This is a genomic window from Nocardia sp. CY41 (genome assembly GCF_009829325.1).
Classification (GTDB): domain Bacteria; phylum Actinomycetota; class Actinomycetes; order Mycobacteriales; family Mycobacteriaceae; genus Nocardia.
Genome location: NZ_VUOS01000001.1, coordinates 341,413 through 513,417, shown reverse-complemented (window position 1 = coordinate 513,417; position 172,005 = coordinate 341,413). Strand labels below are relative to the sequence as shown.

The 172,005-nt window shown below is 69.6% G+C and carries 164 protein-coding genes, 4 tRNA genes and 2 pseudogenes; 109 read left to right on the top strand and 61 right to left on the bottom strand.

Annotation, left to right across the window (positions count from 1 at the left end; translation table 11 throughout):
• The first annotated feature begins 230 nt into the window (after nt 1-230).
• Nucleotides 231-1,121 carry a phage shock envelope stress response protein PspM gene (gene pspM / locus GVY64_RS02485; protein WP_236566548.1) on the top strand — a complete coding sequence of 297 codons (891 nt, stop codon included), beginning with the start codon at nt 231-233 and terminating at the stop codon, nt 1,119-1,121.
• Between the two features lie 11 nt (nt 1,122-1,132).
• Here the strand turns inward: pspM and GVY64_RS02480 are convergent, their stop codons facing one another.
• A complete protein-coding gene (locus GVY64_RS02480) occupies nt 1,133-1,333 on the bottom strand; it encodes a hypothetical protein (protein ID WP_159838214.1) in 201 nt (66 codons plus the stop codon).
• Nucleotides 1,334-1,582: 249 nt separating this feature from the next.
• Here GVY64_RS02480 and GVY64_RS02475 point away from each other — a divergent pair, with 249 nt between their 5' ends.
• The 3 genes from GVY64_RS02475 to GVY64_RS02465 all read left to right on the top strand — a co-directional run bounded on the left by GVY64_RS02475 (nt 1,583) and on the right by GVY64_RS02465 (nt 4,160).
• The gene (locus GVY64_RS02475; protein WP_159838212.1) at nt 1,583-3,082 is read left to right on the top strand and encodes a bifunctional phosphatase PAP2/diacylglycerol kinase family protein; all 1,500 of its coding nucleotides are present in this window, start codon (nt 1,583-1,585) and stop codon (nt 3,080-3,082) included.
• A gap of 203 nt (nt 3,083-3,285) precedes the next feature.
• On the top strand, nt 3,286-3,453 hold the full coding sequence (locus tag GVY64_RS02470; RefSeq protein ID WP_159838210.1) for a hypothetical protein: 168 nt from the start codon (nt 3,286-3,288) through the stop codon (nt 3,451-3,453).
• A 77-nt stretch (nt 3,454-3,530) separates the two neighbouring features.
• Nucleotides 3,531-4,160 carry a PRC-barrel domain-containing protein gene (locus GVY64_RS02465; protein WP_159838208.1) on the top strand — a complete coding sequence of 210 codons (630 nt, stop codon included), beginning with the start codon at nt 3,531-3,533 and terminating at the stop codon, nt 4,158-4,160.
• A gap of 87 nt (nt 4,161-4,247) precedes the next feature.
• On the opposite strand, the gene GVY64_RS02460 is transcribed toward GVY64_RS02465, so the two are convergent.
• Nucleotides 4,248-5,921 carry a PucR family transcriptional regulator gene (locus tag GVY64_RS02460; RefSeq protein WP_159838206.1) on the bottom strand — a complete coding sequence of 558 codons (1,674 nt, stop codon included), beginning with the start codon at nt 5,919-5,921 and terminating at the stop codon, nt 4,248-4,250.
• A 375-nt stretch (nt 5,922-6,296) separates the two neighbouring features.
• Between GVY64_RS02460 and GVY64_RS37125 the strand changes: the two genes are divergently transcribed.
• The 4 genes from GVY64_RS37125 (at nt 6,297) to GVY64_RS02445 (ending at nt 9,191) form a co-directional block, all read left to right on the top strand.
• Nucleotides 6,297-6,470 carry a hypothetical protein gene (locus tag GVY64_RS37125; RefSeq protein ID WP_201297858.1) on the top strand — a complete coding sequence of 58 codons (174 nt, stop codon included), beginning with the start codon at nt 6,297-6,299 and terminating at the stop codon, nt 6,468-6,470.
• Between the two features lie 67 nt (nt 6,471-6,537).
• A complete protein-coding gene (locus GVY64_RS02455) occupies nt 6,538-7,695 on the top strand; it encodes a glycosyltransferase (protein WP_159838204.1) in 1,158 nt (385 codons plus the stop codon).
• A gap of 60 nt (nt 7,696-7,755) precedes the next feature.
• Nucleotides 7,756-7,950: a DUF3046 domain-containing protein gene (locus GVY64_RS02450; RefSeq protein WP_159838202.1), complete on the top strand. Its 195-nt coding sequence runs from the start codon at nt 7,756-7,758 to the stop codon at nt 7,948-7,950.
• Nucleotides 7,947-9,191 carry an APH(3') family aminoglycoside O-phosphotransferase gene (locus tag GVY64_RS02445; RefSeq protein ID WP_236566547.1) on the top strand — a complete coding sequence of 415 codons (1,245 nt, stop codon included), beginning with the start codon at nt 7,947-7,949 and terminating at the stop codon, nt 9,189-9,191. The genes GVY64_RS02450 and GVY64_RS02445 overlap by 4 nt, the downstream gene beginning before the upstream one ends.
• A 3-nt stretch (nt 9,192-9,194) precedes the next feature.
• On the opposite strand, the gene GVY64_RS02440 is transcribed toward GVY64_RS02445, so the two are convergent.
• The gene (locus GVY64_RS02440) at nt 9,195-9,710 is read right to left on the bottom strand and encodes a CGNR zinc finger domain-containing protein (RefSeq protein WP_159838200.1); all 516 of its coding nucleotides are present in this window, start codon (nt 9,708-9,710) and stop codon (nt 9,195-9,197) included.
• A gap of 156 nt (nt 9,711-9,866) precedes the next feature.
• Between GVY64_RS02440 and GVY64_RS02435 the strand changes: the two genes are divergently transcribed.
• The 3 genes from GVY64_RS02435 to GVY64_RS02425 all read left to right on the top strand — a co-directional run bounded on the left by GVY64_RS02435 (nt 9,867) and on the right by GVY64_RS02425 (nt 11,721).
• Entirely contained in the window at nt 9,867-10,328 is a 462-nt protein-coding gene (locus tag GVY64_RS02435) for a VOC family protein (protein ID WP_159838198.1), read from the top strand.
• A 76-nt stretch (nt 10,329-10,404) separates the two neighbouring features.
• Nucleotides 10,405-11,247 (top strand): pyridoxamine 5'-phosphate oxidase family protein, encoded by an 843-nt coding sequence (locus GVY64_RS02430; protein WP_159838311.1) that lies wholly within the window; start codon nt 10,405-10,407, stop codon nt 11,245-11,247.
• Nucleotides 11,248-11,271: 24 nt separating this feature from the next.
• Nucleotides 11,272-11,721 carry a nuclear transport factor 2 family protein gene (locus tag GVY64_RS02425; RefSeq protein ID WP_159838196.1) on the top strand — a complete coding sequence of 150 codons (450 nt, stop codon included), beginning with the start codon at nt 11,272-11,274 and terminating at the stop codon, nt 11,719-11,721.
• A gap of 77 nt (nt 11,722-11,798) precedes the next feature.
• Here the strand turns inward: GVY64_RS02425 and GVY64_RS02420 are convergent, their stop codons facing one another.
• Nucleotides 11,799-13,208, bottom strand: coding sequence for an MFS transporter (locus tag GVY64_RS02420; protein WP_236566546.1), 1,410 nt, complete (start codon nt 13,206-13,208; stop codon nt 11,799-11,801).
• Nucleotides 13,209-13,306: 98 nt separating this feature from the next.
• On the opposite strand from GVY64_RS02420, the gene GVY64_RS02415 reads away from it, so the two are divergent.
• The 3 genes from GVY64_RS02415 (at nt 13,307) to recX (ending at nt 16,382) form a co-directional block, all read left to right on the top strand.
• The gene (locus GVY64_RS02415) at nt 13,307-14,329 is read left to right on the top strand and encodes an Lrp/AsnC family transcriptional regulator (protein WP_159838192.1); all 1,023 of its coding nucleotides are present in this window, start codon (nt 13,307-13,309) and stop codon (nt 14,327-14,329) included.
• A 159-nt stretch (nt 14,330-14,488) separates the two neighbouring features.
• Nucleotides 14,489-15,532, top strand: a complete 1,044-nt coding sequence (gene recA / locus GVY64_RS02410; protein WP_043728224.1) for a recombinase RecA — start codon at nt 14,489-14,491, stop codon at nt 15,530-15,532.
• A gap of 193 nt (nt 15,533-15,725) precedes the next feature.
• Nucleotides 15,726-16,382 (top strand): recombination regulator RecX, encoded by a 657-nt coding sequence (gene recX, locus GVY64_RS02405; RefSeq protein WP_159838309.1) that lies wholly within the window; start codon nt 15,726-15,728, stop codon nt 16,380-16,382.
• A gap of 501 nt (nt 16,383-16,883) precedes the next feature.
• Here recX and GVY64_RS02400 read toward each other — a convergent pair.
• From GVY64_RS02400 to GVY64_RS02370, 7 genes are all read right to left on the bottom strand, one after another.
• The gene (locus GVY64_RS02400) at nt 16,884-17,336 is read right to left on the bottom strand and encodes a GlcG/HbpS family heme-binding protein (RefSeq protein WP_159838190.1); all 453 of its coding nucleotides are present in this window, start codon (nt 17,334-17,336) and stop codon (nt 16,884-16,886) included.
• Nucleotides 17,284-18,231 carry a DMT family transporter gene (locus GVY64_RS02395; protein ID WP_159838188.1) on the bottom strand — a complete coding sequence of 316 codons (948 nt, stop codon included), beginning with the start codon at nt 18,229-18,231 and terminating at the stop codon, nt 17,284-17,286. Before GVY64_RS02395 ends, GVY64_RS02400 begins: the two co-directional genes overlap by 53 nt.
• Nucleotides 18,221-19,741, bottom strand: a complete 1,521-nt coding sequence (locus GVY64_RS02390; protein WP_159838186.1) for a flavin monoamine oxidase family protein — start codon at nt 19,739-19,741, stop codon at nt 18,221-18,223. The genes GVY64_RS02395 and GVY64_RS02390 overlap by 11 nt, the downstream gene beginning before the upstream one ends.
• A gap of 212 nt (nt 19,742-19,953) precedes the next feature.
• The gene (locus GVY64_RS02385; protein WP_159838184.1) at nt 19,954-20,856 is read right to left on the bottom strand and encodes an amino acid ABC transporter permease; all 903 of its coding nucleotides are present in this window, start codon (nt 20,854-20,856) and stop codon (nt 19,954-19,956) included.
• On the bottom strand, nt 20,853-21,533 hold the full coding sequence (locus GVY64_RS02380) for an amino acid ABC transporter permease (protein ID WP_159838182.1): 681 nt from the start codon (nt 21,531-21,533) through the stop codon (nt 20,853-20,855). The genes GVY64_RS02385 and GVY64_RS02380 overlap by 4 nt, the downstream gene beginning before the upstream one ends.
• A gap of 106 nt (nt 21,534-21,639) precedes the next feature.
• The gene (locus GVY64_RS02375; RefSeq protein WP_159838180.1) at nt 21,640-22,476 is read right to left on the bottom strand and encodes a glutamate ABC transporter substrate-binding protein; all 837 of its coding nucleotides are present in this window, start codon (nt 22,474-22,476) and stop codon (nt 21,640-21,642) included.
• 50 nt (nt 22,477-22,526) lie between these two features.
• Nucleotides 22,527-23,255, bottom strand: a complete 729-nt coding sequence (locus tag GVY64_RS02370; RefSeq protein ID WP_159838307.1) for an amino acid ABC transporter ATP-binding protein — start codon at nt 23,253-23,255, stop codon at nt 22,527-22,529.
• A 259-nt stretch (nt 23,256-23,514) separates the two neighbouring features.
• Between GVY64_RS02370 and miaB the strand changes: the two genes are divergently transcribed.
• Entirely contained in the window at nt 23,515-25,068 is a 1,554-nt protein-coding gene (miaB, locus tag GVY64_RS02365; RefSeq protein ID WP_159838178.1) for a tRNA (N6-isopentenyl adenosine(37)-C2)-methylthiotransferase MiaB, read from the top strand.
• Nucleotides 25,065-25,790 carry an Rv2732c family membrane protein gene (locus tag GVY64_RS02360; RefSeq protein WP_236566544.1) on the top strand — a complete coding sequence of 242 codons (726 nt, stop codon included), beginning with the start codon at nt 25,065-25,067 and terminating at the stop codon, nt 25,788-25,790. Before miaB ends, GVY64_RS02360 begins: the two co-directional genes overlap by 4 nt.
• 48 nt (nt 25,791-25,838) lie before the next feature.
• Here GVY64_RS02360 and GVY64_RS02355 read toward each other — a convergent pair whose 3' ends face one another.
• The gene (locus tag GVY64_RS02355; RefSeq protein WP_159838176.1) at nt 25,839-27,215 is read right to left on the bottom strand and encodes a DUF349 domain-containing protein; all 1,377 of its coding nucleotides are present in this window, start codon (nt 27,213-27,215) and stop codon (nt 25,839-25,841) included.
• A gap of 241 nt (nt 27,216-27,456) precedes the next feature.
• Between GVY64_RS02355 and GVY64_RS02350 the strand changes: the two genes are divergently transcribed.
• From GVY64_RS02350 to GVY64_RS02310, 9 genes are all read left to right on the top strand, one after another.
• The gene (locus tag GVY64_RS02350; protein WP_159838174.1) at nt 27,457-28,221 is read left to right on the top strand and encodes a hypothetical protein; all 765 of its coding nucleotides are present in this window, start codon (nt 27,457-27,459) and stop codon (nt 28,219-28,221) included.
• Nucleotides 28,218-29,147: a tRNA (adenosine(37)-N6)-dimethylallyltransferase MiaA gene (gene miaA / locus GVY64_RS02345; RefSeq protein WP_159838172.1), complete on the top strand. Its 930-nt coding sequence runs from the start codon at nt 28,218-28,220 to the stop codon at nt 29,145-29,147. Before GVY64_RS02350 ends, miaA begins: the two co-directional genes overlap by 4 nt.
• Complete coding sequence (locus GVY64_RS02340; RefSeq protein WP_159838170.1) at nt 29,144-29,980, top strand: TrmH family RNA methyltransferase; 837 nt, start codon at nt 29,144-29,146, stop codon at nt 29,978-29,980. The genes miaA and GVY64_RS02340 overlap by 4 nt, the downstream gene beginning before the upstream one ends.
• A gap of 33 nt (nt 29,981-30,013) precedes the next feature.
• On the top strand, nt 30,014-30,895 hold the full coding sequence (gene dapF / locus GVY64_RS02335; RefSeq protein ID WP_159838303.1) for a diaminopimelate epimerase: 882 nt from the start codon (nt 30,014-30,016) through the stop codon (nt 30,893-30,895).
• A 207-nt stretch (nt 30,896-31,102) separates the two neighbouring features.
• Nucleotides 31,103-32,530, top strand: a complete 1,428-nt coding sequence (hflX, locus tag GVY64_RS02330; RefSeq protein ID WP_159838301.1) for a GTPase HflX — start codon at nt 31,103-31,105, stop codon at nt 32,528-32,530.
• A 538-nt stretch (nt 32,531-33,068) separates the two neighbouring features.
• On the top strand, nt 33,069-33,965 hold the full coding sequence (locus tag GVY64_RS02325; protein WP_159838168.1) for a lysophospholipid acyltransferase family protein: 897 nt from the start codon (nt 33,069-33,071) through the stop codon (nt 33,963-33,965).
• A 428-nt stretch (nt 33,966-34,393) separates the two neighbouring features.
• Complete coding sequence (locus GVY64_RS02320) at nt 34,394-34,573, top strand: hypothetical protein (RefSeq protein WP_159838166.1); 180 nt, start codon at nt 34,394-34,396, stop codon at nt 34,571-34,573.
• Between the two features lie 297 nt (nt 34,574-34,870).
• Nucleotides 34,871-36,016 carry an acyl-CoA dehydrogenase family protein gene (locus GVY64_RS02315; protein WP_159838164.1) on the top strand — a complete coding sequence of 382 codons (1,146 nt, stop codon included), beginning with the start codon at nt 34,871-34,873 and terminating at the stop codon, nt 36,014-36,016.
• 156 nt (nt 36,017-36,172) lie between these two features.
• Entirely contained in the window at nt 36,173-36,946 is a 774-nt protein-coding gene (locus GVY64_RS02310; protein WP_159838299.1) for an alpha/beta hydrolase, read from the top strand.
• 53 nt (nt 36,947-36,999) lie between these two features.
• Here GVY64_RS02310 and GVY64_RS02305 read toward each other — a convergent pair whose 3' ends face one another.
• Together GVY64_RS02305 and GVY64_RS02300 are read right to left on the bottom strand one after the other, a co-directional pair.
• Nucleotides 37,000-38,424: a sensor histidine kinase gene (locus GVY64_RS02305; protein ID WP_236566543.1), complete on the bottom strand. Its 1,425-nt coding sequence runs from the start codon at nt 38,422-38,424 to the stop codon at nt 37,000-37,002.
• Nucleotides 38,425-38,470: 46 nt separating this feature from the next.
• Entirely contained in the window at nt 38,471-39,148 is a 678-nt protein-coding gene (locus GVY64_RS02300) for a response regulator (RefSeq protein WP_159838160.1), read from the bottom strand.
• 115 nt (nt 39,149-39,263) lie between these two features.
• Here GVY64_RS02300 and GVY64_RS02295 point away from each other — a divergent pair, with 115 nt between their 5' ends.
• From GVY64_RS02295 to GVY64_RS02195, 22 genes are all read left to right on the top strand, one after another.
• A complete protein-coding gene (locus GVY64_RS02295; protein WP_159838158.1) occupies nt 39,264-39,638 on the top strand; it encodes a PepSY domain-containing protein in 375 nt (124 codons plus the stop codon).
• A gap of 213 nt (nt 39,639-39,851) precedes the next feature.
• Nucleotides 39,852-40,226 (top strand): hydrogenase maturation nickel metallochaperone HypA, encoded by a 375-nt coding sequence (hypA, locus tag GVY64_RS02290; protein WP_159838297.1) that lies wholly within the window; start codon nt 39,852-39,854, stop codon nt 40,224-40,226.
• Nucleotides 40,184-41,023 (top strand): hydrogenase nickel incorporation protein HypB, encoded by an 840-nt coding sequence (hypB, locus tag GVY64_RS02285; RefSeq protein WP_159838156.1) that lies wholly within the window; start codon nt 40,184-40,186, stop codon nt 41,021-41,023. The genes hypA and hypB overlap by 43 nt, the downstream gene beginning before the upstream one ends.
• A gap of 92 nt (nt 41,024-41,115) precedes the next feature.
• A complete protein-coding gene (locus tag GVY64_RS02280; protein WP_159838154.1) occupies nt 41,116-42,171 on the top strand; it encodes a hydrogenase expression protein HypE in 1,056 nt (351 codons plus the stop codon).
• A gap of 11 nt (nt 42,172-42,182) precedes the next feature.
• Nucleotides 42,183-43,979 carry a nickel-dependent hydrogenase large subunit gene (locus tag GVY64_RS02275; RefSeq protein WP_159838152.1) on the top strand — a complete coding sequence of 599 codons (1,797 nt, stop codon included), beginning with the start codon at nt 42,183-42,185 and terminating at the stop codon, nt 43,977-43,979.
• A 32-nt stretch (nt 43,980-44,011) separates the two neighbouring features.
• Nucleotides 44,012-44,926 (top strand): NifU family protein, encoded by a 915-nt coding sequence (locus tag GVY64_RS02270; RefSeq protein WP_159838150.1) that lies wholly within the window; start codon nt 44,012-44,014, stop codon nt 44,924-44,926.
• The gene (locus tag GVY64_RS02265; RefSeq protein WP_201297856.1) at nt 44,923-45,558 is read left to right on the top strand and encodes a DUF5947 family protein; all 636 of its coding nucleotides are present in this window, start codon (nt 44,923-44,925) and stop codon (nt 45,556-45,558) included. The genes GVY64_RS02270 and GVY64_RS02265 overlap by 4 nt, the downstream gene beginning before the upstream one ends.
• The gene (locus GVY64_RS02260; protein ID WP_159838148.1) at nt 45,555-46,202 is read left to right on the top strand and encodes a DUF6084 family protein; all 648 of its coding nucleotides are present in this window, start codon (nt 45,555-45,557) and stop codon (nt 46,200-46,202) included. Before GVY64_RS02265 ends, GVY64_RS02260 begins: the two co-directional genes overlap by 4 nt.
• Entirely contained in the window at nt 46,199-47,512 is a 1,314-nt protein-coding gene (locus tag GVY64_RS02255) for a hypothetical protein (RefSeq protein WP_159838146.1), read from the top strand. The genes GVY64_RS02260 and GVY64_RS02255 overlap by 4 nt, the downstream gene beginning before the upstream one ends.
• A 13-nt stretch (nt 47,513-47,525) precedes the next feature.
• Nucleotides 47,526-47,645 carry a DUF6893 family small protein gene (locus GVY64_RS39025; protein WP_085994907.1) on the top strand — a complete coding sequence of 40 codons (120 nt, stop codon included), beginning with the start codon at nt 47,526-47,528 and terminating at the stop codon, nt 47,643-47,645.
• Between the two features lie 21 nt (nt 47,646-47,666).
• Nucleotides 47,667-47,984, top strand: coding sequence for a hypothetical protein (locus GVY64_RS02250; protein WP_159838144.1), 318 nt, complete (start codon nt 47,667-47,669; stop codon nt 47,982-47,984).
• Nucleotides 47,985-47,997: 13 nt separating this feature from the next.
• Complete coding sequence (locus tag GVY64_RS02245; RefSeq protein ID WP_159838142.1) at nt 47,998-48,471, top strand: hydrogenase maturation protease; 474 nt, start codon at nt 47,998-48,000, stop codon at nt 48,469-48,471.
• 3 nt (nt 48,472-48,474) lie between these two features.
• The gene (locus GVY64_RS02240; protein WP_159838140.1) at nt 48,475-48,717 is read left to right on the top strand and encodes a HypC/HybG/HupF family hydrogenase formation chaperone; all 243 of its coding nucleotides are present in this window, start codon (nt 48,475-48,477) and stop codon (nt 48,715-48,717) included.
• Nucleotides 48,714-51,071, top strand: a complete 2,358-nt coding sequence (locus GVY64_RS02235; RefSeq protein WP_159838138.1) for a carbamoyltransferase HypF — start codon at nt 48,714-48,716, stop codon at nt 51,069-51,071. The genes GVY64_RS02240 and GVY64_RS02235 overlap by 4 nt, the downstream gene beginning before the upstream one ends.
• A 16-nt stretch (nt 51,072-51,087) precedes the next feature.
• Nucleotides 51,088-51,414, top strand: a complete 327-nt coding sequence (locus tag GVY64_RS02230; RefSeq protein ID WP_159838136.1) for a HypC/HybG/HupF family hydrogenase formation chaperone — start codon at nt 51,088-51,090, stop codon at nt 51,412-51,414.
• Nucleotides 51,411-52,523 carry a hydrogenase formation protein HypD gene (gene hypD, locus GVY64_RS02225; protein WP_159838134.1) on the top strand — a complete coding sequence of 371 codons (1,113 nt, stop codon included), beginning with the start codon at nt 51,411-51,413 and terminating at the stop codon, nt 52,521-52,523. Before GVY64_RS02230 ends, hypD begins: the two co-directional genes overlap by 4 nt.
• Nucleotides 52,516-53,592, top strand: a complete 1,077-nt coding sequence (gene hypE / locus GVY64_RS02220) for a hydrogenase expression/formation protein HypE (protein WP_159838132.1) — start codon at nt 52,516-52,518, stop codon at nt 53,590-53,592. Before hypD ends, hypE begins: the two co-directional genes overlap by 8 nt.
• Nucleotides 53,593-53,679: 87 nt before the next feature.
• Entirely contained in the window at nt 53,680-54,750 is a 1,071-nt protein-coding gene (locus tag GVY64_RS02215) for a HoxN/HupN/NixA family nickel/cobalt transporter (protein WP_201297872.1), read from the top strand.
• Entirely contained in the window at nt 54,747-55,493 is a 747-nt protein-coding gene (locus GVY64_RS02210) for a DUF6390 family protein (protein WP_159838130.1), read from the top strand. The genes GVY64_RS02215 and GVY64_RS02210 overlap by 4 nt, the downstream gene beginning before the upstream one ends.
• 290 nt (nt 55,494-55,783) lie before the next feature.
• On the top strand, nt 55,784-56,179 hold the full coding sequence (locus tag GVY64_RS02205; RefSeq protein WP_159838128.1) for a hypothetical protein: 396 nt from the start codon (nt 55,784-55,786) through the stop codon (nt 56,177-56,179).
• Complete coding sequence (locus GVY64_RS02200) at nt 56,176-56,685, top strand: DUF2231 domain-containing protein (RefSeq protein WP_159838126.1); 510 nt, start codon at nt 56,176-56,178, stop codon at nt 56,683-56,685. The genes GVY64_RS02205 and GVY64_RS02200 overlap by 4 nt, the downstream gene beginning before the upstream one ends.
• Before the next feature lie 29 nt (nt 56,686-56,714).
• The gene (locus GVY64_RS02195) at nt 56,715-57,125 is read left to right on the top strand and encodes a hypothetical protein (protein WP_159838124.1); all 411 of its coding nucleotides are present in this window, start codon (nt 56,715-56,717) and stop codon (nt 57,123-57,125) included.
• Nucleotides 57,126-57,186: 61 nt separating this feature from the next.
• Here GVY64_RS02195 and lexA read toward each other — a convergent pair whose 3' ends face one another.
• Nucleotides 57,187-57,915, bottom strand: a complete 729-nt coding sequence (gene lexA, locus GVY64_RS02190) for a transcriptional repressor LexA (protein ID WP_201297855.1) — start codon at nt 57,913-57,915, stop codon at nt 57,187-57,189.
• 268 nt (nt 57,916-58,183) lie between these two features.
• Here lexA and GVY64_RS02185 point away from each other — a divergent pair, with 268 nt between their 5' ends.
• From GVY64_RS02185 to nrdR, 3 genes are all read left to right on the top strand, one after another.
• Nucleotides 58,184-58,651: a hypothetical protein gene (locus tag GVY64_RS02185; protein ID WP_159838122.1), complete on the top strand. Its 468-nt coding sequence runs from the start codon at nt 58,184-58,186 to the stop codon at nt 58,649-58,651.
• Nucleotides 58,652-58,775: 124 nt separating this feature from the next.
• Nucleotides 58,776-60,029 carry a hypothetical protein gene (locus tag GVY64_RS02180; RefSeq protein ID WP_159838120.1) on the top strand — a complete coding sequence of 418 codons (1,254 nt, stop codon included), beginning with the start codon at nt 58,776-58,778 and terminating at the stop codon, nt 60,027-60,029.
• Nucleotides 60,030-60,233: 204 nt separating this feature from the next.
• Complete coding sequence (gene nrdR / locus GVY64_RS02175; protein WP_063021079.1) at nt 60,234-60,704, top strand: transcriptional regulator NrdR; 471 nt, start codon at nt 60,234-60,236, stop codon at nt 60,702-60,704.
• Between the two features lies 1 nt (nt 60,705).
• Here nrdR and hrpA read toward each other — a convergent pair whose 3' ends face one another.
• Nucleotides 60,706-64,809, bottom strand: coding sequence for an ATP-dependent RNA helicase HrpA (hrpA, locus tag GVY64_RS02170; protein ID WP_159838118.1), 4,104 nt, complete (start codon nt 64,807-64,809; stop codon nt 60,706-60,708).
• A gap of 276 nt (nt 64,810-65,085) precedes the next feature.
• Between hrpA and GVY64_RS02165 the strand changes: the two genes are divergently transcribed.
• The 4 genes from GVY64_RS02165 to GVY64_RS02150 all read left to right on the top strand — a co-directional run bounded on the left by GVY64_RS02165 (nt 65,086) and on the right by GVY64_RS02150 (nt 68,912).
• Complete coding sequence (locus GVY64_RS02165; RefSeq protein WP_159838116.1) at nt 65,086-66,315, top strand: aminotransferase family protein; 1,230 nt, start codon at nt 65,086-65,088, stop codon at nt 66,313-66,315.
• A 439-nt stretch (nt 66,316-66,754) separates the two neighbouring features.
• The gene (locus GVY64_RS02160; protein WP_159838114.1) at nt 66,755-67,438 is read left to right on the top strand and encodes a DUF5134 domain-containing protein; all 684 of its coding nucleotides are present in this window, start codon (nt 66,755-66,757) and stop codon (nt 67,436-67,438) included.
• 63 nt (nt 67,439-67,501) lie between these two features.
• On the top strand, nt 67,502-68,188 hold the full coding sequence (gene sigK, locus GVY64_RS02155) for an ECF RNA polymerase sigma factor SigK (protein ID WP_236566542.1): 687 nt from the start codon (nt 67,502-67,504) through the stop codon (nt 68,186-68,188).
• On the top strand, nt 68,181-68,912 hold the full coding sequence (locus tag GVY64_RS02150) for an anti-sigma factor (protein ID WP_159838110.1): 732 nt from the start codon (nt 68,181-68,183) through the stop codon (nt 68,910-68,912). The genes sigK and GVY64_RS02150 overlap by 8 nt, the downstream gene beginning before the upstream one ends.
• A gap of 7 nt (nt 68,913-68,919) precedes the next feature.
• Here the strand turns inward: GVY64_RS02150 and GVY64_RS02145 are convergent, their stop codons facing one another.
• The 3 genes from GVY64_RS02145 to GVY64_RS02135 all read right to left on the bottom strand — a co-directional run bounded on the left by GVY64_RS02145 (nt 68,920) and on the right by GVY64_RS02135 (nt 70,907).
• Nucleotides 68,920-69,594 (bottom strand): PhzF family phenazine biosynthesis protein, encoded by a 675-nt coding sequence (locus tag GVY64_RS02145; RefSeq protein ID WP_159838108.1) that lies wholly within the window; start codon nt 69,592-69,594, stop codon nt 68,920-68,922.
• 105 nt (nt 69,595-69,699) lie between these two features.
• Nucleotides 69,700-70,239, bottom strand: coding sequence for an alkyl hydroperoxide reductase (locus GVY64_RS02140; RefSeq protein ID WP_159838106.1), 540 nt, complete (start codon nt 70,237-70,239; stop codon nt 69,700-69,702).
• 80 nt (nt 70,240-70,319) lie between these two features.
• The gene (locus GVY64_RS02135) at nt 70,320-70,907 is read right to left on the bottom strand and encodes a peroxiredoxin (protein WP_159838104.1); all 588 of its coding nucleotides are present in this window, start codon (nt 70,905-70,907) and stop codon (nt 70,320-70,322) included.
• 173 nt (nt 70,908-71,080) lie between these two features.
• Between GVY64_RS02135 and GVY64_RS02130 the strand changes: the two genes are divergently transcribed.
• From GVY64_RS02130 to GVY64_RS02110, 5 genes are all read left to right on the top strand, one after another.
• On the top strand, nt 71,081-71,989 hold the full coding sequence (locus GVY64_RS02130; protein ID WP_159838102.1) for a hydrogen peroxide-inducible genes activator: 909 nt from the start codon (nt 71,081-71,083) through the stop codon (nt 71,987-71,989).
• Nucleotides 71,990-72,031: 42 nt separating this feature from the next.
• Nucleotides 72,032-72,526, top strand: coding sequence for a gamma-glutamylcyclotransferase family protein (locus GVY64_RS02125; protein WP_201297854.1), 495 nt, complete (start codon nt 72,032-72,034; stop codon nt 72,524-72,526).
• Nucleotides 72,527-72,571: 45 nt separating this feature from the next.
• Complete coding sequence (locus GVY64_RS02120; RefSeq protein ID WP_201297853.1) at nt 72,572-73,162, top strand: TetR/AcrR family transcriptional regulator; 591 nt, start codon at nt 72,572-72,574, stop codon at nt 73,160-73,162.
• Between the two features lie 69 nt (nt 73,163-73,231).
• Entirely contained in the window at nt 73,232-73,972 is a 741-nt protein-coding gene (locus tag GVY64_RS02115; protein ID WP_159838100.1) for an SDR family NAD(P)-dependent oxidoreductase, read from the top strand.
• A gap of 1 nt (nt 73,973) precedes the next feature.
• The gene (locus GVY64_RS02110; protein WP_159838098.1) at nt 73,974-74,180 is read left to right on the top strand and encodes a tautomerase family protein; all 207 of its coding nucleotides are present in this window, start codon (nt 73,974-73,976) and stop codon (nt 74,178-74,180) included.
• Nucleotides 74,181-74,332: 152 nt separating this feature from the next.
• Here the strand turns inward: GVY64_RS02110 and speD are convergent, their stop codons facing one another.
• The 4 genes from speD to GVY64_RS02090 form a co-directional block, all read right to left on the bottom strand.
• Nucleotides 74,333-75,535, bottom strand: coding sequence for an adenosylmethionine decarboxylase (gene speD, locus GVY64_RS02105; protein ID WP_159838096.1), 1,203 nt, complete (start codon nt 75,533-75,535; stop codon nt 74,333-74,335).
• Between the two features lie 8 nt (nt 75,536-75,543).
• Nucleotides 75,544-76,659 (bottom strand): type III PLP-dependent enzyme, encoded by a 1,116-nt coding sequence (locus GVY64_RS02100; RefSeq protein WP_159838094.1) that lies wholly within the window; start codon nt 76,657-76,659, stop codon nt 75,544-75,546.
• Nucleotides 76,660-76,822: 163 nt separating this feature from the next.
• Nucleotides 76,823-79,321 carry a DEAD/DEAH box helicase gene (locus GVY64_RS02095; protein ID WP_159838092.1) on the bottom strand — a complete coding sequence of 833 codons (2,499 nt, stop codon included), beginning with the start codon at nt 79,319-79,321 and terminating at the stop codon, nt 76,823-76,825.
• Nucleotides 79,322-79,384: 63 nt separating this feature from the next.
• Nucleotides 79,385-80,320, bottom strand: a complete 936-nt coding sequence (locus GVY64_RS02090) for a PAC2 family protein (protein WP_159838090.1) — start codon at nt 80,318-80,320, stop codon at nt 79,385-79,387.
• A 277-nt stretch (nt 80,321-80,597) separates the two neighbouring features.
• Between GVY64_RS02090 and GVY64_RS02085 the strand changes: the two genes are divergently transcribed.
• Together GVY64_RS02085 and GVY64_RS02080 are read left to right on the top strand one after the other, a co-directional pair.
• Nucleotides 80,598-81,302, top strand: a complete 705-nt coding sequence (locus GVY64_RS02085; RefSeq protein WP_159838088.1) for a sensor domain-containing protein — start codon at nt 80,598-80,600, stop codon at nt 81,300-81,302.
• A gap of 420 nt (nt 81,303-81,722) precedes the next feature.
• Nucleotides 81,723-82,808 (top strand): DUF4192 domain-containing protein, encoded by a 1,086-nt coding sequence (locus GVY64_RS02080; RefSeq protein ID WP_236566541.1) that lies wholly within the window; start codon nt 81,723-81,725, stop codon nt 82,806-82,808.
• A gap of 176 nt (nt 82,809-82,984) precedes the next feature.
• Here GVY64_RS02080 and galE read toward each other — a convergent pair whose 3' ends face one another.
• Nucleotides 82,985-83,965: a UDP-glucose 4-epimerase GalE gene (gene galE, locus GVY64_RS02075; RefSeq protein WP_159838086.1), complete on the bottom strand. Its 981-nt coding sequence runs from the start codon at nt 83,963-83,965 to the stop codon at nt 82,985-82,987.
• A gap of 3 nt (nt 83,966-83,968) precedes the next feature.
• Nucleotides 83,969-84,655 carry a metal-dependent transcriptional regulator gene (locus GVY64_RS02070; protein WP_159838084.1) on the bottom strand — a complete coding sequence of 229 codons (687 nt, stop codon included), beginning with the start codon at nt 84,653-84,655 and terminating at the stop codon, nt 83,969-83,971.
• 207 nt (nt 84,656-84,862) lie between these two features.
• On the opposite strand from GVY64_RS02070, the gene GVY64_RS02065 reads away from it, so the two are divergent.
• The 3 genes from GVY64_RS02065 (at nt 84,863) to GVY64_RS02055 (ending at nt 89,252) form a co-directional block, all read left to right on the top strand.
• Entirely contained in the window at nt 84,863-86,134 is a 1,272-nt protein-coding gene (locus tag GVY64_RS02065; RefSeq protein ID WP_159838082.1) for an acetoin utilization protein AcuC, read from the top strand.
• On the top strand, nt 86,127-88,799 hold the full coding sequence (locus GVY64_RS02060; RefSeq protein WP_159838080.1) for a bifunctional acetate--CoA ligase family protein/GNAT family N-acetyltransferase: 2,673 nt from the start codon (nt 86,127-86,129) through the stop codon (nt 88,797-88,799). The genes GVY64_RS02065 and GVY64_RS02060 overlap by 8 nt, the downstream gene beginning before the upstream one ends.
• Before the next feature lie 150 nt (nt 88,800-88,949).
• Complete coding sequence (locus GVY64_RS02055) at nt 88,950-89,252, top strand: DUF4333 domain-containing protein (RefSeq protein WP_159838078.1); 303 nt, start codon at nt 88,950-88,952, stop codon at nt 89,250-89,252.
• A 153-nt stretch (nt 89,253-89,405) separates the two neighbouring features.
• Here GVY64_RS02055 and GVY64_RS02050 read toward each other — a convergent pair whose 3' ends face one another.
• The 3 genes from GVY64_RS02050 to GVY64_RS02040 form a co-directional block, all read right to left on the bottom strand.
• A complete protein-coding gene (locus GVY64_RS02050; protein ID WP_159838076.1) occupies nt 89,406-90,374 on the bottom strand; it encodes a sigma-70 family RNA polymerase sigma factor in 969 nt (322 codons plus the stop codon).
• 195 nt (nt 90,375-90,569) lie between these two features.
• Entirely contained in the window at nt 90,570-92,087 is a 1,518-nt protein-coding gene (locus tag GVY64_RS02045) for a DUF7782 domain-containing protein (protein ID WP_159838074.1), read from the bottom strand.
• Nucleotides 92,088-92,162: 75 nt separating this feature from the next.
• On the bottom strand, nt 92,163-92,906 hold the full coding sequence (locus GVY64_RS02040) for a VOC family protein (protein WP_159838072.1): 744 nt from the start codon (nt 92,904-92,906) through the stop codon (nt 92,163-92,165).
• A 190-nt stretch (nt 92,907-93,096) separates the two neighbouring features.
• Here GVY64_RS02040 and GVY64_RS02035 point away from each other — a divergent pair, with 190 nt between their 5' ends.
• Nucleotides 93,097-94,401 carry an MFS transporter gene (locus GVY64_RS02035; RefSeq protein WP_201297852.1) on the top strand — a complete coding sequence of 435 codons (1,305 nt, stop codon included), beginning with the start codon at nt 93,097-93,099 and terminating at the stop codon, nt 94,399-94,401.
• A 10-nt stretch (nt 94,402-94,411) separates the two neighbouring features.
• Here GVY64_RS02035 and GVY64_RS02030 read toward each other — a convergent pair whose 3' ends face one another.
• Nucleotides 94,412-94,765: a DUF3099 domain-containing protein gene (locus GVY64_RS02030; RefSeq protein ID WP_228829183.1), complete on the bottom strand. Its 354-nt coding sequence runs from the start codon at nt 94,763-94,765 to the stop codon at nt 94,412-94,414.
• Between the two features lie 195 nt (nt 94,766-94,960).
• On the opposite strand from GVY64_RS02030, the gene GVY64_RS02025 reads away from it, so the two are divergent.
• Nucleotides 94,961-95,197: a DUF3039 domain-containing protein gene (locus GVY64_RS02025; RefSeq protein WP_195083704.1), complete on the top strand. Its 237-nt coding sequence runs from the start codon at nt 94,961-94,963 to the stop codon at nt 95,195-95,197.
• Nucleotides 95,198-95,203: 6 nt separating this feature from the next.
• Here the strand turns inward: GVY64_RS02025 and GVY64_RS02020 are convergent, their stop codons facing one another.
• Nucleotides 95,204-96,370 carry a YihY/virulence factor BrkB family protein gene (locus GVY64_RS02020; protein ID WP_159838066.1) on the bottom strand — a complete coding sequence of 389 codons (1,167 nt, stop codon included), beginning with the start codon at nt 96,368-96,370 and terminating at the stop codon, nt 95,204-95,206.
• Nucleotides 96,371-96,562: 192 nt separating this feature from the next.
• Here GVY64_RS02020 and GVY64_RS02015 point away from each other — a divergent pair, with 192 nt between their 5' ends.
• Complete coding sequence (locus tag GVY64_RS02015) at nt 96,563-98,314, top strand: DEAD/DEAH box helicase (RefSeq protein ID WP_442939504.1); 1,752 nt, start codon at nt 96,563-96,565, stop codon at nt 98,312-98,314.
• 6 nt (nt 98,315-98,320) lie between these two features.
• Here the strand turns inward: GVY64_RS02015 and GVY64_RS02010 are convergent, their stop codons facing one another.
• The gene (locus tag GVY64_RS02010; RefSeq protein ID WP_159838064.1) at nt 98,321-98,923 is read right to left on the bottom strand and encodes a TetR/AcrR family transcriptional regulator; all 603 of its coding nucleotides are present in this window, start codon (nt 98,921-98,923) and stop codon (nt 98,321-98,323) included.
• A 105-nt stretch (nt 98,924-99,028) separates the two neighbouring features.
• On the opposite strand from GVY64_RS02010, the gene GVY64_RS02005 reads away from it, so the two are divergent.
• Nucleotides 99,029-99,769 carry an SDR family NAD(P)-dependent oxidoreductase gene (locus tag GVY64_RS02005; protein ID WP_159838279.1) on the top strand — a complete coding sequence of 247 codons (741 nt, stop codon included), beginning with the start codon at nt 99,029-99,031 and terminating at the stop codon, nt 99,767-99,769.
• On the opposite strand, the gene GVY64_RS02000 is transcribed toward GVY64_RS02005, so the two are convergent.
• The gene (locus tag GVY64_RS02000) at nt 99,770-100,537 is read right to left on the bottom strand and encodes an AraC family transcriptional regulator (RefSeq protein WP_236566540.1); all 768 of its coding nucleotides are present in this window, start codon (nt 100,535-100,537) and stop codon (nt 99,770-99,772) included.
• Nucleotides 100,538-100,592: 55 nt separating this feature from the next.
• On the opposite strand from GVY64_RS02000, the gene GVY64_RS01995 reads away from it, so the two are divergent.
• Nucleotides 100,593-101,162 carry a class I SAM-dependent methyltransferase gene (locus GVY64_RS01995; protein ID WP_159838062.1) on the top strand — a complete coding sequence of 190 codons (570 nt, stop codon included), beginning with the start codon at nt 100,593-100,595 and terminating at the stop codon, nt 101,160-101,162.
• A 36-nt stretch (nt 101,163-101,198) separates the two neighbouring features.
• On the opposite strand, the gene GVY64_RS01990 is transcribed toward GVY64_RS01995, so the two are convergent.
• Both GVY64_RS01990 and GVY64_RS01985 read right to left on the bottom strand, forming a co-directional pair.
• The gene (locus tag GVY64_RS01990; RefSeq protein ID WP_159838060.1) at nt 101,199-101,753 is read right to left on the bottom strand and encodes a hypothetical protein; all 555 of its coding nucleotides are present in this window, start codon (nt 101,751-101,753) and stop codon (nt 101,199-101,201) included.
• On the bottom strand, nt 101,753-103,516 hold the full coding sequence (locus tag GVY64_RS01985; protein ID WP_159838058.1) for a DEAD/DEAH box helicase: 1,764 nt from the start codon (nt 103,514-103,516) through the stop codon (nt 101,753-101,755). The genes GVY64_RS01990 and GVY64_RS01985 overlap by 1 nt, the downstream gene beginning before the upstream one ends.
• Before the next feature lie 157 nt (nt 103,517-103,673).
• On the opposite strand from GVY64_RS01985, the pseudogene GVY64_RS01980 reads away from it, so the two are divergent.
• Nucleotides 103,674-104,366, top strand: a pseudogene (locus tag GVY64_RS01980) (TetR/AcrR family transcriptional regulator C-terminal domain-containing protein); the annotation flags it as partial.
• A 128-nt stretch (nt 104,367-104,494) separates the two neighbouring features.
• Here GVY64_RS01980 and GVY64_RS37635 read toward each other — a convergent pair.
• Entirely contained in the window at nt 104,495-104,689 is a 195-nt protein-coding gene (locus GVY64_RS37635; protein ID WP_159838275.1) for a DUF7455 domain-containing protein, read from the bottom strand.
• Nucleotides 104,690-104,965: 276 nt separating this feature from the next.
• Between GVY64_RS37635 and GVY64_RS01970 the strand changes: the two genes are divergently transcribed.
• Entirely contained in the window at nt 104,966-105,325 is a 360-nt protein-coding gene (locus GVY64_RS01970; protein WP_236566539.1) for a DUF952 domain-containing protein, read from the top strand.
• Here GVY64_RS01970 and GVY64_RS01965 read toward each other — a convergent pair whose 3' ends face one another.
• Nucleotides 105,326-105,973, bottom strand: coding sequence for a response regulator (locus tag GVY64_RS01965; RefSeq protein WP_159838054.1), 648 nt, complete (start codon nt 105,971-105,973; stop codon nt 105,326-105,328).
• Nucleotides 105,970-107,139: a sensor histidine kinase gene (locus tag GVY64_RS01960; protein WP_236566538.1), complete on the bottom strand. Its 1,170-nt coding sequence runs from the start codon at nt 107,137-107,139 to the stop codon at nt 105,970-105,972. Before GVY64_RS01960 ends, GVY64_RS01965 begins: the two co-directional genes overlap by 4 nt.
• Nucleotides 107,140-107,250: 111 nt before the next feature.
• Here GVY64_RS01960 and GVY64_RS01955 point away from each other — a divergent pair, with 111 nt between their 5' ends.
• Both GVY64_RS01955 and GVY64_RS01950 read left to right on the top strand, forming a co-directional pair.
• On the top strand, nt 107,251-107,733 hold the full coding sequence (locus tag GVY64_RS01955) for a cation:proton antiporter regulatory subunit (RefSeq protein ID WP_159838050.1): 483 nt from the start codon (nt 107,251-107,253) through the stop codon (nt 107,731-107,733).
• Between the two features lies 1 nt (nt 107,734).
• Complete coding sequence (locus GVY64_RS01950) at nt 107,735-108,919, top strand: cation:proton antiporter (protein WP_159838048.1); 1,185 nt, start codon at nt 107,735-107,737, stop codon at nt 108,917-108,919.
• Here the strand turns inward: GVY64_RS01950 and GVY64_RS01945 are convergent, their stop codons facing one another.
• The 3 genes from GVY64_RS01945 to ppgK form a co-directional block, all read right to left on the bottom strand.
• Complete coding sequence (locus GVY64_RS01945; RefSeq protein WP_236566537.1) at nt 108,920-109,651, bottom strand: rhomboid-like protein; 732 nt, start codon at nt 109,649-109,651, stop codon at nt 108,920-108,922.
• A gap of 230 nt (nt 109,652-109,881) precedes the next feature.
• Nucleotides 109,882-111,261 (bottom strand): RNA polymerase sigma factor, encoded by a 1,380-nt coding sequence (locus GVY64_RS01940; RefSeq protein ID WP_159838044.1) that lies wholly within the window; start codon nt 111,259-111,261, stop codon nt 109,882-109,884.
• Nucleotides 111,262-111,454: 193 nt separating this feature from the next.
• Nucleotides 111,455-112,213 (bottom strand): polyphosphate--glucose phosphotransferase, encoded by a 759-nt coding sequence (gene ppgK, locus GVY64_RS01935; protein WP_159838042.1) that lies wholly within the window; start codon nt 112,211-112,213, stop codon nt 111,455-111,457.
• A 196-nt stretch (nt 112,214-112,409) separates the two neighbouring features.
• Between ppgK and GVY64_RS01930 the strand changes: the two genes are divergently transcribed.
• Nucleotides 112,410-113,312, top strand: a complete 903-nt coding sequence (locus GVY64_RS01930) for an inositol monophosphatase family protein (protein ID WP_159838040.1) — start codon at nt 112,410-112,412, stop codon at nt 113,310-113,312.
• On the opposite strand, the gene cei is transcribed toward GVY64_RS01930, so the two are convergent.
• Nucleotides 113,313-113,990, bottom strand: coding sequence for an envelope integrity protein Cei (gene cei / locus GVY64_RS01925; RefSeq protein WP_159838038.1), 678 nt, complete (start codon nt 113,988-113,990; stop codon nt 113,313-113,315).
• Between the two features lie 376 nt (nt 113,991-114,366).
• Here cei and GVY64_RS01920 point away from each other — a divergent pair, with 376 nt between their 5' ends.
• Entirely contained in the window at nt 114,367-114,669 is a 303-nt protein-coding gene (locus tag GVY64_RS01920) for a DUF4193 domain-containing protein (RefSeq protein ID WP_039799153.1), read from the top strand.
• A 23-nt stretch (nt 114,670-114,692) separates the two neighbouring features.
• Here the strand turns inward: GVY64_RS01920 and GVY64_RS01915 are convergent, their stop codons facing one another.
• On the bottom strand, nt 114,693-115,184 hold the full coding sequence (locus GVY64_RS01915) for a DUF3093 domain-containing protein (RefSeq protein WP_159838273.1): 492 nt from the start codon (nt 115,182-115,184) through the stop codon (nt 114,693-114,695).
• Nucleotides 115,185-115,257: 73 nt separating this feature from the next.
• Between GVY64_RS01915 and dut the strand changes: the two genes are divergently transcribed.
• A complete protein-coding gene (gene dut, locus GVY64_RS01910; RefSeq protein ID WP_159838036.1) occupies nt 115,258-115,758 on the top strand; it encodes a dUTP diphosphatase in 501 nt (166 codons plus the stop codon).
• A gap of 5 nt (nt 115,759-115,763) precedes the next feature.
• Entirely contained in the window at nt 115,764-116,633 is an 870-nt protein-coding gene (locus GVY64_RS01905) for a DUF3710 domain-containing protein (protein WP_159838034.1), read from the top strand.
• Between the two features lie 10 nt (nt 116,634-116,643).
• Here GVY64_RS01905 and GVY64_RS01900 read toward each other — a convergent pair whose 3' ends face one another.
• Nucleotides 116,644-117,339: an alpha/beta fold hydrolase gene (locus GVY64_RS01900; RefSeq protein WP_159838032.1), complete on the bottom strand. Its 696-nt coding sequence runs from the start codon at nt 117,337-117,339 to the stop codon at nt 116,644-116,646.
• A gap of 132 nt (nt 117,340-117,471) precedes the next feature.
• On the opposite strand from GVY64_RS01900, the gene GVY64_RS01895 reads away from it, so the two are divergent.
• The 3 genes from GVY64_RS01895 to GVY64_RS01885 all read left to right on the top strand — a co-directional run bounded on the left by GVY64_RS01895 (nt 117,472) and on the right by GVY64_RS01885 (nt 119,337).
• Nucleotides 117,472-117,849 (top strand): OB-fold nucleic acid binding domain-containing protein, encoded by a 378-nt coding sequence (locus tag GVY64_RS01895; RefSeq protein WP_040867807.1) that lies wholly within the window; start codon nt 117,472-117,474, stop codon nt 117,847-117,849.
• 3 nt (nt 117,850-117,852) lie between these two features.
• The gene (locus GVY64_RS01890; RefSeq protein ID WP_159838030.1) at nt 117,853-118,545 is read left to right on the top strand and encodes a DUF3159 domain-containing protein; all 693 of its coding nucleotides are present in this window, start codon (nt 117,853-117,855) and stop codon (nt 118,543-118,545) included.
• Between the two features lie 165 nt (nt 118,546-118,710).
• The gene (locus GVY64_RS01885; RefSeq protein ID WP_159838028.1) at nt 118,711-119,337 is read left to right on the top strand and encodes a sigma-70 family RNA polymerase sigma factor; all 627 of its coding nucleotides are present in this window, start codon (nt 118,711-118,713) and stop codon (nt 119,335-119,337) included.
• A gap of 50 nt (nt 119,338-119,387) precedes the next feature.
• On the opposite strand, the gene GVY64_RS01880 is transcribed toward GVY64_RS01885, so the two are convergent.
• The gene (locus GVY64_RS01880) at nt 119,388-120,059 is read right to left on the bottom strand and encodes a potassium channel family protein (RefSeq protein WP_159838026.1); all 672 of its coding nucleotides are present in this window, start codon (nt 120,057-120,059) and stop codon (nt 119,388-119,390) included.
• 2 nt (nt 120,060-120,061) lie between these two features.
• Complete coding sequence (locus GVY64_RS01875) at nt 120,062-120,727, bottom strand: potassium channel family protein (RefSeq protein ID WP_159838024.1); 666 nt, start codon at nt 120,725-120,727, stop codon at nt 120,062-120,064.
• 161 nt (nt 120,728-120,888) lie between these two features.
• Between GVY64_RS01875 and GVY64_RS01870 the strand changes: the two genes are divergently transcribed.
• Together GVY64_RS01870 and GVY64_RS01865 are read left to right on the top strand one after the other, a co-directional pair.
• Nucleotides 120,889-122,877: an APC family permease gene (locus GVY64_RS01870; RefSeq protein WP_159838022.1), complete on the top strand. Its 1,989-nt coding sequence runs from the start codon at nt 120,889-120,891 to the stop codon at nt 122,875-122,877.
• A 19-nt stretch (nt 122,878-122,896) separates the two neighbouring features.
• A complete protein-coding gene (locus GVY64_RS01865) occupies nt 122,897-124,327 on the top strand; it encodes a class I SAM-dependent RNA methyltransferase (protein ID WP_159838021.1) in 1,431 nt (476 codons plus the stop codon).
• 4 nt (nt 124,328-124,331) lie between these two features.
• Here the strand turns inward: GVY64_RS01865 and GVY64_RS01860 are convergent, their stop codons facing one another.
• Nucleotides 124,332-125,135, bottom strand: coding sequence for an enoyl-CoA hydratase (locus tag GVY64_RS01860; RefSeq protein WP_159838020.1), 804 nt, complete (start codon nt 125,133-125,135; stop codon nt 124,332-124,334).
• A gap of 121 nt (nt 125,136-125,256) precedes the next feature.
• Here GVY64_RS01860 and GVY64_RS01855 point away from each other — a divergent pair, with 121 nt between their 5' ends.
• The gene (locus GVY64_RS01855; protein WP_159838019.1) at nt 125,257-125,556 is read left to right on the top strand and encodes a DUF1330 domain-containing protein; all 300 of its coding nucleotides are present in this window, start codon (nt 125,257-125,259) and stop codon (nt 125,554-125,556) included.
• A 404-nt stretch (nt 125,557-125,960) separates the two neighbouring features.
• On the opposite strand, the gene GVY64_RS01845 is transcribed toward GVY64_RS01855, so the two are convergent.
• Nucleotides 125,961-126,635 (bottom strand): SIMPL domain-containing protein, encoded by a 675-nt coding sequence (locus GVY64_RS01845; protein WP_159838018.1) that lies wholly within the window; start codon nt 126,633-126,635, stop codon nt 125,961-125,963.
• A 52-nt stretch (nt 126,636-126,687) separates the two neighbouring features.
• Entirely contained in the window at nt 126,688-128,505 is a 1,818-nt protein-coding gene (gene glsA / locus GVY64_RS01840; protein WP_159838271.1) for a glutaminase A, read from the bottom strand.
• Between the two features lie 193 nt (nt 128,506-128,698).
• Between glsA and dxs the strand changes: the two genes are divergently transcribed.
• Nucleotides 128,699-130,594: a 1-deoxy-D-xylulose-5-phosphate synthase gene (gene dxs / locus GVY64_RS01835; protein ID WP_159838017.1), complete on the top strand. Its 1,896-nt coding sequence runs from the start codon at nt 128,699-128,701 to the stop codon at nt 130,592-130,594.
• Nucleotides 130,595-130,628: 34 nt separating this feature from the next.
• Here the strand turns inward: dxs and GVY64_RS01830 are convergent, their stop codons facing one another.
• Together GVY64_RS01830 and GVY64_RS01825 are read right to left on the bottom strand one after the other, a co-directional pair.
• On the bottom strand, nt 130,629-131,867 hold the full coding sequence (locus tag GVY64_RS01830; RefSeq protein WP_159838016.1) for an HRDC domain-containing protein: 1,239 nt from the start codon (nt 131,865-131,867) through the stop codon (nt 130,629-130,631).
• A gap of 139 nt (nt 131,868-132,006) precedes the next feature.
• On the bottom strand, nt 132,007-132,645 hold the full coding sequence (locus tag GVY64_RS01825) for a DUF3000 domain-containing protein (protein WP_159838015.1): 639 nt from the start codon (nt 132,643-132,645) through the stop codon (nt 132,007-132,009).
• Nucleotides 132,646-132,776: 131 nt separating this feature from the next.
• Between GVY64_RS01825 and hemE the strand changes: the two genes are divergently transcribed.
• From hemE to hemQ, 5 genes and pseudogenes are all read left to right on the top strand, one after another.
• Nucleotides 132,777-133,832, top strand: coding sequence for a uroporphyrinogen decarboxylase (gene hemE / locus GVY64_RS01820; protein WP_159838014.1), 1,056 nt, complete (start codon nt 132,777-132,779; stop codon nt 133,830-133,832).
• A gap of 150 nt (nt 133,833-133,982) precedes the next feature.
• Nucleotides 133,983-135,350 carry a protoporphyrinogen oxidase gene (locus GVY64_RS01815; protein ID WP_159838013.1) on the top strand — a complete coding sequence of 456 codons (1,368 nt, stop codon included), beginning with the start codon at nt 133,983-133,985 and terminating at the stop codon, nt 135,348-135,350.
• 142 nt (nt 135,351-135,492) lie between these two features.
• Complete coding sequence (locus tag GVY64_RS01810; protein WP_159838011.1) at nt 135,493-135,966, top strand: RrF2 family transcriptional regulator; 474 nt, start codon at nt 135,493-135,495, stop codon at nt 135,964-135,966.
• Nucleotides 135,963-136,388: pseudogene (locus GVY64_RS38855) on the top strand (globin domain-containing protein); the annotation flags it as partial. The gene GVY64_RS01810 and the pseudogene GVY64_RS38855, both read left to right, overlap by 4 nt.
• Before the next feature lie 549 nt (nt 136,389-136,937).
• Nucleotides 136,938-137,633 (top strand): hydrogen peroxide-dependent heme synthase, encoded by a 696-nt coding sequence (hemQ, locus tag GVY64_RS01800; RefSeq protein WP_159838269.1) that lies wholly within the window; start codon nt 136,938-136,940, stop codon nt 137,631-137,633.
• Between the two features lie 81 nt (nt 137,634-137,714).
• Here the strand turns inward: hemQ and msrB are convergent, their stop codons facing one another.
• The 4 genes from msrB to GVY64_RS01780 form a co-directional block, all read right to left on the bottom strand.
• Complete coding sequence (gene msrB / locus GVY64_RS01795; RefSeq protein WP_063021019.1) at nt 137,715-138,158, bottom strand: peptide-methionine (R)-S-oxide reductase MsrB; 444 nt, start codon at nt 138,156-138,158, stop codon at nt 137,715-137,717.
• Nucleotides 138,155-139,495 (bottom strand): glycosyltransferase family 87 protein, encoded by a 1,341-nt coding sequence (locus tag GVY64_RS01790; RefSeq protein ID WP_236566536.1) that lies wholly within the window; start codon nt 139,493-139,495, stop codon nt 138,155-138,157. Before GVY64_RS01790 ends, msrB begins: the two co-directional genes overlap by 4 nt.
• Before the next feature lie 84 nt (nt 139,496-139,579).
• On the bottom strand, nt 139,580-141,130 hold the full coding sequence (locus GVY64_RS01785) for an alpha/beta hydrolase (RefSeq protein WP_159838007.1): 1,551 nt from the start codon (nt 141,128-141,130) through the stop codon (nt 139,580-139,582).
• A 31-nt stretch (nt 141,131-141,161) separates the two neighbouring features.
• On the bottom strand, nt 141,162-141,923 hold the full coding sequence (locus GVY64_RS01780) for a pyrimidine reductase family protein (RefSeq protein WP_159838005.1): 762 nt from the start codon (nt 141,921-141,923) through the stop codon (nt 141,162-141,164).
• Between the two features lie 35 nt (nt 141,924-141,958).
• On the opposite strand from GVY64_RS01780, the gene zapE reads away from it, so the two are divergent.
• From zapE to GVY64_RS01765, 3 genes are all read left to right on the top strand, one after another.
• Nucleotides 141,959-142,975 (top strand): cell division protein ZapE, encoded by a 1,017-nt coding sequence (gene zapE, locus GVY64_RS01775; protein ID WP_159838003.1) that lies wholly within the window; start codon nt 141,959-141,961, stop codon nt 142,973-142,975.
• A 74-nt stretch (nt 142,976-143,049) separates the two neighbouring features.
• On the top strand, nt 143,050-143,832 hold the full coding sequence (locus tag GVY64_RS01770; protein WP_159838001.1) for a tyrosine-protein phosphatase: 783 nt from the start codon (nt 143,050-143,052) through the stop codon (nt 143,830-143,832).
• 66 nt (nt 143,833-143,898) lie between these two features.
• Complete coding sequence (locus GVY64_RS01765) at nt 143,899-144,651, top strand: alpha/beta fold hydrolase (protein ID WP_159837999.1); 753 nt, start codon at nt 143,899-143,901, stop codon at nt 144,649-144,651.
• A 175-nt stretch (nt 144,652-144,826) separates the two neighbouring features.
• Here GVY64_RS01765 and GVY64_RS01760 read toward each other — a convergent pair whose 3' ends face one another.
• Entirely contained in the window at nt 144,827-146,053 is a 1,227-nt protein-coding gene (locus GVY64_RS01760) for an MFS transporter (protein WP_159837997.1), read from the bottom strand.
• A 159-nt stretch (nt 146,054-146,212) separates the two neighbouring features.
• Here GVY64_RS01760 and GVY64_RS01755 point away from each other — a divergent pair, with 159 nt between their 5' ends.
• The 3 genes from GVY64_RS01755 (at nt 146,213) to GVY64_RS01745 (ending at nt 150,470) form a co-directional block, all read left to right on the top strand.
• Entirely contained in the window at nt 146,213-147,445 is a 1,233-nt protein-coding gene (locus GVY64_RS01755; RefSeq protein ID WP_159837995.1) for a cytochrome P450 family protein, read from the top strand.
• A 58-nt stretch (nt 147,446-147,503) separates the two neighbouring features.
• Nucleotides 147,504-149,063 (top strand): flavin-containing monooxygenase, encoded by a 1,560-nt coding sequence (locus GVY64_RS01750; RefSeq protein WP_159837993.1) that lies wholly within the window; start codon nt 147,504-147,506, stop codon nt 149,061-149,063.
• Between the two features lie 435 nt (nt 149,064-149,498).
• Nucleotides 149,499-150,470 carry a LysR family transcriptional regulator gene (locus GVY64_RS01745; protein ID WP_442939498.1) on the top strand — a complete coding sequence of 324 codons (972 nt, stop codon included), beginning with the start codon at nt 149,499-149,501 and terminating at the stop codon, nt 150,468-150,470.
• On the opposite strand, the gene GVY64_RS01740 is transcribed toward GVY64_RS01745, so the two are convergent.
• Complete coding sequence (locus GVY64_RS01740; protein ID WP_159837991.1) at nt 150,437-151,453, bottom strand: hypothetical protein; 1,017 nt, start codon at nt 151,451-151,453, stop codon at nt 150,437-150,439. The genes GVY64_RS01745 and GVY64_RS01740 overlap by 34 nt on opposite strands.
• A 542-nt stretch (nt 151,454-151,995) precedes the next feature.
• On the opposite strand from GVY64_RS01740, the gene GVY64_RS01735 reads away from it, so the two are divergent.
• On the top strand, nt 151,996-152,940 hold the full coding sequence (locus tag GVY64_RS01735) for a hypothetical protein (RefSeq protein WP_236566535.1): 945 nt from the start codon (nt 151,996-151,998) through the stop codon (nt 152,938-152,940).
• On the opposite strand, the gene GVY64_RS01730 is transcribed toward GVY64_RS01735, so the two are convergent.
• The 5 genes from GVY64_RS01730 to GVY64_RS01710 form a co-directional block, all read right to left on the bottom strand.
• Complete coding sequence (locus GVY64_RS01730) at nt 152,906-154,135, bottom strand: sigma factor-like helix-turn-helix DNA-binding protein (protein WP_236566534.1); 1,230 nt, start codon at nt 154,133-154,135, stop codon at nt 152,906-152,908. The genes GVY64_RS01735 and GVY64_RS01730 overlap by 35 nt on opposite strands.
• An 89-nt stretch (nt 154,136-154,224) precedes the next feature.
• A complete protein-coding gene (locus GVY64_RS01725) occupies nt 154,225-155,202 on the bottom strand; it encodes a hypothetical protein (protein ID WP_159837987.1) in 978 nt (325 codons plus the stop codon).
• Nucleotides 155,203-155,916: 714 nt separating this feature from the next.
• Nucleotides 155,917-155,991: transfer RNA gene (locus GVY64_RS01720), tRNA-Val, on the bottom strand.
• Nucleotide 155,992: 1 nt separating this feature from the next.
• Nucleotides 155,993-156,063 (bottom strand) — tRNA-Cys (locus GVY64_RS01715).
• Nucleotides 156,064-156,106: 43 nt separating this feature from the next.
• Nucleotides 156,107-156,179, bottom strand: a tRNA-Gly gene (locus GVY64_RS01710).
• A 382-nt stretch (nt 156,180-156,561) separates the two neighbouring features.
• Here GVY64_RS01710 and GVY64_RS01705 point away from each other — a divergent pair.
• From GVY64_RS01705 to GVY64_RS01645, 13 genes are all read left to right on the top strand, one after another.
• Nucleotides 156,562-156,633: transfer RNA gene (locus tag GVY64_RS01705), tRNA-Val, on the top strand.
• 322 nt (nt 156,634-156,955) lie between these two features.
• Nucleotides 156,956-159,184, top strand: a complete 2,229-nt coding sequence (locus GVY64_RS01700) for a SulP family inorganic anion transporter (protein ID WP_159837985.1) — start codon at nt 156,956-156,958, stop codon at nt 159,182-159,184.
• Nucleotides 159,185-159,428: 244 nt separating this feature from the next.
• The gene (locus tag GVY64_RS01695; RefSeq protein WP_159837983.1) at nt 159,429-161,678 is read left to right on the top strand and encodes a bifunctional SulP family inorganic anion transporter/carbonic anhydrase; all 2,250 of its coding nucleotides are present in this window, start codon (nt 159,429-159,431) and stop codon (nt 161,676-161,678) included.
• Between the two features lie 100 nt (nt 161,679-161,778).
• On the top strand, nt 161,779-162,210 hold the full coding sequence (locus GVY64_RS01690; protein WP_236566533.1) for a TIGR02611 family protein: 432 nt from the start codon (nt 161,779-161,781) through the stop codon (nt 162,208-162,210).
• A complete protein-coding gene (locus GVY64_RS01685) occupies nt 162,207-162,818 on the top strand; it encodes a (2Fe-2S)-binding protein (RefSeq protein WP_236566532.1) in 612 nt (203 codons plus the stop codon). The genes GVY64_RS01690 and GVY64_RS01685 overlap by 4 nt, the downstream gene beginning before the upstream one ends.
• 244 nt (nt 162,819-163,062) lie before the next feature.
• Nucleotides 163,063-165,126, top strand: coding sequence for a threonine--tRNA ligase (gene thrS, locus GVY64_RS01680; protein ID WP_159837979.1), 2,064 nt, complete (start codon nt 163,063-163,065; stop codon nt 165,124-165,126).
• Nucleotides 165,123-165,722, top strand: coding sequence for an HIT family protein (locus tag GVY64_RS01675; protein ID WP_201297851.1), 600 nt, complete (start codon nt 165,123-165,125; stop codon nt 165,720-165,722). Before thrS ends, GVY64_RS01675 begins: the two co-directional genes overlap by 4 nt.
• A gap of 23 nt (nt 165,723-165,745) precedes the next feature.
• On the top strand, nt 165,746-166,441 hold the full coding sequence (pgsA, locus tag GVY64_RS01670; protein WP_159837977.1) for a phosphatidylinositol phosphate synthase: 696 nt from the start codon (nt 165,746-165,748) through the stop codon (nt 166,439-166,441).
• A gap of 88 nt (nt 166,442-166,529) precedes the next feature.
• Nucleotides 166,530-167,498, top strand: a complete 969-nt coding sequence (locus GVY64_RS01665) for a phosphatidylinositol mannoside acyltransferase (protein ID WP_159837975.1) — start codon at nt 166,530-166,532, stop codon at nt 167,496-167,498.
• Nucleotides 167,495-168,619: a glycosyltransferase family 4 protein gene (locus GVY64_RS01660; RefSeq protein ID WP_159837973.1), complete on the top strand. Its 1,125-nt coding sequence runs from the start codon at nt 167,495-167,497 to the stop codon at nt 168,617-168,619. Before GVY64_RS01665 ends, GVY64_RS01660 begins: the two co-directional genes overlap by 4 nt.
• Nucleotides 168,619-169,662 (top strand): NUDIX hydrolase, encoded by a 1,044-nt coding sequence (locus GVY64_RS01655; RefSeq protein ID WP_159838259.1) that lies wholly within the window; start codon nt 168,619-168,621, stop codon nt 169,660-169,662. Before GVY64_RS01660 ends, GVY64_RS01655 begins: the two co-directional genes overlap by 1 nt.
• A gap of 452 nt (nt 169,663-170,114) precedes the next feature.
• Complete coding sequence (pdxS, locus tag GVY64_RS01650; RefSeq protein ID WP_063021001.1) at nt 170,115-171,017, top strand: pyridoxal 5'-phosphate synthase lyase subunit PdxS; 903 nt, start codon at nt 170,115-170,117, stop codon at nt 171,015-171,017.
• 24 nt (nt 171,018-171,041) lie between these two features.
• Entirely contained in the window at nt 171,042-171,923 is an 882-nt protein-coding gene (locus tag GVY64_RS01645) for a LysR substrate-binding domain-containing protein (protein ID WP_159837971.1), read from the top strand.
• Nucleotides 171,924-172,005 lie beyond the last annotated feature (82 nt).

The following is a 172,005-nucleotide window of genomic DNA, read 5'->3' as shown; positions in this document are numbered from 1 at the left end:
ATGTCCGCCCGACCAGCGCGCGCGGCCCTGACCGCCGGTCAGACCAAGTGATGGTCAACCCAGCAGGGCGACAGTCGGTGGGAGAGACACGACGATCAGAACCACTTCCCATCATCAGTGTCGGTGGGGGCTGGTTCACTGGAAGACAAGGCGCGGGGACCCGACCGGCCGGCCGTCGGCCGAGTCGGGTCTCGGTCTGTCCGAAGTGTGCGACCGGTGGGAGAGAAGGTATGAGCGGCAAGGTATTCGGCGAGCGGCAGCTCGACGCGCGGCGCCTGCGCGGCACGGCGATGATCCGGGCACAAGCCGCGCTCGCGCCACAGCCGGGCAGCCTGCCGGACAGCCTTCGCGAGGCCGGGGAGAACGCGCTTGTGGCCGTGCGGCGCTGGGCCGATCCGCGGGAGCGTGAACTGCGCCGTCGGCGCAGGGCCCGTCGCCGAAGCTTCCAGCTGGGCACCGTATCCGGCCTCACCACAGCGGGAACCGTTGGTCTCGTTGTCCTTTCGGCGCCCGTCTGGGCCGTGGTCATGGTCGGCGGCGGCGCGGTCGCGCTGGTGACGGGCGCGGCGCTGAGCACTCGCCGTTATCTGCGGCTGCGCGGCGCTCCCCTGCCGCACGCGGCGTTCATCCCGCGCAGGCAGCCGCCGTTGTGGTCCAACGCGCGCCCGGCCATCGCGCGTCTGGCGCGGGCGGAGAAGGCATTGCACGGGATGGGCGTCCAGATCGCTCGCTCGCACCGGCTGCCGCAGGACGAACTGGCCGACCTGCTCGAAACCGCCGCTTCGGGCGCGGAGGCGCTGCACGCGCTGGCCGCGGACATCACGGCGATGGAACAGGGCCTCGGCGCGATGGGGAGCGCTGATTCGCCCGCCGCGGTGGCGCTCACCGAGAACCTCCGGTTGATTCTGGCCAGGCTCGATGCGGGCGTCGGGGAGTACGAGCAGGTTGTAGCCGCGGCAGGCCGGATTCTCGCGATTCCGGACAATACCGTGGTGCGACACAACTTCGACACCATCGTGGCGGATCTGCGCCACGCTTCCGATCGGCTGGACGGGTGGGCTCAAGCCCTGATCGAGGTGGCCGACAGATCGGTGCCCGCGTCGCCGCGGCCACCGATCTGACGCCGGCCGGTTCAGCTCGTCCGGTCCCTGCGGCGGAGTTCCTCGGCCCTGGCGCGGAACGCCGCGCCGACCAGTTCGCGGCTCTCGGCCATGAGGTCGAGCACCTCCCAGGACGCCTTGCGGGCGGCGGATCCGACGATCCCGGCGATCGCCGAGCCGTGCCGCCGCGCCGCCGCCGCGAGTTCTTGTGCCAGCTCGTTCGTCTGTTCCATCGAGTCCCGGCCGTTACGTGAGGCTCAGTGCATGACTGTGTGCTGACCGGTGTGTCTCCGTCATTCGAGCATCCCTTCCCTCTTGTCGCGCAACGTCACTGTGCGTCGAAGATCAGAGTACATCCGTGCACTGAACTGGCCTACGATCCGGTCGCCCGCGCGCAGGGCGGCATCCGTCGAGCGCGTCGGCCGGGCCTCCGTGCGTGATGGTCGCCGATCCGGCGCGTGCGTGGTCGGTAGGCTGCGGCGATGGGGTTTCTCTCGGCTCGCGGGCGTGACGGTGGGATGGTCGGAGTGACGAGCAGCCTGGATCGGTGGCTGGTCGGCCGCAGTGCGCGCGTGCGGGCCACCCCGGCGGACCGGGCGCTGAAGGCGTTGAGCACCGCCGCCGACAAGAACCGTCTGTGGATCGCCCTGGGGGCGGTCCTGTTCGTCGCCGGAGATCGCTCGACCCGCCGCGGCGCGGTGCGCGGGCTGCTCGCACTGAGCATTGCCAGCAGCGTGGCCAACGGCGTGGCCAAACCGCTGTTCCCGCGCCGTCGTCCGCCGGACGAGTCCGTTCCGTTCGTGCGCAGGCTGGTCGCCCCGCCGGTCTCGTCGTCGTTCCCGTCCGGGCACTCGGCTTCCGCCGCCGCCTTCGCGACGGGCCTGGCGCTGGAGTCGCCCGTGGCGGCCGCCGCTGTGGCCCCCGTCGCCGCCGCGGTCGGGTACTCCCGTGTCCACATCGGCGTGCATTGGCCGTCCGACGTGGTCGTGGGCGCGTTGTTCGGTGGCGCGGTCGCGCTGGTCACCCGGCGGTGGTGGGCGGTGCGCGACGACGAGCCCGCCGCCTTGGGTCCGGTCGAACACATCGACCCGCTGCCGGACGGCGCCGGACTGCTGCTGATCGGCAATCCGCACGCGGGATCGGGCGACGGCGACAACGCGCTGGCCGCCCTGCGCGACCGGTTGCCCGCCGCCGAGGTGCTCGAACTCGGCGGCGACGACGATGTCGAGGTGCGAGTCGGCGAACTGCTGCGGCGCGACGACATCGTCGCTCTGGGCGTGGTCGGCGGAGACGGAACGGTGTCGGCCGTCGCGGAGTATGCGGTGCGCCACCGGGTGCCGTTGGCGGTCTTCGCGGGCGGCACGCTGAACCACTTCGCGAGGGATGCCGGAGTGGAGGACTCCGATATCACCCTCGCGGGGTTGGAAGCGGGCGAAGCGATGCGCGTCGACGTGGCCGAGGTGTGTTTCGACGATGCCGAGCAGCGCGTCTTCGTCAACACCGCCAGTCTCGGCGGTTATCCCGACTTCGTGCGGGTCCGGGAGCGCTGGGAGCGCCGGATCGGCAAATGGCCCGCGGCGGGACTCGCCATGGTGCGCGTGCTGTTTCGCGCCCAGCCGCTGCACGTCACCATCGATGACACCCGCACCGCGCTGTGGATGCTGTTCGTCGGCAACGGCGCCTACCATCCCGCCGACCAGATCCCCATGTCGCGCCCGGAATTGCACGGCGGCATCCTCGATGTCCGTTACCTGCGCGCCGACGTCCCGTTCTCACGGCTGCGGCTGGTCTTCGCGACCTTCACCGGCACACTCGCGTATTCGCCCACCTATCGGCATCGCCGGGTCTCCCGTCTGACCGTGCGGGTGGCCGAGGAGCCGATCTCGTTGGCCACCGACGGAGAGGTCGATCATCGCGGCAAGGACTTCCGGTTCGCCAGCGGGCCGTCGGCGCTGACGCTGATCAGAAGCGGAGCCCGGTAGGCCGGGTGGCCCACGGTGGGCCGCGGCGTGCACGGCAAAGGTAGCTGTCTGATAACTAGAATGCTGTAGCCGCTTCGGCGAGTCCTTGAATTCTGGTAATCGCATGGTTTGACCGCGGCATGTGCGGGTAGTTGCCACGGTGTAGCTGATTACTTCCTGCCTCGACTGGGGCGGGAACATGCACTACAGGGCAGGAGCACGTCATGCTCGATGTTTCCTACCGTCTATCGCTGCTCGACCAGGACACGCAGCGGCTGGATGTCAGCCGGTACTTCGCGTGTGACACCGCCGAGGACCCGGTGCGGGTGTCGCGCAGGACGCAGCGCGTCGCCGACGGCTCCGACGCCACCGATCGACCCGCAAGCGATTGAACCCTTTCTCAGCACGCGCGGTGCCCAGCCGCGTTCTGCCGGGCTGCGCGTCGCAGGGACGAACCGCGGAGGAACCCATGACTGAAATGCTGGAAACGCTCATCGGCAGCTCGGTGTACGGCCCCGAAGGCGAGAAGATCGGCAAGGTCAAACGGGTCTATGTCGACAACAACTCCGGATCCCCCACCTGGATCGCGGTGTCCACCGGCCTGTTCAGCACCGACGCCTTGGTCCCGCTGGCCGGGGCCGAACATCGTCCCGAGGCGGGGATGTTGCAGGTCCGGGTCGGAAAGGAGGCGGTGAAGGCCTCGCCGCAGCTGGACCACAACGGGCAGATCAGTCCGCAGGCCGAGCAGGAGTTGTTCGATCACTATCAGATCGATCCGGAGCAGGCCGCCTGGGACGTCTACGGCAGGCAGCCGGTGCCGCAGCCGCGGCGGGCCCGCCCCGCGATGACCCGCCCGCCGGAAGAGCGCGCCGGTGAATCGGGCGACGTCGCCGCGGCCCGGCGGCGCCTCTATCCGGGCAGTGAAGAGGAGACGCTCCGGATGCCGCGCAGTGGCGACCGGTCGCGCGTGGGGCGTGAGCAGATGATCGACCCCTACGCCGTCGACACGGCCGATCTCGGAATGCGGCGCCCGGACGGCGTGCCGGACGACGATCCGTTGGCCGAAGACCTGCCGGACGCCGAGCGCCCCAGGAGCTGACCGGGCGGGCTCGTCCTCGACGATGGTGTGGGCGTCCCATGCGACGCCCACACCATCGTTGTGCTCCGGTAGCGAGCGGGTCGGCATTCAGTCCGGAGTCGTTCGGTCGGTTGCGAGGGAGGACCGGTCCGGCAGCGCGGTCGAGGACAGGAATCGCCAGGCGCGCGTGGCCGCTTGCAAGGTGAAGCGGGTGTCGACGTCGCGCAGATCGAATCCGGTGAGCTGCCGGATGCGGCCGAGCCGGTAGCGCAGGGTGCTGCGGTGGATGTGCAGGGCGGCGGCGGAATCGTCGTAGTTGCCACCGCATTCGAGGTATTGGCTCAGTGTGTACACCAGGTCGGCGTTGCGTTGCCGGTCGTAGTCGAGCAGGATGCCGAGCCATTCCCGGATGAACCGCTCGACTCGGCCGTCCGCGCGCGCGGCGTCGATCAGGCGGTAGAAGCCCAACTCGTCGTACGCGGTCGCGCCGTCGGGCGTGGGCGATCGCAGGCGGATGTCGATCGCGTGGCGCGCGTCGTCGAACGCCCGGACGAAATCGGCCGGTCGCGCGCAGCGGCCGCTGATGCCGATGGTCACCGGGGCCGTGTCGAGGTGCGCGCGGATGGTGTGATGCAGCGTGTCCGGGTCGGGCCTGCGGTCGATGATCAGCACGACCATGCCCGAACGGCGGCCGTGCAGGAAGGGCAGTTCCAGCGCCGTGGCGGCCCGGGCGACCGCCTCCACCTGCGTGCTGTCGACCCCGTGCACGAGCACCACGTAGTGCTCGCCGTGCAGGTCGTAGCCCAGGGCCTCGGCGCGAGCGAAGGCGCTGTCGCCGTCGGCGCCGGACAGCAGGTCGTCGACCAGTTCGCGGCGCAACCGCAGCTCGATCTCGGCGAGATTGCGCTGGTGCGCCAACTCCAGGGCGAGCATCGTGCCGGCGTAGGTGAGCGCGAAGATCTCCGCGTCGAGCGCCGTATCGTCCGGATCGATCAACGCGAGCGTGCCGAGTATCTCCGTACGTGGTTTCACCAGGACGATCGCCCGGTCGCGCACGCGCAGCGGGCCGTTGTGGGCGGCGAGACGGCGCAGCAACTGTTCACGTTGCCGTGGCGGCGCTTTGGGATACGGGTCCGGTCTGCCCGGCCCCGACCAGGCCCGCAGATTGCCGAACGGGTCCTCGACGGCGACCGGCAATCCGGTCAGCTGCGCCAGCGCGTCCGCGATGGCTTGTGCACCGCTGCCGTACGCGGCGGCGTCGGAGAGCACTTCGTGGACGTGGGTGCGGCGCCGCAGCCCCAGCACGGTTGCCGACAGGCGCTCGTTGGCCGCGGCGAGGTCGCGGGCCGCCGCGGCAGCGCGCTCGCGCAGCACGCCATCGGCCAGCGCGGCGCTCGCCAGCCGAGCCAGCACGGTGAGCAGGAACATCTCGTCCTGCGACGGCTCGCGGTCGGCGCCGACGACGATCGCGCCGACCACCCCGGACCGGTCGCGTAGGGGTAGTGCCCACGCCCACCGGCGGCCGGGCAGCCGGAGGCGCCCTGCGCCGTTCTGCGCGCGCAGTTGCGCGTCGAGATCGGGCGGGGCGGACTGGCCGGTGCCGAGCCGGTATTCGCCCCCGAGGAGTCGATAGCAGCCCAGTGCGTCGCAGCATCCGGCGGAGGACACCGCCTCCGCGGTGATCCGCAGGATGTCCGGTTCCCGGTGATCGCCCGAGAGCAGCGCCGACGCCGATACGGGTGCCGGTGCGTCGTCGACTTTCGAACTCGCGTACTGGGTCATGGACTCCGGTCCGTAGCCGTCGAGGTCGTGCGCCGATATCGCGGGCGATGCCGGGCGCCCGATGGGTCGATCGTTCTACCGCGCGCGGCCTGGTCCGATCGCGTATCGACGTGTACTGCCGCAGGCAGAATCGACGCTACACCGCTGACGTGACCTGCGCCGGAGGAAGCGATGACCCGGGCACCGGAGGTCATCGGGACGAGCGGATGCCCGGGTGGCGCGCATCGAGTGGGAAACCCCCATAGCCGGGAGCTGTACGAGGCCTGGTGTCAGGGGGAACCCTGATTTCCACCCCGGTATCCCGCTTCACCTGGTGATTCCCGCCCCCCCGAGTGTCATGCTCGAAGCGCAAACGGACTTCTGGGAGGCATCGGAATGTTGTGGAAGATCATCGGCATCGTCGCGGTCGTCTGGATCGCACTGGCCGTCATCGGCGCACTGATCAAGGGTTTGTTCCCGATTTTGGTGATCAGCGCCATCGTGTTCGGGTTGTACCTGCTGTACAAGGCGGTCTCGGGTTCGGACAACTCGACGGTCGGCAAGCTGTAGGGGCGGACTCGGTCGCACCCCCGCCGCCGCAATGCGGGTGTGATGGGCCCTGTGGCAGGCTAGGCGAATGCGAGTAGCCGTCGTCGCAGGGCCCGACCCCGGTCACGCGTTCCCCGCTATCGCGTTGTGCTTGCGATTCCTGGATGCCGGTGACGAGCCGGTCCTGTTCACGGGTCCGCGCTGGTTCGACGCCGCACTCGCCGCCGGAATCGGGGTGCGCAGACTCAAAGGCTTGGCGCCGCGGCCGGTGGACGACGACGCGGACGCGGGGCAGCGCATCCACGAGCGGGCGGCGCACATCTCCACCGAGATCCTGCCCGAACTGAGCGCGATGTTGCCCGAACTCGTGGTCTCCGACGTGCTGACCGCCGGCGGCGGGATGGCCGCGGAGCGGCTCGGCGTGCCCTGGGTGGAACTGTCCCCGCATCCGCTGTATCTGCCGTCGAAGGGGTTGCCGCCCATAGGAAGCGGACTGGCCCCCGGTGCGGGTCTGCGCGGATGGGTGCGCGACGGTGTATTGCGCGGCATGACCGCACGCGCCCTGCGGAACGGGCGCCGCCAGCGCGAGCGGGCGCGCGAGAGTGTCGGCCTCCCGGCCGTCGATCCCGGCCCGGCCGCCCGACTGGTCGCCACCCTGCCCGCGCTCGAGGTGCCGCGCCCCGACTGGCCGGAATCCGCCCATGTGATCGGGCCGCTGCTGTGGGAGCCGACCGACGCGATCCTGGACCTCCCGCCCGGTGACGGACCGCTCGTGATGGTCGCCCCGTCGACCGCCCACACCGGTGTGGCGGGCATGGCGGAGACCGTTCTGGAGGCTTTGGACGGAACCGGTGTCCGCGTGGCCATTTCGATGCTGGACGCTCCGCCGTCCGATCTTCCCCCGTGGGCCACGGCGGGGCTGGGGCGGCAAGACGCACTGCTGACCCACGCGTCCGTCGTCGTGGGCGGCGGCGGTCACGGCCTGCTCGCCAAGACGCTGTCCGCGGGCGTCCCGATCGTCACCGTTCCCGGCGGCGGCGACCAGTGGGAGCTGGCCAATCGCGCTGCCCGGCAAGGCAGTTCGATCGTCGTCCGGCCGTTGTCGCCCGCCGCGGTCCGCGCCGCGGTCCAGGAGATCCTCGCCGATCCCCGCTACGCCGCCGCGGCCCGGCGGGCTGCCGAAACGCCCGAGTTCCCGGACCCCGTCGGCCTGTGTCACCGGGTGTGCCACGCAGTCCATCCCTGACCGAACGGTCGGGTGTGCCACTGACCAGGGAACCCGCGGTATGGGAGTAAGTTCGGGACGGTGCGATTGACCGAGTTTCAGGAACTGTTGCATACCGAGTTCGGTGTGGCCCGGGGCGACGCCCTGCTGACCGACCACGTCATCCCCGATCTGGGCGGGCGCACCGGCGCCGATGCCATCGAGGCGGGGGTCGACCCCCGCGACGTCTGGCGTGCCCTGTGCGCCGAATTCGACGTGCCCAAGGCGCGCTGGTGAGCGCCCCGGGGCAAGTGGAGCGGGACGAGCCGCTGTACCGGTTCGACGAGCGGCAGCGGATGATCCCGCACGACCCGCAGCGCTTGGCCGTCCGGGTGGCGCAGGCCCGCCCCGACGACTTCGCGAGCTACCGGCAGACCGGCATCGAGTTGATGCTGCTCGGCCGCTACGACGACGCGCTGGATCACCTCGATCGCGCGCTGGAACTGGTGGACACCGAGCAGCGGCGGATCAGCGTGTGGATCAACTTGGGCGACGTCTATCGCTACCGCGGCGACGCCGACACCGCCGAGACGTTGTACCGCCGTGCGGTGGAACACGCACGGACGGCCGCTCCGCAGGTGCTCTCTTTCGCCGTGCAGCACCTGGGCAAGGCGCTCGCCGAGCGGAACCGGCCGGCCGAGGCGCACGCGCTGCTGGCCGAGGCGATGCGGCTGCGCGTCGCCGAAGGCGATCCCGAGGAGATCGAATCGACTCGCGCCGCGCTGGACACGCTGGACGAGCTGCCGATCCCGTTGCCGCCCACGGTCGCGACGCTGTTCGGCGAGTCGCCGACCTGGTCGGACGCGCACGAGGGCCGCAGCGGCGCAGTGGTGTCCGTCAACGGCGCCTACTGGCTCAAACGCGGACCGAAGGCGGTCGCCGAGTACCAGCGTCTCACCTGGCTGCGCGATCGGGGGATCGCCGTGCCGGAGGTCGCGGCGTTCGAAGACGACGTCCTGGTGCTCGTGGACGCGGGCGCGCCGAGCCTGGCGGCGCGGACGATGTCCGGCAGCGCGCACGCGGCTTCGATCGGCGCCGTGCTCGGCGGGCTCCTGCGGCGGCTGCACAGCATTCCGGTCGCCGACTGCCCCTTCGACGGACGGCTCGACATCGTGCTTGCGCAGGCGCGCCGCCACGTGGTGGAGGGGCTCGTCGACCGGGACGATTTCGACGACGACAACTCCGGATCCACCCCGGAGGAGGTCCTCGCGCGATTGCAGGCGCAGCGGCCGGACGGTGAGGACCTGGTGGTGGCGCACGGCGACTTCACCCCGCCGAATGTCCTGGAGAACGAGGTCCTTCTCGATGTGAGCGCGCTCGGCGTGGCCGACCGCTACCGCGATCTGGCACTCGCCGTCCGCGATCTGCGCGCGGACTTCGGCGAAGCGGAGGTGGCGGCCTTCTTCGCGGCTTACGGACTGGCCGAGCCGGACGAGAGTCGCTTGGCGTACTACCGGCTGCTCGACGAATTGTTCTGAGAACTAGGCTTTCCGCGCGTAGTGGCGGGCCGCTTTGGTGCGGTTGCCGCAGGTCGCCATGGAGTGCCAGCGCCGGGTTCCGTTCTTCGAGGTGTCGTAGAAGAACAGCACGCATTCCGGATGCGCGCACTGACGAATTCGATCGGGCGCCGTGCGCAACAGTTCCAGCAGGTTGTCGGCGGCCAGCCAGGCGGGCAGCCAGGCCGGCTCCGCGACGTCCGCCAGGTCCGCAGGGCCCGCCTCGGTCAGCGTGCGGCGGATGCGGCCGTGGTCGAGCACCTCGTTGAGCCCCGCGTGCGAAGCGTGCACGACCACGTCGTAGATGGCCGTCCGCGCGGCCAGCGTCGCCTGCAAGGTCGCCTCGTCGGCGGCGGCGCGATCGGAGAGTCCCGCCGACGTCAGCCAGGTGCGCAGGCCGGTGACCTCGGTGAGCAGGTCCTGGGGTCCCTGCTCGATCCATCTCGTGTTCAGCAGATCGAGCGCCAGGGGTTCACCGAGGTGGGGGCGTGGATCGGGCATGCCCGAGGGTATCGAGTGCGCGTCGCCGTGCACGGCGGCCACCTCTCCTATAACTGTTCAAATTTATTTTACCGGTTGACACCAATGTCCCGCTGTTCGTATCGTCTAACCTATAAAACCGTAGAAGGCAGTTAGACATTCCGAGGAGGAATCATCATGACCACGGTCGCCGCCCCGCAGCTCGCCACCGGGCACGTCGGACTGAACGTCTCCGACCTGGACCGCTCGGTGGACTTCTATCGCCGCGCGCTCGGTTTCGAACAGCTCGCCGCGAGCGCCGACGACCAGCGCCGGTGGGCCTTCCTCGGCGCGGACGGCAAACTCGTCGTCACGCTGTGGGAGCAGAGCGACGGCGCTTTCTCCACCGACACCCCCGGACTGCATCACCTTTCGTTCCAGGTCGACAGCATCGACCAGGTGCGCGCGGTGGAACGGGTGCTGCGTGAACTCTCGGTCGCCTTCGCGCACGACGGCGTGGTGGCGCACGGCGAGGGCGTGGCCTCCGGCGGAATCTTCTTCAGCGATCCCGACGGCATCCGGCTGGAGGTCTACGCGCCCAGTGGGGCCGAAACCGCTCCCGCGCCCAGTGGCGCCGCCCCCACCTGCGGCTTCTTCTGATCGGATCGTCAGCGCACCGAAGGGAGTCATCGTGCGGGAGACGTTTCACCGCGGGGAGGTCGCCGTCCAGCGCCGGATGGGGCAGGCGGACATCGCCGAACGGGTCGGTCGCATGATTCGCCCCGATATCCCGGCGGTCGCCGCGGGCTTCCTGGCCGAACAGCGGATGATGGTGCTCGCCGCCGCCGACGCGGCGGGCAGGTTGTGGGCGAGCGAGCTGGTCGGGCGGCCCGGTTTCGTGCGAGCGGTGGACGACCGGACGATCACCGTCGAGAGCCGGCCGGCCGCCGCCGATCCGCTGCACGAAGCGCTGGCGCATCCCTCCCGCGTCGGCATGATCGCCCTGCAACCGCAGCGGCGCAGGCGGATGCGGGTCAACGGCAGGTCGACGCCGGAGGGTGCGGGCCTGCGCATCGTCACCGATCAGGTGTACTCGAACTGTCCTAAGTACATCTCGCGGCGCGATATCGAGAGCTATGCGCCCGAGGCCGGATCACCGGCGGTGCGGCGCGGCGTCGAACTCGACGCGGACCAGCGGGCCGCGATCGCCGCAGCCGACACGTTCTTCGTCGCGACGGCGGACGCGGAGGGCAATGCCGACGCCTCGCACCGCGGCGGGAATCCCGGATTCCTGCAGATTCTTTCGCCCACCCGTCTGCGCTGGCCGGACTATCGGGGCAATTCGATGTTCATGACACTCGGCAATCTCGAGATAAATCCTCGTTGCGGAATTCTGATCCCGGATTGGTCCACCGGAGCCACGTTGCAGCTCACCGGCACCGTCGAATTGGTCTGGGCGCCCGCGACATTCGCCACAGGCTCGCAATGCTCCCTGGACTTCACCGTCGCGGAGGTTGTCGCCCGGTCCAGCGGAGCACTGCGGTGGGGCCACGCCGAGCTCTCGCCCGTCAACCCCTGAAACTTCGAGGAAGGAAACCGTCCCATGCGACCTCCGTTACCCCCGTTCGATGCGGAATCCGCCGAGGCCAAGGTGCGAGCCGCCGAAAACGCCTGGAACACCCGCGATCCGGAGCGCGTCGCCGCCGCCTACACCGAGGACTCGGTCTGGCGCAATCGCGACGAGTTCTTCACCGGCCGCGACGCCATCGTCGAGTTCCTCACCCGGAAATGGTCGATCGAGAACGGCTATGCGCTGCGCAAGGATTTGTGGGCCTTCGAAGGCAACCGCATCGCGGTGCGCTTCCAGTACGAATGGCACGACGAGTCCGGCCGGTGGTTCCGCAGCTACGGCAACGAGCAATGGGAGTTCGCCCCGGACGGCCTGATGTCCCGGCGTGAGGCCAGCATCAACGATGTCCGGATCGAGGAATCCGAGCGGCGCATCTTCGGGTCGCGCGAGGTGGGCGACGAGTCGGTGCTGCCGCAGCGGTAGTGCTCGGCGGGGATCGAGCGACCACCGCAGATGGCGGCGCCCAGGCGGACGCCGCCGTCTCGTACGCCGGATCGCGCTCAGGCGGCGACGGCCTGCCGCTCGGCTTCGGACGATCCGGCATTCGCACGGTGCCGGGGGAACAGCGCGAACGAGATCACCCCGAATCCGACGCCCACGGCGGCCGCGACGCCGAACGCGGCGTCGAGCCCCGCGACGAAGTGCGGCAGGGTCATCGGATGCTCGCCGGTCGCCGCCCCACGGAACACCGTGCCGAGCACCGCGACGCCGAGCGCCAGGCCCAATTGCCGCGCGGTGTTCACCGCACCCGCGGCTGTGCCGGCCTGCTCCGGGGCGACGGCCGCCATGCCGACCGAGACCAGCGCGGGAGCGTTGACGCCGATCCCGAGGCCGATCACCACGAATCCGGGGACGAGCGCGACCCAGGAGGACTCCGCGCCGACGAGCATCAGCAGCCAGCTGCCCAGACCCACGACCACCAGCCCTCCGCCGATGGTCCACTTCGGCGCGACGTCGTGCAGGACCCTCCCGAACGCACCCGCCACCACGAACGCGGTCGCGGCCATCGGCAGCATCGCCAGCCCCGCGTGCAGGGGCGACATGTGCCGTTGCTGTTGCAGCCACAGCGAGATCAGGGGGCTGCTCGCGAACGCGGCGAACGTCTGCCCGGATGCGCCGAACAGGGTCGCGCCGAAGTCCCGGTTGCGCAGCAGCACCAAGGGGAACATCGGTGCGGCACTGTGCATCTCGGCGACGACGAAGATCAGCGCCGCGGCGGCGCCCAGCGCGAACGCCGTCACCGCGGCCGCTTCCGTCCAGCCGTGCTCACCACCGCGGGTGACGCCGTAGGTGACCGCGGTGGCCGCCGTCGCGAAGGCCAGCATGCCCGGCACGTCCACGGCTCGGCCCGGCCGCCGCCGAGCGGGCGGGAACACCGTGGTGGTCAGGCCGATCGCCAGCACGGCGATGGGCAGGTTGACGAAGAAGATCCAGCGCCACGACAGCGCGTCGGTGAGGACGCCGCCGAGCACCACTCCGATGCCCGCGGCCGCACCGGATACCGCGCCCCACACGCCGAAGGCGACGCCGCGGTCGCGTCCGGTGTAGGTCGCGTGCAGCAGCGAGAGCGTGGTGGCGAACATGGCCGCCCCGCCGATGCCTTGCAGCGCCCGCGCCGCGACGAGGGCCGCAGCGGACTCGGCGATGCCGCAGCCGAACGACGCCACCGCGAAGACGACCAGCCCGGCCAGGTACGCGCGCTTCGCGCCGACCCGGTCGGCGAGCGAGCCGAGCACCAGCAGCAAGGCGGCCAGCGCCAGGGCATAGCCGTCCACCACCCACTGCAAGCCGGACAATCCGGTGTCCAGGTCGGCGGCGATGTCCGGCAGGGCGACGTTCACGATGGTGACGTCGATGAGCAGCATCAGCGTGCCGAGGCACGCGGCGAACAAGGGTAGCCATTTCCTCACGGGAGCCTCCACGGCGGATTCGAACGATTTCGACGCCAAGCGTGCGGCAGACGTACGGATCTCCCTAGCCGAAGCCGCACCGGCGTTAGATTCCTCCGGTGCGAGACGATGACCCGAGAGAATCCTCCGGCCTGGATGTGCTGGACAAGCAGATCGTGCACGGGCTGGTCCACGACGTCCGGATCCCGTTCGCCCGGCTGGGCGGCGTTCTCGGCGTCTCCGAACAGACGGTGGCGCGGCGATACCGCGCGCTGCGTCAGCGCGGCATCCTGCACGTGTCCGGGCAGGTGAACGCGGTGCCGCTCGGTCAAGCGCGCTGGGTGCTGCGCCTGAAATCGACACCGGACAAAGCGTTGCGGTTGGCCGAGTCGCTGGCACGGATACCGGATCTGAGCTGGGTGACGCTGTTGTCCACCGGATCCGAGGTCACCTGCGTGGGCAGGCCGCGCTCGGTCGAACGGCGCGACGCGCTGCTGCTGCACCTCCTGCCGCGCGCCCCGCAAGTGCTGGCCTTGACCGCGCACGAGGTCATCCACCGATTCCCGCTCGACGAGGAGTGGCCGCGCTACCGCCATCTGCTCACCGACGCCCAGCTCGACGACCTCGGTCCCGCCCGCCGCAGACCCGCGGATGCGGGGCCGGACGCGCCGATGGACCTATCGGTGGCCGACGAGGCGATGCTCACGCTGCTCGGCCGGGACGGTCGCGCTCCGTACGCCCAGCTCGCGGCCGCAACCGGGTGGACGGCGCCGCGCGTCGCGCGGCGCATGGCCGAGCTGACCGCGGCGGGCGTGCTGTACTTCGACATCGATTTCGCGATCGAGCGGATGGGTTACGGCGTGCGCGGCGCACTGTGGCTGCGCGTGCGTCCCGCCGACCTGGACGCCGTGGGGCGGGCGATGGCCACGCACCCGGAGATCGTCTTCGTGGCCGCCACCACCGGACCGTCCACGATGTTCGCTTCGATCATCTGCCGGGACACCGCGGACCTCTACCGGTACGTGACCGAGCGGCTCGGCGCGCTGGACGGGATCACCGGCGTGGAGGTGACGCCGTCGCTGCGCGTGCTCAAGCAGGCGCAGACGCTGCTGGATACCGACCGGATCGCGTTGGTGCCCTGATCGCTCGGCGTTCGCCGAGGAGGGTACGGGGGCGCCGGGCGCGTCGCTTGACTCGAACACTTGTTCGTCTAGTCTGGTCGCCAGAACTTGTCGGTGCCGCGCTCTACTGTAGGCGCCAACCACAGAACGAGACTTACCCGTCGAAAAGGGGATCAGGACATGGCACCACAGGCGTACGACCGGGACAAGGCGCTCGAGCTCGCGCTGGCCCAGGTGGAGAAGAGCTTCGGCAAGGGCGCCGTCATGCGCCTCGGCGAGGAGGCGCGCCAGCCCATCTCGGTGATCCCCACCGGTTCGATCGCGCTCGACGTGGCGCTGGGCATCGGCGGTCTGCCGCGTGGCCGCGTCGTCGAGATCTACGGTCCGGAATCCTCGGGTAAGACCACCGTGGCGCTGCACGCGGTGGCCAACGCGCAAGCCGCGGGCGGCGTGGCGGCGTTCATCGACGCCGAGCACGCGCTCGATCCGGACTACGCCCGCAAGCTGGGCGTCGACACCGACGCGCTGCTGGTCTCCCAGCCCGACACGGGTGAGCAGGCGCTGGAGATCGCCGACATGCTGGTGCGCTCCGGCGCGATCGACATCATCGTCATCGACTCGGTGGCCGCGCTGGTGCCGCGCGCCGAGATCGAGGGCGAGATGGGCGACAGCCACGTCGGCCTGCAGGCCCGCCTGATGAGCCAGGCGCTGCGCAAGATGACCAGCGCGCTGAACAATTCCGGGACCACCGCGATCTTCATCAACCAGCTGCGCGAGAAGATCGGCGTGATGTTCGGCTCGCCGGAGACCACCACCGGTGGTAAGGCGTTGAAGTTCTACGCGTCGGTGCGCCTGGACGTGCGCCGCATCGAGACGCTCAAGGACGGCAGCGACGCGGTGGGCAACCGCACCCGCGTAAAGGTCGTGAAGAACAAGGTCTCCCCGCCGTTCAAGCAGGCCGAGTTCGACATCCTCTACGGGCACGGCATCTCCAAGGAGGGCTCGCTCATCGACATGGGCGTCGAGCAGGGCTTCATCCGCAAGTCCGGCTCCTGGTACACCTACGAGGGCGATCAGCTCGGCCAGGGCAAGGAGAACGCCCGCAAATTCCTGCTGGAGAACGTCGACGTCCGCGACGAGATCGAGAAGAAGATCAAGGAGAAGCTCGGCATCGGCGCCGACGTGACGGCCGATGCGGCCGCGGAGGTGCCCGCCGATTTCTGAGCCGACGAACCGGCGCTCGCCCGGGACGGCTCCGGCCGACTCCGGGCCGCCACGGGCCGATGCGGTGCAGGAGATGCGGCGCCGACTGGAAGAACTCCTGGCCGGCTCCGGTTCGCCGGAAGGCGTCCGGGTACACGAACAGGATTCCGAGCTCGTCCGGAGAACCGAAGGTGGTTCGGTTGCGCCGGGCACCATGGGAACTCGGCCGGATGCGTCCGATCCGCAGCGGGCGCGTCCGGCCGGGGCCCGTCGTGGGCGCCGGGAGGCGCGGGGGCGTCCCGGCTCGCCCTCGACCGATTCCGGTCGGCCCGCAGGCCGGTCGGCGGATCCGGTGGCGGCCGGATCCGAAGGCGGGACGGTCGAGCAGGCGAAGGAGGCGTGTCTCCGCTTGCTGGCCGTCCGTGCCCGCAGCCGGGCAGAGCTGGCCGAGCGTCTGGCCGCCAAAGGGTACGCGCCCGAGGTGAGCGAATACGCGCTCGACCGCCTCGGCGAAGTGGGCCTCATCGATGATGCCGCCTTCGCGGAGCAGTGGGTGCACTCCCGCCATACCTTCTCCGGCAAGGGCAAGCAGGCGCTCGCGCAGGAACTCCGGCGCAAGGGCGTCGCGCAGTCGGATGCCGCGGCCGCCCTCGACGCCATCACCACCGACGACGAGGAGGCCCGCGCCGCCGAGCTGGTTCGCCGTAAACTGCGCTCGCTCCCACGAGAACTGGACCACGAGAAGACGATTCGCCGCCTCGTCGGCATGCTGGCCCGCCGTGGTTACGGTCAGTCCATGGCGTATCGGGTGGTCAAGACCGAATTGGCCGAGCGGGGGATCGAGGGCGACCTCGACGATTCCATCGATTGAACTCGACGGCTCAGGTGGCTTCCGGCGATAGGGGGCCGTGCCCCGTCAGTTCGAGGCGCTCATATGCGGCGGTCGTCCACCCGCGCGACGTCGTAGGAGTTCGTCGGCGGCACCGACTTCACCCGGATCGGCGCCTTGTCACGGCTACCGAAGCCATGCGTGGTCATGCCGGAGAGCGCACCCGATCGGCGCCGAATGGATCCAGCCCGTGCGGGCGAAAGTCGCATCGCGCTCACGACTGCGCTCTACGCCGGTCGGCTCGGCGGGATACAGTTGCCCGGTGCGCGGCTACCCGCTCGGGCGGCTCTGCGCCGCTGCCGCGCCGCAAGCTCCCATGGTCAGCGGAATCTCGGGCGACTACGACGTTTCCGGTCGGTTTGCTGGTTGTCGCTGCTCGGACAGTCGATCGGGGCTCGGCCCGCGGCTGTTGAGCTCTGTACCCTTCGTACCGCTGCGGCGGACGTGCAACGCTGTGCGGGTTTCGGGTGCGGCATCGTCGGTCTACACCTCTCCTGTGTCGGCGGATAGACCGGCGGCCTCGATGCCCGCCACGGCTGCCCTTTCGTCCTCCAGGGATATCGCGGCCCCCGTCGAACCGACCGCACCGAGGATTCCGCCCGCCGAGTCCCGGATGAAGACGCCGCCGGGCACGTCGAGGATGCGCCCTTCGGCGAGCGCGGCGACCGACGTGAAGAAGGTCGGCGCGGCTGCCGCGCGCCTGGCGATCTCGCGGTTGGAGACGCCGAGGCCGAGCACGCCCCAAGCCTTGGCGATCGCGATCTGCGGTCGCAGTATGCCGGAGCCGTCCTGGCGTTGTAACGCCACGAGATGGCCGCCGGGATCGAGAACCGCCACCGTGAGCGGGGCGAACCCGTGCGCCGTGCCGTAGGCCAGCGCCTCGCTAACGATGAGTGTCGCCCGTTCCAGCGTGATCGAGGTCGTGGTGACCGTCATTTCCTACTCCTGTGTCGAGGATTTGCGGATTGTGTTGGCTATAGATCAGTGCCGCCAGTACCAGCACCGCGCCGGCGATCTGCAGCCCGGTGACACCTTCGGTATCGGACACCACGGCGAACACCGCCGCCGCCACCGGCACCGCGAACATGAAGACCATCGTTTGCGCCGACCCCACCCGCCGCACGCCCCAGTACCACGCCACGAGGCCGTAAACGGTCACGCCCAGCACGGAAAAGGCCAGCGAGACCACGGTTGTTCCGGAAAGCCTCGGCAGACCGTCCGGCAGTGCGGGCGCGGCCGCGGCGGGCAGCAGCAGCGCGGCGCCGATCGCCGAAGTCCACGCTGTGACCCGGAGGGGACTGTGGTCGGCCAGCAGTGGTCGGGTGACGACCGGGTAGGCGCCCCACAGCGCGGACGCGAGCAAGGCGGCCAGGTCGCCGAGCGCGCGATCAGGCGCGGAGTGGCCCGCGCCGCGACCGAGGACGACCAAGGCCACACCGGCCATCGCCACGCAGGCGGCGGTCAGCACGGCAGACCGAACGGGCTCGCCGGTCAGCCGGGCCAGCAGCGCGGTCCAGAAGGGCGACAGCGCGATCAGCATGGCGGACTCGGTCACCGTGGTGAGCGCCACGGCGGCGCTGAAGGCCAGCTGATATGCCACGATGCCGATCCCGGCCGACAGCGCCAGGCGCGGCCACCACCGGCGCGCGATGGCGGGCCTGCCCTCCACGGCGAGCGCTAGCACCAGCAGCAGCGGCGCGGCCGCCGCGAAGCGGATCGCGTTGAAGGTCACCACGTCCAGTTCGCGCAGCCCCCAGCCGGTGACCGTGTAGCTGGCGCCCCACACGGCGCTCACCGAGGCCAGGACCCAGGTTGCGCGATCAAGCCGCACGCGGCACGCTCACCTGATCCAGCAGGTGGCGTACCGACGCCAGCGCCGATTGCAGCGCGCCTTGGATCCAGGCGTGCGCGACCGAGAGATGCTCGCCGGCGAAGAACACCCGCGGTGCCGGATGTGGATGCGGGGCACCGATTTCCGCGAGGTAGCGCGCGTGCTGTCCCGGTGCCAGATAGGCGAACGCGCCACCGCCGATGCCCACCTGTTCGTCCCAGGTCCAGTGCACGACGTCGTCGACGGCGGCGGTCAGTCCGGGATGCAGTTGCTCGAGCGAGGCGAGCACTATTCTGGTGCGGTCGTTCTCGGGCAGCGCCGCGAACCGCCGGGCGTTGTTCTCCCACAGATAGGCGGCGGTGAGCACAGCCGGGGCGTGCGAGCGTTCCGGGTCCGCGGCGGTCCAGCGGGTGGCCCCGGGCGCGAGCCGAGCGTTGTCGGACGGATACCACACCTGCTGGATCGGCAGATCGGTGAAGCTGCCGCCGCCGAAGATCCCGTCCACGTGTTCCCAGTGCCGATCCCGCACGTGGACAAGGGTTTTGGTGCTGCTGGCGTAACTGATGCCTCGGATCGCCTGCCGCTGTGGTGCGGGCAGCGCGGGGGAGATGTCGATCTGGTCCAGGCCGGGCGCCGGCACCGCGCAGATCACGAAATCGGCCTCGTCGGTGAACGCGGCGCCGTGCCGCTCGCCGCCTAAGCGCACGCCGTCACCGGTGACGCGCAGTTCGGTGATTCGTGAGGCCAGCCGCAGGCTGCCGGGGCGCAGCGCGTCGGTGAAACCGCGGATGAGCGCGTCGGTGCCGTCCACGAGCTCCAGTTGGTCGACGTTGAACAACCCGAAGTAGTCGACGAGCACCTCGAGCAGCGAGGCGTGCTCGTAGTGCAGCAGCCCGCTGGCATGCCCGATCAGATCCCAGGCGTCGGGCGAGAGGCGCTGCCGGGTGAACTGCCACAGCGAGGTCGCCGCGAGCCGGTCCAGCTCCGGGTCGGCAACGTCACCGGCCAGCAGGGCCTTGCGCCGCTGGGCGCCGAGGCCGTGCCAGGCGTCGCGCAACAGCCGCTCGAGCACCAGCAGCGGGTCGGTGCGCTCGGCTTCGTGCAGCTGGTAGGCAGGCAGCGCCTCTTCCACCCGCGACCTGCGCACCCGGCGACCCCGCAGCAGGTAGTACGCGTCGGGGTTGGCGTTGACGAAAGTTCTTGTGGCCAGACCGAACTCGTCGACGTAGTGCAGAGTGCAGTGATGGTTGCCGGGGATCCGCATCGCACCGAGTTCACCGTGGGTGCCATCCCAGAACCGCCAGGTGCGGACCCGCCCGCCGGGACGCGCTGTGCGCTCATAGACGGTCACGTCCAAGCCGTGGCGCTGTAACTCGTACGCGGCGGCCAGGCCGCTTGCGCCGGCGCCGATCACCGCGACCCGCGCGGGGCCCGCGTCCCCGGGGCGGCGCAGGTCGCCAGGAAAGGAGAAGGACTCGTCGAAAAGAAGGTCGGAGGTACGGCTGGTCATCGATCAACTCCCGCAGGTATGAAGCACTGATGACCGTCCCGCCGGTTCGAATACCGGGGATCGGCGTATGCCTACGAGATTGACGGGACGCCGCCGAGGGCACGAGTGTTGCGCTCAGCTCGAGCGCAACACTCCGCCGCCGGGGTCGGTGCCGTGCGTTATTGCTGCGTGGTAACGAGTTCTTCTGCGCGGCAACGGTTCCGAGTTCCGGATCAGGGTTTCCGGCCGATGTCGACGCCGGGGGCCGCGTCGGTGATGACCGAGTCCGCGGCGACGACCGCGCCGCCGCCCTTTCCGCGCTTGCGCGCCCGCAGCCGCTGCTCCAGCTTGGTCGCCACCCAGGTCAGCGCGCTGTTGAGGGCGATCATGACGATCGCGATGACGATCAGCGCCGGAATCGTGTTCTGTTCGGCCGCACCGAGTTGCTGGCCGGAGCGAACTATTTCGACATACGTGATCTGATAGCCCAGCGCCGAGTCCTTGAGCGCGACCACCATCTGCGAGACCAGCGCGGGCAGCATCGCCGTGACGGCTTGCGGCAGCAGGATCAACCGCATCAGCTGATTCTTGCGCATACCCAGCGCGACGGCCGCCTCGGTCTGTCCCTTCGGCAGCGAACGGATGCCCGCGCGCACGATCTCCGCGATGACCGAGCCGTTGTAGACGGTCAGCGCGGTGACCACCGCGGCGAGCGCGAGATCCTCGGACTGGAACACGTCGTACTCGGAGTACACCGCGAACAGGAAGATCATCAGGATGAGCACGGGAATGGCACGCGCCACCTCGACGACGGTTCCGGCGATCCAGCGCACGACGCGATGGTCCGACAGGCGCAGGATGCCGAAGACCATGCCGATGACCAGCGCGAGCACGATGGACAGCAACGCGGCGACGATCGTGCCGCGCAGACCGGGCAGCAGGTAGGTCGACCAGACCTCCGCATCCAGGAACGGCTTCCATTTCTCGGCGGTGAACTGCCCTTTGTCGGCGAAACCGCGATAGAGCACCCAGCCCGCCGCGGCCACGGCGACCACGACCAGCAGCGAGTAGACGTTGTTGCGCAGCCGAGCCTTCGGGCCCGGCGCGTCGAACAGGACCGAAGCGCCTGCGCTCATCGGGCCACCTCGTATTTCTTGGCCAGCCAGCCGAAGAACAGGCCGGTCGGCAGGGTCAGGATGACGAAGCCGAGTGCGAAGATCGCGCCGATCGCCAGGACCGCGGCCTCGGTCTCGGTCATCTCCGCCATCAAGGTCGCCGCTTCGGCGACGCCGATCGCCGAAGCGATGGTGGAGTTCTTGGTCAGCGCGATCAGCACGCTGCCCAGCGGGGCGATCACCGAGCGGAAGGCCTGCGGCAGCACGACCAGCCGTAGATTCTGCAGAAAGCCGAATCCGAGCGAACGGCCCGCCTCGGACTGACCCATCGGCACGGTGTTGATGCCCGCGCGCAACGACTCGCAGACGAAGGAGGCGGTGTAGATGCTCAGGCCGACGACCGCGAAGCGGAAGTTGTTCTGCGCCAGGGAGTCCGGCCCCTCACCGGCGAGGCGCCAGCCCATCGTCGTGTAGAGGCCCAGCGACATGAACACGATGATCAGCGTGAGCGGGGTGTTGCGGAAGACGGTGACGTAGGCGGTGCCGACCCAGCGGGCGACCGGCACGGGCGACACGCGCAGCGCCGCGACGACGGTGCCGAGAATCAGCGCGCCGACCGCGGACAGCACGGTCAGCTGGATGGTCACCCAGAAGGCTTCGAGGATTTGGCTGTCGTACCTCGAGATCAGGTCGAACACGGCGGACGCGTTCCTCCGATCGGGTCTCGATGGTCAGGGGAGGTGCGGCGGGTGGCCCGGCCCGGTCGGGGACGGGCCACCCGTGCGGGGCGACGAGTGCGGATGCTCAGTACCGGTTCACGGTCGGCGGCTGCGGGGCCTGGTAGCCCGAGGCGCCGACGGTCGAATCGAACGCCTTCTTCCAGGAACCGTCGGCGATCATCGCCTCGATCGCGTCGTTGATCTTGTCGCGCAGCTCCTTGTCACCCTTCTTCGAACCGATGCCGTAGTTCTCCGTGGTGAACGGCTTGCCGACCACCTTGAACGCGCCGCTGCTCTGCGCGGCGTACCCGGCCAGGATGATGTCGTCGGTGGTCACCGCGTCCCAAGATCCGGCCCGCAGCCCTTCAAGGCAGAGCGAGTAGGTGTCGTTGGTCTGCAACTGGGTGTCGGGGAAGTTCTTCTCGATGTTCTGGGCCGGAGTGGAGCCCTTCACCGAGCAGACCTTCTTGCCCTTCAGGGTCTCCGGGCCGGTGATGTCGGTGTTGTCGGCGCGCACCAGGAGCGACTGCCCCGCGACGTAGTACGGCCCGGCGAAATCGACCTTCTCCTTGCGCTTGTCGTTGATCGAGTACGTCGCGACGATGTAGTCGACCTGTCCGTTCTCGATCAACGTCTCACGCTGCGGCGACGGGGCTTCCTTGAACGTGATGTCGTTCGGCTGCACGCCCAGCTTCCCGGCGACGTACTTGGCCACTTCCACATCGAAGCCGCTGTAGGACCCGTCCTTGTTCCGCAGGCCGAGGCCCGGCTGGTCGAACTTGATGCCGATGGTGAGCTTGCCGTCCTTGGCGTGGTCGAGGGCGGACTTGTCGTCGCCGCCGCCGCACGCGGTGGCGGTCGCGGCGGCGAGTGTCAGGGCGATCGCTCCGACACCGATGCGCAGAGCGCGATTGATCCTCATCGAGTTCCTTCTCCCTATCCGTGGGTGTGCTGGCCGCTGTGTCCGGCAGGTCAGTGGCTCAAGATCTTGCCCAGGAAGTCCTTCGCGCGCTCGGACTTCGGGGCGGTGAAGAAGGCGTCCGGCTGCGCGTCCTCCACCACCTGGCCATCGGCCATGAACAGCACCCGATTCCCCGCGCGGCGCGCGAAGCCCATCTCGTGGGTGACGACCAGCATCGTCATCCCGTCCTTTGCCAGCGACACCATCACTTCGAGCACCTCGTTGACCATCTCCGGGTCCAGCGCGGAGGTCGGCTCGTCGAACAGCATCACCTTCGGGTTCATCGCCAGCGCCCTGGCGATGGCCACGCGCTGCTGCTGGCCGCCGGACAGCTGGGCCGGGTACTTGTCGGCCTGATCGGCGATGCCCACCCGGTCGAGTAGCTCCATCGCGCGGGCGCGGGCGGCGTCCTTCTTGACTTTGCGGACCTTGACCGGCGCGAGCATGACGTTCTCGACGATCGTCTTGTGCGCGAACAGGTTGAAGGATTGGAAGACCATGCCGACGTCGGCGCGCAGGGCGGCCAGCGCGCGGCCCTCGGCGGGCAGCGGGATGCCGTCGATGGCGATGTCGCCGGAGTCGATCGGCTCCAGCCGGTTGATCGTGCGGCACAGCGTCGACTTCCCGGAGCCCGAGGGGCCCAGCACGATGACGACCTGTCCTTTGGGCACCTCGAGGTTGATGTCCTTGAGTACGTGCAGGTCGCCGAAGTGCTTGTCCACTTTGCGCATCAAGATCATCGGCGGTTCGCTTGTGGCGGCGCTGACGGCCCCGGCAGAGGCGTCCCCGGTCGTGGCGGGCGCGGCGTCGTCGTCGGTCATGGTCATGACCTTAGGCAAAAATCGGAAATTTGCCCGACTTTCCGCGACACACCGTCCCGCCGCGCCGATCGGACACTCGGGCGTAACCTCCCGGTTGCTCCGCCGTCGGCCGAAGACTGCCCGGAGCCTGCGCCGATGCCCGCGAAAGCCACCGTCGGCCGCCCCGTACCCTGGACGGGTGGATTCGATCGGACAGGCAGTGTTGGCCCCCGTTCCCGCCGAGGGCGCAGCACGCAGTTACGAGGTCCGCACCTTCGGCTGCCAGATGAACGTGCACGATTCCGAACGCTTGTCGGGCTTGCTGGAGGACGCGGGCTACGTGAAGGCCGCGCCCGGCGCGACGGCCGACCTCGTCGTCTTCAACACCTGCGCGGTGCGCGAGAACGCCGACAACAAGCTCTACGGCACGCTCGGACATCTGGCGCCGATCAAGGCGGGCCATCCGGGCATGCAGATCGCCGTCGGCGGCTGCCTGGCGCAGAAGGACCGCGATGTCGTGGTGCGCAAGGCGCCGTGGGTGGACGTGGTCTTCGGCACGCACAACATCGGCTCGCTGCCCGTGCTGTTGGAGCGGGCCCGCCACAACCGGGAAGCCCAGGTGGAGATCCTGGAGTCGCTGGAGGCGTTCCCGTCCACGCTGCCCGCCAAGCGCGAGTCCGCCTACGCCGGCTGGGTCTCCATCTCGGTCGGCTGCAACAACACCTGCACCTTCTGCATCGTTCCGGCCCTGCGCGGCAAGGAGGTCGACCGCCGCCCCGGCGACGTGCTCGCCGAGGTGCAGGCGCTGGTGGATCAAGGCGTGCTCGAGGTGACGCTGCTCGGCCAGAACGTGAACTCCTACGGCGCGTCCTTCGCCGATCCGAACGAGCCGCGCGACCGCGGCGCGTTCGCCAAACTGTTGCGCGCGTGCGGGCGCATCGACGGCTTGGAACGGGTCCGCTTCACCTCGCCGCACCCGGCCGAGTTCACCGACGACGTGATCGAGGCGATGGCCCAGACCCCGAACATCTGCCCGCAACTGCACATGCCGCTGCAGTCGGGTTCGGATCGGGTGCTCAAGGCGATGCGCCGCTCGTACCGGAAAGCCCGCTACCTCGGCATCATCGACAAAGTGCGCGCCGCGATGCCGCACGCGGCGATCACCACCGACATCATCGTGGGCTTCCCGGGCGAGACCGAGGAGGACTTCCAGGACACCCTGGACGTGGTCCGGCAGGCGCGCTTCACCAGCGCGTACACCTTCCAGTACTCCAAGCGGCCCGGAACGCCCGCCGCAGGCATGCCCGACCAGCTGCCCAAGGCCGTCGTCCAGGAGCGCTACGACCGGCTCATCGCGTTGCAGGAGGAGATCTCCTTGGCCGCCAACCGGGAGCTGATCGGCACCGAGGTGGAGCTGCTGGTGGCCGAGGGCGCGGGTAAGAAGAACGCCGCGACCGCGCGCATGAGCGGCCGCGCCCGCGACGGCAGGCTGGTGCACTTCCGCCCGGGCGGTACCGCCGAGCCGATCCGCCCCGGTGACCTGGTCACGGTCGACATCACGGCCGCGGCGCCGCACCACTTGGTCGCCGATGCCGCGATCAAGACCCATCGCCGCACCCGTGCCGGTGACGCGCACGAACGCGGTGTGACGCCGAAGACCGCGCCGATCGGCGTCGGTCTGGGGCTGCCCCGTATCGGCGCGCCCGCCCCGGAACCGGCCGCCGCGAGTTGCTCCACCGGCTGCGGCGCATGACCACGCGCCCGGACGACAACGACGACGCCGCCCGCGGCGCGGAAGGTGCCGCGTCCGGCGACGACGAGCGCCGCGCGTCCGCGGCGACCCCCGGGCACGAGCCCGCGAGCCCCGCTGGCGACGAACGAAACGAGGACTCAGTGAGCTCGGTCGAGAGCACCGGCGATTTCGAACAGTTCCGCGACGATCTGGATGCCGTCGAGCGCAGGATCGCCGGCGAGATCGATCCGGGCGTCCGCGCCATGGTCGTGGCCGGCGCGGTATTCCTGCTGCTGGCCTCGCTGGTCCTGTCGCACGCGGGCGCGGCGCGCGGCTTCGACGTGCTGTTGAACACCGACGTCGCGCGGGCCGAGCACATCGGGCTGCCCTCGCGGGTCTTCGTCTGGTTCCTCGTGGTCTTCGGCATCGGGTTCTCGATGCTGGCGCTGATGACCCGCCGCTGGGTGCTGGCCTGGATCGCGGTCGCGGGCAGCGCCGTGGCGAGCGTGTTCGGCGTGCTCTCCATCTGGCACCGCCAGACGCCCGGGGTCGGCAACTACATCGGCGCGGGCCCCGGCATCGGGCTGATCCTCGGCGCGATCGTCACCGTCGTGCTCACTTTCCATTGGATCCGTGTGGTGTGGAGCCGCACCGCACTGCATCTGGCCGCTGAGGAGCAGCGCCGCAACGCCGCGGCCGCCGCCGAGGAACGCGACCGCCGCCGCCTCATGGGCGATTCCTGACCAGGACGATGCGACCCCGCCCGGCCTGGACCGGGCGGGGTCGCATCGTCACCGGTTGCTGACGGCGCCTTCGGCGGCCTCGGCCCACTCCCGCCACTGCTTGGCCTGCTCCAGCGCCTTCTCCGCATCCCGGGCATTGCCCGCGGCCTGCGCTTTCGCGGCCTGCTCTTCGAACTGCGCCACGCGCTCCCGGAACTGCGCGGCACGCGCCATCGCCTCCGGATCGGTGCGCCGCCATTGCGCGTCCACGGCATCGCGCACGCGCTTCTCGATCGCGCGCAGCTTCCCTTCCAGTTCCTGCATGCGCTCGCGTGGCACCTTGCCGATGGCGTCCCACTTGTCCTGGAGCTCGCGCAGTGCGCTGCGGGCCGTTTCCAGATCGGCGGACGGATCGATGAAGGCGTAGGCGCTCAGCAGTTCCTCTTTGGCGGCCGCGTTCTGCTCGAACTCGGCGTCGCGCTCGGAGACGGCGGCGTTGCGGGCGGCGAAAAAGACGTCCTGCGCGCTCTTGAAGCGCCGCCACAGCGCCTCGTCGGCCTCGCGCGGCGCGCGGCCCGCGGCCTTCCACTCGGCGAGCAGATCGCGGAAGACGCTCGCGGTGGCCACCCACTCGGTGGATCCGGACAGCTCCTCGGCCTGCACGCACAGCTCTTCCTTGCGCGCTTTCGCGGCGGCCCGTTCCCGGTCCAGCTCGGCGAAGTGCGCGCCGCGGCGGCGGTTGAACGCCTCGCGCGCCTTGGAGTAGCGCTTCCACAGCGCGTCGTCGACCTTGCGGTCCACGCCCCGGATGGATTTCCACTCGTCGAGAATCTCGCGCAACCGATCGCCCGCGGCCTTCCACTGGGTGGACTCGGCAGCGATCTTCTCCGCCTCGGCGGCCAGCGCCTCCTTGCGTTCGGTGTGCTCGTGCCTGGCGCGTTCCTTCTCTTCCTTCGCGTGCGCGGCGGCCTCTTCGGAATGCTCGGCGATGGCCTGCAAGCGCCGAGCCAAGCCCTCGATGTCACCGATGACGGCGGCGGTCGGCAACGACTCGGCCAGCGCCGTGGCGGCGGCCTTGGTCTTGCGCGCGTCCGCCCCCGCGGCCAGCCTCGCCTCCAGCAGGGCGACCTCGGTGGCCAGATCGTCGAACCGGCGGCCGAAGTGCGCCAGGCCCTCCGCGGCGTCACCGGCCTGCCACGAGCCGACCTGCCGTTCGCCCTCGGCGGTCTTCACCCAGGCGGTACCGTCCTCGTCGACCCGGCCCCACAGGCTCGGATCGGAGACGGTGGGCACGACGACGGGATGGGGATGCTGCTGGGCCGGGCCAGGGGCGGGTTTGACCGCGTGCGGCTTGGGCGGTTGAATCGAGCGGCCCGGTTTCGGGGCACCGGAAGAACGGGGCATCTTGCCGGGGCCGGCTTTCGCGGTTCCGTTGCTGTCGGTCATTTTTCCTCGTCCCTGCCGCGCGTCACGGCTGCCTGGTTACGCCCTAGCTCATCCCATTGAACCCGGTCCGAGCCCTTGTGACCATCGACCCATGCCTTCCCGAGGAGGAATCCCGGGGGTTTCCAACCCCTGATGACCTGGGTTGTAGCTCCTCGAACACTATCAATCCCGGCGGTGTTTCCGGGAGAGACACTCGAAGCCGGGCGGTACCGGTGGTCCCGGCAACGACTACGGTTACGACGTGTTCTCCGTCGCCGCCCTCGTTCCGTCGCCGCCCGTGCTGGTCCCCGAGTTGTGCGGCGGCGTGGCGGACGAGGCGGGAACAGGCGATCCGGACCCGCGCGCGGTGCTGCGGTCGGCCGTGCTCGACGCCGTGCGCGATGTCGCGGCCGCGGCGGACCACTGGACGGTGATCGGCGTAGGCGCGGACGAGCGGACGTTCGGTCCGGAGACCGTCGGCACGTTCCGCGGATTCGGCGCGGACGTGCGGGCCGGCCTTTCCGGTGCGGCGGTCACGGGACCAGGGCGGGCGGACGCCGACCTGCCGTTGGCCGTGCTGATCGGCGGGTGGCTGCGCGGACAGGTCGCCCCCGGCGCGATCGCCGAGGCGCGCGTGGTCCCCGCGGACGCGACGCCGGAGCACTGCCGCGAGTCCGGGGCGAAGACGCGTGCGGCGCTGGACGGCGACGTCGCGCCGCGCGGTGTGCTCGTCGTCGCCGACGGCGCGGCGACACTGTCCACCAAAGCGCCCGGCTACCTGGACGAGCGGGCCCGTCCGGTGCAGGACCGCCTGGACCATGCCTTGGCCACGGGCGATCGCGCCGCGCTGTGGGCGCTCGATCCCGGCCTGTGCGGCGAGCTGGGCATCGCGGGACGCGCCGCCTACCAGGTGCTGGCCGGGCTGTTCCGCGCCGACCCGCTGGTCGAGACGCGCTACTGCGACGCCCCGTTCGGGGTCGGCTACCACGTGAGCCTTTGGCGGCCCGCGGGAGACGATGCGTCGTGACGGACTCCATCACGCCGATCGCGGTGGTCGGCCCGACTGCCACCGGCAAATCGGATCTCGCCCTCGACCTGGCCGAACGACTCGGCGGCGAGATCGTGAACATCGACGCGATGCAGCTGTATCGGGGCATGGACATCGGCACCGCCAAGCTGCCCCTCGAGCAGCGCCGGGGCATTCCACACCATCAACTCGACGTGCTCGACGTGACCGACACCGCGTCCGTCGCCGCCTATCAAGCGGCGGCCGCCGCGGACGTCGTCGCGATCATGCGGCGCGGCCGGGTGCCCATCATCGTGGGCGGGTCGATGATGTACGTCCAAGCGTTGCTGGACCAGTGGGAGTTCCCGGCCACCGACCCGGCGGTCCGGGCGCGCTGGGAGGCGATGTTGGCCGAGGAGGGCGTCGCCGCCGTGCACGCGGCACTGCGCGCGGCCGATCCGGTGGCCGCGGCCACCATCTTGCCCACCGACGGCCGCCGCATGGTGCGCGCGCTCGAGGTCGTGGAGCTCACCGGACGGCCGTTCGCCGCCTCCGCGCCGACGATCGGGCAGCCGCGCTGGGACACCGTCGTCATCGGCGTCGACCGGGAGACCGCGGCCCTGGACGCGCGCATCGAACGGCGCACCGCCGCGATGTTCGAGGGCGGGCTGGTGGAGGAGGTGCGCGGCCTCATCGAGCGGGGCCTGCGCGACGGCGTGACGGCCCGCCGCGCTATCGGCTACGCACAAGTCCTGGCCTATCTGGACAACGAATACGACCTGAACCACGCTCAGGAACGCACCCTGATCGGCACCCGGCGCTACGTGCGCAGGCAACGCTCCTGGTTCCGCCGCGATCCTCGGGTGCGGTGGGTGGACGGCGCCGCCGCGCATCCGGCCGCGACGGCGCTGGCCCTGCTCGACGAGAAAGAACGGACCCCGCAGTGACCCGACGTGTGAGCACGCGCAACGCCTCCGTCCAGGTGTGGCAGGCCTACCTCAACAACCGCACCAAGCGTCATCGCGACGGCCGCTTCCTGGTGCAAGGGGTCCGTCCTATCACGCAGGCGATGGCCAACGACTGGCCGTTGGAGACGCTGCTGTACCGGCTCGGCGGCCCTGAGCTGTCGAGCTGGGCGCGCGAAGTGCTGGACACCAGCGGCGTGCCGCAGGTCGGCTTGGTGCCCGAGCTGATGGCCGAACTCGGCGAGAAGTCGGGGGGAATCCCGGAACTGGTGGCGGTCGCGGAGTCGCGGCAGCCCGAGCTGGAAACCTTCGAGCCGGGTGAGCCTGGGGAGGACGCGCCGGTGGTCGTGGTGTTCGACCGGCCGAATTCGCCGGGCAACCTGGGCACCCTGATCCGCTCGGCGGACGCGTTCGGCGCCAGCGGGGTCGTCGTCACCGGGCACGGCGCCGATCAGTACGACCCGCTGGCCGTGCGCGCCTCGACCGGTTCGCTGTTCGCCGTGCCGGTGTTCCGCGCCGCCGGACCCGCGCAGGTGCTGGAGTTCCGCAACCGGCAGGTGCGCCGCGGTATCCCGACCCGCATCGTGGGGACCGACGAGCACGGCAGGCACGCCGCCTACGACTACGACTTCACCGAAGCGACCGTTCTCGTCGTCGGCAACGAGACCAGCGGGATGAGTTCCGCCTGGCAGGCGGCCTGCGACGACCTGGTGCACATCCCGATGGGCGGCACGGCCAGTTCGCTGGGGGCGCCCTCGGCCGCGGCGGTGGCGCTCTACGAAATTTCCCGGCAGCGCCGGACGTTTGCCAGATGACGACGAGATAGGGAGACATCACTCGTGCCGGACATCGAGTTCACCAAGGGCCACGGCACCCAGAACGACTTCGTCGTGCTGCCCGACCCACAGGCCGACCTGGCGCTGACGGCCGCGCAGGTCGGTGCGCTGTGCGATCGCCGCCGCGGACTCGGCGCGGACGGTGTGCTGCGAGTGGCGCGCGCCGGCGCGCTGCTGGCCGCCGGCGTGCTCGCGGAGATTCCGGAGGAGGTCGGCGCCGACGACTGGTTCATGGACTATCGCAACGCCGATGGTTCGATCGCCGAGATGTGCGGCAACGGCGTGCGCGTGTTCGCCCACTACCTGACCGCGACGGGACTGGAGACCCGCGACAGCTTCGTCGTCGGCAGCCGCGCGGGGGCGCGCCCGGTGACGGTGCACGCCGGGAACTCGGTCACCGGGGACGTCACCGTGGGCATGGGGCGGGTGCGCGAACTCGGCGCCTCCACCGCGACCATAGCGGGCTGGGCGCTGCCCGGAATCGGCATCGATGTCGGCAATCCCCATCTGGCCTGCGTCGATCCGGGGATGTCCGCGGACGCGCTCGGCAAGCTCGATCTGACGGTGCCGCCCGGCTTCGACCCGGATCTGTTCCCGCACGGCGTGAACGTCGAGATCGTCACCGCGCTGGACGCCGAGAGGTCGGTCGACATGCGGGTCTACGAGCGCGGCGTGGGCGAGACCCGTTCCTGCGGAACGGGAACCGTCGCCGCGGCCGCCGCGGCGCTGGCCGCCGACGGCTTCCGGATCGCCGAGGACACCGGCCGGGTGACGGTCCGCGTGCCCGGGGGCGAACTGACCGTCGGCCTCGAGCGTGGCACGGCGTGGCTGCGCGGACCGTCGGTGCTGGTCGCCACGGGCCGCCTCGCCGGATCGTGGTGGAACGGACGGTGAGCGGCGCCGCGCACCGATAACCGGGTGCGTGCTGCGGTGATGTCGTGGCAGCATGGATGGTGTATGAGGAAATCAGAGACGTATGAATTCACCCCCGCGGACGCGCCTGACGACGCCGCCGCGGCGGACGATGCCGTAACCGGCGACGACAACGCGACCGGCGCGGACGCCGTGACCGGCGACGTCGTCGCCGAGCACAAAGCCAGGATGGACCGATCGGGCTGGTCGGCCGATCCGACGGTGGGCGAGCTCCAGTTGGAGGACCGCAGCTCGCTACGACGGGTCGCGGGTCTGTCCACCGAACTCGCCGACATCACCGAGGTCGAGTACCGGCAGCTGCGCCTGGAGCGCGTCGTGCTGGTCGGTGTCTGGACCACGGGAACCGCCGCGCAAGCCGAGGCGAGCATGGCCGAACTGGCGGCGCTCGCCGAGACCGCGGGATCCGAGGTGCTGGAAGCGCTGATCCAGCGCCGTGACCGGCCGGATCCGGCCACCTATATCGGCTCGGGCAAGGCCGACGAGCTGCGCTCGGTGGTGCTGGAAACCGGCGCCGACACCGTCATCTGCGACGGCGAGCTGACTCCGGCACAGCTGACCGCTCTGGAGAAGGTGGTCAAGGTCAAGGTGGTCGACCGGACCGCGCTGATCCTGGACATCTTCGCCCAGCACGCCACCTCCAGGGAGGGCAAGGCGCAGGTTTCGCTGGCCCAGATGGAGTACATGCTGCCCCGGCTGCGCGGCTGGGGTGAGTCGATGTCCCGGCAGGCCGGTGGTCGCGCGGGCAGCAACGGCGGTGTGGGTCTGCGCGGTCCCGGTGAGACGAAGATCGAAACCGATCGTCGCCGCATCCGCGAGCGCATGGCCAAGCTGCGCCGGGAGATCCGGGAGATGAAGACGGCGCGCGACACCATGCGGGCGCGCCGTACGTCCAGCGGCATCCCGTCCGTGGCGATCGTCGGTTACACCAACGCGGGCAAGTCGAGCCTGATGAACGAGCTCACGGGCTCCGGCGTACTGGTGCAGGACGCGCTGTTCGCCACCCTCGATCCGACCACCCGCCGGGCCGAGCTGGACGACGGGCGCGAGGTCGTCTTCACCGACACCGTCGGCTTCGTGCGGCATCTGCCGACCCAGCTGGTCGAGGCGTTCCGCTCCACCTTGGAGGAGGTGACCGGCGCCGATCTGCTGCTGCACGTGGTGGACGGCTCCGACGCGCTGCCCGCCGAGCAGATCAAGGCGGTCCGCGAGGTCATCACGGATGTGATCAAAGAGTCCGGCACGCCCGCCCCGCCGGAACTGCTGGTGGTGAACAAGACCGACGCGATGGGTCCGACCGAGCTGACGAACCTGCGTGCGCTGCTGCCGGACGCGTCGTTCGTCTCCGCGCACAGCGGCCAGGGCATCGACGCGCTGCGCGAGCGGCTCGCCGAAATGCTCGGCGGCTTGGACGTGGAGATCAGCGTGCTGCTGCCGTACACGCGCGGCGACCTGCTCGCCCGCATCCACGCCGACGGGCGCATCCTCGGTTCGGACCACGAGGAGGGCGGAACTCGCGTTCGCGCACGCGTCCCGCATGCCCTCGCTGCCGCTCTGTCGGAGTACGCGCATGCGGGCACGACCGGGACGCAGGAGTAGGCGAGCCCCCGTTTCCTGAGCCGTGACTTCTGCCGCGTATTCGCGCGCGCCGGTTCCGAGCGCAGCATGCGCGCCGCAATCGACCCCGCCGGCAGACGTTCGCGCGGAACGGCGGCGGCGCTTTGCAGCCAGGGCTGACGAAAGATGACCCGGATGCCTGGCGGCGTCGGCTCCGCGTCGAGACTGCGCGCTGGTTGTGGCGTGGCAGCCTCGGTCGCCGAGTCGAGGGAGCCCGCGCCCGGAACGTGCGATGCGGTGCCCGGAGGCGTCGACCAGGGTGAGGACGGTCCTCCTACGTCGTGGGATCGCCGAACTCTTCGTCGCCCGGGGTTCCGCGTGGTGTGGGCGGGCATCGGAGCGACGCGCCGACGCCCCCGCTCAGCGCCTGGGGACCGTGCGTTCGCGCCGGGCTTGCCGGGGACGGTGAATGAGCTGGTCGTTCGACCGGGTCGGGCGTGTCGTGACGGGACGCGCACATCCGATGCGACGCAGTCGATTTCGTTGCGCTATCGTCATCGAATCGACATCAGGAGGGTTCATGTCGGACGCCCGCTCCGATTCCCGCACCCGGCGCTCCGGCGCCGCGAACAGCGCCGACCCGGCGCTCACCGACGGAGCGCCGCTGTCGGTTTCGCTGACCGACACCGATCTGCGGGTGATCGACACCCTGCTCGCCCCGCTGCGGGCGTGGACCAGTCCGCGTTTCTACGGCCTGGAGAACATCCCGGCCGACGGCCCGGTGCTGCTGGTCGGTAACCACAACCTGCTGGGCGGCATCGACGCGCCGATGCTGCTGCCGGAGGTGCTGCGCCGCCGGGGCCGCCTGATCCGTGGGCTCGCCGAAAACGTGCTGATCAACGTGCCCGGTGTCCGGCACTTGCTGCACCACTACGGCGCGGTGCGCGGCACCCGGTCCAACTGCCTGGCCCTGCTGCGGCGCGGCGAGGCCGTGATGGTGTTCCCCGGCGGCGGCCGGGAGGCGGTCCGCCGCAAGAACGAGAAGTACCAGCTGAAATGGGAGGGCCGCAGCGGTTTCGCGCGCATGGCCATCGAGGCGGGTGCGCCCATCGTCCCGGTCGCGATGATCGGCGTCGACGACGCCTACGACATCGTGGTGGACGGCGACCATCCGCTGCTGCGCCCGTTGCGCTGGACCGTGGAAGCGCTCGGGCTCAGCCGTGACCTCACGCCGCCGCTCATCCGCGGCGTCGGCCCCACGGTGATCCCCCGCCCGGAGCGCTTCTACTTCTCCGCGGGCGCGCCCATCGATCCGGCGCCCTGGCGCAACGCCGGCGATATGCACGCCGCCGCCACGGAGTTCCGCGACGTTGTACGCAAAGCCCTCGAGGAGGAGATGAACTTCCTTTTCGCCGAACGCGCGCGCGACGAAGGCCGCACTCTGGTGGGCCGCTTGCGCGGCTGGCTGACGCGCTGACAGCTCCGGCGGTCGTCGTGAGGGCTCGATCGATGAACGTCGGCGCGGTGCTGCGAGCACGGCTCGTCACGTAGTGCCGATCAGCCGTCGGCCAGTTCATGGCTCGACCGTTGCCTCGCTCGATCAGCGTCCTCCGCCGAAGAACTTCCCGGCCGCACACGTCACCGCCGTGAGCCGGGATCTGCGCGGTTTCGGCAAGCCGAGTCGTCGGAACGGGTCGACGGCCGCATTCTTTTCGCGGCATGAGTTCGGATGTACCGGCGGATGTCGGCCGACTGTTACATACACCGAGGCCGCACACTCGCGCACGACCGGGATCGTTGGGCCCCGCTAGGCCGGACTGCTCGCACTTACTTCGATCACCACCGGCCCGGTCGACGGATCGAACCTCGCGGGCCGACGCCGCGTATCACTCTGCCACCGCCGCAATGCGGATCACCACGGGGCCGCTGACCGGCATCACTTACACCGACGCCGACAGCGCGGCCCGCGCGGTCGCCGCCACCTACCGCCCATTCGCGCCCGCCGATGACGGTGACGGCGACGACGCGGCCGAGTTGGCGCTGGTACCGACGTGCCGACGGGTGATCGCCGCGGAACGGTTGTGATCGGTGAACGGTGCCGACGCGGCTGTCGGCGCTTCGCCCGGCTCGGCTTCGGCGGTTGTCGATGGGCGCACGCGAATCGGCGGCCTTCGGCGTCACGTCTGCGGGTGCTCGCTCCCAGCCGTCCGGAGCCTTCGGCCGTTTGCCGGGAATCTCGTCCGCTGATCTCGACCCGGTTCGCCGCTCCTGGTGAGACCACGGTTCTGGCCCCAGAAGTGAACAGGGATTCTCCTTCCGGGTACGGTATGGGGCAACGACTGGTCGGTGTGGACCGGCCGGTGTGGTCACTAGGAGGTTGGCGTGGAACGCACACTGTTCGAACCCGAGCACGAACTGTTCCGGGAGTCGTTCCGCAAGTTTCTCGATCAGCACGTCGCGCCGAATCACGCGAAGTGGGAGGAGCAGGGCATCGTCGACCGGGAGGTGTGGCTCGAGGCGGGCAAGCAGGGCTTCCTCGGCATGGCCATGCCGGAGCAGTACGGCGGCGGCGGGGTGAAGGATTTCCGCTACAACGCCATCGTCTCCGAGGAGTGCGTGCGCGGTCAGTACTCCGGCCTCGGCTTCTCGCTGCACAACGATGTGATCGCGCCTTACTTGCTCGAGCTGGCCAACGACGAGCAGAAGCAGCGCTGGTTGCCCGGCTTCTGCGCCGGTGAGATCATCACCGCGATCGCGATGACCGAGCCGGGCACCGGTTCGGACCTGCAGGGCATCAAGACCCGCGCGGTGCGCGACGGGGACGACTGGATCCTCAACGGCGCCAAGACCTTCATCACCAACGGCATCAACTCCGACATCGTGATCGTGGTGGCTCAGACCGATCCGGAGAAGGGCGCGATGGGCTTCAGCCTGTTCGTGGTCGAGCGCGGCATGCCCGGTTTCGCGCGCGGCCGCAACCTGGACAAGCTCGGCCTCAAGGCTCAGGACACCGCCGAACTGAGCTTCACCGACGTCCGCGTGCCCGGCAAGAACCTGCTCGGCACCGAGGGGATGGGCTTCATCCACCTCATGCAGAACCTGCCGCAGGAACGCCTGTCGATCGCCGTCATGGCGGCTGCGGCGATGGAGTCCTGCCTGGACATGACCGTGCAGTACGTCCGCGACCGCAAGGCGTTCGGTAAGCCGATCGGCGCGCTGCAGAACACCCGCTTCGTGCTCGCCGAACTGGCCACCAAGACCACCGCGGTGCGCCTGATGGTGGACAAGTTCATCGAACTGCTCAACGAGGGCAAGCTGACCGCCGAGGACGCGGCGATGGCCAAGTGGTGGAGCACCGAGGAGCAGCTCGACCTGATCAACCGCTGCCTGCAGCTGCACGGCGGATACGGCTACATGAAGGAATACCCGATCGCCAAGGCCTACATGGACGCTCGTATCCAGACCATCTACGGCGGCACCACCGAGATCATGAAGGAAATCATCGGGCGCAGCCTGAAACTGTCCTGAGCGCACGGCGTCTCCGGCTCGGGCCGACGTCGGCCGCCGGCCCGAGCGTCGTCTGCGGCACAATCGCCTCCCGAGGTGTCGGCGGACTCGTCGTCCGTCCATGGCCCGGAGCGGAGGAGATGCGATGCCGAGTCTGGCCGATAAGGTCGTGCGCGGATATCTGAAGGCGACGCGCGCCAATCGTGTGTTCGTAGATGCCGGCGCGGCGGTTGGCCGGTCTATACGCTCACTCCGAGCGGGCGGCCGCCGCGGGGCAACGTCGTCTACGCGCACGGCGGCGGCTGGGTGCACGAGATCGCTCCGCAGCACTGGGCGCTGTGCGCGGCCGTCGCCGCCGACACCGGTGCGGCCGTGACGGTGCCGATCTATCCGCTGGTGCCGTTCGGGACGGCCGGGCCGGTCGTGCGCGGCTTCGCGGATCTGGTGCTCGCCAACCGGGAAACGTACGGAAACGTCTGCCTGGCGGGGGATTCCGCCGGTGGGCAGATCGCTCTGTCGACCGCGCTGGTGCTGCGCGACCAGTCCGCGGTGCGACTGCCGGGCACCGTGCTGATCGCGCCCGCTCTCGACCTCTCGCTGACCAACCCCGAGATCGCTGTGGTGCAGCCGCGGGACCCGTGGCTGGGCGTCGCGGGATCCCGGGTGTTCATCGAGCACTGGCGGGGCGATCTCGGCATCGCCGACCCGCGGGTCAGCCCGCTTGCCGGCGACCCGCGCGGGCTGGGTCCGTTGACGGTTTTCTGCGGCACCGACGACATCCTGTACCCGGACACCCGCCTGCTGGTGGAGGCGGCTCGCGGCGCCGGGGTCGCGGTGGATTATCACGAGGGCCCCGGCCTGCCGCATGTCTATCCGCTGACCCCCACGCCGGAAGGTCGCGCCGCGCGTCGGGTCGTCCTGAACAGTCTGCGCAGCGCACTTGCCGGTTGAGCGGCGGCCTCACGAGTCGTGGCATGGCATCGAAACTCGTAGCGTGCCCGGGTTCACTCACCGGCCGCGGGCAGCGTGACCACGAAGCGGGCGCCGGGTGCCGCGTCGGTGACGTGAATGGTTCCCCCGTGGCGTTCGACGACGTCGCGGACGATGGCCAGGCCGAGACCCGCGCCACCCTCGTCGCGGCTGCGCGCGTCGTCCAGGCGAACGAAGCGCTGGAAGATGCGGTCGCGCTCGGCGGGCGGCACACCCGGGCCGTCGTCGGTGACCGACAGCACCACCCGCCCGTCGGCGTCGCGGTCCACGGCGACGCGGACGGTGCTCGCGGCATGCCGCTGGGCATTGTCGACGAGGTTGCCTAGCACGCGAGCCAGCTGGGTACGGCTTCCGGTCACCGCTACGGCCTGCTCCGGCGTCACGATCTGCACCGCGACCCGGTCGCGGACGCGATGCTCCAACTCCTCGCGGACCAGGACGGTCAAGTCCACCCGATCGGCGCGCGGTTGTTCGCCCGCGTCGAGCCGGGCCAGCAGCAGCAGGTCGGCCGCGAGATGTTCCAGCCGGATGGTGTCACCGATCAGCCCGTCCAGTTCCAGCAGTTCGGGATGTGCTTGGGCCACCTCGAGTTGGGTGCGCAGGCTCGCGATGGGGCTGCGCAACTCGTGGGCGGCGTCGGCGATGAACCGGCGCTGGCGTTCGGTGGATTCCTCCAGCGCGGCGAGCGTGGCGTTGGTGGTGCTCGCCAACCTGCCGATCTCGTCACGCGAGCCCGGTTCCGGCACGCGCCGGGAGAGATCGCCGTCCACGATCTCGGCGAGCTGCCTGCGGATCGCCTCCACCGGGCGCAGGGCGCGCCGGGTGACCAGCCAGGTCACCAGGGCCACCACCGTGAGCAGCGGCGGCAGGCCGATCAGCATCGCCTGCCGCGCGTCCGCCACCGCGCTGTGGGCGGTCTCCAGTGAGGAACCCGCGTAGACGGTGGCAGGCTGCCCGCCGGGAGTTCGCACCGCGAGGGCGGCGACGCGGAACGGGTGGGGTCCGTCCTCGGCGTCGACCGTCAGCCATACGTCGCCGAATTCGGGTTCGGCCGAGGATGGATCCGTGGACGGCGAGGAGCTCTCGTCCTCCGCGTCCTCGTCGTCCTCGTCGTCTTCGTCTTCATCTTCCTTGTCTTCTTCCTCGTCCGCGGCGCCCTTCGAATACGGTCCGAAGTCGGCCATCGGCGGTTTCCCCGCGAGGTCGTCGTCGGCCGCGAGAACCCGGCGGTCGAGCGAAACTATCTGCACCGGTTCGTTTTCGGCGTCGGGAAGTCGCAAGCGGGCGGGATCCGCGCCCGCCACGAGCTGGGCCGCCACGTCGTGCGCGGTGGTTTCCGCCTGCAGTTCCGCGCTGTGGACCAAGTTGTGCCGCAGCACCGCCAGCACCGTCAGCCCCGCCGCCGTCAGCGCCACCGCCACCACAGCCGTCGCCGCCACCGTGGTGTGCGTGCGAACCGAACGCCACCAGGCATGTCTGTTTCGCTCAGGCACGGTCTGCTGCCAGTCGGTAGCCCGCGCCGCGGACGGTGGTGATCGAACGGCGCCCGAACGGCGCGTCGATCTTGCGGCGCAGGGTGCTGATGTAGACCTCGACGATGTTCGGATCGCCGTCGTAGGCGAAGTCCCAGACGTGGTGCAGGATGTCGGCCTTGGACACCACTTCTCCGGCTCGCACGGCCAGGTGCTCGAGCACGGCGAATTCCTTGGCGGTCAACGTCACCTCGTCCGCGCCGCGGCGGCAGGTCCGGGTGCCTGGGTCCACGATGAGGTCGCCGACGCGCAGCACCCGTGCGCCGCCGCGGGTCCGGCGGCGCAACAGGGCCCGAATGCGGGCCAGGAGCACCAGGTAGGAGAACGGCTTGCTGAGGTAGTCGTCCGCCCCGGTGTCGAGGCCCTCGGCTTCGTCGTACTCGCCGTCTTTCGCCGTCAGCATGAGCACCGGCGTCTCGTGACCCCCGGCGCGCAGCGCGGCGCAGACCCGGTAGCCGTTCATGCCGGGCAGCATGATGTCGAGGATGATCAAGTCGTAGTCGGTGGTGGTCGCTAGATGCAGGCCTTCGGCGCCGTCGTGCACCACATCCACGGCAAAACCCTCGGCGGACAAGCCTTTTGCCAGTGTGAGAGCCAAACGTTTCTCATCCTCGACGATCAGCAGACGCATCCACCAAGAGTGGCAGACCGATCCTGAAACCGTCTTCAGGTCGCTTCAGCGGACCTTCAGCTCCGTGCGACAAGGTGAACGCATTCCGAAGCAGCACTCCCGCAGGAGGTTTCGCATGACAACCGTATTCCGCCGTGCCTACGCCGGGCTCCGCTGGCTCCTCGTCGGCACGGCCGTCGCGGCTGCCGTCGTCGGCCTGAGCGTCGTTCTGGCCGCTGTCGCCACCGGTGGTCCGGACGACCACACCGTCGCCTTCCGCTCGTCCGCGGGGGACTGGTCGTTGGTCGCCGACACCGGCGTCAGCAGGCAGCAGGCCATCGACAAGGCGCTCGAAGCCGTGCCGGGCGGGCGCGTCCGGTCCGCCGAATTCGACACCGAGCGCGGCGTCCCGGTATGGGAAGTCGAGGTCGTCACGCCCGCGGGTGTGGAGCACGACGTGACGATCGATGCGAACAGCGGCGCGGTCCGCACCGCGGTCGACCACGACTGAGCCTCCCACCCGTCGCCGACGACGCGGGTGTGACGGATCGGTGCACGGGTAAGCGCACGAGGTGTTCGCTGCCGGGCGGCGGGGATCCGGAGGGAGATCCCGGCCGCGGTTTCGCCGACACCCTGACGTGCCGAAGAAGCATCGACGTTTCGCCTCCCGGAGATTTGCCCAGGAGTAGCCTCGAGGTTGTCCACTCGAGGAATCGAGGTCGGGATGCACGAGATGGCCATCACGCGCAGCGTCATCGACGCTGTCTGTGAGCACGCGGCGGGCCGGCAGGTCCACTCCGTCACCGTCGAGGTCGGCGCGCTGTGCGCCGTCGTGCCGGATGCCATGCGGTTCTGTTTCGAGGTGGCGGCCGAGGCGACCGTCGCCGAGGGCGCCGAACTGGTTCTGGTGGAGATCCCCGGAGTCGCCGCTTGCCGGACCTGTGGCGCCGAGTTCCGGCTGCCGGACCCGATCCTGCTGTGTCCCTGCGGCAGCGCCGATGCCGAGATCCGCTCCGGGCGCGAGCTGCGTATCCGATCCATGGAGGTGAGTGAGGCATGTGCGCAACCTGCGGGTGCGGCGACGACGTCACCGCGCTGATTCGCGTCCCGCACGATCACCGGCACGCCGACGGGCACGACCACGCCCATGCGGACCACGAGCACCACCGTCCCCATGAGCACGGCCCCGAGCGTGTCCCGGTGCCCGTCACCGAGACGGTCAGCCTGGAGATCAAGGTTCTCGCCAAGAACGACGAACTGGCGCAGCGCAACCGGGCCTGGCTGGCCGAACGCGGCATCGTGGCGCTCAACATGACCAGCTCCCCTGGCGCGGGTAAGACCACGCTGCTGGAACGTACCATCTGGGAGTCCGGCCAGGCCCCGATCGCGGTGATCGAAGGGGACCAGGAGACCTTGCTCGATGCCGAACGGATCCAGGCGACTGGGTGCGGGGTGGTGCAGGTCAACACCGGCGCGGGATGTCACCTGGACGCCGAGATGATGTATCGCGCGCTGACGACGCTCGATCCCGCGCCGGGCACGCTGCTGTTCGTCGAGAACGTCGGCAACCTGGTCTGCCCCGCGCTGTTCGATCTGGGGGAGCGGCAGAAGGTGGTCGTCATCTCGGTGACCGAAGGGACCGACAAACCGCTGAAATATCCGCACATGTTCCAGGCGGCGGGATTGGTGCTGGTGAACAAGACCGACCTGCTGCCGTATGTCGATTTCGACTTGAACCGATGCCGGGAATACATCCATTCGATACACCCCGGCCTCGAGGTCATCCCCTTGTCCGTGACCAGCGGCGTGGGCCTGTCCACCTGGTACGACTGGTTGGCCGAGCAGCGCCGCACGGCCGGTCCGGCGGCTCTTGAGGATGCCGCCGGACGCGCTTAGGGTGAAGTGATCAGGATCACATCTACGGGTGACCCCTTCTTCGAGAAAGGCGAGATTCGGCCCCCGGTGGTCCGCTGCGGAAGGTGGCCAGAATGCCCACTCAGGAAGCAGTACGAGCCGAAGAAACGCTGATTCACGTGCTCTGGATCAACGCGGGACTCAGCTGTGACGGTGACTCGGTCGCCTTGACGGCGGCTACGCAGCCGAGCGTGGAAGAGATCGCTCTCGGCGCCCTCCCCGGTCTGCCCAAGATCGCCGTGCATTGGCCGCTCATCGACTTCGAGTGTGGTCCCAACGGCGGCGCCGACGATTTCCTGGAGTGGTTCTTCAAGGCCGACCGCGGGGAACTCGAACCGTTCGTTCTGGTGGTCGAGGGCTCGATCCCGAACGAGCAACTCAAGGAAGAGGGCTACTGGTGCGGGTTCGGCAACAATCCCGCCACCGGCCAGCCCATGACGACCAGCGAATGGCTGGACCGTCTCGCGCCGAAGGCCACGGCCATCATCGCGGCGGGCACCTGCGCGACCTACGGCGGCATCCACGCGATGGCCGGCAACCCGACCGGTGCGATGGGCGTGCCGGACTATCTCGGCTGGGACTGGAAGAGCAAAGCGGGCATTCCGATCGTCTGCGTGCCGGGTTGCCCGATCCAGCCGGACAACATGTCGGAGACGCTCACCTATCTGCTCTACATGGCGACCGGGCAGGCGCCGATGATCCCACTGGACGACGCGCTGCGGCCCAAGTGGCTGTTCGGGGCGACGGTGCACGAGGGCTGCGACCGCGCGGGCTATTACGAGCAGGGTGAGTTCGCCACCGAGTACGGCTCGCCGAAATGCATTGTGAAGCTCGGCTGCTGGGGACCGGTGGTCAAGTGCAACGTGCCCAAGCGCGGCTGGATCAACGGCTTGGGCGGCTGCCCGAACGTCGGCGGCATCTGCATCGGCTGCACCATGCCGGGCTTCCCGGACAAGTTCATGCCGTTCATGGACGAACCACCCGGCGGGAAGCTCTCGTCCAGCGCCTCGGGGCTCTACGGATCGGTGATCCGCAGTCTCCGTCACATCACCGGACGCACGGTCGACAAGGAGCCGCACTGGCGGCACCGGGGCCGGAAGCTGGAAACCGGCGCGACCCGCACCTGGTAGGAGGATCTCCGATGACTCAGATCATCCCGGAGCCGTCGCACAAAACGATCGAGCCGAATCACCTCGTCGAGATGGCGTGGGACCCGATCACCCGCATCGTCGGCAGTCTCGGCATCTACACCAAGATCGACTTCGAGAATCGGGAAGTGGTCGAGTGCCACAGCACTTCCTCCATCTTCCGCGGCTACTCGATCTTCATGAAGGGCAAGGACCCGCGCGACGCGCACTTCATCACCAGCCGCATCTGCGGCATCTGCGGCGACAACCACGCCACCTGTTCGTGCTACTGCCAGAACATGGCCTACGGCGTGCGCCCGCCGCACCTCGGCGAGTGGGTCGTCAACCTGGGCGAGGCCGCCGAGTACATGTTCGACCACAACATCTTCCAGGAGAACCTGGTCGGCGTGGACTACTGCGAGAAGATGGTCTCCGAGACCAACCCGGGCGTGCTGGCCAGGGCGGAGAACACCGAGGCGCCGCACGCGGGCGACCACGGGTATCGCACGATCGCCGACATCATGCGGGCGCTCAACCCGTTCACCGGTGAGTTCTACCGGGAGGCGTTGCAGGTCAGCCGGATCACCCGGGAGATGTTCTGTCTGATGGAAGGCAGGCACGTGCATCCCTCCACGCTGTATCCCGGTGGACCGGGCACGGTCGCGACCATCCAGCTGATGACCGACTACCTGTCCCGGCTGATGCGCTACGTGGAGTTCATGAAAAAGGTCGTGCCGATGCACGACGACCTGTTCGACTTCTTCTACGAGGCGCTGCCCGGCTACGAGAAGGTCGGTCTGCGGCGCACGTTGCTGGGTTGCTGGGGTTCGTTCCAGGACCCGGAGGTGTGCAATTTCGAGTACAAGGACATGGCGGACTGGGGCCGCAAGATGTTCGTCACCCCCGGCGTCGTGGTCGACGGCAAGCTGCTGACCACCTCCCTGGTCGACATCAACCTGGGCCTGCGGATCCTGCTGGGCAGCTCGTATTACGAGGACTGGACCGATCAGGAGATGTTCGTGAAGACCGATCCGCTGGGCAATCCGGTGGACCGGCGCCACCCGTGGAATCAGCACACCAATCCCCGGCCGCAGAAGCGGGACCTGGACGAGAAGTACAGCTGGGTGATGTCGCCGCGCTGGTTCGACGGCACCGACCACCTACCCTTGGACACCGGCGGCGGCCCGCTGGCGCGACTGTGGTCGACGGCGCTGGCCAACCTGATCGACATCGGTTATGTCAAGGCGACCGGGAACAGCGTGCAGATCAACCTGCCCAAGACCGCGTTGAAGGGCCCGGTCACGCTGGAATGGAAGATCCCGGTGCACGGCAGTAACACGCTCGAGCGCAACCGCGCGCGCACCTACTTCCAGGCATACGCGGCTGCCTGCGCGCTGCATTTCGCGGAGAAGGCGATGGCGGAGATCCGGGCCGGCCACACCAAGACCTGGGAGAAATTCGAGGTTCCCGAGGAGAGCATCGGCTGTGGCTTCACCGAGGCGGTGCGCGGCGTGCTGTCGCATCACATGGTGATCCGGGACGGCAAGATCGCCAACTACCACCCGTATCCGCCGACCCCGTGGAACGCCAGCCCGCGCGACAGCTACGGCACGCCGGGACCCTACGAGGACGCGGTGCAGGGCCAGCCGATCTTCGAGGAGAACGACCGCGAGCACTTCAAGGGCATCGACGTCATGCGCACCGTGCGCAGTTTCGATCCCTGCCTGCCGTGCGGCGTGCACATGTACCTCGGCAAGGGCAAGACGCTGGAGCAACTGCACTCACCGACGCAGACGCTCACCCCCGAGTGAGGCCGCGTCGGGCGAAGCGACCGGAGGTGACGGTGGAGGATCGCCCGGACGACCAGGACGACGCGACGCTCGGTGACGCCCGGTGGCGGGAAGCCGGTGACCGCATCGACACCTTGCTGGAGGCGAGTTCGGCGGGCGGTGCGCTCGCCCGCGAGCGCGCCGAACAGCTCGTGCGCGAACTGGTCGAACTCTACGGCGCGGGCCTGACCCGCGTGGTCGGTCTGCTCGACCCGGAGGCGGTCGAGCGGTTGGCCGGCGACGATCTGGTGGCGAGCCTGCTGCTGGTGCACGGGCTGCACCCGCACGATGTGGACACCCGGGTGCGGACCGCCCTGGACAGCGTGCGCCCGTACCTCGGTTCGCACGGCGGCGACGTCCACCTGGTCGAGATCGTCGACGGGGTGGTCCGCTTGGAACTGGCGGGCAGTTGCAAGAGCTGCCCGTCCTCGTCGGTGACGCTCGAACTGGCCGTCGAGGACGCCGTCCGGGCGGCGGCGCCGGAGATCGAGTCGATCGAAGTCGTCGCGGCGCAGACGGAGTCGGCGGGGGTGATCTCCGCCGACTCGCTGTTCTCGCGCGTGCGCGCGGACGGCGCGCGGTCCGGTAGCTGGGTCGCGGTCCCCGAACTGGCCGAGCTGCGCGCGGGCGAGGTGGGCGGCTTCGCCGTCGCCGGGGCGACCGTGCTGGCCTGCCGGGTAGGCGAGGACGTGTACGCCTACCGGGACCACTGTCCCGGCTGCGACCGTTCCCTCGCCGGAGCCGCGCTGGAACGGCGGGTGGGGTTCCCGGCCGGTGACGCGGTGCTGCGGTGCCCGACCTGCCGGGCGCACTACGACGTGGTGCACGCGGGCGCCCGGGTCGACGGCGAGGGGCATCTCGAGCCGCTTCCCGTGCTCGTGCGTTCCGGTGAACTGTCGGTGGCGGTACCCGTGGGGGTGCGCGGGTGAGCACACCGTTCCGCGCGCTGCAGCGGATCGCCGCCGACCGCAGGCCCGCGCCGCGGCCCGGCGAACGGTGCGAGATGTGCGCGGAGCCGATCGCCGACCAGCACCAGCATGTCGTGAACGTCGAGGGCAGGCAGCTGATGTGCGTGTGCCGCGGCTGCTATCTGCTGTTCGTCGACCAGAACGCGGAGCTGCGCTATCGCGCGGTGCCGGACCGCTATCTCGCGTTCCCCGAGTTCACGATCAGTGGGACGGAATGGGACGCGCTGGAGATCCCGGTGAACCTTGCGTTCTTCTTCCGCAATTCCGCGCTGGGCCGGACGGTGGCGTTCTACCCCGGACCCGCGGGTGCGACGGAATCGGAACTGCCGCTGGAGCAATGGAACGCGATCCTGCACCGGCATCCCGAGTTGGACGTGCTGGCTCCGGACGTGGAAGCACTGCTCATCCGGGTGCCCGACCGCAGGACCGAGCAGGCGGCCTGTCTGCTGCTGCCGATCGACGCCTGTTACGAGTTCGTCGGCCGGATGCGGCTGCTGTGGCATGGTTTCGACGGCGGCCAGGACGTGCACCGGTATCTGGAGCAGTTCTTCGCCGACGCGTCGGCGCGCGCGAAATCCGGTGGTGCGGCATGAGCCCGGTGTACTCGACGACGTTCGCCGTGCTCGAGATGAAACCCGAGCCGTACGCCGTCGCGCCGATCCTGTCGGCGCGCGTCGGCATAGCCGCGCTGGCGGAGGAACCCGTGCACGCCATCGCCTTGCGCGCGCAGGTGCGCATCGAACCGTTCCGACGCGGCTATTCCGACGAGGAAGCCGTGGGGCTGGTCGATCTGTTCGGCCCGCGCGAGCGATGGCACGAGACCCAGCGTTCGTTTCTCTGGATGCACTGCGCCACCATGGTTCCGAGCTTCACCGGCGGCGCCGAAGTGGATCTGCCGATGCCGTGCACCTACGACTTCGAGGTTTCCGGGTCGAAGTACCTGCACGCGTTGCGCGACGGTGTCGTTCCGCTGCTGTTCCTGTTCAGCGGGACCGTTTTCATCCGGGGCAGCACCGGATTCGCCATCCAGCAGATCCCGTGGGATCGCGAGGACAAGTTCGAGATGCCGGTGTCGGTGTGGCAGAACCTGATGGCCGCGTACTTCCCGAATTCCGGGTGGGTGCGGCTGCACAACGACACCCTCCGGGCGCTGGCGGCCTACAAGTCCGGCCACGGCCTGCCCGGCTTCGACGACGCGGTGACCCGGCTGCTGACCAGCGCCGAGGAGACGTCGTGACCACCGCCCGAGACCGCGCCCGCGCCGTGGCCGACGCGGTGCTGTACGAGGGCTACCTGCTCTATCCCTACCGGGCCGACGCGCGCAAGAACCAGTCGCGCTGGCAGTTCGGTGTGCTCGGGCCGCCCGGGGCCGCCGCCGCGGGCCTCGGCGAGGAGTCGACGCTGTCGGCGCAGTGCCTGATCCAGCCGGGCGAGCATCCGGAGCTCACCCTCACCGTTCGTTTCCTTCAGCTGCAGCGCCGCCAAGTGGTGAACGGGGACGGCGCGCCCGTCGTGGAGCTGACCGAGGGCGAGCGGTCGTGGCTGTCCTGGGACGAGGCGGTCGAACGGGAGGTCGCCGTCGGCCCGTTCGCGCCCGGTCGCCTCGTCCACCCGCTGGACATACCGGGCGGCTCGGACATGGAGGAGATCGCCACTACCGCGCGGGGCACCTTCGTGCGCAGCAGGCTGCCCTTGGCGGGCGAACTGGAACTCGCCGCCGACCGGGACGACGGCTTCCTGCGGCTGACCGTCGTCCTGCGCAATGTCGGCGCGCCCGCGGCCGACCAGCGCGACGCCATCGCCCGCTCGCTGATCGGCGCGCACGTCATCGGGGAAATCACCGGCGGCGAGTTCGTCTCGCTGCTGGAGCCGCCGCCGGACGCGGTGGCCGCGGCCGCCCGCTGCGATCGGCACCGCTGCTTCCCGGTGCTCGCGGGCCCGCCCGGCGACTACAGCATGCTGCTGATCTCGCCGATCATCCTCTACGACCACCCGGAGATCGCGCAGCAGAGCGAAGGCGCGCTGTTCGACTCGACCGAGATCGATGAGATCCTCACGCTGCGGATCCTCACGATGACCGACGCGGAGAAGGCGCGGGCGCGCGCCACCGATCCTCGCGCGGCGGAGATCATCGACCGCTGCGAAGCCATGTCGCCCGACGCCATGCGGCAGCTGCACGGGGTCCTGCGCGATCCACATGCCGAGGGTCCGGGGCTGATCCCGGAGATCCCGGAGGGCGTCGATTGGTGGGACCCGCTGGCCGACGGCGCCGTCCGCCCGGATGTCGACGCGGTGCCCGTCGCGGGCGTGCTCGTGCGCAAAGGCAGCCGGGTCCGGTTGCATCCGTCGCGCCGGGCCGACGCCCAGGACCTGTTCTTCGACGGGCAATGCGCGCGGGTCGTGTCGGTCCACGAGGACGTGGACGGGCAGGCGCACGTCGGGGTCGTGCTGGACGACGATCCGGCGGCCGAGTTGCACGAATGGTACGGCCGCTACCTGTATTTCGCGCCCGACGAACTGGAGCCGCTCGACGGCACCGAGGAATGAAAGGAAATCCGCTATGGAAACCGTGGGAGTGGTCTCGACGACCGTCGTCGCCGTGCTGGTGGCGGCGGGGGTGTATCTCGGCGTGCGGTCGATCCCGGACCTGCGGCGATACCTGAAGATCCGGCACATGTAGCGGGGACCGGAAAGGAGCATCATGGGTGAGCATCGCGAAGAGCCGCAGTCGGCACGCGGCGCGCCGGGTTCGCGCGACACGGGCGCAGGCGTCGCGGCCGGAGGCCCGGCCGAACGGGAGCCGGGGCACATCGATCACGAGGAGATGACCTCCGCGCACTCGGAAGACACCAAGAAGGAAACCGAGTTCTCCTCGGAGGCCCCGCCCGCGACGGAATCGGCGGCGCCTCCCTACGACGAGCGCAAGGAGACCGCCAACGCCCCCGCGGAGACGGCGACCGGCAAGGTCGACGACGCGCGTGTGGGCGGGGCGACGACGCCCACCGAGAAAGAGGGGTGACCCGACGGCCGCGGTGCTGGTCGCCGGGATCGGCAACATCTTCCTCGGCGACGACGGATTCGGACCGGAGGTGGTGCGGCGGCTGCCGCGCCACCCGGACCCTGGCGTGCGCGCGGTGGACTACGGCATCCGCGGCATGCATCTCGCCTACGACCTGCTCGATCGCTGGGACGCGCTGGTACTGGTCGACGCGCTGCCCGACCGTGGGGCGCCCGGCCGGGTCGAGGTGTTCGGCGCCGCGCCGGAGAACACCGGCCCCACTCCGCTGGACGCCCACGCAATGAGCCCCGACGCCGTCTTCGCCGGCGTACGCGCGTTGGGCGGCGTGCTGCCGCCCACCGTGGTGATCGGCTGCCAGGTCGCGTGCGCCGAAGAGGGCATCGGTCTGTCGGAGCCGGTCGCTGCGGCGGTGGACGAGGCGGTCGCGGCGGTGGGCGACGTGGTCGCCGCGCTGCTCCCGCGGACCGCGGCAGGACAGGAGGACTGACCGATGTGTCTGGGCATCCCGGGTCGGGTGACGGCGATCCCTGACGGCTACCACGACCAGATCGCGCTGGTCGACGTGTCCGGCGAGCAGCGGAAGGTGAACATCGGCCTGCTCGACGACGATCCGGCGCGGCCGGGTGACTGGGTGATCATCCACATGGGCTTCGCGGTGGAGAAGACCGACGAGGCAGGCGCCGCGGCGGCGCTGGACGGACTGCGCCTGTTGCAACGCGGGGACCAGTTATGACCACGGAGCGGCTACGGCGGCGTCTGGTGGTGCGCGGTGTGGTCCAAGGGGTCGGCTTCCGGCCGTTCGTCTACACCACCGCCGCCGAACTGGCGCTGTCCGGCAGCGTCGGCAACGACAGCAGCGGCGTCGTCATCGAGATCGAGGGAGCCCCCGCGGATCTGGACGAGTTCGCCGCGCGGCTGCGCCTGCGGCCGCCGCCGCTGGCGGTGGTCGAATCGGTCGAGCAGGCCGACATCTCGGCGCGCGGTGGCACCGGATTCCACATCGCGGGCACCACGCGGGACGGCGGCGGTCGCACACTGGCCTCGCCCGATGTCGCCCTGTGCGCCGACTGCGAACGCGAGTTGCGCGATCCGGGAAACCGCCGCTATCGCCATCCGTTCGTCAACTGCACCAATTGCGGTCCGCGGTTCACCATCATCGCGAGCCTGCCCTACGACCGCGAGCGGACGTCGATGGCCGACTTCGCCATGTGCGACCGGTGCGCGCGGGAATACACCGATCCGGCCGACCGCCGTTTCCATGCGCAGCCGATCGCCTGCCCCGAGTGCGGCCCCACGCTCGCGTATACGGGACCGGGCGGCGGTGAGCCGCTGGCGGCGGCGCGGCAACTGCTGCGCGCGGGCGGCATCCTGGCGGTCAAAGGCATCGGCGGCTACCACCTCGCCTGCGACGCCGCCGACGAAGCGGCCGTGGCCGAGCTGCGCAGACGTAAGCGCCGCGGGGACAAGCCCTTCGCGGTCATGGTGCCGGATCTCGCCACCGCACGGGACGTAGTCGCCGTCGACGACGCCGCCGCCGCATTGTTGACCAGCCCGGCCCGCCCGATCGTGCTGCTTGCTCGCCGGTCCACACCCGAGAGGGCCGCCGATTCCGGAGACACCGGCGAGCCCGGTGGGGAAGCTGTGCCGGGCGGCGGCGCGGCGCAGTCGAACTCTCCGGTCCCCGCTCCCTCGGTGGCGCCCGGCAATCCGGACCTGGGCGTCATGCTCGCCTATACGCCGCTGCACCTGTTGCTGTTCGGTCTGCCCGGCGATCCGCCCGGACCACAGGTGCTGGTGATGACCTCGGGCAATCTCGGTGGCGAGCCGATCTGCTATCAGGACGACGACGCCCGCACCCGCCTCGCCGGGCTCGCCGACGGCTGGCTGTCGCACAACCGGCGCATCCTGGTGCCCTGCGACGACTCGGTGGTGCGTGCGCTCGGCGGCCGCGAACTGCCGGTCCGGCGCTCGCGCGGGTACGCGCCGCTGCCGCTGCTGCTTCCGGTGCCGCTGCCGCCGACGCTCGCCGTAGGCGCCGATCTCAAGAACACCTGCGCGATGGCCGACGGCCGCTACGCCTGGCTGAGCCAGCACATCGGCGACATGGACGACCTGGCGACGCTGCGCTCCTTCGACGCCGCGCAGCGTCATCTCGGCGAACTCACCGCGGTACATCCGGTCCAGCTGGTCGCCGACGCGCATCCCGGGTACCGCTCGGCCGCGTGGGCGCGCCGGAACGCGGGCGAGCGACCCCTGTACACCGTCCAGCACCATCACGCGCACATCGCCTCCGTCATGGGCGAGCACGGGCTCGGCGCCACCGAACAGGTGGTCGGCATCGCTTTCGACGGCACCGGATACGGGCCGGACGGCGCGGTGTGGGGCGGCGAAGTCCTGCTCGCGGGCTACAAGGGCTATCGACGCCTGGCCCATCTGAAATACGTGCCGCTTGCGGGCGGCGACCTGGCGGTGCGCAGGCCCTACCGCATGGCGCTTGCTCATCTACGGGCCGCCGGGATCGACTGGTCCGAGGACATCCGAGCGGTCGCGGCATGCCCGCCGGCCGAGCGTTCGGTGCTGGCCCACCAGTTCCGGACCGGTCTTGGTTGTGCGCCCACGTCGAGCATGGGCCGGTTGTTCGACGCGGTGTCCTCACTGTGCGGCGTGCGGCACGTCGTCGACTACGAAGCCCAAGCGGCGATCGAGCTGGAGGGACTGTCCCGCTCCGGTGTGGAAGGCGCCACCGGTTACCGGTTCCCGCTCGTCGACGGCGATCCCGCCGTGATCGATCCCGCCCCGGTGCTCGCGGGCGTGGTCGCCGATGTTCGCGCGGGCGAGCCCGCACGAGTGGTGGGCGCGCGGTTCCACGCCGCCGTCGCCCGGCTGGTGCTCGAACTCGCGGCGCGCTACGCCGCCCCGGCGCAGGTCGTCGCCCTGTCCGGCGGCGTCTTCCAGAACGCGCTGCTGCTCGCGCGATCGTGCGCGCTGCTGCGCGACAACGGCTTCACCGTGATCACCCATCACCGGCTGCCGCCCAACGACGGCGGCCTCGCGTTCGGGCAACTCCTCGCGTGCAGCGAGGGATGAGCGAAGGAGAGCAACGATGTGTCTTGCGGTACCAGGCAAAGTGCTCAGCCTGCACGAGCGGGACGGCACGTTGATGTCGGTCGTCGACTTCGGCGGCGTGCACAAAGACGTGTGCCTGCAATACATCCCGGACGCCGCGGTGGGTGACTACGTCGTCGTCCACGTCGGCTTCGCGATCCAGCGACTGGACGAGGAATCCGCGTTGCGGACCCTGGCCGAGTTCGAGCACCTCGGCGTACTGAACGAGGAATTCGGCGACGGTTTCGCCATCGCCGCGAAGCAGGCGGGCCTGGAAAATCCCGCCGCCGAGTCATCACGCGAGGAACCGGAGGCCCGGTCATGAAGTATCTGGACGAATTCAGCAATCCCGAGTTGGCCCGGCGCCTGCTCGACCGCATCCGCGCCACGACCAGCCGCCGCTGGGCGATCATGGAAGTCTGCGGCGGACAAACCCATTCGATCATCCGCCACGGCATCGATCAGCTGCTGCCCGATCAGATCGAGATGATCCACGGCCCCGGTTGCCCGGTCTGCGTCACCCCGCTCGAAGTGATCGACAAGGCGCTGGAGATCGCCGCGCGACCGGGCGTGATCTTCTGCTCGTTCGGCGACATGCTGCGCGTGCCCGGCAGCTCCAAGGACCTGTTCCGGGTGAAGAGCGAGGGCGGTGACGTCCGGGTTGTGTACTCGCCGCTGGACGCGCTGAACCTGGCCAAGCAGAACCCGGACCGCGAAGTGGTGTTCTTCGGCATCGGTTTCGAGACCACCGCGCCGGCCAACGCGATGACGGTGTACCAGGCGAAGCGCCTGGGGATCCGGAACTTCTCGCTGCTGGTGTCGCACGTGCTGGTCCCGCCCGCCATCGCCGCGATCATGGAATCGCCGACCTGCCGGGTGCAGGGGTTCCTCGCCGCCGGGCACGTCTGCACCGTGATGGGCACCGACGAGTATCCGCCGCTGGCCGAGCAGTACAAGGTGCCGATGGTGGTCACCGGGTTCGAGCCGCTGGACATCCTGGAGGGCATCCGCCGCACTGTGCTGCAACTGGAATCGGGCAGGCACGAATTGGAGAACGCCTACCCGCGCGCGGTGTCCGCGGCGGGCAATCCCGCGGCGAAGGCCATGCTGCAGGACGTCTTCGAGGTCACCGACCGGGGTTGGCGTGGCATCGGCGTCATCCCGCGCAGCGGGTGGCGGCTGTCGGACCGCTATCGCGAGTTCGACGCCGAACATCGCTTCGCCGTCGGCGATCTGCACACCGCCGAGTCGACCATCTGCCGCTCCGGTGAGGTGTTGCAGGGCTTGATCAAACCGCACGAATGCGCCGCCTTCGGCAAGGAGTGCACGCCGCGTAACCCGCTGGGCGCCACCATGGTGTCCTCCGAAGGCGCGTGCGCCGCCTACTACCTGTACCGGCGCCTGGACCTGCCCGCGGAGGTGGCCCATGCCTGAGAAAGGCGCCGCCCCCGTGACGATCGACATGGAGGGCTGGGTCTGCCCGATGCCGCTGCGGGATTCGCCGAATATCGTGATGGGTCACGGCGGCGGCGGAGCGATGTCCGGCGAGCTGATCGAGCATCTGTTTCTGCCCGCCTTCGGCCCGGCCGCGCACGCGGACCTCGGCGACTCCGCGGTGGTCACGCTGGACGGCGCGCGGCTGGCCTTTTCCACCGATTCGTTCGTGGTGAAGCCGATCGTGTTCCCGGGCGGCACCATCGGCGAACTCGCGGTCAACGGCACGGTGAACGATCTGGCCATGGCAGGCGCGCGCCCGATGGTGCTGTCCACCGCGTTCATCCTGGAGGAGGGCACCGCGCTGGCCGACATCGCGCGCATCGCGCAGGCGGTCGGCACCGCCGCCCTGGCGGCGGAAGTCCAGCTGGTCACCGGAGACACCAAGGTCGTGGACGCCGGACACGGTGACGGGATCTACATCAACACCGCTGGAATCGGTGTGGTGGCCCCCGGCGTGGACATCCGGCCGCAGCGCGCGAGACCGGGCGATGTGGTGCTGGTCAGCGGCGACATCGGTGTGCACGGCGTCGCGGTGCTCAGCTGCCGCGAAGGTCTGGAGTTCGGCACCACCGTGCTCAGCGACACCGCGCCGCTGCACGGCTTGGTGGCGGCGATGCTGGCCACCGGCGCCGACGTGCACGTGTTGCGCGATCCCACCCGCGGTGGCGTCGCGGCATCGCTCAACGAGATCGCCCGCGCCGCGCAGGTCGGCATCTCGCTGGACGAGCGGCAACTCCCCGTACCCGAGGGCGTGCGCGACGCCTGCGGTCTGCTCGGTCTGGACCCGATGTACGTGGCCAACGAGGGCAAATTGCTGGCATTCGTACCGCCCGAGAACGCCGATTGCGTGCTCGCGGTGATGCGGGAGCACCCGCTGGGCGCGCAGGCCGCGGTGATCGGCCGGTGCGTCGCCGAACATCCCGGCATGGTGGTCGCCCGCACGGCGCTCGGCGGGACGCGGGTTGTGGATCTCCCCGCGGGCGAGCAACTGCCGCGCATCTGCTGATGGCGGACCAGGATCGGTGCTGAGCCGGAAGGCGAGGTGGGGACCATCGTTCGGATCGTGGACACCCCCGCGGCGGCTCGCGGCCCGCTGGACGGACGGCAGCGGCGCGGCGTCGCGGGGATGGCGGCGGTCGTGGTCGTTCTGCACGCGGTCGGGTGGTCCGCGCTGCTGCTGCTCGTGGTCCCCGGCGGGTACCTGGTGGACGGCGCGGTGTTCGGCGTCGGCCTCGGGGTCACCGCCTACACGCTCGGGATGCGGCACGCGTTCGACGTCGACCACATCGCCGCCATCGACAACACCACCCGCAAGCTGGTCGCCGACGGGCACAAGACGCTGTCGGTCGGGTTCTGGTTCTCCCTCGGGCACTCCACCATCGTTTTCGTCCTCGTGGCGCTGCTGGCGTTCGGCGTCAAGGCGCTCGCGGGAGACCTGCGCGACGACGACTCCGGGCTGCACCGCTGGACCGGTGTGTTCGGTACCGGTATCTCGGGAACGTTCCTGCTCGCGATCGGCCTGTTGAATCTGGTCTCGCTGATCGGCATCTGGCGGGTGTTCCGCGGGATGCGCTGCGGGACATATGACGAGGCCGCGTTGCGGCAGAGGTTGGACGACCGAGGCGCCCTGCAGCGGGTGATCGGGCCGCTCACCCGGGCCGTGCGGGCGCCGTGGCAGATGTACCCGGTCGGGCTGTTGTTCGGCCTCGGCTTCGACACCGTCACCGAGGTGAGCCTCCTGGTGATCGCGGGCGGCGCGGCGGCGACCGACCTGCCGTGGTACGCGATCCTCGTGTTGCCGGTGTTGTTCTCGGCGGGGATGACGCTGTTCGACGCGCTGGACGGCGCGTTCATGAACTACGCGTACGGGTGGGCCTTCGCGGGGCCGCTGCGCAGCGTCTACTACAACATCGTCGTCACGGGCCTGTCGGTCGTCGTGGCCCTGGTGATCGGGGCGCAGGAGATGATCTCCGTGCTGACCGACGAGTTGGGCATCGTCGACGGGCCACTGGCCTGGGTCGGCGGATGGGATCTGGGCGCCATGGGGTTCGTCATCGCCGGCCTGTTCGTGCTCACCTGGGCGGTGGCGGTCGCGGTGTGGCGCTTCGGGCGGCTCGAGCAGCGGTGGTCCGTCGAGCACGCGGGCGAAAGGCCGAGCAGATGACCGGCAGTGGCGCGGAGATGTTCGCCCGGTACGCCTACGCCCCCAATCGGCTCGGCTACTGCGGTCCGCCCGACGCGGCCGCGCTGCGGGACGGGTCGGACGACCAGGTGCGCGCGGTGGCGCGCCGCTTCACCGGCGCCTGGCCCTACCTGCGTGTGATGGCGCGGATGACCGGCATCGCCGATCCGCTGGACCGTCGCCTCGTCGAGTCCTATTGGCTGGGCGGTGGCGTCGGCGCGGAACTGGATCCCGGCGAGTTCACCGCGGAACTGCTGGCGCTGCTCGGCCCGGTGGCTGGTGGGTACTGGACGCACCTGACGCCGCAATTGGCCGGGGAGGCCGCCGCGAACCATTGCTTCCACGTCTTCGGCGTGTACCCGTGGTCCCGTTTGCTCCGGCACGGCAACGGACATCCACTGCATGTGCTCGACAGCTGCCGGATCACCTGGGGAACGGTCCTCGACCGCAGCGGTGCGGAGGTCGCGTTGCGCTGTCGCGCGCTCGATTGGGACGGAGAGCGTCTCGCGCTGCACACCGAAACGGTGCGAACCCTGGCGATCCGGGTGGACGGGTACGCGGCGTTGCCCGACGTCGCGGTGGGGGAGCTGGTCGCGGTGCATTGGGGGCGGCTGTGCGGGCGGCTGGACGGTGCTCAGGTGCGTGCCCTGGAGGCGGCGACGCTGCGTCAGTTGGAGGTCACCAACCGGCGATCGGCCGATCGGCGGAGCCCGGCGACCAGTTGACGGATCGAGCGGCGGCACGGCATGTGCCGCCGTGACCGTCGAAGCCGCGAAGCGGAACGCGACGCCCTTTTCTCGAAGACGACGAGGCCGCGTAGAAATGGCTCCCGGTCACCGTATCGGCGAATGACGCGGCGCTTCTCCATGTTTCGCCGGACCCTCGCGGCGTATAATGAATATGGCTGTCGAGCCCGACCGCGAGGAGTAACACGTGTATTCGCCGGTGGTTGTCGGGGCGAAAAATCACTTCTACCCGGAAACATTTTTCCGGGTGATTCCCACGGCGTACCCGCGTGTTCCTCATCATGGTGGCCGACCGGCCCAGCTGCGCCCCATGTCTTGCGCGAAGGGAGGTGAACTACCGTGATGGATCAGATGATGGGGATGGCACGGGACTGGTGGAACCGCATGTTCCCCGGCATGCCGATGCCGATGCTGCCGATGATGTCGTAACAGCGCCACCGACCGGAAAACGCGGCGAGTTCCTGCTACCGCGAATATGCGATGTGCGATTTATGCACGGCAGTACGGATAATTTCGTAATCGACCGCAATCGATTCGCCATTCGTCACACCCGGCGCGATATCCGTCACCCGGTATCCGCGCAGAAAATGCTGCCCGTGATGGACGGGTTCGGTGTTCCGTGGTGGTCGGCGAATGGCGACGCGATCCAGCGAGGTGCGCCATGACCGGAGATCCGCGACAGGCGAAGCGGCCGGTCAGTGCCGTGCTGGCCGGTCCGTACGGGCATCCGTTCCATCCCATCCTGGTCACCGTCCCGATCGGCGCCTGGGTCGCCAGTTTCGTGTTCGACCTCGCGTCCCGATTCGTCGATGATCCGGACTTCCTGGTCGAGGGGTCGTCCTGGTTGATCGCGATCGGCGTGCTCGGCGCCTTGGCCGCCGCGACGATCGGGTTCCTCGATCTGCTCGCGATCCCCACCGGTACGCCCGCCTTCCGCACCGGCTTGCTGCACATGACCCTCAACCTGCTGGTGACCGCTGTCTACGCGGTCGGCTTCGTATGGCGGCGGGGCGCCGACAAGACGGTCGCGGTCCAGGCGGGGCCGTTGGTGCTGTCGGCGGCAGGTCTGATGATGTTGGCGATATCCGGGTATCTCGGCGGCAAGCTGGCCTATCACTACGGCGTACGGGTCGCCGACGAAACCACCCAGGCCGGCGGCTTCACCCACTGAATCCCTGCTCACCTGTCAGGAGGCACACCATGGGCATCGCCGCATTGATCTTCTGGCTCCTCACCGCGGGCGGCGGTTTCTTCCTGCTCGGCACGTGGATCGCCCGGGGTGGCACGCGTCAGCCGAATTCGACCCAGCTGCCGCCGCCGGTCCTGTTCGGTCACTTCGCGCTCGCCGTGGCCGGTCTGATCGTCTGGATCGTGTACCTCGTCGTCGACAGCACGGCACTGGCGTGGACCGCGTTCATCTTGCTGATCCCGGTCGCGCTTCTCGGTTTCGCGATGCTGCTGCGCTGGATTCCCGTCTACCGGGACCGTTCAGCCGGCACGGCCGAACCTCCCGAAGGACACTTTCCCGTTGCCGTCGTCGCGGGTCACGGCGTATTCGCCGTGACGACCGTCGTGCTGGTGTTCCTGACCGCGCTCGGCGTCGGGAGCTGACCCCGGCCGGACACCGCCGGCCGCGTCAGCGTGGCCGGCGGTGTCTCGGCGTGCCCGACCGTCAGATCTTGCGGATGACCGTGACGACCTTGCCCAGGATCTGAGCGTCGTTGCCGGGAATCGGCTCGAATACCGGGTTGTGCGGCATCAGCCAGACGTCCTTGCCCGTGCGCTTGAAAGTCTTCACCGTGGCCTCGCCGTCGATCATCGCCGCGACGATATCGCCGTTGTCGGCGACGTTCTGCTGCCGCACGACCACCCAGTCGCCGTCGCAGATCGCCGCGTCGATCATGGACTGACCGACGACCTTCAGCAGGAACAACGAACCGTCGCCGACCAGTTCGCGCGGCAGCGGGAAGACGTCCTCCACGGCCTGTTCGGCCAGAATCGGGCCACCGGCGGCGATGCGGCCGAGCACCGGGACGAACGTCGGGACGGGACGGTCGACATCGACGGTGATCTCGCCGTCGTCGACCGCGGCGACCGGCAGGCTGGTCACCGACCGCACCACCTCGTCCAGGCCCCGGACGTCCACGGCGCGGGGTCGATTCGGGTCGCGGCGCAGGTAGCCCTTGCGCTCCAGGGCGCGCAGCTGATGAGCGACCGACGAGGTGGACGTGAGGCCGACGGCGTCACCGATCTCCCGGATGCTCGGCGGGTAGCCGCGCTCGCTCACCGAGGTGCGGATCACCTCGAGCACTTTGCGCTGACGCACGGTGAGATCCGCCCCGCTACCCGCCGCGTCGGCGCCGCTTTCGGTCTCGTCACCCGTGTCGTCCGTCTGCCTCACCGCAACCGCCCTTTCCTGCTGTGCCAGGCCGGTCCGTGCCCGGCGTCTGTCTCGATGGCCCGTCGAATCTTCGGTTCTTCGAATCTAGTCCGGTCGCGCCGCTGGATCAAACATCTGTTCGACGCATGTCGGGTGTCGGTACTGACTTTGTCGCCGAGCCGTGGTAGAAATCGAACACCAGTTCTTCGAACACATGAGCGAATCGACTCGGAACACATGTTCGAACAGCTCGAACGGCGACGGAGCACCCACCACGGAGGTTTGTCCGATGAGCACTGTGATCAGCGATGTCCCCCTGTCCTCCGGCGCGTCGGTCGCGGAATCCGCACGCCGCGCCGCCGATTCCGGCCCGGCGCGGGACGATCTCGGGTACGAGACCGCGCGGCGATTGGTGTGCGATGGTGCGCGCTCTCGCGCGCTGACGCCCGCGCACCGGACCGCGGTCGATCGACGCCCGCCCGGCGCGCGTCCCGGTGCGGGCATGGTCGCTTACGACCGCGGGTCCCGCGCGTTCGCGCATCGGCGCGCCCGCGGCGAACATCCGATGCAGCGTGTCGAGCAGGCGCAGGTCGGCTTCGCGGTCCTCGCCGTCACCGCGCTGATCACCGCCGTGATCGTGGTGGGGCTGATCGCCATGGCGCATGTGCGCGCGGGCGAGTGGGGTGGCGAGTCCGTCCGGCCCGCGCCCGCGGTGGTGGACGGCTCGGCGGCGCCCGGTGGCGGCAATTCACAGTGATCGCAAGGAAATCGGCCATTCCGAGCGGCCGTGATTGTGGATCCGCAAACTAGAACGTGTTGCTACCGTGCTGAAAACCTGATCCGGGCAACACCGCCCGAACGACGCCGGGACCTTTCAGCACATGACTTTCCGCACCTCGAGCCGCACGGTTCGCGGCTACTTCCGCGTAGTGGCCTTGTTCCTCTGTCTCGTCTTCGCTGCGGGCGCAGCGTCCACAGCCCGGGCCGAGCCCGCGTACACGGCATATCTCGACCTCCCGTCCCTCAACGGTGACGGTGCCGGGGCGGGTGGACTCGATCCCGCTCTGCCACTGGACGAATCCCTCCTCGCCCAGGCGCTGGGGCAGGCGCGGGCCGACGGCGTGGCGCCGCGCCGGTACGCGACGTTGCTGCATCAGTACTGGCTGGTGGTCGCCACCCGCAACGCCGACATCGAGCTGGCTGCTTGGGATCCCGGTCGCGGCCCGCATGCGAACGAGCGCATCTTCAACCAGGTGTACGTCAATTATCTGCGGCTGGCCACGCGGCATCCGGAGTTCTACTGGGCGGGGCTGGCCGGTATCGCGGGCGGATCGTTCGCTTCCGGATTCTTCGACATGGGCGATGTGGGCGTCGTGCTTGACGTGCCGGGCATCCATCAATTCGGCAACGCGGTCGCGGACCTGCTGCGCGCCACCCCACCGGAATTGGCGCGTGCGCTGCCGGAGGACATCCGGCTGCTCGCCACCGAGGGCTTCCGGCTGAGCGCCGCGGACGTCGCCTGGTACCAGACGCGCCTGATGATCATGCAGAAGCACATCTTCACGGATCTGGTGCCGATGCACGAGGCGTACGTCGCACTGGGCATGCGCGGAATCGAGGAGATGTACGCGGCGGGCCTGCTCGACGACGACCTGCGAACCGCCTGGCGGTCGATCGCCTCGGGCACCGGGGACGGCTACGTCGACGCGCTCGTCCGGATGACCGACCGGGAGCAGAACCACGTCGTCGCCGACCAATGGGACGAGACGTCGGCGGGCCGGGCTCCGATCGGCCGCGTGCTCACCTACATCAGCACCGTGGCGGGAAAGCCCGGAGTCCCGGGCGTCCGAGCTCCCGGCGTGTTCGCCCCGACGGTGGTCACCGCCGACGTAGGGGGCCGCAGCCTCGCGCTTCGCGTCCCGCTGCCCGCCTTCAACTGGGCCGACCGCGACGCACGGTGGAGCTACATCACCGGCGACCTGGTGCCCCGTCACATCGATCTGGAGACCGACCCGGCACTGGCCGGCACCGTGCTCGGCGAGGCGTTTTGGGGCAAACTCGCCCGCGGCCGCCTTGCCGCCCGGTTGCCGGACCTGCTCGCCGATCTGACGACGCAGTGGCAGATCTCCGGATGATCGTCCGAGTCCGATAGCCGGGTGAGTGCGACAATCCGGAAACTCGGACGGGTATCCTCGAAGTGTTATGCAGGTATTCCGCGTGTCGTACGAGGAATGCCTGGTGCCGGGGTATAGACCTCTGTACACGGGCTCGCCGGACCGATCACCGAGATCGGTGCCCGGTCCGGACGCGAGCACGCGCATCGACGAAGGATTTCTCGGATGCATTGCCCGTACTGCCGACACCCCGACTCCCGGGTGGTGGACTCGCGCGAGGCCGACGAAGGCGCGGCCATCCGCCGCCGTCGTGCCTGCCCGCAGTGTGGGCGGCGGTTCACCACCGTGGAGACCGCCATTCTGTCGGTGGTCAAGCGCAGCGGCGTCACCGAGCCGTTCAGCCGCGAGAAGGTCATCCGGGGTGTGCGCCGGGCCTGCCAAGGTCGCGAAGTCGACGACGACGCGCTGAACCTGCTCGCACAGCAGGTGGAGGACGCGGTGCGGGCCAAGGGATCGCCCGAGGTGCCCAGCCACGAGGTCGGCCTGGCCATCCTGGGTCCGCTGCGTGACTTGGACGAGGTGGCCTACCTGCGGTTCGCGTCGGTCTACCGATCGTTCACCTCGGCCGAGGACTTCGAACGCGAGATCCAGGAGATGCGCCGGGCGCGCGCCGAAGCGCTGTCGGCCGCGGACTGACTCAGCGCCGGACCGCGGCGATCGCCTTCTCGATTCGCTTGGCCGACACCGGAAAAGGAGTACCGAGCTTCTGCGCGAACAGGCTGACGCGGAATTCCTCGATCATCCACCAGATCTCGGTCACCGCGGGCGCCTGTCTGCGGTTGTCCGGCAGCGACTCGACCAGGCGATCATAAGCGGCCAGAACCCGGTCGATTTCGGCCATGCCTTGGCGATCGCGAACCGCCGAGCCGGGCAACGCTTCCAGTCGTGCCGCCGCGGCTTGCAGATAACGCGGTAGTTCGCGCAGCCTGGTCGCGCCCGTCTCGGATACGAAGCCGCGAAAGACCAGGTTGTCGAGCTGATGACGGACGTCATCGGCGATGTCGCGCTCGTTCGTACGCTCCAGCGCCGCCGAAACCTGATGAGCGCCGGCCAGAATCGGCACGACGAGGCGCACATAACGAGCGACGGTTGCGGCGAAATCGGGACGGATCCGGGCGACGAGCGCGTCGAACTCCGCCGGATCGAGCACCGGCCCGCCCGCGGCCGCGAGCAGTTCGTCGGCGGCGGCCGCGCGGCAGTCCTCGAGCAGCGCCTCCAGGGAGCCGTACGGATTCTGGCTCAGCGCAAGGCGATCGGAAGGCGACAGGCCCGCGGTGGCGCTACGCGCCGAAGCGGGCAGCGCGTGCAGCAGCAGCGCTCTGGTGCCGAGGCGCATGGCGGCGGCCTGCTGCGCGGGGGAGCTGAGCACCCGGACCGCCACGCCGTCGCCCTCGGCGACGAGCGCCGGATACCCCGTGACGGTCTGCCCCGCCACCTCGCGCCGCACCGTAGGCGCGAGGGTGCCCAGCGATTCGGAGGTCCACACCGTGGCCGGCGGTCGCTCCGCCCCCGCGGTGGCCCGCGCGACCGATGCGGAAACCTGCTCGGCCAGCTGCGTTTTCAGCGCGGCGAGGCTTTTGTCCCGGGCGAGCGTCGCGCCGTCGTCGCCGACGGCCGCGAAAGTCATGCGCAGGTGGTCGGGCAGTGCCGCGACGTCGAAGTCGGTGGGGGCGATCGAAACCGAACCGAGCCGGGACAGCTCGCGCGCCAGCCCGGCGCGCAGCGGCTCCGCACGCGGGGTGAGCGCCGCCAGGGCGGCGGCCGCAAAATCGGGGGCGGGAACTACGCTGCGCCGCAGAGTTTTCGGCAATGTCTTGATCAACGCGGCGGCCAGTTCGTCGCGCATGCCGGGCACCAGCCAGTCGAAGCCGACGGCACGAACGTGCGCGAGCTGTTCCACCGGGATCCGCACGGTGACGCCGTCGTCCTCGGTGCCCGGTTCGAACTGGTAGGAGAGCGGGAAGCTGAGCTCGCCCTGGCGCCAGGAATCGGGGAAGGCCGCCGGGTCGAGTGCGGTCGCGCCTTCGTTGACCACGGTGGAGGTGGTGAAGTCGAGCAACCCGGGGTCTTCCCGGCGCGCGGAACGCCACCAGCTGTCGAAGTGACGCACCGAGACGATGTCGGCGGGCAGACGTTTGTCGTAGAACTCGAACAGCACCTCGTCGTCGACCAGGATGTCCCGGCGGCGGGCGCGATGTTCCAGATCGGCGACGTCGTCGAGCAGCGCGCGGTTGCGGTGGAAGAACTCGTGCCTGGTCTGCCACTCACCCTGCACCAGGGCATGCCGGATGAACAACTCGCGTGACAACTCGGGATCGATACGGCCGTAGTCCACGGGCCTGCCGGTGACCAGCGGGATCCCGTACAACGTCACCCGCTCGTAGGCGCGCGCCGCCCCTCGCTTGGCCGACCAATGCGGTTCGGAGTAGGTGCGCTTGACGAGGTCGCCCGCCAGCCGCTCGGCCCATTCGGGCTCGATCTTCGCGGCCATCCGGCCCCACAGCCGTGAGGTCTCGACCAGTTCGGCGGCCATCACCCAGCGAGGTGGCTTCTTCGCCAGCGAGGAACCGGGGAAGATCATGAACTTGGCGTTGCGCGCGCCGAGGAACTCCCGGGATTCCGCCTCGCGGACGCCGATGTGCGAGAGCATCCCGGCCAGCAGTGCTTGGTGGATGGCCGTGGAATCCCAGGGGACTCCGTCGCCGTCCGCGACGGCCGCCGCGGTGGCGGACCGGCCGCGATCTGCGCTCGAGCGTCCGCGTGCCGACCGGCCTCGGCCGGATCGGTTGCCGGACTTGCCATCAGGTCCGTCCGTTTCGGCTCGATCCGGCTCCGCCGCGGCCGCCGAATCCCGCGACCGCGTGGACCAGCCGAGGCCCTTGGTGATCGTGCGCAGCTGGCCGTGCAGATCCTGCCACTCCCGGATCCGCAGATAGTGCAGGAACTCCTCCCGGCACAGACGACGGAACTGATTGGACGACAACGACTTGCGCTGACCGCCGAGGTAGTCCCACAGCCGCAGGTAAGCCAGGAAGTCGGAGCCCTCGACCGTGAACCGCGCGTGGTGGGCGTCGGCCGCCTGCTGTTGCTCGGCGGGGCGCTCCCGGACATCCTGGATGGACAGCGCCGCGACGATGACCAGCACGTCGGTCAGGCAACCCGTACGCTGCGCCTCCACCAGCATCCGCGCCATCCGTGGATCCACCGGCAGCTGGGCCATCTCGCGGCCGATCGGCGTCAGCGACAGAGCGGTGGCGTCCTCACCGGCCCGGGATCCGCCGTCTCGTCGCGCGAGCGCGCCGAGTTCCTCCAGCAGGGCGATGCCGTCGCGGACGGCGCGGCGGTCCGGCGCCTCTACGAACGGGAAGTTCTCGATGTCACCGAGGCCGAGCGCGGTCATCTGCAGGATGACCGCGGCGAGGTTGGTGCGCAGGATCTCCGGATCGGTGAAGGCAGGCCGGGAGTCGAAATCGTCCTCCGAGTACAGCCGGATGCAGATGCCGTCGGCGACGCGACCGCACCGTCCGGATCGCTGCCGCGCCGAGGCCTGCGACACCGGTTCGATCGGCAAACGCTGCACTTTGGTCCGCATGGAATAGCGCGAGATCCGCGCTGTGCCCGGGTCGACGACGTACCGGATACCCGGCACCGTGAGCGAGGTCTCCGCGACGTTCGTCGCCAGCACCACCCGGCGCCCGGTGTGCGGGGCGAACACACGGTGCTGTTCGGCGGCGGACAGCCGTGCGTACAGCGGGAGGATCTCGGTGCGCGGCAGCTTCAGGTCTCGCAGCGCGTCCGCGGTGTCGCGGATCTCGCGTTCGCCGGACAGGAACACCAGCACGTCGCCGTCGCCCGCGGCGAACAACTCGGTGACCGCGTCGCCGATGGCGTCCACCGGGTCCCGGTCGACGATGCGGGTGTCCTCGTCGTCGTCCGCGGCGGCGCTGGGCAGTTCCAGCGCGAGCGGCCGGTAGCGGATCTCCACCCGGTAGGAGCGGCCGGAGACTTCCACGATCGGCGCGGGAGTACCGTGCTCGTCCGCGAAATGCCGCGCGAACAGCTCGGGATCGATGGTCGCCGAGGTGATGATCACCTTGAGGTCCGGCCTGCGCGGCAACAGTTGCTTCAGATAGCCGAGCAGGAAATCGATGTTCAGACTGCGTTCGTGCGCCTCGTCGATGATGATCGTGTCGTAGCGGCGCAGCAGCCGGTCGCGCTGGATCTCCGCGAGCAGGATGCCGTCGGTCATCAGCTTGACCAGGGTGTGCTCGGAGGCGTGGTCGGTGAACCGCACCGTGTAGCCCACGACGTCGCCGAGTTCGGTGCCCAGTTCTTCGGCGATGCGCTCGGCCACGGTGCGCGCGGCGAGCCTGCGGGGCTGGGTGTGCCCGATGTTGCCGCGGACGCCGCGGCCCAGTTCCAGGCAGATCTTCGGAATCTGGGTGGTCTTGCCGGAGCCGGTCTCGCCCGCGACGATGACCACCTGATGTTCGGCGATGGCCGCGGCGATGTCCTCGCGGCGGGCGGTGACCGGCAGCTGCTCCGGATAGCGGATCTGCGGCACCGCCGCGCGTCGCGCCTCGACGCGGAGTTCGGCGGCTGCGATCTCGGCCTCCACGTCGGCCAGATCGCCGCCGCGCGCCTTGTCCAGCATGCGCCGCAACCGGTGTTCGTCACGAAGGGAGAGATTCGCCAGGCGGGTGCGAAGTGCGCGGGAATCGGTGGCGGCTGTCCTGGTCATTGCATCGACCAGCGTAGCGAAATCCGCCAGCGGATTTTTCCACCAGGCGTCGCGGCCGTCAGCCGGGTGGCTGCCGAAGCCGCGCGGCGGCTCGAAGACAGACGCCGATATGCGAGGATCGGAGGAGGAACGAGGATGCCGACGGCGCCGCCGGACGGTCGGTCGTCCCCCACGGTGCGCTACGGCATTGCCCGAGGAAGCGCCGGTCTCGGTGCGCAATTCCTCGCGGAGTCGGGCGGGTACGAACCGACCCCGGGAACCGGTAGAGGTGGACACATGAACGCGCTATGGCATGGCTTCGCCGACATGGGCGCCATCGAGCGGGACGGAGCGTTCGTGGTCGCCCGCGGGGACGGCGTCTACGTCTTCGACCGAGCGGATAACCGCTATCTCGACGCGACCGCGGGCCTGTGGTTCGCCAACGTGGGTCACGGACGCGGCGAGATCGCCGACGCGGTGGCCGCCCAGCTGCGGACGATCGCGCACTACTCCAATTTCGGCGACATCACCGAGCCGGCCACCCAGGAACTCGCCGAGCGGCTCGCTCGCCTCGCCCCCGTGCCCGGCAGCAAGATCTTCTTCACCTCGGGCGGGTCCGACTCCGTCGACACCGCGACGAAGCTGGCCCGGCGCTACTGGCACGAAGTGGGGCAGCCCGGCAAAACGATCGTGGTCGGGCGGCGGATGGCCTATCACGGCATGCACGTGGCGGGCACAGCGCTGGCGGGCCTCCCGGGGAATCGGGAAGGCTACGGCGAACTGATGCCCGCGGCCAGGACCGTCGAATGGGACGACGCGAAGGCTTTGCTCGCGCTGATCGAGGAGGTCGGCGCCGAACGGATCGCCGCGTTCTTCTGCGAGCCGATCATCGGTGCGGGGGGTGTGTATCCGCCGCCGGCGGGCTACCTCGCCGAGGTGCGGCGCATCTGCCGCGACCACGACATCCTGTTCGTCGCCGACGAGGTGGTGACCGGTTTCGGCCGCATCGGCGGCGCCTGGTTCGCTTCGTCCCGTCTCGCGTTGGAACCCGACCTGATGACCACCGCGAAGGGGTTGACCTCCGGCTATCTCCCGATGGGCGCGGTCTTCGCCGCCCCGCACGTGGCGGAGCCGTTCTTCGCGGGCGGCGTCTGGTGGCGGCACGGCTACACCTACGGCGGTCATGCGGGCGCCGCGGCCGCCGCGCTGGCGAATCTGGACATCATCGAGCGGGAGGGTCTGCTCGACGCGGCCCTGCGGCTGGAGACCAGCTTGCACGAGCAGCTGGCGGTACTCGCCGCTCATCCTCGGGTCGCCGAGGTGCGCAGCGGGTTCGGCGCCGTCGCGGCGATCCAGCTGGCCGACCCCGCCGAGGGATTGCCGCTGGTGCGGACCCTGCGTGCGCACGGCATCTCGAGTCGCGCCGCGGGCCAGGGAGCCATGCAGGTCTCTCCGGCGTTCGTGATGACCGACGACCAGGTCGCCGAGCTCGTCGACGGCTTCCTTCGCGCACTGGACGACGTGTGAGCCGCCCTCGGCGAGGACGGCGCGCGGCCGGTGCCGGAGCGGGGCCGCTCAGGTCGTCGGCGACGATGCGCAGACCACCGCTGTCCCGCTCGGTACCGAACTGATCGGTGAGAGCCCATCATGGCGGAGGAACCGGCTCGCCTGCTGGGCCGGCGGCATGGTCGCAGCGCAACTCCTGCTGTCTTGCAGACCTGCCACCGGTCATGTGGCGCACGGGCGGTCCCTGAGTGTCGCGAATCAGTTGTCGCCGAGCCGATCTCGTCAGTGACGTGACGGAACCGCCCGTCGAATCGTGCTGTCGGTGCGGAATCGCCGGTCGACGGCGGTAGCCACGGTCGATCGACGCTGTGGGCCAACCGAAAACGGACACCCTGACCGTCTGGGGATGCGAGCATGGAAGGGCGACGACCGTGGTCGCCGTGCTGAGAGGTGGTGGGGTGTGGCGGAGTTCGTGCAGGAGTATGCCGCTGTGCGGTGGGTGATGGTAGCGGCGTTCGTGGTCGCCGCGGCGATCGTGCTGTCCCGGGTGACGGCCCCCGCGGCAACGACCGCCCATGCCACCGAAGGGCTGCCGGAATCGCCCCCGCCGCAGGAGCTCACAGCCGGCCACTCCGAGTCCGACGCGGCGCACCTGGTGATGTGCCTGGTCATGCTCGGCATGCTGCTGTTTCCCTCGGGCGCGAGCCCGCACGCGGTACGCGGCGTGCTGACGGCGATGGCCGTGGTCTTCGCCGGGCTGCTGACGATCCGCGCCGCGGAACACGCCACCCAGGGGCGACCGCTGCCGATCGACCGGCTGGTGCCGCTCGGCTACCACATCGTGGCCGCCGCGGCGATGCTCTACGCCATGTCCGGCCACACCGGCTCCCGGCACGCGGGTGGCCCGGCCACCGGTCCCGCGTTCGGTCTCGCCGCGCTGTTCGTCCTCGACGCGCTGCTGGTCGCGTTCGCCGCCTGCACGGGATGGGCGCAGATGCGGGCGCACGGGCCGCTGGGGCTGCTGGTGCGTTCCGGCGGCTGCGTCGCCGCGCTCACCGGCCCGGCGAAACCGTGGGCGGCGGTGCCGCACGTGGTGATGGACGCCGGCACCGCTTACATGCTGGTGTCCGTGATCATTCGGTGACCGCGACCAATCCGGTTCCCAGCGCATACCGAACCCCTGTGCATGCAGGCACGGGATTCGGCCATGAGCAACGAACACGGTTCTGCTTCACCCCGACGGCCCGGTGATCCGGCACGCACGAGGAAGGAATCCGATGATCCGGCGCTCGCGTGCCCGCTGCCGACCGGCTACGACCGCGCGCAGGCCACCCGCGCGAGCCGTGAACTCACGGCGCTGCTGGCCGCCGCCGGCGCTGGTGACCGTGGCGCGTTCACCGAGTTCTATCAGCGGACCAGCCCGCGTGTGTTCGGTCTGACGGTCCGGATCCTGCGCAGTCACGCCGCCGCGGAAGAGGTGACCCAGGAGGTCTACCTGCAGGTGTGGTCGATGGCCGACCGCTACGACGCCACACTGGCCAGCCCGGTCGGCTGGCTGATGATGCTGGCCCATCGCCGGGCGGTGGACCGCGTCCGCGCGGAGAGCTCGGCCACCAGCCGGGACCTGATCTACGCGCACGAGCATCTGGGGCGCGACCACGACGTCGTCGCCGAATCGGTCACCCAGCGCATCGAAGAGCAACAGGTGACAGCGTGCCTGAAGAATCTGACCCCCACCCAGCGCGAAGCGATCGCGCTGGCCTACTACAGCGGGTGGACCTACCGAGAGGTCGCCGATCATCTCTCGGTGCCGCTACCCACGATCAAGACCCGCATCCGCGACGGGCTGAAGAGATTGGAGAAGTGTTTGTCCGGGGAATCCACCGATGGTTGACACATCGCCGCGGTCGGAAGCGGACCTCATCGACCTCGCCTACCCGTGTGCGCTGGACGCGGTGGCCGATATCGAGCGCAGGCATATCGATGCCCGCCTGGCCGCTGCGGACCCAGACGTGCGGCAAGCGTTCTCCGATACCGTCTGGCAGGTGCGCGACGTCATGGGGCGGCTGGCCGTGCTCGACGAGCTCGCGCCGCCACCGGAACTGGAACGCCGCATCCTGGCCGCGCTGCCCGACCCGTCCCCGGCTCGGTCGATCCGGCGGAGTGCCGCGTGGCGGCGGCCGCTGCGCTGGGCGGTGCCGATCGCGGCCGCGGCGTGTCTTGTGATCGGTGGCAGCGTGCTGACCGCGCAGTTCATCGGCAACCCGTCCGACCCGGCCGCCGCCGACCAACAGCAGATGCACCCGGAGGCGCGGACGGTCAGCGGATCGTTCGCCGGCGGCGGTCTGCTCGTGGTGGACGTCTCGCCCGAACTCGGGCGCGCGGTCGTCGTGTTCGACCAGGTTGCCCCGCCGCCCTCGGGGCAGGTGTATCAGGTGTGGCTGGTCGGCTCCGATGGACGACCCCGCTCCGTCGGGGTGCTGAGCGACCTGCCGTCGACCGTCCGGCCGTTCGTCACGGGCTTCCGGTCGGGTGAGGTGCTCGCGGTGAGCGTGGAACCGGACGGCGGCTCGGACGCGCCGAGTGGCGATCCGGTCGTGGGAGTGACGCTGCCCTGACGGGCGCCTAGATCTCCACCGGCTGGTCGGCGACGACTCGACCACCCAGGTGGACCCACCCGTCGGAATCCCATCGGGTGAACAACTGCGAGCCTTTGCCCTGGGTGATGACCAATCCTTTGCGCAGCAACGCCGTCAATGCCACCGCCGCGGCTCCGGTCGCCTCGTCCTCGGTGATCCCCATGGTGGGAGCGAACATGCGTGAGCGCAGGGCGGCACGGTGTTCGTCGGTCCACGCCCACAAGTAGTGGGGGCCGCCGGGGAACTCGTCCGGTTGCAGGGTCGCCAGTTCCTCGGCGTCCTCCAGCTGATGGAAGGTGAACGGGGGCGCCCATTCGCCGCGAGCGGTGATCCAGGTCAGGCCCTCCGTCAGCTCCACCGCCACCGGACCGGCCGGAACGTCCAGTACCCGCACCGGGATGCCCTGCGACGCGAGCCACCATGCCGTCCCGACCGACGGGTGCCCCGCGAAGGGAAGCTCCATCGTAGGGGTGTAGATCCGCACCGCTACGGTGTCGTGCACCGGTTCCTCGACCACCACGGTCTCGCTGTATCCCGCTTTGGCCGCCAACGCCTGCCGATCGACCGCGGCCACGTCGGCCGCCCGCGCGATGCCCAGTTCGTTGCCGTACCGTCCGGCGGCGTCGGTGAACACTCGCACCACGTCGACCTGTGTGCTCATGCTCGCCGAGCCTACCCGGATGCCGTGGGCCGAGCTGTCGGCCGGATCACATCGGAACGCGAAAGAGGCCCCTGCCGCCGGACAGGGGCCTCTTTTTCAGCGAAATCAGATCGCCGCCGGGCTGAGGGCCTCGGTCGACTGCACCGCCTGGCCGACACCGGCCACGATGGCGGCGGCACGCAGCGATTCGAAGATCACTTCGCGGGACACCCCCGCTTCGCGCAGCGTGTGCTCATGCGCCTCGAGGCAGTGCGCGCAACCGTTGATCGAGGAGACCGCGAACGACCAGAGTTCGAAGTCGGTCTTGTCGACGCCCGGCGTGCCGATGATCTGCATGCGCAGACCGGCCCGCAGGTCGTCGTAGCGGCCGCCGAGGAACGCCTTGCCTCGGTAGAACACGTTGTTCATGCCCATGATCGAGGCGGCGCCGAGCGCGGCGTTGTACGCCTCCGCCGACAGGACGTCGGCGGCTTCCTCGGCGATCTCGCGCAGCGTGGTCGTCGACCGGGTCGCGGCCGCCGACGCCAGCAGGGTGCCCCACAGCTGCTGCTCGTTCAGCACGGTGGTGCGCGCGAGTGATGAAAGGTTGAGCTTGAGGTCCTTGGCGTACTCGGGAAGGGAGTTCTTCAGGTTCTCAATGCTCATGCGGCGATTCCTCTACTCGAATCGGTCCCCTACGGGACCAGGGCGGTTTTCGATGGTGTGGTGACGGTGACGCGCGATGTTCAGACGCTGGCGGCCAGAAGTTCGGCGGCGTTGATGGTGGGGTCGCCCTTCTTCCAGTTGCAGGCGCACAGTTCGTCGGACTGCAGCGCGTCCAGCACCCGCAGCACCTCGTCGACGTTGCGGCCGACCGAACCGGCGGTGACCGAGACGAACTGGATCTCGTTGTTCGGGTCGACGATGAAGGTGGCGCGGTCGGCGACGCCGTCGGCGTTGAGCACGCCGGTGGCCGTGGCCAATTCGCGCTTGAGGTCCGACAGGATCGGGAAGGGAAGCGTCTTGAGGTCCTCGTGCTGCGCGCGCCACTGGAAGTGCACGAACTCGTTGTCCACCGACGCGCCGAGCACCTGCGCGTCGCGGTCCTCGAACTCCTCGTTCAGCTTGCCGAACGCGGCGATCTCCGTCGGGCACACGAAAGTGAAGTCCTTCGGCCAGAAGAAGACGATCCGCCACTTGCCGGCGTGGTCGTCGCTGGTGATCCGGGTGAAGTAGTCGTCGGGCTGCTGAGCGTCGACCTTCGACAGGTCACCGCCGATGACCGCGGTGAGGTTGTATGCCGGGAACTGGTCGCCGATGGTCAGCAGGGCCATGCTCTCTCCTCGTCAGTGGGTTGCCAACTGTGTTCTGCGGTATTGCGAGGTCGTTGCGGTTATGTGAGCCACCGCCTCGGACCCGACTCACACCGCGGGTGAAAAGCTCACGGGCGATCTTGCCCAAGGGCTGCTGAAAGGTAAAGGTGATCAGTCGCACTACACTGATAGGAGTGACTGATCAGACTTATCAGCCCACCCTGTCACAGCTGCGTGCGTTCGTGGCGATCGCGGAATATCGCCATTTCGGCACCGCGGCCGCCCGTCTCGGTGTGAGTCAGCCCACGTTATCGCAGGCGCTCGCGGCCCTCGAACAGGGGCTCGGGCTCCAGCTGATCGAGCGCAGCACCCGACGGGTGCTGGTGACCGCCGCGGGAATGCGCTTGCTGCCCAAGGCGATGGCGACCCTGGAGGCCGCCGACCGCTTCGTCGCGTCGGCGACCGGGGACGGACTCGGCGGCACGCTGCGCATGGGCATCATCCCGACGGTCGCTCCCTATGTGCTGCCCGGGTTGCTGCCGGAACTGCGCAAGCGGCTGCCCGAGTTGCGCCCGCAGATCGTCGAGGACCAGACCGCGCGGCTGCTGGACGGGTTGCGCACCGGCGTGCTGGACGTCGCGTTGCTGGCCGTCCCCACCGAGATGCCCGGTCTGGTCGAAATTCCGCTCTACGCAGAGGAGTTCGTGCTGGTCACTCCGCGCGGTCACGAGCTGGCCGGGCGCACCGACCTCGCGGCGGCGGTGCTGGACGCCCAGCCGCTGCTGTTGCTGGACGAGGGGCACTGCCTGCGTGATCAGGCATTGGAGGCGTGCCGCTCGGCCGACGTGCACCCGGCGGCCGTCGGCGACACCAGGGCCGCGTCCTTGTCCACCGTGGTGCAGTGCGTCGCGGGCGGACTCGGGGTGACCTTGATTCCGCAGATGGCCGTCGCGACGGAAACCGCGAGCGGCACATTGGATGTCGCCCACTTCGCTACGCCCGCGCCCGGCCGCACCATCGGCCTGGTGTTCCGTACTTCCAGCGCCCGCGCCGAGGATTACGAATATCTGGCCGCCATCGTTCGGGCTCAGCGGCCGATGTGAAGCTGTGGGGGCGCGGCGGTGGCAGGTGAGAGGAGTGGCGAAGTGGAACCGGCGGCGCTGGGAGAAGGGCGGCTGAGCGGCCTGTTCGGGATGGACCACGCGTTGTTCGCCTATGGCACGCTGCAGTTCCCCGAGGTGCTGGAGACGCTGCTCGGGCGAGTTCCCGTGCTCGAACCGGCCGAGTTGACCGGATGGCGCGCTGCCGCGCTGCCTCGACGGCTCTATCCGGGGCTTGTCGCCGCGGCGCGGGGACTCACTCGCGGCGCTGTGCTGAGCGGTCTCACCGCTGCGGAGTGGGTGATCCTCGACGCGTTCGAGGACGACGAGTACGACTTGCGCCGAGTGCGCGTCGATGGCCGGGATACTCCGGTGTGGACCTATGCCTGGACCGTGTCGGCGGATCCTGCGGATTGGGACCGGGATCGGTTCGCCGCCGTGCACCTCCGGGATTTCGCCGCTCGGTCCGCCCGGTGGCGGCAGGATCCGGAAGGCTTCGGCGGTTCGGCCGGGCCCGGATGGGCGGGGTCCCTCGGATGACGACCGCGCTTGTAATTTCAAGACGACCGGTCGTATATTGAGCGCATGGCACGACCCCGGCGCAGTGCCGACACCCGGCGGCTTCTCGTAGAAGAGGGTGCTGCCGGGTTCCTGACCAATGGCTACCACGGCACCGGGATCAAGCAGATCCTCGACAAGGTCGGCGTGCCGAAGGGTTCGTTCTACAACTACTTCGACAGCAAGGAGAGTTTCGGGCGCGCGATCATCGAGCATCATTCCCAGTGCGTGCAGCGCAATCTGACCGAGGCGTTCGGTGCCGCCCCGGATCCGGTGAGCGCCCTGCGGGCGTTCTTCGCGCGGTTGATGGACGATTTCGTAGCGGCCGAGTTCACCGGCGGCTGCCTCATCGCGAATCTCGGGGGTGAACTCGAAGGCAGCGATCTCTTGCGGCACTCGCTGTCGGCGGCGTGGAACGCGTGGCGCGATCGCGTCGCCGAGCAACTCGCGCAGGGCCAGCGCCTCGGCATGATCCGCGCCGACATCGACGCGGGTGAGCTGGCCGATCTACTGCTCGAAGCCTGGGAGGGGGCGGTGATCCGGATGAAGATGGAGCGCACCCTCACGCCGCTGCACAAGTGCCTGGATCGCTTGCTCGGCGACTACTTCCTGCCCTGATTTCGAGGCGGCACACCTATCCGGCGTCTCGGCTGCCAGTTCGAAGACGACCGGTCGTATAGAGAAGGGATGGAAATGGCGAAAACGGTCATCGTGACCGGATCCTCCAGCGGGATCGGTCGCGACATCGCGCGGGCGTTCGCGGAACGCGGCGACAACGTCGTGCTGAACGGGCGGGACGAGCAGAAACTGGCGCGGGTGGCCGCCGAGCTGGGCGCGCCGCAGCGAGTGGCCACGGTGGCGGGCGACATCGGCGCAGCCACGACCGGAGCGGCCTTGGTCGGTGTCGCCGTCGAGCGATTCGGCGGCGTGGACGTGCTGGTCAACAACGCGGGCACCTTCGGGGCGAAACCATTCGTGGACGTCACCGAGCCGGACCTGGACGGCTATCTGAACGGCAACCTCAAAGGCACCTATTTCACCACGCAGGCCGTAGTGCGGAGGTTCCTGACGCAGGCGCGCGGCGGCAGCATCGTGAACATCGGCACGGTCCTGATCGACCATGCCCTCGCCGGGCTGCCCGCCACGGCGGCCTTGGTCAGCAAGGGCGGCGTCCACGCGCTGACCACCAGCCTCGCCGCCGAACTCGCGGCCGACAGGATCCGGGTCAACGCGGTCGCTCCCGGCATCATCCGCACCCCGCTGTTCGGCGACGGAGACGAATCGGCCTCGGCCGGACTCGCGCTGTTGAACCGCATCGGCGAAGTCGCCGAAACAACCGCCGCGGTGCTGTATCTGGCCGACGCGGAGTTCACGACCGGACACATTCTCCCCGTCGACGGCGGGTTCATCTCGGGAAGGGCGGCTTGAAATGCCTTACGTCAACATCAAAGTCACCGATGACGGCGTCACTCGCGAGCAGAAGGCACGGCTTATCGAGGGCGTCACGGATCTACTGCAAGAGGTGCTCGGCAAGGCACCCGCGAGCACGTATGTCGTGATCGACGAGGTGCCCCTGTCGAACTGGGGTGTGGGTGGGGTCGACGTCGAACGGTGGCGCGAGCGGCAGCGTTCCTGAACCGCGAAAAACAGCACGGTGTTCGGGCCCAGCGGCGAGGAACCGAAGCAAGCCGCCGCACCACAGCAGCCGCCGGCGGACTCGGCACGGCTCTGACCGGAGAACGCCGAATGCGCCGGTTCGACCGGAACCGGCGCACTCGGCGTCGTCGCCTAGACCCGCAGGGCGTGCGGTTCGATCGCGCCGCGCACCAGCGCCCGCGCGTCGATGGTCTCGGGCTGGTAGGGCAGCAGCGCCAGACGATCGGTCATCGCGCCGACCGGGTCCTCCACCGCGTCCACCAGGCCGAAGAGGAACGACCACTCGTGCTCGTCGCTGCCGTAGTGCACGACGGTGCCGAACTGCTCGTGGAAACGCTGCCAGGACCGCTTCAAGGTCTCGTTGCGCCACATGGTCGCGCAACCGGCCTGGGCGCACAGCACGCCGCCGGGCGCGAGCAGCGCACGACATCGGGACAGGAACTCCGCCTCGTAGAGGCGATTGTGCTGCGCGTCCTCCACACGCTCGTCCGGGAGGTCGATCACGACGACGTCGTAGCGGGTGCCCGCCTGCTCGGCCGTGGCCAGGAAGTCCCAGCCGTCGGCGTAGTGCACCTTGATCGGCCCTTCGCCCTTGACGGCGGCGGCCAGTTCGTCGGTGGAGTACCCGTAGGGCAGGTGCTCGGCGCACAACTCCACCTCGAGCCGGTCGATGTCGACGTGGTCGACGTGGGTGGCGCCCGCGGCCACCGACATCTGACTGGCCACGCCCTCGCCGGAACCGATGATGAGCACCTTGTCCAGCTTCTCGGCCAGCACGAAGGCGGGCACCATCATCGCCTCGTGGTAGGTGAGCTGGGAGAACTCGGTGGACTGGCGGTCGTCGTCGGAGAACAGGCTGATGCCCTGCTCGGTCCGCGCGATGACCATGTGCTGGTAGGGGGTGTGGGTGTCGACGATCACCTCGTGCAGGTCCCAGATGCGGGTCAGACCCGCGCCCACCGGCTCCTCGATCCGCTGGCTACCGTGCCCCCTGCGGATGACCTGCATGCGAACATCCTTGGGAGCCAACGCGTCCCGAAGCAGCTCGACCGCCTTCGACGCGCCCGCGCCGATGCTGCCGCAGGTGAACACGTCGACGAAGATGTCGCCGGACTCCGGATAAGTGTGAATCGAGGCGTGGGACTCCGACAACAGCGCGAGGACGGTCACCCCCTGCGGTTCGAACTTCTTGTGTACGACATCGCAGATAGTGACGCCCGCCGCGATCAGAGACTCACGCAACGCCGATTCGAGTCGTTCGAGATCGTCGCAGAGATCTGCGTCGACACCACCGAACTCGGCCAGCACATGCCAACCGGTGAATTCCGCCGTCATGGGCAAACTCACTCTCGCTCAGCGCCCGAGACATGAACGGTCAAGGGCGGAAAACCATTGAAGGACACCGACGAATAGCTCGCGGTATAGGCACCGGTGTCGAGGATTCGAACGCGATCACCGGCTCGCAACGTGGTCGGTAGGAGGACTCGCGTGCGTTGATACAGTACATCGTCGCCGTCGCAGGTCGGACCGGCCACCACCGCCTCGTCGACGGGGTCGCCGTCGCGGTCGGTGCGGAACCGGTAGGCGATGTACTCGTTCTCGGTCTCGGCCATGCCGTTGTAGCGGCCGATGTCGAGATACACCCAGCGCCGGCCGTCCGGCGCGGTGCGGACGCCGACGACCTCGGTGTGAATCGTGCCCGCCGAACCGACCAGTGCCCGGCCGGGTTCGACGACCAATCCGGTTGTCCCGGAGAGGAATTCGGCCGCAGCGTGCTTGACCACCGCGGCGATCTCGCCCAGCGCGGGCGCCGGGTCGGCGTAGGAGATCGGCAGCCCGCCGCCGATGTTCACCGAGCTCACCGCGATGTCCTTGTCGGCCAGTGCCTCGGCGATCCGGCCTGCCTGCTCGATGCCGATCCGCCACGCGGTGGGGTCCAGTTGCTGGGAGCCGACATGGAAGTACGGCCCGGCGACGACCAGCCCCAGATCCCTGGCCCGGACCAGCAGCCGGAACGACTCACCCGGGCTGCAGCCGAACTTCGTGCCGAACGGCGTGCGCGACTCCGGCGCCGAGGCGAGGAAGCGGCACTCCACCTCGGAGCCGGGTGCGTGCTCGGCGATCCGCAGCAGGTCGTCCTCGGTGTCGAAGGCGTAGCGCCGCACCCCCAGTGCGTAGGACCGGGCGATGTGCGCGGCTTTCTTGATCGGGTTGCCGTAGCACAGCCGCTGCGGAGCCACACCCAGCCCGAGGCACAGGTCGATCTCACCGATGCTGGCGACGTCGAATTCCGCGCCTTCCTCGTCGAGCAGGCGCACGATTTCCGGCACCGGGCTCGCCTTCACGGCGAAACGAATCCTCGTCGCGACGCCGTCACCCGTGGACAGGGCGGCATCGAGCGCGCGGTAATTCCGGCGGACACGCTCGGGATGGATGACAAGGTACGGCGATTCGGGCATAGTTGATCTTTCGCTTGGGCAGCGGGGGAGAGAGTATCAGCGGCCCGTACCCAGAAACGAATCCGTCGAAACCTGGGTTCGCCACATGGTCGCGCACCCTCGTTATGCCAGCACGAAGGAGCCGCTGACCTGCGTGGATACCGGACCGATGGCCGATGCGGGCTCAGCCGGCGGACACCGCGACGTCATCGAAGACGACCTCGCCCGCGGCGTCGGACTCGGCCAGGTCGACCACCGCGTCGATCGACCAGCCGTGGTCGCCCGCCGGGTCGTCGAGCACCTGCCGCACATGCCAGAATCCGGGTCTTCGTTCCACTTGGAACAGCTGCGGGCCCCTGGCGTCGGGGCCCGTGCCGATTCGCTCATATTCCGCGTAGTAGTCCGCGAAAGCCTCCGCCCAATCCGGGCCGGGGCCGAGCTCGGCCAGCTCGTCCCAGCGCCGCAGCGCGGCCAGCTCGACGCGGCGGAACATCGCGTTGCGGACCATGACCCGGAACGCGCGCTCGTTCGCCGAGATCGGGCGCACCGTCTCCGCGCCGAACGCGACCTGGTCGGCGTCGGTCTCCGCACCCGGATTGGTCAGTTGCTCCCATTCGTCGAGCAGGCTCGAATCTACTTGGCGGACAAGCTCTCCGAGCCATTCGGTGATGTCGTCGAGTTCCTCGGTGCGCGCCGCATCGGGCACCGTGCGCCGCAGCGCGCGGTAGGCGTCGGCGAGATAGCGCAGCACCACGCCCTCGGAGCGGGCCAGCTCGTAGAAGGAGATCAGCTCCGCGAAGGTCATGGCTCGTTCGACCATGTCGCGGACCACCGACTTCGGCGCGGGCGCGAACTCCGACACCCAGGGGTGCCCCGCGCGATAGGTCTCGTAGGCCGGTTCGATGAGCTCGGCCAGCGGCTTGGGCCAGGTGACCTCTTCGAGCAGCTCCATGCGCTCGTCGTAGTCGATGCCGTCGGCCTTCATCTCCGCGATCGCCTCGCCGCGCGCCTTGTGCTGCTGGGCCATCAGCAACTGGCGCGGATCCTCCAGGGTGGATTCGATGAGCGACACCACGTCGAGGGTATAACTCGGGGATTGTTTGTCCAGCAGGTCAAGCGCGGCCAGCGCGAACGGCGACAACGGCTGATCGAGAGCGAAATCACGCTGCAGGTCGACGGTCAGGCGGGCGCGACGGCCGTGGGCGTCCGGTTCCGGCAGCTGCTGCACCACCCCCGCGTCGCGCAGCGCGCGGTACAGCCGGATGGCACGCAGAATGTGCCTGCGCTGGGCGGGACGCGGCTCGTGGTTGTCCTCCAGCAGGTGACGCATCGCGGTGAAGCAATTTCCCGGCCGGGCGATCACGTTCAGCAGCATGGCGTTGGTGACCGCGAAACGCGACACCATCGGCTCCGGCTGCGCGGCGACCAAGCGGTCGAAGGTCTCCTCGCTCCAGGAGACGAAGCCTTCCGGCGGTTTGCGCCGTTGCACCTTGCGCTGCTTCTTCGGATCGTCGCCCGCCTTGGCCAGCAGCCGGGTGTTCTCCACCTCGTGTTCGGGAGCCTGCACCACGACGGTACCCATGGTGTCGTAACCCGCCCGCCCGGCGCGGCCCGCGATCTGGTGGAACTCCCGCGCCTTGAGCCTGCGGGTGCGCACGCCGTCGAACTTGGTCAGCCCGGTGAGCAGCACCGTACGGATGGGCACGTTGATGCCGACGCCGAGGGTGTCGGTGCCGCACACCACCTTCAGCAAGCCGTCCTGGGCGAGTCGCTCCACCAGGCGCCGGTACTTCGGCAGCATGCCCGCGTGATGTACGCCGATGCCGTGCCGGATCAGCCGCGACAGGGTCTTGCCGAACCCGGCGGCGAACCGGAACTCGCCCAGCGCGTCGGCGATCGCGTCCTTCTCGGCGCGCGTAGCGAAATTCACACTGGTCAGCGCCTGGGCCCGCTCGAGCGCGGCCGCCTGGGTGAAGTGCACCACGTACACCGGGGCCTGATGGGTGGTGACCAGCTCTTCCAGGGTCTCGGTGATCGGCGTGCGGGCATAGGAGAAGGTCAGCGGCACGGGGCGCTCGGTGCCCGCGACGACAGCGGTGGAGCGCCCGGTCCGGCGCTCGAGGTCACGGGCGAAGAAGTCGACCTCACCGAGCGTGGCCGACATGAGCAGGAACTGGGCGCGGGGGAGTTCGAGCAGCGGGACCTGCCAGGCCCACCCCCGGTCGGGGTCGGCGTAGAAATGGAATTCGTCCATCACGACCTGGCCGACGGCGGCGTCCGCGCCTTCCCGCAGCGCCAGGTTGGCCAGGATCTCCGCGGTCGCGCAGATGATCGGCGCCTCCGGATTCACCGCGGCGTCGCCGGTGACCATGCCGACGCGTTCGGCCCCGAACACCTCGCAGAGGGCGAAGAATTTTTCGCTCACCAGCGCCTTGATCGGAGCGGTGTAGTAGCTGCGCACCCCTTGGGTCAGCGCGAACAGATGCGCGCCGACCGCGACGAGTGATTTACCGGAACCGGTTGGGGTGGCGAGGATGACGTTGGATCCGGAGGCCAGCTCGAGCAGTGCCTCGTCCTGCGCGGGATAGAGCGGGGTGCCCTGCTCGGCGGCCCACATCCCGAACGACTCGTAGAGCGCGTCGGCGTCGGTCCCCGGGATGTCGAGCAGTTCGGTCAGATCCACTCCGACCACCCTACGGCCTCACCGGTGGGCACGCGTGCAGGGGCGATCGGGACCCGGCGCGGGTCAGTCCTGCTCGTCGTCCTTGTTGCGGCTCTGCTCGGCGAGGAATCGCTCGAACTCGGCGCCCAGCTCGTCACCGCTCGGCAACTCGCCGTCACCCACCAGCAGGCTCGACTGCCGTTCCTGCGCGGTGACGAAGCTGTCGTACTGCCGCTCCAACGCGTGCACGACCGTCTCCACCTCGACGTTGCCCGCGATGTGCTCGTTGACCTGTTCGCGCACCCGCGCGGCGGCCTCGCCCAGCGCGGCCAGCGGGAACTCCAGGCCCGCGTTGTCCGCGACGTTCTCCAGCAGCGTCTGCGCGGCCTCCGGGTAGGCGGTCTGCGCCAAGTAGTGCGGCACGTGCACCGAGAACCCGACCGACTCGTGCCCGTGCTGCGCCATGCGGAATTCCAGCAGCGACGACGCGCTGCCCGGTACCTGGAGTTCGCCCGGCCACCGCTGGTGGTCGGAGATCAGGTCGCGGTTGGAGGAATGCGCGGTGACGCCGAGCGGGCGAGTGTGCGGGATCGCCATCGGAATGGCGCTCAGACCGATGCTGCGTCGCACGCCCAGCTGTTCGGCGAGCAACCGCACCGCGGTGGTGAACTTCTCCCAGCGTAGGTCCGGTTCCAGACCCGCGAGCAACAAGAACGGAGTCCCCGCGGTGTCGCGCAAGGCCCAGAGATTGAGTTCCGGCTCGGCGTACTCGGAGAAGTGGTCGGTCTTGAAGGTCATGAGCGGACGTCGCGACCGGTAGTCCAGCAGCTCGTCCACATCGAAGGAGGCGACGAGTTCACTCTCGAGGCTCTCGCGCAGATGCGTGGTCGCCAAACGCACCGCATGCCCGGCGTCGGTGAAACCTTCCAGCCCGTGCACCAGGACCGGGCCCGCGCCGTCGGCCGACGACAGCTGCGGAGCGGGAAACTCCAATTCGTACATTCGCGACTCGTAGTCCATCGCGTACTCCTTCCTGCGCGGCTCCTGCGGCCCGGACGCGTACCGCACGCGCCAGTGTGGTTGCCTGCCCGGTCGTTCACCACCGCTGGTGGTGGTGCGAGCGAGCGGGTCGTCCGAACCGGGGACCACGGTCCATTGTCCCCCATGCCGTGGCGGTCACCGCGCACGGCCGGACACCGACCCATACTCCGAGGCAACAGCATCGGTGGCTCGCGCATTCCCGGCCCGGCGGCGTGGCATCGCCGACTGGACACCAGGAGTTTGGCACAGTGGGGGTGTGACCGTGGCGGATTCGAAGCGCATGCGGCCGGCCCGGGTGGCACCCCTGATCTGCGCGGTGCTGCTGGCAGGCTGCGGGTCGACGGTATCGGGGCGCCCGGTTTCGTCGGCGCCGACCACGGTGACCAGGCACGTGAGCGCAGAACTGCCGACACTGCTGCCGGATCCGGCGCAGTTCCCCGCGCCGTACACGGCGGTGGTGCTGCCCCAGGAGGCCGTGGCACAGGCGGCGGGCGACCTGGACGGCATGGGCCGCGGTGCGAACGTCCAGCCCAGCAGGTGCGTGCCGCCGAGTCAGGACTACGGACCGGATCACGCCGCGATGGCGGTCGGCACGGACGACGTCACGCGCGCGACACTGACCGTCGAATTGACCCGCACCGGCGAGCCGTTGGCTGCGCTGCGCGACCGGCTGGGGCAGTGCGGATCGGTGCGGGTGAACCGGGCCGGCGCCGCCACCACCGTGACGACCGAGCTGGAGTCGCCGCCGCCGATCGACGCCGACGACGCCCTCTCGCTGCGCAGGACCGTGCGGCCGGAATCCGGTGGCGCGCGGCTGACCCAATCCATGCGCACCCGCGTCGCGCAGTCCGGGGATGTGCGGATCACGGTGACCTACATGTCTTTCGCCGAGGACGAACCGGATATCCCCGCGCTGGACGCGCTGTTCGCCACCGCTGTGCGCGAAGTGCGCGAACGATAGCGGGACGGCACGGTAGCAGGCGGCACCGACACGAATCGCGGTCCGTGCACGGTGTCGGTCGAGTGGTGCACAGCGCGAATCGATTTCCCCAGGGCGGGTGAACGGCCAGGTCGGCGTCCGGGTCGGGTGACCGGCGCCCCGCATCGTCGGTGCATGACAACTTCCTCTTCCGGACCGGTCGACGCGAGAAGTGCGGGCATGGACGGCGTCCTCCGGCTGGGCGCAGGCATAGACGCTCGATCGACATGCGGCGCTCCACCGGCGGCCACGGTGCAAGTCACCGGTGCCGAAAAGACTGTGGCGGAATCTGTTTCGCATGCGGCGGCGAACGGGCCGACTGTGTGGCACTCCAGCCGACCGGCGCGGGATGTCCGCTGCCGCGACGATCCTCCGCCGTTCCGGAATTCCCCGGAGCAGGCCGTGTGTGTGGACGACCCGGCGGAGTTGATCGCCGCCGTGCCCGCGATGTTGGGCTTCACCCCGGAACGGTCGGTGGTCGTGCTCGTCCTACGGCACGCTGCGGGCGGTGGTGCGATCGTCGACGTGGTGGTGCGGTTCGATCTGGATTCGCCCGGCGGGCGGCGGGTACGTGGCGCGACCTTGGCGTCCGCGATCGCGCGGATCTGTGCGCACGATGAGGCGGCCGAGGTCCTGGCCGTCCTCGTCGACGAACGCGCTGTCGAGCCCGAAGCCGGCGACGACCGGCCCGCGTGCGTGGCCGGTCGATTCGACGTGCTGGTCGGCTCGCTCGGCAGGCGGTTGGCCGCGTGTGACATCTCCCTCGCGAGAGTGTGGGCGGTGCGGTCGATCGCCGCTGGGCAGCGCTGGTGGACGGTGACGGGACCGCGACGGCGCGGGGTGCTGCGGGACCCGGCGGCCTCCCTGGTGACGCTGAGCCATGTGCTGGACGGCAGGCCGATCCGCGGTTCGCGCTCCGAGCTGACCGCTCTGGTCGCGCCGGATCCGGTCGCGCGGGCCGAGGTGGCGGCGCATCTTGCGGACGCGGTCGCGCGCGCTCGCGAGCGCTACGCGGTGGCGGCGCGTCGCGGTGATCCGATCGGGTACAGCAGGCAAGCGCTCGAGCACATGTTGTGGCAGATCGCCAACACCGCTTCGGGCGCCGAGCTCCTGGCGCCGGAGTTGGCCGAAATGGCCGCGTCCCTGCGTGATCGGGCGGTGCGGGACACGATGTTCGCCTTGGCGGTGGGAGACCACGCCGCCGCGGCCGAGGTGGTGTGGGCGGCGCTGACCCGCGCGCTGTCGGGCACGGACCGCGCCGAGGCGGCCGCTCTGCTCGGATACAGCGCCTACGTCCGTGGCGACGGGCCGCTGGCGGGCATCGCGCTGGACGCCGCGCTGGAAGCGGATCCGGGTCACCCGATGGCACTGCTGCTGGACACCTCGCTGCGCCTGGGCATGCGTCCGGAACAGATGCGGCGGCTCGCGCACAGTGGCTATCGGACCGCCGCCGGTCTCGGCGTCGACCTCGGCACACCGTCGTCGTGAAGCCGGAGACAAGGGTCGGCGGTGGACAGTCGGCGATTCCTACCGGCTCCGGAGACTTCGCGAGGCAGAGTGCCTCCGCCGGGCACACGGCGTCGCGACGGTCCCGGCTCCGGTGCGGTGATGCGGTCTCGGCGGCCCGAGTCGGTGCGGAACCGACTCGGGCACGGTGGAGCCGGTTACTTGGCGCTGTGTGCGCGGGCGCCGAGCGACTGAAGGAAAGCCCAGGCGTCGGTGACGATCTCGTCGAGATCGTTGTGCTCGGGGCGCCAGCCGAGTTCGGCGATGGCACGCTCGCTGGACGCGATCAGCGTCGCCGGGTCACCGGGGCGGCGGGGCGCGTCCTGCGCGGCGATCGACAGGCCGGTGACGCGCTCGCAGGCCGAGATCACCTCGCGAACGGAGAATCCGGTACCACTGCCGAGATTGTAGATCCGGTGGGTGCCCGCTTCCGCGGTCGCCAAGGCCAGCAGATGGGCCTCGGCGAGGTCGCGGATGTGAATGTAGTCGCGCACCGCGGTGCCGTCGTGGGTGGGCCAATCGGTGCCGAAGACCGAGATCGCCTTGCGGTGCCCGGCAGCGACCTGCAGCACGAGCGGGATGAGATGTGTTTCCACCACCCGGTTCTCGCCCAGCCCGCCGTAGGCGCCCGCGACGTTGAAATACCGCAGGCTGGTCGCCGCCAGCCCGTGCGCGATCGCGTAGGAGGTGATGGCGTGGTCGATGGCCAGCTTCGACGCGCCGTACGGATTGGTCGGTCGGGTCGGGGCGTCCTCGGTGATCGGCACCTGTTCCGGTTCCCCGTAGACCGCCGCGGTGGAGGAGAAGACCAGCCGCGGCGTGCCCGCGCGCCGCATGGCCTCCAGCAACTCGAACGTCTTCACCACATTGCCGTGCCAGTACTTCTCCGGCTGCTGCACCGACTCGCCGACCAGCGACTGCGCCGCGAAATGCAGGACTCCGTCGAAGGGTTCGGAATCCAGCAGCGCGGGCGCGGCGACCGCCACGTCACCCTGGACGAACCGGGCGGCGGAAGGGACGCCCTCGGCATTACCGGTGGACAGATCGTCGACCACGACCACTTCGTGGCCGGCTTCCAGCAGAACCTGGGCGCAGACGCCGCCGACGTAGCCCGCGCCCCCTGTGACGAGAAGTTTCACGTGTCAGGCCAGCTTCACCTGGACGGCGTGCGCCATCTCGTCGGGCAGTTCGAAGCCGTCGTGGCCGGGCACCGTGATGACCACCGAACCGGCCTTCGTCTCCACCGTGACGCGGGCGTCGGGCACCACGCCCGCCTCACGCAGCCGGCCGATGACCTCGGGGTCGGTCTGGATGTGCTCGGCGAGCCTGCGCACGACGACGGCGTGCTGCTGGCCGTGCGGCAGGTCGGACAGGCGCAGCAGCGTCTCGTCGGCGGCGGCGGGCGGAATGATGCCGAGTTCGTCCAGACCGGGGATGGGGTTGCCGTAGGGGGAGGTGGTGGGGTGGTTGAGCACCTCGACCAGGCGGCGCTCGACGTCCTCACTCATGACGTGCTCCCAGCGACAGGCCTCCGCGTGCACGTTCTGCCAGTCGAGGCCGATGATGTCGACGAGCAGGCGTTCGGCCAGCCGGTGCTTGCGCATGACGGCGACGGCCATGCTGCGCCCCTTCTCGGTCAGCTCCAGATGACGGTCGCCGGCGACCAGCAGCAGACCGTCGCGCTCCATCCGGGCGACGGTCTGGCTGACGGTGGGGCCGCTCTGTTCGAGGCGCTCGGCGATCCGGGCGCGCAGGGGCACCACGCCCTCCTCCTCGAGGTCGTAGATGGTACGGAGATACATCTCCGTGGTGTCGACCAGATCCTTCACCTGTTACCCCTTCGTCGGCACGAATTCTACCCACGCACGACGGCACCCCCGTGTGCCGGATCGTGTCGCTCCACGCTGCGCACGACATCTCCGGCGGCATTGCGGGGCCCGATCGGCGCACGGCAGGCGGCCGCGAGCGTCTTTCTTGTATTTGTACTGCATAGGAACGTTTCGCGGGGTTCCTTGCTTCCCGCTAGCGTTGCGATCATGGCCACTGCACCGCGCGGCGAACCGCGGACGCCGATCCCGCCCGCACCGAGCAGGCCCGCGACGGTCGTCTGGACCGAACGGTTCCTGGATTACGCCTGGACGCCGGAGCATCCGATGCAGCCCGCACGCCTCAAGTTCACCATGGCGCTGGCGGAGAGCCTCGGCTTGCTCGAGGGTGTCGAACTGCTCGAACCCGCCGAGGCAGGCCGCCCGGAGCTGCTGCGCATCCACACGCCCGACTACCTCGACGCGGTGGAACGCGCCGTGCCGCCGGTGGGTTCGCCTGCCGCCCCGCCCTACGGCCTCGGTTCCCCGGACAATCCGGTGTTTCCGCGGATGCACCATGCCGCGTCCACGATCGTCGGCGGCACCCTGGCCGCGGCCAGGGCGATCGCGGAGGGGCGCAGCAAGCGAGCGGTGAGCATCGGCGGCGGCATGCATCACGCGATGCCCGATTCGGCGGCGGGTTTCTGCGTGTACAACGACCCGGCGGTGGCCATCTCCTGGCTGCTGGACCACGGTTTCGACCGGATCGCCTACATCGACGTGGACGTTCACCACGGCGACGGCGTGCAGCACGCTTTCTACGCGGACCCCCGGGTGCTCACCATCTCGCTGCACCAGCATCCGGCCACCCTGTGGCCCAATACCGGTTGGCCGGAGGAGACCGGCGCGGGCGCGGGGGAGGGCACCGCGATCAATCTGCCGCTGTTGCCCGGCACCCGGGACGCGCAATGGCTACGCGGTTTCCACGCCGTGGTGCCCGGCGCGGTGGCGGCGTTCGGGCCGCAGATCGTGGTCAGCCAGTGCGGGGTGGACACCCATCGCGAAGACCCGCTGGCCGATCTGGAACTCACCGTAGACGGACAGCGCGCGGCCTTCCGCGCCATGCGCGACCTCGCCGATCGGTATGCCGAAGGTCGCTGGCTTGCCGTCGGGGGCGGCGGGTACGGCCTGGTCCGCGTGGTGCCGCGGGCCTGGACCCATCTGCTGGCCACCGCGTTGGACCGGGCCGTCGACCCCGCGACGCCGATACCGCAGGATTGGATCGACACGATCCGCGCGGCGGCGCCGCGAGCCGACCCGCCGCGCACGATGGGCGACGGCGGCGACGTCGCCTACCGTCCGTGGGACGGCCCCGGCGGTACCGGCGAGACCGGTGACGCGCGGGTCGACCGCGCCCAACGTGCCGTCGACATGGCTGTGCTGGCCACCCGCCGAGCGACTTTCGGGTTGCTGGGACTGGACCCGGAGGACCCTCGTGACTGACTTTCCCGCTACCTCGGACACCCCCGCGACCCCGCCTCCGCCGCCGCAGCACTGGTTCGCGGACGTGCTGGCCTCCGACGGCGGCGTCGTCCGGCTGCGGCCGATCACACCCGAAGACGCCGAGCGGCTGCAGGACTTCCACAGCGCGCTGTCGGATCGCACCAGGTACCTGCGCTATTTCGGGCCATATCCCCGGATTTCGCCGAAGGATCTCCACCGCACCACGCATGTCGACTATCACGACCGGGTCGGGCTGGTGCTGGAACTGGGCGAGGCGATCGTGGCGGTGGGCCGCTACGAACTGCTGGAACGGGACGGCCCGCGCGCGGCGGAAGTGGCGTTCGTGGTGGCCGACGGGCACCAGGGGCGCGGGCTCGGCTCGATCCTGCTGGAGCACTTGGCCGGCGCCGCCGCCGAGAACAAGATCGAGACCTTCGTCGCCGAGGTACTCGCGGAGAACACCGTGATGGTGACGGTGTTCCGGGACGCGGGCTATCAGGTCGAGCGCAGCAGGGACGGCTCGGTGCTGCACCTCGAATTCGCCATCGACCCCACCGAAGCGCTGCTGTCGGTCCGTGATTCGCGCGAACGCGCCTCGGAAGCGCGCAGCGTGGGCAATCTGCTCACTCCCCGGTCGGTCGCCGTGATCGGGGCCACCCCGGCGACGGGGCGCGTCGGCGGTGCGGTGCTGTCGAATCTGCTGTCGGGCCTGTTCCAGGGGCCGGTGTTCCCGGTGAACCCGAACCGCAAGTCGGTGCGCGGGGTCCGGGCCTACGCGACGGTCCGGGAAATACCCGACGAGGTCGATCTGGCCGTGGTCGCGGTGCCGCCCGCGGCGATCGGATCCGTGCTCGACGACTGCATGGCCAAAGGGGTCAAAGGGCTTGTGGTGCTGACCGCGGGATTCGGCGAGACCGGCGAGGAGGGTTCGGCAGCCGAACGGGAACTCGTGGCGGCCGCGCGTGGTCACGGCATGCGCGTGGTCGGGCCGAGCGCGCTCGGCATCGCGAACACCGACCCCGCGGTCGCCATGAACGCGACGCTCGCCACGGTGCTGCCCGGGCGCGGGCGGATCGGGTTCTTCTGCCAGTCCGGGCCGCTGGGCGCGGCCATTCTGGGCGAGGCGGCGGCGCGCAATCTCGGGTTGTCGACGTTCGTGTCGGCGGGCAACCGCGCCGACGTCTCCGGCAACGACCTGCTGCAGTACTGGGACAGCGACCCGGACACCGATGTGGTGCTGCTCTACCTGGAGAGCTTCGGCAATCCGCGCAAGTTCTCCCGAATCGCGCGCCGGGTCGCCCGGACGAAACCGATCGTCGCGGTGAGCAGTGGCCGCTCGGTCGCCCAGCCCGCGGGGGACATGGACCGTTCGATCGTGCGGGATCTGTTCGCCCAAGCGGGCATCGTCCAGGTCGACTCGATCTCCGAACTGTTCGACTGCGCAGCCCTGCTGGGCTACCAGCCGCTGCCGCGCGGCTCACGGTTGATGGTCGTCGGCAACAGCACGGCACTCAACTGGCTGGCCGTCGACGCGGCGCAGGGGGAGGGGCTCGAGGTCGCCGAGCCGGTGAACCTGGGACCGCAGGCGACGCCGGGCGCGTACCTGGACGCACTGGTCGCGGCCCTGCGGTCCGACGAGACCGATGCCGTGATCGTGGTTTTCGCTCCCCCGGTTCCGCTGCCGACCGCCGGTTTCGCCGACGCCATCCGCGCGGCGGCGGCCGCTGTACCCGAGGCGGGGAAACCGATCCTCACCACGTTCGTGGCCGAACAAGGGATTCCGAACCTGCTCGCCGTGCGCGGTCCGGGAGCCGCGGCGGCGCACGGGTCGATCCCGTCGTATCCCGATCCCGAACGCGCCGCACGGGCTCTGGCCCGGGTCCGGCGCTACGCCGAATGGCGCACCAGACCTGTGTCGCCGGTGGTGCGCCCGCAGGGTATCGACACCGACCGCGCGCGCCAATTGGTGGCCGACTGGATGGCCGGGTCGGGTGGTCGCCGGCTCACCGATCTGGAGACGGTGGAACTGCTTGCCTGCTATGGGATTTCGGTCGTGGAATTCCGGGAAGTGAGCAATGCCGAGGAGGCGGTCGCCGCCGCGGAGGAACTCGGCTATCCGGTGGCGGCCAAGGCGACCGGCGAACACTGGCGGCGCAGACCGGATCTCACCGGTGTCCGGCTCGATCTGTGGCGACCGGAAGCGGTGCGGCAGGGATACGCGGACCTGGCGGAGTTGTGCGGTGACCCCGTGTTGCACATCCAGAAGATGGCCACCAAGGGTGTCGGCTGCATCCTGCGAGTGCAGGACGATCCCTCGTTCGGCTCGGTGATCGAGTTCGGCCTGTCCGGTCTGATCATCGAGTTGCTCGGCGACCGCGCCTATCGTGCGCTGCCGTTGACCGCCGACGAGGCGACGGCCCTGATCGACGCACCGCGGGCCGCGCCGCTGCTGTCGGGGACCCCGGCGAGCCCCCGCGTGGACAAGGCGGCCCTGTCCGAGCTGGCTCAGCGCATTTCGGCTTTGTTCGATGATCTGCCGGAGATGCGGGAGTTGTCCTTCGACCCCGTGCTGGCCTCGCCGACTTCGGCGGAGATCCTCTACGCACGCGGCCGTATCGGCCCGGAGCCGAGTCGGTTCGACACCGGTCCGCGTCGGCTGGGGTGAGTATTTCCGGTCCCCCACGGTATGCCAGTGGGTGGCGCGGCTGAGCCGTCGGCTCGCACAAGTCACCTGGGGGACGGTCGCTAACGGACGAACGCGCTCAGCACGATCTGGGGATGCCACATTCGTCCTGGAAGGAAGGCCGTCTCGCACATGAAGATCCGTAGCCTCGCCCTGTTGTCGCTGCTCGCGGCGGCGCTCACCGCGTGTTCGGTGAGCATCGGCACGCCGAAGGTGCAGGAGGCCGACCTGGAGAAGTCGGTCAAGGACTCGCTCGCCGAGAAGGTGGGGCAGGAGCCCGACTCGATCGATTGCCCCGGCGATCTCACCGGGAAGGAAGGGACGACCATGCGCTGCACGCTGACCGCCGGTGGCGACACGCTCGGTGTGCTGCTCACGGTGACCTCGGTCGACGGCGAAACCGTCAAGTACGACATCGCGGTGGACCAGAGCTGAGCCTGCACGAGACAACACCGCCGACCGGCTCGCGCGACACCCGGAGGGGACGGGTACGCGCGCTGACCGGTCGGCGCGGGAAGGTGACCCCGGCGGAAGGGTCACCGAGCCGAACACCGGCGCTGTCTCGAAGCGGCCGGCGCCGGGAGGTGATCAGCTGGCGTAGGCGCGGAGCCGGTCGGCCCGCTCGCCTTTGCGCAGCTTCGCCATGACTTCACGCTCTATCTGACGCACCCGCTCGCGGGACAGACCGAAGAGCTTGCCGATCTGGTCCAGCGTGCGCGGCTGCCCGTCGTCCAGTCCGAACCGCAGCCGGATGACCTGCTGTTCGCGCTCGTCCAAGGTGGCGAGCACACTGCGGACATCGTGGTGCAGCAGACCGGCGATGACCGCGGACTCGGCCGAGGTGGCTTCGGAATCCTCGATGAAATCGCCCAGCGGTGCCTCTTCGTCGTTGCCGACGGGCATATCAAGGCTCACCGGGTCGCGGCTGTGGTCGAGCAGATCGGAGATCTTGTCGACCGGAATGCCGGATTCGGTGGCCAATTCCTCGTCGGTGGCCTCGCGTCCCAGCTGCTGGTGCAGTTCACGCTTGATCCTGGCCAGCTTGTTCACCTGCTCGACGAGGTGGACGGGCAGCCGGATGGTGCGGCTCTGGTCGGCCATGCCGCGAGTGATGGCCTGCCGGATCCACCAGGTGGCGTAGGTGGAGAACTTGAAGCCCTTGGCGTAGTCGAACTTCTCCATGGCCCGGATCAACCCGAGGTTGCCCTCTTGGATCAGGTCCAGCAGCGGCATGCCGCGGCCGGTGTAACGCTTGGCGAGCGAGACAACGAGACGCAGGTTGGCTTCCAGCAAGTGGGACCGGGCGGCCTGACCGTCGCGCACGATGATCGCGAGATCACGCTTGCGGGTTGCCGACAGTCGCTTGCCGGTCTCCAGCAAGTACTGCGCGTAGAGGCCCGCCTCGATGCGCTTGGCCAGCTCGACCTCGTCCGCGGCGGTGAGCAGCGCGGTGCGGCCGATCCCGTTCAGGTACACACGTACCAGGTCGGCGGCAGGGCTCTGAGCGTCGAGGTCCGAATCGCTGGTGCGCACACGAGTGGTGGCGGGGCTTGTCATGACTTGCCTCCTGTCGGTGGTGTCTCACTCCGATAAACGGACCCGACAGGAAGAAAGTTCCCCGTTACGGCTCGCGTAAACCGCTCTGAGCAGCGGTTTTCGCCCCTCTCGTCTGAGAAGTTCCTGAGAAGCACCGCAGCGGGGGGACGTTCCCCGGCCAGGACCTGCACCGGCCGACGCGCGGTTGTCGTGCGCTCACACGGGCTCGATCAATCCGTGCCGCACCAGCCCGGTGACCACGGACAACGCGTCGGCGGCGAACTCGGCGCCCACCTCGTCGGATCCGTGGGCGAGCGCCAGCAGTTCGATCAGCTCGTACAACGGCAGGCCGTCGGCGCGCATTCCCGCCAGCAGCGAGATAGTGACCTCATCCACTTCGTGCTGCCAACGGGGACCGTCGCCGCGATGCAGCCGCGCCACCTCGGGCGTCCACCCCTCGGCGCCGGGCAGATACACCCGCTCCAGCGCGGTCGCCGGGTTCACGGCGAAACGTGAAGACCAAGCGAGGTTTTCGTCCGCGGCGACCGCTCGCAGCCAGGCGGAGCGCTCGAAGTACCGCACGGCCTCGTCGCCGAGCGGATCGTCGAAACCATGGGTGAGATCCTCGGCGAGCAGTTCGGTCGGCCCGTCGATGGCGCGCAGGTAGACGAAGCCGAATCCGATTCCCTCCACGTCGGCGGCCTCGAAGGCGTCCAGCCAGCGCTCGGCACGAGCCTGCGCGTCCGGATCGCGCGGGTCCGCGCCGGCGTCACACAGCCAGGTGCCCACATACAGTGCGGGGTCGGCCACGTCCCGTTGCACCACCCAGGCATCCACGCCGTGCGCGGGCAGCCAAGACGAGACCCGTCCGCGCCAGTCCTCGTCCTCGACATGGGCCCACGCGGCCAGCATGGCAGCCGTGCCACCTGGGACGAGCAGGTCGGCGGCTTGGGAGATCACCAACTTGCTCGCGCCGTCGAGCGCGAGGCCGGAATCGCGATAGGTGTGCTCGACGCGCCCCGGGCCCACCACGAAAGGCGGATTGGCCACCACCTGGTCGAAGCGCCTGCCCCGCACGGGCTCGAACCAGGAACCCTCCACCAGCTCGACGTCCAGCTCGTTGAGCGCCGCGGTGGCCTCGGCCAGCCACAACGCCCGGGGGTTGACGTCGGTGGCGGTGACGCGCTGTGCGTAGGAGGCGGCGTGCACCGCCTGCACACCGCAACCGGTGCCGAGGTCGAGCACGGTGCCGACCGGCCGGGTGGGCGTGGCGCGCAGCAGCGAGAGGGAGGCGTGGCCGACGCCGAGCACGTGATCCTCGGTCAATGTGCGGCGGCGCATCGAATCGTCGAGATCGGACAGGACCCAGCGCGTGCCCGCGCCCGCGTCCAGCGGCCGCAGGTCGAGCGCCGCCCGCACCTGGTCGCCGTCGCGCTCCAGCAGCCCCGCGGCGACCGCGCGGTCTATCTGCACGGGCACCAGCGCCCTGGCGACATCCCGCTCGGGCAGGGCGTCACCGAGCAGCAGCAGGCGGATCAGCGTGCCCAGTTCGCCGGCCGCGCGTGCGGCTCGCCGTACCGGCACCGGCTCCGAGCGCCCCAACGCCGCGTGCGCGTCGCCCAGTACCGTGAGCAGGGTGTCGGCGTCGTAGCCCACCCTGGTCAGTGCGGTCCGCAGATCCGGGCACAGCGCGGTGAGCAGCGATCCGGTGGTCGTCGATCGGTTCGTAGGCACATCGGTACTCTGCCACCGCTGCCGCCGGGTGCCGATCGGGTGGCCGCTGTGTCCCGGCGCCGCGGACGGGTTCGATCAGACTCCGCTGGGGTCGCGTCCGGTGACGCAGTACAGCGCGTCCCCCGGATCGCTCAGGACGATCCAGTGCTCGTGTCGTTCCACCACGGTCGCGCCGAGCGACTCGTGCCATGCGGCGGTCGCCTCGACATCGCTCGCGGCCAGGTCGACATGGGCGCTCGTCGGGCGGTCCTCGCCGAGGCGCTGCAACAGCAGGTGTGCGGGAAGCTGGGTGTCCGCGGAGCGAAGCCGGGCGAATTCCGGCCGCCTCCCCGGTTCGTAGGTCCACCCGGTCAGCAGCTTCCAGAAGCGGGTCTCCACCTCGTGGTCGGTGGGGCCGATATCGAGGCACACCTGGTCCAGCCGCGACAACGTGCCGTCCGGAGCACGCACCGCGGGCGCGGGCGTGCTCGTCGCGCGCCCGCTGGGCGTCAGGCAGAACGTCTGGCCGCCGGGGGAGCGCAGCACGGCGTAGTCCGGATGGTTCGCGACCAGTTCGGCACCCAGGTCGAGTGCGATGCGAACGGCGGAGGGGATGTCGTCGACGTCCAGGTCGAGGTGCACACCGCCGAGCCCGGTCACCGCCTGCATCTTGACGCCGGCGGCGGCGAACAGCGCGGGGTCGGGCAACAAGGTGAGGAATTCGTCGTTCGCGCCGCGCCGAGCGGAGAGCTCGGTGCCGGTGACCGTGGACCAGAACTTCGCGCAGTCGTCGAAACGCTGCGTCGGGCGGTCCAGGAAGACCCAGATCCACCGAATCATGTTCACTCCTGTCTTGTCGCCCGCGACGAACCGTGTCCGGTCGATCGGGTGCGCGAGGCTCGATGCGACCCTAGGTACGCGTGCCCGCGTTGTCGAGAAAATACCGCCGCTTCCGCGTTTGGCAGGAATTCGGCGGTATGTGGCATTCCAGCCACTCGTTGCGTGAGCATGATTCCGGCACGCTCGTCGGGTGACCGAACTGCAGACGCCGCCCCTGATTCCCGACGACGCCGTGCCGCGCCGCCGCTTGCATCCGGCGTGGCTGGTCGCGGGCGTCGGCTTCGTCGCGCTGCTGGGCGCCGCCGGATTCCGGTCGGTGCCCAGCGTCCTGATGGATCCGCTACACGACGAGTTCGGCTGGTCGCACGGAACGATCGGGACCGCCGTCTCGCTGAATCTCCTGCTGTACGGGTTGATCTCGCCATTCGCCGCCGCGCTGATGGATCGGTTCGGCATCCGCCGGGTAGTGGCCTGCGCCCTGCTGCTGGTCGCGGCGGGCAGCGGGCTGACGGTGTTCATGTCCAGGCCGTGGCACTTGGTGCTGACCTGGGGGCTGCTGGTCGGAATCGGCGTGGGATCGATGTCGATGCCGTTCGTCGCCACGATCACCGGCCGGTGGTTCGTGCGGCAGCGCGGCCTGGTCACCGGCGTGCTCACCGCCGCGGGCGCGACCGGACAGCTGATCTTTCTTCCGGTGGTGTCTGCGCTGGCGCAGGCGCACGGCTGGCGGATGCCGTCGCTGATCGTCGCGGGCGCGGCGCTGGCCGTGGCGCCGCTGGTGCTGCTGTTCGTCCGGGACTATCCGAGCGACCTGGGCGTGCGCGCGTACGGCGCCGGGCCGGACAGCGCAGTCGGTCTCCGGGTACCCGCCGCCGGTGGCGCGTCGCGCGCGCTCACGGTGCTCGCCGCGATCGCCCGCCGTCCCGGATTCTGGTTGCTCGCAGGCGGATTCGCGGTCTGTGGCGCGTCGACCAACGGGTTGGTCGGTACCCATTTCGTCACCGCCGCGCACGACCACGGCATGCCGCCCACCACCGCGGCGAGCCTGCTTGCCGTCGTCGGCGTCTTCGATGTCGCGGGAACCATCGCCTCGGGCTGGCTGACCGACCGCATCGATCCGCGCTACCTGCTGATCGGCTACTACACGCTGCGCGGGCTGTCGCTGCTGATACTGCCCGCTCTGCTCGGGCCGGACACGCGGCCGAGCCTGTGGGTGTTCATCGTCTTCTACGGCCTGGACTGGGTGGCCACGGTGCCGCCGACAGTCGCGCTGTGCCGCGAACTGTTCGGCGCCGACGGTCCCGTCGCGTTCGGCTGGGTGTTCGCCGCCCACCAGATCGGCTCCGCGGTGGCGGCCACCGGCGCAGGCGTCATTCGTGACGTCCAGGGCGACTACGACCTCGCCTGGTACGTCGCGGGCGGTCTGTGTGGCGCCGCCGCCGTGATGTCGGCAATCATCCGCCGTGCTCCGGCACCGGCCCCTGGCGTGCGGTGAGCCGGAGCCGTCAGTTGTCGATGGCGTTGTGCGGGCGCGACTCGATGGCCGTGCGCGGACGGTCCCAGCGGCTGGGTTCGTCCTTGCGGCGCGGCGGGCGATCGTTCGCGATCAGCACCGCGATCCACGGGAGCGGGATCGACGCCACGATGATCAGGATCGACAACAGGGGATTGCCGAACGCGCTGTAGGCGACCGCCGCGAGGACCAGGCACGGTATGCGGAACGCCATGATGATCGTGTATCGGCGCACGCGAGCGCGGTGCTGATCCTCCAGCGAAGGCGCCGCCTCGGTGATCAGCGCCGGATGTTTGTCGTCATTGCCTGGGAAGTATCCGGGGGAACGGCGGGGCTGCGTCGGCATCGTCACGTCGGGGTGCTCTTCGCGGTCGCGGCCGTCGGCGGATGGGGAATCGCCGTTCTGCTGCATACCCCGAGTCTTCCACTCGTGGTCCGGGTGCGCACACTCCGCGGTCGGGTTCGGCTCCGGAATCGTTGGTGATCCGGGACGCGCCACCGTGGTCGACCCGGTTTCTGCTGATGGGGCATCATGGAATGCGTGAGCACCGACACCATGGTTCGCCCGGATACGACGACCGACGAGACGACGGGCGACGACACCCCGAAGTTCTTCCACTACGTGAAGAAGGACCGGATCGCCGAGAGCGCCGTGATGGGCACCCACGTGGTCGCGCTGTGCGGCGAGGTCTTCCCGGTGACCCGCTCGCCCAAGCCCGGTTCTCCGGTGTGCCCGGAGTGCAAGAAGGTCTACGACGGCCTACGCAAGGGCGACTGACCGGTCCTACTCGCCTGGCGCGGACCCCGCCTTTCGCAGCTCGAGCACGGCGCGCGAGCCGTCGGACCCGGCCTCGTCACGGGCCGTGGCGGCCTCGTCACGGGCCGTGGCGGCCTCGTCCGGGTCCGACGCGTCCTCGTTGTCGGCACCGTTCTCGCCGCGTACCTGGTTGGCGATCCATTCCTTCACCTGCTCCATGCGCGTCGCCCGGGCGGGCCAGAACTCCTGCACCGCCGCGTTGAACTCCGCGCCCAGGATCACCGCGAAACCCAGGAAGAACGTGAACAGCAGGAACGCGATCGGCGTCGCCAGCGCACCGTAGGTGACGCCCGTGCGAGTGACCCAGGACAGGTAGCGGCGCAGCACGTCGCTGGCCGCCATGAAGAAGACCCCCGCCACCAGCGCCCCGCCGAAGAGGCGGTGCCAGGGCAGCGAGGTGTGCAGCGCCAGCTTGTACAGGGTGGTGAGCCCGACGATCAGCAGCAGGCCGACGCCCGGGTAGTAGAAGAAATCCAGCAGTTGCAGTCCGGTCGCCCGCCACGCGCCGGGCAGCACCCGCCCGATCAGCGTCGGCCCCAGCGCCACCAGCGGCAGGATGAACACCGCCGCCACCAGGAACAGCACGTACAACAGCAGGGCGAAGATGCGCTGCCACACCGGGTGCCGCGCGTCCTGCTGGTCGTGCGCCTCCACGATCGAGTCGACGAAGGTGGCCATCGCCGAGGAACCGGCCCACAGCGACAGCACGAAACCCACCGACACCACCGCGCCGCGCCCGCGACCGAGGACGTCCTGCACCGTCGGCTCGATCAGGTCGGACACCACGTTGGCGCTGAACAGGTCCCGGCTGAACGCGATGATCTTGGACTCGACGATCTGCACGGTGTCCGGGCCGAACCATCCGCCGACGTAACCGAGGCTGCCGAGCACCCCGAGCAGCAGCGGAGCCAAGGAGAGCGTCTGCCAGAACGCCGCCGCGGCCGATTTGGCGAAGATGGAATCCGCCCAGGCCTTCTGTGCCACGCGCACGATCAGCTCCGCGGCCCGTTTTCCCGCCACCGAGGCCCGCGCGCCCGCGCGGTCGGCCCATCCAGGGGTGCGCACGGCGGCGGCGCGGGTCGACGGTGCGTCGGTCCGCGGCGGATCGCCCGGGAGGGCGCGGTGCTCGGTCATCGTGCTTACAGCATCGCGCACTTCGGCGATCCGTATCGGGCTGTGCACGCGACGTGTCGGTGCGCATCGGGTGAACACCCAGCATCCCGGCCGGCGGCTGTGTGACGCCCATCGCGACCGCCGCGTCGGTTTGGCGACACGCCGTGCCGGGCCGCTAGGGTCGTCTGCGTGACTGGGTCGGGTGGCGCCGCTGTGGCGGGAGAAGCGGAGACGCCGGGCGATTCGACAACGGTGAGCACCGCCGTCGGCGGCTCCCTCCGCGCCTGGCAGCGACGTGCGCTGACGAAGTATCTGGCCACCAAGCCGCGGGACTTCCTCGCCGTGGCCACCCCGGGCGCGGGTAAGACCACCTTCGCGCTGCGCGTGGCCGCCGAACTGCTGGCCGACCGCACCGTGGACCAGATCACCGTGGTCGCGCCGACCGAGCACCTCAAGCACCAGTGGGCGCAGTCCGCCGCGCGCACCGGTATCGCGCTGGACTCGCGGTTCTCCAACTCCACCGGCGGCACCTCGGGGGACTATCACGGTGTCGTGGTCACCTACGCCCAGGTCGCCGCGCACCCCTCGCGCCATCGCGTGCGCACCGAGAATCGCCGGACGCTGGTCATCCTCGACGAGATCCACCACGCGGGAGACGCGAAGAGCTGGGGTGACGCGACCGCCGAGGCGTTCGGCGACGCCACCCGCCGCCTCGCGCTGACGGGTACCCCCTTCCGCAGCGACGACAGCCAGATTCCGTTCGTCGTCTATGAGCCCGACGAGTCCGGTTTCCCGAAGTCCCGCGCCGACCACACCTACGGCTACGCCGAGGCCCTGGCCGACGGAGTGGTGCGGCCGGTGGTTTTCCTGGCCTACTCCGGCGAGGCGCACTGGCGCGACAGCGCGGGTGAGGAGTATTCCGCGCGCCTCGGCGAGCCGCTGAACGCCGAGCAGACCGCGCGGGCCTGGCGAACCGCGCTCGACCCGGCGGGCGACTGGATCTCCGCCGTGCTGCGCGCCGCCGACATCCGGCTGCGCCAGAAGCGCGCTTCCGGTATGCCCGACGCGGGCGGCCTGGTGATCGCCACCGACCAGGACCGTGCCCGTGACTACGCCGAACTGCTGGAGCACATCTCGGGGGAGAAGCCCGCGCTGGTGCTCTCCGACGATCCGGCCTCCTCCAGCCGCATCGCCGAGTTCAGCAGGAGCACCCAACCCTGGATGGTCGCGGTCCGCATGGTGTCCGAGGGCGTCGACGTCCCGCGCCTGGCGGTCGGGGTGTACGCGACCAGCGCCTCCACCCCGCTGTACTTCGCGCAGGCGATCGGGCGGTTCGTGCGCGCCCGCAGGCCCGGCGAGACCGCGACCGTGTTCCTGCCGTCGGTGCCGGTGCTGCTGGATCTGGCCGCGCAGCTGGAGTTGCAGCGCGACCACGTCATCGGCAAGCCGCACCGGGAGAAGAACGGCCTCGACGACGAACTGCTGATCGAGGCGAACAAGCAGCAGGACGAGCCGGGCGAGCAGGAGAAGTCGTTCGTCGCGCTGGCCGCCGACGCCGAGCTCGACCAGGTGATCTACGACGGGTCCTCGTTCGGCACCGCGACCTTCGCCGGCAGCGACGAGGAAGCCGACTATCTGGGAATCCCGGGGCTGCTGGACGCCGAGCAGATGCGCGCGCTGTTGCGCGAGCGGCAGGCCAAGCAGGTCGCCGAGCGCAGTGTGCCCGCGCCCGTCCCCGATGCAGGTGCCCAGGTGGCCGGCGCGGCGGAGCGTGTCGCCACGGCCGATCGGCTCGGCGAACTGCGGCGCGAGCTCAACAGCCTGGTGGCGATGCATCACCATCGCACCGGCAAGCCGCACGGGGTGATCCACGGCGAGTTGCGCCGCGAGTGCGGCGGGCCGCCGACCGCGCTGGCCTCGGCCGACCAACTCAACGAGCGCATCGCCGCGTTGCGCCGGAAGTAGCCCGCGTCAGTCGGCCGGGGCGGGCCAGGCGGCCATGGCACAGTCGATGGACGCGGTGAGTTCCGCCGGCGACGCCCCGTCCCGCGCCTGGATGGACAGTCCGTAGAGGACGGTGGTGTAGAAACCGGCCAGCGCCGCGCTGTCGGTGCCTTCCGGCAGGTCGCCCTCGGCGACGCCGCGTTCGAGCCGTCGCCGGATGTCTTCGGTCGTCGCTCGGCGCTTGTCGACCAGGAAGTCGCGGATACGGGTGTTGCGTGTGGTGTAAGTGGAGCCGGCGAGCACGACCATGCATCCGTGCGGCTTGTTCTCCTCGGTGTAGGCCCTCGCGTTGTCGCGCAGCATCGCCTCCACAGCCGCCCGCGCGGTCGGCTCCTCGCGCAGCGCGCGGGCGGTGTAGCCGCCGTCGGTGTGCCCGTAGAGTTCGACCGCCGCGCGGAACAACTCCTCCTTGCCGCCGAACGCGGCGTAGAGACTGGGGGAGTTGATCCCCATCGCGGCGGTGAGGTCGCTCATCGAGGCGCCCTCGTAGCCGTGCTCCCAGAACACCTCCATGGCGCGGCGCAACGCCTCGGCGCGATCGAAGGCGCGCGGTCGTCCCCGTCCAGCCATCCCGACCCTTTCTGTGTCGATCGTTAAATATACCCCTTGACATCGTCGCGGCCAATGCGCTTGGCTATTTATGTATTGATCGACACAAAATTTGAGGAGTAGCCGCTGTCGGAGCTGACGGGCAAGGTCGCGCTGGTCACCGGGGGTAGCCGCGGGATCGGAGCGGCGATCGCGCGCCGCCTCGCCGCCGCGGGCGCGGACGTGGCGCTGACCTACCAGCACGCCGAAGGGCAGGCGAAGGCGGTGGTCGGAGAAGTCGAGGCACTCGGCCGCCGAGCCGTCGCGATCCGGGCCGACAGCGCCGACGCCACGGCCGTACGCGCGGCCGTGGACCGCGCCGCGTCCGAACTCGGCGGGCTGGACATCCTGGTCAACAACGCGGGGATCTTTCCGGCGAAGCCGTTCGAGGAGTTCACCCTCGCCGAGATCGACAACGCGCTCGGCGTGCACGCTCGTGCCGCGTTCGTCGGCGCGCAGGCCGCGGTCGCGCACATGACCGCCGGGGGACGGATCATCAGCATCGGCACCAACCTCACCGATCACGCGCCCTTCGACGGTGTGACGCTCTACAACCTCAGCAAGTCCGCCCTCAACGGCTTCACCAAGGCGCTGGCGCGCGAACTGGGCCCGCGTGCGATCACGGTGAACCTCGTGCAGCCCGGCTCCACCGACACCGACATGAACCCCGGGGACGGCGCCCACGCGCAGCGGCAGCGGGAGTTGACCGCGCTGGGCCGCTTCGGCGCCGCCGACGATGTCGCGGCTACGGTGGCCTTCCTGGCCGGTCCGTCCGGGCGCAGCGTGACCGGCGCGTTCCTCACCGTGGACAGCGGCACCAACGCCTGATCAGCCGCTGAAATACCGTCCCGGCGAGACCCCGACGGACCGCCGGAACGCCGCGACGTAAGCGCTCGGCGTCCCGTAGCCGACCCGGCCGGCGATCCGGGCGATCGGCAGGCCCGCGGCGAGCAGCGGCAGGGAAGCGGCAAGCCGGATCTGCGTGCGCCAGTGGGCGAAACCGAGACCGGTTTCCGAGACGAACAACCGGGCCAGGGTGCGCGGGCTGGTCGCGACGTCGGCGGCGAATTCGGCGAGCGTCCTCGGGTCTGCCGGGTCGGCGGCGAGGGCGTCGGCCACCCGCCGCGCCCGCGGATCGGCCGGTAGGTGAGCGCCGATCGGGATCACCTCCACGGGCTCCAGCAGATCGAACACCACCGCTTCCGCGCGCGCCCGCCGCTGCAGGGTGGTGTCCGCCGTGGTGAGCAGGTCGAACAGTTCGTGCAGGAGCCGGGTCACGCGCAACATGGTCGGCGCGCGGAAGTCCACCGCGCACCGGCCGGGGTCGAGGAAGATGCCGCGCATCGCCGCGCCGTCGGACGTGCCGGTGCGGTGCGCGATGCCCGCGGGGATCCACAGCGCCCTCGTCGGCGGCAACACCCAGCGACTGTCGTCCACCTCGACCGCGAGGACCCCGCGGGAGGCCCAGGCGATCTGGTGTTGCGGGTGTTCGTGCAAGCCGAACCAGTGCCCCGCGGGCAGCACGCCGACCCCGAACACCATGGCGGTCGCGCCGGTCGGGGCGGGATGGATCTCGGCGTGACCGTTCTGCGACACAGTTTGTCACCGTAGCTTGTCGTGCCCGGCGCGATCCGTTCCTAGCGTGACAGGCATGGCGATGAACATCTTTCACCGATTGCTGTGCCGCTCGTCGATGTGGGAGAAGACCAGCGCGACGCGCATCGTGCCGTGGGCACTGTCCGGCCTCGACCTCGGCTCCGACACTGTGGAGATCGGTCCTGGCTACGGCGCGAACGTGTCCGCGTTGCTGGCTCGCACCTCCGCGCTCACCGGTGTCGAGATCGATGCGGTGCTGGCCGCGCGGTTGCGCGACCGGCACGGCGCGGCGATGACGGTGATCGACGGCGATGGAGCCCAGATGCCGCTGCCCTCGGGTCGATTCGACTCCGTGGTCTGCTTCACGATGCTGCACCACGTGCCGACGCCCGGTAGGCAGGACGCGGTGTTCGCCGACGCTCTGCGGGTACTGCGCCCGGGCGGCGTGTTCGCGGGCAGCGACGGGCTCGACGGCCGGATGTTCCGCCTCATGCATCTCGGCGACACGTGCGTGCCCGTGCCACCGGAGACGGCCGCCGACCGGCTGCGCCGGATCGGCTTCACCGACGTGGAGATCGACACCGGCGCAGCGAGTTTTCGCTTCCGGGCACGGCGGCCGGAGTGAGGTCCTCGTGGGGCGTAGGGGATCGCCTCTCTCCGTTCAGCCGGGCGTCGTCGTGAAGAAGCGCTGGGGATCCAGCGCACTGATCGGCGTCCACCGGGCCTGTGCTGCGGATGCGTCCGCATCCCGGGGCGCGGCGTCGAAATAGCCCTGGATCGCCAATCCTAGTCGCGGATCCGCGTCGACTTGCCGAGCCATCTCGTAGTAGACGGCCAAGACGTGCACGCATCGTGCCTTGCGTGCCGTGCACGAGCAGTCGGTGCCCGCGAGAACGGGCGCGAGCGAGATCCCGGCCGCCGTCATCGCGTGGTGCATGTCGTCGGTCAGCACGGTCGTGTCCGGCGCGATCCCGGTGACGGCGGTGATCGTCTGCCGGGACAGCGGCGCGACCTCCACGTGGGTCACCGACGCCTGCCCGCCGCGGTGGATGGCGGCTCGCACCACCCGCCCCTCGACGGTGGCCCGAACGCCGTTGTTCCGGGCGATGCTGCGGGCGCGGGGCAACAGCGGATCCGGCCTGGTCTGGCGCAGCGGCTCGGCCAGCCGCACCCAGTCCATGCCCCACGCGGTGTACCCGAATTCGTTGTCGGCCATCAGTTCTCCCTCTTGCGGCGCAAGATCTCGAGCAACTGGTCGTCGTCCAGCGCGGCCAGCGCCGCGATGCCCGCCGCGTCGCCGAGGTCGCGCAGCGCGGCCTTGCGGTCGTGCATGCCCGCGATGTGCTCCTCCACGGTGGTGGTGGAGGTGAGCGTGGTGACGGTGACCGTGCGGGTCTGGCCGATCCGGTGCACCCGGTCGGAGGCCTGTGCCTCCACCGCGGGATTCCACCACCGATCGAAGTGGACGACGTCGGCCGCGCGGGTCAAGGTGAGCCCGGTGCCCGCCGCGCGCAGGCTGAGCACCAGCACCGGTGGGCCGTCCTCGGCCTGGAACCGGGTGACGATCTCGGCGCGCTCGGCCTGCGAGAGCCCACCGTGGAAGAACGGCGCGGTCACCCCGAACCGGTCGGCCAGATGCCGGACGAGTAACTCACCGGTCTGCCGGTACTGGGTGAAAATCAATGTCGGACTATCGGTTTCGAGATTGGTGGCGATGATGTCGGTGCACAGGTCGAGCTTTCCGGACCGGCCGGTCAACTCGTCGAGTTCGCCGGTGATCAGGCCGGGATGGTTGCACACCTGCTTGAGCGCGGTCAGCGCCGCGAGCACGCGGCCGTGGCGCTCGATGCCCGCGCCGAATCCGTCGGCGACGGCTTTGTCGAGCAACTGGTCGTAGAGCCGCTCCTGCTCGGCGGTGAGATCGCAGAGCAGGTCATTGTGGATCTTCGCGGGCAAGGCGGCGGCGACCTGACTCTTGGTTCGTGCCAGCACGACCGGTTCTATGGTGTCGCGCAACCGCGCCGCGGCGGCCGCCGACCCCTCGTGGATCGGTCGTACGAAGCGCCGCCGGAATTGCGTCCGGTGCCCGAACAGTTGCGGCGCCACCAGGTGCAGCAGGGCCCACAACTCGTCGAGATGGTTCTCCACCGGCGTGCCCGTGAGCGCCACCGTCGCGGCCGCGTCGATCGCGCGCGCCGCCTTCGCGACCTGGGTGCGGGGATTCTTCAGCGCCTGTGCCTCGTCGAAGACGGCCGTCGCCCATCCCCGCTGCGCCGCCATCGGTCCGTGCAGTCGCAAGGTCGGATAACCGGTGACGACGATGGTGCCGGCGTCGGCGTCGACGGTGCCGCCACGCCAGACGACCACGCGCAGCCCCGGCGCGAATCGGCCGATCTCGTGTGCCCAGTTGCCGACCAGCGAGGTCGGGCACACCACCACTTGCGGGCCTGCCGAGGCCCGGTCGAGCAGGAAACCGATGGTCTGGACGGTCTTGCCGAGACCCATCTCGTCGGCGAGCACCGCGCCGCCGTGGGCGGCCACCGTTTCGCGCAGCCAGCCGACCCCGCGGGCCTGGTAGGGCCGAAGCCGCGCTTTCAACGTCGCTCGCAGCTCCGCGGTGACCGCCTCGGTGTCGTGCAGGACGCGCAGCGCGCGTTGCGCGGAGACGACCGCGGTGCCGGACGCGTCCGGCACCGCGTGCGCCGCGATGGGCAAGGCAACGCCATCCGTGTCGAGCGGCTCCCCGTCCGGATCGGCGAGCACGGACCGCACGATCCGCTGCCAGGACAGGACCGACTCGCCGGGCTGCTCGGGCGTCGAACCGGCGAGAGTCTCGGCGTCGACCAGGACGGCGTCGACCTCGGCGACCGCGAGGGCTCCGTCCGCGGCCGGGACGGCCAGCACGATGGTCTCGGGGTCGCCCGGACCGGCCGGGAGCGGGCCGGTGGTGGTTCCCGTCCAGGACCAGACCGCGAACATGTGCCGATCGGGCAGGTATGTGGCTTGTGTGCTGGGCAGGGCGCACCCCTCAGATCAACGTATGGTGTACGGAGTACTGTAACAACGTACACCGTATCGAATTGATTCCGAGGAGCCGGTGAGCGAGGACAGCACACTCGACCAGGCCGGGCGGCTGATGAGCCTGCTGTGGCGGCACGAACTTCCACCGCGTCCGGTGGGACGCGGTCCGAAGCAGACCGTGAGCGTCGACGGGGTGGTCGCGGCGGCGGTCGCACTCGCCGACCGCGAGGGCTACGACAAGGTCTCCATCCGCACGGTCGCCGCCGAACTCGGGCTGCGGCCGATGGGTCTGTACACCTATGTGCCGAGCAAGGACGCGCTGACGGTCCTCATGGTCGACGCGGTCGCCGACGAGGATCCGCCCATACCCGGCGATCTGCCGCCGCGCGAGCGGATGGCCGCCGTGGCCAGGCAGGTCCGCGCGGAACTCGTCGCACACCCCTGGCTGCTCGACGTCCCGCCGTGGCGGCTGGTGCTCGGGCCGGGGCGGATGCGCCGCTACGAACGGCAGCTCGCCGCGATCGACGGACTCGGCCTGCCGGACGTGGTGATGGACCGGGTGATCGCCGTGCTGGCGGAGTTCGCCACCGGGAACGCCCGCATGGCGGTGGCCGCGGCCAGAGAGACCGGGCGGATGAGTGACGCGCGGTGGTGGGAGGTGCACGGCCCGCTGCTGGCCGAGGTCATGCCGCCGAGCCGTTTCCCGCTCTCGTCACGCGTCGGTGCCGCGGTTGGTGAGCTGTACCAGGCGCCCGCCGACCCAGACGGCGCCTTCGAGTTCGGCCTGGCCAGGCTGCTGGACGGCATCCCCGGCGCGGTGTCCGGAACCGCACCGCCCCCGCACCCGCGGGCCGGGGGCGACGGGGGGGGCGCCCGCTGCCGGTGGAAACGGTGTTCTGTTGTCCGATGCTGTTGTGTCAGGACGCGAGGAGCAGATCAGAGCGTGGGAGCGGACTCCGTGTCGATCACGGCGTCCAGCTCACGCAGCCGATCCATGTGTTCGTTCGCGTGGTGCTGGCAGAAGAGCAACTCTCCACCCGCGGGCAGTACGGCGCGCACTCGAGCGGCCGCCCCGCAGCGGTCGCAACGATCGACCGCGGTCAGTGGGGTGCTTGTCAGGGTTCCTGGCATGACTCCTCCGTCCTGGCTCCCGGTCCCGACGACCGTTCACCTGGTGTGGGGCCCGTGGTCACTCACCACGAGCTCGCTACCGCTACTTCCCAGCAGGGGTATGACTACTCTGTCAGACGTTCGGGACGGGGGACTTTGTTCCCGCGTATGAAGCAGTGTGTTTTCGATAACACGACCAGGGATTTCGCTACGGGCGAACGCCACAGGTCATGCCGTCGATGTGCGCTGCGTCACACCCTCGATCGACCGATCCAGTTGTCTACCGGGAGATTACCCGTGACCTATGACACTCACACGCTTGTTCACCTATGCACTTTGGACGAATGGCTTTCCGCTCGGCAAACGGGGGAGTACCGTGCGCCCTCGCTCACCGAAGCAGGGTTCATCCATCTCTCCACGCCCCAGCAGGTGCACCTGCCCGCAAACCGCTTGTTTCACGGTCGGCGTGATCTCGTGCTGCTGCGGATCGACGCCCACCGCGTGGGTTCGCCCATCGAATGGGAGCCGGGCGTCCCCACCGACCCGGAATCGATGCTCTTCCCGCATCTGTACGGCCCCCTGCCGGTGGCCGCTGTCACCGGAGTCGATGAGTACCCGCCCGAGGCGGACGGGAGTTTCGCCCCACGCACGGCGTGATCACCGGTCCCGGATCTCGCGCGCCACGATGGCGGCCTGAACCCGCGACCGCACACCGAGTTTCGACAGCACCCGGGACACGTGCGTCTTCACGGTCGTCTCGCCGATGAACAACCGGCGCGCGATCTGCGCGTTGGACAACCCGTCGCCGAGACAGTCGAGCACTTCGCGTTCTCGTTCGGTGAGTCCGTGGAGCCCGTCGGGAGCCGGTCGCGTTCCGGCGCCGTTCGGCGAGGCGAACGCCGCGATCACCGCTCGCGTCACTTCCGGAGCCAGCACGCCGTCACCCGCCGCCACCGCGCGCACCGCCTCGACCAGGGCCCGTCCCGACGTCGATTTCAGCACGAACCCCGAAGCCCCCGCCCGCAGCGTGCGAAAGACGTAGTCGTCCAAGTCGAAGGTGGTCAGAATCAACACCGCGGCCAGACCGTCCGCGGTGATCCGCTCGGTGGCGGCGATGCCGTCCACCCCCGGCATCCGCACGTCCATCAGCACCACCTGCGGCCGCAGCGCTTTCGACTGCGCCACCGCGACATCGCCGTCGGCCGCCTCGCCGACCACCTCGATGTCGTCCTCGGCCTCCAAAATCATCCGCAGCCCCGCGCGAATCGCCGCGTGGTCGTCGGCGATCACCACCCGAATTGTCATGCGGCGTCCATGGATCCGAGCGGCAGGCAGGCCAGAACTTCCCAGCGGCCGGAATCCGTTCCGGCATGCAGGCTTCCGCCGAGCGCAGCGGCACGCTCACGCATATTCGCCAGACCACGCCCGGCTCGATCCGTCGCGCCGGATGGCCGCGGCCCGATCCGGTTGCGGACGGATATGGTGAGCATCCCCTCCTCGGTACGCACGTCGATGCAGATCTCCTGTCCTGGTGCGTGCTTCATGGCGTTGGTCATAGCTTCCTGCACGATCCGATATGCGGCCTGGCCGACCGCACTGGGCAGCGCTGCGCCGGTCGGCGATTCGCGTATCAGCACCGAAACCCCCGCGGCGCGGGCGGCGTCCACCAGGATCGGCAACTGCGCGAGCGTGCGGGGTGCGGCGACCTCCGCCGCGGCGTCGTCGCTACGCAACAATCCGATCATGGTGCGCATCTCCTCCAGCGCACCGACACTGTCGGCCCGGATGGACCGCATGATCCCGGCCACCGCGGGGTCGGCTGTACGGCGGTCCAGTATTCCGAGCGCCGCCTCCGAGTGCAGCGCGATGGCCGACAGGTGCCCGGCGATCACGTCGTGCAGGTCGCGCGCCATCGTGGTGCGCTCGTCGGCGACGGCCGCGCGCCGGTCGAGTTCGGCGACCAGGGTCAGCGCCTGGGCGCGGGCGCGCTCGGCGTGCGCCACCTCCTTGTGCGTGCGCACCGAATTCGCCCACCAGATCGGTGTCGCGACGAAACTGAACACCGCCACCAGGGCGAGCGACACCGCACGCGGGTCGCCGGTCAGCGCCAGAACCAGGACTACGAGGACGCCGGAGAGCGCGAACCAGGACAGTGTCGTGATCCGCGCGTTCCGGCGCCCGGAGTACAGCACGGCGGCGTAGATCAGGTCGGCGTAGATGATCCACACCGACACGGTGGCGCCGAGGCGGATGTCCATCGCCAAGGGGACGAGTCCGCCCAGCATGGCCGCGACCGGTGCGCGGCGCCGGGCGAACGTCGCCAGGCACAGCACGGCGAGCACACCGAATCGCACCCACAACGACACCTGCTCGCCTCGGTCGGTCATCGTCGACAGGCCGGTGAGATAGAGCGCCGCGCCGCCGGCGAACGCGATCACCGCGCCCAGCGCGTCCCGCGTCCGCTCCGGCAAATCCGACCACCGCCGCACGCCTCCATCACAGCACAGCGCAGACGACGCGCCATCGGCCGAAGTGATGACCGATCCGTTCGCGCAGGCGGTGATCCGGCTAATCTGGAGGGCGTGAACGTCGACGTCACCGCACTACCCGGCATCGGGGTCCGCAAGGACTTCGAAGTGCGTTCCGGTCGCCGAATCGGCGTGGTCGCCCACCGCGACGGTGATATCGACCTGATCGTCTCCAAGCTCGACGATCCCGACGCCTGTGCCGCGCAGATCCCGCTCACCACCGACGAAGCAGCGGTCCTGGCCAATCTACTCGGCGCGCCGCAGTTGGTCGCCAAGCTCAACGACGACCACCGCGACATGCCCGGGATCACCACGCGCCAGCTGCCGATCGGGGACGACTCCCCGTACGACGGCCGCACCCTCGGCGAAACCGAGATGCGCACCCGCACGAAGGTCTCCATCGTCGCGGTCATGCGGGCCGGGCAGTTGCATCCCTCGCCCGGCCCCGATTTCACCTTCACCGCGGGCGACCTGCTCGTAGTCGTCGGCACTCCGGAGGGCTTGGATGCCGCCGCGAAGATCTTGACGCACGGCTGACGTGACGGACACCGCGCTCGCCCTGATCGAGCTCGGAGCGGTTCTTTTCGTTCTCGGCATGCTGGGTCGTGTCGCGGGCCGTGTCGGGATGTCGCCCATCCCGCTGTACCTGCTCGGCGGTGTCGCCTTCGGTCAGGGCGGTCTCATCGAACTGCGGGCCGCTCATGACTTCGGCCACGTGGCCGGTGAGATCGGCGTGGTGCTGCTGCTCTTGCTGCTCGGCCTGGAGTACACGGCCGCGGAGCTGGTCACCGGGCTGCGTCGTTCCTGGCCCGCCGGTGTGGTGGACATCGTGGTCAACGCGTCGCCCGGCGCGGTGGTGGCGCTGATGCTGGGCTGGGGCCTCCCCGGCGCGATCACGATGGCGGGTGTCACCTACATCTCGTCGTCGGGCATCGTGGCGAAAGTCCTCGACGATCTCGGCCGCCTGGGCAATCGCGAGACGCCGGTGATCCTGTCCATCCTCGTATTCGAGGATCTGGCGATGGCGGTCTACCTGCCGATCCTCACCACGGTGCTGGCCGGCCTGAGCTGGCTCAGCGGGCTGCGCGCCCTGGCGGTGGCCCTGCTCACCATCACGCTGGTCCTCGCGGTGGCACTGCGCTACGGGCGGTATGTGTCGGCGATCGTGGACAGCGCCGACCGCGAGGTCTTCCTGCTCACCCTGCTCGGCGCCGCGCTGCTGGTGGCGGGCGCCTCCTCGGCGCTGAGCGTGTCGGCCGCGGTCGGAGCGTTTCTGCTCGGCATCGCGATCTCCGGTTCTACCGCGCACACGGCGGCGAAAATGCTTGAGCCGCTGCGCGACCTGTTCGCGGCCATCTTCTTCGTGGCCTTCGGGTTGAACACCGACCTGCGAGGGATCCCGCCGGTGCTGGGCTGGGCGATCCTGCTGGCGGTGATCACCGTGGTGACCAAAGTGGCGACCGGATGGTGGGCCGCCGCGCGCCAGGGCATCCGGCCGCTGGGCCGGGCCCGCGCGGGCGCGGCCCTGGTCGCGCGCGGCGAATTCTCCATCATCATCGCGGGACTGGCCGTGAGCGCGGGCGCGATAGACGGTCAGCTCACCGCCCTCACCTCGACGTACGTCCTGCTGATGGCGGTACTCGGCCCGATCGCGGCGCGCGTGGTCGAGCCGGTGGCCGAGGTGCTGCACAGCCGCGGCCGCCCCGAGCCGCAGGTCTCCTGATCAGTCCTGGGCGGCCTTGCGCGCCGCGACCCGTTCCAGTCGGTGCCACAACAGGCCGGCGATCGCGCCGACCGCCAGCCCGATGGCGGCGGCGCACAGATGGCCGTAGTCGGTGAACGTCGGTTCGATCCACAGCGCTGCACCGAGCGTGACGAGGATCGCCCCCGCCCACACCAGCCGTACCCTGCCCCGGAACCGGAACGCCAACGCCGCGAGCACGGCCGAGAACCCGTAACTGGTACCGACATCCGCTGCGACGGCCACCCGTAAGGGGATGACGCCGCGGTCGATGGCATGGGCGATGCCGGTGACGGTGAGCAGCGTCGCCCCGATATGCCCGGTCGCGAACAGCAGAATCCAGCGCGCGGTGCCCAGCCAGCGCTCCGCATAAGCCATGACGACCAGGAAACCGGCGATGGTCGTCCAGGGAAACCCGCCCTCGGTCCAGAACGCGGACGCGACCAGCACCTGAACCGGATTGTGCCGCATGTTGTACAGATTGGTCGACGCCGAGAAGATCAGCCTGCGCTCGACCGAGTCCCCGACCCCGCGCAACGTCCACCACGTGACGAACAACGTGAACGCGTAGGCGGTGCTGGCGGGCGCGGCCCCCAGATGCGCCCGGATCGCAGGCAGCATCCGCCGCGGCAATCCAGGACGGCGCAGCCAGGCCAGGGTGTCACGCAACTCGGCGCGCAGATCGACGGTCCGCGTCCAAGGTGAGCGCGGCACGCACGGAGTCGAGGTCGAGGCAACCACTCCGCAAGTCTGCCGTGCTCGGTGCGAGTTCGCCGTGCCCACCCCGTGCCGACAGGGCCGCCCGTCGGGCCGAGAATGCGGCCGGAGTCCTGTTCGACGCCCGCGCGCGGAGCAGGCTCCCCGGAAAAGCGCGACGCCCGCATTCGCCGGCCGCTGGAAAGATTCGAGCGGCACGACGAATGCGGGCGTCGAGGCGAGGCGACCTAGTCGAGGTAGTCGCGCAGGACCTGCGAGCGGCTGGGGTGGCGCAGCTTGCTCATGGTCTTGGACTCGATCTGGCGGATGCGTTCGCGGGTGACCCCGTAGACCTGGCCGATCTCGTCGAGGGTGCGCGGCTGGCCGTCGGTGAGACCGAACCGCAGCCGGACCACGCCCGCCTCCCGCTCCGACAGCGTCTCCAGCACCGACTGCAGCTGATCCTGCAGCAGCGTGAAGCTCACCGCGTCGACGGCGACCACGGCCTCGGAGTCCTCGATGAAGTCACCGAGCTGGCTGTCGCCCTCGTCGCCGATGGTCTGGTCCAGCGAGATGGGTTCACGCGCGTACTGCTGGATCTCCAGCACCTTCTCCGGCGTGATGTCCATTTCCTTGGCCAGTTCCTCCGGCGTCGGCTCGCGACCGAGATCCTGGAGCAGCTCACGCTGGATGCGGCCGAGCTTGTTGATGACCTCCACCATGTGCACCGGGATGCGGATGGTGCGGGCCTGGTCGGCCATGGCGCGGGTGATGGCCTGCCGGATCCACCAGGTGGCGTACGTGGAGAACTTGTAGCCCTTGGTGTAGTCGAACTTCTCCACCGCGCGGATCAGACCCAGGTTGCCCTCCTGGATCAGGTCGAGGAACGCCATGCCGCGGCCGGTGTAGCGCTTGGCCAGCGAGACGACCAAGCGCAGGTTGGCCTCCAGCAGGTGGTTCTTGGCCCGGTTGCCGTCGCGGACGATCCAGTTGTAGTCGCGGCGCATCGCGACCGGCAGCTTCTCGCCCTGCTCGGCGAACTCGCGCACCTTCTCCGCCGCGTAGAGGCCGGCCTCGATCCGCTTGGCGAGTTCGACCTCCTCTTCGGCGTTGAGCAGCGCGACCTTGCCGATCTGCTTGAGGTAGGCGCGGACCGAGTCGGCGGAGGCGGTGAGCTCGGCGTCCTTGCGGGCCTGGCGCAGCGCCTCGGACTCCTCTTCGTCCCAGACGAAGTCGCCGGAGGCCTTGTCGGCGGCCGTCGGCTCGTCGGCCTCCTCGCTCTCGGCTTCCTCGGTTTCGGTGTCCTCGGCGACGTCGACCAGTTCGTCGCCGTCGGCGAGGTCCTCCTCGGAGACCTCCAGATCGCCGAGATCGTCGAGATCGAGCGACTCGTCCTCGATCGCCTCGTCGGCGCCGGGCTCGCCGTCCGGGCCCGCCTTCTTGGTCGTGGCCTTCTTCGCGGGAGCCTTGGCCGCCTTCGCGGCCTTCTTGGCAGGCGCCTTCTTGGCGGCGGCCTTCTTCGCCGGAGCCTTCTTCGCGGCAGCCTTACGGACCGGCCGTGCTGCGGTTACATCTGCGGAGTCGGCATCGGCCGATTCGGCGGTCTGACGGGTATTCGTGGCTACCACGTACGCCCTTTCGTGACGGTCTCGTGCGGCGTCACGCCAGAGTGGTGTTCCGGCGGAGCGATCTGTCGGGTTTCACCGGCGGAGGGCCGGTCGGGGTTTCTCCGGCTCGGCCGGGCACGTTCCATTGTAACGATCTAACCAGGGTACCTACGGCACGATGCCGGGAACGGCATCCTCGCGGTTCCCGCGCGCCTCACGGTGCGACGCCCCCCGCGATCGCCATGGCGGCGCCGACGATGCCCGCGGTGTTCCGCAGGCGGGCCGGGATCACGGGCGTCCGGTTGGTGAGCAGGGGAATCCACTTCTCGGAGTCCCTGCTGATGCCGCCGCCCGCGACGAAGACGACCGGGAAGAAGAGATTCTCCAGCGTGGTCAGGACCAGGCTGACCTGCGCGGCCCACTGCTCGTAGCTCAGGTCGTCGCGTTCCTTGATCGACGCCGCGGCCCGGTGCTCGCTCTCCATGCCCTGCACCTCCAGGTGACCGAGCTCGGTGTTGGGCACCAGCGTGCCGTGGTAGAGCAACGCGGAGCCGATGCCGGTGCCGAAGGTCAGCAGCATGACCAGGCCCGCGAAATTCCGTGCCGCGCCGTAGTGGTCCTCGGCCATGCCCGCGGCGTCCGCGTCGTTGAGCACGGTGACCGGACGGCCGCCGAGCGCGGCGGAGAACAGCGCCCGCGCGTCGGTGCCGATCCAGGACTTGTCGATGTTCGCCGCGGTGCGCGCCACGCCGCCGATCACCACCGCGGGCAGGGTGAGGCCGACCGGCCCGGTCCACTTGGCTTGGTCGACCAACTGGGCCACCGCCTCGGCTACGGCGAACGGAGTCGCGGGATGCGGTGTCGCGATCTTGATCCGCTCGTGGACCAACTCGCCGGTGGCCAGATCGACCGTGGCGCCTTTGACGCCGCTGCCGCCGATATCGATGCCGAATGCGTGCCCCCGAGCGGACATGACTAACCCCTCGTCTCCCTGTGCTGGCCGGTGTGATGACAGCGCTGCACGGGGCCCGGGACGCCACGGCGGGCGTGCGAATGGGATGCCCGACGACGGCGCTGTGTCGTGCACGACAAGAGTAATGGGCCCACGAGGCTGGGTGTTCGGCGAGGATGTGTGATGCGATAAGGGCGTGCCGGAAACCTCATCACCAGTGTCCGACTACACCCCCGACTCCTTCGTCTCGATCGTCGCGCGCGGCGACGAGGCCGACCTGCGCCGGGTCGCGGTCGACCTCGCCGAGACCGCTGCCGCTCACGTCCGCGCCCGCCGTCCGGAGGTGTTCGGGCCCGCGGGAGCGCACGCCGAGGGCGCGGTGCAGTCCAAGAGCCACGAGACCGACCCGGTGACCATCGTGGACACCGAGACCGAAGAGCTGATCCGAAAACTGCTCGCCGAACAGCGCCCCGGCGATCCGATCCTCGGCGAAGAGGGCGGCGGCAGCATCGATGACGCGAGCGCCGACACCGTCCACTGGGTGGTGGATCCGATCGACGGCACCGTCAACTTCCTCTACGGCATTCCCGGCTACGCCGTGTCGGTGGCCGCGCTGCGGGGTGGGCGGCCGGTCGCGGGCGCCGTGGTGGATGTCGCGCGGGCGGCGACCTACAGCGCCGGGCTGGGGCTCGGCGCGCTGCGCGTCGACGCCGAAGGCGCGGTGGAGCACCTGCGCTGCACGCCGGTCGAATCGCTCGGGATGTCGTTGGTGGCCACCGGATTCGCCTATGGCAGGCATCGCCGGAGCAGGCAGGCGGAACTGATCGCGCAGGTGCTGCCGCACGTGCGCGACATCCGCCGTTTCGGTGCGGCTGCGCTGGATCTGTGCCATGTCGCGGCGGGTCGGGTGGACGCCTACTACGAGCACGGCTTGAACGCCTGGGACTGGGGCGCGGGCGCGCTGATCGCCGCGGAGGCGGGCGCGCGGCTGACGCTTCCGCCCGCGACGGCGCCGGGCGCCGACGGCGACCTGGTGGTCGCCGCCGCGCCCGGCATCGCCGACGAACTCGGCGAGTTGCTGGCCCGGGTCGGGGCTACCGAGCCGATTCCGGATCGCTGATCAGCAGCGGGCCTGACGTGCGGCGTCGAGCAGCTTGATATCGATGGAGGTGGAGTTGCCCGGCGCCGGGTTCTTCAGCGAACGCAGCACCTCTTCGGCGTCGTTGCTGGGCCGGATGTCGCGGAACAGCGAGCCCAGCACCAGATCGACGGTGTCGTCGCCGCGCTGATCCTCGATCAGCTCGGCGCACGGCGCGACCAGTTGCACCGCGGCGGCGGCCGGCCGGCCGTTGACGCCGAAGCGGATCTGGCCGGTGCATTCCAGGTCGCCGTTGACGTATACCGAATCGTTGCCGTATTGCGTTCCGGGTGCGCTCGCGAAGCCGAGGTCGCCGAGCTGGGCGGCGACGTGCGCGGCTTGGCCGCGCTGATTGTTCGCGTTCAGCACGCGCACCTTGCTCGCCGCCAGCGCGGCGGGTTCCACGTCCTGCAGTCGGCTCGCACCGACTCGCTGGCCGAGCGGAGTCGCTTGCGGCGCACCAGGATCCGCGGCCGGACTCGGTGAGTTGCACGCCATCGCGGTGTGGTCGGTGTCGTGCGTCGTGAGGGCTTTGACCCAGACGATCCCGCAGATCAGGGCGAGAACGCCGAGCATGATGAGCCAGGGCTGGGGCCGGCGGCGCACGAACGGCTGACCTTGCGAATCCGTCGCGGTGCCTTCGGTGATCAGTGAAACCACCAGCACACTCTACGAAAATGTGGCGGGGTCGCGGCGCAAGGTCTCGGTGCGTTCCCCGGACGGTGTCGATTGGCCCTCATTTTCGACTCGTGTGTGTTTTGATTGCGACTTTTGCTCCGGGGTCCGCTATTGTCTGGCGGCCCAGATCGAATCACCGGTGCGGAAGTCAGTGGTCGGTCGCGGGAACAAGAAGGGCATGTCCTGCGTTTACCCAGCGCTATCGGGAGTGGATCGGCCTGATCCGCCCTGATAGGCGACCGGTGTACGTGTGACGTGCACCACCGGCGGGGCGGTACCGGTCGCGGCGGTTCCGGCAGGAATCGGGTGTGAGCGGACCGGTCCGGGATATACGGAGTTAGGACGAGGGGAAGACGACATGGCAACCGACTATGACGCACCGAGGCGCACCGAATCCGACGATGTGTCGGAGGACTCGCTGGAGGAGCTGAAGGCTCGTCGTAACGAGGCACAGTCCGCCGTCGTGGATATCGACGAATCCGATACCGCGGAGTCGTTCGAGCTTCCCGGCGCCGACCTGTCCGAGGAAGTGCTGACGGTTCGGGTGATCCCGAAGCAGGCCGACGAGTTCACCTGTTCCAGCTGTTTCCTGGTTCATCACCGGAGCAGGCTGGCCAGTGAGAAGGGCGGCCAGATGATCTGCATGGATTGCGCCGCCTGAGCTCGACGAGATCGAGCAGAGTGTCAGCCCGCGCTCGGTAGACCGAGCGCGGCGAGGACCCGTTCGGGCCGCCGCGTACTGACCAGCCAGTACGGCGTCGGATCGTCCGGGTCGTCGAGCACGAGCAAGACCATCGGCCCGACCCAGGGTCGATGCTGGACATAAGCGGCGGGGTCGAGCTGGCGACCCAGCGCCGCGCTTTTCGCGGTGGGAGCGACGGCCGCCGCACGGGCGACGAAATTCACCGGGAGATGTGCGCGATCGGCGCGCAACTCCGGTGTGCCGTTCGCGTCCGGCGCCACTTCGACGCGGTGCCGGCTCAGCCACAGCAGCACCCAGACCGGCACCGGGAACAACAGCACATAAGGCAGCCACGCCCGCAGACCCGGCGCGCCCATGTGGATCTCCGCCGCGAGCAATCCGGTGATGGCGAAGGCCACCGGCCACCACCACAGCGGCACCCACAGGCGCTCCCGGTAGTGGTGCGCGCGCTGCTTTTTCTCGTCCGTGGTCATGGGATTGGGCTGGTCCGACACGAGTCAACACTAAGTCACGAGGGCAAACAGCCTACGCGTAGGCTCGTCCAACGTGAGCGCACTTTCACCCATACCCTTGCTGCGGCTGGACCCCGGCATACCCGTGCCCACGCGCGCCCATACGGGCGACGCGGGCGTGGATCTGTGCACCACGCAAGACGTCATCCTGGAGCCCGGAGAGCGGGTACTGGTCGGCACCGGTGTCGCGGTCGCGCTACCGGTCGGCACGGTCGGTCTGATCCATCCGCGCTCGGGTCTGGCGGCCAAGACCGGGCTGTCGGTGGTGAACACCCCCGGCACGGTGGACGCGGGGTATCGGGGCGAGATCAAGGTGTGCCTGATCAACCACGACCCGCGCACGCCGATCGAGTTGCGTCGCGGCGACCGGATCGCGCAACTGCTGGTGCAGCGAGTGGAGCTGGTGGATTTCGTGGAGGTCGACTCGCTCGACGAGACGACTCGGGGGGCGGGCGGGTATGGCTCCAGCGGCGGTCACGCGAGCCTGACCGCACAGACGAACGGGGTGGGCCGGGCGGCCGGCAAGGAGGCATGACGGGAATGTTCGGAAAGCGAAAGAAGTCGAGCCGGGCCGAGGACGACCGGTACGACGAGGCGGAGGACTACGGCGACTACGAGCCCGCCTACGAAGACGAGTACGACGACGACTTCTACGACGACGCCCCCACCGATGAGCGCTCGTACGAGGGCGTGGATCTGAACGTCGACCGTCCGCACGGACGGCCCGGCCCGTACGACTACGACGAGGTCGCGGAACTGCTCGACGCGGTGTCCGAGCAGCGGCTGGATCTGGGGTCGGTGCTGGTGCCGGTGCCGCCGGGCGGCCAGCTGCAGGTCGAGATGACGCCGGAGGGCCAGCCGCAAGCGGTGCACCTGGCCACCGAACACGGCCGGATCACCGTCGCGGCTTATGCCGCGCCCAAGACCTCGGGTCAATGGCGGCTGGTCGCCGCGGATCTGGCCGACTCGCTGCGCAAGGACGGCGCCAGGGTGTCGGTGGAGAACGGGCCGTGGGGCCGGGAGTTGCTGGCTCTCACCGAGGGTGCTGACCTGCGTTTCATCGGGGTGGACGGTTATCGCTGGATGGTGCGGCTGGTGGCGGCGGGTCCGTCGGGCGCGGCGAACGACGGCACCCCGCTGGTCAAGGCGGCGCGGGCGGTCCTGAGCGAGACGGTCGTCCGGCGTGGCGAGGACCCGCTGCCGGTGCGCGAGCCGCTGCCGGTGGTGCTGCCGCAGCAGTTGGCCGAGCAGTTGGCGGCGGCTCATCAACAGCAGGTCGAGGCCCAGCAGCAGGCGATGGCCGCGCAGGTGGCGGCGCAGACCGGCGCGCAGCCGGTGGTGCCGCGGATGCCGCCGGGTCCGCGCCGCGGTGCGGACGGATCGGCCATGCAGCAACTCGGCCTGAACTGAGCCGGGCAGTTCACCCGAAGGCGCCGAGCCCCGTGTGTCCGAGGATCGCGGGATCGGCGCCGAGTTGGTCCAGGGTGATCCGGTGCAGCCGCGAGCGCGGGGCCAGCGCCGCCCACTCCTCGGCCACCGCGGGCGGATGCACGGGGTCGTCGACCGCGGCGATCACCGCGAGCGGCGGCTCGAAGGTGGCCAACAGCTCGGCGGCGGGCCACTTGTAGTCGGCGGCCTCCTCCAGCGCCCGCGGAAGGTCCGGCCACTGCGCCCGCCACGACTGGGTCAGCGCGTCCGCCAGCCACCGGGGGCTGCTCGCCCGCATCCGGTCGATCACCGGGGCCAAGCCGTCGGCGCGCAGCTGGGCCGCGGTCGCCGCCGCGCTCAGCGCGGCCGGACAGGCGGCGGTGTCGGATCCGGTCCAGGCTGGCAGTGCCGCCACCACCCCGGCCACGCGGTCCGGGTGCTCCGCGGCCCACTCCAAGGCGATCGCCGCGCCGAGCGAGATGCCCGCCACCAGGACCGGGGTGGCGTCCGCTGCCGCCTCCAACGCCGCCAGGCAGCTCGCAACTACCTGGCGCGGGTCCGGTTCCACCGCGACGAAATCCAAGCCGCGTGCGGCGCTGGCGGGCCCGAAAGCACGCCGCGCGAAGTCGGCGTCGGACCCGGTGCCGGGCAGCGCCACGACGCGGGCGGGGTGTGGGGAGTCGAACATCGGTCCGAGCGTAGCGGGGGTGGCCCGGCCCATCTACAGTGGCGTTGTACGGCCGCAGCAGGTCGTGCGGATCGGATCCCTCACGATGGTGTGCGACCCACGCCATCTGCTCTATGCAGGAGAGCGTGCACAATGTCATCCGCAGCCTCAGGGTATTTTCGACGTCTGGGCCGCAGGCTGACCCAGGACCTCGATCAGCTGGATGCCGAAGAGCTGGCCGAGACCTCCGAAGCCTCGGGCGCGTCGCGTGCGTCGGAGTGTCGGCGCGGTGACGAGGCCACCATGCTGGGTAGGCTCCGCAGTGTCGAAGCATGTCCGAAGTCCGCGGGCGCCAGCGTCCAAGCGGAGTTCTTCGACGGCACCGACGCCATCACACTGGTCTGGATCGGGCGCAGGCGCATTCCCGGCATCGAGCCGGGGCGGCGCATCCTCGTCCGCGGCCGGGTCGGCGACCGTGACGGACGCAAAGTGATCTTCAACCCCTACTACGAATTGCGCGGGAACAGCTGACGTATGCCTTGGAGCGACGACAAAGCAGGATCGGACGACCGCACCGGGCTCGACGTGCCCGACCGTGACGAGCAACGTGCCGAGCAGACCCTCCTCGAACAACTCGGCGGTTTCAGCGGCCTGATCTACTCGACGCTCCCCGTCGTCGTGTTCGTTCCCGTGAACAGCTTCGCCGGGCTGGCCGCCGCGATCTGGTCGGCCCTCGGAGTGGCCGCCGCCATACTCCTGTGGCGCCTCGTGCGGCGCGATCCCGTGCAGCCCGCCATCTCAGGGTTCTTCGGCGTCGGCATCTGCGCTTTCATCGCCTATCGGATGGGCGAGGCCAAGGGGTTCTTCCTCTTCGGCATCTACACCAGCCTCGTGTACGCGGGGGTGTTCCTCGTGTCCATCCTGGTCCGTAGACCGTTGGTCGGCGTCATCTGGGGTGTGCTGAACGGTCACGGCTCCGACTGGCGGTCGGATCCGCGCTCGGTGCGCCTCTACGATCTGGCCACCGCCACGTGGATCATGGTGTTCGGGGCGCGCTACCTGGTGCAGTCGCAGCTCTACGACACCGACCGCACCGGCTGGCTGGCCTTCGCCCGCATCGCGATGGGCTGGCCGCTGACCGCGGTGGCGCTGGGCGTCACCATCTGGGCGGTGCGGCGGGCGGGCCACCTGCCCGCCAAGTCGGTGGCCGCGGCCGGGCCGGCCTGAGCGTTGACCCGGCGCTCGCGCCCGGTGAAAACCACAGGGGTGGGAGAAGTCCCACCGCCGAGGTGAATGCTTCCCCACCCTGGGGTGCCTGGTCGCTCTCCCGAGTTCGTCAGACGATCAATGCGTACCGAGAACACGCACTGATCGGCAAGAAAGGACTCGGACGTGGCTACCGAGCACAACACCGCGGCGCTGCCCAAGACCCACAATCCCGCTCTCTCGGAGAGCCGGCGGGTATCGGCCGAACTGGACAAGCTGATCGGCCCGGCGGCCGCGGGCGATCGCCAGGCGGTCGCCGAGATCATCCGGATCGTGCACCCGCTGGTGCGGCGCTACTGCGGCGCGCGCCTGGGCAACACGGCGCATCTGCAGGTCACCGCCGACGACGTGGTGCAGGAGGTCCTGCTGGCCACCGTGAACGCCATTCCGCGCTACCGCGATCAGGGCAAGTCCTTCCTGGCCTTCGTCTACGGCATCGCGGCCAACAAGGTCGCCGACGCGTTCCGCCGCTCGCAGCAGCACCCCGCCTACCCGATGGCCGACGTGCCGGACTACGCGTCCTCCGCCGCCGGGCCGGAGGAGTGGGCGCTGGCCTCCGAGCGGCGCGCCGCCACAAAGGAACTGATGAAGGTGCTGGCCCCCGCGCACCGCGAGGTGCTGGTGATGCGCATCGTGCTCGGCTGGTCGGCGGCGCAGACCGCCGAGGCCATCGGCACCAGCCCGGGCGTGGTGCGGGTGATGCAGCACCGCGCGCTGAACAAGCTGCGCGCGGAGCTGCGACTGGCCGCCTAGTGCTCCGGCGGCGCTTCGCCGACGACCCGCGTCCGGCCGTGTACGGGGAGTTATGGCCTGATGCCGTAGTTGGCGAGCTCCAGCCGGAGGTCTTCCTCGGCCTCCACCGAGGTGACGAACAGCAGCTCGTCGTCGCCTTCCAGCGCGTCGTCGGGCTGCGGGACGATCACCCGGCCGCCGCGCAGGATGGTCACCAAGGCGGCGTCGCGCGGCAGGGTGAGCGTGCGCACCGGTTTGCCGGCCAGCGAGGTGTCCGCGGGCAGCGTCATCTCGACCAGATTCGCCTGGCCCTGGCGCAGCGTCATCAGCCGCACCAGGTCGCCGACGGAGACCGCCTCCTCGACCAGCGAGGCGAGCAGCCGTGGTGTGGACACCGCGACGTCCACACCCCAGGAACCGTCGAAAAGCCATTCGTTGCGCGGATCGTTCACCCGCGCCACCACCCGGCGCACCCCGAATTCGGTCTTGGCCAGCAGGCTGTGCACCAGGTTCGCCTTGTCGTCACCCGTGGCCGCGATGACGACCTCGTAGGTCTCCAGTCCCGCCTGTTCCAGCAGGGCCAGTTCGCACGCGTCGGCGTGCACCCACACCGCGTCCGGGATGGCGGCGGCATCTATGTGCTCGAGCTGTCGCTCCAGCAGCATGACCCGGTGCCCACCGCGCAGGAGTTCCCTGGCGATCGATCGGCCGACAGCGCCCGCTCCGGCGATGGCCACTTTCATGTTCAGTCCTCGCTCGCTGGGGGCTTCGCGGCCAGGGCGACTGCCTCGCCCACCGCGCCGGATGCGGCGGCCACATAGACGATGTCGTCGGCCTGGATGATGGTCTTCTTGTCGGGCAGCAGCGCCTGGCCGAACCGGATGATGAACGCGACCCGGGCCGCGATGGTCTGCTCCAAGTCGCGCACGGTGCGGCCGTACCACTCCTCGTGCAGCGTCAGCTGGGTCACGGCAACCGTTCCGGTGGGGTCACGCCAGGTGGTGGTGCCGGTGTCGCCGATGAGCGCGCGCAGGAAGCGGTCGGTGGTCCATGGGACCGTGGCGATGGTCGGGATGCCGAGCCGCTCGTAGACCGCGGCGCGCTTGGCGTCGTAGATGCGGGCGACCACCCGCTCGACGCCGAACATCTCCCGGGCGACCCGGGCGGAGATGATGTTCGAGTTGTCGCCGGAGGAGACCGCCGCGAACGCGTCGGCCCGCTCGATTCCGGCCTTTATCAGCACATCTCGATCGAATCCGACCCCCGTCACCCGCTCACCGGGAAAGTCGGACCCCAGCCGCAGGAAAGAACTGGAGTCCCGGTCGATCACGGTGACTTCGTGACCTACGCGGACCAGGGCATGGGCCAGCGACGAGCCGACGCGCCCGCACCCCATGATCACTACGTACACCGTGCAACCTCGTTCCTGGAACCATGGTGTTCGGTCTGCTTTGTCGTTCGGTCGAACGCTACCCGTCGAATGACTCCACCGGCCACGTTCCCCCTCCAGCGGGCGAGCAAACCTGCGAGCCACCCGCGCGATCCCCTGTGCGGGGGCCTATGCTCGCTCCAGTGTCCAAGTTGACGACGGCAGCGAAGCGAGTGCTGCTGGGCAGGCCTTTCCGTAGCGACTCGCTGGGTCACACGCTGCTGCCGAAGCGAATCGCGCTCCCCGTGTTCGCCTCCGATGCCATGTCATCGGTGGCCTACGCTCCCGAAGAGATCTTCCTCGTGCTGTCGGCCGCGGGGGTGGCGGCGTACCTGTACGCCCCGTGGGTCGGCTTGGCGGTCGCCTTCGTCATGGCGGTGGTGGTGGCCAGCTACCGGCAGAACGTGCACGCATACCCCTCCGGTGGCGGCGACTACGAAGTGGCCACGACCAACCTGGGACCCAACGCGGGTTTGACGGTCGGCAGCGCGCTGCTGGTCGACTATGTGCTCACCGTCGCGGTATCGATCTCCTCGGCCGCGTCCAACATCGGTTCGGCCATTCCGTTCGTCGCCACGCACAAAGTGCTGTTCGCCGTCGTGGCCATCGCCCTGCTCACCGCGGTGAACCTGCGCGGCGTGCGGGAATCGGGCACCGCGTTCGCGATTCCGACCTACGCGTTCATCGTCGGCATGTTCGTCATGCTCGGCTGGGGCCTGTTCCGGATCTTCGTGCTCGGTGAGGAGTTGCGGGCCGAATCGGCGGGGTTCGGGTTGATCGCCGAACACGAGCACCTCTACGGGTTGGCCTTCGCCTTCCTCATCGCGCGCTCGTTCTCCTCCGGCTGCGCCGCGCTGACCGGTGTGGAGGCGATCAGCAACGGCGTGCCCGCGTTCCGCAAACCCAAGTCGCGCAATGCCGCCACCACGCTTCTGATGCTGGGTACGATCGCGATCGTCCTGCTGATGGGAATCATCATCCTCGCCCAGAAGATCGGGGTGGTGTACGCGCACGACACCGCCGACCTGACCGGCGCACCGTCGGACTATCACCAGAAGACGCTGATCGCGCAGCTCGCCGAGACCGTGTTCGAAGGGTTCCCGCTCGGGTTCTTCTTCATCACGACGGTGACCGCGCTGATCCTCGTGCTCGCCGCGAACACGGCGTTCAACGGGTTCCCGGTGCTCGGCTCGATTCTGGCCCAGGACCGTTACCTGCCGCGCCAGCTGCACACCAGAGGCGATCGGCTGGCGTTCAGCAACGGCATCCTGTTCCTGTCCGGCGCGGCCATCGCGTTCGTGGTGCTGTTCGGCGCCGAGGTCACCAAGCTGATCCAGCTGTACATCGTCGGCGTGTTCGTGTCGTTCGTGCTCAGCCAGACCGGCATGCTGCGGCACTGGACCCGTTTGTTGCGCACCGAGACCGACCCGGCGCAGCGCGCGCGGATGAAGCGCTCGCGGGTGATCAACGCGGTCGGGCTCAGCGCGACCGGAGCGGTGCTGGTGATCGTGCTGATCACCAAGTTCTTCGCGGGCGCCTACATCGCCATCTTTACCATGATCGCGATCTTCGTCGTGATGAAACTGATTCGCAGGCATTACGATTCGGTCGCGCGGGAGCTGGACGAGCACGAGTGGGACGGCGTGCTGCCCAGCCGCTCGCACTCCATCGTGCTGGTGTCCCGGCTGCATCTGCCGACCCGCCGCGCCCTCGCCTACGCGCGTGCCAGCCGCCCGGACACGCTGGAGGCGGTGACCGTGAACGTCGACGAGGCCGACACCAGGGCGCTGGTGCGGGAGTGGGAGAACAGCGACATCACGGTGCCGCTCAAGGTGATCGAATCGCCCTATCGCGAGATCACCAAGCCGGTGCTGGACTATGTGAAGCGGGTGCGCAAGGACGCCCCGCGTGACGTGGTGACCGTGTTCATCCCCGAATACGTGGTGGGCCATTGGTGGGAACAGGTGCTGCACAACCAGAGCGCGCTGCGCTTGAAGGGCAGACTGCTGTTCGAGCCGGGTGTGATGGTCACCAGCGTGCCGTGGCAGCTGAGCTCCTCCGCGCGGGCCAGGACGCCCGGAGTGGTGAACGCGCCGGGTGCGGTGCGGCGCGGATACGAGGACCGGACATGACGCTCGGGGAGCATTCGGCATGAGCGATCGGCGGACCGGCACGTTCGAGGTGCGGCTCGGGCCGCCGGGGCACGGCGGCTTCTGCGTCGCACGGCACGAGGGACGTGTGGTGTTCGTCCGGCACGGTCTGCCCGGCGAGTTGGTGCGGGTGCGGGTCACCGAGGATCGCGGCGGCTCCTTCTGCCGTGCCGACGCCGTCGAGGTGCTCGAGCCGTCCCCGGATCGGGTACCGGCCACCTGCCCGGTATCCGGACCCGGTGGCGCCGGGTGCTGCGATTTCTCCTTCGCCACACCGGTGGCCCAGCGCGCGCTGAAGGCCGCGGTGGTGGCCGAACAGCTGCGGCGGCTGGCCGGGATCGAGCGGGAAGTGCTGGTGGAGCCGATCGGCTCCGGCGACGTGATCGGCGGATGGCGCACACGCGTGCGGCTCGCGATCGACGCACAGGGTCGCGCGGGCGTGCACCGCTACCGCAGCACCGACGTGATCGCGGATCTGCGGTGTCCGCAACCGGTCGCGGGTGCGCTGGACGGGATCGCGGACCGGCAGTGGACACCCGGCGCCGACTTGGTGATCGCGGTGGACGGTGACGGAATCCGGCATGTCGTCGAGCTGGCGCCCGCCGCTGAGGCGGAGCAGGGCCGTCGCGGCGGGGAGCGGCGTGGCCCGGGTGGCGGCCGGGAGCCAGGTGGCCGGGACAAGCCTGGTGGCGGGGGAGCCGGTCGACGCGACCGGCCGCACCGCCGTGACCGGCGCGGGGGACGGCGCGGTGCAGGCGGCGAATGGACTGCCGTGGATGGCACCCGCCGCGACGACCGGCGCGCGGCGTCCGCCCGGCGCGCGGCGGCGCACGCGGCGCGCGACGAGTGGGTGTTCGAGGGCAGCGGGCGGGCGGTCGAGTACGTGGCGGGCCGTCGCTGGGAGGTCGCGGCTACGGGCTTCTGGCAAGCACACCGCGGTGCGGCGCAACGGTATTCGGATCTGATCGCGGAATGGTCGGACCTGCGGCCCGGCGGACGGGCCTGGGATCTCTACAGCGGCGCGGGGGTCTTCGCCGCGCGCCTCGCCGAGCAGACCGGGCGCACCGGTGTGGTGCTCGCGGTGGAATCGGCCCGCTCCGCCGTGGCCGACGGCGCCGCCGCGCTGCGCGATCTGCCCTGGGTGGAGCTGCGCGCCCAGCGGGTGGAACGTTGGGTGCTCGAACACGTCGGCGGGGCCGCTCCGGATGTCGTCGTGCTCGACCCACCGCGCGCCGGTGCCGGCAAGGAGGTGATCGGCGCCGTCGCGGCAGGCGGGCCGACGCGAATCGTCCACGTCGGCTGCGATCCCGCCGCGTTCGCTCGTGACCTCGGCCTCTATCGGGCCGCGGGCTACCGGCTCGCCGACCTGCGTGCCTTCGACGCCTTTCCCGCTACGCACCACGTGGAATGCCTGGCGCTGCTGGAGCGATGAGCGGTCAGTCCTCGTAGGCCGGCGGCCTGCGGTCGCGGCGGGCGCGCATCGCCTCGTCGAAATTGCCGGTGGTGAGGCGGACGTAGAGCTGGGCCGTGCCCTCGTGCTGCATGTGCGATTCGAGTCCGCCCGCCTCCATGCCGCTCCACAGCATGCGTTTGGTGAGCTCGGTGCCCACCCGGCTGAAGCCGATGATGCGTTCGGCCAGGTCGTAGCAGGTGTCCAGCAGTTTCGGCCCTGGAACGGTCCGCGAGACCAGGCCGATGCGTTCGGCTTCGGTCGCGTCGACGTCGCGGCCGGACAACATGATCTCGAACGCCCTCGACGCGCCGACCGCGCGGGGCAGCAGGTAGCTGAGGCCGAGTTCGGCCGAGGTGAGGCCGTTGTTGATCCCGGCGGCCCGGAAATACGCGTCGGCGGCTGCGATCCGGATGTCGGCGCCGACGGCCAGGCAGAGCCCGCCGCCGATGGCCGCGCCGTTCACCGCGGCGATCACCGGCTGGTGCATCCGCCGCAGCGTGATCAGCACGTCGTTGAGCAGATCCATCGACCGCCGCGCGACACTGGTGACGGTCAGCCCGTCGACGTCCGGCACCTTTCCCGCGCTGGTCAAGTCGGCTCCCGAGCAGAAGCCGTGTCCCGCGCCGGTGAGCACGACGACCCGCACGTCGTTGTCGGCGCGCACCTGTTCGAGCACTTCGCGCAGCGGGATCATCACGTCGAACGCCATCGCGTTCATCCGTTCGGGCCGATTGAGCGTCACCAGTGCGATATGCGGCCGTGGTTTGTCGACGAGCGCGAACGACATGCGACCTCCCGATCGGTGACGACCCCAATATAGGCACGACCGCCCCGGCGCAGCGGTGATTCGGGCGCGGTGCCACGAATCCCGCACCGGTCCGCGCAACCGTGCAATTAGAGTCACAGCCATGACCGTGTATGTAATCGCCCAACTGAAGTTCACCGACCGCGCCGCCTACGATCGCTATCAGGCGCGCTTTCTGGACGTCTTCGTCCGCTACTCCGGCACGCTGCTGGCCGCCGACGAGTCCCCGCAGACGATCGAGGGCGTCACCGACCGCGAGAAGGTGGTCCTGATGTCCTTCCCTGACGAGCCCTCCTTCCGCGCCTGGGCCGAATCACCCGAATACCAGGAGATCTCGAAGGACCGGCACGCCGGAGCGGACACGGTCACGCTGCTGGTGCGAGGCCTCGGCCACGGTTCGTGAGCCGGGTATCCGGCACGATGGAGCGATGATCCATCACGTCCAATCGTGTTGTCCCCCAGGCGCGGAAGGCCGGGCAGCGCGGCTTCCACAGCGGAGTGCTTGGGTGGACGGAACTGCCGAAGCCGCCGCTGCCGGCCCTCCGGGGCGGTTGCTGGATCCGCGTGCCCGGCCTGGGCGGCCCGGACGGCGAACTGCACATCGGCGTGGAAGCCGACTTCCGCCCGGCCACCAAGGCCCCATCCGGCGTTCGTCGTCGACATCGACGCCACTGCCGAAGCGCTCGCGAGCGCCGGGCATCCGGTCGTCTGGGCCGATCCGGCGGAGATTCCGGGGCGGCGGCGGGTTCCACACGCACGACGCGGTGGGCAATCGGGTGGAGTTCCTGGCGGGCTGACGACCTACCGTCAGTCCAACTGCCAGGTGACGCGGATTCCCGCGGAGATCTCGCTCTCGCCCAGCTCGACCGGGACGGCGGCGGCGCGATACGCCTCGAGCGGCGCGGACATCGGCTGTGCGCGCGGGACCGGAGGCGCGGCGGCGGTGTTCTCGGTGATCTCCACCACCGCGCCGAGCGAGCGCTGCGCGCGTCGCGCGTACTGCTCGGCCTTGGCGAGGGCGTTCTCCCACGCGGCGTCGCGGGCGCGGACGAGCAAGGAATCCTGGTCGGCGAAGGCGAGGACGAGACCGCCGAGCCGGACGTCGTCACCGCCCGCCTCGACGCAGTCGGCGATGACGGTGCCCGGGCCGGGATCGGCGTCCTCGCCGATGTCGCGCAACGCGACCGTCAGCGACGTGCTCGCGAGGTATCCGGTGATGCGGCTGCCCTGTCCCTCCGTCCACACCGTCTCGGTCTGCACCGTCAGACCGCTGGTGGCGATGTCCGCGCCGTCGACGCCGTCGGAGCGCAGCGATCGCGCCACCGCGGCCGCGCGCTCACCGGCCCGGCGGTAGGCGAGCGCGACCTTGCTCGCCCGCGATTCGACCGAGATCGTCACGCGCAGCAAGTCCGGGGTGGCGCGGGCGGTGCCGTGGCCGTAGGTGGTGACGATGCCTGCGCGCGAATCGGTCTTCTTGCCCACGGAACTCTCCCTCGTGCTCGCTGTCGCTGCCTGCCGAACCATCGTGCCCGCTTCAGTAGTCGCCCCCGCGCGCCGCGATCGCCCGCACCGCCGCGTCGATCTGTGCGAAGGCTTCGGCGGCGAGCTGTTCGAGCAGGGCCAGCTTCAGCCCGGGCGCACGCGCGGTGAGCCGATCGAACCGTTCGGGGCTCAGCACCGCGAGCCGAACCACGGTCTCCGCTCTCGCTTCGTTCCCGAACGGCGTCCCGACCAGCATCGGAATCTCGCCGAACGACATCCCGGCCGACAGGCTGAGCAGCCGGTGCGTGCGTCCGTCGGCGCCGTCGAAGGTCAGGCGCACGCGCCCCTCGAGGATCAGGTAGAGACCCGAGCGTGGACTCCCGCGTTCGGCGATCACGGCGCCGCGGGGGAAAGTGCGCACCTGGAACTCGTCCGTCAGGCGGGATCGGTCGTCGTCGGCGAGTCCGGCGAACGCCGGGTGGTTCCTCGTGGTGAAGGACGTGCGGGCAGGCTCGGCGGTGCCGCCATGGTTGGCGAGCACGATGTTCTCGCACCACTCGGTCGCGGTGTCGCGATCGATGAACACCGGCCCGCGCGGATCGTCCGGCTCGATGCCGGAACCCGGATGCCGGAGCCGGGCGTCGGGGTCGACCAACGCCACCCGGGCACCCACCGCGAACAGCTCGTGTCGCAGGTCGTCGATCATCCGCACCGCGATCGCGCTCACCTCTCCCACCCTGCGCACATCGATCGGCAGCGCCTCCAGTTCGGCCGCCTGTTCCTCGATGGTCCGCACCGTGCGCTCCGCGCCCGCGAACAGCAGATCGCCGTGCAGCTCGTAGACGCGCGCCCGGTGCCCGTGCTGGGCCAGCACGGCGATCTCCTCGGACGGGCGGCGCAGCCGCGAGGGCACCTCGGCCACCGAGTACGCCGCCCGGATCGCGGCTCGCGCTGCCCGGGTGACGTGCAGGAAGTGCAATTCGAGCTGCCGCGACAGCTCACGGCACGCGGCCACTCCGCGGACGCTGTTGCCGTGGTCGTCCAGCCGGGGGGAGTACACCGCGAGCCCGACCTGGCCGGGCAGCACCGCCACGATCCCGCCGCCGACGCCGCTCTTGGCGGGCAGCCCGACGGTGGTCACCCAGTCGCCCGCCGCGTTGTACATGCCGCAGGTGGTCATCACACTGAGCACCTGTTCGGTCAGCGCCGCCGAGGCCGCTTGCTCCCCGGTCACCGGATTGCGCCCGTTGTTGGCCAGCGACGCGGCCATCAGCGCCAGATCCTGGCAGGTGACGGTGATCGAGCACTGCCGGAAGTAGCGATCGACGGCTTCGTCCGGGTCGACGTCGAGGATGCCGAAGGAGCGCAGCATGTAGCCGATGGCGCGATTGCGGTACCCGGTGCGCGCTTCGGAGGCGTAGACCGCCTCGTCCACCGCGAGCTCGCGCCCGGCGAAGCGCGAGTAGTAGCGCCGGATCCGTTCGAATCGGTCGGCCGAGTCGCGGCCATCGATCAGCGAGGCGGCGGTGATCGCGCCCGCGTTGATCATCGGGTTGCGCGGCCGCGCGGTCACCGGATCCAGGCTGATCTCGTTGAACGGCTCGCCGGACGGCTCGACGTCGATGCGCTCGGCGACCCCGCCGGGCCCGCGGTCGGCCAAGGCGAGGGCGTAGGTGAACGGCTTGGAGATGGACTGGATGGTGAAGCCGGTCCGGACGTCACCCGCCCCGTAGATCCGGCCGTCGGCGGTGGCCAGGCAGATCGCGAACGAGTCGGGCGGCACCGCAGCCAGTTCGGGAATGTAGTCGGCCGGCCTTCCGGAACGGTCGTCCCGGCAGCGCCGGTGGACGTCGTCGACGATCCGCGCCACCACGCCGGGTTCGATCGCCCGCGAGACCAGTTGCTCGGGCTGGGCCACCCTGTCACTCTAGGCCGGGTACCGTATGTCGAGGCTCACATTTCATCGCCGTGTGGGTTGGTGTGATCGTTCTCGTGCGGGAGCACCGGCCGCCGCTCCGTAGACTGATCGGATCAGATGCGCTATCCGGAGGGAGCTAGTTCAGGTGGGAGTGCTTTCCCGGGTCGACACGCCCGATGATCTGCGCCGGCTGACCGTGCCGCAGGTGCGCGAGCTGGCGGAGGAGATCCGCGAGTTCCTGGTGCGCAAAGTCGCCGCGACCGGCGGGCACCTCGGCCCGAACCTCGGTGTGGTCGAACTCACCATCGCTCTGCACCGGATCTTCGACTCGCCGGCCGACCCGTTGATCTTCGACACCGGGCATCAGGCCTACGTGCACAAGATCCTGACCGGTCGCAAGGATCAGTTCGACTCGCTGCGCAAACAGGGCGGCCTGTCCGGCTACCCGAGCCGCGCCGAGAGCGCCCACGACTGGGTGGAGTCCTCGCACGCCTCGGCGGCGTTGTCCTACGCGGACGGTCTGGCCAAGGCGTTCGCCTTGAGCGGGCAGGACCGGCACGTGGTCGCGATCGTCGGCGACGGCGCACTCACCGGTGGCATGTGCTGGGAGGCGCTCAACAACATCGCCGCCGCGGACCGCCCGGTGGTCGTGGTGGTCAACGACAACGGCCGTTCCTACGCGCCCACCATCGGCGGCTTGGCCGAGCGGCTGACGGCGCTGCGCACCCAGCCGGCCTATGAGCACGCGCTGGACACCGGCAAGCGCATCTTGAAGAGCATCCCCCGGGTGGGCGAATCGGCGTACTCGATGGTGCACGCGGTGAAGGCGGGCATCAAGGACGCGGTCAGCCCGCAGGAACTGTTCAGCGATCTCGGCCTGAAGTACGTCGGTCCGGTGGACGGCCACGACGTCGTCGCGCTGGAGGCCGCGCTGCGCCGGGCCAAGGACTTCGGCGGCCCCGTCGTGGTCCACACCGTGACGCAGAAGGGCCGCGGCTACGCGCCCGCCGAGAATCATGTCGCCGACCAGATGCACGCCTGCGACCCGATCGATCCGCTCACCGGCGTCCCGGTCGGCGGCCCGAAGGCGCGCGGCTGGACCTCGGTGTTCTCCGAGGAGCTGATCGCGCAGGCGGAGCGCCGCGCCGACATCGTCGCCATCACCGCGGCGATGCCGGGGCCCACCGGACTGGCGGCGTTCGGGGAGCGTTTCCCCGATCGGATGTTCGACGTCGGCATCGCCGAACAGCACGCCATGGCGTCCGCGGCGGGGCTCGCGCTGGGCGGCATGCATCCGGTGGTGGCGATCTACTCGACGTTCCTCAACCGCGCCTTCGACCAGTTGCTGATGGACGTGGCGCTGCTGAAGCAGCCGGTCACCGTGGTGCTGGACCGCGCGGGCATCACCGGCTCCGACGGCGCCAGCCACAACGGCATGTGGGATCTGTCGGTTCTGGGCATCGTTCCCGGCATCCGGGTCGCCGCGCCGCGCGACGCCGCGACGCTGCGGGAGGAACTGGCCGAGGCGCTGGCCGTCAACGACGGGCCGACGGCGCTGCGCTTCCCGAAAGGCAGTGTGGCCGAAGACATCTCCGCGGTCGAACGGCTGGACGGCATCGACGTGCTGCGGATGGCCCAGCCGGACGGCGGTTCGGTGCAGGCGGTGCACGGTGACGTGCTGCTCGTCGCCGTGGGCTCGTTCGCGGCGGTGGCCCTGGAAGCGGCGATTCTGCTGGATTCCGAAGGGGTTTCGGTGACGGTCATCGACCCGCGCTGGGTGCTGCCGGTCTCCGACACCCTGCTGAAACTCGCGGAGAACTACCGGCTGGTGGTCACGCTCGAGGACGGTGGCCTGCACGGCGGTATCGGCTCGACGGTGTCGGCCCGCCTGCGCAACTCCGGGCTGGACATCCCGACCCGCGAGCTCGGGGTGCCGCAACAGTTCCTGGAGCACGCCTCGCGCGGCCAGGTGCACGCCGAACTCGGTCTCACCGGTCCCGACATCGCTCGGCGGATCGGCGGATGGCTGGCCGCACGCTGACGCCGGGACGTCGGCCGGACCGTTCGGGCGGGCGCTAGCCGGTCGGCGGCAACGCGGCGGCCAGCCGCGGTACGGCCAGTTCCCGCTGCCACGGGCGGGCACCGCCGGATTTCAGGTACCCGTCGACGGCGGAGGAGTCGACCGCGTCGTATTCGGGCAGCCCGTCCCAGCACAGGCGGCGGACCAGGTCGGGAGCGAGCAGATTCTCCACCGGTATCGAGTGCTCCGCCGACAGCTCGGCCATGGCCGCCCGTGCCCGGGTCAGGCGAGCCGCCGCGGCCGGGTCACGGCGTTCCCAGCGGTTGACCGGCGGTGGGCCGTCGAACGGCTGGGTGAGCGGCGGCAACTCGCCCTCCGGCAAAGTGCGGCCGCGCTCGATCGCGGCGAGCCATTCGCGGGAGTAGCGGCGCTGCCGCGGCCCGCCGAACACCGGCAGCGTGCGCAACTGCGCGATGGTCCGGGGCTCGGCCGTCGCGGCCGCGATGATCGCCGCATCCGGGAGGATGCGGGCGGGCGCGACGTCCCGGGCGCGGGCCAGCGCGTCCCGGGTGGTCCACAGCTCGCGCACCACGGCCAGCTGCCTGGTGCGGCGCAGCGTGTGGATGCCCGAGGTGCGCCGCCAGCGCTCGGCCTTCGGCGCGGGCGGGTCCAGGGTGCGGATGTACTCGAATTCCTGGGCGGCCCAGTCGGTCTTGCCCTGCTCATCGAGCGCTGCGGCCACGGCGTCGCGCAGTTCCAGCAACAATTCGACATCCAGGGCGGCGTAATTCAGCCAGTCGGCGGGCAGCGGGCGGGTGGACCAGTCGGCCGCCCCGTGCCCTTTGCGTAGCGCGCGGCCGAGCAGCCGCTCCACCATCGCCGCGAGCCCCACGCGTTCGAAACCCGCCAGGCGCCCGCCCAATTCGGTGTCGAACAGCCGGGCCGGACGCAAACCGAGTTCGGCCAGCCCCGGAAGGTCCTGGTCCGCGGAGTGCAGAACCCACTCCAACCCGTTGATCGCGTCGGCCAGCGGGCCGAGGGCGTCGGTGATCGGGATCGGATCTATGAGGAACGTGCCCGCGCCCGCCCGGCGCAGCTGGATCAGGTATGCGCGCGCCGAGTAGCGGAACCCGGAGGCACGCTCGGCGTCGACGGCCAAGGGGCCGGTGCCCGCGATCAGCCGGGCGGCGGCCGCGCTGATCTCCGCGGCGGTGTCCAGTACCGGTGGCACGCCCTCCACCGGCGCGAGCAGCGGCGTCGCGGCCGAGGGTTCGGATTCGTCTGGTACGGACATGGTGTTGAACTCTACGTGCCGCCGCCACGGCGCCGCCGTCCTATCGGCGCATAAGTGTGTCGACGGATCGGGCGCGAGGGGCCCGGTGTACCGGACGGCGGTGGTTCCGCGGCAGGTCACACCGCGTCTGCCGGCCTGCTCAGGGGTGCTCGCGGGACAGACCGGGCGGCACCTGCAGCTGAGTCACCCCGGCCGGCGGGAGTCCGGCCGCGTAGGCCAGCACCTCGCAGAACGCCTCCAGGTGCGGGCGCATGTCGGTGGTGACGGGCGTCCACGAGGCGCGAAGTTCCAGCTGATGGGCGCGTGGCGGACCGGCGATGTCCCCGTAGCGCACCGAGCTGGTCGAGGTCACCGTGCCGCCGAGCGCGGTGAACGGCTCGGTCCGTGACTCCAGCGCGTCCACCAGCCAGCTCCAGGCCACCTCGGGTAGCAAGGGGTCGGTGGCGAGCGCGGCGTCGATGTCGGCCTGGATGTAGGCGACCAGACGTAAGGTGCCGTGCCAGGTGTCGTCGCCGTCCGGATCGTGCAAGAGGATCAACCGGCCGAACGCGTCGCCTTCGGAATCGACCGGCACGACAGGGGTTTCCGGATGGGTGACCTCCGCGCCGATGGCGTAGGAGTACGGTGCGAGGCGTTGCGGCGGCCGGATGGGCGCGAGCTCGATCCGAGGGTGCACGGTTGCGGTGCGCATCGCCTCGACCGCGGCGCGAAACTGAGCTGGCTCGCCCTGAGGTCCTTCGGTCGGTGCGGCGCCGTCGCGGAAGTCGAGCGGTGTCACAATGCTGACGGTAGACCTTGTGCACCCGGCGCAGTCGGAGGCGCGCCGCTACGGGCGGTGCGGCGTCCGCGCGAGCATCGCTGCCGCCACCGCGTCCGCCCCTCCCTCGGGACCCGCATACGATAGCCGTGATGAGCACTCATACCCGCCGCCGGTTGACCGATGCCCCGTTCCTGGCCGCCGCCACCGGCGCGACGCCCAGCAGGCGTCCGGTGTGGTTCATGCGCCAGGCCGGACGCTCGCTGCCCGAGTACCGCGAGGTGCGTGCCGGCGTCGGGATGCTCGAGTCCTGCTTCGACCCGGAACTGGTGTGCGAGATCACCCTCCAGCCGATCCGCAGGCATCGCGTCGACGCGGCGATCCTGTTCTCCGACATCGTCGTTCCGCTCAAAGCGGCGGGAATCGATCTGGACATCGTGCCCGGCGTGGGCCCGGTGGTCGCCGCGCCCGTACGGACGGTCGACGACGTGCGCGCGCTGCCACGGTTGCGTCCCGAGGAGGTCGGGGCGGTCACCGACGGCGTGCGCCTGCTGCTCGACGCGCTGGGGGAGACACCGCTGATCGGGTTCGCGGGCGCGCCGTTCACCCTCGCCTCCTACCTGGTCGAGGGCGGTCCGAGCAAGAACCACGAGCGCACCAAGGCGATGATGTACGCCGACCCGCAGACCTGGCACGCCCTGCTGGGCGTGCTCACCGACATCACCATCGCGTTCCTGCAGGCTCAGCTCGCGGCGGGCGTCGACGCGGTGCAAGTGTTCGACTCCTGGGCCGGCGCGCTGTCGCAGGCCGACTACCGCAGCTTCGTGCTACCGCACTCGGAACGGGTGTTCGCCGAGATCGCCGACGCGGGAGTGCCGCGCATCCACTTCGGGGTGGGCACCGGCGAGCTGCTCGGCGCCATGGGTGAGGCGGGCGCCGACGTGGTCGGCGTCGATTGGCGGGTGCCGCTGACCGAGGCCGTCCGCCGCGTCGGACCGGGAAAAGCGTTGCAGGGCAATCTCGATCCGGCTGTGCTGTTCGCCGGGCCCGCTGCGGTCGAGACGCAGGCGCGGCGGATCGCGCGTGAAGCGGACGAGGCGATCACCCTCGGCGCCACCGGGCACATCTTCAACCTGGGCCACGGGGTGCTTCCGGAGACCGATCCGGGCGTGCTGACCGCCTTGGTGGAACTCGTCCACGAGCTGTAGGTCCCAGCGGAGAGAACCGCCCGCAGCGCTCGGTTCAGGCGCTACTGGTAGCCGGAGGCGGTACATGCCGCAGTCGCGGGCGGTGTGTCCCGGGTCATCGCGGGCCGACCGTTCGACGGCCGAGGTCGCGGCACACGATACGGTCGAGGCATGCGTATCGCGGTGGTCGGCGGTGGGATCAGCGGACTGGTGGCCGCGTATCGGTTGCGGACGTTGCTCGGGCCGGATGCCGACGTGCTCGTGCTCGATCGCGCCGAACGGGTCGGCGGCATCCTCTATACCGGTGAAGTGGCCGGGGAGCCATTGGATCTCGGCGCGGAAGCGTTCGTCGGCCGACGGCCGGAGGTGCCCGCGCTACTGCGGGAACTCGGGCTGGAGTCGCAATTGGTGACGCCGGCCGGTCTGCGGCCGCTGGTGTGGTCCTCCGGCGCCGCGCATCCGCTTCCGGAGGGCACGTTGATGGGTGTCCCGGCGAACGCCGAATCGATGCGTGGTCTGGTCGACGCCGAGACGCTGGCGCGGATCGCCGCCGAACCCGACCGCCCGCTGACCTGGGACCCCGGCTCCGATATCGACGTCTACCACCTGGTCGCCGACCGCTTCGGCCCGCAAGTCGCCGAGCGCAGCGTGGATCCGCTGCTCGGTGGGGTGTACGCGGGCAGTTCCCGCTCGATCGGTGTCCGCGCCGCGCTGCCCACCCTCGCCGCCGCCCTGGACGACGGCGCCCCGAGCCTCACCGCCGCCGTCGGCGCCGCGCTGCCGCCGCCCTCGAACGCGCCGGTCTTCGGCGGAATTCGCGACGGGTACCGGGTGCTGCTCGAAGCGCTCGCCGAACGCTCCGGGGCCAGGTTCGTCACCGCGACCCCGGGCACGCGTCTGGCCAGGGGACTGCGGGGCTGGGTGGTGGACCCGATCGGCGCCGTCGACGCCGTGGTGCTCGCCACCCCGGCGCCGGTGACCGCGCGACTGTTGCGGACCGTCGCCCCCGTCGCCGCGGCGGAGCTGGCGGGCGTCGAACTCTCCTCGTCGGTGGTGGTCGCGCTGGCGCTGCCCCGCGAGACCGCGCTGCCGCAGAACTCCGGCATCCTCGTGGCGACCGGAGAGCCGCTGCGCGCCAAGGCCTTCACCCTGTCCAGCCGCAAATGGACCCATCTCGCGCAACGTGAAACCGCCCTCGTCCGCGTCTCGTTCGGGAAATTCGGCGACGACTCCCCGCTGTCGTGGCCTGATGCGCAACTGGTGGCCGCCGCCACCGAGGACCTGGCTACCGTCACCGGAGTCGCCGTCGAGCCGATCGAGGCCGTGGTGCAGCGCTGGCCGGGCGGACTCGCCCAGTACGCGCCCGGCCATCCGGCCCGCGTCGCGGCCGTCGAAGCCCAGGTCGCCCCGCTCGACGGGCTGGCGGTGGCGGGCGCGTACCTGCACGGCGTCGGCGTGCCCGCGTGCGTCTCCTCCGGCGCAGCCGCCGCGCAGCGGATCGCGGCGACGGTCGGCGCGGGCAGCGCACACCGATCCTGAGCGGGTCATCGCATACCGCTGTGGACTCTCGGCTTTTCTCGGGCTGTCGATAATCGGCGCCGAAAATGCGCACGAATCGGCGTAATTAAGAACACTTCGCCGGCATGCGGAATCGGTGGAATTCGCCGGTAGCGTGAGCATCATGCAGCTCTCGCACTTCACCGATATCGGTCTGCGCACCATCATGCGGCTCGCGGCGGAGGACGAGAAGAATTCCCGAGTGACCACCAAACTCATCGCACGACAGGTGGGCGCGTCGGAAAAGCATGTGGCCAAAGCGGTTTCCCGGTTGGTCGAGCTGGGTCTGGTGCAGGCGCACCGCGGACGATCCGGCGGACTGTTCATCACCGCGGCCGGGCGTGCCGCTTCGGTAGGTGCGCTCGTCCGGGAATTGGAAAGCGACCGCGATGTGGTGGAGTGCGGGGATCCGAATCCGTGTCCGCTGATCGGCGCGTGCCGACTCCGCCGAATTCTCGCCGACGCGAAGAAAGCCTTCTATGCCGAACTCGACCGCTATTCGATAGAGGAATTGGTCACCTCGTCGAGCGCGGGATTGCTGCATCTGCTCGTCGGATCCACGACGAATGTTTCCCCTGAGATGAAGGAAGTGTCATGACCCTCGACAGCGTTGTCCGGGCCCAACCGGAACTCGAACCGCGGCACGCCGACGTCGTCCGCGCGACCCTGCCGCTCGTGGCGGCGAACATCGACCGCATCACGGCCGTGTTCTACCGCACCATGTTCGACGCTCACCCGCAGCTGCTGCGCGACACGTTCAACCGGGGCAATCAGGCGCAGGGCAGTCAGCAGCGGGCGCTGGCCGCTTCCATCGCCACCTTCGCCACGTACCTGGTCGATCCCGCGCTGCCGCACCCGGCCACCATGCTGTCGCGGATCGCGCACAAGCACGCCTCCCTCGGGGTGACTCCGGAGCAGTACCAGATCGTGCACGACAACCTGTTCGCCGCCATCGTGGAAGTGCTCGGCGCCGACGTGGTGGACGAGACGGTCGCGTCGGCCTGGGATCGGGTCTACTGGCTGATGGCCGACACCCTGATGGACCAGGAGAAGGGGCTCTACGCCGAGGCGGGCGTGGATTCCGGCGACGTGTTCCGGGACGTCCTCGTCCTGGCCCGCGAGGACGATCCCTCCGGCGTCGCGATCTTCACCGTCGGTTCCGCCGACCCGAACACGGAGTTGCCGGGATTCGCTCCGGGACAATACGTCTCGGTGGGCGTGCGACTTCCCGACGGTGCGCGCCAGCTGCGTCAGTACAGCTTGGTGGGCAGGCCCGGGGACGGCGTGCTGTCGTTCGCCGTCAAACGGGTCGACCCGGCCGGCGGCTGTCCGGCGGGCGAGGTGTCCTCGTGGCTGCACGAGCATCTGCGCCCCGGTGACCAGCTGCAGGTCACCCTTCCGTTCGGTGATGTCGTCATCGATACCGCGGCGCAGACACCGCTGGTGCTGATCTCCGCCGGAATCGCCAGGGTCAGCTGCGTGCCCTCGGCATCCCGGATGCCCGCGTGCACGTCGAGCAGTTCACGCCCGGCGACGCGGGCGCTCCCGGGCGAGTGGCACGATAGTGCTATGGCGCGACTCGACTATCATGCTCTCAACTCCACCATCCGCTACCTGATGTTCTCGGTCTTCCAGGTGCAGCCCGGAGTGCTGGGCGAGGACCGGGACGCGGCGACCAAGGAGGCGAAGGCGTTCTTCGACGGTCTCGCCGACCGCGACGTGGTGGTGCGCGGCGTCTACGACGTGGCGGGGATGCGCGCCGACGCCGATTTCATGATCTGGACGCACGCCGAGCGCGTCGAGGACCTGCAGGCCGCCTACGCCGACTTCCGCCGTACCACCGAGCTCGGGCGGGCCAGCGCGCCGGTGTGGAGCAACGCGGCGCTGCACCGTCCCGCGGAGTTCAACAAGAGCCACATCCCGGCGTTCTTGGCCGGTGAGGAGCCGGGCGCCTACATCTGCGTGTACCCGTTCGTCCGGTCCTACGAGTGGTACCTGCTGCCCGACGAGGAACGCCGCCGGATGCTGGCCGAGCACGGCAAAGCCGCGCGTGGCTACCCGGACGTGCGGGCCAACACCGTCAGCTCGTTCGCGCTCGGCGACTACGAGTGGATCCTGGCCTTCGAAGCGCCCGAACTGCATCGCATCGTCGATCTGATGCGCGACCTGCGCGCCACCGACGCCCGACGGCACGTGCGCGAGGAGATCCCGTTCTTCACCGGTCCCCGCGTGGAGATCGAGCAGCTGATCGCCGCCCTGCCCTGACGTCCACCGAACTTGCCCAGAGTTTTCGGGGCATGCGACGAGCGGTGCGGGCTCCGTACGCTGCCGGTGAGCGTCGGGCCTTTACTCCGCTGCGCTGTCCGAGGGGTGCAGTCGCAGAGCGATGGAGTTGATGCAGTAGCGCTTGTCGGTGGGCGTGTTGTACCCCTCGCCCTCGAACACGTGGCCGAGGTGGCTGTGGCAGTTCGCGCACAGCACTTCGACCCGGTGCATGCCGAGCGAGTCGTCCGACCGGAGAATCACCGCGTCGGACGCCGCCGGATCGAAGAACGACGGCCAGCCACAGTGCGAGTCGAACTTCTCGGTGCTGCGGAACAGTTCGGCGCCGCAGGCCCGGCACGCGTAGACGCCTTCGGTCTTGGTATCGGTGTACTCGCCGGTGAACGGCCGCTCGGTGGCGGCCTCGCGCAGCACCGCGTACTCCTCGGGGTCCAATTTCACCCGCCATTCCTGCGGCGTGAGCTGGATCCGCGGCGTGGGCAGGGACGTGTCGGCTTCGGAGCTCATGGCTCCACGCTAATACGATTCTCCTCGACCGGCGCCGAACCGTTGTGTGGCCTGGGGGTTTCCGCCGGCAAGGCGGTATCGGCGGTCGCGGGCCGTTGCGGCGCCTCGCCGCGCGAATCCGGTGCGGACTTCATCCACGCGGGATCGATGCCGAACGGCAGCCGTCCTTCCCGCCGCGCGGCCAGATAGCGGTCGCCGAGCACACAGAACACGACGATGAGCAGCAGGCCCCAGCCGAAGGTGATGCGCAGGTACTCCAAGTTGCGGCCGATGTGCTGCCAGCGGTCCGAGAGCCACTTGTCGTAGCTCATGAACCCGAAGATCGCCAGCCAGGCCGGCCAGTTGCGCAGCACCGAATTGCGCAGTACCACCGTCATCAGGAACGGGAACAGCATCATCGAGTAGTACATCTGCCCGAGCGAGCTGAGCAGGAACGAGGCGGCGAGCAGCACGCCGGAGGAGGTGCAGACGAAGAACAGCTCGTCCTCACGGTAGTAGCGGTACAGCAGCCACAGCGAGATCAGCACCAGCACGCCGAGCACCGCGCGCATGCCCCAGGTCAGCCACGCAGGTAGCCCGTAGTACTCGCCGTTGCCGACGATCGCGCTGTTGAAGTAGTCGCGGGATTCGAAAAGGTAGGGCGCGGTGCGGGTGAGGAACTTCTCCGGGTCCTTCGACAGCGGCCAGGCGATCGCGGTCAGCGCCAGCGGCACGCCCAGCGCGGTCACGAAGACCTTCCATTGCCCCCGGGCCAGCGCGATCAACAGCAGGGGAGCGAGAGTCGGCTTGACCGCGATACTCAAGCCGAGCGCGGCGCCTGCCCACAGATCTCGCCGTTTCAGCAGCAGGTGGATGAAGATCAGCTCCGCCAGCAGCACACAGCCGTTGACGTTGGTGAACACCAGCGTGTTGATCACGGTCTCGGACATGAACATCGCCAGCAGCAGTGCGGGGGCGGCGACCGAGCTCAGCGTGTACCGGAACAGCCGCAGCAGCAGATACCAGGCGATGAGGATCGCGATCACGTTCAGGGCGATGAACAGCCAGCGTGACTTCTCGTAGTCGATGACCGCGATCGGCGCGATCAGCAGGGTGCCGCTGGGCGGGTAGAGGTAGTGCGGGTCCACCGAGTCGAAGTTCGCGGTGTAGACCGGGCGTCCGTTCAGGAAGTCGAGGGAGGCCTGGTAGACCGGCCGGTAGTCGTCGGTGATGAAGCCGTTGACAGCCTTGATGAAAACCCGGTTCAGCACGGTCATGACCGCCAGCGGCCAGAGTGCGAACTTGATCACCTCGGCGGTGGTGCGAGCGGTCCGGGGCTCGAGCTGTCGAAGGAACACTGGGGCACGGTACACCGGATCGGTTACCGGTGGTTGGCCGGACCTGCCCGACTCGCCGCCCTGGCGGCTGCTCGACGCCTCCGGCTAGGCCGGGCAGGCGGTACCGTCAGCGGGAAGTTTGCCGTCCTTCAGATAGTCGAGCACCGCCCGCTGCGCGCAGCCGGAATGCGTGGCCACCGGATGCCCGAAGCCCTGCCAGGACAGCGCCGCGTGCCGAGCGCCCGCCGAACCGAGTGCGCCGGTCACCGACGACTGGCCGCCGTTGCCGACCACCGGATCGGCGACCCCGCCGAGCACCAGCACGGGAATCGCGAGCTTCTCGGGCAGTGCGGGCGCGGTCGACACCGGCCAGGCCGCGCACTCCATCAGGCCGATGGCCGCCGCTCGGCCGAAGACGGGGTACTTGCCCGCCCAGGTGCCTGCCAACTCGGTGGCCTTGTCCGGCGTCGGCGGCAGCTGCGTGTCGGTGCACCGGTTGACGAACTGGCCGTCGTTCGCCGTGGCCGCGGTTTCCCGGGTGACGAGGTTGCTCAACGGTCCCCGATCACCGCGACCCGCCGCGGCGAGCGCGTCGGACAGCTCCGTGACCCGGGTGGCCTGGTCGGCCCGCGGGCTGCCGAGGAAGCCCGAGACCGCGGTCAGCAACGCGTTCGCCGAGACGTCGCCGAGCCCGCCGGTCGCGGCCCGGTTCACCAGGTCGGTGACCGCGGCGCGCGGGTCGGCGCCGAGTGAGCAACCGACGCCGACGCAACGCTGCGCGAACGCCGTCAGCGCCGCCTCGGCGCCTTGCACGGCCTGCTCGGCACGGGTCACCGCATCGGTGCCGACCGGCTCGGGGGAGTCGAGCACCAGCCGGGCGAGGTGGTCGCCGTACTTGCGGGCGTAGCTCAGCGCGACCTTCGCGCCGTTGCCGGTGCCCAGCACCGCGATGTGCTCCACCTGCCACTGCCTGCGCAGTTGCTCGATGTCGTCGGCGGCGTGCGGCGCGTCGAAGGTGCCCTCGTAGGGCTGCAGGAAATCGCGGCAGGCGATGGTGCCGTCCTGGCTCAGCTTCGTCATCCTGGCGACCGGGTCGCCCGGGTCGGACTGGGCGTTGTCGGCTAGGCCGCGCCGCACCTCCAGCGGCAGGCAGTCGATCGGCTGCGAGGTGCCCATGCCGCGCCGGTCCACCGCCACGATCGGGTGGGCGGCCAGCAGCGCCGAGGCCGGGCCCGCGGCCAATCCGGCGAGGGTGGCGGAGGAGGAGCGATCCGAACCCGAGGTCAGCACCAGTGGCGGCGCGTCGGCCGGGGTCTGCGCCAGCCTGGCCCGCAGCGCACCGGCCCGGAAATTGCCCAGCACCGCGCCTGTGGAGTCGATCGGGGTGGAGTACTCGGCGCAGTCCAGCACCAGCCCCGCGGGCGCGGGCCCGAGGCCGAGCTGATCGAGGGTCGGCTGGGTGCACTCCCGCCAGCTGAGATCGGTTCTGGGCAGCTCGGCGCTCGGCGGCGGAGCGGGCGCGGCGGAGGTCGTCGCGGTACCCGCGACCGGCGGACGCTGCACCGCGACACCGGGACGATCCGACGGTCCCGCGCCGCAACCGGCGGTCACGATCGAGAGGGTGGCGGCAAGCACGGCGGCCCGAGTCCAGCGCATTGCTACAGCCTGCCAGGTTCGGGCGGTTCTTTCATCGACGGGCCCACCGGGTGAGCACCGTGCCGTCGTCGTCCAGCAGGACGTGCGCGCGCGTCATCCGGACGCGGAACTCGTGCGCCGACAGCGAGATTCGCCGTGCCGCACCGCCGACCAGCAGCGGCGCGGTGGTCAGGCAGAGCTCATCGACCACGTCGGCCTCCAGCAGTTCACCGAACAGGTGCGGACCGCCCTCGGTGAGCACGCGCAGCAGGCCGCGCTCGCCGAGCACGCGCAGCAGGCCGCTCGGCGTCACCGCGATGTCACCGGCTTCGATCACCTCGGCGCCCGCGTCCGCCAGACGCTGTTTGCGGTCGGCGGGAGCGGTGGCCGTCGTGATGATCAGCGGCGGCACCTGGGTGTCGGTGAGCAGGCGCGCGTCGGGGTCGATCGCCGCGCTCGCCGTGACCACCGCGATCGGCGGCGGCACGCCGTCGGGATGCCCGCCGATGCCGCGTTCGTGGAACGCGCGGCGGCGTCCCGGGTCGGTGCGCGCCCCGCCGTAGTTCTCCGCGCGCGCCGTGCCCGCGCCGACCACGATCACCTCCGCCAGTTCGCGCAGCAGCATGAACACTGTCCGGTCGGCCGGAGTGCCCAGCCCTTCGGTCAGGTTCCCGCTGGTGGCCGCGCCATCGATGCTGGAGACGAAATTGGCGCGGACCCAAGGCGCGTCGAGCGCGGCGGGGAAGGCGTACAACTGCGCGAGGTCGTCGGGGCTGAGCCCTGTGAGCTGGATCGCATTCTGGCTACGCTGCATGAGACCAGATCACACCACGTCTTTAGGCTTCGTCCATGCAAGAACGCCTCGTCGATCGTCATCCGGAGGTCCCGGCCGATCAGCTCGTCGCCCAGATGGTGCCTCCGCCCATGTTCGACGAGGTGAGCTTCGCCTCCTACATCCCCGATCCGAAGGAACCGAGCCAGGCGGCGGCGGTTCGCAAGGCCGAAGAGTTCGCCGACCAGGTCGCCAAGATCAGCAAGGCCGCGCACAAGAAGAGCTTCTTCGGCAAGAAGAAGCAGATCAGCGGTGCCGGTCTGTACCTGGACGGCGGGTTCGGCGTCGGCAAGACCCATCTGCTCGCCTCGATCTTCCACAGCTCGCCCGCGCCCAAGTCGTTCGGCACGTTCGGCGAGCTGACCAACCTGGTCGGTGCGCTCGGCTTCGCCAATGCTCTGGAGCGGTTGTCGGGCAACAGCGTGCTGTGCATCGACGAGTTCGAGCTCGACGATCCGGGTGACACCATGCTGGTCTCCCGATTGCTGACCGAACTGTCCGCCGCCGGTGTCTCGGTCGCCGCCACGTCGAACACGCTGCCGGGCCAGCTCGGCGAAGGACGTTTCGCCGCGCAGGATTTCCTGCGCGAGATCAAGAAACTGGGCGCCATCTTCGAGGCGGTGCGCGTGGACGGGCCGGACTACCGCCACCGCGACCTGCCGCCCGCGCCGGAGCCCACGTCGCCGGACGTGCTGTCCGAACGGGCGGGCAGCACACCGGGTTCTACCCTCGACGACTTCGACGCGCTGCTGAAGCACCTCAGCACCCTGCACCCGTCGAAGTACGGCGCGCTCATCTCCGGGGTGTCGTCGGTGTTCGTCTCCGGCGTGCACCCGGTGACCGATCAGGCCGTGGCACTGCGCATCGTGGTGCTGGCCGACCGGCTCTACGACGCGAGCGTCCCCGTGACGGTGTCGGGGGCGAAGCTCGACGAGATCTTCTCCGCCGAGATGCTCGAGGGCGGATACCGCAAGAAGTATCTGCGCGCCATCTCGCGCTTGCTCGCGCTGTCGCGGTTCGAAGTCGTGGCCTAGCGCCGCCGGTCCGACCGCGGCGGTTCGGTGACGACGTGTGCGAGTTCCGCGGACTCGATGATTGGAGCAGCCGAATGGCCCGAAGTTTTCGTGTCCCGGTCGCGATGGCGGCCGGTCTGGCGGTCGCGTTCGGACCGGTAGCAGGCATCGCGCAGGCCGACCCGCCCGCGACCGTCGCCGCCGACCCCGCGCTGCACCTGCAAGGGGTGCAGAACGCCCGCGACATCGGCGGGTACCGCAACGCCGACGGCCGGATCGTGCGCAGCGGTCTGGTGTATCGCACCGGACAGCTGAACAACGCGACGCCGGACGACTTGGCCGCGCTCACCGATCGCCGCGTGCGCTCCGTCCACGACCTGCGCACGGTCTACGAGCGCGCGCTCGGGCCGGACCGGGTCCCCGCGGGCGCGACAGCGCACTGGGCCGACGTGATCGGCCAGGCTCCGCCACAGGTCATCGCCACCACGCTCACCGGAGGGGACGGGCTGTATCGCGCGTTCATCACCGCTCCCGGCGCGAACGAGGCGTTCGCTTCGGTGCTGCGCGACGTCATCGGCGCGGACGGCGCGGTGCTGTTCCACTGCACCGCGGGCAAGGATCGCACCGGCTGGGCGGCGGCTGTGCTGCTCACCGTGCTCGGGATCGATCGGGCCACGGTCACCGAGGACTACCTGCTGTCCAACCGTTTCCGCAACGCGAGGCAGGACGACCCGCTCAACGGTGTCCAGGCGGCGTGGCTCGACGCCGCCTTCGATCAGGCGAACCAGACCTACGGAAGTTTCGACGCCTATGTCCGGGACGGGCTGCGACTGACCGACGCCGATATCGCCGCCCTGCGGGCCCGTCTGCTGGGCTGAGCGCGGAGTCCGGACCGAACGTCCGCTTCGGCTGTCCGTGGCCGCGGTGTGCACTACGATCCCGGCATGGCGAAGTTTGAGACATGGGACGGCCTGGAACTCAATTACCGGGTCTGGGAGGGCGGGGGCGTCCCGGTCGTGCTGCACCACGGAGTGGTCGCGGACACCAACGCGAACTGGATGAGCACCGGTGTGGTCGCCGCGCTGCAATCCGCCGGGCACACCGTGGTTTCCCTGGACGCACGCGGCCACGGTCGTTCCGACAAGCCGCACGAGGCGGCGCGTTACTCGTGGCATGCCATGGCGCGTGACGTGCGCGCGCTCTACGACGAACTGGGCTTCGAGGAAGTGGTGCAGGTCGGGTACTCGATGGGCGGCGTGATCTCGCTGCTGGTGGCCGCGACCGACGAGCGGGTGCGGCGGCTGGCGGTCGGTGGCATCGGGTCGGGCGTGCTGGACTGCGGCGGCGTCGACCGCCGCGTGATCGACCTACCCGATCTGCAGGCCGCGATGACCGGAGACGGCGCGGGAGCGTCGCCGACGGCGAAGATGTTCCGCGTGCTGGCCGACGCGGTGCACGCCGACGTGGACGCCATTCACGCGGTGGCCACAGGCCTCGACGATCGTCCCATCGAGACCCTGGCCGACATCACCGTGCCCGCACTGGTGCTGGCAGGCGACAGCGATCCGTTCGCCGCCGAACCGGAGCGGCTCGCCGCGGCCCTGCCGGACGGCGCACTCGCTGTGGTGCCCGGCGACCATCTGATGGCGGTGGTGCACCCCGCCTTCCATGCCGCGCTCGTCGATTTCCTGCGCTGAGTCCGCCCTCAGAAGACCAGCCGTAGCACGTGATCGTGATGCACCTGGTTGCCGACGGTGAACTTCCTGGTGCCGCCCGCGCCTCGGGACAGCCGACGCCCGTCGTGTTCGATCTCCCTGCGCCGCCGACGGCGATGCCGGAATCGCCTACGGCTCGCGCCCGGGCCTGCGCGGCCTACCCGCCGGTCGAACCTGGTGCGGTGGGCTGGTCCAGTGTTCCCGGACGTGTCCCGTTCGCGACGCGATGGGAGTGGAAGACCCGGGAGAGCGCCATCAGGGCTATCGCGAACAGCAGGGGAATAACGAATCCCGCGCGGTGCCCCACGCTCGCCGCGACCGCGCCGACCACGCCGCCGCCCAGCAGGGTTCCCGCATAGTTGAACAGGTTGAGGCGCGCGATCAGTGCGTCGAGTTCGCGTCCGGTCGCGAGATGCCCGGCCGCGCTGAAACACAGCGGTGCGATCACGGGCAGGCCCGCGCCCGCGACCAGAAAACCCGCGATCGCGACGGCCGGACTCGGCGCGGCCACCACGAGCGTGAGACCGCAGACCCCGGTGGCCGCGGCGGCCCGGACCACGTTGCGCGGACCGAAACGGCGCACCAGCGAATCGCCTGCGGCTCGGGCGACCAGCGATGTGCCCTGGTACGCGGCGAAGGCGAGCGCCGCGGTCGCCGAACCGGCGAGCAGGTCGTCGGTGAGATACAAGGCCGACCAGTTGCCCACCGCCAGGTCGACGGCGAAGACGAACGCAGCCGCGATTCCGAACGCGAGATACGCGCGCAGCGCGACGGCCGGGCCGGGCGAGGCGGTCTCGCGGGGACTCGTCTCCGCGTCCCGCACTCCGAGCAGTCCAGGCCCGAGGATCCCGCCGAGCACCAGCACGATCGCCGCGGCCGCGAGCAGCGATGCGCGCAGCGTCACCCCCAGCGCCTCGCACCCCGAGACGAACAACGCCCCCGCTATCGTTCCCGCGCTCCACGAGGCGTAGAACGACGACAGGATGAACGTCCCGTACCCGTGCTGGATGAACACCGCTTGCATGTTGGTGCTCGCGTCGACGACGCCGACCGCGATCCCGTAGCAGCCGAGCGCGGCCACCAGCAGCGCCGTGTTCGGCGCGAACGCCGCCGCCGATCCGGTGACGGCGACGAGCAGCAGCCCGATCCGCACCGCCGCGCGGCTGGACCAGCGCAGCGCCAGCCGCTCCGCCAGGACGCTGCCGCCGCCCGCCAGCAACGAGATCAGCACGACCGAGACGGCGATCAGGCCGTCCGACAGGCCGAAACGTGCTTTTTGCTGCGGCAATTCGGTCAGCACGACGGCGAGGAAGAAGCCCTGCGCGCCGAACGCGAACGAGTTCGCGACGCGGGCGCGCCGCAGGACGGGCGCGATCGAATTCACCGGCGCAGAGTAGCCGGAGGCGCACGACGGCGCGCGTCGATCCGGGCGGGCAACGGTGCTCGCGCGGGACCTCCGCTCGCGCGGCCTGGCAGTGCGCCGTGATCGGTGTCACCATCGAAGGGCCGCAACGACACTCGCGAACCGAGGGGGACCGACCGGATGAGAGAGCTGCCCGCGGATTTCTTTCGCACGCCACACGCCTTCTACCAGCAGCTGCGCGCCGAGGGGCCGGTGCACCGGATCCGGTTGCGCACCGGCGTCCGCGCCTGGCTGGTGGTCGACTACGACGCCGCCAAAGAGGTCCTGCGCCATCCCGGCGTCTGCAAGGATCCGCACAATCCGGTCGGCGCCCACGCACGGCGCTCGGCCGCGGGCGGCAGCGGCGTCACGGCGGTCAACCAGCGCCTCAGCCACCATCTGCTCAACGCCGACCCGCCGCAGCACACGCGGCTGCGCAAACTCGTCATCCCGGCGTTCGCGCCCGCGCGGATGGCGGCCCTCGCGCCACGAGTCGAGGCGATCGCGGACGATCTGCTCGACGCGATCGATCGGACCGGGGGCGGCGTGCCGGTCGACCTGCTCGCGGAGTACGCGTTCCCGTTGCCGATCACGGTGATCTGCGAACTGCTCGGCGTGCCGGTCGAGGACCGCGCGCGTTTCCGGGAGTGGTCGGCGGCCGTGGTGGACACGCCCATGTCCACACCGGAGGGCATACGCAGCGCTACCGATGCGATTGTCGGCTACTTCGACGGGCTGATCGCCCGACGGCGCGCAGAGGGGCTGGGCGAGGATCTGATCTCGCAACTGCTGCTCGCCACCGAGGAGGGTGACCGGCTCAGCCCGGACGAGCTGATCTCCATGGCCTTCCTCATCCTGGTGGCCGGTCACGAGACCACGGTGAACCTGATCGGCAACACCGTGCTGGAACTGCTGACCGATCCGTCCCGCTATCAGGCGCTGCGCGAGGATCTCACGGGGGTGACGCCGCTGGTGGAGGAGATGCTGCGCTACAACGGGCCGGTCAACGTCGCGACCCTGCGCTACACGACCGCGCCGGTCGAGCTCGGCGGCAGCGTCATCCCGGAAGGGGAGTTGGTGCTCGTCTCCGTGGCGTCGGCCAACCGCGACGAACGTCACTTCACCGCTCCGGGGATCTTCGCCCCGGAACGCGGCGCGAACGGCCACCTGGCCTTCGGCCACGGCATCCATTATTGCCTCGGGGCGGGACTGGCCCGGCTCGAGGCGCGCATCGCGCTGACCCGCCTGATCCGGCGCTATCCGCTGCTGCGGCCCGCGATCGACGACGTGGACCTGCGGTGGCGCGAGAGCATCCTGATCCGCGGGCTGCTCGAGCTCCCGGTCGTCCCCGTGCGTGCGCCCGCGGTGCGCTGACGAGCGGATTCGGTCGACCGACTTTGCTGTGCGCCGCTGGCGACGTAGCCTCTTGCGCATGACAAGCGGAAGCCGCATCGGGATCGTCGGTGCGGGTATCGCAGGTCTCGCCTGCGCGAAAGTATTGCAACAGGAGGGTTTTCCGGTCGAAATCTTCGACCGCGCACCCGATGTCGGTGGCGTGTGGAGTGCGACCCGGCGATACCCGGGACTGCAAACGCAGAACTCCAAGGACACGTACCACTTCTCCGACTTTCCGATGCCGGGCGACTACCCGCGGGTTCTCGACGGGCAGCACATGCAGGCGTATCTGGCCGCCTACGCCGAGCGCTTCGGGCTGACCGAGCACTTGCGGCTGCGCACCGAGGTGGTCGCCGCCGATCCGGTGGACAGCGGCTGGTTGCTGGAAATTCGCGACGAGAGCGGAGTCCACCGGGCGTCATGCGACCACCTGGTGATCGCCAACGGCGTATTCAGTGAGCCCGCCATGCCGGAGTACCACGGCGCCGACTGGTTCCGCGCCGCGGGCGGGCGTCTGTGCCATTCCTCGGAGTTCACCGACCTGGAGTCGGTGCGCGGCAAGTCGGTCGTCGTCGTGGGGTACGGCAAGTCCGCCTGTGACATCGCCACCGCGGTGAGCGAGGTCGCGGCGTCCACCTCGGTCGTGGCGCGGCGGCTGTTCTGGAAGATGCCGCGCAAGCTGGCGCGGGTCATCGACTACGAACGGCTGATGCTGACCCGCTTCGGCGAGGCCCACTTCCACTACCTACGGCCCCGCTGGATGGATCGGTTCCTGGATGGTCCCGGTGAATCCGTGCGGATCAGCAATTTCGATCTGATCCAGGAACTCGTCACCAAGCACTCGAACCTGCGCGAACTCGACTTGGTGCCCACCGGGCGATTCGAGGAGATCGCCGAGAGCACCGTCAGCCTCGTCAGCGACGGCTTCTACGAGCAGGTGGCCAACGGACGCATCACGGTGCATCGGGACACGACCATCACCGAGATGGGCGGCGGCCAGAAGGCGGCGCCCGGGATCCGGCTGTCCACCGGGCAGGTGCTGCGGGCAGACGTCGTGATCTGCGCGACCGGCTTCCAGCAGCGCGTCCCCTTCCTCACCCCGTACATCCAGCGCAGGCTGACCGACGAGCACGGCAACTTCCGCCTGCATCGGCAGATCCTGCCGTTGGGGGTCCCGAATCTGACCTTCGCCGGCTACAACTCCTCGACGATCAGCACGCTCAGCGCCGAAGTCGCCGCGCACTGGACCGCCGCGCTGCTCACCGGCAGGCTGCACCTTCCGCCCGCCGAGAAACTCGACGAGCAGATCGACGCCCGCCTGCGCTGGATGGAGGAACGCACGCGCGGCCGCCACGCGCACGGCACCGCGGTCGTCCCGTTCTCCATCCAGAACATCGACGAGATGCTCGCCGACCTGAAGTTCCGCCTGCCACTGCACACGCGAGCGGCGCAGGTGTTCCGCCGGATCAAGCCGGAGTCCTACCGGGGACTGACCACACGTCGCAAGCCGGGGCCGGGGCCGACGGCGCGCCCGACGGCGCCGATCGAGGCGGAACTGCTGCCCTACGAGGGCGACAGCGGCCGGGTCAGCCACTAGGCGACCGTGACCGGTCCGCTCACCAGGTAGGACGTGCGGCGGACGGGTACCGCACATCGGTCGCGGTGGTCGTCGGCTGCGAGTGGTGTGTGCGCACGTTTGCATCGACTGCCGAAAACCGCGTGTGTCGCCGCACGACTCGGACAGAGACATCCGACGCTCGACCCGAGTTGGGGTGACGCGGTCGAGTCACCGTCTCCGGCGCGCGCACCGACGGAGCGCGTCACGGCTCGCCAGCCGACGGTGCCCGGTACAGACCCGCAGGTCAGCGCGCCGTTGCCAACTCGGGCAGGCGTACGGATGGAAGCGACCGCCTGTACGACCGCGGACAGTTCCCTCGCAGGCTGTCCGGCCTTGCCACCTGGGTCGGACTCGCCCCGGGTTATCGCGTGCGCAATACCGGGGGCCACGGGTTGCGTTGGCGATAATCCAAGGGTGGAAGCGCTGGACATGAATCTCCTCGTGGCCCTCGACGCACTGCTGGACACCAACAGCGTCACCCTGGCCGCGGAGCGCCTACACACCTCGCCGCCCGCGATGAGCCGCACGCTGGCCAAGTTGCGCGGCGTGCTCGGTGACCCGCTGCTCGTGCGCGCGGGCCGCAATCTGGTACCCACGCCACGCGCTCTGGAATTGCGTTACGAGGTCAGCACCCTGGTCGAGCAGGGACGCGCGCTTCTCACACCGCGTGACGACCTCGACCCGGCCGCGCTGCGCCGGACGTTCGCGGTGCAGGCCGGCGATATGGTGCTGAGCGAACTGGCCGGGCCCCTGCTGTCCGCGGTGCGGGCCCAGGCTCCGGGCGTGACGCTGCGATTCCTGCCCGACACCGTGGAGGGCACCGCCGCGTTGCGGGACGGCCGGGTCGACCTCGAAGTCGGTGTGATCGACCACACCGACCCGGAGACGACCGTGCGCCGAGTGATCACCGACCGCGTGATCGGAGTAGCCGCCGCCGACCATCCCTTGGTCACCGATCGCGTCACCGTCGCCGCGTACGCGGCAGCCCCGCATCTGAGCATCTCGCGAACCGGACGTTCGCACGGCCCGATCGACGACCGCTTGGCCCTGCACGGCCGCACCCGCCGCGTGGTGGCCACCGTACCGACGCTGACCAGCGCGCTGTTCGCGGTGCGCGGCAGCGACTTGGTCTGCCCCGCGCCCGCCTTGCTGAGCTCCGCGACATTGCCCGCGATCGGTCTTGCCGCGTTCGAGATACCGCTGCCGCTGCCCGAGGTCGCTATCGGGATGGCATGGCACCCGCGCAACACAGCCGACGGGGGGCATCGCTGGTTGCGCGATCTAGTGCAGGAGATCCTGCTGCGTTCTTCGGCGGCGGCGCGTCCGCCGAAGCGGAAGCGCGCCAAAGCGGCTCAGGACACCGGCGGCGGGCTGGAGAGCCGATAGTCGGCCGGTCTGCGCTGCGCTTCGGTGCGCTCGGACTGATATCCGTTCGTGGTCGACTCGCCCGGCGTGGACCCGAAGACGTCGGTCCGGCCCAGCGGAGCCGCCGCCGTGCGCTTGAGTTCGTCCAGCATGGCCTGCAACTTGTCCACGTGCGTGTTCTCGACCGGAGTCCGGTCGTCCACGCCGGCGCGGTGCGCGCCGGTGAGTCCAGTGCCCGTGGCGTCGGGTACCGCACCGTTCTCCGAGCCGCTGTGATTAGTGGTCGCTGCGGAGGCGACGATGCTCTCGTACGGGGCGTTCTCGGCGGGGGAGTACGAGCCCGCGGCGGGGGCGGCCTCACGCGAGGCCGGGAAGGTCTCTCGCTGTCCGGTTCCGGGATCGCGCGGGGTGGGCGCGGTGAAGGACGACAGGGGTTCTCGCGGTGCCGGCGTGGTGAAAGTGGGCTCACGCGCGGGAGGGGCGGTGAAGCCCTGCGCGGAGCCGGTGTTCGGGTCGAGTGCGGTCAGCGTGGGCTCGCGGGGCGGCGTGAAGCTCGTCGGCGCAGCGGGACTCGGCTCGGGCGCCGCGTGCACCGGCTCACGCGGTATACCGTTCCGGGTGCCGGCCGGGTCGGGTGACTCGCTCTTCGGTGCCGTGGGTTCGGCGCTGTGTTCCGGCCTGCGCGCGTTCGACCGCCTCGCGGCGGCCCGAGGTAGCGGGGCGGCCGGGCGCTGGGTCGCTTCTCGATCCTCCGGCGCCGGGTCGGCACCGGATTCCAGGCGTTCCACCCTGGCATCGAGACCTGAAATATCTTGTCCGGCACCGAAAGCCCACGCCTCGAGTTTGGCCAACCGCCCCTCGACGGTCGGTTCGCTCACCACGGCCTGCGCACCGTCGATGCGGGCCGCCACCGCGTCCAGCTTCTCGCTGACCTCTCGGAGAGCCGACGCGATACTCGACAGCATCGCGCCGATCGACTCGCCGGTCTGCTGACCGTGCTCCATCCCGTACCCACTTCCCCGTATCGGCCCAGCTCGCACTCGGCCGGACGATTCTATCCGCCCAGTTGGACATCCGCGGCTCGCGAAGAATCGGCGGTACACCGATCCAAGACCTGATCGCTGCAGCCTAGGCCCCCGGAATTACCCCCCGGCAGGCGGATTACGCGACGACCCGCTTTGTCCGGAACGGGCCGCCACATCCGATCCGACATTATCCGCCCGATCCGCGGGCCGCGCGAATCCACGCGTCGGGTGACCGCGAGGGAGCGTCGCGCTGCCGTCTCGTGTCCGGTCACCGGAGGGCCGGGTGCGGCGCGGAATGGCGGCAACTGTCAATCCGTCGATATCGGAAGCGCCGATGCCGCTCCGTGGCATGATGAAAGTCCTTGTGCCGCAGAGTGCGACGCCACTTCCGTGGATCGGGAATGTGCGTGGCACACCCGAGCGCGGGGTAGACGAGGCTGGCGAGGTTGCCGAGTCTGACGCACTCTTGATCTATGGCGTAGGTCGCCGGGCCTGCGGTGGTTGTGCAGGGGAGTGGTCGCGTGAGAACGAAGCAGCGGGCGGAGATCGCCTGCGGGCGCCGAGCGATGCTCGCCGAGTTGGGTATCGGAGAGGCTTCCGGCCGTACCCGCGGATCGAAGACCGGATATGCCTGCGGGTGTCCGGAATGCGCCGCCGCGCAGTGGGATATGCGGCGGCTGAAGTACTGGCTGTGCGGCAGGCTGCTGGCCTACGGTGCCGACGAGGCCGAAGTGGATGGGCGCATCGGGACGCTGCCGGTGGATGTGTACTGGCGCAAGGGTGACCGGGTCTACGCCATCGAGGTGCGCAGCGGCCCGGTGGAGCGAGGACTCGCGCGAGAGCACACCGAGCGGTTGCGTGCGGAAGGCTGCACGGATGTGCTGTGGCTGTGCCCGCCCGGTTACTGGGTGCCGTATCTGCATGCGCTGGGCATCGCGGACTTCGCTCCCGCCGCCTGTGATTACCGCGCGGTCACCGGTGTGCTCGACACCGAGCACGCGATGGCGGCGCCGCGGCGCGAGCCGGTCGAACTGCGCGAATTCATCGCGGGCTGGGTGCGCGGCGAATACGTCTGGGGCTATCGCGACGAGAGGACAGGAGGCTGGGCCACCGTGACCGACTGGGAGTACCACACGAAGACACAGGCCACGGTCATCGCCCGGCAGCGCCAGGAACTCGTCAACCAGCGCACGGCGCTCGCGGTGGCCCGCAAGTCGTTACGCGACAAGCAGAAACATCTGCTGAAGCTGACCACGCGGCTGGAGCGCGCGGAACTGGACGCGCAGAAACAGGCCGACGCCCTCGCCACCGCCCAGCGCACGATCGCCGATCACGATCGGCTCGACAAGGCCTTGCGCAACACGATCGCCAATCTAGAGGTGACCATCGGCCGCTGGCAGTTGATCACCATCTGCGCGATGCTGCTGATCGTCACGTTCCTGGCGGCGGCGATGGTGGTGCGCTGAGCCGGAAGGGCGCTCGGTCCCAGCGCCATTCGTGGCGCAGCACCAGTGCGAGGAAGTCCAGCAGTTCCAGGCCGGTCTTCGCACGCACCTCGCGGAGCGCGGCCCAGTGCACGGGGCCGCGCTCGACGAGGTCACGCAGCATCCGCTCGGTCGCGGCGTCGACGGGGCGTGCGCGCAGATCCGGAATGCCGATGCGACTGCCGGTCCAGATCAGCCAGCCCCACCCGTTGGCGTGCGCGTGCGCTCGGCCTGCGGCGGCTTTCACCCGGTTGACGTGGAAGCCCACGTGGCCGAGCGGAACTACGTCGATCAACACCGTGCGGCCGTCGGTGAGCCGGGCGACGATGCTCGGATAGTGCATCCGCTCGGCGCCGTCGAGGCCGTAGACGACCGCCGCGGGTTGCTCTTGGAATGTCTCGACCTGGTCGCCGGCGTTGAGCATCCCCAACAGCCTGGCCTCCAGACCGGAGTCGAACGGCACATCGCGACCGACCTTGTCCAGGTAGAAGCGGCCACGGCCGTCGTCATCGCTGTCCACGGTGCGCGCGGAGGTGGTGGGGATGGCGGCCGGTGCGCCGGCGCGGGGCCAGTCGACCTGGTCGAGCCAGGGGTTCAGCTGACTCGTCGCGCGCGGCTCGGCGTCGTGCAGCTTGGCCAGACGCCGGTTGGTCTTCTTCTGCCAGGCCGCGATGCGCTGGGTGACGAACCCGGCAACCCGCTTCGCGTCCTCCGCCGCGTGCCCGGCCAGCCGCAGTTTCAGGTACGACAGCTCGGTCGCCGCGATATCGGTGTCGGTCGCGTACGTCTCCACCAGCAGCGCGCGGGTCAACTGCCGGTCCCGCGCGTCCAGGGGATAGCGCGCGGACAGGACCGCGGCGGCGCGATGCCCGGACAACTGCGCCATCCGGATCATCTGCCCGACCGCCTTGGTGTGTAGTTGCCGCACCCGGTCACGAGAGAGGTCGTAGCGAGCGCCGATGCGGGCCAGTGTCTCGGGCTTCTCCCCGGTGATCCCGAGCCGAGCCGTCAGCAGGTCGCCGTCCTTGGCCTTCTCGTCGGCGCGCAGGGCGACCAGCTCGCCGAGCACCTCGTTGACCTCTTCGAGCTCGAACGAGATGTCGTCGCGTAGATCGAGCGACTCGGGGTCGTCGTCATCCGGTGCCGCCCCCGGCGCGACCTCCGTACTGATCGTCACGCGACAACCCCCTGACTCGGCTCGGGCACTGTGCGCCACAGCGTATCCCCACCCACCGACACCGGCCCTCCGCGACCGTGCCGGCCGCTTCAAGGGTTCGGTGCCCGTTCGGGGCATTGCCACGGCACGGTTTGGGGCTGGGGATTGTCTTCGGCGATTTTCTTGAAGGAACTCGACCGTGAAACGCTGAGCACGGACGAGTCGGCAGGAACGATGACGGCGAATCCGTTGTCCCGGGACCACTTCGCGGGCACGAGCACCCAGAGGTCGCCGCGCGCCACGATGGCGCGGAAACACTGGTAGCGGAATCTCGGTGGCTGGTGCGGCTGGGCCTCGACCAGTGTCTCCGCGATCATGTTCCTCGGCACGTCCAAGCGTTCGTCCGTCACGACGGAGACGACCGATTCCTTCGTCCAGAGCTCGTGCGCGGCGGTTCGAGCGGCGTCGTCGCCGAGCCGGGTGGCGAAGGAGTTCATCACGGCGAAGAGCGCCAGAAGGCTCACCGCGATCGCCACGGTTCGGCTCACTCGTGTGGTCGGTCCCGGGTCGGGTGCGCTGGGGTCGCTGATCGACGTGGACAGGACCCAGTAGCCGACCACGACCAGAAGGCCTCCCATACCCAGCGTGATGGGCGCGAACACCCAGGAGACAACGGCCCACTCGGGCGTCATCCACGGCACCATTACTCCGGTGATGCCGGTGACGACGCAGACTGCTCCGAGCGCGAGGACGATTCGGCCGGTGGTGCGAATCAGGCGCGGCCGCTGTCCGCTTCGGATGAAGCGGCCTGCGTAGGCGCCTACCCATACGGCAGCGAACCACCCGACGAGAAGCAGCAACAGCGGGGCGTACAGCACGCTCACACTTCCCACTACATAGTCGCTGGTGGTGAAGCCGAGAGCATCACAATCCACGCCGAAATGGGCGAGTTTCTTGCGCGTGTACACGTAGCCGAAGTAGTAGCACAGCGCCGTGATTATCGTGGTCGGCGCGACGACCGCTCCGAGGACGCCTACCCATCGCTGGAGCACCGCCGGAGACGTCGGCACGGCCGACTGCTCGGTCATGTCACGGACCCGTCGGCGTGCCGCCGGGAGCGGGCGCCCGCCCGCCCGGTGCCTCCGGAGGGGGTGGCAAACTGCCGCCGGACGGACCCGGCGGTGGTGGGGGTGACGGTGGGGTCGTCAAATCCGGCAAAGGCGGGCCGGAAGGGCGGACGTTGCCTTCCGGCCCAGGTGGTCGACCACCTGGTGCACGGGTTCTGAACGGTTCCGTGGTGGGGAACGAGTTGCCGTCCGGTATCGGGGCTTGGGGCGGCGGTGTCCCCGGTGTAGGCGCGGAGGCGGAGGTCGCGGGCGAACTCGGCGTTCCGGGTAGCGACGTACTCGCCGTAGACGGCACACCAGAAGAGGAAGCTGGAGCGGTCACGGCAGGTGATGCCGACTCGGGCGGTGTCGACGGGTCGGTGGCACTGCCCTCGCACCCCATGACCACGGTCGCCGACAACGCGAGTGCCGAGATTTCAGCGGCGAGCCGAGCGACGCGTGCGCGTGGTGAGCGATTACTCCGTGGTGACCGCATCGGCACTCCTACTCCGGCTACTCGAATCAGGAAGCAGAGTGGCACGGGGCCGGTAGTTGCTCACGGGTAGCCGACTACCTGTCTTTCGACTCTCGGAGCTTTCGCGGCGGTACGTCCGACTACAACGCGGGAAGGTGGCGGTATATGGGCCACAAACAAGAACAGACCCGGTAGAAACCGGGTCTGACCTGGTGAGACGGTGGTGCGCGATACTGGGATTGAACCAGTGACCTCTTCCGTGTCAGGGAAGCGCTCTCCCGCTGAGCTAATCGCGCGAGGTGGAGACGGGAATCGAACCCGTGTGCACGGCTTTGCAGGCCGTTGCCTCACCACTCGGCCACTCCACCGCGCAAAGGGGGACGGCGTAATGTTGCCTGGCCCTACCTCTCGAGCGGATGACGGGATTCGAACCCGCGACCCTCACCTTGGCAAGGTGATGCGCTACCAGCTGCGCTACATCCGCATTTTGCCTCCGCGGGGCTCGTTTCCGGCCTCCGTGGTGCGAGACAGAACATTAGCGGACGCTCGGTGAAAGGTACAAATCCGCTGGTAGAACGAAGGAAATCCGGAAGGTGGCGTGCTGTGACGGCGGTGGCTCATGGGGTCGGTGGGAGAGGGGAGGCGTTCCGTGTTCGGTCTCGATGGTCGGGTGCGGAGTCGGCTGCCCGGCTCGTCGGGTCATGACGCGTCCCGTCCTTCTCGGAGAGCCTCCGGGGTGCGGCCGTCGCTCGGCGGAGGGCGGCGCTGCACCGTCCCTGTCCGGATGGCGATTTGGTGAACCGCCGGTGGCGCGTGCTAATGTTTCGTCTCGTCCGGAGGGCATCCAAGCCGCCGGAAACCCGTAAGGTCTCATAGCTCAGCGGGAGAGCGTCCGCCTCACACGCGGAAGGTCGCTGGTTCGATCCCAGCTGGGACCACTTCGCAAACAAGACCGGTGCAGTTCCTGCCCGGTCTTCTTTCTTCTCCGCGCCGGTCGGCGCTTTCTCGGCTTCACGTCACTCGATGACTCGGCCGCACCTCGATGTTGCGCTGTGACCTGGGTCACATTATGGTAGCGGTTGTCGTCTCCGGACCGGAAATCTTTCCGCACGCTTTGCGAAGTCTTTACTATGGTGCCGACTGGCTGCGTCACGGATCGTGTTTCCGCCGACGGCCCGAACTTCGCCCGCCGCTCGCTTTCGATGCCAAGAACATGTTTGACCGATGAACCGGGGCCACCACCCCGGCGAAGGAGAAAATATGTCCACCGACACCGATTTCGCACCACGGACGTCGCCGCACGTGAACATGGTCGATCGTCTGGCCGTCATCGGCCGTGCCGATCTGCCCGCTTCCATCGTGGTTTTCCTGGTCGCCCTACCCCTTTCGCTCGGCGTGGCGGTGGCTTCCGGCGCTCCGGTCGCGGCGGGCCTGATCGCCGCGGCGGTCGGCGGCATGGTGGCCGGACTGCTCGGCGGTTCCGCGATCCAGGTCAGCGGGCCCACCGCGAGCCTCACCGTGGTCGTCGCCGAGAGTGTGCACCAGTTCGGCTGGGCGGCAACCTGTTTCATCACCGTCGGTGCGGGCATGCTGCAGATCCTGTTCGGGCTGAGTCGGGTCGCCAGGGCCGCGCTGGCCATCGCACCGGTGGTCGTGCACGGCATGCTGGCGGGCATCGGCGTGGTGATCGCGCTGCAACAGGTCCATGTCCTGCTGGGTGGGAACTCGCTGAGTTCGTCGTTCGCGGCGCTGGTCGCCCTGCCCCACCAGCTGATGTCGGTGCGCACGGGCGACCTGGTCGTCGGACTCGTCGTGATCGGCATCCTGGTCGCGTGGCGCTTCGTGCCGCGGCGGGCGCGGGTGGTGCCCGGCCCGCTCGTCGCGGTGGTCGCCGCCACCCTGCTGGCGCTGGGCCTGCCCGCCCACGTCGAGCGGATCGTGCTGAACGGCTCGTTGGCGGACGCGCTGGGCCTGCCCGGCATTCCCTCCGGCGGCCCGGCGGCCGTCGCCACGACCATGGTGACGATCGCCCTCATCGCGAGCATCGAGAGCCTGTTGTCGGCCGTCGCGGTGGACAAGATGCGACCGGGCCACCGCACCGACTTCGACCGTGAGCTGATCGGGCAGGGATCGGCCAACGTCGTGTCCGGCCTGCTCGGCGGCCTGCCGATCGCGGGGGTCATCGTGCGCAGCATCACGAACGCGAACGCAGGCGCCCGCAGCCGGGCGGCGACGGTGCTGCACGGCATCTGGATCCTGCTGTTCGCGGTGGCGCTGGCCGGGCTGGTGCGGCAGATTCCGACCGCCGCCCTGGCCGGCCTGCTCATCTTCGTCGGCGTGCAGCTGATCAAACTGGCGCACATCCGGCTGGCCAGGCGGGCCGGTGAGATGTACGTCTACCTGGCAACGGTGCTGGGCGTGGTGCTCCTGAACCTGTTGCAGGGCATGGTGATCGGGCTGGGGCTGGCCTTCGCGCTGCTGCTGTGGCGGGTGGTGCGCGTGACAATCGTCGCGGCGCCGGTTGCCGGCGCGCGCCGATGGGTGGTCACCATCGACGGCACGTGCACCTTCCTGGCCTTGCCGAAGCTGACCGCGGAACTGGCGAAGGTCCCCACCGGCGCAGACGTGACCGTCGAGATGACCGTCGATTTCCTGGACCATGCCACGCACGAGTACCTCACCGAATGGGCTCGCGAGCGCGAATCGTCCGGCGCGACGGTGCAATTCGCCGAACTCGGCAGCGCGCGGATGGCCACCGTCCTGGCCGGGCCGCCCGAGCGCGGGCACTTCCGGCAGGTCATCGATCAGGTGATCGGGCCGTGGCGGCGGTCGGGTGATCGGGAGGACCGCATCGCGGCGGGCATCGCGGCCTATCACCGCGGCCACGCCCACGTGCTGCGCCCGCATCTGGACAAACTGCGCCATCGGCACGACGCCGACTCGTTCTTCCTCACCTGCGCGGACGCGCGGATCGTGCCGAACGTCATCACCAACAGCGGACCGGGCGACCTGTTCACCGTCCGCAACGTGGGCAATATCGTGCCCGCGCGCGGCGGGGACGTCTCGGTGGAGGCGGCCCTGATCTACGCGCTCGAGCGTCTCGACGTGCGCGCGGTCGTGGTGTGCGGTCACTCCGGTTGCGGGGCCATGGAGGCGCTGCACCGCGAGGAGCGGGCGGGGGAGGGGCTCGGCGATTGGCTGGCGCACGCGCGGCCGAGCCTGGAGCGCTATCGGCTGGGACATCCGGTGGCCACCGCGGCGGCCGTGGCGGGGTTCGGGCCGGTGGACCAGCTGGGCATGGTGAACGTCGCGGTGCAACTGGAGACGCTGCACGCGCACCCGGTCGTGCGCCGGGGAGTCGAGGAGCGAGGCGTGGCGGTGTCCGGATTGTTCTTCGACCTCGCCACAGCCCGGGTGATCGAGGTCATGGTCGACCGCATCGCGGAGTTCGGCGACGAAGGCCGTCTGATCGCGGCGGAAACGGCGTGACCTGGGAATTGTGCAGTAGGTCACGGTGATGACGACGACGGAACAGTGGGGAATGCCACACAATCGGCGAAGTTCTCAGGCTTTGCTAAGTCTTTACCAATACACTTGTACTCGTTTACATCTCGACTCATCGCTGTGTCGGGACTGCTTCACCGCGAGATGCCGGTTCGCGGTCTTGTGCCCTGCTGGACATGTTGATCGTCAACCGACCTCGGCGAATCAGCCGAGTCGGCGAAGGAGAGTCATGGCTATCGATCACGATTTAGCCCCGCCACCGTCAATGCCCGCACCCATGGGCTCGGGCCGCAGTTCCGGACCATTGTCCGATCGCTTCTCCGATATCCTCCGCCACGACCTGCCGTCCTCGATCGTGGTTTTCCTTGTCGCGCTGCCGCTTTCGCTAGGCATCGCGATCGCGTCCGGAGCCCCCGTCGCCGCCGGGCTCATCGCCGCCGTGATCGGCGGCATCGTCGTCGGCACGCTCGGCGGGTCGGTCCTCCAGGTGAGCGGCCCTGCCGCGGGCCTCACCGTGGTCGTCGCCGAGACGATCAACCAATTCGGCTGGCGCACGACCTGTTTCATTGTTTTCGCGGCCGGTGTCCTGCAGATTCTGCTCGGGCTCAGCCGGGTGGCCAGGGCGGCGCTCGCCGTGGCGCCCGTGGTGGTGCACGCGATGCTGGCCGGTATCGGCATCACGATCGCGCTGCAGCAGATCCATGTGCTGCTCGGCGGTTCCTCGCACAGCTCGGCCTGGCGCAACATCGTGCAACTGCCCGGTCAGCTGCTGTCCCTGCACGGGGGCGGCGCACTGATCGGCGCGGTGGTGATCGCGATCATGGTCGGCTGGAAGTACCTGCCCGCCCGAGTACGCGCCGTGCCCGGCCCGCTGGTCGCGGTACTCGTCGGCACGGCGTTGTCGCTGGTGCTGCCGCTCGATGCCGAGCGCATCGTGCTCAACGGCTCGCTGTTCGACGCCATCGGCCTGCCCGCCCTGCCGCGCGGCGACTGGTCGGGCCTGGTCCTGGCCATCCTCACCATCGCGCTCATCGCCAGCGTGGAGAGCCTGCTGTCCGCGGTGGCCGTGGACAAGATGCACTCGCGCAAGCGGACCGACTTCGACCGCGAGCTGATCGGCCAGGGCTCGGCGAACGTGCTGTCCGGCCTGCTCGGCGGCCTGCCGGTCACCGGCGTCATCGTGCGCAGCGCCACCAACGTGCAGGCGGGTGCGCACAGCCGCGCCTCCGCGGTGTTGCACGGCGTCTGGGTGCTCGTGTTCTCCGTGGCGCTGGTCTCCGTGGTGGAGCAGATTCCGAAGGCCGCGCTGGCCGGTCTGCTCATCGTGATCGGCACGCAGCTGGTCAAACTGGCCCACATCAAACTGGCCCGGCGCACCGGCGACTTGCTGGTCTACGCCGTGACGGTGCTCGGTGTGGTGTTCTTGAACCTGCTCGAGGGCGTGCTGATCGGTCTGGGCCTGGCCTTCGGCTTGCTGCTGTGGCGGGTGGTCCGCGTGGCGGTCAAGGCCGAACAGATTCCCGGTACCCAGCGCTGGCTGGTCACCATCGACGGCTCGGCCACCTTCCTCGCACTGCCGAAGCTGTCGGCGCAGTTCGCCATGATCCCCCCGGGAGCCGACGTCACGGTGGAGATGACGGTCGACTACCTGGATCACGCGGCGTTCGAGGCCATCGAGGAATTCGCCCGCCAGCAGGTGAACAACGGAGGCAGCGTCGATTTCGTGGAGATCGGTGGGGCCAGGATGGCCAACGCCGGGGCGCAGCCGCCCGCGCGCAGCTTCGCGCGCTCGGTCTGGGACGAGATCCTCGGCCCCTGGCGCCGCGACGATCGGCCCGCCAACCCGGTCGCGGCGGGCGTCGCGGCCTACCACCGCAGCCACGCGCACGTCGTCCGGCCGCACCTGGACGAGCTGCGCGACCAGCAGGACCCGGATTCGTTCTTCCTGACCTGCTCGGACTCGCGGATCGTGCCGAACATCATCACCAACAGCGGACCCGGCGACCTGTTCACCGTCCGCAACGTGGGCAATCTGGCCCCCGCCGAGGGCGACGCGTCGGTGGAGGCCGCACTGGTGTTCGCGCTCGAACAGCTGAACGTCCGCTCCATCGTCGTCTGCGGGCATTCCTCCTGCGGTGCGATGAAGGCGCTGCACACCGGCGCCGAGGTGCCCGGTGTGGACCCCTGGCTCGCGCATGCGCGACCGAGCCTGGAGCGATTCCGCACGGGCCATCCGGTCGCGGCCGCCGCGCGGGAAGCCGGTTTCGGCGAGGTCGATCAGCTGGCCATGGTGAACGTGGCGGTGCAGCTGGAGGTATTGCACCGGCATCCGGCGGTGCGCAAGGCGGTGGCCGAGCGCGGCGTGACGGTGTCGGGCCTGTTCTTCGACATCGCCAGTGCCCGGGTGGTCGAGGTGACCGAGAACGGGATCGCGCACATCGATGATGCGGGCCATCAGCCCGCTGCCGAGCTCGTGTGATCTCGGCCGGACGAGTGATCCCGCCCGGGCGACGTGCCCGGGCGGGATCGCCGTATCCGGAGGCGGTCGGGTATGCCGGACTGCTCGTACCCTGGGGAACGTGACCGCAGACCTGGAAACGAGCTCGGACGATCGCCCGACCCGCTGGCGCGCCTTCCGAGCCGGGCTCGAGCGACGACCTACGCTGTACCTCGGCTACCGGATCATGGTCGCCGTCGTCGGTGTGGCCGTGCTCGCGGTCGGGGTGCTCGCGATCCCCTATCCCGGTCCCGGCTGGGCGATCGTGTTCGCCGGGCTCGGCATCCTCGCCACGGAATTCGCTTGGGCGCGTAAGGCGTTGGGCTGGCTGCGGGACCGGTACCGGCAATTGATGGACTGGTACTCCCGGCAGGGCCGAGCCGTGCAGGTGGCCGGTGCTGTGGGCACCGCCGCGCTGGTCGTGGCGACACTGTGGATATTGGGAACCTTCGGGCTCGTGGGTAGTTGGATCGGAGTCGAATGGGAATGGCTGCGCAGCCCCCTGCAACGGTGACCACCGTTGCGGGGCGCATGCTCACCCAACCGGAATGGCTGGCCGCGCGTATCGGTGAGATGGGCCGTTCCTGGGGCACCACATCGCCGCGCATCGCGGGCACGCTGTGGTGGTGCATGGTCGCCTCCGCTCTGGTGGAGCAGATCGCGCGGGCGTACGCGCGCGACGAGGCCGCCCCCGAAGCCGCGCTGGAGCGCCTGGACTGCGAAGTTCGCCCCGACGGCGGCATCGAGCGCGTGCGCATCCCAGAGGGCGGTCACCAGGGCGGTGGTGCGGCGGCCCTGCACGAGACGCTCGCGACCGTCATACCACCAATCGCCCGAGTGTCGGGTGCCGGTGTGCCCGCCTTGTGGGCGATCGTCGCCGACGCGATCGGCAACCGCGCGCTCGACGCGGGGTCCGCCGACGCGGGTGCACGGCTGGCCGCCGAGATCGGCGGCAAACTACCGATTCCGCGCTTCGTCGAGATCGGCGGACGCACATTCGTGCGGCGCATCTCCTGCTGTCTGGTGTTCGAAGTTCCGGGCTGCGAGATGTGCACCAGCTGTCCGAAACGCCCCGCCGCCGAACGAATCGCCCTGCTCGCGGGCCTGGCCGCCGAGAACTGACGACCGGCCGGGTGACAGCCGACTTTCCCGCCGCGCCCGTGACTCGCCAGGTACGCCCGCAGCGCCGGACCACCCGGCGGGGACTCGAACGCAAATCTCACGCCACCCGACTCGTACGGCCGAAAACCCGGCGGGACGGGTCGGCGCGGCGGGACAGTAGCATGGTCGCGCCGGACGAACATGCGATCGGCCACCATCGAGCGGGACCCAGCCCGCACCCGAGAACGCCAAGGAGAGCGCAGCCGTGACCACCTCAGCCGCCATCAGCCCAGTCGCCCTCGTCCGGGTGCCGGCCGGGACGACGGCGGGCGCCGCGGTGCGTGAGGCGGGACTGCCGACGAAGGGGCCCGACACCGTCGTCGTCGTCCGGGTGGACGGTGAACTCAAGGACCTGTCCTGGACCCCGGACGCGGACGTCGACGTGGAGCCGGTGGCGGCGAACACCCCCGACGGCCGCAACGTGATCCGGCACTCCGCCGCACACGTCCTCGCCCAGGCGGTGCAGCAGGAGTTCCCCGGTGCGAAGCTGGGCATCGGCCCGTACATCAAGGACGGGTTCTACTACGACTTCCGCGTCGAGCGGCCGTTCACCCCGGAGGATCTGGCCAAGCTGGAATCCCGGATGAAGAAGATCGTCAAAGGCGCGCAGCGGTTCTCCCGCCGGGTGGTCGAGGTCGACGAGGCCAGGGCCGAGCTGGCCGGGGAGCCGTTCAAACTGGAGCTGATCAGCGACAAGTCCGGCATCGACGACCCGGAGGTCATGGAGGTCGGCGGCAAAGAGCTGACCATCTACGACAACCTGGATCCGCGCACCGGCGAGAAGATCTGGGGCGATCTGTGCCGCGGCCCGCACATCCCGACCACCAAGTTCATCCCGGCCTTCAAACTGACCCGCAGCTCGGCGGCCTACTGGCGTGGTGACCAGAGCCGCGAGGACCTGCAGCGCGTCTACGGCACCGCGTGGGAATCGCAGGAGGCGCTCGACGAGCACCTGCACCTGCTCGCCGAAGCCGAGCGCCGCGACCACCGCAAGCTCGGCCTGGAACTGGACTTGTTCAGCTTCCCCGACGAACTCGGTTCCGGCCTGCCGGTGTTCCACCCCAAGGGCGGCATCATCCGCAAGGAACTCGAGGAGTACTCGCGCCGCAGGCACGTCGCGGCGGGCTACGAGTTCGTCAACACCCCGCACATCACCAAGGGACATCTGTTCGAGGTCTCCGGCCACCTGGACTGGTACCGCGACGGCATGTTCCCGGCGATGCACCTGGACGCCGAACTCAACGAGGACGGCACCGTCCGCAAGCCCGGCCAGGACTACTACGTCAAGCCGATGAACTGCCCGATGCACAACCTGATCTTCCGTGCCCGCGGCCGGTCGTACCGGGAGCTGCCGCTGCGGCTGTTCGAGTTCGGCTCGGTCTATCGGTACGAGAAGTCCGGCGTGGTGCACGGCCTGACCCGGGTGCGCGGCATGACGCAGGACGACGCGCACATCTACTGCACCAAAGAGCAGATGCACAGCGAACTGACCGACACGCTGCGGTTCGTGCTGGATCTGCTGAAGGATTACGGCCTCGACGACTTCTACCTCGAGCTGTCCACCAAGGACCCGAAGAAGTTCGTCGGTTCCGACGAGATCTGGGAGGAGGCCACCGAGACCCTGTCGAAGGTCGCCTCGGCCTCCGGTCTGGAACTGGTGCCCGATCCAGGTGGCGCCGCCTTCTACGGCCCGAAGATCTCCGTGCAGGCCAAGGACGCGCTCGGCCGCACCTGGCAGATGTCGACCATCCAGCTGGACTTCAACCTGCCCGAGCGTTTCGATCTGGAGTACACCGCCTCCGACGGCACCAAGCAGCGGCCGGTCATGATCCACCGCGCGCTGTTCGGCTCGATCGAGCGCTTCTTCGGTGTGCTCACCGAGCACTACGCGGGCGCGTTCCCGGCGTGGCTGTCGCCGGTGCAGGTCGTGGGCATCCCGGTCGCGGAAGCTTTCGCGGCGCACCTGGACCGGGTGATCGAGCGGTTGCAGGTCGAGGGCGTGCGCGCGCAAGTGGATCGCAGCGACGACCGGATGCAGAAGAAGATCTTCAACAACACCGCCCAAAAGGTGCCGTTCATGCTGCTCGCCGGTGAGCGCGACGTGAACGCGAACGCCGTGAGCTTCCGCTTCCGCGACGGCACCCAGGTCAACGGCGTGCCGGTCGACGACGCGGTGGCCACGATCGTCGCGTGGATCGCCCATCGGGAGAACGCGTCGCCGACGGCCGAGGGTTTCCAGATCCAACCGGCGAACAAGGGTGGGGCATGAGCGAGCGTACGGTGCCGGACGGGCTCGCGGATCTGGACGGCACCGCTGCCTCGGCCGAGCCGGGCAGCATCGTGGACGCCGGCGCAGGCGAACCGGATCGGTTGCTGCGCCTGTGGACGCCGTACCGGATGTCCTACATCGCGGAGGCCGCCACCACCGCCAAGGATTCGACCGGACACCCCTTCACCGACATCCCGAAGATGTCGGATGAGGACGGTCTGGTCGTCGCCCGGGGCGAGCTGGTGTACGCCGTGCTCAACCTGTACCCGTACAACCCGGGGCACATGATGGTGGTGCCCTACCGCAAGGTGGCGAACCTGGAGGACCTCACCGAGGCGGAGAGCGCCGAGCTGATGACCTTCACCCAGCAGGCGATCCGGGTGATGAAGAAGGTGTCCCGGCCGCACGGCTTCAACGTCGGGCTGAATCTCGGCGGCGTCGCCGGTGGGTCGCTGGCCGACCACCTGCACCAGCACATCGTGCCGCGCTGGGGTGGCGACGCGAACTTCATCACCGTCATCGGCGGGGCCAAAGTCATGCCGCAACTGCTGCGGGAGACCAGGGCGCTGCTGTCGGCGGCCTGGAAGGAGACGTAGATGAGCGACCGGGCGGAGCGGCCGTGCTGAGCTTCTTCGGCCGCGAGACGTTCGCCAAGGCGACGGCTCCGCTGGGCCGGGCGCTGGTCGGCACGGGACTCACCCCCGACGCCATGACGCTGATCGGCACGACCGCCTCCATCGTCGCGGCGGTCACGCTCTTTCCGACCGGACACCTGTTCTGGGGAACCATGGTGATCTGGTTGTTCGTCATGTTCGACATGCTGGACGGAGCCATGGCCAGAGCGCGCGGCGGCGGCACGAAATACGGCGCGGTGCTGGACGCTACCTGCGACCGGCTCGCCGACGGCGCCATCTTCGCCGGGCTGGCCTGGTGGGCGGTCTTCCACGAGCAGCACAAGCCGCTGTTCGCCGCGACGCTCGTCGTCCTGGTGACCTCGCAGGTGATCTCCTATGCCAAGGCGCGCGCCGAGGCCAGTGGGCTGTCCGCGGACGGCGGCCTCATCGAGCGGCCGGACCGGCTGATCATCGTGCTGGTGGGCGCCGGTTTCACCGGGATCGGCGGTTACTGGGGCATCGAGTGGCTCACCTACGCCGTGCACGTCGCCATGTGGATCCTCGCGGTGCTCAGTATCGTCACAGTCGGTCAGCGGGTGCTGGCCGTGCGCAACTCACCGGGGGCGCGGACCGTGATCCCGGCCGGCCGCCCGCAGAGCCCGAGCGCCGGAACAGCGGGCACCACAGGACTTCCGTCGTGATCTCACCCGGGACCGGACGCCGACCGATGCACGGTGGCGTCCGGACAGTCGGGACGACGGATTGCGGATTCGCGGCGCGGGAGTGCGAATGACTATCGGGGAGCAGATCGGCGCCGCCGGTTACGCGGCGGGATGGCGGCTGGTGCGCGCGCTGCCGGAGCCGACGGCCCGGCGACTGTTCGAATGGGGCGCCGACCGTGTCGCCCGGCGGGCCAACCGGGAATTCCACGCGGGCGGCGCGCCGAATCAATTGCGGCGCAATCTGGCCCGTGTGCTCGGCGTGCTTCCGGCGGACGTGCCGGACGAGCTGATCGGCGCCAGCGTGCGGTCGTACGCCCGATACTGGCGGGAGGCGTTCCGGCTGCCCACCATGGACCATGCCGCGATCGACTATTACGTCGACGGGCTGGAGCATCTGGATGCCGCGCTCGCCGAGGGCCGGGGCGTGGTCTTCGTACTCCCGCACTCCGGTAACTGGGACATGGCGGGCGTCTGGCTGGTGCAGCACTACGGCGGCCTCACCACCGTGGCCGAGCGGCTGAAGCCGGAATCGCTGTTCGAGCGGTTCGTCGCCTATCGGGAGAGCCTCGGCTTCGAGGTGTTCCCACTGACCGGCGGTGAGCAACCGCCGTTCGGACAGTTGGCGGCGCGCCTGCGGCAGAACAAGATCGTGTGCTTGATGGGCGAACGCGACCTCACCGGCAAAGGCGTCCCCGTCGAGTTCTTCGGTGAGCGCACCTGGATGCCGGCAGGCGCGGCAAGACTGGCCATCGAGACCGGTGCCGCGTTGCTGCCGGTGCACGCCTGGTTCGAGGTGGACGCCGACGGCCATGAGGACTGGGGGCTGAAAGTCGAAGCGCCGGTGGATGTTTCCGGTGGGGTAGCGGCGGCTACCCAGGCGTTGGCGGATCTTTTCGCGGCGAATATCGCCGAGCATCCCGCGGATTGGCACATGCTGCAACCATTGTGGGAAAGCGATCTGTCGCCCCAGCGCCGTGCCAGGATCGCCACCGCCCAGGCGAGCATCAAGGCCGAGCAGGGGGACGAATCGCCATGAAGATCGGCATGGTCTGCCCCTATTCGTTCGACGTCCCCGGCGGGGTGCAGGCGCATGTGGTCGAGCTTGCGCGGGTATTCCTCGAACGCGGGCACAAAGTGAGCGTCCTGGCCCCCGCCTCCGAGGGCACGCCGCTGCCGGAATTCGTGGTGTCGGCGGGCCGCGCGGTGGCGATCCCCTACAACGGGTCGGTGGCCCGGTTGTCGTTCGGGCCCATGGCCTATGCTCGGATCCGCCGCTGGATCGACGGCAACGACTTCGACGTGCTGCACATCCACGAACCGAACGCGCCGAGTCTGTCCATGCTCGCGCTGAAGATCGCCGAGGGCCCGATCGTCGCGACGTTCCACACCTCGACGACGAAATCCTTGGTGCTGAGCACTTTCCAGGGCGTGCTGCGGCCGTATCACGAGAAGATCGCCGGCCGCATCGCGGTGTCCGAGCTGGCGCGCCGCTGGCAGGTCGAGGCGCTGGGCTCGGACGCGGTGGAGATTCCCAACGGCGTCGACGTCCCGGCGTTCGCCCGCGCGCCGATGCTGCCCGGCTATCCGCGCACCGGCGGGACGGTGCTATTCCTGGGACGCTACGACGAGCCGCGCAAGGGCATGGACGTGCTGCTCGGCGCGCTGCCCGAACTGGTGCGCAGGCATCCCGAGGTCGAGATCCTGATCGTGGGCCGCGGTGACGAGGACCGGCTGCGCCGCGAAGCGGGCGAGCTGTCCGGGCGCCTGCGCTTCCTCGGCCAGGTGTCCGACGAGGAGAAGGCTTCGGCGATGCGGAGCGCCGACGTGTATGTCGCGCCCAACCTGGGCGGGGAGAGTTTCGGCATCATCCTGATCGAGGCGATGGCGGCGGGCACCGCGGTCGTGGCCAGCGAACTCGACGCCTTCCGTCGGGTGCTGCGGGACGGCACGGCGGGGATGCTGGTGCCGGTCGGTGATTCGGCGGCCCTGGCGGCCGCGCTGCACACCGTGCTCACCGACGAGGTGCGCAGAGAATCTCTGGTGCACACCGCGACACAGGTGGTCGGCGAATACGACTGGCCGGTGGTGGCCGAACAGATCCTGCGCGTCTACGAGACGGTGACCGTCGGCGACACGAGAGTGCGGGCCGCCGGATGATCACCTTCTCCGCGACGACGGTGCTGGTGCTCGCTCTGATCGCCGCGGTAGTCGTGGCGATCGGTCTGTGGGCGTACTCCACCGCCAACCGGCTCGACCGGCTGCACGTGCGCTCCGACCAGTCCTGGCAGGCGCTCGACGCGGCGCTGGCCCGGCGGGCGGTGGTGGCCCGGTCGGTCGCGATGGCGATCGCGGGCCCGGTGTCCGACCCGGCCATGACGGAACAGGCCAGACAGCTGTCGGCCCTCGCGGACCGGGCCGAGCGCGCCGGTCGCGCCGAACGCGAGACCGTGGAGAACCGGCTGTCCTCCGCGTTGTCGGCGGTGGACATCGGCACGCTGCGCCCGCAGTTGGTCGCCGAACTGGCCGACGCCGAGGCCCGGGTGCTGATCGCCCGGCGCTTCCACAACGACGCCGTGCGCGACACGCTTGCGCTGCGCACGCGCCGCCCCGTCCGGATCCTGCACCTCGGGGGTACCGCGCCGCTGCCGTCCTACTTCGAGATCACCGAGCGCGCCACCCCCGCGGCGTCCACGGGGCTGGCGGTCGACACCATCCGCACCACCGCGCGGGTCGTGCTGTTCGACGAGAACGACCGGACCCTGCTGATGCGCGGCAACGACCCGAAGACGCCGGAGGTGTCGTTCTGGTTCACCGTAGGCGGCGGCGTGGAGCCGGGGGAGAGCCTGCGCACGGCCGCGGTGCGGGAACTGTACGAGGAGACCGGGTACCGCGCGGATCCGGCCGACCTGCGCGGCCCGATCTGGCGGCGCGTCGCGGTCTTCCCGTTCGACGGTGAGCTGATCCGCTCCGAGGAATTGTTCTTCGCGCTGCGAGCGCGGGGTTTCGAACCGCACGCGGCGAATCAGACCCTGATCGAACGCCGCTCCATCACCGGGCACCGATGGTGTACCGCGGCCGACATCGCCGCGCTGGACCGCTCCGGCGAGACGGTCTACCCGTATCACCTGGACGAGCTGCTCGCCGAAGCGGCCGAGGCGGCTTCGGGGACCGCTGATCCGGAGGTCCGTTCCATTCGCTGACCGGCAGCGGAACGGGTGTGATGTGTTTCACGATCGTGATACCGTCGCGATGATTCGGGGCGCCGGAGGGTACTGCTGACAGGGACGCATGCCATCTCGGTGTCGTGGTCCCGCTGACGGCGGGGCGTTCCTGCTCGTTGTGGAGGTAGTTGCTTCATGTCGTACCTGCTGTTCGATTTCCTGTTGCCGCTGATCGGTCCCGCGGCGGCGGAGTATTGGGCAACGTTGCTGGTGGTCGGCCCGCTGTGATCCGGAGCCCGGCGCGCGCCGGGCAGTCCAGTACAGCGCCGGGACCGCGCGCTCGCCGCACCATCCCGGCGTAGGGCGTCATAACCCAGATCACACCAGGCCAGTGCGCTCCAACTGGCTATCAAGTGGCCTTTTGCGGCCACCTAGAATCGTGGCGTTCGACCCGAGTGATCGATTGGCGCACATGCCTGGAGGAGTTTGCCGTGACCACCCCTGAGACCACCCAGACCGTCGGTACCGCCCGCGTCAAGCGCGGCATGGCCGAGATGCTCAAGGGTGGGGTGATCATGGACGTCGTCACGCCGGAACAGGCCAAGATCGCCGAGGACGCCGGCGCGGTCGCGGTGATGGCGCTGGAGCGGGTGCCCGCCGACATCCGTGCCCAGGGCGGCGTGTCCCGGATGAGCGATCCGGACATGATCGAGGGCATTATCTCGGCGGTCTCCATTCCGGTCATGGCGAAGGCCCGGATCGGCCACTTCGTGGAGGCGCAGATCCTGCAGAGCCTCGGTGTGGACTACATCGATGAGTCCGAGGTGCTCACCCCCGCCGACTACGCCAACCACATCGACAAGTGGAACTTCACCGTGCCGTTCGTCTGCGGCGCCACCAATCTCGGTGAGGCACTGCGCCGGATCACCGAGGGCGCGGCCATGATCCGCTCCAAGGGTGAGGCAGGCACCGGTGACGTGTCCAACGCGACCACGCACATGCGCAAGATCCGGCAGGAGATCCGCCGGCTGTCGTCGCTGCCCGAGGACGAGCTGTTCGTCGCGGCCAAGGAGCTGCAGGCGCCCTACGAGCTGGTCCGCGAGATCGCCGAGACCGGCAAGCTTCCGGTCGTGTTGTTCACCGCGGGCGGCATCGCCACCCCCGCCGACGCCGCGATGATGATGCAGCTCGGCGCCGAGGGTGTCTTCGTGGGATCGGGCATCTTCAAGTCCGGCAACCCGGCTCAGCGCGCCGCCGCCATCGTCAAGGCCACCACCTTCTACGACGATCCGGACGTGCTGGCCAAGGTGTCGCGCGGGCTGGGCGAGGCCATGGTCGGCATCAATGTCGAGGAGATCGCCCAGCCGCACCGCCTGGCCGAGCGCGGGTGGTGATTTCCGGCCGGTAGCGTCTGCCGCGTGGAGTTGCGGCAGCTGCGGTACTTCGTGGTTCTGGCGGAGGAGTTGCACTTCCGCCGGGCCGCGGAGCGATTGTTCATCTCGACGCCCACGCTCAGCCAGCAGATCAAGGCGCTGGAGCGGGAACTGGGCGGTCCACTGCTGATCCGGGAGCCGCGGGTGGAGCTGACGGCCGCGGGCACGGTGCTGTTGCGCACCGGCAGGGACGCGCTGCGCGCGATGGACGACGCGGTCCGGCAGACCAGGCGCGCCGCCGTGGCCGGCACCCCGGTGCTGCGCCTGGGACTGTTGAACGGCGTCCCGCCGTGGCTGCCCGCACGCATAGACCGCCTGCTCACCACCGCGCTGCCGGGCGCCCGCTCGGTGCTCACCGGTGGGACCACCGCCGATCAGGTGCGCTTGCTCGACGACGACGAAGTCGACTTGGCGCTCCTTCGCACCCCGGTGGAGCTGCCCGAGCGCTTCGCGCAACGCGCGGTGGCCCGCGAGGAACTGGGCGTGGTGATGTCCGAGCGGCATCCCCTCGCGAGCGCGGCACTGCTCGACCCGGCCGAGCTCAGCGGTTACGAGTTGATCTTGTTCGCGCGCGAATCCGCCGCGGGCCTGCATGATTCGCTGTTGCGCACGCTAGCAGGCCACGGCGCCCGGGTACGGCTGAGCGACAGCGCGATGGGGCATGCGCAGATGCTCGCGGTGCTGCCGTCCCGGCCCGACGTGATCGGGCTCAGCTCGTCGCGCGTGGACGGGCTTCCGGGTCTGGTCTGGCGGCCGCTGCGCGGCGCGCCACTGCGGGTGACCTACGCGGTCGCCTGGCGCGCGGCGGTGCGCGATCCCGCCGTCGCGGCGCTGGTCGCCGCGCTGACGGGCGAACTGTCGGCTTAATAGGCCGCGCGGCCCGCTTCCGGTGCTAGGTTCAACTCTTACGGCGGCCGCAAGGTCGTCTCATGGTTCTCACAATCACGCT

Excerpts from the sequence above, each read along its gene's own strand:
- pspM (WP_236566548.1), top strand. The coding sequence starts at position 231 with ATGAGCGGCAAGGTATTCGGCGAGCGGCAGCTCGACGCGCGGCGCCTG.
- GVY64_RS02480 (WP_159838214.1), bottom strand. The coding sequence starts at position 1,333 with ATGGAACAGACGAACGAGCTGGCACAAGAACTCGCGGCGGCGGCGCGG.
- GVY64_RS02475 (WP_159838212.1), top strand. The coding sequence starts at position 1,583 with ATGGGGTTTCTCTCGGCTCGCGGGCGTGACGGTGGGATGGTCGGAGTG.
- GVY64_RS02470 (WP_159838210.1), top strand. The coding sequence starts at position 3,286 with ATGCTCGATGTTTCCTACCGTCTATCGCTGCTCGACCAGGACACGCAG.
- GVY64_RS02465 (WP_159838208.1), top strand. The coding sequence starts at position 3,531 with ATGACTGAAATGCTGGAAACGCTCATCGGCAGCTCGGTGTACGGCCCC.
- GVY64_RS02460 (WP_159838206.1), bottom strand. The coding sequence starts at position 5,921 with ATGACCCAGTACGCGAGTTCGAAAGTCGACGACGCACCGGCACCCGTA.
- GVY64_RS37125 (WP_201297858.1), top strand. The coding sequence starts at position 6,297 with ATGTTGTGGAAGATCATCGGCATCGTCGCGGTCGTCTGGATCGCACTG.
- GVY64_RS02455 (WP_159838204.1), top strand. The coding sequence starts at position 6,538 with ATGCGAGTAGCCGTCGTCGCAGGGCCCGACCCCGGTCACGCGTTCCCC.
- GVY64_RS02440 (WP_159838200.1), bottom strand. The coding sequence starts at position 9,710 with ATGCCCGATCCACGCCCCCACCTCGGTGAACCCCTGGCGCTCGATCTG.
- GVY64_RS02435 (WP_159838198.1), top strand. The coding sequence starts at position 9,867 with ATGACCACGGTCGCCGCCCCGCAGCTCGCCACCGGGCACGTCGGACTG.
- GVY64_RS02430 (WP_159838311.1), top strand. The coding sequence starts at position 10,405 with ATGGGGCAGGCGGACATCGCCGAACGGGTCGGTCGCATGATTCGCCCC.
- GVY64_RS02425 (WP_159838196.1), top strand. The coding sequence starts at position 11,272 with ATGCGACCTCCGTTACCCCCGTTCGATGCGGAATCCGCCGAGGCCAAG.
- recA (WP_043728224.1), top strand. The coding sequence starts at position 14,489 with ATGGCACCACAGGCGTACGACCGGGACAAGGCGCTCGAGCTCGCGCTG.
- recX (WP_159838309.1), top strand. The coding sequence starts at position 15,726 with ATGGGAACTCGGCCGGATGCGTCCGATCCGCAGCGGGCGCGTCCGGCC.
- GVY64_RS02400 (WP_159838190.1), bottom strand. The coding sequence starts at position 17,336 with ATGACGGTCACCACGACCTCGATCACGCTGGAACGGGCGACACTCATC.
- GVY64_RS02390 (WP_159838186.1), bottom strand. The coding sequence starts at position 19,741 with ATGACCAGCCGTACCTCCGACCTTCTTTTCGACGAGTCCTTCTCCTTT.
- GVY64_RS02385 (WP_159838184.1), bottom strand. The coding sequence starts at position 20,856 with ATGAGCGCAGGCGCTTCGGTCCTGTTCGACGCGCCGGGCCCGAAGGCT.
- GVY64_RS02375 (WP_159838180.1), bottom strand. The coding sequence starts at position 22,476 with ATGAGGATCAATCGCGCTCTGCGCATCGGTGTCGGAGCGATCGCCCTG.
- GVY64_RS02370 (WP_159838307.1), bottom strand. The coding sequence starts at position 23,255 with ATGATCTTGATGCGCAAAGTGGACAAGCACTTCGGCGACCTGCACGTA.
- GVY64_RS02360 (WP_236566544.1), top strand. The coding sequence starts at position 25,065 with ATGACCACGCGCCCGGACGACAACGACGACGCCGCCCGCGGCGCGGAA.
- GVY64_RS02355 (WP_159838176.1), bottom strand. The coding sequence starts at position 27,215 with ATGACCGACAGCAACGGAACCGCGAAAGCCGGCCCCGGCAAGATGCCC.
- hflX (WP_159838301.1), top strand. The coding sequence starts at position 31,103 with ATGGACCGATCGGGCTGGTCGGCCGATCCGACGGTGGGCGAGCTCCAG.
- GVY64_RS02325 (WP_159838168.1), top strand. The coding sequence starts at position 33,069 with ATGTCGGACGCCCGCTCCGATTCCCGCACCCGGCGCTCCGGCGCCGCG.
- GVY64_RS02320 (WP_159838166.1), top strand. The coding sequence starts at position 34,394 with ATGCGGATCACCACGGGGCCGCTGACCGGCATCACTTACACCGACGCC.
- GVY64_RS02300 (WP_159838160.1), bottom strand. The coding sequence starts at position 39,148 with ATGCGTCTGCTGATCGTCGAGGATGAGAAACGTTTGGCTCTCACACTG.
- GVY64_RS02295 (WP_159838158.1), top strand. The coding sequence starts at position 39,264 with ATGACAACCGTATTCCGCCGTGCCTACGCCGGGCTCCGCTGGCTCCTC.
- hypA (WP_159838297.1), top strand. The coding sequence starts at position 39,852 with ATGCACGAGATGGCCATCACGCGCAGCGTCATCGACGCTGTCTGTGAG.
- hypB (WP_159838156.1), top strand. The coding sequence starts at position 40,184 with ATGTGCGCAACCTGCGGGTGCGGCGACGACGTCACCGCGCTGATTCGC.
- GVY64_RS02280 (WP_159838154.1), top strand. The coding sequence starts at position 41,116 with ATGCCCACTCAGGAAGCAGTACGAGCCGAAGAAACGCTGATTCACGTG.
- GVY64_RS02275 (WP_159838152.1), top strand. The coding sequence starts at position 42,183 with ATGACTCAGATCATCCCGGAGCCGTCGCACAAAACGATCGAGCCGAAT.
- GVY64_RS02260 (WP_159838148.1), top strand. The coding sequence starts at position 45,555 with ATGAGCCCGGTGTACTCGACGACGTTCGCCGTGCTCGAGATGAAACCC.
- GVY64_RS39025 (WP_085994907.1), top strand. The coding sequence starts at position 47,526 with ATGGAAACCGTGGGAGTGGTCTCGACGACCGTCGTCGCCGTGCTGGTG.
- GVY64_RS02250 (WP_159838144.1), top strand. The coding sequence starts at position 47,667 with ATGGGTGAGCATCGCGAAGAGCCGCAGTCGGCACGCGGCGCGCCGGGT.
- GVY64_RS02240 (WP_159838140.1), top strand. The coding sequence starts at position 48,475 with ATGTGTCTGGGCATCCCGGGTCGGGTGACGGCGATCCCTGACGGCTAC.
- GVY64_RS02235 (WP_159838138.1), top strand. The coding sequence starts at position 48,714 with ATGACCACGGAGCGGCTACGGCGGCGTCTGGTGGTGCGCGGTGTGGTC.
- GVY64_RS02230 (WP_159838136.1), top strand. The coding sequence starts at position 51,088 with ATGTGTCTTGCGGTACCAGGCAAAGTGCTCAGCCTGCACGAGCGGGAC.
- hypD (WP_159838134.1), top strand. The coding sequence starts at position 51,411 with ATGAAGTATCTGGACGAATTCAGCAATCCCGAGTTGGCCCGGCGCCTG.
- hypE (WP_159838132.1), top strand. The coding sequence starts at position 52,516 with ATGCCTGAGAAAGGCGCCGCCCCCGTGACGATCGACATGGAGGGCTGG.
- GVY64_RS02210 (WP_159838130.1), top strand. The coding sequence starts at position 54,747 with ATGACCGGCAGTGGCGCGGAGATGTTCGCCCGGTACGCCTACGCCCCC.
- GVY64_RS02200 (WP_159838126.1), top strand. The coding sequence starts at position 56,176 with ATGACCGGAGATCCGCGACAGGCGAAGCGGCCGGTCAGTGCCGTGCTG.
- GVY64_RS02195 (WP_159838124.1), top strand. The coding sequence starts at position 56,715 with ATGGGCATCGCCGCATTGATCTTCTGGCTCCTCACCGCGGGCGGCGGT.
- GVY64_RS02185 (WP_159838122.1), top strand. The coding sequence starts at position 58,184 with ATGAGCACTGTGATCAGCGATGTCCCCCTGTCCTCCGGCGCGTCGGTC.
- GVY64_RS02180 (WP_159838120.1), top strand. The coding sequence starts at position 58,776 with ATGACTTTCCGCACCTCGAGCCGCACGGTTCGCGGCTACTTCCGCGTA.
- nrdR (WP_063021079.1), top strand. The coding sequence starts at position 60,234 with ATGCATTGCCCGTACTGCCGACACCCCGACTCCCGGGTGGTGGACTCG.
- hrpA (WP_159838118.1), bottom strand. The coding sequence starts at position 64,809 with ATGACCAGGACAGCCGCCACCGATTCCCGCGCACTTCGCACCCGCCTG.
- GVY64_RS02165 (WP_159838116.1), top strand. The coding sequence starts at position 65,086 with ATGAACGCGCTATGGCATGGCTTCGCCGACATGGGCGCCATCGAGCGG.
- sigK (WP_236566542.1), top strand. The coding sequence starts at position 67,502 with ATGAGCAACGAACACGGTTCTGCTTCACCCCGACGGCCCGGTGATCCG.
- GVY64_RS02150 (WP_159838110.1), top strand. The coding sequence starts at position 68,181 with ATGGTTGACACATCGCCGCGGTCGGAAGCGGACCTCATCGACCTCGCC.
- GVY64_RS02145 (WP_159838108.1), bottom strand. The coding sequence starts at position 69,594 with ATGAGCACACAGGTCGACGTGGTGCGAGTGTTCACCGACGCCGCCGGA.
- GVY64_RS02140 (WP_159838106.1), bottom strand. The coding sequence starts at position 70,239 with ATGAGCATTGAGAACCTGAAGAACTCCCTTCCCGAGTACGCCAAGGAC.
- GVY64_RS02135 (WP_159838104.1), bottom strand. The coding sequence starts at position 70,907 with ATGGCCCTGCTGACCATCGGCGACCAGTTCCCGGCATACAACCTCACC.
- GVY64_RS02120 (WP_201297853.1), top strand. The coding sequence starts at position 72,572 with ATGGCACGACCCCGGCGCAGTGCCGACACCCGGCGGCTTCTCGTAGAA.
- GVY64_RS02115 (WP_159838100.1), top strand. The coding sequence starts at position 73,232 with ATGGAAATGGCGAAAACGGTCATCGTGACCGGATCCTCCAGCGGGATC.
- GVY64_RS02110 (WP_159838098.1), top strand. The coding sequence starts at position 73,974 with ATGCCTTACGTCAACATCAAAGTCACCGATGACGGCGTCACTCGCGAG.
- speD (WP_159838096.1), bottom strand. The coding sequence starts at position 75,535 with ATGACGGCGGAATTCACCGGTTGGCATGTGCTGGCCGAGTTCGGTGGT.
- GVY64_RS02100 (WP_159838094.1), bottom strand. The coding sequence starts at position 76,659 with ATGCCCGAATCGCCGTACCTTGTCATCCATCCCGAGCGTGTCCGCCGG.
- GVY64_RS02090 (WP_159838090.1), bottom strand. The coding sequence starts at position 80,320 with ATGGACTACGAGTCGCGAATGTACGAATTGGAGTTTCCCGCTCCGCAG.
- GVY64_RS02065 (WP_159838082.1), top strand. The coding sequence starts at position 84,863 with ATGGCCACTGCACCGCGCGGCGAACCGCGGACGCCGATCCCGCCCGCA.
- GVY64_RS02055 (WP_159838078.1), top strand. The coding sequence starts at position 88,950 with ATGAAGATCCGTAGCCTCGCCCTGTTGTCGCTGCTCGCGGCGGCGCTC.
- GVY64_RS02050 (WP_159838076.1), bottom strand. The coding sequence starts at position 90,374 with ATGACAAGCCCCGCCACCACTCGTGTGCGCACCAGCGATTCGGACCTC.
- GVY64_RS02040 (WP_159838072.1), bottom strand. The coding sequence starts at position 92,906 with ATGATTCGGTGGATCTGGGTCTTCCTGGACCGCCCGACGCAGCGTTTC.
- GVY64_RS02030 (WP_228829183.1), bottom strand. The coding sequence starts at position 94,765 with ATGCCGACGCAGCCCCGCCGTTCCCCCGGATACTTCCCAGGCAATGAC.
- GVY64_RS02020 (WP_159838066.1), bottom strand. The coding sequence starts at position 96,370 with ATGACCGAGCACCGCGCCCTCCCGGGCGATCCGCCGCGGACCGACGCA.
- GVY64_RS02010 (WP_159838064.1), bottom strand. The coding sequence starts at position 98,923 with ATGGCTGGACGGGGACGACCGCGCGCCTTCGATCGCGCCGAGGCGTTG.
- GVY64_RS01995 (WP_159838062.1), top strand. The coding sequence starts at position 100,593 with ATGGCGATGAACATCTTTCACCGATTGCTGTGCCGCTCGTCGATGTGG.
- GVY64_RS01990 (WP_159838060.1), bottom strand. The coding sequence starts at position 101,753 with ATGGCCGACAACGAATTCGGGTACACCGCGTGGGGCATGGACTGGGTG.
- GVY64_RS01985 (WP_159838058.1), bottom strand. The coding sequence starts at position 103,516 with ATGTTCGCGGTCTGGTCCTGGACGGGAACCACCACCGGCCCGCTCCCG.
- GVY64_RS37635 (WP_159838275.1), bottom strand. The coding sequence starts at position 104,689 with ATGCCAGGAACCCTGACAAGCACCCCACTGACCGCGGTCGATCGTTGC.
- GVY64_RS01965 (WP_159838054.1), bottom strand. The coding sequence starts at position 105,973 with ATGACAATTCGGGTGGTGATCGCCGACGACCACGCGGCGATTCGCGCG.
- ppgK (WP_159838042.1), bottom strand. The coding sequence starts at position 112,213 with ATGTCCGCTCGGGGGCACGCATTCGGCATCGATATCGGCGGCAGCGGC.
- GVY64_RS01920 (WP_039799153.1), top strand. The coding sequence starts at position 114,367 with ATGGCAACCGACTATGACGCACCGAGGCGCACCGAATCCGACGATGTG.
- GVY64_RS01915 (WP_159838273.1), bottom strand. The coding sequence starts at position 115,184 with ATGACCACGGACGAGAAAAAGCAGCGCGCGCACCACTACCGGGAGCGC.
- GVY64_RS01905 (WP_159838034.1), top strand. The coding sequence starts at position 115,764 with ATGTTCGGAAAGCGAAAGAAGTCGAGCCGGGCCGAGGACGACCGGTAC.
- GVY64_RS01900 (WP_159838032.1), bottom strand. The coding sequence starts at position 117,339 with ATGTTCGACTCCCCACACCCCGCCCGCGTCGTGGCGCTGCCCGGCACC.
- GVY64_RS01895 (WP_040867807.1), top strand. The coding sequence starts at position 117,472 with ATGTCATCCGCAGCCTCAGGGTATTTTCGACGTCTGGGCCGCAGGCTG.
- GVY64_RS01890 (WP_159838030.1), top strand. The coding sequence starts at position 117,853 with ATGCCTTGGAGCGACGACAAAGCAGGATCGGACGACCGCACCGGGCTC.
- GVY64_RS01880 (WP_159838026.1), bottom strand. The coding sequence starts at position 120,059 with ATGAAAGTGGCCATCGCCGGAGCGGGCGCTGTCGGCCGATCGATCGCC.
- GVY64_RS01865 (WP_159838021.1), top strand. The coding sequence starts at position 122,897 with ATGAGCGATCGGCGGACCGGCACGTTCGAGGTGCGGCTCGGGCCGCCG.
- GVY64_RS01860 (WP_159838020.1), bottom strand. The coding sequence starts at position 125,135 with ATGTCGTTCGCGCTCGTCGACAAACCACGGCCGCATATCGCACTGGTG.
- GVY64_RS01855 (WP_159838019.1), top strand. The coding sequence starts at position 125,257 with ATGACCGTGTATGTAATCGCCCAACTGAAGTTCACCGACCGCGCCGCC.
- GVY64_RS01830 (WP_159838016.1), bottom strand. The coding sequence starts at position 131,867 with ATGTCCGTACCAGACGAATCCGAACCCTCGGCCGCGACGCCGCTGCTC.
- hemE (WP_159838014.1), top strand. The coding sequence starts at position 132,777 with ATGAGCACTCATACCCGCCGCCGGTTGACCGATGCCCCGTTCCTGGCC.
- GVY64_RS01815 (WP_159838013.1), top strand. The coding sequence starts at position 133,983 with ATGCGTATCGCGGTGGTCGGCGGTGGGATCAGCGGACTGGTGGCCGCG.
- GVY64_RS01810 (WP_159838011.1), top strand. The coding sequence starts at position 135,493 with ATGCAGCTCTCGCACTTCACCGATATCGGTCTGCGCACCATCATGCGG.
- hemQ (WP_159838269.1), top strand. The coding sequence starts at position 136,938 with ATGGCGCGACTCGACTATCATGCTCTCAACTCCACCATCCGCTACCTG.
- msrB (WP_063021019.1), bottom strand. The coding sequence starts at position 138,158 with ATGAGCTCCGAAGCCGACACGTCCCTGCCCACGCCGCGGATCCAGCTC.
- GVY64_RS01785 (WP_159838007.1), bottom strand. The coding sequence starts at position 141,130 with ATGCGCTGGACTCGGGCCGCCGTGCTTGCCGCCACCCTCTCGATCGTG.
- GVY64_RS01780 (WP_159838005.1), bottom strand. The coding sequence starts at position 141,923 with ATGCAGCGTAGCCAGAATGCGATCCAGCTCACAGGGCTCAGCCCCGAC.
- zapE (WP_159838003.1), top strand. The coding sequence starts at position 141,959 with ATGCAAGAACGCCTCGTCGATCGTCATCCGGAGGTCCCGGCCGATCAG.
- GVY64_RS01770 (WP_159838001.1), top strand. The coding sequence starts at position 143,050 with ATGGCCCGAAGTTTTCGTGTCCCGGTCGCGATGGCGGCCGGTCTGGCG.
- GVY64_RS01765 (WP_159837999.1), top strand. The coding sequence starts at position 143,899 with ATGGCGAAGTTTGAGACATGGGACGGCCTGGAACTCAATTACCGGGTC.
- GVY64_RS01755 (WP_159837995.1), top strand. The coding sequence starts at position 146,213 with ATGAGAGAGCTGCCCGCGGATTTCTTTCGCACGCCACACGCCTTCTAC.
- GVY64_RS01750 (WP_159837993.1), top strand. The coding sequence starts at position 147,504 with ATGACAAGCGGAAGCCGCATCGGGATCGTCGGTGCGGGTATCGCAGGT.
- GVY64_RS01740 (WP_159837991.1), bottom strand. The coding sequence starts at position 151,453 with ATGGAGCACGGTCAGCAGACCGGCGAGTCGATCGGCGCGATGCTGTCG.
- GVY64_RS01725 (WP_159837987.1), bottom strand. The coding sequence starts at position 155,202 with ATGACCGAGCAGTCGGCCGTGCCGACGTCTCCGGCGGTGCTCCAGCGA.
- GVY64_RS01700 (WP_159837985.1), top strand. The coding sequence starts at position 156,956 with ATGTCCACCGACACCGATTTCGCACCACGGACGTCGCCGCACGTGAAC.
- GVY64_RS01695 (WP_159837983.1), top strand. The coding sequence starts at position 159,429 with ATGGCTATCGATCACGATTTAGCCCCGCCACCGTCAATGCCCGCACCC.
- GVY64_RS01675 (WP_201297851.1), top strand. The coding sequence starts at position 165,123 with ATGAGCGAGCGTACGGTGCCGGACGGGCTCGCGGATCTGGACGGCACC.
- GVY64_RS01665 (WP_159837975.1), top strand. The coding sequence starts at position 166,530 with ATGACTATCGGGGAGCAGATCGGCGCCGCCGGTTACGCGGCGGGATGG.
- GVY64_RS01660 (WP_159837973.1), top strand. The coding sequence starts at position 167,495 with ATGAAGATCGGCATGGTCTGCCCCTATTCGTTCGACGTCCCCGGCGGG.